The sequence below is a fragment of the Streptomyces sp. So13.3 genome (assembly GCF_005860785.2).
GTDB classification, from domain to species: Bacteria; Actinomycetota; Actinomycetes; order Streptomycetales; family Streptomycetaceae; genus Actinacidiphila; species Actinacidiphila fildesensis.
Map to the genome: position 1 here is coordinate 1827315 of NZ_CP048835.1, position 230686 is coordinate 2058000.

Sequence of the window (230686 nt, forward strand, 5' to 3'; positions counted from 1 at the left end):
GCCGCTGGGCCCGCTGGACAGCGGAGTGGCGCCGCTGCCCGAACTCGGGCCGTGGCCGTAGTCGTAGCCGTGGCCGTAGCCATGCTGGTGTCCGGCCCCGAACAGCCGGCCGCCGGGCCTCGGTGACGAGGCCCGGCGGCCGGTGGGGCGTACGGGACGGACGCCTCAGGTGAGGTCGAACTCGCCGTCACGCGCGCCGAGTACGAAGGCGCGCCATTCGGCGGGCGTGAAGATCAGCGACGGCCCGTCCGGGCTCCGCCCGTCCCGCATCGCGATGTAGCCCTCGATAAAGGCGATCTGGACGTCGCCCGTGCCCTGACTGCTGGACTGCCAGTCCGCGCTCGCAAGATCCAGCTGCGGCTTCTTACCGTTGGTCAACGGCTGTCCGATGGTGCTCTCGGCCACGTCCGCTCTCCTCCCACGTCGTCATCCGCGACCCAGCCTAGCCACCGGGCCCTTTGCCCGACAGGCAATGGGACAAGCTGCCCGGATACACCGCCCGATCAGGTGGTGGGCCGGTCCGCGCCGACGAGCCACATCGAGAAGAACTGCGCGCCGCCGCCGTACGCGTGGCCCAGCGCCCGGCGGGCCCCTTCCACCTGGTGCTCACCGGCCTGGCCGCGTACCTGCAGCGCCGCCTCGGCGAACCGGATCATGCCGGACGCGCCGATCGGGTTGGTGGACAGCACCCCGCCCGACGGGTTGACGGGGAGATCGCCGTCGAGTTCGGTGACGCCCGCCTCGGTGAGCTTCCAGCCCTCCCCCTCGGCGGCGAAGCCGAGGTTCTCCAGCCACATCGGCTCGTACCAGGAGAACGGCACGTACATCTCGACCGCGTCGATCTCCCGGCGCGGATCGGTGATCCCGGCCTGCCGGTACACATCGGCGGCGCAGTCCTTGCCGGCCTGCGGGCTGACGTAGTCCTTGCCCGCGAACATCGTCGGCTCGCTGCGCATGGCCCCGCCGTGCAGCCAGGCGGGCGGGCGCGGCGTCCGGGCCGCGCCCTCGGTGTCGGTGAGCACCATCGCGACCGCGCCGTCGGAGGACGGGCAGGTCTCGGAGTAGCGGATCGGGTCCCACAGCATGGGGGCGGCCCGCACCTTCTCCAGGGTGATGTCCTTCTCGTGCAGGTGGGCGTAGGGGTTCTTCAGGGCGTTGCGGCGGTCCTTGAACGCGACGAGGGAGCCGATGTGGTCGGGCGCCCCGGTGCGGCGCATGTAGGCGCGTACGTGCGGGGCGAAGAAGCCGCCGGCGCCGGCGAGCAGCGGCTGCTGGAACGGGATCGGCAGCGAGAGCCCCCACATGGCGTTGGACTCGGACTGCTTCTCGAACGCGACGGTCAGTACGGTGCGGTGGACGCGGGCCGCGACCAGGTTGGAGGCGACCAGCGCGGTCGAGCCGCCGACCGAGCCCGCGGTGTGCACCCGCAGCATCGGTTTGCCGACCGCTCCGAGGGCGTCCGCCAGATACAGCTCCGGCATCATCACGCCCTCGAAGAAGTCCGGGGCCTTGCCGATGACGACCGCGTCGATGTCGGCGAAGGTGAGTTCGGCGTCGGCGAGCGCCCGCAGGGCCGCCTCGCGCAGCAGCCCCGCGATCGACACGTCGTGCCGGGCCGCGACGTGCTTGGTCTGGCCGATGCCGACGACGGCCACGGGTGCCTTGCTCATTTCACATCCCCTTCCAGGACGGCGACCAGGTTCTGCTGCAGGCAGGGACCGGAGGTCGCGTGGGCCACGGCGCGGTCGGAGTCGCCGCGGTGGATGCGGGCGGCCGCCTCGCCGAGCCGGATCAGGCCGGCGGCCATGATGGGGTTGGCGGCGAGCGGACCGCCGGACGGGTTGACGTCCACCTCGTCGCCCAGCCGCAGCGCCCTGCGCAGCACGACCTCCTGGGAGGTGAACGGCGCGTGCAGTTCCGCGGTGTCGACCGGCGCGTCGAAGAGCCCGGCCCGTTCGGCCGCGAGCCGGGTGGACGGTGAGTCGGTGAGGTCGCGGACGCCGAGGCTGTGCGCCTCGATCCGGTGGTCGAGGCCGCGGATCCACGCGGGCCTGGCGCAGAGCCGGCGGGCGGTGTCCCCGGCGGCCAGCACGATCGCGGCGGCGCCGTCGCCGACCGGCGGGCAGTCCTGGCGGCGCAGCGGCTGGACGACGTACTCCCCGCCGTCGCGGACGGAGGTGAGCTGCGCGTACGGGTTGTCCCGCGCGGAGGCGCGGCTGCGGGCGGCGACCCCGGCGAGTTCGGGTTCGCTGGTGTGCCCCGCGTCGATGAGGGCCCGCGCCTGGAGCGCGGCGAGCGCGACCGGGTCGGGCCACAGCGGCGCGACGTAGTACGGGTCGAGCTGGCGGGTCAGTACCTCGCGGACGTCGCCGGGCGAGGACTTGCCGTAGGAGTACACCAGCGCGGTGTCGGCCTCACCGGTGAGGATCTTCACCCAGGCCTCGTAGAGCGCCCAGGCGCCGTCCATCTCGACATGCGATTCGGAGATCGGCGGCCAGGCGCCGACCCCGTCCAGGGCCATCGTGAAGGAGAAGGCCCGGCCGGCGAGGTAGTCCGACGACCCGGAGCAGGTGAAGCCGATGTCGCTGGCCTTCAGTTCGACCTGGTCGAACGCCTCGTGCAGCACGGGCATGAGCAGTTCGACCTCGGAGACCTCGGCCGTGCTGCGGGCGTGCCGGCTCTGGGCGAACGCCACGATCGCGACGTCCCGCATCTAGACCATCTCCTTGTACGTGTCGTAGCCGGCGTCGGGCTCTCCGGTCGGCCGGTAGTGGTCGGGGAAGCCGCCGTCGTCGCTCCACACGGGTTCGACGCGCATGCCCATCCGCACCTGGTCGTAGGGGAGGCCGCCGATGCGCCCGTGCAGGGCGAGGTCCGCGCCGTCCAGGGCGATGTGCGCGTAGACGTACGGCACTTCGATGTCGAGGCCGCGGGCCTTGATGTTGACGATGCAGAAGGTGGTGATGGTGCCGCCAGGTCCCACTTCCACCTGTTCCTCGGTGGCGACGCCGCAGGTGGGGCAGGCGCCCCGGGGCGGGATGTAGACCTTGCGGCAGGACGGGCAGCGTTCGCCGATCATCTTGCGGTCGGCGAGCGCGGCGAGGTAGCGGGTCTGGGCCCGGCCGGGGCTGTAGACGTAGTCGAGGCGCGCGGGGGCGACGATGCCGGTCACCGGATCGGTGAACTCGCCGTGGTGCGCGGTGGCCGCGCGCTCCGGCGGCCCGGTCCCGTCGTCCGGTTCGAAGCAGGCGATGTCGGTGATCGCGCCGACCCGCTCGTCGGCCCAGCGGATCCGTACCCGCATTCCGGTGCTGACGGCGTCGGGGCCGGCCGCGTCCAGGGCGTGCAGCATCGCGGTGTCGGCGCCGTCGAGGCGGACCAGGACCCAGGCGAAGGGCGTGGAGAGCGGCTGGTTGCGCCCGGGGTCGGGGTTCCAGGCCCAGGTGGTGACGGTGCCGGTGGCGCCGACCTCGACGAGTTCCCGCAGCTCCGCCGAGGTGACGGGGTCGTATTCGACGGGCGGTACGAGCACCCGGTCGTCGCCGGTGCGCACACCGAGCACGGTGCGTTCGCGCAGGCCGGTGAGGAACGCGCTCTGGACGGGGCCGAGCGAGCGGGTGAACGGGAACTCGACGACCAGTGGTGCGCTGAGGACTTCGGTCATGGGGGGCTTCTCTCCTTGGGTCCCTGGGGTCAGGCGCGCTTGAAGACCGCGGGGCGCTTCTCGGCGAAGGCCCGGGGACCTTCCTTCGCGTCGGCGGTGGCGAAGATCGGCCAGCCCCGCTCCAGTTCGTGCTTGAGGCCCTCCGTCTCGGTCATCTCCGCGGTGTCGTACACGGACGCCTTGACCGCCTCGACGGCCAGCGGCCCGTTGGCGTTGATCTGTTCCGCGATCTCCAGGGCTCGCTTCAGCGCCGTGCCGTCGGGCACGACATGGCCGATCAGGCCGATGTCCTTTGCCTCCGCCGCGGAGTAGGGGCGGCCGGTGAGCAGCATCTCCAGGGCGTGGGTGCGGGGGATCTGCCGGGGCAGCCGCACGGTGGAGCCGCCGATCGGGAAGAGCGCGCGCCGGACCTCGAAGAGCCCGAGGGTGGCGCTCTCCCCGGCGACGCGGATGTCGGTGCCCTGCAGGATCTCGGTGCCGCCGGCCACGCAGTACCCCTCGACGGCGGCGATCACCGGTTTGCGCGGCCGGTGGTGCCGGAGCATCGCCTTCCAGTGCAGATCGGGGTCCTCCTTCATCCGGTCGCGGTACTCCTGCCCGGCCATCGCGCCGTCGTCGGAGGCCAGCGCCTTGAGGTCCATGCCGGCGCAGAAGGTGCCGCCGGCCCCGGTGAGGACGATGGAGCGGATCGAGTCGTCGGCGTCGGCCGCCAGCCAGCCGTCGTACAGACCGACCAGCATCGGCAGCGAGAGGGCGTTCTTCGCCTCGGGCCGGTTCAGGGTCAGTACGAGCGTCGCGCCGACGCGCTCCACCGTGAGATGTTCCGTGCCGCCCATGGCCGGCCTCCAAGGTCGCAATCTTCCGTCGCGGACCTAGAACAGGTTGCAGTAGGCGCAGGTCGAGTTCAATAGTTTTCTGACTACCAGTCAGATTTCCCGCCCGGGAACCCTTCCCACCTCGCTCCAGGAGGGTTCTAATGACCGCCGAGACCTTCGCAGCATCAAGGCTGGAGGAGCCGTGGAGTACAACCTTGCCGACCTCTTCGAGTCGGTCGTGGACGTGGTCCCGGACCGGGAGGCGCTCGTCTACATCGACCACCCCGGATCGGGCGCCGAGCGGCGGCTGACGTACGCCCAGCTCGACGCGGCCGCGAACCGGATCGCGCACCACCTGATCGGCAGCGGGATCCTTCCCGGCGACCACGTCGGACTGCATCTCTACAACGGCATCGAGTACCTGCAGACGGCACTGGCCTGCGTCAAGGCCCGTGCCGTGCCGGTGAACGTCAACTACCGGTACGTGGAGGAGGAGCTGGTCTACCTCTACCGGGACGCGGATCTGACGGCACTGGTCTTCGACGCCGAGTTCACCGGCCGGGTGGCCGCCGCACTGCCGCACACCGAGAAGCTGCGGCACCTGGTCAGGGTGGGCGTTCCGGCCGGGGACGAGCGGGAACCGGCCATCGCGCCGGTGGCCTTCACCGACGCCGAGGCGGCCGGATCCCCGGACCGCGGCTTCCCGCCGCGCTCCGCGGACGACCAGTTCATCATCTACACCGGCGGCACCACCGGTATGCCCAAGGGCGTCATGTGGCGCCAGGAGGACCTCTTCTTCTCCGGCATGGGCGGCGGCGCCCCCACCGGCGAGCCGGTCAAGCGGCCCGAGGAGCTGGCGGAGCGGGTCGCCGCGGGCGGCGAGGGGCTGGTCTTCTTCCCGACCCCGCCGCTGATGCACGGCACCTCCACGCTCACCGCGTTCATCGGCTTCAACTTCGGCCAGAAGGTCGTCATCCACCGCAAGTACGTGCCGGACGAGGTGCTGCGCACCATCGAGAAGGAGAAGGTCAGCAGCGTCTCGCTGGTCGGCGACGCCATGCTCCGGCCGCTGGCGGACGCCCTCGCCGGACCGCTGGCCGGCACCGACTGCTCCTCGCTGTTCACCATCTCCAGCTCGGGCGCGATCATGTCCGAGACCGTCCGCGCCCAGTTCCAGGCGCTGGTCCCGACGGTCATGATCCTGAACAACTTCGGCTCCTCGGAGTCCGGCTTCAACGGAACGGCCACCGACGACTCCAGCCCCGCCAACGGCTTCCGGCTGCGGGTCAACTCCCATATCGCGGTGGTCGACCTGGCCACGCTGGAGCCGGTCACGGTCGGCGAACCGGGACGCATCGCCCTGCGCGGACACGTACCGCTCGGCTACTACAACGACCCCGAGAAGACCGCGGAGACGTTCTTCCAGCGGGACGGCGAGCGGTGGGTGCTGCTCGGGGACATGGCGACGGTCGACGAGGACGGCGTCGTCACCGTTCTCGGGCGCGGTTCGCAGTGCATCAACACCGGTGGCGAGAAGGTCTATCCGGAGGAGGTCGAGGAGGCGCTCAAGGCGCACCCCGACGTCTATGACGCACTGGTCGCCGGGGTGCCGGACGAGAAGTGGGGCAATCACGTCGCCGCCGTCGTCCAGCCGCGCGACGGTGCGGACCCACTGACCCTCGACGACATCCAGGCGCACTGCCGCACCCGGCTGGCCGGCTACAAGATCCCGCGCAGCCTCGTCCTCATGGACAGCATCCAGCGCTCCCCCAGCGGCAAGGCCGACTACCGCTGGGCCCGTTCGGTGGCCACCGACGCGGCGGAGGCCGGGCGGTAGTCGGGCGGCCGCCCGAGGGGACGTCCCGGGCCGTTGTCAGTGGCGGCGCTTACGATCAGCGGTCAGGATCCCCCGTCGATCGGAGTGCGCGCGTGTCCGCCGATTCCACCTCGTTCCAACGTCCCGAGCCGCCGTACTACGCCGTCATCATCACGACACTGCCGAGCGGCGAGGACCCGGAGGGGTACGCGGACGCGAACCGCCGCATGGGACCGCTCTCCGCCAAGTGGCCCGGATACCTGGGCCGCGAGTCGGAGAGCGGTCCCGACGGCCGCGATCTGCTGGTGGTCTATTACTCGGACGCGGAGTCCATAGCCTCCTGGAAGGCCGATCCGGAGCACCTGGAGGTGCAACGGCTGGGCCGGGAGCGGTGGTACGCCTCGTACAGCGTCGAAGTGGCCCGCGTGGAGCGTGCCTACGGCTTCCGGCGCGACTAGGGCCTCCGACCGGGTGAGGCGGTGCGGCCGCACGGCACATCGCCTCACCCCGTGGATTCTGTACCTACTAGTATGTACACTCGGATCATGGAGACCTCGGAACGGTTGATCGCGAGCACCCAGGAACTCCTCTGGGAACGCGGCTACACCGGCACCAGCCCCAAGGCGATCCAGCAGCACGCGGGCGCCGGCCAGGGCAGCATGTACCACCACTTCTCCGGCAAGCCCGAGCTCGCGCTGACCGCGATGCGGCGCAGCGCGGAGCAGCTGATGGCCCAGGCCGACGCCCAGATGTCGGGCGGGGGCACCGCACTGGAGCGGGTCTCGGCCTATCTGCTGCGCGAGCGCGACGCGCTGCGCGGCTGCCGGGTCGGCCGGATGGCCATGGATCCGGACGTGATCGACAGCCCGGAGCTGCGCCGCCCGGTCCAGGAGACCTTCGCCTGGCTGCGCGGACGGCTCGCGGAGATCATCGCCGAGGGCCTGGCCGCGGGCGAGTTCAACGCCGCGCTCGATCCGCGGGACACCGCCGCCATGATCACCGCCGTCGTCCAGGGCGGCTATGTGCTCGCCCGCGCCGAGGACTCGCAGGAGCCGTTCCACCAGGCGGTGCGCGGTGCGGTCGCGCTGCTCGCCGCCCGCTCGACCACCGCCGACCGGTGACCACCGCCGAGCCGTAGGGAGTTCAGCCCGATGCACGCCATGCAGTACCGGATCACGCTGCCCGCCGACTACGACATGAAGATCATCCGCCGTCGGGTCGAGTCCCGGGGCCATCTGCTCGACGACTTCCCCGGTCTCGGACTGAAGGCGTACCTCATCCGCGAGCGCGGCACGGGGGGCACCTCCCAGCCGGAGGTCGGGGGCGAGTCGCCCGTCAACCAGTACGCGCCGTTCTATCTGTGGAACACCCCGCAGGGCATGAACAGCTTCCTCTGGGGGCCGGGATTCCAGGGAATCATCGACGACTTCGGCCGCCCCGAGGTCGAGCACTGGACGGGGCTGGCCTTCGAGCACGGGCCCGCGGCGGGCCGGGTTCCCCGGGCGGCCGCCCGCCGCGCCGTGCCGATCCCTCCCGGCGAGGATCCGGCCGCCGTCATCGACCGCGCCGCCGGCACCGTCCGCGAGTACGCCGGCACGCCCGGCGTGCACTCGGCCGCGCTCGCCGTCGATCCCCGGCACTGGGAACTGCTGCACTTCACGCTCTGGGAGCACACCGCTCCCGCCGCGGCCGGGGACCGCTACGAGGTGCTGCACCTGTCGGCGCCGGAACGGAACACCATCGAGACGGGACGACAGTGGTGAAGCAGGCGAGCATCGACCGCGAGGCCGGCTACCGGTTGCTCGGCGAACTGGCGGGCCCGGAGACCATCGAGGCCACTCTCTCCCGCCTCGACGCGGTCGCCCCCGGATTCCCGGACTGGATCGTGACGGCCCTGTTCGGCGGCACCTACCAGCGCGAGGGGCTGGCGCTGCGCGACCGGCAGATCGCCAACCTCGCCGCGCTGGCGGCGCTGGGCGGTGTGGAGCCGCAGCTGGACGACCATGTGCGCAACAGCCTGCGCATCGGGATCGAGCCGCGGGAGATCGTCGAGGTGATGGTCCATCTCGCCCCGTACATCGGTGTGCCGAAGGCGCTGGCGGGACTGCGCGTCGTGACGGCCGCCCTCGGGAAGGACGCCGTCGGGAAGGACACGAGGATCACGCTGGACGGCGGCACCTCCAACTTCCCGCAGAGCAGGTCGAGGACGTCGGGGGCCGCCGCTGCTGCCAATCCGGCGCGGGCGCTGTCAGCCGAGTGGATCGACGGCTAGAACAGGGCCGGTCGCGAGCTCGGCGACGACGGCGGCGTGGTCGGAGGGCCACACCCCGTCGACGGGTGCGTCGGCCGCGCGGCGGGCGCTGCGGATCCAGCCGCGGCCGTCGGGGCCCGGCAGTCCGACGAAGAGGTAGTCGATACGGCTCGGGCGATCCCCGAAGTTGACCGAATCCCGGTGGGCGATGTCCCAGGTGCCGTGCGGCTGCGAGGGGTCGGCGAAGCGCCAGGCGTCCAGCAGCACCAGCCCGGGTTCGGCAGGTGCGGTCTTGTAGCCGCCGATCAGCCGTACCTCGTCGAAGTCGGGCTCCGCGTTGAAGTCGCCGGACACGACGGGTGGGAAGCTCCCGCTCGCCCGCACCGTCCCCCACCCCGTCCGCTCGTTCACGAACGCCGCCAGCTCCCGCACCTGCGCGCAGCGCACGCCGGACTCCGCCGGGCCGGAGTTGAGATGGGTGGTGAAGAACGGCAGCGGGCCGCCGGGGGCGTCGATCAGAGCGTGCAGGACGGTCTTGCCGTCGTCGGGGAAGCCTGCCGCCGGCAGCCGGCGCTCCGCCGTCTCCAGGATCGGGTACCGGCTCAGGACGGCGACACCCACGTCGACCGAGGTGTCACCGCCGTTGCGCCGGTGCCACCGGTCCTGGACCGGTGAGCGGGACCAGACCCATTCCATGCCGAGTTCCTTGGCGAGCCACCCGGCGAAGTTCTCGCTCGCGCTCCCCCACACCTCCTGCAGCCCCAGGACATCGGGCCGTTCCTCCCGCAGCACGTGCGCGATCGCGTCCCTGCGCGCTTCCCAGGGCCCGAACCGCCACCATAGATTCCAGGTCATCAGGCGGATGGTTCCGCCGTCCCGGGCGCTCGCAGTATCCACTGGCCGCTTCCTCTCCCGACGCCTACGGTGGCGGCATGCCCACCCAAGTGATCATTCTCAACGGCGGATCGAGCGCGGGGAAGAGCGGAATCGCCCGCTGTCTGCAAACCGTCCTTCCGGAGCCGTGGCTGAGCTTCGGTGTCGACACCCTCGTCGATGCGCTGCCCGCCGCGATGCGGGCCTCGGACTCCGGTATCTCCTTCGGCCCGGACGGCGACGTGACCACCGGGGCCGCGTTCCGGCTGCTCGACGTGGCCTGGGCCGAGGGCATCGCGGCCATGGCGCGCGCCGGTGCCCGGATCGTCGTCGACGAGGTGTTCCTCGGCGGCGCCGGCTCGCAGGCCAGATGGCGCACGGCACTGACGGGTCTCCACGTGCTGTGGGTCGGGGTGCGGTGCGAGGCCGGGGTCGCCGAGGAGCGGGAGGCCGCCCGCGGTGACCGGGTCGCGGGCATGGCCCGGTCCCAGGCCCTGCTCGTGCACGAAGGGGTGGAGTACGACCTCGAGGTGGACACCACCGCCACGGAGTCCCTCGTGTGCGCCCGCGCCATCGCCGCGCGGACCGGCTGACGACGAGGGACGATCCACCGGCCTCGCTCTTCCGGGCGTCTGACAGGATATTGGACCCACCGCCGTCTCGGGACAAGGCCACTTATGCAGCCGTCGCACGCGTCGTCGCCCCGGTCCGCCGGGCCGGTCACCGGGCCGGGGGCCGGCGCCGTCCTGGAGAGCAACCGGCTGCGGGCGGACCCGGCGCCCTGGTGGATGCCGCCGTCGACAGCGGTGCTCGCGGGTGTGATCGCCTATGTGCTGGCGGACGACCGGCTGCTGCGGCTGGTGGTGCCGTTCGCCCTGGCGGCGCTCGTCTGGGGTGCCGCGGCCGGGTGGCGGCGGCTGCGGCCGCTGACGTTCTGGCGGCTGAGCGCGAGCGGGCTGCAGCAACTGCGGGGCGGCCGGGTGCGGGTGACGCATCCGTTCTCCCGCGAGCAGCCGCTGACGCTCCTGGTGCCGGATCTCGAGGTCCTGGCGCCGGCCGAATACGGGGCGACGAAGGTCGGCAGGCTCTGCTCGATGGGCGTGGAGGACATGGCGCTGGCGATGTTCCCGTTCCATCTGACGGCCCGGCGGCTCGGCGCCCCGGTCCGGATCGTGGACCGGCAGGGCGCCGCCTCAGGCGCGGCGGTGCACTGGGAGACGGTCTTCGCCCGCCGGGAGGCGGCGCTGCTGTCCGCCGCGGCGGAGGGACCGCTGCCGGCGGCCCAGGAGAGCGCGGTCGAGCTGTCGCGGGCCGAACCGGGGCTGCGGGCCCGGCAGTACGGACGCCGGCTGGCGGCGCTGGCCTGCGGTGCGACCGCGCTGCTGGTCGCGGCGGTCGGCGACGGCCCGACGGCGGTCCCCGGACGCGTCGCGCTGATCAACGCCCTCGGGGTCACGGTCGTGGTGCTGGCCGCGGGTTACCTCGTCCGGCTGGCCGGGAACCGGCCCGCGCGCTGGACCGTCACCCCGGAGCGGATCACCGCCTTCGATCCGGTCTTCGGCAGCACCGACCTGGCCGCGGAGCGCATCGCCGGGCTGGTCGCGCAGCCGCTGTCCGCCCCCGGCACGGGAGGCGGCGGGGCCGAGCCGGCGGCGCTGCTGCAGATCTACGGCCATGACCTGGCGCTGCTGGGCACCGCGCACACCGGCCGGATCCCGGCGGAGGAGCTGTTCGCGGTGCTGCGGTCGCGCGGCTACCGGGTGATCGAGGACGGGCCGCGCAGCCGCGCCTACGACCTGCGGCCGGGCTTCCTCCCCCATCAGATCGCCCCGGACGCCGTACTGGCCGTCACCGCGGAGTATCTGCGCTGGGAGGGCGCCGGCGCGGAGATCCGCGTCCAGCGCGCGGACATCGGCGCGATGGAGATCAACACCCGCCACGGTCACCCCTGGCTGCGGCTGCGCGGCAAGGACGGGACCGAGCAGCTGGACGCGCCGCTCAGCGCGCTCCGCATCTCCCGCACCGAACTGCGGGACCGGGCGCGGGCGTTCGGCTATCCGCTCACCGATCCGGAGCACGATGCCTATCAGACGGCGGCCTACGCGAGCCTGGCGGCGGGCGTCGTCCAGGACCGGCCGGCCGTGACCGCCGGAACGACCGCCGAGCCCGTCGTGCTGGACATGCCCTGGACCACCCGCAAGTGGTACTACATCGCGGGCGCCGTGCTCATGGTCGTCGTGGTGGGGGTGGTCGGCTTCAAGATGCGCTATCTCAGCGGTGACATGAGCTGGCTCCTCTGGGGCCTGCCTGCGGCCGCGGCCGCAGGAGCGCTGCTCGGCGGCCTGTACGACCTGCGCCGCCCCGGGCTGGCCCTCGGCCCGGACGGCATCCGCCTCGCCTCGCGCGGCGGCTCGGGCCGTACCCGGTGGGAGTACCCCCGCACCGCGATCGGCGGCATCGGCGTCGACACCCACGAGGAGGGCCAGGAGGCGCTCTTCGTCTGGTCGCCGACCGGCCAGGTCATCCGCAAGGAGAGCTTCGACCTGCCGGACACCGACCAGTTGCGCCAAGCCTGTGAGAGCGCCGGCCTGCCGTTCGGCCGCCCGGACCCGGGCCGCTGGGGCCCGCCGCCGGAGATCTGACGCGGCCCGCCCGCCGGTCAGGACGGGCGGGTGCCGGCCGCCCGGCGGTCGTGGTCACAGCGCGCGGTCGCGGCCCTCCCAGTACGGGTCGCGCAGCCGCCGCTTGTAGAGCTTGCCGTTGGGGTCGCGGGGCATCTCGGTGATGAAGTCGACGGTCCTGGGCCGCTTGTAGCCGGCGAGCCGCTTCTCGCAGTGGGCCAGGATGTGGTCGGCCAGCTCGGGCCCCGCCTTGTGGCCGGCGGCGGGTTCGATGACGGCCTTGACCTCCTCGCCCCAGCTCTCGTGCGGGATCCCGAAGGCCGCGGCGTCGGCGACGGCGGGGTGGGTGAGCAGCGCGGCCTCGATCTCGGCGGGGTAGATGTTGACGCCACCGGAGATGATCATGTCGATCTTGCGGTCGCGCAGATACAGATAGCCGTCCTCGTCGAGATAGCCGAGGTCGCCGACGGTGAAGAAGTCGCCGATGCGGTTCTTCTTCGTCTTGCCCTCGTCCTTGTGGTAACTGAAGCCGCCGGTCTTCATGTTGATGTAGACGGTGCCGACCTCACCCGCCGGCAGCGGGTTGCCGTCGTCGTCATAGATGGCGATCTCGCTGATCGGCCAGGCCTTGCCGACCGTGCCGGGCCGCTTGAGCCAGTCGGCGGCGGGCGCGAAGGTGCCGCCGCCCTCGCTGGCGGCGTAGTACTCCTCGACACAGGGCCCCCACCAGTCGAGCATGGCGCGCTTGACGTGCTCGGGGCAGGGCGCGGCGCCGTGGATGGCGTGCCGCATGGAGGAGACGTCGTAGCGCTCCTTGACCTGCTCCGGGAGGGCCAGCAGGCGGTGGAACTGGGTGGGCACCATATGCGTGTGGGTGCAGCGGTAGCGGTCGATGACGCGGAGCATCTCCTCCGGCGACCACTTGTCCATGAGGACGACGGGGTGCCCGATGTGCAGTGCCGCGCCCGCGAACTGGAGCACCGCGGTGTGGTAGAGCGGCGAGCAGACGAGATGGACGTTGTCGTCGAACGGCTTGATGCCGAAGATGCCGAGGAACCCGCCGAGGTAGGTCTCCTCGGGCAGCTTCCCGGACAGCGGGCGGCGGATGCCGCGGGGGCGCCCGGTGGTGCCCGAGGTGTAGTTCATGACCCAGCCGCTGGTGCGGTCCGCGGGCGCGCCGACCGGCTGTCCGTCGGTCAGTTCGGCGTACGGCCGGAAGCCCGGCACCTCGCCGACCGAGAACCGCCGGTCCACCGGGAACTCCGCCTCGTCGGCGGCGGCCTGCGCGTCGGCCGCGAACCGCTCGTGGGCGATGAGGACCTTGGCGCCGGAGTCGGACAGGATCCAGGCGATCTCGGGTGCCACGAAGTGGTGGTTGACCGGCACCAGGTAGAAGCCGGCCTGGAACGCGGCGAGATAGGCGGTGAAGAACTCGACGCTGTTGGGCAGCACGACCGCGAAGGCGTCACCGGGTTCGAGCCCGGCCTCGCGCAGTCCGTGGACGAGCTGGTTGCAGGCGGCGCTGAGCCGGCCGGCGTTCCATTCGTCGCCGTCCGGGGCGACCAGCACCAGCTGGTCGGGGTCCTGGGCGGCCTGTGCCCAGAAGCCGTTGGGTGCGGTGGACGTCATGGTGCCTCCTCAGGCTCGGCCGGCGATGCGGTTGATACGGTCGACGGCCCGTTCGAAACCGCGGGTGAGATCGTCGAAGACCGCCTGGACGCTGCGTTCGGAGTTCATCTGGCCGACGATCTGGCCCACCGGGGTCCCGAGCAGCGGCTCGGTCTCGTACTTCTGGATCCGGGAGACCGCGTCGGCGACCAGCAGGCCCTGCAGCGGCATCGGCAGGGTGCCGGGACCGGCCGGGTCCTCCCAGGCGTCGGTCCATTCGGTGCGCAGCTGACGGGCCGGCTTGCCGGTGAGGGCCCGGGACCGGACGGTGTCGCCGGAGCCCGCCGCGAGCAGCTTGTCGATGAGCACCTGCGAGGGGAGTTCCGCCTCGGTGGTGGTGAGCCACACCGAGCCGAGCCAGACGCCCTGGGCGCCCAGGGCCAGTCCGGCGGCGACCTGTTCACCGGTGCCGATGCCGCCCGCGGCCAGCACGGGGATGCCCTCGACGGCGCTGACGACCTCGGGGACCAGCACCATGCTGGCGATCTCGCCGGTGTGGCCGCCGGCCTCGTAGCCCTGCGCGACGACGATGTCGATGCCGGCGTCCTTGTGGTGCCCGGCGTGGCGGGCGCTGCCGGCGAGGGCGGCGACGAGGACGTCGTGCTCATGGGCGCGGGCGATGACGTCGGCGGGCGGCGAGCCCAGCGCGTTGGCGAGCAGTTTGATCGGGTAGTCGAAGGCCACGTCGAGCTGGTTGCGGGCGACCTGTTCCATCCAGCCGGTGATCCGCCAGCCCGACACGTCGTCCGGTCCCAGCTCCGGTACGCCGTGCTTGGCGAGCACCTGGCGGACGTACTCGCGGTGCCCTTCGGGGATCATGGCCTCGATGTCGGCCTCGCTGACGCCTTCGACCTTCTTGGCGGGCATCACGACGTCGAGGCCGTAGGGCCGGCCGCCGGTGTTCTCCTCCATCCAGTCCAGGCTGCGGGCGAGTTCGTCCGCGTCCGAATAGCGCACCGCACCGAGCACGCCCATTCCCCCGGCGCGGCTGATGGCCGCGGCCACCGCGGGGAACGGCGTGAAGCCGAAGATGGCGTGCTCGATACCCAGCCGTTTGCTCAGCTCCGTCTCCATGGTGGGCAGGATGCCGCAGCGGGCGCGGAGACGGAAGAGATTATCTGACGCAACGTCAGATATTTGGGAAACTCACAGCCTCTGCGGGCCCCCCTGTTGCGCCGCGACCTTGCGGTAGAGCGCGAGCGCCTCCGCCGAGCGGCCGAGCTGTTCCAGGCAGTGCGCCTCGTCGTTGCGGCTGGTGAGGGTGTCGGGGTGGGCCGGGCCGAGCACCCGGGTCCGGGCGTCGGCGACCTCGCGGTACACGTCCAGCGCGGTCTCCCACCGGCCCAGCCAGCCGAGCCCCACCGCGACCTCGCGCTTGCTGACCAGGGTGTCGGGATGGTCCGCGCCCAGCGCCTGCTCACGGATCTCCGCGACGGTCCCCGCCTCGGCCAGCGCCTGGTCCCAGCGGCCGAGCCGGCCGAGGTTGACGCCCAGGGCGTGCCGGGCGCGCAGCGTCTCGGCGTCGGACGGGCCCGCGGTACGGGTGCGGGCCGCGACCAGGTCGCGGTAGAGCTCCAGCGCCTCGGCGCTGCGCCCCAGCCGGCCCAGGCATATCCCCATCTCGTAGCGGGCGGCCAGGGTGTCCTGATGGCCGGCACCCTGGGTGCGCTCATGGGCGGCGGCCACCTCCCCGTACACCTCCAGCGCCTCGGCCCAGCGGCCGAGCTGGCCCAGCACGTAGCCCACCTCGTAGCGGGTGACCAGCGTCTCGGGGTGGTCGGGGCCCAGCACCCCGGCCCGGACCGCGGCGAGTTCGACGGCCATGGCGTACGCCTCGTCGAGCCGTCCCAGCCGGCCCAGGTTGAAGGCCAGGTTGTGCCGGCAGCGCAGGGTGTCGGGGTGCTCGGCGCCCAGGGTGCGCTCGCGGGCGGCGAGCACCGCGGAGTAGCCCTGGTGGGCCTCCAGGTGCAGACCGAGCCGGCCGAGCGCGTACGCCGCCTCGTGCCGGGCGGCGAGAGTGTCGGGATGGTCGGGGCCGAGGACCCGCTGCCGCACCCCGCCGACGTAGTCGTAGAGCCGCATCGCGTCCTCGGTCCTGCCCAGCCGGGCCAGACAGGACGCCGCCTCGTGGCGGCTGGTCAGGGTGTCCGGGTGCTCGGTGCCCAGCGCCCGGTCGCGTTCCGCGGCGACCGCGGTGTGCAGGTCGTACGCCTCCTGCCAGCGGCCCAGCCGCTCCAGGTCGATTCCTTCGGTGTGCCGGGCGGCCAGCGTCGCGAGCTGCTCCGGCGCGGGCGCGACGGCGCCCGAGGCGGTGCGGGTGGACCAGGCGCCGGTGAGTTCGTGCCGCGGCGGCGCGGCGGCGTGGAACGCCCGGGTGGCGCGGGCGCCGGAGTCCGAGGCCAGGTCGCGCGCCCAGGACGGCAGCGGGGCCGCCGGGACCACCGGGCGCTCCGCCGCGCCGCGCATCGCCTTCAGCCGGCCGCCGACGTCCGCCGCGTTCTGCGGCCGGTCGTCCGGGGCCTTGGCGAGCAGGTCCAGGATGAGCCGCTCCAGCTCCTGCGGCAGGTCGGGCCGGCCGGCGCACAGCGGCTCGGGCACGGCGTCGCGGTGGGCGACCAGCACCGCCCAGGCGTCGTCCATGTCGAACGGCGGCGCCCCGGTGGCGAGCTCGTACAGCACACAGCCGAACGAGTACAGGTCGCTGCGCTGGTCGACCTCGGACGCGCCGATCTGTTCCGGCGACATGTAGTGCGGGGTCCCCATGGCGATGCCGGTGCCGGTGAGGCGGGAGGTGAAGCCGATGTCGTGGCCGAGCCGGGCGATGCCGAAGTCGCAGATCTTCACGGCGCCGTCGCTCAGCCGGATGATGTTGGCCGGTTTCAGATCCCGGTGCACGATGCCCTGCGCGTGGGTGTATGCCAGCGCCGACGCGACCTGTTCCGCGATGTCCATGAGGTCCGGGACCGGCAGCGGCTGGCGCCGGGCGTCGTCCAGCACCTGGAGCAGATTGCGTCCGTCGAGCAGTTCCATCACCAGGAACAGCACGCCGTCGTGCTCGCCGAAGTCGTGCACCACGGTCACGCCGCGGTGCTGCAGCGAGGCCGCCACCCGGGCCTCGCGCCGGAACCGCTCCTGCAGGATCCGGGTGAACCCGGCGTCCGCGGCCGGGCTCAGCGGCTTGAGGCACTTGACCGCGACCCGCCGCCCGAGCGACTCGTCCAGGGCCAGCCAGACCTCGCCCATCCCGCCCCGGCCGATCAGCTCGTTCAGCCGGTACCGGCTCTGAATCAGCGTGCCACTGCCATCGTGTACAGCCGCCATCATCCGCCGCCGCCCCCGTCGTTCCGCGTAACTCCCCCGGCGTCCAGTATGGCCGCAGGCACCGCCGGGAGGCACGTCGCATTACGGCAGGGAACGCGCCCCTTCGCGCAGCTTGTACACGGACGGATGGCTTCCGGGCCCGAGCCGCCCCACCGCCTTGAGGATATGTCCCGGCGGCAGCTGCCAGCGCAGCTGGGCGGGGACGGTGCGCAGCGCCCGGCCGGCCAGCCGCAGCCGCAGCCCGGTGGCGGCGGCGGAGGGCGCCGGGCGGCCGTACAGCTGCTGGGCGAAGGGCGGCAGCGCCGCGTAGGCCAGGTCCGCGACCCGGGCCCACAGCAGGGCCCTGGCCGGCACCAGGGGCCAGGGCACCGGCGGCGCCTGCAGGAACGCGTAGACCGCGTCCGAGTCCTCGGTGGCGGCCAGCTCCGGCCGGACGTTCTCGAAGTAGTCGGCGAGCGCCAGGGTGCTGTCGGGCACCGTGCCGGGGTCCAGGCCGACCAGCCGGGCGGCGGTGCGCTGCTCGTCGACGTAGGCGTCGGCCTGGCCGCCGGTGAGCGGCAGCCCGGACCGGCGGGCGGCCGCCAGATAGGAGTCGATCTCGGCGCAGTGCACCCACAGCAGCAGTTCCGGGTCGTCCACGCCGAACCGCTCACCGGTGCGCGGATCGATCGCGCCGAGCCGGCGGTGTATGCCGCGCACCCTGGCCCCGGCCCGCTCGGCCTGGAGGGAGGTGCCGTAGGTGATCGTGCCGACGAAGTCGGCGGTCCGCAGCAGGCGCCCCCAGGCGTCCTTCCGGAAGTTGGAGTTCTGCATGACGCCCTGCACGGCGCGGGGGTGCAGGGCCTGCAGATACAGGGCGCGCACCCCCGCGACCCACATGATCGGATCGCCGTGCAGCTGCCAGGTGACCGACCGGGGTCCGAAGAGCCCGGGGTCCGCGTCGCGCATCGCCGCCTCCATCGCCGCCCGTGTGCCCCCACCTCCACGCTAACGGCGGACGCGCGGCATACCCAGGCCGATCCACGAGATGATCTCCCGCTGGATCTCGTTGTTGCCGCCGCCGAAGGTGAAGATGACCGCGCTGCGGTAGCCGCGCTCCAGCTCGCCGTGGAGGACGGCGCCCGCGGAGCCCTCCTTCATCGGGCCCGCGGCCGCGGTGATCTCCATCAGCCAGGCGTAGGCGTCCCGGCGGGCCTCGGAACCGTAGACCTTGACCGCGGAGGCGTCCTGCGGGGTGAGCGTTCCCTGCTGGAGGGCGTCCACCATCTGCCAGTTGAGGAGCTTCATCGCGTCGAGCCGGGTGTGCGTCAGCGCGAGCCGGCGCCGCACCCAGCCCAGGTCGATGACCCGGCTGCCGTCGGCGAGCTTGGTGTCGGCGGCCCAGCGCTGCACGTCGTGCAGGGCGCGGATCGCCATGGTGCCGTGGGCGGCGAGGGTGACGCGCTCGTGGTTGAGCTGGTTGGTGATCAGCCGCCAGCCCTTGTTCTCCGCGCCGACCCGGCGGCCGGCCGGGACCCGGATGTTCTCGTAGTAGCTGGCGGTGGTGTCGTGCGAGGCGAGGGTGTTGATGATCGTGCACGAGTAGCCGGGGTCGGAGGTGGGCACCAGCAGCATCGTGATGCCCTTGTGCGGCGGGGCATCCGGGTCGGTGCGCACAGCCAGCCAGACCCAGTCGGCGGTGTCGCCGTTGGTGGTCCAGATCTTCTGGCCGTTGACGGTGTAGGTGCCGGACTCCTCGTCGCCCTCGCGCACCGCGCGGGTCTTGAGCGCGGCGAGGTCGGTGCCCGCGTCCGGCTCGGAGTAGCCGATCGCGAAGTCCAGTTCCCCGGCGAGGATCTTCGGCAGGAAGTACGCCTTCTGCTCCTCGGTGCCGAACTGCATGATCGTCGGACCGACGGTGTTCAGCGCCATCAGCGGCAGCGGCACACCCGCCTGCGCCGCCTCGTCGAAGAAGATGAACTGCTCCATCGGCGACAGCCCCCGGCCGCCGAACTCCGCGGGCCAGCCGATGCCCAGCCAGCCGTCGGCGCCGAGCCGGCGGACGGTGTCCCGGTAGAACTTCTTCTGCGCCGCGGGATCGGCGTAGCGGGCGTAGACGTTGTCCGGCACCAGTCCGGCGAAGTACGAACGCAGCTCCACGCGCAGTTGCTGCTGCTCGGGTGTGTAGTCCAGGTGCACGGCCCCTCCTAAGGTCTCCGGGTCCCCGGTCCCTGCGGCGACGGCGCACAGACTAGAACGCGTTCCAGTAATTCGGAAGGGCTAACACCGGGCGGTGGGTTGCCCCGTCACTCGGCGACCGGCGCGGGGCAGGACGGCTCGAAGTCCTGGATCGCCAGCAGGGTGTCCCGCAGCATGCGCACCAGCAGGGACCGCACCACGTCCCGCTCCAGCCCCTGGTGGCCGAGCCAGTCCAAGGTCACGCCCTCGACGCACGACAGCCATCCGACCAGCGCGGTGCGCGCGACCACCGGGAGCTCCCGGTGCCCGTACGCGCCTTCGGCGATCGCCGCGAGCAGTTCCTCGCGCACCGCGTCGCGGACCGCGTGCACCTCGGCGTCGAAGCCGACACCGCCGCTCACGATCGTGCGGTAGGCGGCCTGGTTGTGCTGGGCGTAGCGGAGATAGCCGTCGACGGTGCGGTGCACGCGTTCGGCGCGCGGTAGGTCGGCGGTGCTGGAGGCACGCACCACGAGCTCCTCGACCGACTCGCGCACGATGGCGAGGTAGTAGCCGCGCTTGTTCTTGAAGTAGTAGTAGATCAGCCCTTTGGCGACGCCCGCGTGCCGGGCGATGTCGTCCATGGACAGGGCGTCGTACGAGGTGTTGGCGAACAACTTCCGTCCGGTGGCTATGAGTTCGGCTCGCCGCGCCAGGGACCGGTCGGTGCCGCGCGGTCCTCGTGGAACGTCCGTTCCACGCTGTTGACTATTATTCAAAATCGGGCCTACTCTCCAACTGCCACAGGATTTCCGCAGTATGCCAGAAGGCCGCCGGGCGTCACCGCCCTCCGCCGGGTCCTGTCGCGGCACGTCCCCGCACGCCTGATCACCCGCACCTCCTGATCACCCGCACCGCCGCACCGGCCGGGCATCCGCCGCCGGTGGGATCCGCTGCACCCGCCAGTACGTCAGCGTCAACGCGCTGATCCTGTCGGTGCTCTCGTTCGCCGCCACGAACCTCGGCGGTTTCCTGGTCGGCATGCTGCTCGGGATCGCCGGGAGCGCGATGGGTTTCGGCTGGACCCTGGACGAGCCCGTGGTGCCCGGCACCGCCGGCGGAGGGCCGGCGGAAGGGGCGGACCCGGACCCCGGATCCGGATCCGTGCCCGGCGCGACAGGCGGTGCTACGGGCAGTACCGGCGGCCGGGCGCTCGCCGTCGCGCTGCCGGCCGTCCTGCTGGTGATCCTCGCCGGCGCCGGCGCCGGCGCCGCACCGGTCCGTGCCGCCGACGGTGACGACGAGCCGCTTCACCCCGAACGGCTTCGTGCTCTCCTCGGTGACCACCGTGCCCACCGCCGGGGGCCCGCTGAAGGTCATGGTCGTCAGCATGGCGTCGGCGTCACTCACCGACTACCGGCTGTCCACCCACGACAGTCCCGGCCGGCTCGCCCTGAGCGCGGACCGGCTCGATCTCGGTGGGAACGTCCTGCTGTACCTCACCCGGCTCAGCGGCTGCGTCGAAGGCGTCTTCTGCGTGACCTTCACCCCCGACAAGCTGCCGATGCCGCCCGTCATCCCGCCCGGTGTCTTCCTCACGCGCGTGGAGGCGGAGCAGGCCCTCGTGACGTCGGACAGCATCGTCGCGCGGTCGCTGCGCCTGCGGGCGGAGCCCTCTCCGCCATAGGTCGTACGGGGCGGGCGCCGCGCCGGGCCCGCCGCCGGGGTGCCTTCGCCAGGCCCGGTACGTAGGCTGCCAGCGTGCACAGTGGACGCAACGACAGCTGTTGAAGCGGAGGGCCGCACCTCATGAAAATGCTCATCAACGTGGCCGAAAGCGTGGTCGCCGACGCCCTGCGCGGCATGGCGGCCGCCCACCCGGAACTGATCGTCGACGTCGAGCACCGGCTGATCGTCCGCCGGAACGCGCCCGTCGCGGGCAAGGTCGGTCTGGTCTCGGGAGGCGGCTCCGGGCACGAACCACTGCACGGCGGGTTCGTCGGACGGGGCATGCTCGACGCCGCCTGCCCCGGCGAGGTGTTCACCTCGCCCGTGCCGGACCAGATGGTCCGCGCTGCGGCCGCCGTGGACAGCGGCGCGGGCGTGCTGTTCATCGTCAAGAACTACACGGGCGACGTGCTGAACTTCGACATGGCGGCCGAGCTCGCCGAGGACGAGGGCGTACAGATCGCCAAGGTCCTGGTCAATGACGATGTCGCCGTCCTCGACAGCCTGTACACGGCCGGCCGGCGCGGTACCGGCGCGACGCTCTTCGTCGAGAAGCTCGCCGGCGCCCTGGCCGAGGAGGGCGCACCGCTGGAGCGGGTCGAGGCGCTCGCCCGGCGGGTCAACGAGTCCTCGCGCAGCTTCGGCGTGGCGCTCAGCGCGTGCACGACCCCCGCCAAGGGCAGCCCCACCTTCGATCTGCCCGCCGGTGAGCTGGAGCTGGGCGTCGGCATCCACGGCGAGCCCGGCCGCGAGCGGCGCGGGATGATGACGTCGGGCGAGATCGCCGATGTCGTCGTCGACGCGGTGGTCGAGGACCTGCGGCCCGACGCGCCGGTGATCGCCCTCGTCAACGGGATGGGCGGCACCCCGCTGCTGGAGCTGTACGGCTTCAACGCGGAGGTGCACCGGGCGCTGGCCGAACGCAAGGTACCGGTCGCCCGCACCCTGGTCGGCAACTACGTGACGTCCCTCGACATGGCCGGCTGCTCGGTGACCCTGTGCCAGGTGGACGAGGAGCTGCTGCGGCTGTGGGACGCCCCGGTCTCGACGCCGGGCCTGCGCTGGGGCTGCTAGGTGTATTGACCCGCGCAAACCACCCTGCGGGTCAATACACCTGGGGCGCGGCCGCGAACCAGCCTTTGTGCTGGTGCTGCTGATCGCGGCCGTGACCCAGGCCCTGCCACCCGCGACTCCATGGACACGCCCCGTAGAGAGGACCGCATGAACGCATCCACGGCTCCCGGCCCGGTGATCGACGCCGACTTCCTGCGCCGCTGGCTGGCGACGGCGGCCGCGGTCGTCGACCGCGAGGCGGACCGGCTGACCGAACTCGACTCCCCCATCGGCGACGCCGACCACGGCAGCAACATGCGGCGCGGTTTCACCGCGGCGCACGCGGCGGTGGAGCTGGAGCCGCCGCAGACCCCGGGCGGGGTGCTCACCCTCGTGGGCTCGCAGCTCATCAGCACCGTGGGCGGGGCTGCGGGCCCGCTGTACGGCACGCTGCTGCGCAGGGCGGGCAAGGCGCTGGGCGACGGCACCCCGGCCACCCCCGAGGAGTTCCGCGACGCCCTGCGCACCGGGGTCGAGGCGGTCGGGAAGCTCGGCGGGGCCGTACCTGGCGACAAGACGATGCTCGACGCGCTCGTCCCGGCGGTCGAGGCGCTGTCCTTCGCGCTCGACGCGGGCGCCGGGCTCGCGGACGGCCTCGCCGCCGCCCGGATCGCCGCGGACGAGGGCGCGGCGGCGACCGTGCCGCTGCAGGCCCGCAAGGGTCGCGCGAGCTATCTCGGCCCGCGCAGCATCGGACACCAGGACCCCGGCGCGACCTCGGCCGCGCTGCTGGTCGCCGCGCTCGCGGACACCGCGGCGGAGGCGGTCGCATGAGCGACGGCCTGGTCGGCATCGTCCTGGTGTCGCACAGCGCGGCGGTCGCCGAAGCGGTCGGCCTGCTCGCGACGGGGCTGGCCGGCGGCGGCGCCGTCGCGCGCGTCGCACCGGCGGGCGGCACTCCCGACGGTGAGCTGGGCACCAGCTCGGACCTGATCGCGGCGGCGGCGCACTCCGTGGACCAGGGCGCCGGGGTGGCGGTCCTGGTCGATCTGGGCAGCGCCGTGCTCACCGTCAAGGCGATGCTGGCCGAGGAGGACGAACTTCCCCCGGACACCCGGCTCGTCGACGCGCCCTTCGTCGAGGGCGCGGTCGCCGCGGTGGTCACCGCGTCCGCCGGGGCGGACCTGGCGGCGGTCGTCGCCGCGGCCGAGGAGGCGTACACGTACCGCAAGGTGTGACCGGCCGCCCGGCGGGCCTCCCGCGCGAGCGGGCGGCCCGCCCCCCGCACCGGTGCGGGGGGTACGGAACCCGCGCGGGGACGCACCGGTTTCGGCCATCACGTCCCACCGGGCCCATGCGGCGCTTAGCCCCCACCAGATCGGGCAGGCATGGTGCGGCCGTGTCAGGTTCCGATCCGGAGGGTCCTCGTATGAAGCGCAAGCAATGGGCTTTGCTCACCGCCGCCGCCGTTCTCCCGCTGAGCCTGACGACGGCCGCGGCCGCCGACGATCCGCCACCGGCGCCCGCCCCCTGCGCGTACACCGCGGCCGTCCCCGCCGACAACTTCAAGGGGATACCGGTCTTCGACGCACGGAAGGCCGCGAGACCGTACAGCGCGACGCTGAAGACCAGTCAGGGCTCCATCACCGTCAAGATGCTGACGGACAAGGCCCCGTGCACCACGTACTCGTTCCGGTTCCTGGCCGAGCGCGACTACTTCAACCGTTCGCACTGTCACCGCCTCACCACCCAGCGGCTGTACGTGCTGCAGTGCGGTGACCCGACGGGCACCGGCAGCGGCGGGCCGGGGTACTCCTTCCCCGACGAGAACCTGACGGGCGCCACCTACCCGGCCGGGACGCTGGCGATGGCCAACGCCGGTCCGAACACCAACGGCAGCCAGTTCTTCTTCGTCTGGAAGGACACCAAGCTCTCCCCCGCCTACACCCCGTTCGGCAAGGTCACCGCGGGGCTCGACGTCCTGCAGAAGATCGCCGCGGCCGGCGAGGACGACCAGAACGGCCCCGGCGACGGCTACCCGGCCCTTCCCGTGGACATCCGGAAGGTGCAGATCAGCACCAGGTGACGGCGGGACCGGCCCCGGCACTCCGGGGCCGGCACCACGCCCGAGCTGTCCGCCACCATCTCCCGCAGCCATCTCCCGCAGTCATGCCCATTGGTGACCAAGTATCACGATCCCACCTGTAGCGTGGTGATCCGGATCTCCGCGGGAGTACGCATGGGTGGACCGGACGAAACGTCGGCGCACGGACCGGCCGGATTCGGGGCGGAGCTGCGCCGGTTGCGGGGTGAGCGCGGGCTGTCGCTGACGGCGCTCGCGCAGCGGATCCACTACAGCAAGGGCTATCTCAGCAAGATCGAGAACGGCGGCAAGCCGCCCACTCCCGATCTGGCCCGCCGGTGCGACGAAGAGCTGCTGGCCGGGGGCGCGCTGGCGCGGCTGGTCCCCGAGGTGCCACCGGCCAGGACACCGGAAGCGGACGACCCGCGGAACGCGGTGTGCCCCTACCCGGGGCTCGCGGCCTTCCGCCCGCAGGACGCGCGGTGGTTCTTCGGCCGGGACCGGGCCACCGCCAGGTTGCTCGAACAGCTCGCCGGCCGGATCGGCGGCGGGCCGCTGGCGGTGATCGCCCCGTCCGGCGCGGGAAAGTCCTCCCTGCTGCGCGCCGGGCTGGTACCCGCGCTGGAGCGCGGTGCACTGCCTGTCGCGGGATCCTGCGGCTGGCCGGTGGTGGTGTGCACGCCCACCCCGAACCCGCTGAAGGAGCTGCTGCGTTGTGTGACCGAGGCCCTGGGGACCGGCCTGAGCGTCACCCCTGAGGAGCTCGAGGAAGGGCCCGGCCGGCTGGCGGAGATCCTGCGCCCGGTCCTCGGCACGGCGCGGCTGGTGCTGCTGGTCGACCAGTTCGAGGAGACGTTCACGCTGTGCGCGGACGAGGCGGAGCGGCACGCCTTCGTCTCCGTGCTCTGCTCCGTCTCCCGCGCCGCGTCCGGCGGCGGGGAGCCGCCCGCCGTGGTGGTGCTGGGGATGCGGGCGGACTTCTGCGGGCGCTGCCTCGAACACGAGGAGCTGGCGGCGGTCCTCACCCACGGCCTGTTCGCGCTGGGCCCGATGACGGCGGCCGAACTGCGGGAGGCCGTCGTCCGCCCCGCCGAACGGGCCGGGCTCGCACTGGAGCCGGGCCTGGTCGAACTGCTGCTGCGGGACCTGGAGGTGCGAGGCGCCTCCCGTGGGACAGCGTCCGGCGCCCTTCCGCTGCTCTCCCACGCGCTGCTCGTCACCTGGCAGCAGCGCAGCGGCCGCACGCTGACCGTGCACGGGTACGAGATGACGGGCGGCATCCACGGCGCGATCGCCCGGTCGGCCGAGGAGGTCTTCGGCCGGCTGCAGCCGGCCGAACAGGACCTCGCCCGGCGCATCCTGGTCCGGCTGGTGCACGTCGGCGACGGCGACGTGGAGTCCCGGCGCCGGGCGGACCGCGATCCGCTGCTGGCGCAGCTGCCCGACCGGCGGGCCGCCGAGGCGACCCTCGACGCCTTCGTCCGGGCCCGGTTGCTGACCGTCGACCGGGACGCCGTGGAGATCACCCATGAGGCGCTGCTGCGCGCCTGGCCCCGGCTGCGCGGCTGGATCGACAACGACCGGGCGGGGCTGCTGACCCATCAGCAGCTCGCCCAGGCCGCGGGTGAGTGGGTGCGGGAGCGGCGCGACCCCGGGCTGCTGCACCGCGGCAACCGGCTGTCCGTCGCGCGGGAATGGGCGGAGCAGACCGACGGCCGCGCGGAACTCGGCCCGCACGAGACGGAGTTCCTGGACGCGAGCCTGGCGGAGGAGCGGCGCCGCCGGACCGCCGCTCGGCGGCAGGCCACGGTCCAGCGGCGGCTGCTGGTCACCCTCGCGGCGCTGCTGGTCGTCGCGGTCCTCGCCGGAAGCCTGGCGTTCCAGCAGCGGTCGCGTGCCGTCGACGAGCGCCGGGTCGCGCAGTCGCAGGAGATGGCGGTGCGGTCCGGCGCGCTGGCGACCGGGCAGCCGGAGGCGTCCATACTGCTGGCCGCGGCCGCGTACCGCACGGCGCCGACCACCGAGGCGCGCGGCGCCCTGCTCAGCACGCAGTCCCAGTACTTCGCCGGCCGGCTCAGGGGCCACACGGGACCGGTCAACGCGGTCGCGTTCAGCCCGGACGGCCGGCTGCTGGCCTCGGCGAGCTCGGACGGCACCGTACGACTGTGGTCCGTCGCGGACCACCGGACGGTGACGGCCCTCACCGGCAACGGCGCTCCGGTGCGTTCCGTCGCGTTCAGCCCGGACGGCCGGCTGCTCGCGTCGGCCGGCTCGGACGGCACCGTACGGCTGTGGGGCGTCGCGGACCACCGGGCGGCCGGGACGCTGACCGGTCACAGCGGCGGCGTCCGGGCGGTCGCCTTCGCGCCGGACGGCGCGACCCTCGCGTCCGGCGGGGCGGACGGCACCGTCCGGCTCTGGGACGTCGCGGGCCGGCGCCTGCTGACGACGCTGACCGGCCACACCGACCAGGTGCTCTCCGTCGCCTTCGCGCCGGACGGGAAAACCCTCGCCTCCAGCAGCGCCGACCGCACCATCCGGATCTGGGACGCCGTGGGCCGGCAACCGCTGACGACCCTCACCGGCCACAACGACGAGGTGCTCTCCGTCGCCTTCGCGCCGGACGGGAGAACCCTCGCCTCCGGCAGCGCCGACCGCACCGTCCGGCTCTGGGACGTCGCGGAGCAGCGGCCGCTCGCCACTCTCACCGGCCACAACGACGACATCAACGCGGTGGCGTTCAGCCGGGAGGGTACCGCTGTCATCAGCACCAGCGGCGACGGCACCGCCAAGCTCTGGGACACGGCGACCCACCGGGTGACCGCCACCCTCGCCGGACACACGGACTACGTGCTGTCCATCGCCGTCGGGCCGGGAAACCTGCTGGCCACGGCGGGGTTCGACCAGTCCGTGGTGCTGTGGGACCTGGGCAGGTCCGCGCTGACCACGCGTCCGTTCGCCGAGCTCTGGCAGTCGGCCTTCTCCCCGGACGGACGGCTGCTGGCCTCCGCAGGGGCGGACCGCACCGTCAAACTCTGGGACGTCACCCACCGCCGGCTGCTCGCCGACCTCACCGGCCACGACGGATCCGTCTTCGCCGTCGCCTTCTCCCCCGACGGACGCCTCCTCGCCTCCGCAGGGGCGGACCGCACCGTCAAACTCTGGGACGTCACCCACCGCCGGCTGCTCGCCGACCTCACCGGCCACGACGGATCCGTCTTCGCCGTCGCCTTCTCCCCCGACGGACGCCTCCTCGCCTCGGCCGGCGCGGACCGCACCGTCAAACTCTGGGACGTGGCGCGGCACCGGCTCGTCACGGACCTCACCGGGCATCAGGACTTCGTGAACACCGTCGCGTTCAGCCCGGACGGGCGGACGCTGGCCAGTGGCAGCGACGATCTGACGGTGCGGCTGTGGGACGTGGCCGGACGCCGGGCCGGCGCCGTGCTCCGGGGGCACAGCGGTTCGGTGCGGGGCGTGTCGTTCAGCCCGGACGGCCGGACCCTGGCCAGTGGAGGCAACGACGGGACCGTACGGCTCTGGGACCCGAGCGGGCCCGGCGCCGACGGCCGCACCGCCGGACTGTCCGGCCACAGCGGCGCGGTGCGCGCGGTGGCCTTCAGCCCGGACGGCCGGACGCTGGCCGGCAGTGGCAGCGACGGCACCGTACGGCTGTGGGACACCGGCGGGTGGCGGCTCACCGCCACCCTCACCGGACACAGCGGCGCGGTCTGGGGGGTCGCCTTCGACCCCCGGCAGCCGATGCTGGCCAGCAGCAGCAACGACGGCACCGTGCGGCTGTGGAACGTCGATGTGCGGCAGCGCGGCGCCGAGATCTGCCGGCTGGCCGGAGGAGCGGGCCGGACGCGCTGGGCCCAGTTGCTCCCCGGCGTGCCGTACCGGCCCGTCTGCCCGTCATGACAGCGCAGGCCAGGGCCGATCAGCGCTGATCAGAGCTGTTTCCCCAGGTGTTTCCCGTTTCCCGTCGGATCGGGCGACGGGCGGGTCCTCGACGCCGACCGGCCCGCCGCACAGGCTCGGAGGGCAGCAACCGAACCGCAGCGACCGGACTTTCGGCGGGACGAACGGGGACCACGAATGCGACACACCCGGCACAGGATCAACAGGATCACCAGGGCGGCCAGCGCCCTCTGCGTACTGGCGCTCAGCGGATGGGCGGCGGGGCCGACCGCGCAAGCGGCCCCGTCGGCCCCGGCGCGGGCCGCGGCGGCGGCCGGCACCTGCGACGTACTCGCGCCGGGCGCCTCGGCGGTGGCGGAGAAGGCGGTACGGGCGGCCTGCGGGCAGATCGGCGTCTGGTACTCGTGGGGCGGTGGCCACGGTGCGCAGCCCGGCGCCACCTACGGGCAGGTGGACCCCAGCGACCCCGCCAGCAACCACGACCCCGAGCGGCGCGGTTTCGACTGCTCGGGGCTGGTGCGGTTCGCCTACGCCCAGGCCACCGGGCAGGACATCCTCAACGGCACCTCCCGGAGCCAGTTCAACACCACACACGCGTCGGCACGCTTCAGCGCCGCCCAGGGCACCGCACCGCTGCGCCCCGGTGACCTGCTCGCCTACGGCAACGGCGGCGCGATCCACCACATCGCGGTCTACCTCGGCGCGGGGAAGATGGTCGAGGCCCGGCAGTCGGGCACGCACGTCATGGTCAGCGACGCCCGGGTGGGCGGCGACTACGCCGGAGCGGTCCGGATCGACGGCACCGCGGCGCCGGGCGGCGGCTTCAGTACCTGGGGCACCGACGTCTGGACGCACGCCGACGCGTCCACCACGAGCGCGCGGGTGTACAAGTTCGCCGGCCCGACCTCGGTGAAGATCAGCTGCCAGAAGCACGCGCAGTCCGTCACCGCCGAGGGCTTCACCAACGACGCCTGGTCCTATCTGCCGGACTACCGCGCGTGGATCACCAACATCTACATCAAGGGTCCCGCCTGGCTCGTCGGCGTACCCACCTGTCCGTGAGGGCGTAGCGCCGCCCCGGACCTCACGTTCCACCTCACCCCACGCACCACCCGCACCCATCATCTGGAGGAGTCATGTCCGCACGCAGCAGGTTCGTCCTCGCGCTGGCCGCCACCGCTCTCACCGCGGGGCTGACGGCCGCCGTCCCCGCCTCGGCCGCGCCCGCGGCACCCGCCCCGCACGCCAGGGCCGCCGCCGACTGCAGCATCTGGGCGGACGGCCGCCTGCACTGCGGGAACGCGGCCGGAGCGAAGGGGTACGCAGACCGTTCGTACAATTCCGCGGTCAGGGGACAGCTGAACTCGACGTTCAGCTGGTTCCAGTGCTGGGGCCACGGCGACCGGCACGGGGGCGGCAACGACATCTGGTACTGGACGCAGCTCGACAACGGCCAGTGGGGCAACGTGCCGGCCGTGAGCGTCAAGACGCCGGTGGACCCCGCACCGGGCCTGCGCGAGTGCTGAGCTGACGACCCGCCGGCCTCCCGTCGGCGGACGGCACGGTGGGCCGCTCCTGATCCGGGGCGGCCCACCGTGCTGTCCGCCGGCAGAGGTCAGGCCACGTCGCCGAGGGCGCGCAGCGCCGTGACGGCGATGCCGTGGTCCTGCTCAGGGGCGCCGCCGCCGAGGCCGATCGCACCGATCAGGCGCCCGCCGCGGTGGACGGGCACGCCGCCCGCGATGAACAGCAGCGGCCGGTCGAGGGCGGTCGGCAGGGTGTGGAACGGGGCGCCGGGCTGGACCGCCTCGACCAGGTCCGCGGTCGGCGCGTTCAACTGCAGGGCGGTGAACGCCTTGCGGGTGCTGGTCTCGCCGGAGATCAGCACCGCGCGGTCGTCGCGCCGGAAGGCCAGCAGGTGCCCGCCGGCGTCGAGGACGCTGACGCTGACCGGTACTCCGGCGGTCTCCGCGGCCGCACGGGCGGCTTCGACGAGGGTCTCGGCGTCCTGGATGGTCAGCGGGAAGACAGCGTTTGGGGGTGGTGGTGCTCATGGGGTGGTTCTCCTCAGTGGGGTGGTGCGATGACGGGGCGGGGCGGGTGGGGTCCCGCGGTGGGAAACGGGATGGTTCAGAGGTGGGCCGGAACGGACACCGGCTCCCGCTCGACGGTCGGCGTGGGCGCGGCGGAGGCGGCGGGCACGCTGTCGGCGGTGAGCCGGCGGTGGGCGGTGGTCCGGCGCTCCAGGGAGCCCGACACGATCGCGAGCACCAGCGCCGCGGCGGCGAGCGCGCCGCCGACCCAGTTGGGCGCGGTGTAGCCGAGGCCCGAGGCGATGACGATGCCGCCGAGCCAGGCCGCGAGGGCGTTGCCGAGGTTGAAGGCGCCGATGTTCACGGCGGAGGCGAGGGTCGGGGCACCGGCCGCCTGGTCCAGGACCCGCTTCTGCAGCGGCGGGACGGTCGCGAAGCCCAGGGCGCCGATCAGCAGGATGGTGACGGCGGCCGCGACCTTGTTGTGGGCGGTGAAGGTGAACAGCGTCAGGACGACCGCGAGGGAGCCCAGCGTCACGTACAGCATGGGCATCAGGCGGCGGTCGGCGTACCGGCCGCCGATCAGGTTGCCGCCGACCATGCCGAGGCCGAACAGGACCAGCAGCCAGGTGACGGAGGTGTCCGCGAAGCCCGCGACGTCGGTCATCATCGGGGTGATGTAGGTGATGGCGGCGAAGACCCCGCCGAAACCGAGGACGGTCATCGCCATCGCGAGCAGCACCTGGACGTTGCGGAAGGCCGCCAGCTCGTGGCGCAGCCGTACGCCTTCGGGCCGGGGCTGTTCCGGCAGCAGCTTGGCGATGCCGAGCAGGCCCAGGACGCCGAGGCCCGCGACGACGAAGAACGTGGTACGCCAGCCGAAGTTCTGGCCCACGAGGGTGCCGAGCGGTACGCCGACCACGTTGGCGACGGTCAGACCGGTGAACATCATCGCGATGGCTCCGGCCTCCTTCGCCGGGGCGACCAGGCCGGCCGCGACCACCGCGCCGATGCCGAAGAACGCGCCGTGCGCGAGGGAGGCGACGATGCGCCCGGCGAGCATCACACCGAAGACCGGGGCGACCGCGGAGATCACGTTGCCCGCGATGAACAGGCCCATCAGCAGCATCAGCATGCGCTTGCGGGAGATCCGGGTGCCGAGGACGGTCATCAGCGGGGCGCCGAGCACCACGCCGAGGGCGTAGCCGGTGACCAGGAATCCGGCGGTCGGGATCGTGACGCCGTAGTCGGCGGCGACCTCGGGCAGGAGCCCCATGATCACGAACTCGGTGGTGCCGATCCCGAAGGCCCCGATAGCGAGGGCCAGGAGTGCGAGAGGCATGGGGTTCACTTCCCAGTAACGTTGCGAGTGCGCCTTACGGGACCTCACAATAATTGCAGACGCGTTTCATTGCAAACGCGGGCTATCGCGGTAGTGCTCTATCCTGTGCTGTATGCGCGCTCACGCCCGCACCTCGCCGCAGAAGGGACCCTCCATGACCGCCACCGACCCCGCACTCACCGGTCTCGCCCAGGGCTGGTGGGCGCTGTCGCTGCTGCACGGCCGGATCGAGGCGCACATCGAGCGGGCGCTGCAGGCGGGGCACGACCTGAGCGTCCGCGAGTACTCACTGCTCGACGTCCTCAGCCGCCAGCACGACGGCGAAGGCGGCCACCTGCGGATGCACCAGGTCGCCGACTCCGTCGTCCTCAGCCAGAGCGCGACCACCCGGCTGGTCTCCCGGCTCGAGGACCGCGGGCTGCTCTCCCGCTATCTGTGCCCGACCGACCGCCGCGGCATCTACACCAACGTCAGCGAGGCCGGTCTGAAACTCCTCGCCGAGGCCCGCCCGACGAACGACGCCGCCCTGCGCGAGGCCCTCGACGAGGCCGCGAAGAACCCCGAGCTGACCCCGCTGGCCAACGCCGTCGAATCACTGGGCGCGCCCGCCTGAACCGCCCGGGAGTGCTCCGGGGCGGGCGGCCCGCCCCGGAGCACTCACCTCACCCCGGTCACTCCAGCGTGAAGTCCTCGAAGTCGAACCCGGGGGCGACGACGCACGTCACGAGAACCGGCTCGTCGCCCGCGGGCTCGGCGGACTGCCAGAACCCGCCGGGCACCAGGAACTGCGGCTGCTCCCCGTTCTCGACCCCGCTCCCGAGCACCGCCTCGACGGCCCCGGCCTCGTCCGGGCGCTCGCCGTCGCCGCCCAGCCGCATCCGCAGCGGGCCTCCGCGGTGCCACAGCCACAGCTCGTCGGAGCGCACCCGGTGCCACTTCGAGACCTCGCCCGGGTGCAGCAGGAAGTAGATGCCGGTCGCGAACGCCCGCGGCCCCGGATACCCGGCGGGGACCGCCTCGCCGGGGGCCTTCCAGGTCTCCCGGTACCACCCGCCCTCGACATGGGGTTCCAGACCGAGCAGCGCGACCAGTTCAGAGATGTCCGTCATGGACCCAGCCTCTCGCACTTGACGCGGCATGGGGCCGGCGCGCACAGGGGGCGGCGGGCCTGTGGTGTCCCACCACATGGGTCAACGGACCAGCTGTTTCTACGGTGTGGCAGCACCCGGATAATCCGTCCCCGCCCGGAAGTGGAAACCATGACTGCCCAGGCCCCCGCGCCACCCACCCCCGGCTCGCTCCGCCGCATCGTCGCCGCGAGCCTGATCGGCACCACCATCGAGTGGTACGACCACTCATTCGAAGAGAGCTAGGACCTGCGGGTTTCCATGATCCGGGCCGTCGCAGTCAGCACGGATCCAGCACAGGGATCTTGGCGTGCTGAGGTTGTGCTGGCTGGGCCGCGCCGCAGCGTTTGCCGCCGAGCCCGGCAGCAGGCGAGGACCGATCACGGAGCGTTCCGAACCACCTTGCTCTTCAGCCTCTCCACCAGCGCGGCCCCTACGCCGCCCAAGGCCGGTTCCTCACCCCATCGAGTGAAACGAACGAACACGCCAGCCCCTCTGTCCCCTCGTGCCCCGACACCCACGCCAGCGGGCGAAGGACCGAGGCGTCCCAGGGTGAGGCTCAGTACTTCACTGCGAACGCGGCCTCATGGACTGCCTCGAACTCGAGCGGAAGGTTCACCTCGGCCTCGAGGGTGAAGATGGAGTCCATGACGGTTCGCAGGCGCTCCGGCGCATCGGGCATGACGTGTGCGTACGTCCGGTGCGTGGTGCGGGAGTCGCGATGGCCGAGCCACTCGGCCATGTCCGTCACCGGAACCCCCTTCGCGAGGCCGGCGGAGGCGAAGAAGTGCCGCAGCCAATGCGGAGTGATCTCCCTCACGATCCCCGCGGCGCACCGGGCGGCGTGCCAGAGCCGGCTGATGAGCGAGTACATGAGAATGTTGGTCCGCCCAAGATTGGCGAACAGGTAGTCCCCCACAAGCCGGTTCGGCCCGTCCTCGACACGGAAGGTCCCATAGCAGCGGACATGCTCGCGGACCTTGGCCGCAATGCTCAAAGGCACCGGCACCAGCCGCCCCTCGTCCTGCTCCCGCCCTTTGAGGTGGCGGATCCGGTGCGCCCTGCCCCGCCGCTTGGGCAGGACCCGTCGCCCACGCACCCCGGGCAGGTGTTGCCCGCCGTCCTGAGTGATCTGACGGTCGACGCGAAGCGTGCCGTCCGCGAAGTCGAACTGCCCCAACGAGACCGCGCTCGCCTCGCCGATCCGCAGCCCGCACCCGGCCATCAACCACACCACCAACCGGTACGGGCCGGGAAGATGTTCCGCGATGGCGGCGATCTCGCTCAGCGACGGCAGCCGGATCACCCTGCGAACTCCGCGCCGGCCGTACCGGCTCCCCCACCGCACCTGCCGGCACGGGTCCTTGGCCAGGTAGTCGTTGGCGACGGCGAACCCGAAGACCCCGCGCAAAATCCCATACCGGCTATAGGCGGTGCTCCGGGCATAGCCCCGCTCCTCCACCATCCACACCAGCCACGCCCGGACGTCCTTGGCCTTGACCGAACCGATGGGCCTGCCGCGGAAATACGGCTCGATATGGCAGCGAAGACTCGCCTCGTACTGGCACCGGGTGGTCCTGGCACGGTCGCCGCAGTCAATGAACTCCCGGTACACCTCGGCCAGCGGCTTCTTCCATCCGGTAACACCGATGTAGATACCGAGAACCTTGTCACTCTCCACCCTGGCCGCGAAACCATCGGCCAGCGCCTTGCGGCGGAACGACACTTCCCGCTGACGCCCACTGCGACCGCCGGGCTCGCGATACCGAACCGTCCAGCTATGCCCGCAACGCGACCGGACACAGGGGTAGCACTTACTCCTCTTATCGACCTTGCACTTCTGAAACACACTGGCCAAACGCCCAGCCCACTCCCATCGGCGCGCATGTCACAGCTCAGCTACCCCGACACCAGCGACAAGAAAGACTCCCGCAGCGCGTTCACCCTCCCGATACCACCCACCGCCGAGACACTACTCTTAACCCAGTTGGTCCCAGTGCTCGTGGCAGTTTCCTCCATGGTGGATGCGCACCAGGTACATGGCGGCAGTTGCCCTTCCCGTCATCCTGGTCACCAGGACGCGCGTCACCGTCTGCCACTCCTTGCGAGGGCCGGCAGCGTTGGACGCACTGCCAGGCCGCTCAGACGGGGGCGTTCTCCACCCAGCGGTCGGGGCCGGGGTCGCCGCCTTCGGCGCGTACCGCCAGCCGCTCGACGTAGTGGGCCCAGCCCTCCTCGTGGGGCGAGCGGGCCTGCGCCGGCAGGTCGTGGTGGACAGGCGCAGCAGGGTTCCCTCGCCGTCCGGCTACAGGGTGATCTCTACGGTCGTGGAGTCCGGCGGGACGGGCATGTCGCCGGTCTCCCAGCCCCAGGTGAAGACCACGCGCTTGGGCGGGTCGAGTTCGAGGAAGCGCCCGGCGGCGCGATTTTCGCCCTTGACGTTGGTCCGGTAGGCGCCGCCGGGTTCGAAGGAGAACTCGCCGTCCTCACCCGGTCGGTCATCGCAACACCGATCTCGCGTCGCGTGCGCCCTGGCCGTCAGCGGCGCGCCACGTAGTAGACGTTGAGGATGTCGCCCTCGACCCGCTGCGTGTCGACCTGGTTGAAACCGGCTTCGGTGAGCATCCGCCGCGCGGTCTCCTCGCCCCACACGGTTCCCAGGCCCTCGCCGCCTTCGCTGAGCGAGACGCTCATGCAGTAGAACGTTGAGAAGGTGTAGAGCGCCGGGCCCAGCGGGTGGTCGGTGTTCTCCTCCAGCCGGCTGGACGCGGCGATGTCGCCCATCAGGAACACCCCGTCGTCGTTCAGTGCGCCGGCGATCGCGGCGAGCGTCTGCGTGGGCCGGGCGAGGTCGTGGATGACGTCGAATGCCGTGATCAGGTCGTAGGAGCCGGTCAGCGCGGCGCAGTCACCGACCTGGAACTCCACGTTGGCAAGTCCCAGCTCGGCGGCTTCGGCGCGCGCCGCCGCGATGCCCCCCTCGGACATGTCCAGCCCATGAAAGCGGCTCGCGGGGAACGCTGCGGCCAGAACGTTGACCGCGTGGCCCTGGCCGCAGCCGATGTCCAGAGCGTCGATGCCGGTGCGCAGCCGCTCGGGCAGGCCCGGCACGAGCGGGACGATCGCGTTCACCAGCGCCAGGTCGTACACCTCCCCGGACTCCTCTGCCTGAAGAGCCTGGAACCGGGGGTAGGCGGAGTACGGAACGCCGCTCCCGGTGCGGAACGCCTCCAGCACCTGCTGCTCGACCTCGCCCATCATGCTGAGATCCTGCGCGATGCGGGCCAGGTTGTCGGGCCCGGCCGCCCGCGTGAGGGAAGCGGCGTGCTCGGGCGGCAGGACGTAGGTGCCGTGCTCCGGCACGTAGTCGACCACCCGGCCGACCACCATCGCGCCGAGCCACTCCCGCACGTAGCGCTCGTTCAGCCCGGCCGCCAGGGCGATCTCCTCACTCCGAGCCGGCGGCATCCCGGCCATCGTGTCGAACAGACCACTCTCGTGCCCCAGACCCGTCATCATCCCCAGGCAGGCGTCATTCACCATCTGGATCATGCGGCCCGCGAACGCCTCCTGCTCAACTGCGTCCAGCTCTGCGACGGACATCACTCCTCCTCGCCATCGGGCCGGAGCGGGAGGCGGGGCGTCGCCGACCGCACTCGCGGCAGGCGGCTCGATGAGATCGCGACGAATCTCTCCTCTTCTCCCAGGCTACGCCGCCTGGACCTCCGAGGCCGGGCAGAGATCTCCGGCGCAGGCCACCCCCCCTCTGTTCGCGCTCGCTGCCGAGATCCACATCCCCTTGTCCGGACGGGCATCGCGGCGAGCGTGTCGGGTCGGACCTTTCGACGAACGCCCCTCTTCGGGACCTTCCGCCCATGGACCAGGATCCATTTTCAGGAGTGTCGCGGCGCAGGGTGCAAACCTCACTTGAAGCCTTGCTCCAGGACTGTGACGAGTCCGGTCTCATAGGCGACAGCGACCGCCTGGGCTCGTGTTCCCACCTCAAGCTTGGTGAGGAGGTGATGGACGTGCGACCTCACCGTGGCCGCGGAAACCGACAGTTTGGCGGCGATATCGGCGTTCGAGCTTCCCCTGGCGACAAGGATCATGACCTCTGCCTCGCGGGGGGTGAGGGTCCCGACCAATCGCAGTGCCAGGTCGGACGTACGCGGAGTGCCGCTCGTGTCGATGCTGCCCTGTGCGGCGACCGGGATCACCAACGTATCCCCCTCGATTACCATGTGCAGCACCTGCAGCAGTTCATCGGAGGAACTTTCTGGCGAGAGAACTGCCCGAACACCCACGCCAATCGCCTCTAACGAGCGGTGGGTATTCTCGGTCTTGGCTATCAGAAGGACCTTCGACAATGTGGCGAGCTTGGAAAGTACGCCCTTGTCATCAATGGTCAACGCCGGAGACACGACGAGGACAATCTGCGGGCTCCACTTTTCCACCGCCGCCAACACCCGGGCCCCGGTGACATCAGCGACCACTTCCATGTCATCGCGCTGGGCGATCAACGCTCGCAACCCTCCGCATATTATTGACTTGTTGCAGCAAATCAATACGCGCGCGATCATGAGCGACCGCCAGGAACCGCGAAGCGGGAGATGGCCCCGACTCGGATCTGCCTCCACGAGCACCCACCGCCGGACCGATCGGCCGACCCGCCCCGGGACCCATCACGAGACCAACCCATGGTGGAATTGGTTGACCATTCGACAAAACATGCGGCGCGGGGGCGCTGGACGAGTGAATCCGCCCAGCACGATCCGTTACCCATTCACACCCCCGTGAATGAACCCGATCATCCGTTTCTTTTGCGCACCTACCGTGCCGACACGCCTACGCCAGTGCAGCTCCCTTGGTACCGGGAATCCCGGCGCCCGTGCCGGGACTTGAGGCTAGCACGAAGGACGAAGGCCCGAGTTGGCCGTAGCACGGACTAAGCGGTCGATTAGCGGCGCCAGGGCGGAGGGTTCAGATCGTTCGGGTCGAAGAATTGAAATGACGCGGAGAGGGCGGAAACTCTACGGTCGGGTAACCAAGCCGGCTCAGGAAGAACACCCGGCCGGTGAGACCGAGACGTCGTTGCAGGCCGAGCCGGACATCCTCGTGCTGCAGGACGACGCTGACAGGGTGCAGTGCCAGTCCGGCGCGTGTGGCTCGCAGCCAGTACTCGGCGAGCATCGCGCCGCCCTGAAGGACGTCGGCCAAGCTCGGCTCGTCATCGCGAAGGCTCATGGCCACCACGACGGAGGTGGGCCGCACCATCGCGGCGAGTTGCCGTGCGAGGAAGTTCTGGTAGCCGACGCGACTCAGCAGGCGCATGGTCGACGGGGCAAGCGCCGTGCGCATGAGCCGGTGACGTGCCCGCGACAGCGGCCCGAAGAGCTGGGCGAGCGTGAACCCGTCCCCGCTGACCCGAGCCTCGATGTGGCTCCAGCGGATGAAGGAGTGCGTCTCGCGCCAGGCCTCTTCATGCGCGAAGTCGCGGCCTCCGTGGCCGGCCACGAAGTCGGCCAGTCTCCCCCGCTCGAATCCGGACCGCAGATGACGGACCGTCACCAATGCGCCGGACGCCGCCGCTCCGCAGGGTGCGGTGAGCCCGCGCAGTACGGCCGGGTCGACGAGGCCTTCATGGTACCGAGCACGGTTGGTCCGCCGCGCCGCAGCGGTGGCGCGCAACCCGGCCAGCTCCGCACCGGTACCTCCGTCCCCCTCGATCCGGCGCAGGCGCGCCACACTCAACAGCGACCACGTCCTGGGGCACCCGTCACCGAACAGCTCCGTGAGGTGTCCCTCGTCGTCGCCGAACCGCAGAGCGTCGAGCACCCACCCCTGCGCGTCCAGCGCGCACAGCAGCAGCTGCCAGTACGCACCGCAGCTCAGTTGCATCTCGACGGCGTGCGCGGGCAGAGCTCCGAGCCGGCGCTCGTGGTCGAGCGCCAGCACCAGATATTCGGCTGTCTCCTCCTCATCGTCGCCCCCGAGCAGACGGGCAGCGGCCGCGCGGGCACCGGAGCTGCTCAGCAGCGCGTGCGCCCACGGCTGGCAGTTGTGCGACGACGGACTGAGCGCCGCGATGGCTGCGGCCTCACGCAACGCCTCCGTGAAGCCGGGCGGGCGCGGTGGGCGGGCGGGCGTCCGCGGTGCCGGGGATTGCTGCATCAGACATCCTCCACTAAGGCTCCTGGCGCCAGACCATGGCCAGGGCGTATCCGTCGATCTCCCGTGCCCAGCTTTCGAAGTGCGGACCCGCCGCATCCGGAATCCGCCGCCGCAGTTCCGGACTGGCCGTCCACGAGAACCGACCGTCGGCCCGCCAACCGGTCAGGACCACCTCACGGCTGTCGACGCGCAACCCGACGCCGAAGTGCTTGAGCACCGCCTCCTTGCAGGCCCAGCGCAGAGGCACCGGCATCCGCTGCAGCCGTCCGCCGCCGTGAGCGCCTCGTGAGTCGGTGTCGAAAGCGAGCAGATCCTCAAGAAGCGGCGACATCGCCCGGCTCCGTTCCAGATCGATGCCGATCTCCCGGGGTCCGCACGCGGCGATGGCGAAGTCGGCGGAGTGCGACAGACCCACTTCGACCGGGACGTTCACCACCGGCTTCCCCGCGCGAACACCGTTCTCGACGGCCCGGACCCGGACGTCGGCCGTTCTCATCGAGAAGCCGGCGCTCCGCTGCCGGTAGGCGCAGACGCCGTGCTTGATCGCGAGTCGGCCGGCGAGCCACTCGATACGCCTCTTGGCGAGCGGCAGCGTCGCCGCGTGGGCGATCTCCTCGGCGCACAGATGACGCTCCGAGAGCGCCGAGTGGGTGTCCTCACCTTGTGAGCGGAGCCACGCGATGGAGACCACCGCGAGGGTGAGGGGGCCCCGTGCGTGCCGCAGCTGCAAGGGACGTGCCGGGTCGAGGGTCACACCCCCGCCGAGCGGCGGTACCGGCTCTGCAGCGCCAGGCACCAGAGCACTCGTCACCGGTTGGCGACCGAAGGCAGAAGGAAGGGATACGGCCGCCGCCGGATCCTGCGGTGCCAGAACCGGTCGGCCTTGCGCAACCGCTGGATCAACTCCCACATGCGGGCGTCACCACCGTAGTAGGCAGCCACCTCCGCCTCGGTGATCGGCTCGGCCAGACGCCTGTTGGCCTGGGCGACGAATGCCGGGATCAGCGCGTCGAGCCGCTCCTTGTGCAGGTTCCCGAGGAAGTCCAGGACGACGCCGCGTGTCCCGTAGAACTTGTCGAAGATCGACCTGGTCATCGACAGCCGCACCACATCACGCAGTATCCAAGGGAGCGAGGTGAAGAACAGCCGGACGTCGAGTCGTTCCCGGCCGCGCGCATCACGCAGCAGCGGAGTGGTGACATCCAGGTAGACCAGATCGCCGTCCACATCCATCCAGTTGCTGGCCTGTCCGTCCAGGCCCGCTTCGGGTCGCACCGCGCGTTCGACACTGTCGAGGAAGCGCTCGAAGAACTCCCGGGCCCACGCTTCGCCCGCACTGTGCATGAGCGCGGAGCACAGACGGTTCGACGGCAGAGCCTCCTGTACGCAGTAAGCCACGACCTCTCCCGACGGCCGCGTCATGTGCCACAACTCGGTGTCGGCGACGCGCACTCCGCCCTCCCGCAGCCGCACGAGGTACTCGTCGAGTGTCCTTCGGTAGCGCTCGAACCGGGCGCGGGAGGGGAAGACGGGCAGCCGTTTGCAGGCGAACGCGCCCCGGGCTGTGCGTAGTCGCAGGACGAGAGTCACCTCGCCGTAACCGAGGACGTCCAGAGCACTGTCATCTCCGGTCAGCAGTGCCGTCCGGACCTGTTCCTCCAGGTCCGCCAGTTGTCTGCCCGGAACGGTGAACGACATGGGAATCCCCTCAGTTCTCGTATCCGCCGGCGCCACTCAGCAGCACATCGGATCCCCGTGAGGCGCGACGGCGGTACAGGGGGTAGACGGCGCAGGCGACGAGCACCGCGCCACCTATGCGCCGGGGAGCGAGCAACCGGGCGACGCCGCCCCGAACGGGTTCTCCGTCGGAGAACGCCAGGTCACCGAGCGGATCGCCGCCACCCCGGGACCGGACCAAGAGGGTACTGATCGCCACCGTCGCACCGAGCGTTCCCGCGAGGCGTCGTGGGGTGAGGATACGTGCTGCCATGAAGGGTCTCCGTTCCTGAGTGACATCGCGCCACCGCTTCCGGGTGCGCCGTCGGTCGTGTCCTGCTGCTGCATCCTCGCGCTCCGGACTGACGGGAAGCTGACCGGACACTGACGTGGTTCGGGCCGGTCACGGCCGGTGGAACTCGTCAGCTTCCGGTCAGCTTCCCGTCAGTCCCCGGGACCAGAGTGGGCGGCACCGAAGCACCACGACCTGGATGCGAGGAGCAGACGACCGTGTTCCCACGCCGCAACAGCCCCGCGCTCCCAGCGGTTCCCACTCACCCCGGTGACAGCCGGTGAGCCGGGCCGCCGTGCTGGCCGGAATCGGCAGCTGCCTGCCGCCCAGGGCGGTCTCCAACGAGGAATTGACAGCCCGGCTGGACACCTCTGATGAGTGGATCCGCACCCGTACGGGGATCGGTCAGCGTTTCTTCGCGGCCGAGGGCACCACCACGTCCGATCTGGCGGCCGGCGCCGGCGCGAGGGCGTTGAAGTCCGCGGGCACTGACCTCGCGGACACGGTGGTGGTCGCCACCACCACGCCGGACCGGCCCTGCCCGGCCACCGCCCCGACGGTCGCCACCAAGCTCGGAATGACCGGAGTCGCCGCGTTCGACGTCTCCGCCGTCTGCACTGGATTCGTCTACGGTCTCGCCACCGCGGTGGGCCTCATCTCCGCCGGAGCGGCGGACCGGGTCCTGGTCATCGGAGCGGAGACGTTCTCCACGATCCTGAATCCGGCCGACCGTTCCACCGGAGTCATCTTCGGGGACGGTGCCGGAGCAATGCTCCTGCGTGCCGGAGAATCCGACGAGCCCGGGGCGTTCGGCCCCTTCGACCTCGGGAGCGACGGAACCGGCGCCGACCTGATCACCGTCCGGGCCGGCGGTTCCCAACAGCGGCTGTCTTCCGTGGCGGTCGCGCCCGACGAGCAGTACTTTTCCATGGCGGGCAAGGAAGTCTTCTGGCGCGCCGTGCAGCGTATGTCGCGATCGGCGAGCGCGGTCCTGGAACGGGCCGGGTGGCGCAGTGCCGACGTCGACTGGCTGGTCGCTCATCAGGCGAACCTGCGGATCCTCAACCGGGTGGCTGACGATCTCGGCTTCGGACCCGAGAAGAGCATCGGCAACATCGGTGAAGTCGGTAACACCGCGGCCGCTTCCATCCCGCTCGCCCTGGACCACGCACATGCCGCCGGCCGGCTGCACGCGGGAGACCGTGTACTGCTCACCGCGTTCGGCGGCGGTCTCACCTGGGGGTCGGCGGTACTTACCTGGCCGGAGCTGGCCACCCTGTGACACCGCATGTCCCCTGCCGCACCACGACGAAAGGAATACACGATGACAGCGATGTACGAACGGCTCGTCGATCTGCTGGTGGACAAGTTCGAAGTGGACCGGACGAACGTCAGGCCGGGTGTCACTTTCGAACAGCTCGAGATGGATTCGCTGTTCCTGGTCGAGCTGCTGCTGGTCGTGCAGTCGGAGGTCGGTGTCGCCATCAGCGAGGACACGGCCTCTCCACGGGACACCCTGGAACGGGCGGCGGAGCTGATCGAGGAGCAGGTAGCCGCAGCGACGACGACGTCATGAGCGCGGTACCGATCGCGGTCACCGGCCTCGGCCTCGTCACCGCGGCCGGTATCGGTGTCGAAGCCAGCTGGCGCGGTGTCTGTTCCGGTGTCTCGGCCGCCAAACGCGACCCGGTACTCGCCGGTCTGGCGGTGGACATCTCCTGTACCGTGCCGGGGTTCAACGCGGCCAAGCACGTCGGACGCCGCAGCAAACTGGTTCACGACCGTTTCGTCCAGCTCAGCATCGTTGCCGCCCGCGAGGCCGTGGCTGATGCCGGGCTCGACCCGCTGACCTGGGACGGTGCGAGAGTCGGGGTCGTCATCGGCTGCGGAGTCGGAGGCTCTGCAACCGGTGAGACGCAGTTGCGTGCCATGCTCGAAAAGGGCCCGGCAGCTGTGTCCGCACTGCTCATCCCCATGCTCGTGCCCAACATGGTCGCCGGACATCTGGCCATGGAGTTCCATGCCACCGGCCCGAATCTGGTCACGTCGACAGCGTGTGCCTCGGGAGCCACCGCGATCGGCACCGCCCTGCAGCTCCTGCGGGACGACAGTTGCGATGTCGTGATCGCCGGCGGCAGCGAGGCGGCGGTGAGCCCGCTCATCGTCACCGGATTCACGCAGATGGGCGCACTGTCCCGGCGTACCGACGACCCCGGCTCCGCGTCCCGTCCATTCGATGCCGACCGGGACGGGTTCGTCACCGGCGAGGGCAGCGGCATGCTGGTGCTGGAACGGGAACGTGACGCGACGGCACGGGGCGCACGGGTGCGCGCCTTGGTGGCGGGATACGGCGCCTCCGCCGACGCGCACCACATGACGGCCCCGGACCCGGAGGGCACCAGCGTGCGACGTGCGTTGAACACCGCACTGTCACGGGCAGGTGTGGCTCCCTACGAGGTCGACCACGTCAATGCCCACGGCACGTCCACTCAGCTCAACGACGCTGCCGAGGCCCGAGTCCTGGAGGCGGTGCTGGGGGCCGGACCGGCGGTCACCTCCACCAAGGGCGTGGTGGGTCACACCCTTGGCGCCGCCGGAGCGATCGAGGCGGTGTTCACCGTGCTCAGCCTGGAGACCGAGACCGTGCCGCCGACGGCGAACCTCGACCACCAGGATCCCGGGATCCAGCTCGACATCGTCGCCGGTGCTCCCCGGCACCGGCGGCTGGACGTGGCTGTCAGCAATTCCTTCGGATTCGGCGGTCAGAACGCGGTGCTGGTGTTCACCTCCGGGTGAGCCCCCTGCACAGCGGTGCCCGACGTACCCATCGCCCATCCCTCCTTGCGGGACATGGATCGAGGACGAACATGACCACTCAGCAGTCGCTCATCACCTACATCGCCGATACCTGGATGGACGGAGACGCGGACGGACTCGACGCGGAGGTCCGGCTCACCGAGATGAACATCATCGACTCGGCCGCGATCTTCGATCTCGTCCACCATCTGCAGAGTGACTTCCACATCACCGTGCCGTTGCAGGAGATCACGCCGCGGAACTTCAGAACAATCAACGACATCGCGGCTCTTGTCGAGCGTCTGCAGACAGAGGGGGCGGCTCGCTGATGACCGACACTCTGGCGGCCGGCCAGGACACCGCGCGTATCCATGAGCAAGTGGTGGACATCGTGGCGTCCCGCACTCTCTACGACCAGTCCTATCTCCTTCCGGAAAGTCATTTCGAGGGTGAACTCGGCATCGACTCGGTCATTCTCGAATCGATCCTGCTGACGGTGAGGGAGCACTTCGGCCTCCCCTCCGCACTCCCGGGGGGAATCTCAACGATCAAGGAGCTCGTCCACGAGGTCGAGCAGTCCCTGACCCCGCGCACGCAGGACCGCCTGAAGGCAGCGCCGCTGCCGCCGCGCCCGGACGGCTCCGTACCGCAGGACCTTCTGAAGACACTGGTCGACGTCACGATGCGGCACACGCACTACCAGCGCAACCAACTCGATCTCGATGCCGACTTCGAGAGTGAACTGGGAATCGACTCCGTGGTCCTGACCTCGATCGTCGCCGAGGTGGCCCAGCTGTGCGGCCTGGCAGGCAGCGCACCGGTCACGGTCACGGCGGCAACCCTTCGCGCACTGGGTGTCGAACTCGCCGGTGGACGGGCGGGATCCGGACCCCCGGCCCCGCTCACTCCCGCCGCCACAGCACCCGCTCCCTCTCCCGCCCTGCCGGCCCCCACGACCACACCGGTCCGGGAGCATGCCCCGCAGACACCCGCGGCGAAGGACGGACCCTGGGACGACCGTTCCATGAAGGATTTCACGGAGCAGCGCGATCCCGATCTCTTCGCCAAGGCGCGCAGCTTCGGCAGTTACTTCCGGAAACGCAACGACGACCAGCTCTATTGGTATGGCATGCCGCTCCAATCCCGCTGCGAGAACCGGGCTGTCATCCGCGATGAAATCACCGGCCGCACCCGCGAGTTCCTCATGTTCGCCTCGAACAACTACCTCGGTCTGGCCAATCACCCCAAGGTCGTCGAGGCGGTCTGCGATGCCACCCGGGTCTATGGGGCGACCAACACCGGCTGCCGCCTCATCGGCGGCACCAATGTGCTGCACAAGGAACTCGAACAACGCCTGGCGGCCTTCAAACAGCGGCCCGCCTGCATTGTCTATCCCGGCGGCTACTCGGCGAACATCGGTGCCATATCGGCACTCGTCAAGAGGGACGACACCGTCATCGTCGACAAGCTGAACCATATGAGCATCGTCGACGGCTGCCGGCTCTCCGGCGGCAACCGCAGAATCTACCGGCACAACGACATGGCGGATCTCGAAAAGGTCCTGCAGCGCAGCGCGGACCAGGCGATGGGCAAGCTCATCGTCACGGATGGTGTCTTCAGCATGCACGGCGACGTCTGTGAGTTGCCGGAGATCGTCCGGCTGGCGCAGCAGTACGGCGCCCGGGTGATGGTCGACGACGCCCACGCGACCGGTGTCCTCGGGATGCGCGGCTCGGGTACCGCCGAACACTTCGGGCTCAAGGGCGAGGTCGACCTGGAGCTCGGCACGATGAGCAAGACCCTCGCGGGAATGGGCGGCTTCGTCGTCGGCGAGGAGGAGGTCATCAACTATCTGCGCTTCTACTCCAACTCCTATGTCTTCGCCGCGACGATTCCCGCCGGCGTCGCGGCCGGACTCATCGCGTCGATCGATGTGATGGAGTCGGAGCCCGAGCGCGTCGCCACCCTCTGGTCCAACATCCGCCTGCTGCGCGGCCGGCTGGCCGATGCCGGATTCGATCTGGAGAACACCCAGAGCGCGATCCTGCCGATCGTCATCGGCGATGAGCGCAGGGCGATGGAAATGGGACGGGCGGTCCGCGCCCGCGGCCTGTTCTGCCAGACGGTGGTCTTCCCCGGGGTCCCGCTCGGCGACGCCCGGCTGCGGATCAGCGTGACGTCCGAGCACACCCGGGAGGACCTGGAGCTCGCGGCAGAGATGTTCACCGAGGCCGGACAGGAGACCGGGGTGCTGTCCCCCGCGACCGCCGACGCCAGGTCCGCCCGCGACCGGAACGTATCGGAGTGACGGCGATGTCAGAAACAGCCCTGCCCGTACCCATACCCGAACATGAACCCGCGCCCGACCTCCGTGTGATCCGGCTGCCCCGTCCGTTCTCCACCGAACAGGCGGCGCGGACCGCCTTCCTGGGCCCGGCACCGCTGACCTACGGCGAACTGGCGGCGCACGTGGACGCCGCCGCCTCTCGATTGGCGGGCCTGGGTGCCACCGCGGGCGACCGGATCGCCATCTGGATGGACAAGACCCCCTGCGGCGCCACGGCGATCCTCGCAGCCCTGCAGGCGCGCTGCGCCTACGTCCCGCTCGACGGCGCGCAGCCGCCGAGCCGCGTCGAGACGATCCTCGCCGACGCCGAACCGATCGCCCTGTTCACCGACGTCCGACACCTCCCGTCGCTGTCCGGCATCACCCTGCCCACCTCCCTGCGGGTGATCGTTGTCAGCGGTGATGTGCCCGCCGCGTACGCCGAGCGCGTGCCGGTCAGAACCTGGGAGTCCTTCTCCGCCGCGTCGGCCACCGTCCGGGCCGCCGGCGGCCCGGAGACCGGTTCCGGCCCGGGACCCGACGACCTGGCCGCCATCCTCTACACCTCGGGTTCGACCGGCGTTCCCAAGGGTGTCCAGATCTCGCACCGCAATCTGGCCTGCTTCATCGGCTGGGCCCGCCAGGAGCTCGACGTCGGCCCCGATGACGTCTTCGCCAACCACGCGTCCTTCAACTTCGATCTGAGCACCTTCGACCTGTTCACCGCCCTGTCGGTGGGCGCCGCGGTGTGGATCGTGGCGGACTCCCAGGCCCGGGACGTGGCCGCGCTGGCCGCCGGCATCCGCGAAAACGGCGTCACCGTCTGGTACTCGGTGCCCTCCATCCTCCATCTCCTGACGGCGTCGGGCGCCCTCACCGACGGGACCGCACGCAGCCTGCGCTACGTACTGTTCGCCGGCGAGGTCTACCCGATGCCGCAACTCCGCGCCCTGCTCGACGTCCTGCCCGAACAGACCGTCCTCTACAATCTCTACGGTCCGACGGAGACGAACGTCTGCACCTACTACCGGCTGCGGGCCGTGGACGCCACGCGTACCGACCCGGTCCCGATCGGCTCCGCGGTCGCCGGAGCGCGGCTGTCCGTCGTCGACCCGGACGGCCTCGCCCTGCACGGTGCGGACGCCTTCGGTGAACTCGTCGTCGAAGGCGACTGCGTCACCGCCGGCTACTGGCGGCGCGAGGAGGAATCCCTCGCGGCCGGCCACCCCAAGGGCAGCCACGCCACCGGCGACCTGGTGAGCTACGAGGACGGCCTGCTGGTCTACCGGGGCCGTAAGGACCGGATGGTCAAGCTCTCCGGCTACCGGGTGGAGCTGGGCGAGATCGAGTCCGCCGTGTTGCGTCACCCGGCGGTGGCCACCGCTGCGATCGTCCTGGACGGCGAGGGCCCCACCGCCCGCGTCGCGCTGTACTACACGCTCCACCCGGGGGCCGAGCGGCCGGGACTCCTGGAGATCAAGCGGCACTGCGCGCAGTACGTACCCGCGTACATGCTGCCCCGGGTCGCGACCTGCCTCGACGAGCTGCCCTACAACGCCAACGGCAAGATCGCCTACCCCCGGCTGGCCGCTGGCGCGGCGCACGCCGACCGGAGGCCCTCATGAGCCCCGAACCGACGTGCACCGACCGGGGAGCGGGGCCCGCATCGGTCACAGCGCTGCTGCGCGACCGTCTGGCGAGCGATCCCGACGGACTCGCCTACCGCTTCATCACGGGCATCGACGGCCGGAGCGAGAGCTGGAGCCATCGCGAGCTCGACCGCAGGGCGCGTGCAGTCGCCGCCCGCCTCCAGGACGCGAAACTGGACGGCCGGCCGGTCCTGCTCCTGCACCCACCGGGGCTCGACTACATCGCGAACTTCCTCGGCTGCCTGTATGCCGGCGCCATCGCCGTCCCCGCTTACCCGCCGGACACGTCACGCTTCGGCCAGACCTTCCCCCGGCTTGCCGCCATCGCCCGTGACGCACGGGCCACCCACGCACTGACGACCGACAGCGTCCGGGACTTCGTCGCGAACCAGGAACGGGAGCTCGAGAACCTCGGGCTGGCGAACCTGACCTGGCTGGGCTCAGGCACCTCCGCCGACCCCACGGGCGACGGATGGCACGATCCCGGCACCACCGGCGGCACCCTCGCCTTTCTGCAGTACACCTCGGGCTCCACCTCGACGCCGAAGGGCGTCATGGTCAGTCACGACAACCTGCTGGCCAATCTGCGCTCGATCCACCAGCGGCTGCGCCACGACCGGGATTCGGCCATGGCGCTGTGGCTGCCGCCGTACCACGACATGGGTCTGATAGGCGGCATCCTGACCGCCCTCTACAGCGGCATCCCGCTGCACTTCATGGCGCCGATGACCTTCGTTCAGCGACCGCTGCTGTGGCTGGAGACCATCTCGCAGACCCGGGCGTCCACGGCCATCGCGCCGAACTTCGGGTTCGAGCACTGCCTGACCAGGGTGTCCCCGGAGGAGCGCGACTCGCTCGATCTGAGCCACTGGCGGCTGGCCCTGAACGGCGCCGAGCCGGTACGCGCCGACACCCTGGACCGCTTCGCGGAGTTCTTCGCCCCGAGCGGCTTCGACCGCCGGGCCTTCATGCCCTGCTACGGCCTGGCCGAGGCGACCCTGCTGGTGTCGGGGACCCGGGCGGACGAACCGCCGGCCGTCGGGTCCTTCGCCACGCAGGCGCTCGAGGCCGGAGCACCGGAGCCCGCCGGGCCGGGAACGGACCGGGTGACCCGGATCGTCGGCTGCGGCCCGGCCGCCGACGGCGTCAGCGTGGAGATCGTCGACCCGGCCGTCCGTCGCCGGGTGCCCGCCGGCCGGACAGGCGAGATCTGGGTCTCCGGACCCGGCGTGGCACGCGGGTACTGGCGCAAGCCCGAGGCGACCCGCGAGACGTTCCACGCGGAGATCGACGGCGAACCCGGCGCCCGGTACCTGCGCACCGGCGATCTCGGATTCCTGCACGCCGGTCAGCTCCACATCGTCGGCCGGACCAAGGACGTCGTGATCGTGCAGGGCCGCAACCACTACCCGCACGACATCGAGCTGACCGTGGAGAAGGCCGATCCGGCGATCCGCGCGAACTGCGGAGCCGTCTTCGGCATCCCGACCGGGAACGGCGAGGCCCTGGTGGTGGCCTACGAGGTCGACGGCCGGAAGCTCGGTGATCCGGCGGCGCTCCTGGCGCGGTTGCGCACCGCCATCGCCCAGGAACACGAGGTGTCGCCGCATGCGGTGGTGCTGCTGAAGAGGTCCACCGTCCACCGCACCACCAGCGGGAAGATCCAGCGTGGCGCGTGCAGGACTGACTTTCTCCGCTTCGGTCTGACCGCCGTGGCTGCCAGCGTCGTCAGCGACTCGGACGGACCGGTCGGGACCGGCGGCCCTTCCGCCGGGCGGGGCCGGGCCACCGTCGCCGAAGCCGTCGACGATGTTCTCACCGGCATCACGGGAGCGACCCGGATCAGCGGGCGCGGCTTCGCCGACATCGGTCTCGACTACCCGCGGCTGACCGAAGCGGTGCGGCTGCTCGGACAGCGGCTCGGGGTCGAGGTCCCGCTCGGGGATCTGCTCGTGTGCCCCGATGTGGACACTCTGACGGCTCTCCTGCTCGGCGACACGCCTGCCGACTCTCCGTCCACCACCACGGAACCGTCCCCGCGTGCGGTGGACGACATCGAGGCCTGGCTGACCGCGAAGATCGCCGGCCGTCTCGGTCTGGCCACCGGCACGATCGACGCCACACGTCCCTTCGCCTCACTCGGGCTCGATTCCCGCCAGGCGGTGGCCATCTGCGACGATCTCGGGACGTGGCTCGGCCGGACCCTGCTCCCCGGAGTGGTCTTCGATCATCCGACCATCAGAGCCGTCGCCACCGCGCTCGGCACGACAACACCGCTCACACCCGGCGACGCACCGGAGGCCGCGACCGCGCGGCCGGCCGGAGGCAACGAGCCCATCGCCATCGTCGGGATCGGCTGCCGGTTCCCCGGCGCGCCCGATGCCGACAGCTACTGGCAGCTCCTGCTGGACGGCCGTGACGCGATCACCGAAGTCCCGGCCGACCGCTGGGACACCACGGTCGTCAAGGCGCCCCGGCTCGGCGGGTTCATCGACCACATAGACGAGTTCGACGCCAGATTCTTCGGGATCTCGGCGCGCGAGGCCGAACGCATGGACCCGCAGCAGCGTCTGCTCCTGGAAACCGCCTGGCACACCATCGAGGACGCGGGCATCGCCCCCAGCGCACTCGCCGGAAGCGACACCGGGGTCTTCGTCGGCATCAGCAGCCACGACTACTCCGGGCTCCAGCTCAGCGACCCATTGACGACGGACATCCACGCCGCGACCGGCAACGCCCACGCCATCGCCGCCAACCGCCTCTCGTACACACTCGATCTGCGCGGCCCCAGCATCGCCCTCGACACCGCCTGCTCGTCCTCACTGGTCGCCGTGCACGCCGCGTGCCAGTCACTGCGCTCCGGAGAGTGCCACATCGCGCTCGCCGGCGGGGTGAACCTGCTGATCACTCCCGCGCTCTCGGTGGCCTTCTCCGAGGGTGGGATGCTCTCCGCCACCGGCCGCTGCCGCACCTTCGACGATGCGGCCGACGGTTACGTCCGCGGCGAGGGCGTCGGCCTGGTCTGCCTCAAGCCCCTGGCGGCCGCCATCGCGGACGGCGACCGGATCCACGCGACCATCACGGGCTCCGGCCTGGGCCATGGGGGCCGCAGCAACGGTCTGACGGCACCGCGGGGGTCCGCGCAGCGCACGGTGATCGAGCGGGCCCTGGGCCAGGCGGGCTCGCACGGCGCCGAGATCGACTATGTCGAGGCTCATGGAACGGGAACCTCGCTCGGCGACCCCGTCGAATGGGAGGCCCTGGTGGCGGCGTACGGCCGGCACCAGGAACACGACCGCCCGTGCCTGGTCGGCTCGGCGAAGAGCAACATCGGCCATCTGGAGGCGGCTGCCGGCATCGCCGGGCTGATCAAGGCCGCTTTCGTCGTGCGGCACCGGGAGGTGCCACCGCAACTGCACTTCACCACCCCGAACCGGCGACTCGCCCGGGAGGGATCCGGACTCGAGGTCCCCACCCGGCGGCGCGCGCTTCCGGCCGGGAGCGTCGCGCGCGCCGCGGTCAGCTCCTTCGGATTCGGCGGGATGAACGCCCATGTCGTCCTCGAAGCGCCGCCGACGCCTGTCGCTCCGGCCGCACCGCCGGAACGGTCCCCACGGACGGCCGACGCACTGTGCCTGTCGGCCCATTCACCCACCGCGCTGGCGGAGCTGGCACGCCGCTACCGCGGACACCTCGTCGCGCACCCGGACGTACCGACCGGCGCCCTGTGCCACGCCGCCAACACCGGTCGATCACACCTCCCGTACCGGGCCGTCGTCAACGGACGGAACTCGGCAGAGCTGGACGAGGGACTGGCCGCGCTCTCCCAGGGCGCAGCGAACACCCAGCTCGTCGTCGGTCACGCCTCCCACGGGCCCGCGCCCAGGACAGCGTTCCTCTTCAGCGGCCAGGGGACGCAGTACGCCGGCATGGGAAAGCAGTTGTACGACTCCCACGAAGGGGTGGCGCGGTCACTGGACCGCAGCGACCGGGTGCTGCGGCCATTGCTCGGCATCCCGCTGACGGAGCTCCTCTTCGAGGAATCCGGCGCCGACCGGCTCCGCAGCACCCGCTACTGCCAGCCGGCTCTGGTGGCACTGGAGATCGCGCTGGCCGAACTGTGGATTTCGGTCGGCGTGCGACCGGCCGCGCTGCTCGGCCACAGCGTCGGCGCGTACAGCGTCGCCTGCGTGGCGGGTGTGCTCTCCCAGGAGGACGCCCTCACCTTGACGGCCACCCGCGCCCGCCACATGGACGAGCAGCCCGGTGACGGATCGATGATCGCCTGTAGCGGTGATCCCGCGACGATCCTCGAACTCGCCGCCGCCCATCCGCCGGTCTCCGTAGCCGCGGTCAACGCCCCCGGCCAGCTGGTCCTTTCGGGGCCTGCCGACCGGATCCATGAGGTGCGCGCCGAGTTGGAGGCCAGGTCGGTCGCTGTCCGGCCGCTGACGGTTTCCCATGCCTTCCACTCACCGATGATGGAGGGCGCCGCCGACCCGCTGCGCGCGGCTGCCCGTGAGCTGGACCCGTCGAAGCCGCGCATCCCGTGGGTATCCGACGTGACCGGTGAACCGGTCGATCACGTCGATGACGACTACTGGGTCGATCATCTGCTGGGCACCGTGCGATTCGCCGACGGAGTGGCGACACTGCGCCGCCTCGGCTGCGACACCTTCGTCGAGATCGGCCCGCATCCCGCTCTCCTCGGCCTGACCCGGGCCGCGGACCCCGGGAACGGCCCGGTGGCCGTGCTCCGGCTGCCGTCCTTGCGCCGTGGCGCGGACGACTGGAAGACGTTCCTGCAGTCCCTGGCCCGCCTGCACTGCGCTGGCGGCGACGTCGACTGGGCCGCGCTGGAGCAGGGGTCTCCCCCGGCACGGGTTTCCGTGCCACGCACCGTTTTCGAGCGGCAGCCCTACTGGTTCACGGCTCCGGAGCCAACCACCCGCGATCTCGGCGTCCCGGCTCAGCAACCGAACGGCTTCGTCCAGGAGCGAAGGGAGCACGACATGAACGGCATGAACGGCATGGACGGATCTGGAACGGACTGGCAGCCGACGTGGAACGGTCACGATGGCCCGCAGCCGGTGGTGCAACGCGATGTGGTCGGCTGGGTCTCCCAGGTCTGCGGATTTCCCACCGATCAGATCCCCGTGCAGGCCCGCCTGGGAATGGATCTCGGCTTCGACTCACTGATGAAGACCGAACTGCAACGGCACATCGCCCAGAAGTACCCACACCGGCTAGGGGACCTGCGGCGGTCCCTGCCCGACGATCCGACCGTGCAGGACCTCGTCGGAGTGCTGGGGGCCGGCCAGGCCGTCCTCGCATCGACACCTCAGTACCTGCCCGCTCCCCAGCAGTACGCGCAGGTCCCGCAGCAGTACACCGCGCCGCCCTCGGCCCCGCCGCAACCGGCACCGACACCGGAGCTCGCCGCGCCGCCCGTCCGGGTGGAGCGCGAGTTCGAGGAGTGGGCCGAGTACGCGGAACTCCAGGGGCGGCTGCGGCAGATCGAGTCCAGCGGCGCGAACGCCTACGGCCGCGTCCACGAGGGCTACAACACCGGCCGGATCTCGATGGACGGCCGCGAGATCGTCAACTTCTCCGCCTTCAACTACCTGGCTCTGTCCAGTCACCCCCGGCTTCGAGCAGCGGCCACCGCGGCGATCGACCACTACGGCACCTCCAGTTCCGCGACCCCGCTGCTGTGCGGGGAGACCCCGCTCCACCACGAGCTGGACGCGGAGATCGCGTCGTTCCTCGGCACCGACGCCGCTATCGTCTTCGCGGGCGGCCACGCGACGAACGTGGCGACCGTGGGCCATCTGTTCGGCCCCGAGGACGTGATCCTGCACGACGAATGGATCCACGACAGCACCGTGCGCGGCTGCATTCTCTCGGGTGCGCGGCGCCGGCCCTTCCCCCACAACGACTGGGAGGCCCTGGACCGGATGCTGGGTGCCCTGCGCCGGCACCACCGCAGGGCCGTCATCGTCATCGAGGGCGCGTACAGCCAAGACGGCGACATCCCCGATCTGCCACGGTTCATCGAGGTCAAGAAGCGCCATGACGCGATGCTCATGATCGACGAGGCGCACTCGATCGGAGTGCTGGGGCGCACCGGCCGCGGTATCGGCGAGCACTTCGATGTCGACCGGCGCGACGTCGACCTCTGGATGGGCACGCTGAGCAAGGCTCTGGGCAGTCTCGGCGGGTACATCGCGGCCCGCTCGCCCATCATCCAGTACCTCAAGTTCACCGCCCCGCTCTATATCTTCAGCACCGGAATCTCCCCCGCGAACGCGGCGGCGGCGCTGGAGGCCTTCCGGGTCATCCGGGACGAGCCGCAGCGGGTGCGCAAAGCACAGGAGCTCGCGGAGTTCTTCCGGGATGCAGCGCGCGCCCGTGGCCTGGACATCGGAGTGTCGCGGGCCTCAGCGGTCGTGCCGATCATTCTGGGCAGCTGGGAACGGTCCATGACGATCTCCAACCGGCTGCTGGCCCAGGGCGTGAACGTGATGCCCATCGGATACCCCGCCGTCGCGCGCGACAAGTGCCGGCTGCGCTTCTTCATCAACGTCGATCACCGCGAGTCCGATCTGGAACACTCCCTCGACCTCTTGAGGCATGCCATGTCATCCGACAGCGAACTGCCACCCCCCGCCCCCCGCACCCGCGCGGAGCCGTCCGCCTCCCCCGCCGCCCGCCGCGACGCCGACATCCTCGTGGCCGGAGCCGGCGGCTTCATCGGCGGCCACCTGACCCGACGGCTCGTGGAGCAGGGCCATCGGGTCCGGGTGTTCGTCCGCGAGAACAGCGACCGTTCGGCCTTCGGCGATCTTCCGGTCGAGGTCGAGGTGGGCTCGCTGGGCAACACCGACAGCCTGCGCCGCGCCACCGACGGGGTGAAGCAGGTCTACAACTGCACCGGGAAGTCCGCGGACTGGGGTCCATGGGAGGAGTTCCGGCACGTCAACATCGAAGGCGGCAGGAACCTCGTCGAAGCCGCGCACCAGGCCGGCACCGTCGAGCGGATCCTGCACGTCAGCACCACCGACGTGTACGGCTACCCGGTGCGGCCCTGCGACGAGAGCGCCACCCCGCGCGACACCGGACTGCCCTACAACCGCAGCAAGCTGCTCGGCGAGACCGTGGTGCGCGAAACCGCGGAGCGGCTCGGCATCCCGCTGACCGTGGTACGTCCGGTCTCGGTCTACGGCCCGCGCAGCAAGGACTTCGTCATCGAACTGGCGAACCTGATCGTGCAGAAGCAGATGGTCTACATCCGCCGCGGCAACGTTCCGGCCGGGCTGCTCTACGTGGGCAACGCGGTCGACGCGATGATCGCGGCCTGCGGCTCCGAGGCCACGATCGGCCGGGCCTACAACCTCCGCGACCCTGACCTGACCACCTGGCGCGAGTACATGGAGGCGCTCGCCGAGGGCCTGGGCGTACGGCCTCCCTCGATGAGTCTGCCGAGCGCGGTCGCCACCGGCGTGGCGACGGTCTCGGAAAAGGTCTACGGCACGCTGCGCATCAAGTCACGGCCGGTCCTCACCCGTCACGCGGTGCACCTCTTCGAGCGGGACCAGTCCTATCCCATCGAGCGTGCCCGCAATGACTTCGGTTTCAAGAGCGAGGTCGGCTTCGAGGAGGCCATGCGCCGCACCATCGACTGGCTGGACTCCGCGGAGGGCCGCCGGCACGTGAGCCGTTGAGCCGTACCACCGCGACGAGGACAGGAGGTCAGGATGCCGCTCCACCATCACCCGCTCACCATCCAGCAGCACCGGGACCCCACCGGAGCCTGGTTCCCCGCCGCCGACACCCACGCCCCGGCGACGCTCCAGCTCATCTGCTTCTCGTACGCCGGCGGCACACCCTCCGTCTTCCGTGACTGGCAGCGGCAACTCGGCGACGGCGTCCAGGTGGTCCCGGTGCTGCTGCCGGGCCGCGGACTGCGACTACGGGAGCCCCCTTACACCGATATGGGCCCGCTCGCCGCCGACGCGGCCACCGCCCTCGTCGAGTTCGGACTCACCCCCGACTTCGCGCTCTTCGGCCACAGCATGGGAGCGCTGCTGGCCTACGAGGTCGCCTGCGAACTGCGGCGGCGCGGTCACCGCGAGCCACGCCATCTGTTCGTGTCGGGCAGCAGGGCGCCGCACCTGTACGGGACGCGGCAGGACCACACGCTGTCCGACGACGATCTGCGCCGCCTGGTCCATGACCTCGGCGGGCTCGGCGACGACCACGTGACGGCTCGTTCCTACCTCGACCGCCGGCTACCGGTGCTCCGCGCGGACCTGCGGGTCTGTGAGACGTACCGCTGGACCCCACGCAGGCCGCTGCGGTGTCCGATGACCGCGTTCTCCGGGACCGACGACCCGATCGCGACCGCCGCCGGGACGGAGGCCTGGCGCGAGTGCACCACCGGCTCGCTGCTGCGACGGCATCTGCCGGGCGACCACTTCTTCCTCACCGGCGCATCGCGGCTCCGCCTGCTGCGGGAGCTGCGCGGCGAACTCGACCGGCTCCGCCCCGACCAGGAGGCGCGAACCCTCACTGCCCGAAGGACCCCGTCATGGACGCACTGACCCTCAGCAAAGTCATCAGGCAGCGACAGATCCCGCTGCTGCTCTCCCTCACGCGCAATCTCGTGACCCCGCTCTACCGGGCGACCTTCCTGGCGTCGGCCGCGAGCCGCGGCGTACTGCGCCGGATGGCCGTGCGCCCCTGCGACCTGGAGACGCTGGCCGAACACCTGGGGATCCACGGCGACGCCGCGCCGCTGCGCGCCTGGCTCGACATCGGCGTCCAGCTCGGCGATCTCTCCTGGTCGGACGATGCCTACCGGCTCAGGAGCCGCACCGCCAAGGCGCTCGCCCGCGCCGGCCAGGACTCGGTGGCCGCCGCCCTGGAGGAGGTGCTGCGCTTCCACGTGCCGGTGCTCCTCGACGCCCCGGACATGCTGCGCGACGGGCGGCGGCTCTCGCTGAGCGACCAGGACGGTGCGGTGATCGCCCGCTCGACCCGTGTGGTCCAGCCCTTCGTCGAAGAGGCCGTCGCGCACACCCTGGACCGTACAACGCCGGTGCGACTGCTGGAGGTCGGCTGTGGCAGCGGCGTCTACGTCCGGCACGCCGCCTCCCTCAACCCGCGGCTGACCGCACTCGCGATCGATCTGCAGGGCGACGTTGCCAAGCAAGCCGCGGAGAACATGACGGAGTGGGGTCTGCAGGACCGGGTGGAGACCCGCCAGGGCGATATCCGCACCCTCGAGCTGGAGCCCCAGTTCGATCTCATCACCCTGCACAACAACATCTACTACTTCCCCCGGGACGAACGGACCGCTGTCCTGGAACGTGCGCGGGCGCTCCTGGCCCCGGGTGGCAAGGTGCTGCTGACGACCTCCTGCCAGGGCGGCAACGTCGGGCTCGAAGTACTCAACCTCTGGTTCACCTACGCCGACTTCGGCGGCCCACTGCCCCGCGAGGACGAACTCACCGGGCAGCTGGAACGTGCGGGATACACCGACGTCACCGCCCGCCGGATCATCCCGGGCGAACAGTTCCGTGCCTTCGTCGGGACCAACGCACGTGCCGCGCAGATCTGAACCCCGAGGAGAGCACACCATGAAAACCCCCACCGTGAACCAAACGGCCGAGGACCCCCGAATCACCGACATCGTCGTCCTCGGCAGCCAGGACAAGGCGGACGACGGTCTCCTGGGCGGAAAGGCCGCCCGGCTCGACGAGATGATCCGGGCCGGGCTCCCCGTGCCGGCCGCGTTCTGCATCACCACCGACCTGTTCGGCGACTTCCTGCGCGAAAGCGGACTCGACACCCTCGCCGCGACCTCGGGAAGTACCGAGATCCGTGACCGGATACTCGCCGGCCCGGTACCCGAAGCGATCGCCCGCCCCATCCTCGACGCCTACGAGCACCTCGGCCGCCCCCGTGTCGCGGTGCGGTCCTCGGCGGTCAAGGAGGACTCCGCGTCCCAGTCGTTCGCCGGGCAGCACGACACGATTCTGGACATCGCCGGGGACGAGGCACTGCTGGATGCGGTGAAGGTCTGCTGGGCATCCCTGTGGTCGGAGCGCGCCACGGCCTACCGGACGGATCCCGCGGAGGTCGGCGCGATCGCCGTCGTCGTGCAGCGGATGATCCACGCCGATGGGGGCGGGGTCCTGTTCACGACCGATCCCACCTCGGACGCCCCGCACCGCATGGTCGTCGAGGCGTGCTGGGGACTGGGCGAGGGCCTGGTGGCGGGCCGGGTCACCTCCGACTTCTTCGTGGTGGACGACCGCAGTCTGGAGGTCATCGAGGAACGCGTCCGATACAAGGTCACCAAATGTGCCGCGGTGGAGCCGGGCAAGGTCGGCATCACCAAGGTGGACGCGGCCGCCCGCAACGCGCCGTGTCTGACCCGTGAGCAGCTCGCGGACCTGGCCGGGCTGGCTGTGCAGGTCCGCGAACACTACGGTGCCGAGCAGGACATCGAATGGGCTCTGCACGACGGGCAGCTCCACCTCCTGCAGACCAGGCCGATCACCACCACGCCGGTCGCCGCACCGCGCACCAGCCCCTACCTCACACCGCAGAGCGACGCGGTCACCCAGGGCACCCTCTGGTCGCGGATGGACATCGGAGAGATCTTCAACGGTGTCATGTCCCCGCTGGGGCAGACCTTCGCGCAGTACTACCAGCGGACGGTGCACGGTGACTGCGCGGCGGCCGTGGGTGTCCGCGACACCGGTGACGTCGGACTGCAGATGGGCTATCTGCAGGGACACATCTATCTCAACATCTCCTACACCTCGTACATGCTCGGCCAGTGTCTGCCCACCCGCGACCAGCGCCACTTCACGAGCCGCTTCGTCAGTGAGGAGGTATCGCTCGACGGGTACGAGAATCCGTTCGGCCGGTTCCCGGGCGGTATGGAGGACCTGCGGTCCCTCGCGTACTGGGTCAAGCACACCGGCGCCGAAATGGCGCGGATGAAGAAGCGGTCGAAACAGATGGTGGCGTCCCGGCTCTACGAGTTCGACCGGGCGCGGGGGATCAGTCTGGAACGGCTGAGCCGCCGCGAACTGAACGCCGAACTCTCCCGCTACCTGGGCTACTTCCACGACATGCACGTCGGTTACATGCCCTACTACATCAACGCGTTCGGGTTCTACGGCATCCTCACGGAGTTGTGCGCCAAGTGGCTCGGCGACGAGGGCGCCAATCTGCAAAACCGCGTGAAGACCGACATGTCGAGCCTGCGGACCGTCGAATCCGCGCGGGAGATATGGGCGGTGGCTCAGGCTGCCAAGGAGCGTCCCGGCGTCCTGCGGATCATCCGCGACAGCGATCTGGGGGACATCCGCGAGAACCTCCTCGCGGACGAGAACGGCCGCTCCTTCTGGAACACCTACATGGAGGCGTTCCTGCGCAACAACGGAACCCGCGGGCGGCAGGAGATGGAGCTCACACATCCCCGGTGGATCGATGATCCGTCCTATGTGTTCCAGATGATCCGGCGGTACGCGGACGACGGGCTGTCCGTCGACGAGATCCTCGAACGCAGTCGCGGTTACACCGAAGGCGATTCGACGACGGTGCTCAGGCGGCTGCCGACCGCCAAGCGCAAGGTGATCGAGAAGGTGATCTCCCTCTTCGTCATGTGCAGCGAGCTGCGCGAGATCACCCGCATGTCGATGGTCACCTCGATCTGGCTGGTACGGAACGTGGTCTACGAGGTCGGCCGCCGGCTCGTCGCGGAGGGTGTGCTGCGCACCCTGGACGAGGTCGCCTACCTCGACTTCGACGACATCCTGCGCTATCTGGGCGGCGACGAAGACGCCCGGTCGGTGTTCTCCCGTACCGCGCTCGACGAGGCCCGACGGGTCTTCCAGAACTACAACCGGCTGCCGGAGCCGCCGCTCACTGTGATCGGCGAGTACGACGTCACCCAGGCGATCGCGCCGGCGGCCGACGGCGCGCGTCTGGAAGGGCTGGGGGCGAGCCCCGGGCGGGTGATCGGGCGCGCCCGCATCATCGAGGACCTCGTCTGGCAGGCGGACGAGTTCCAGGTCGGCGAGATCCTCGTGACGCGCTTCACCGATGCGTCATGGACCCCGCTGTTCGCCATCGCCGGGGGTGTCGTGACGGACATCGGTTCCATGCTCTCGCACAGTTCCATCGTCTCGCGCGAGTTCAACGTGCCGTCGGTCGTCAACACCAAGCACGCGACCCGGCGCATCGCCACCGGCGACATGGTCATGGTCGACGGCAGCACCGGTGTCGTCGAGGTCGTCGAAGGCTGAGGACATAACAGGAACGCGGGACGCCCGTGTCCCTCGCCCCACCACCCATTCCGTGCCCCGCCAGGGGCGGGACCAGACAGGAGCCAGAAAGTGATCCCCAATCAGTGGTACGCGATCCTGCGGTCAGAGGACGTCAGGAAGGACCGGCCGACCGGCGCCCGCCGGCTTGGGCAGGAGCTCGTCATCTGGCGGGACACCAGCGGGCAGCTCGTCTGCCAGTCGGCCCGCTGCCCGCACAAGGGGGCCAACCTCGCGGACGGCCGGCTGCGCGGCGACACGATCGGCTGCCCCTATCACGACTTCCGGTTCGGCACCGACGGCGAGTGCAAGCTGGCGCCGTGCCTCGGCCCGCAGGCACGCATCCCCAAGTCGATGCGTATCGACACCTATCCGGTACGCGAGCAGAACGGGCTGGTCTGGATGTGGTGGGGCCGCCACATGGAGGTCCTGCCCGAGATCCAGGTGCCGCCCGAGGTCGCCGACAAGCCCGCGCTGTACGCGACGGCGACCTGGAGCCAGCCGGTCCACTACACCCGGTACATCGAGAGCCTCCTGGACTTCTACCACGTGCCGATCGTGCACCGGGACCACTGGTTCAACTACGCCGACTACATGGGCTGGGGAGGCACGTTCAAGAAACTGGGGCTCGACGGACGCAGGCGCTACATCGCCATGACCAAGGTCGAGAACAGCGTTCTGGAGACGGACGGGACCACCATCCGGCACGCCTTCGACCTGTGCGAGGAGGGTGATCCCACCAACCGCAACTTCCTGAACGTGACGTTCACCTTCCCCGGCATGGTGCACATCCACACCGCGCCGTTCGACGTCACGATCTGGATGACGCCCATCGACGACGAGCACACCCAGGTGATGTTCCGCTGGTACGAGGATCCGCACCTGCAGAAGGTCCTGCGCTTCAAGAGCCTCCGGCTGCTGATCCCGCGCTTCGCGCTCTTCGCGCAGAAGCGCGTCCAGGAGGTCCAGGACATGCGCGTGGTCACCCGCGTGGAGCCGAAGATCAGCGGACGCGGCGTCAACAAGCTCGTCGCCGTGGACGAGCTGAACGCCAAGTATCTGGTACTGCGGGACAAGCTCAAGAAGGACGCCGAGGCCGAGGCGGAAGTCGGCGCCGCGGCCGATCCGGCCGCCGGCCGCACCCCGGCGGCGAACAGCTCTCCGGAAAACGGATCTGGCCATTCCAAGGGCTCCGCTCCGGCGAAACTCCAGGTCACCACGCCGGAGTGACCGAATGTCAGCCATCGTTCCGGAACGGTGGTGACGCGCGCCCCCGTCGGGTCTATGCTCAGTCCCAGACGCCTTGGTCAATCGCCCAGGGCGAACGTCCAAACAGGTGTGCGCGATCACCGCGTTCCGCGCGGAGGTGCCACATGGCAGATGTGGAGCGATCAGTGACTCCGACCTCGGTGGAGCAGGGCCAGGAAACCCGGGCCCGGCTGCTCGCCGCCGCAGCGCGGCTCATCGTGGAGGAGGGCTGGGGCGCGGTGACCACGCGGAAAGTGGCCGCCGCCGCCGGGCTGCGCCCCGGGCTGGTCCACTACCACTTCGAGACCGTCACGGTGCTCCTGGTCGAAGCCGCGCTGGACACGGCACGACGCGAGGTCCGCGGACTGATGGCGATGCTGTCGCAGTCCGCGGAGGGCCCGGCCGGAGTGGAACAGGCACTGGCGGGAATGGCCCAGTACTCCGCCGACGACTCCGCGACGATCCTGTTCACCGAGATGCTGCTGGCCGCCACCCGCAACGAGCGGCTGCGTGAGCAGCTCTGTGCCCTGCTGCGCGAGTGGCGGAGCGGCGTCGCGCAGTGGCTGCGAGACCACGGAGCCACTGACGCGGAAGCCACCGCCGTCGTTCTGGGAGCCGTAATCGACGGCCTGGTGCTGAACCGCCTCATCGATCCGGGCCTGGCTTCCGTACGGGTCGACGGCCCCCTGGGACGCCTGGTCGGCTTCCGCGACGGAACGGAGGCATCTGGTCCGTCCTGAAGCCCACCCCCGGCCAGGCCGGGCGCCGGACCGCGAAGCCGCCGCCAACCCCGTTACGGCGCGCCGGCTTCGCGTTCCGGCCGCTCCATCCAGCGGGCTCGCGCTCCAACTGCCGGCCACCACCGCCATCGACCAGACCGAGACACAGGAGTCGCCGCATCATGACCTCCGAGTCGGAAGCCCATCGCAGCCAGGCGACAGACGCGCGCGAGCCCATCGCCATTGTGGGCATCGCGGCGCTGTATCCGCAGGCCCGCGGCACCGACGCCTACTGGGACCTGATGAAGGCCACGTCTCTGCACTGCGGCTGCGCGATCCCGGCCCCCGGTGGAGCGGCGGGCTCCGGTCCGCAGCACGGCGCCCGGTGGAACCACTGCGGGCAGACGCAACCGTTCGACCCGGCCGATCCCGCCCCTGTGCTCGACAGCACGGCCATCGACGTCGCCCGCTTCGGGATCCCGCCCGCACAGTCGAAGTCGATGACGCGGCTGCAAACACTGATGCTCGAAACAGCCCGCATGTGCCTCACCGACGCGGGCTACGCGGAACGGCCCCTGCAGACCGACCGGACGGACGTGATCGCGGGAACGTGCTTCGGCCTCGACCGGCAGTACGCCAACGCCTTGCGCATCGAGTCCGGCCGGTACGTCCGGGAGCTGGAGAACGCCACCGCCGCCGCTCCGCGCGGCGCCACCCGCCGCAACTCCGCCGAGACCGGCAGGGAATTGCGGTCGGTCCTGGCCCGGCGCATGGGCGGATCGCCGCACGACCGAGTCGGGGAGATGGCCAGCACCATTCCGGCCCGGATCGCCACCGTCTTCAAACTCCGCGGCCGCACCCTGGCTTTGGAATCCGCCGACGTCACGTCATTCATCGGTATTTGGCACGCCCTCAACAGCCTGCGAGGCGGAGTATCGGACGCCGTACTCGTCCTCGCCGGCCAGTTACAGGAGAGTGGCCTGCTCACTGACGCGTTGGCGGCGAAGGGCCTGCTGGCACCCGGCACTCATCCTTTCGCGGCCGACGGCCGCGGCTTCGCGCTCGGCGAGGGAGTCGGCGCCCTGCTGCTCAAACGCCGTTCGTCGGCGGTCCAGGACGGGGACCGCATCTACGCGTCGATCCTCGACTGCTCCCAACGGTACGACTCCCGCCCCGGGACCTTCCGCTACTCCACCTCCGTCGGCAACCGCCACGAAGCCGTCTCGGCGGCCTACCGGGCCGCTGGGGTGCCGGTGGAATCGATTCAGTACGTGGAGTGCGCCGGCTCCGGCATCAGCCGCGAGACCGAGAGTGAAATAGCGTCCCTCAACCGGCAGTTCAACGGTATGCCGGCGGGTTCGGTGGCGCTGGGCAGTGTCCGGGACCGGCTGGGCCACACCTTCGCCAACGCCGGACTGGCCAGCCTCACCAAAGTCGCCCTGGCCCTCTACCACCGCAGAATCCCCCCGCACTGGGCGCCCGACCCGACTCCGCAACTGGATCTCACCGGCACCCCGTTCCACCTCTCCCCCACCCTCCGGAACTGGCCTCCCGGCGTATCGGGTGGCCCTCGCCGCGCCGCCGTCGGTGGAGCGTCACTGACCGGTGCACTCGTCCACCTGGTCCTGGAGGAACACGACGCACGCCGACCGGCCCGTACCGCACCACCGCCTCCGCCGCGCGCCCGGACGCGGGATGCCGAACCGATCGCCGTGATCGGCGCCGGCGCATACTTCGCCGGCTCGCCGGACGCGGAGAGTTTCTGGCGCACCACCCTGTCCGGCAGGGACCGGATCGGCCCGGTACCGGAGTCCCGGTTCGACAGGGAGCTGCACTTCGCCGAGGGCGCCCTCAGCCTCACCCACAGCTACACCGATCAGGGCGGCCACGTCCCGCTGCCCGAGGCGCCGCCTCCGCAACTCCGCATCACTCCGCTGCGCTACGCGGCCATGGACGCCGCTCAGCGCGTCGCCCTGACCGTCGCCAGCGAACTGTTCCCACAACGCAGTCGCTCTGCGGGCCCGCTCACCGGCCCTGGTCTGATCGTGGTCGGCAGCAACCTGGGCCTGACCAGGGAGCGCCGGCTGAACGCCGAACGCGCGCTGGGCACGTTGGCGGCCGAGGTCCGTGACCTCAGCACACTCGCCCACCTGTCCGCAGCGGAGAAGGCGGCACTGACCGAAGAGGTTCGCGAGCGGTACGGCCCCACGGACCAGCCCCTCTCCCCCGCCGACCTCGACGGCTACCTCGCGAGCGGCGTGGCGGCACTGATCGCCAACGAGTTCCACCTGGACGCCCTGCCCATCGCGGTGGAAGCGGCGTGCGCGTCCTCGCTGGCCGCGCTCGATGTCGCTGTCAGCGCGCTGCGCTCCGGCGCGGTCGAGTATGCCGTCACCGGAGGAGTCGAACTGGCCTGCAACGCCCGGGACATGGTGCTCTGCTCCTCCCTGGGGCTCCTGTCTCACAACAGGATCACCCCGTTCGACGCCGGCGCCGACGGGTTCACACCGGGCGACGGCTGCGCGCTGTTCCTCCTCAAACGGCATACGGACGCAGTGCGCGACGGCGATGTCATCCTCGGTCTACTGCGAGGAGTCGGCGCCTCCAACGACGCCAAGTCCCTGATCGCGCCCGACACCGCGGGCCAGGCCGCCGCGATGCGGCAGGCGTTCAGCCAAGTGGACTTCGATTCGGCCGCGGTCGACTACCTCGAGGCGCACGGAACCGGAACCCAGGTCGGGGACCGCGTCGAGATCGCCGCTGCCGCCCAGGTGTACGGCGGCCAGGAGCGGACCCGCCCGTTGCGGATCGGCTCCGCGAAGTCCTTCTTCGGCCACACCTTCGCCGCCGCCGGCGCCGCAGGGCTGCTGCGCGCGCTGCTGGCCATCCGGGAGAAGACCCTGCCGCCGAACGTCAACCTCCGGACCGTCAACCCGGCACTGGATCTCGCGGCGATCCCTGCCGTGATCGCCACCGAACCATCACCCTGGCCCGCTCCGCCCGGCCGGCCCCGCCGCGCGGGCGTGAGCTCGTTCGGCACCGGCGGAATCAACTATCACCTGCTCGTAGAGGAACACCTGGACGGATCACGATGAACTTCGACTTCGACCCCGCCACCCAAGAGATGTACGACGCAGTGGCACTGTTCTCACGGAAGAAGCTCTGCGCCACCACCACCGGCTTCGACTCCGACGAGTTCCGCTCCCGTTGGCAACTGGCCGGGCACCAAGGCCTCGTGGGCAGTACGGTCCCGACCGAGTACGGCGGTGGCGGACTGGACGCGGTAACTGCCGCCGCTCTCATGGAGGCGCTCGGCGAGGGCTGCACCGATACCGGCTTCGCATTCTCCGTCGCCGCCCACCTCTTCGCCTGCCTCATGCCGATATCCGCCTTCGGGACGGAGGACCAGAAGAAACGCTGGCTGCCGGGCCTGAGCTCCGGAGAACACATAGCGGCACACGGGATCACCGAACCGGACGCCGGATCCGACGCGTTGAATCTGCGCACCCGAGCCCGACGCGTCGGTGACCACTACGTGCTCAACGGTGACAAGTGCTTCATCACGAACTCCCCCGTAGCCGATGTGTTCGTCGTCCAGGCCGTCACCGAGCCCGGCGCCGGCTTCTTCGGCCTGACCTCGTTCATCGTCGAAGCGGGAACTCCCGGACTGACCGTCGGCCGGCCCTACGACAAGGTCGGCCTGCGCGGTTCCCCCACGGCGGACGTGCACCTCGAGGACTGCGCCGTCCCCGCCGACCAGGTACTGGGAGCCGAGGGAACGGGGGCCGGCGTGTTCTCGTCCTCGATGAACTGGGAACGCACCTGCCTGTTCGCCGCGTACCTCGGCGCGATGCGCCGCGTGCTGGACTCCACCATTCGCTACGTCAGGGAACGCGAGCAGTTCACCGTTCCGATCGGCTCCTTCCAGGCGGTCAGCCACCGCATCGTGGACATGACCCTGCGGTTGGAGTCAGCGCGGCTGCTGCTCTACAAGGCGGCCTCCGGGCTGGCCCGCGGCAGTGAGGACGAGACGCCTCCGGCATTGGCGAAGCTCGCCGTGAGCGAGGCGGCGGTGCAACTCGGGCTGGACGCCGTCCAGTTGCGCGGAGCAGTCGGGGTCCTCGACGGCGAGGCCGAGACGTTCCTGCGGGACGCGCTGCCGTCGCGCATCTTCTCGGGCAGCAACGAGATCCAGAAGAACAACATCGCCCGCGCCATGGGCCTAAGCCGCCCGATCCGGCGGCACTGATTCGGTACGGAGGACACCAATGGAAGTAATCTTTCACCCCATTCGTCTGCACCCGGGTGCCAGTCCGGAGCACTTCGAGGCCTGGGTACGGGAAACCGACTACACCGCCTGCGCCGAACTGCCCAGTGTGAACGCCTTCACCGTGCACAACGTCTCCCGATCTCCCACCGCTCAGGTCCACTTCTTCGAGATCATCTGGGTGAGCAGCCGCGAAGCCTTCGAGCGGGACACGCAGACCAGCGTATTCCGCCGGCTCGCCCTCGGATTCTCCGAAATGGCCTCGGTAGTCGACGAATTCGTGGGACAGCCCATCGAACCCGGCTATCTCGCCGCGTAGGCCACCCCCCAAGCCCACCGGCACCGGAAGCGTCGAAGTATGACGACGATCAGGAAAGGCTTCAGCCATGCCAGGAAATTCCCCCCAGAATTCGAAAGCGCTCGTCGGTGTCCGATCCGCTCGGAAGAGGTCGCTCTCCGCATGGATCACCGGACGCCGCACGAAGTACATCGTGATCGCCTTCTGGCTGGTCCTGGTCGCCGTGACCGCGGCGTACGCGGGCAAGCTCTCCGGGGTCGAGAAGAACGACGTCGAGTCCTCACTGCCCAAGAGCGCGGAATCGACGCAGGTGTTCAACGCCCAAGCGGCGTTCGGCTCGCCGTACACGGCCCCTGCGGTCATCGTGTACCAACGCGCCTCGGGTCTGACGAACGCCGACCGGACGAAGATGGCGGCTGACGCCAAGGTGTTCGGTCAGCGCACGGACCTGGACGGTCCCGTCATCGGCCCCATCGCGGCCAAGGACGGCACCGCCGCACAGGTCACCGTCCCGCTGAACCTCGGCCCCGACACCTTCAGCAAAGCCGGTGACGTCGTCGCAGCGCTCCGGAAGACAGCCCAGCACGACGCGGCCGGCCTGGAGACGCACATCGCCGGGCCGGCAGGGGACGAGGCCGACCTCAGCAAGGCCGTGGGCGGCATCGATACGACGCTGCTCTTCTCCACCCTTGCCGTCGTCATCGTGATCCTGCTGGTGACGTACCGAAGCCCCTTGCTGTGGCTGCTGCCGATCGTCTCCGCGGGAGTGTCCCTGTCGGGAGCCCAGGCCGCCATCTACGTCCTCGCCAAACACGCGGGACTGACCGTCAGCGCGGACGGCGCCGGGATTCTGACCATCCTCGTCTTCGGCGCCACCACGGACTACTCGCTCCTGCTCATCGCGCGCTACCGAGAGGAACTCGGCCGCCACAGCGACCGCCACGAGGCCATGGCCGTGGCCCTGCGCAGGTCGGGTCCCGCCATCATCGCCAGCGCCTCGACCGTCGCGGTCGGCATGATCTGCCTGATGCTCGCCGACATGAACTCCACCAAGGGCCTGGGCCCGGTCTTCGCCGTGGGCATCGTGGTGGGCGCCGTCGTCATGCTGACCCTCTTCCCCGCGCTGATGGTCACCGTCGGACGGTGGATCTTCTGGCCCGCCAAACCGCAGTACGGCACGACGGAGCCTGCCACGACGGGCCGCTGGGCCGCCATCGGCAACCGGATCGCGCGCCGGCCGCGGCTCACCTGGGTCGTGACCGCACTGGTCCTTGCCGCGACGGCGGTGGGAATCGTCCAACTGAACTCCAGCGGCCTGTCCAACAAGGAGGCGTTCACCACCCACCAGGACTCGGTGGCCGGGGAGACCGCCCTCGCGCAGCACTTCGAAGCCGGGCTGGGCAGTCCCCTCGTCGTCACCAGCACCGCGCAAGGCGCGGGCGAGGTACGCAGGACGCTGCTCACCGTCAACGGCATCGAACCGGCCAGTGTGACGCAGCCGCTGGTCAAGGGCGATCTCGCCTATGTGCAGGCGACGCTCACCGACCCGCCCGACAGCGGCGCGGCCTACCGGACCGTGGACCGTGTTCGTACCGCAGTGCATTCCGTACCGGGATCGCATGCCCAGGTCGGCGGCGACACCGCACTCAAGCTCGACGTCGAACGGGCGACCAGGCAGGACCGCAACCTCATCGCCCCCATCGTGCTGGCGGTGGTTCTCCTGATCCTGGTGCTGCTCCTACGGGCCGTCGTCGCCCCGCTGCTCCTGATCGCCACCGTGGTCCTGTCCTGTGCGGCGACCTTGGGTGTCAGTGCCCTCGTCTTCCGGCACATCTTCGACTTCGGCGCCGAGGACAACTCCTATCCGCTCTACGTGTTCGTCTTCCTGATCGCCCTCGGCATCGACTACAACATCTTCCTGATGACGCGGATCCGGGAGGAGACGGCCAAGCACGGCACCCGTCCCGCGACCCTGATCGGACTCGCCGCGACCGGCGGGGTCATCACGTCGGCGGGGGTGGTTCTCGCGGGTACCTTCGCGGTGCTGGCCACGCTTCCTCTGACGCAGTTCGCCGAACTCGGCTTCTCCGTGGCGTTCGGCATCCTTCTGGACACCTTCATCGTCCGGTCGGTGATGGTCACCGCCCTCAACCTGGACATCGGACGGCACATCTGGTGGCCGCACCCGCTGCGCCACAAGCGCGACGAACCGGTCACCTGACCCATAGCCCGGGGACCTGCCTACGGATGGCGGCTCTGCCGCCATCCGTAGTCGCGCCCATGGCTTGTGGAACCCGAGGTCAGGGGGCCCTCAGCAGGTCGAGTCCGCGGGCGCCCGGTGCCCGGTGCCCGGACCACACGGCTGACGGGTCGGTGAGCGCCGGGTCCTGGGCCAGAATCTCGGCGTGCCGACGCTGCAGCGGGATTCCCGGCTGTACCGCCAGCTCCTCGTCCAGCCGGCGCCATGTCGTCTGGAACACGTCCAGCGCCTCACCCTGTCGGCCGGTCCGGTACAACGCGAGCATCAGCAGTTCACAGAACCGCTCGCGCAACGGGTATTGCGCAGTGAGTTGTTGGAGCTCCGAAATCGCCTGGCGCTCGTCACCGACGGCGAGCCGAGCGCTGATCAGGTCTTCCCACACGGTCATCCGACGCTCGTCGTAGAGAGCGGCGGCTCCACGGCACCGCAGACCGTCGCCCGCGTCCAGCAGCGCCGGGCCGCGCCACAACTCAAGACTGGACTGCAGCAGTTCCAAGGCCTGTTCCGGCTGGTTGTGCAACATCGCGGATCCCTGGGCCGCGAGGTCCAGGAACCTGTTGCCGTCGACACACGCGGGCGGAACATCGAGCAGGTACCCGTTACGGACGGCACGCAGCACCGTCGGGCTCTTCGGACTGCTGCCCGAATCATCGAGCACCTTGCGTATGCGGGTGGCCGTCGCCTGCAGAGCGTTGAGCGTATTGCCCACGGGCTGACCCGACCACAGCTCATCAGCCAGTTCTACATGCGCAATCGCCTTTCCCGCGTCCAGCGCAAGAGTCGCGAGCATGGCGCGCACCTTGTTCGCCCGTATCTCAGTCCGTCCGCCATGCGCAGAAACGGACACCAGGCCCAGTATGTAGATCTCCATAAAACCCCCGTCTTCAATTGCCATGCATCACATGCAGCGGAAGCTCGGTGTATTTTGCCAGGAGGCCCCATCAGAATGCCCAGGGTCGCTTTCAGGTCACTGACACACAACTATCTACCGCTTCTCCCATAGCAATTGAGTCTCGCAGACCACGTCGTTGACTGTCATCCAACCACCGTGCTGTTTCCGCACTGCACGTCCGGACGAGACCGGCCGCGAGGACTCAACCGTTCATTGAGGCCGCCAAGGCCTGCCTCCGCGGATCGTTGCTCCGGACCGCCGCAAACCGGTGTCCCTGGCTGCTGCACGACCGTGTCCGGACTCCGTTGCGCCCCGTTGAAGACCCGAGCTGCGCCGACAGTTCCTGGCGGCGCTCGACACCTGCGGGACGGCACCCTGACCGGACGGTCATCCGCCGGGCGATCGCACGGGTTCGGTCGCGCTCCGTTCGACCGGGGCTTCGACATCCTCAACTCCGGTGGGTGCCCGGCGCGGACCCAGCGACGGCGGGCGGCGTTCAGAGCCGCCAGGGCACGCCGGTGCTCCGTGCGGGCGAAGCGGGTCATGGCCGGTGGACCGACGACGAAGCTGACGCATACCGCGGCGGCGTAGTGGCCGAAGGAAGCGGGATCCTATCCGATGAATGCCACATGCTCCCTGCTTTTGAGCATCGTCGCTGAATCCATTTGTTTGCTCAGTGCAAAGGTTAGCGTGGCCTGTGCCCCAGCGGTCTCAGGCACCACAGCACCCGTGACCCGTCGCGCACTCCAGGAGGCATGATGAAGTCTCACTCACGAAATTCCCGGCCTTCGTCCCGTAGTGGCCGTGGCCGCCTGATAGCCACCGCGGTCGCTCTCCTGGCAGTCATCGCCATCGTGACCGTGTGGCTCGCGCAGAAGAACAGCGCGGCCGACGAGTCCGGTTCGGCCAACCTCCCGGCAGCGGGGACGGGACCGGCAGCACTTCAGGCGGCGAACACCGGCGCAGTCACCGCGTTGGACAAGACCTTCCTCACCAAGGTCCGGCAGGCAGGACTGTGGGAGATGCCGGCAGGCCGACTGGCCCAGACACACGCGTCGAGCGAAGCGATCAAACGGGCCGGCATGCATGTGCTCGACGGTCACAGCAAACTCGACCAACTGGTCCGCGAGGACTCCGAGGCACTGAACGTGCCGATCCCCAACCAGGCGACAGCCGAACAGCAAGGCTGGGTGAACCAGTTGGAGAAGGTCAACGGCCCCGCTTTCGACCAGCTCTTCGTGGACCTGCTCCGGGCGTCCCACGGCAAGGTGTTCATCACCATTGGCGAGGTCCGGGCATCCACCAAGAACTCCTTGGTGAGGCGACTGGCAACCGAGACCAACAACACCGTCCAGGACCACATGGAAGTCCTGGAGGACACCGGCCTGGTCACGGACGCCACCCTCGACGACGTCGCCTCCACCATTCCCAAATGAGATGACCCCCGGAGTGTGGACGCTCGATTGCGCAGGCGAGGTGGAGCCCGGTAGCTGCGACCTGCACAGGGGCGATATCGCCGCACCAATTCCATCCGGAGCGTCGGCGCTGAACTTATGCTGGGCCGGATCCGGCGCCGGCAGCGCGAGCCGGTCCGGGATCATGACGCGTTTCCTCCTAGGCGGGTGACGGCTGACGATGCCGTTCTCGCGCATCAGCCTCGCGGCCCGTTTGCGGTGTGACCGTGTGGCCGAAGCTGCGCAGTTCGTCGATGGACGCAACGCGTACCGTAGTTCCTGCGATGTTCGGCGTGGGTTTCACGAACCTCGGCGACCATGTCGGACGACCGAGCATCCGCTCCCGAACACGGTCGGCGGTGCGGCGGAACCGGCTGTTCCTGCAGTTCCAGACGGGGGGAACACTCCGCACCGCCGCCCTGGCCCCGAACGTCGACTGAACCGCCGAGGGGCGCCGCCGACGCGGCAACGCCCCTCACTCGGCCACCCGTACGACGCCCTCTCGGATGCGCCGTGTCGGTGGCCCCGTTGTTGTGCCTCTGTCGGAAGGCTTCAGAGATGATCCCTGCCGTAGTGCACGCCCTGTCGATCACCGGTTCCATGACCTGGGAGATCACCTGGGCCCTGATTCTGGGCTTCGCCCTGTCCGCCGTGGTCCAGGCGGTCATCCGCAAGTCCACCGTCGTCTCCCTGCTGGGTGACGACCGCCCCCGAACCCTGGCCATCGCCGCGGGCCTAGGCGCCGCCTCGTCCTCGTGCTCCTACGCCGCTGTCGCCCTGGCTCGCTCCTTGATCCGCAAGGGCGCGAACTTCACCGCCGCGATGGCCTTCGAGATCGCCTCCACCAACCTCGTCGTCGAACTCGGCGTGATCCTGGCACTGTTGATGGGCTGGCAGTTCACCGCGGCCGAATTCGTCGGCGGCCCCATCATGATCGTCGCACTGGCGGTCCTGTTCCGCCTGTTCCTGCGCGACGAACTCCTGCACCGGGCACGCGAGCAAGCCGACCGCGGGCTGGCCGGCTCCATGGAGGGTCATGCCGCGATGGACATGTCCGTACAGCGAGAAGGCTCCTTCGCCCGCCGCTTGTTCTCCCGTGAAGGGTTCACCTCAACAAGCCACGTCTTCGTCATGGAGTGGGCCTCGATTCTGCGCGATCTCGTGATCGGCCTGCTGATCGCCGGGGCCGTCGCCGCCTGGGTGCCCGACGCGTTCTGGCGCACGTTCTTCTTCGACGGCCATCCGCTGGCATCCAAACTCTGGGGGCCAGTCATCGGCCCGCTGGTCGCCATCGCCTCGTTCGTCTGCTCGATCGGCAACGTGCCCCTCGCGGTCGTGCTCTGGAAGGGCGGCATCAGCTTCGGCGGCGTCGTCGCGTTCATCTTCGCCGACCTTTTGATTCTGCCGATCCTCAACATCTACCGGAAGTACTACGGCGCCCGCATGGCGCTGTTCCTGCTCGGCACCTTCTACCTCGCGACCGTCATCGCTGGATACATCGTGGAATTCGCCTTCGGCGGCCTCGGCCTCATCCCCGACCAGGCCGACGCGAAGCTCCCTATGGAAGGCGTCACCTGGAACTACACCACCTACCTCAACATCGCCTTCCTCCTCCTGGCCGCCACCCTCCTCATCCGATTCCTCCGCACCGGCGGACGCGGCATGCTCCGCATGATGGGCGGCCCACCCGGCACCGACCACCACGGACACCCTGGCACCCTCGCCCACAACCAAAGACCGAACAGCGGGAACCACCAGGGACACCCCGGTCAGAGCTAACCCTCGGTGAAGCCCCCACCTGAGGGCGGGGCCCAACATCCCCCCAGGCCCCTCCCCGCACGGTCTCGCCATGCGCTCCGGTAGGGGTCCCGGGTCAGGGTTTTCCCCGGAGTCCGAACTCGGCCATGCGGCCGGGAACAGGCGCATATACCGAACCCGCTCTGACCGACGACGCGTCGGCTGACGTTCCAGCTGTCGCTTGCCCAACTGGATATCACCGTGGGCTCACTGGTCATCGACCCGCTCTCCGACGCGGCCCCGGCCTGCTTACTGCACGGTCCGCCGGCTGCCCTCGGTCACCCCGCCAGTGCTGTGGCCGGAGACGACCACCGGGGTGGGCAGTCAGCGGAGCAGGGGTGAGGATGTGGGGATGACCGCCATTTCACGAGCCCATTCCTTCAACGCGGCCGCTGACCAGTACGCGGCCAGCCGCCCTTCGTACCCACCCGCGCTCTTCGACTTCATCGAGCAGTTCATGACCCGCCCCCTGGCGGGAGCTCGCGTCGCTGATGTCGGCGCGGGCACCGGAATCGCCACCGCTCTACTGCGTGAGCGCGGGGCTCACGTGGTCGGCGTTGAGCCAGGCGACGCCATGGCCGCGCAGTTCCACACCATGCTCCCGGATGTGCCGATCGTCAGAGGTGACGGCAACGCTCTCCCTTTCGCGGACGCCTCCCACGACCTCATCGCCTACGGGCAATCCTGGCAGTGGACCGACACTGCCCGCTCGGTCCCGGAGGCGCTGCGGGTCCTTCTTCCGGGCGGTGCGCTCGCGATCTGGTGGAACACCACCGCCTTCGATGTGCCCTGGATCCGTGGGCAGCGCCGGCGGATCGCGCACCACTGCGGACTGAAGCCCACTTCTCAGGCACGTCCCGACGACAGTGAAGCTGTCCGGCTCGCGGGCCTGACGGGGCTCCAGGTCGCCCGCCGCCAGGTGCGATGGAGCCGTATGGTCTCTCTCGACCTACACCTTGCCAACATCAGCAGCCGCTCGGCGTTCCTTGTCCTTGCCGAGGATGACAGGCGTGCCTTTCTCCACGCGGAGCGCAGACGACTGAGCGAAATGTTCCCCGACGAGGCGGTGGAAGAGACCTACGTGGTTGATCTGCTGGTGGCCACTGGTCCGTGACCTGTCCAGGGTCCTGGGATCAGTTTCGCCCACGCGGCGTAGGCCGGCGGGATGCACAGCTCGATCCTGTTCTTCGCCGCCCAACGGCGGATGCGCCAATTGGTTGTGGGCGGCGAGGTTGTCCAGGATCACGCGGATCGGGGCGCCGTCCGGGCGGTCCCCCGACAATCGAGTGGATTGCGGCCCAGGCCGGGTCGATTCCTTTGCGGCGCCAAGCCGAGCAGCGCATGGATTGCCCGATGCCCAAACTGCGTGCCCGCGGTGGTGGCGGGCAGACGTGGCCACAGGAGCTTCGTCAAGGAGAGGACGTCATGGAGATCTCAGGCATCATCAGCGCCATCGTCATCGGCCTCATCATCGGCATCATCGGCCGGCTCGTCGTGCCCGGCCGGCAGCACGTCGGGGTCGTCTGGACGATTCTGGTCGGCATCGTGGCGGCGTTCATCGGTGCCGCCATCGCTCATGCGCTGAAGGTGGACGACACCAAGGGCGTCGACTGGATCGAATGGATCATCCAGATCGCCCTGGCCGCTGTTGGCATCGCCGCCCTGGACCGGGCCAAGGCACGCCGCTGAGTCCTTCGGGAGTGACCTACAGATGCATGACACGGCGGGGCTGTGCAACCAACTGCTGCACGACACCAGCCGCTTCACGCTGGACAAGGCCCGACGTGCCGGGCCTGTTGGTGGCTAAAGGTCGAATTCCGCGGGCGGCAGGCCCAGGGCGTAGCAGGCTTCGCGGACGACGCCCTGCTCGCTCTTGTCGAAGTCGCCGTCGGCGCCACCGATGACGATGCCGATCTGGATCACGGCACGGGCCTCGGCGGGCTTCTTCTTCGCTTTGGCGATCTCCTGGAGGATGCTGACCTTCCCGAAGTCGAAATCGGCGGTCAGCTTGGCCAGGTAGTCGTTGAAGCGGCGCTGGAGGTCGTCGGCGGGGAAGTTCCGCAGCACCTCGTTGCTCGCGATGAGCGAGGCGACACGCTGGCGCTCCGAGGGGTCGATGGAACCGTCCGCAGCAGCCACCAGCGCGCACATGGCCATGCTCGCGTCGCGGAAGGACCCGCTCTTGAGGTCGTTCTTCTTCGCTTCGAGCTGGCCCTGCATCGTGGATGCGGATTCCTTGAGCTTGTCCCACAGCGCCATCTGGCGTCTCCTCAGGTGCAAAAAGTTGTTGAAACGGCCGAACGGGGCCCGCGTGGTTCGCGGGCCCCGACACAGTGTGGCTTGAGGTCAGATGTTGACGCCGAAGTCCTGCGCGATGCCGCGCAGTCCGGAGGCGTAGCCCTGGCCGATGGCGCGGAACTTCCACTCCGCGCCGTTGCGGTACAGCTCGCCGAAGACCATCGCGGTCTCGGTGGAGGCGTCCTCGGTGAGGTCGTAACGCGCCAGTTCGTTGTTGTCCGCCTGGTTCACCACCCGGATGAACGCGTTGCGGACCTGGCCGAAGCTCTGCTGACGGCTCTCGCCCTCGTGGATCGAGACCGGAAACACGATCTTGTCGACGTCGGCGGGGACGGCGGCGAGGTTGACCTTGACGGCCTCGTCGTCGCCCTCGCCCTCACCCGTGAGGTTGTCGCCAGTGTGCTCGACAGAACCATCCGGGCTCTTGAGGTTGTTGTAGAAGACGAAATGCTGATCCGAGGCGACCTTGCCGCTCGTGTTGACCAGCAGCGCGCTGGCGTCGAGGTCGAAATCGGCGCCGGTGGTGCTGCGTGCGTCCCAGCCCAGTCCCACGATGACCGCCGTCAGCCCCGGGGCTTCCTTGGTCAGCGAGACATTGCCGCCCTTAGCAAGGCTGACACCCATACAAACCCCTACTCAATCCAGCGCGGGAACCGCGCCTGTCGTCGAAAACGCCTACCTGACCAAACAACGCTGGTGAGACGGCCGAGGTTCCCACCAGCAAGGCTCCGGCGGGTGCGCGAGATCGCGCCTCCCACCTAAACGCCGCCCATGCCAGGGGCCGCGCACCGCACTGCCACCGCACTCAGCCCACGACACACTCGGCGCCCTGCCGGCGCAGGCCCTCAGTGGCTGGTGAGTTCACCGCTCAGGGTTTCGTGGATCTTGGCACTGGGCTGGTTGAGACCGATGATCTCCACTGTCTTGCCGCGCTTCTGGTATTTCGTCTCGATGGCGTCGAGGGCTGCGACGGAGGAGGCGTCCCAGATGTGCGCGGCAGTGAGGTCGATGATGACCCTGTCCGGGTCTCCGCTGTAGTCGAAGCGGCCGACGAGGTCGTTACTGGAAGCGAAGAACAGGGCTCCAGTGACCGAGTAGACGACGCTGGTGCCATCTGGGTCGGCAGCCGCGGAGACGTTGACAAGGTGGGCGACGCGCTTGGCGAAGATGACCATAGCGGTGACGGAACCGACGACGACGCCGATGGCGAGGTTGCTGGTCGCGACGACCACGCCCACGGTGATCACCATGACGGTGATCTCGCCGGCGGGCATCCGCTGCAGCGTCCGGGGAGCGATGGAGTGCCAGTCGAAGGTGCCGAAGGAGACAAGGACCATCACGGCGACCAACGCGGCCATGGGGATGTCCGAGACGACAGGGCCGAAGCCGATGCACAGCACCATCAGAAAGGCGCCCGCAAGAAAGGTGGACAGTCGGGTGCGGGCCCCGGACGTCTTCACATTGATCATGGTCTGGCCGATCATGGCGCAACCGCCCATACCGCCGAAGAAGCCGGTGACGATGTTGGCGATGCCCTGGCCGATCGATTCGCGGGTCTTGTTCGAGCGGGTCTCGGTGATGTCGTCGACGAGTTTGGCGGTCATCAGCGACTCCATTAGGCCCACCAGCGCCATGGCGAGCGCGTAAGGCGCGATGATCGTCAAAGTATGGGCGGTGAACGGCACGTCCGGCAGGCCCGGCACCGGCAGGGACGAGGGCAGCTTGCCCTTGTCACCCACGCTCGGCACGGCGATGCCGGCGCCCACCGTCATGGCGGTCAGGATCACGATCGACACCAGCGGCGCCGGGATCACCTTGGTGATCCGCGGGGACAGCACCATGAGGGCCAAGCCACCCGCAACGAGCGGGTAGACCACCCATGGCACGTCCACCATGTTGGGAATCTGCGCCGTGAAGATAAGGATGGCCAGGGCATTGACGAAGCCGACCATCACCGAGCGCGGCACGAACCGCATGAGCTTGGCGACGCCCAACGCGCCCAGGACGAGCTGGAAGACGCCCGCAAGGATGACGCAGGCAACGAGGTATCCCAGGCCGTGCTGGCGGTTCAGAGGAGCGATGACCAGGGCGACGGCCCCGGTGGCGGCGGAGATCATCGCGGGGCGCCCGCCGACGATCGCGATGGTCACGGCCATCGTGAAGGACGCGAACAGACCGATCTTCGGGTCGACACCGGCGATGATCGAGAACGAGATCGCCTCGGGGATCAGCGCGAGCGCGACAACGAGGCCGGCGATCGCCTCGGTGCGGGCGACCTTCGGCGACAGCCAGGCAGGGCGGGAGACGCGCAGGCGCGCGGCAGCGGTGATCAGGGACGTCTGCAAGTCGGTAGGCACCTGTCGTGCTCGGGCGCGACCGGCCGGGCGCGCGAGAATGTGAACGCGTACTCAAAGACGGCCCTCCGCGGATCGCCTGGAGGCGGTGAGCGAAGGCGGACGGGCCGGATTGGGGCCGGCTTCAAGGCCCCGGTCATCTCGGTGAGCACGGAGGGGGTGGCACGAAAGGCGGAAGACAACGCGGGCACCTGCGGCTGTCGCGCGCTGCATCTCCTGCTCAGCGGGCTTCGCGGGGACGCCATTGGCCCCGACGGGCGGGCAGCCCGCCCGTAGACTCGAAGGCCGCAGGTCGGCGGGGGCACGCATGTCGCCTCCGCACTCCTTAACTCTACCCTAACGTTAGAGTAGGGATTGCCGGGACGCCGACTTCGAAGTGAATCTGTGGACGCGAAAGGCCAGGGATGACGGGCGTGGAATCCGAACACATGCAGATCGGCGAGGTAGCGACCCGAACCGAACTGTCCCTGCGGACCATCCGCCACTACGAGGAAGCCGGCCTCGTCGCCCCCTCCGCTCGCTCCCAGGGCGGCTTCCGGCTCTACACCGAAACCGACGTTGCCCGCCTGATGGTGATCCGCCGGATGAAGCCGCTGGGCTTCGCCCTCGACCAGATGCGCGACTTGTTGGAAGCCACCGACCGCCTCGACACCGACACGCCCGTTGGGCCCGGGGAACGGGAGAGACTGCTGGAACAGGTGCGCGGCTACGAGCAGGCCGCCCAAGACCGCATCGCCGACCTACGGGTCCAGCTCTCGCGCGCCGAGGACTTCGCCGCCACCCTGCGACGCCGGCTCCAGGCCGCCGGGCGCCCTCCGGCCGCCCCGTGAGTCGATCAACCCCGCCCGCGGCGGCGCCCGAGCGGCCATCTCAGTGGCGAACTCCAGGCACATCGCGATGACGCAGCAGCAGCATCGCGGCGTCGTCACGCAAGGGCCCATGCGCGTAGGCGACCAGATCGAGCCGAAGGGCCTCGACCGCGGTCTCGGGGTCGAGCTCATCCAGCAGATGGGCCCGTTCGGCCAAGGGGTAGAACTCTCCGCGCTCATCGCGGGTTTCGCTGACTCCATCGGTATAGAGGAGCATCTGGTCCCCCTGGGCCAATTCGATCTTGTACGGCGTAGGACTCGGAGGCCCCAGGGAGGCGAGCCCCAGGGGCGCGGCGTAGCTGTCGGGTTCGGCGAACTGAACCGTGCCATTTGCTCGCAGCAGCAGCGGCGCCGGGTGGCCGTAGTTGAGCATGAGCACACTGTGGTCCTCGCCGATCTCAGCGAGTACCGCAGTCACGAACTCCTCTCCCTCCAAGCGCCGGTTCAAGGAGCGCTCCAGCCGGTCACCGACCACGGCGAGTGACATGCTTTCGGGCGCTGCCTCACGGAACGCGCCGAGGACCACAGCTGCGGTCTCCACGGCCTCCAGCCCCTTGCCCTGCACGTCACCGACGATGACCCGAGCGCCCGCACCCAGGGGCACGACTTCGTAGAGGTCTCCGCCGATTCGGGCCTCGGCGGCAGCCGAGGTGTACGACACCGCGATACGCATGTGCCCCGCATATCGTGGCACCGGGCGCAGCAGGACGCGCTGGGCGACTTCGGCGACCGAACGCACATCCGCCAACTCATGTTCGTGACGACGTCGGATGGAGGCAGCCAGAGCAGCTGCCGCAGTGACGCCCAGAGTCGAGGCCAGCGCAACCGTCACCCGATGCGACAGCAGCAGGCCGTCATAGGAAGCCACGCTCAGACACAGTACCCAGGCCAGGCCACCCACCAGCAAGGCTCTGCGCACCGTTCCCGCTGCGCACGCGAAGGCCGGCCCCAGGGAGAACAAGGGCAGAAATCCCACGTCCGGACCTGCCAGCAGATCGACGCCCGCGACGATGGCCATCGCGGCGAACGGTATGGCCACAAGTAGGAATTGGCGTTGGGGCGGCGCCGTCCGATCCAAGGTCTTCCTCCTGGCCCGCGTCGTCACCGACGCGTCCGATCATGCGGACCGCAGCTGTTGGGAACAGGGCCGCAAACGGGGCGTACGGCCGTAGGTGCCTGTTCTCCTTGCGTCCGGTCTCACCGCGGTCACCATATTTGCACAGTGCAAAGTAGCCTGGGGGCCGACTACCCGGATTCGGGTGGTTCAGGCCCTTCGCTACCGATAGGGCCAAGCGCGTTAGCGTGGGGGTCAGCGTCACAACAGGACGGACCGGGCCCGCGCCTTCCAGCGACCGGACGTCACAGAGTTGGAGGTGGCGGGTATCGATCAGTGGAGCTGGGTGAGCAGGGGGAACACCATGCGGCTCTGGCGCCGGCGGGCCACGGCCGCGATGGGGTACGCAGGAGCATTCGCCTGCATCGCCGCCCTGTCTATCTGGCTCTCAGTGCGAGTGACGCCGCTCCAGTCGGTTTCCGGAGTGGGACAGAGAGTGCAGGTAGGCGCGGCAGCACCGGATCTGCACTGGTCAGGGCCGGGCGAGCTTGATCTCTTTGGTGAAGTGATCGCGACCAAGCCGCAGTTCGACGGACCCATCCGGCCGCGTCTCAAGCTCGCGCAGATCACGTTGAACGCCCAGACCAACGCCGTCACCCAGCCGGGCGGCCAACAGAATGTCGAGACAGACCTCAGCCGAGCCCTGACCTCGGGCTGGGCACGCTACCTCCTGTGGCAGACGCTGATCGCGGCCGGTTTCGCGGCGCTCATGGCCGTGGCAGTTGCAGGGCTTCGGCGCTCCTCGCGAGCGTGGATGATCAAGATACTGGCCGGCACCGTAGTGGGGGTATGCGCACTGAACGCAGCGGGCGTCTACCTCCTGGCGGCGTCCACACCGCGGGCGCTGCGGCAGGTGCGATCGATTGAGGACCTGGTCGGCAAGAGTCCCCCGGCAACAGCAGCAACGGGCGGCCCCACTATGCCGGGGATCGAGGCCGTCATCATTGGGGATTCGACCGCAGCGGGAGACGGCAATCCCCTGGTCGACCATCCCAGCACGCTGGACCGGGCATGCCGGCGCAGCAAGGACGCCTACGCCGTGCGCCTGGGTGAGGTCAACGGCTGGAACACCTTGAACGCGGCCTGCAGCAGCGCCACCATCAGGGAGGGCCTGCTCGGCACACAGAAAGCCGGGGCCAGCGAAGCTCCGCCCCAACTGTCCGCGGTCGTACGGTCCCCGAAAGCATCGGTCGTCATCGTGAGCGTCGGGGCCAACGATGTGCACTGGTCGGCCCTGGCAGCCGTGTGCGCAGCGGCAGATGCCTGCGGCGACCGTGCGTCAACCGCCTACTTCCATCAGCAGATCGCGTCATTCGCCTACGACTACTACACGCTGCTCGGGAACTTGGCGGCCTTGCCTCAGCATCCCACGGTCCTCATCAACGAGTACTACAACCCCTTCGGAGACGACGTGGGCTGCCTGGCCGACCAAGGCATCACCGCCGACAAGGCGAAGGTTCTGGAGTCCCGGCTGTCGGACCTCAACGCCGTCCTCCGCGAGGGAGCGCAGACCTTCGGATTCATCGACGTCCAGCAGCACTTCGACGGGCACCGGCTCTGCAGCGACCAGTCCTTCGTTCAAGGACCAGACGCGGACGCCCCACTGCACCCCACTGCGGCCGGAGAACTGGCGATCGCCCTCGCGGACCAACAGGCTCTGGCCCAAGCAGCGCGATCAACCAACACTCCGTCAACTCCGTTCCCCTAGCGACATTGCGACAACGAGCGTCGAACATCGACGCCGGGCTCTCACCTCCGGGCTGTGGGTTCCGGGGTACTGGTGGCAGGGACATCACCGACCACCGGAGCAGCAGTGCGACGTGCCGCTACGGCATTTCTGGACCGCTGCCTCTCGCCATACGCCCGCAGCGCTGCGCTCGCCAGGACGGTCACCGCGGCGGTCCCGTAGGACCAGGACTGCAGCCAACTGCCGTGCGCGCCCATGGCGTTGCCGATGTAGAGCACGGTGCCCGCGAGGGGGACGGCGAGCCATTCCCAGCGGCCGTCGAGCGCGACCAGCGCGATCACCAGCAGGGCGTACCAGTAGTAGGAGGGCGATGTCAGGAGCAGCGCGGTGCCGGTGACGAGCAGCGCGCCGCTCCACGGCCGTTCCGGGTCGCCGCGGCGCATGACGTAGAGGGCGGTCAGCGCGATCAGGACCACCGCGAGCGGGGCGGCGACGCCGTCCGGCAGGAACAGCCGCAGCAGCGCGAACCGCCGGACGCTGCCTGATTCGTACCCCTCCTCCTGCAGATAGCCGGGCAGATAGCCGAGGACGCCGAAGCCGGAGGTCAAGATGTACGGCAGATAGGCGAGCGCGATCACCAGCACGGCGGGCACCAGGACGCGCGCGGCGTCGCGGGGGCCCTTGCGGGCGAGGGCGCCCGGCAGCACGACCGCGGGCAGCAGCTTGACGGCGATGGCCGCACCGAGCAGCGCGCCGCGGCGCGGCAGGACGGACGTGCCGAGCGCGAGCACGGTCAGCAGCACGCCGAGCGTGTCGACATGCGCGTCGTTGACGGCCGCGAAGGACACCGCCGGACACCAGGCCCACAGCGCCGCGCGCCGTGGATCGCCGCGCCGCCGCAGGACGAGGAGCAGGGCGGCGCTGGTCCCGACGGCCAGCAGCGCGCCCGAGATCTGGGTCGGCTTGTGGCGGGCGCCGTCGGGCGACAGCGCGTGAACGGCGAGGAACCACCCCTCCGCCACCGGCGGGTAGATGGTGTTCACACCAGGCCGGTTCATCAGCGTGCAGAAGCCGCCGCCGAGCGGGTGGAGATCCGGGGGAATGCACACTTGGCCGGGCGGGAAGAGCCAGCGGTCGCGCAGCCCGGCCAGCTCCGGCGCGGCGGGCGGATAGGCGTACGGGGAGATGCCCGCGGCCTGCACCCGGCCGTCCCAGGCGTACCGGTACATGTCGCTGCTGGTGCGCGGCGGCCCGCTCAGCGCCGCCAGCGACAGCGCGGCGCTGCCGGCGAGCACCAGGACCACGGCGGCGCGCACGGGCACCTTGCGTACCGCCCATACGGCTCCGGCGAACAGCACCCAGGCCGCCGCGTACCAGTACAGCAGGCGTCGCGGGTCCGCCTCGGAACCTCCTGAGCGAATGGTGACGGCGACGACGGCGGTCAGCACGGCGACGAGGACTGAGGTGCATACAGTGCGGACTCCCACACCGCCCACCGTGGCAGGCGGAAGCACCCGGCGGGCTCCCGCCGGGCCCCGCGTCCGCGATCCGTAAGGAGTGCCCAGTTTCATCGGTTTTGTCCGGTGTTCTTGTGTGCGGGATGCGGAACGTCAGCCCGCCACAGCTCCACGAAGTGGCGGCCGTCCACGGACCACTCCTCGACCGGCGTCCAGCCGGTGCTGTCGGCGGCCGACCGCAGGGCGGCCGCACCCAGCCGGGCCCACGGGAAGTCCCGGCCGTGCCGGCCCCGGCCGTCCTGCACCCGTACGGTGAAGCGCTCGTCGACGTCGTAGGCCGCCGCCTCGACGAGCAACCGGCCACCGGGGGCGACCAGTTCGCCGACCCGGGCCAGCAGGGCGCGGGGGTCGCCGCCGATGCCGACATTGCCGTCGATCAGCAGCGCCGTGCCCCAGCGGCCTTCCGCGGGCAGCCGGTCGAAGACCGAACGGCACAGCACCGCCCCGCCGCTGTCCCGGGTGCGGGCCACGGCCGCCGGGCTGACATCGACCCCGAGGGCCGGCACCCCGGTGGCCGCGATCGCCGCCACCAGACGGCCGGGACCACAGCCGATGTCGAGCACCGGGCCGCGCCGGCACCGGTACAGCAGCGCGATGTCGGCGGCGTCCGGCGCCGCGCACCAGCGCTCCACGTCCAGCGGCAGCAGCCAGCCGTCGGCCCTGCGCAGGAACAGCGGCCCCCGCCCGGAGCGGATCGCGTGCGCGTACGGATCGTCGATCCAGGGAGCGGGGGCGGGCACTTCGGGCCGCTGCGCGATCGTCGCGGTCGCTCCGTCCACCGCCGTCATCGGGCCTCCGTCCGGCCGGCGACGGCGAGGCCCGGGGCCGTCAGCGCGCCTTCCGGGCTGAGCTCGGCTGCCCGCAGTGCGGCGGCGAAGCGCGAGCCGGGTGCGGCGGCGTCGGACGCGGTGTCCACATCGCGCAGTACTGGCAGGTCACGGACCCGCAGCCCGGCGTCGGTGAGACGGCGGCGCTGGATCTCGCCCGTGCGGTCCGTCGACATCGGCACTCCGGGGAACAACAGGGGATCCGGCTCGGCGAGGCCGAGCGCCCAGAAGCCGCCGTCCGCCGCGGGACCGAACCACGCGTCGCAGCCGAGCCAGCCGTCCGGCCGCAGCGCCGGCTCCAGCACGGCCGGGGTGAGCTGCGGGGTGTCCATGCCGACCAGCAGGGTCGGCCCCGTACAGCCGGCGAACGCCGCCGCGAGCCGTTCGGCCAGGCCACCGGCCCCCTGCGGAACGACGTCGAAGCCCGGCGGCAGCCACGGGCCGGGCGCGCCGTCCAGCACCAGCACCCGCCGCCGGGCCGGGGCGCGCAGCACCGCGTCCAGGGTGTCGGCGAGCGCCGCCTCGGCCAGTGCCGCGGCCTGCCGCGGCGAGTACGGCGGCGTGAGGCGGGTCTTGACCCGCCCCGGCACCGGCTCCTTCGCGATCACCAGCAGCGTCGTCACGCCGGGAGCGCCCGTCATCGTGCGGCCTGAGCGACCGCGGCGGTCCGCTCGTCCCTGGGCGCGCCGATCGGGGGCTGCCGCAGCACGGCGCTCATGTCGCGGACCGCGTGCCAGGTCCCGCGCCAGGTGCCGGTCACCTTGGAGCGGCCGGTCCTGGGCGCGTACGGGACGTCGGTCTCGGCGATCCGCCAGCCGGCGTCGGCGGCGCGGACCAGCATTTCGAGCGGGTAGCCGGACCGGCGGTCGGCCAGCTCCAGGCCCAGCAGCGCGGTCCGCCGGGCGGCCCGCATCGGGCCGAGGTCGTGCAGCCGCAGGCCCGTGCGGCGGCGGATCAGCCGGGCCAGTTCGAGGTTGGCGAGCCGGGCGTGCGGCGGCCAGGCGCCACGGGCGGTCGGCCTGCGGCGGCCGAGCACCAGGTCGAGATCACCCCGCAGCACCGGGTCCGCGACGGACGGCAGCAGGGCGGGGTCGAGCGAGGCGTCGCAGTCGCAGAAGCAGACGATGTCGGCGGTCGCGGCGAGCAGTCCGGCGTGGCAGGCGGCGCCGAAGCCCCGGACCGGCTCGCGGACCACCGTCGCGCCGAGGGAGGCGGCCAGGTCGGCGGAGCCGTCGGTCGAGCCGTTGTCGACGACGATCGCCCGCCAGCCGGACGGAATGCGCTCCAGCACCCAGGGCAGGGCACCGGCCTCGTCCAGGCACGGCAGTACGACGTCGACAGGCGGTGTCGGTGGGTTGGTCACGCTCCTCACCCTACGAATCCGAGGCCGACATTCCGGCCATTCGATCCTTACGAAACACGGACGTCAACTGTCACATCCGGTGTGGTCAACTGAACCACCAGAGTCCCGGAACCCGGCCGTCACCACGCTCCCTCTCATACCTACCGGAGTTGCCTCGTGCCCAGTGCAGCTGGAGCCGGACAAATGTCTCAGGTGTCGCTCTCAGGCTCCTTCTGTTCTGGTGAGGCCTTGTGGCCAGGTTTCGCGGATGGAGAGGAATCTGACGATTCACCTGCTCCCTTGGTCTGCGTACGTGGCTCGGTACGCGGGGTGCGGTGGCGCCGCATCGAGGTGATCAGGCAGAGGGCCGAGGCGGCGAAGAGGGCGGCGGTGATGAGCAGCCAGCGGCCGAGGAACACGTCGGCGGGGAGGCCCGTGGCCAGCTGGTAACCGGGGACCTTGCTGAGGATCAAGGGGTACCAGGTGATCAGCAGGAGCAGAGCGACGAAGGTCGGCACGCGAAGGTAATTGATCCACGTCGTCCGGGGCCGGTCGTGTCTCCCGGCACCGCCGCGGGAGCCGACGAGGGCTTGGGTTGCGCGGTCGGTGAGGGTGTAGAGCGGGAGCAGCACCAGGTCGTGGATGAGGGCCGCGCCCACGAACCAGATCGCGATGCGGAGCGTGTCGCCTTTGAGGAGCCGGGTCCCGGCGTACGCGGTAAGGGCGAAGGAGCACAGGACGAGCAGCAGGTGCAGGGGGGAAGCGCCGTACCGGGCGCGGAGGCTTTTCACAGGGTGCCTCCGAAGGTGAGGCGGGTGACCCATTTGGTGTTGTGCACGCCGGGGTTGGCGGGGACGATGATCCGGGCGGGGTAGCCGTGGTCCGGGGTGAGGTCTGCTCCGTTGACCCGCAGTGCCAGCAGCGAGCGGGAGTCGCGGACCTGGTTGTCTCGCAGCACCGTTGACCGGAAGGCGCCGCCGCGCTGTACGGATTCCACCGCGACGTCCGGCGGGCTGGTGTGCAGGCCGACGAGGGCTGCCAGGTCGGCAAGCCGCACGCCGGACCAGTCCTGGTTGTCGGTGGACCACCCCTCCACGCATGCGATCGGCAGCGAGGCTCCGTGCTGCGGCAACGCCAGGACCTGGGCCCGGGTGAGGACGATCTGACGGGTGCCGGCGCGCACGGTCAGTCGCCACTCCGGCCCGATGTCACGGGCCCGGATGCCGACATCGGCCGCCGTCTTGTTGATCTGGAACCCTCCAGGGCCCGAGCCGGGGTTGGGGCCGCCGTGTGGGGCGAGCAGTGCGGTGCGGCGCCAGGGTCCGCCGATGCTCTGCCCGGCCGTGACGACGAGCAGGGTCGCGGATCCCAGGCCCACCATGCCCAGCGCGCCGCGTCGCGACATCGTCGGCGGGGCCGGCCGCGGTGAGACCAGACCTGTCTCGTCCGCGGGTTCGGACTCGGTCCGCTCCAGCGGGGTGCGCAACTCGGTGCGCATCCGGCGGCTGCGCAGGGCGCGGACCATGGTCGGAATGCGGAAGGCGAGGTGGACGACGAACGCGCCGATGAACACCCACGCCCCGTAGAAGTGCAGGGTGTAGAAGGAGCCGGGGAAGATGTAGTGCAGCTGGATGTTGAGAATGCCCGTGATGAACTCGAACAGCGCGCCGCCCACCAGGAGCAGCAGCGACAATCGCTCCAGCGCATGACTGACCGAGCGCACCGGCGGCCAGGAGAACAGCTTCGGGATCACCGACCACAGCTTGGCCAGCAGGATCGGGATCAGCACCACCCCCAGCGTGACGTGCACACCTTGCAGGAGGCGGTAGAGCCAGTACGGGTGCGTCGGCCAGGAGAACAGGTAGAACCCCAGAATGCCCTTGTCCGGGGTCTGGTCATTGACCGGAGACAGGTCCGGGTTGTACGCGGCGTAGGACAGCAGCCCGGTCACGAAGAGCACCGAGATACCCACGAGCAGGATCAGCCCGAACACCGACGTCAGCCACGGACCGCGCAACGGGCTGCGCCAGAACCCCGGCCGGGCAGGACCCGGCGGCGGGCCGGCCGCAAGCAGCGCCCGCAAACGGCCAGGCTGCTCGGGCGTCGGCTCCGGGGCGTCGGCGGGAGTAGGGGCGGAGGCTTCGCCATCGTACCGACTCACAGGCTCGGATGAGGTCGGTTCAGCAGCCGACTGCTCAGCAGCACCATCTCCAGAACTGCTGGGGCCGCCCCCCGAAGGCCGCGGAAGGGGAGGAAGGTTCGCATCCTGCTCATCGTCCATCTCTGCCCCTTCTCGGTCACTCAAAGTATCCAGATGACCGTATGCCGTAGCGGCCGTCCGCGAGCGTCAGCGACTCCTTGCGACATTCCGACATCACCCTGACGACCCGCCACGCGCGTGCAAGGCCACGTGATGGCGTCGATCGCCTTGTCCGCGGCGACTGGCTCTATCGACCGGCCATGGAGAGTCCGGGGTGAGTCGCGGTGCGGGGCTTCAGCTTGTGCTGTGTGCGCTCTGGCCGGCGTGGCGCAAAAGGCGGGCGAGGCCGTGGCGGGTGGCTGCAAGGACGACACGGTCCTCGGGGCGCAGAACGTAGCCCGAGGGAACTTCCCAGGCGAGTTCCGGCTCTCGCGCTGCGGGTCCGTTCTCCGGTGTGGCGGACAGGTCGGGGCGGCGTTCCGCCGGCTCGGCCAGGTCAAGCGCCAGGACGCGCCAGGCGCCGGGCTGGAAGGCTTCGGCGATGGTACGGCCCTCCAGTTCGAGCAGTCCCCGCACGTCGACAGCGGCGAAGAGCAGGACGTGCCGCTCGATCGGGATGGCGCCCAGAATCTGGCGGCCCATCATCGCTCCGGCGAAGGCCGGGGCGGCCAGGGTGGAGACGCTGCGGCTGCGGGTGGTGGCCTGGGGGTAGGACGCCCGCAAAGTCCGGGAGACGACGGTGGCGAACTCGTCATCGAACAGTCGCATCACCACCCGCAGTTCGGCCTTGCTCTCGCGCGCGTAGAGGGCCGCCTCCAGGTTGGTGCTGTCGCTGCTGGTCAAGGCCAGCAGGGCACGGCTGCGACCGATCTTCGCCGCCTCCAGTACACCTTCCTGCGTCGCGTCTCCGATGATCACCGGCACCCGAAGAGAGCGAGCGAGCACGACACCGCGGGCCTGCGGGTCCTGCTCGACGCACACCACATCGATGTCCAGGGCGTGCAGCCGGTCCAGCACCCGGCTGCCGACCTTGCCGAGACCCAGCAGCACGATGTGCCCTGACAGTCCGCGCGGCGGCAGCCGCAGCGCGGTCGCGTTACGGAACGCGCCCAACGCCTCGACGACGATCGCGAAGAGCACCGGCAGCAGTGCCATCCCTGACAAGCCGGACAGCAACTGCAGCACCTGCCGCCCGGTCGGCTCACCGAGCGCCGGATCGCCCAGACTCAGCAGGTCGAGCATCGACAAGTACGCTGCCCGCAAAGGCGCCCCACCGCTCACCTGCCACGTCAGGACAGCGAAAAGCCCCTGCAAAATGGCCAGCCCAGCGACGGTCCAACGCAGCCGCCTCGAGAACAGCTCCCGCATCGGCAGCCCGCGCGGCAGCCGCCTGCGGGGCACCGCGGGCCCGGGCCGTCGCGTGATCGCCTCCAGTACCACCCGGCTGCGACCGCCGTCCGCGGCATTCACCGCCGCGTCGTCAGGCAACAGTTGCGGATCAGAGCCGGGGTCGTCACGGCTGAGGTCGGTGACCGGGTCCGGCAGCAGGGCCAGGGTGCACAAGTGCGGGCGACTTCCCTCGCTGCCCACCGGGCGCTCGGCGGCGCGCAACAGCAGGCCATCAGCCTGGACGACCTTACTGCTGCCGACGACCGCCGCGGCGACCAGGGCCGGTGCGGCGGTGTCGGCATCGGACAGCACCGTGATGGACGCGTCAATGTCGGACCGCCTCGGCTGAGGGGACCGGGCCGCGGAAGCCCGCTCCAACATCTCGCCGAGATGCCGGCCGAGCTTGCGGTTGAACATGCGGATCACCAGGCGCACGTCCGGGTTGAGGCGCCGGGCCCGCAAAGCGGCGTGAATATTGGTCTGGTCGTCCCCGTACGTCAGCGCCACTGCCACCGCCCGATCCACACCTGCCGCGCGCAGCGTGGCCTCGTCCGGGTCGAGTGCCTCCAGGACGGTCACCGACACACCGGGAAGCAGGCCGAGTTCGGCGATCCGCGGAGCATGGTTGCGCTCCAGGGATGACACGAGGGCGGTGACGTGCGTTCCGTAAACGCCGCTGAGCTCGTGAACGAGCCGGTACGCGAGCGCGTCGTCGCCGCACACCACCATGTGGCCGACGTGATTTGCGGGAGGGAGCTGGTTCGGGAGGTTCAGCACCTCCGTACAGTGCCGCAAGGCGGTGTCCTGCGGCCACCCCGTCCGGGTACGGATCATGCGCTGGGGTCCGACTGGATCTCCTCAATCGACCAGTCCAGCAACCGGGCCCGATCACGGCGGCCTGCAGGGTGTAGCGATGCATCGGCTCGGCGGGGTCGGAGCCGGTGAGTTGGCGGATGCGGTCAAGTCGGTAAGTCAGGGCACGAACGCTCAAGCCGAGGTGCCGCGCGGCCTCGGCCGAGACACAGCCCGCTTCGAAGTACACGGTCAGTGTCTCCAGGAATGGCCGGCTCCGCCACGTGGTTGCAGGAACGGCCCCAGGGTGCTCTGCACGAGATCTGCCATTGCCTGCCGGTCACCGGTCAGAACCGGGAAGCAGCAGGTCCGCCGGGCGAAGCCGCCTACGGCTGCTGATCGAAATGGGCCAGGACATCCGCCTGATCGCCCGGGGCGATGCAGACCGGCCGGCCCTCCTTCGTGGTGAGTAGAACCCCGCTATCGCCGAACCGGCTGATCAGCGCGCCCGCCACCCGACGGGTGATGGGGTCCGTGTCGTCGTTCACGGCGGGACCCTCGGCGACCGGACGGCATGTGCCGATTCGAGCTCGTCACGGGCCAGCCGACGGCCCGTCAGGCACACCTCGGCCAAGATACTGGCCTACCCCTCGAGACAATGCTCCGATATCTCCCACTGCGCCACACGCTCTCCTGGATCTCGACGGGCTGGTGCGGACGTTGGACGTGAGAAGGCATCGGGTGTCCAAAAGGCCGCTGTAGAGACGCCGACATCAGATGCCTGTCAGCCGCAGCAGAGAACGGATGGGGAGTTCGAACCGCAGTCGGGTGGGGATCGCCCGCCCGAAGAGGTCGAACTCGCCCGGCCCGGACAGGCTCAGGTCAGGTGAGGCCGCGCCCACCTGCACGGTCTCGCCGACCGGGAAGACGGTCCACAGGGGTGTGACGCGCACTGACAACCAAACGGACAGGCCAGGGACCCCGAGCCCGCCGCAATCGGCCGGATCCTGGACGAGCGACGGAATGATGACCAGGGCCGATGCTTGGGCAGCCCTGGCACAGAAGCGTTAACGAAGTATCAAGTGGCTCGTCACGAACCATAATTGAAGGGTGGGGCCAGGTGGGTCCCGCAGGGGTCGGGAGCGGGGAGGCAGCGTCCGGTGAGCAGCGTGAACAAGGGGCTCCGAAAGATCGATGTGAGACTCAAGTGGGACCCCAGCCCCTTCGGGGAACCGCCCCGGCATCTCGACATCATCGCTGCGACCTACTCCCTGGACGACCTTCACGGGCGGCCGGTATATGTCGTTCACTACGACAGCAGATCACCGGACGGCACCATCAACATGACCCGGCACAGCCAGACCGGACAGGGTTTCGGCTTCGTCGAGGTCATGGTGCTGGAACTCGACCGGCTGTCATCCTCCTACGGGCGTGTCGTGGTGGGGGTGGTCATCCATCAGGACGGCGGGCGTCGCACCTTCAGTGCCATCGAGAACGCCGCCGTAGTGGTCGTTGAGGGATACACCGAACTGCTGGCGACCGACTTCACGCTGGTTGCGAGCTCCACCGCCACCACGGTCGCGGAGTTCAGCAGGTTGAGTTCCGGCGAGTGGGAGTTCCACGAGATGACCCGCGGATTCGACAGCGACCCGTTGGCCTTCACTCAGGAGATGGGCGGTGCCGAACAGTCCGGGCCGGATGGCGCTCCGGGGACGAGTTCGGCGGGGGCTGCCTGACCGTGCGCGTGAACCCTGAGCGCCCACATCGCCCAGCTGACCCGGCTCGGCAGTAGCAGCACCGGGATCCCGCCGAGTTACCAAGCGGCCCTCACCCTGCTTCTCTCATCGGGCCGGGCGATGACCGGATGCCGGGCTGCCACCAGGCTGCATCGGTGCTGCGCCCGGTCTTCAGGGACATCAGCCGTTTCGGATGCCTCGACACGGCGAGAGGGGCTTCATCGCCTATGACTTGGCTGCGGATCGGCATCACCGTGTTCTCGTGCATCCTGTTCCTGGCCGCACCGGCTGTGCCCGGAGGCCGGACACTGTCCTGCCTACGAGGCCGGTGCACACCACCTACCCGCACGACGGGAGTTCCATCTGCTCCATACTGTCTGCTCAGCGCGATCGCGCGTGGTCTGCCACAGCACTCTCCTACCGCGTGCTGTTGCCTTTGCGTCTACTACTCGTGAGCTGGCCCATCAACGCGACGATAAATCCGGCAACAAGCATCACCGCGCCGGTCAGGGTTCCCCACGCCCGGGTTTCGGGATCGCGGCTCGGCATGCCGAAGACAAGCTGCCAGCACAGAGCGAAGGCCACTATGAGCTGGCCCCAGCCGTAGAGACGAGGGTTGCGGATGTGGCGCCGATTCCTGGGCAGCACCCAGCCACGGGTGACCGCCGCGAAGCCCGCGGCGGCGATGAGCGACGCTATGAGGAGAAGGGGCAGAGCAAGGTAGGGGTTCATGATCTCTCTCCCGCGCGCCGGACCCACGCCGGACGCCAGCGAGATCATGACACGGCTGTGACGCGCCTCCAGACGCTGCCCCCGCGCCGATCGGCGAACGGCGTCAGATGGGATCGCCGCTGTAGGACAGTCCCGTTCGGTCGAGGCCGAGTTCGTGGAGCGCGGCGCGCAACGATGGGTCGGCGCGGTGGACGATGAGGGTAGTGCGGTGGGAGCGGGCGGCGGCCATCAGGGGGAAGAACAGCGAGGCTGCTGCCGTGCCCAGGCGGGGGACCTGCACGAAGTCGAGGTGTGCCTCGGTGGGTGAAGCCTGCAGGAGCGCCGCCAGCAGTTGTCCGATCGGTGCGGCGTTGGCGTGGTTGATCTCTCCGTGCAGGCTCACGACGAGGCGTTCGCGGTCATTGCGGTGGACATGGACGATACGGCGCAGGGCGCGGGCTGCGCGCCACGCTTTCCATCCTCGTTCCGGCATGGTGATCTCCTTGTGGCTGCGCCGGTCCGGATGGCTCTGTCGGGTCACGGCAGGGCGCGAGCGGACCGGGGTCCTACGGTGGAGGCGATGGTGGTGAGGGTCAGTGCCGCGTGCGTCATGGCTATGCCGATGCCGGTGCAGAGCAGGAGGGTGTCCGTGTGGGCGTGAACGAGGCGCGCCACGGTGGTGACCGCCGCGGCCCCGTAATACCGCAGCGCGCACACGCCGAGCATCCGGCGCCGAGTGCAGAACGGTGCCAGCCGGGGCAGCGGGGTGCCGGTGGTCAGCAGGACGCCGACCGGCAGCAGAACGGCGCTGCAGATCGCCAGGATCGTCCAGAGGAGAGTGGCGTTCAATGGGGCCTGCCTGGGGTGGATGGTGCGGAGGGGCTGCGGGCTGGGTACCTCGGTTGCCGTCGCTTGGCTGATCTTTCAGGCGAGGGCGAAGTAGCGGAGCCATATGTAGAGGCCGGAGACGGCGATGGTGACGGCCGCGACGGGGGCGCCGTAGCGGGTGAAGGTCCAGAAGCTGATCGGGGTGCGGTTGCGTTCCGCGATGCCCAGGACCACGACGTTGGCGGAGGCGCCGATCGCGGTGGCGTTACCGCCCAGGTCGGCGCCTACGGCCAGGGCCCACCACAGGACGTGCCCGTGGGTGTCGCCCACGGTGTGGACCAGGTCGGCGGTGATGGGGGCCATCGTCGCGACGTACGGGATGTTGTCCACGATGCCCGACAGCACGGCGGAGGCGCCGAGCAGCAGCATGGTGGCGCCCAGGGCGTTGCCGCCGGTGGCGTCGGCCAGGGCGGACGAGACTTCCTTGATGACGCCCGTCTCGATCAGGGCGCCGACCATGATGAACAGGCCGGCGAAGAACGCCAGGGTGGGCCACTCCACATCGGCCAGCACGTCGTTGGTCTTGACGGGGCTGATGGCGACCAGCAGGCCGGCGCCGAGCAGTGCCACGACGCTCGGCTCGTAGTGCAGGACCGGGTGCAGCACGAACGCGGCCACCACCAGGCCGAGCACCGCCAGCCCCTGAACGAGGAGCCTGCGGTCGCGAATCGCCTCGCGTTCGCTCAACGCCATCACCTCGGCCGCGAGCTTCTCGTCGTAGACGAACGCCCGGCGGAACATGAACCGGCACATGACCACCAGAACAGCGGTCAGGATCACGGCCAGCGGGGCGAGATGGACGAGGAAGTCGTTGAAGTTCAGGCCGGCGCGGCTGGCGATGATGATGTTCGGCGGGTCGCCGACCAGGGTGGCGATGCCGCCGATGTTGGAGGCCAGTACCTCGGCGATCAGGAACGGGGCGACGGGCAGATTGAGTCGCTCGCACACCAGCAACGTGACGGGGGCGACCAGCAGCACGGTGGTGACGTTGTCCAGCAGCGCGGACGCCACCGCCGTGATCACCACCAGCATGACCATGACGCGGAACGGCTTGGCGCGGGCGCGCTTGACCGCCCAGATCGCCAGGAACTCGAACAGTCCCGTGCGGCGCAGCACGCCCACGATCATCATCATGCCCAGCAGCAGGAAGATGACGTTCCAGTCGATACCGGAACTGGTCGAGAAGAAGGCGGCATCCGCGTCGGTGGCGCGCAGCGCGAGCATGAGGGCCGCGCCGCCCAGGGCGGCGGCCACCCGGTGGACCCATTCGGTGATGATCAGGACGTAGGCGCCGGCGAATACCGCCAGAGCCGCCCAGGCGTGCCAGTTGCTCATGCGGTGTCCAGCAGTCGTTCCAGGAGCCGGGAGGCGGTGATGACGCCCAGTAGATGGTCCGTGCCGTGTCGGCGGTCGGTGGAGTGTTCGACCACGGCGATCAGGGGGCTGCGGGACGTCGCCATCAGCGCCGCGACCTCCACCGCCGTGTCATCGGCGTCAGCGACAGGAGGTGCTCCGGCGTCTTTCGGCAGCACCTCCCCCACCGTGCGGCCGGTCAGTGCCTGGCACAGCCGGTCGGCGTGGGCCTCGTCGATCACCGCGGCCAGCGCCGGGTCCTCCAATACATAGTTCGGCACCAGCAGGCGTACCAGTTGGGAGGCGGGCAGGATCGCGCCGGGCATCCCGTGCGCGTCCAGCACCAGGACGGCCGGCAGGCGTTCCTCGGCCAACAGCCGGGCGGCGGTCAGGGCGTCGTCGCCGACTCCGATGCTCGGGTACGGTTCGGCCAGATCACGTGCGCGCACGTCGGGGCTCCTTGCTGTGGGGGTCGGCGTCGTTCTTCGGGGCGGTTTCCGGGTCCGCGGCCGGTGCGGGGACCGGTGGTTGCGGATCGCGGCCTTCCACAACGCCGGCGGTGTCGTCGTCCTCGTCGTCGGGGATACCGAGCAGGTCGTCGACGTGGAAGAGGCGGGCGATGGGGACGTCGCTGCTGGAGTGCACGGCGATGGAGACCGCGATGCACACCGCGATCAGCGTGTACGCCTGTTCGCCCTGTGGGATGCCCGCCTGCAGCACCAGCAGCCCGTAGACCACCGAGGCGAAGCCCTTGGGTCCGAACCAGGCCGCCACCCACCTCTCCCGGCTGTCGATCCGTGTGCCGAGCAGGGAGATCAGCAAGGATGCCGGGCGGATGAGCGCGATCGCCAGCACCACCACCACGTATCCACCGACCGACAGGCTCCCGAACAGGGCGGGGGTCAGTAGCGCGCCGAAGACCAGCAGGGCGGCGAACTTGCTCAGTTCCGCCAGTGCTTCGCCCAACGGCTCGAAGGCGTGGGCGGTCTGCGGGGCGGAGGAGGCCAGCACCGCACCGGCGGCGAAGGCCGCCAGGTAGGGGTTGGCGCCCGTCAGGTGGCAGGTCGCGTACAGGACGATGCCGACCGCGAGCGGCCCCAACGGCTGCAGGCGCGGTTCCGCGCCCAGTCCCGGCAGCCGCACCACGGCGGTCATCAGCAGCGGCACCACCACGCCCAGCGCAAGACCGCCGGCCAGCTCCAGGCCCACGACCCCCAGCGAGCCGTTCCCCTCGGCGTGCAGCGGGCCGGCGGCGGTGATCAGGACCAGTACCACTGGCAGCGCCAGACCGTCGTTGAGTCCCGACTCGACGTTCAACAACTGCCGTAGCCGGGCCGGTACCTCCTTGCGGCCCACGATCGCCGAGGCGAACACCGGATCCGTCGGGGACAGCACCGCACCCACCAGCAACGACGTGGTCCAGTCCAGTCCCACCAGATAGTGCGTCAGCACCGCCACACCCGCGAACGCCAACGGCATCCCGATGCCCAGTGCGCGGGCGGGGTTGCGCCACGCGGCGCGCAGGCTGGGGAAGGAGACGTGCATGCCGTCGGTGAACAACACCGTGAACAGCGCCAGGTCCGCGGTCGCGGTCACCAGGGGGCTGTCCGGGGCGATGTGCACCAGGCCCAGAGCGCCGTCACCCACAGCGGCACCGGCGAGCAGGAACAGCAGGGATGTGGAGAGGACGGAGCGGGCGGCGAGACCGGACACCAACACCGCTATGAGCAGGGCGACACCGAACACCGCGACGAGTACCACAAGAAGCTCCCTGGATCGGCAGAAGGATCGCCAAAGCGATCGCCGACCAGACTTCCCGGCACACCGTCACCGAACTTACACGACCCTTACGGTCTCTTGGCGCATTCCTGACGGTGTTCCCACGCGACCGCGCCCAAGGAGCCGCCGGATACCAAGTCCTGCGGGCCCGGGAAACGGCCGGGCCCGCGGCGCGGTCACGCCGGGGAGGGCGGACCCAGGGCGCGCAGGGCGCTCTGGTGGGTGAGCCATCCCACCAGCTGGGTGTGGTCCTGGTCCAGGACCGGCAGGCCGGTGCCCGGGGCGGCCACCAGCACGTGCAGGGCGGTGGCCAGGGACATGTCGACCGTGACGGGGCCGGGGAACTCGGCCAGTTCGCCCGCTGTGGACGGGACACCGGGTTCACCGCCCGTTCCTTCGGCCAGGGCTTCGGCGACGGTGCGAGCGGTGAGCGTGCCCAGGTACCGGCCGTCACTGTCCATGACGGGCAGTACACCGTGGTCCGACATGCTCAGCCGGTATGCGGCCTCGGTGAGTCCGGTGGCCGCGGGCATTGGATCCGGCAGGTCCTCCAGGACCGTGGCGACCGTCTGACTGCCCAGGCGCGCACCCGCGGCGGGCGCGTGCAGATCGATGCCCCGGCGCCGCAGTTTGAGGGTGTAGACGGTGTCGCGGGACAACAGACGGCTGACGAGCGTGGCGGCGACGATGGCCAGCATCAGCGGCAGGATGATCGTGTACTGGCCGGTCAGCTCGAAGAGGATGACCACGGCGGTGATCGGTGCCCGGGAGGCGCCGGCGAAGACCGCACCCATGCCGACCAACGCGTACGCGCCGACCGCGCCGGCCGTGCCCGGTACCAGGCCGTGGACGGCTGTGCCGTAGGCCGCGCCGAGCATCGCGCCGATGAACAGGCTCGGGGCGAACACGCCGCCGGAACCGCCGATGCCGATCGTCAGACTGGTCGCCAGGATCTTGCCCGCGAGCAGGAGCAGCAGGAACCCGGCGACGTACTGCCCCTGGGCCGCGTTCTGCAGAACGGGGTAACCGACTCCGTACATCTCGGGCAGTACCAGCAGCAGAACGCCCAGCAGGATGCCGCCGGCGGCGGGGCGCAGCCACTCGGGGCCGCGCCAGGCCCAGTCGCAAGCGTCCTCGATGAGGTAGAGGATGCGGGTGAAGCCGACGCCGACCGCGCCGGCAGTGATGCCGAGCAGCGCGAACAGCGGGTATTGGGCGACGTGGTCGATGTGGAAGGCGGGCAGCGTCAGGAACGCGGTGTCGCCGAACGCGGCACGCCCGATGACGCTGGCGGCGACACTGGCGATGACGACGGCGCCGAACGATTCGACGGCGAAGTCGCCCAGGATCAGTTCCATGGCGAAGAACACCCCGGCCAGTGGGGCGTTGAAGGTGGCGGCGATGCCGCCGGCGGCGCCGCACGCCACCAGCAGGCGCATGCGCCCCTCGCCGACCTTGACGAAGCGTCCCAGAGTGGAGCCGAGCGCGGAGCCGATCTGCACGATCGGGCCCTCACGGCCCACCGAGCCGCCGGAGCCGATGCACAGCGCCGAGGCCAGCGCCTTGACCACGGAGACGTTGGGGTTGATGCGGCCGCCGCGCTGCGCGACGGCCAGCATCACCTCGGGCACCCCATGGCCGCGCGCCTCCTTCGCGAAGCGGTCGACCAGCGGCCCGTAGAGCAGGCCGCCGATCACCGGAGTCAGCAGGACGAAGTACACGCCCAGCCACGGGACGTGTGGGTTGGCGGCATGGCCGGCGCCCGCGTAGTCGGCGTGTCCGGAGAACAGCCGGGTGAAGGTCTGGATCAGCCAGCGGAAGGCGATCGAGCCGAGCCCGGCTCCGGTGCCGATCAGCAGGGCCAGGACCGTCAGGCCCCAGGGAGCTTCACGCATCCCGGTCACGACCGCGGGCGGCCGCGACCGCAGTGGCACCGCGCTGACGGCCGTGGGGGCTGGGTCCCGAATGCGGGAACTGCTCATGGTCTGTCTCCTCGAAAAGCTACCTTTGCATTATGCAAAGATAGTCAAGAGGATGGCTCCCTGTCACACGCGGGGTAGAAAGGGGGCATGAACCAGAGCGCGCAGCCCCTGCCGGGCACGGATGACGTCGATGCGGTGACCCGTGCGGTACTGACCGCCTCACGCGTGCTGGTCGCCGTCTCCGCGCGCTCGCTGGCCGCCATGGAGGACGCGGTCACCTTGCCGCAGTTCAGGCTCCTGGTGGTGCTGTCCACGCAGGGCGCCACCAAACTCGTGGTCCTTGCCGAGCAGTTGGGCGTCAACCCCTCGACCGCGATGCGCATGATCGACCGCCTGATCGCCGCAGGGCTCGCCTCCCGTCAGGTCAATCCCGGAAACCGGCGGGAGAACCTCCTGGAGCTCACCGCGGCCGGTCGCCGCATCGTCGACGAGGCCACCGCCCGCCGCCGCGACGAGATCGCCGCGATCGTCGCCCGCGTCACCCCCGACCAGCGACAGGCTCTCGTCGACGCCCTGACCGCCTTCGCCGAGGCGGGAGGCGAGCCTGCCGCCCCCACGGGAGCCGACCTGTACCCGCTGGGCTGGCCAGAACCCGCCACCTCCTGATTCGCGTGGGACCCGCGGAACCTTTCCCGCAATTGTTTGCATTGTGCAAAGATGGGGTTTCGTCAGCGCTCACCTCAGCGAAGGAACGGTCGCATGCGGCAGATTCCCGCTGCCTGGTTCGTCCTGCACCTGATGTGTGCTCTGTGCGGAGCGCAGGCTGCCCAACGTGAACTCGCTCCGCCCCGCCAGTCCCCCGTGCGCTGGTTGCGCTGGAACCGCGCATCCCAGGACCTCTACGCCGCGGGCCGCGACCCGTCCATGTGGTGGCTGATCGTCGCAAGCGAACGCTACGACAACGGTCCGGGCGAGAACGTCACCGCCGAGCGTGCCAAACAGTTCAGCGATGCCTTCCACCATCCCCGCACCTACCAACGCGTGCACCGAGCGGACCTCTACAGCGACGCCGGATTCTGTGCCGGCTGCGACGCACCGTACTGCGAGCACCACTGGACCCGCGCACCCGGCGAAAGAGCCAGTTGCCCGCACGGCCACCAGCGGTGAACCCACGCGCCACCAGAAGAGGAGCCCGCCCGTGATCCGGAACATCACAGCCGTCCCGCCGCCCACCGGCTGGCGCCGCCGGCTCGCACGCGCCCCGATCCACCTCTACCGCTGGCACCTGGGACGTTTGATGGGCCACCGCGTCCTCCTGCTCACCCACACCGGTCGCACCAGCGGCCAGCCCCGCCTGGTCGTCCTTGAGGTCACCGGTCGCAATGCGACCACCGGCGCCTACCATCTCGCCTCCGGCTTCGGCCCCACATCACAGTGGTACCAAAACGTTCTGCACTCCCCCCACGTCACCATCCAGGTCGGTGGAACGCGCATGCCCGCCATCGCCCGCCCCATGACCCCGGAGGAATCCGGGCACACTATGGCTGCCTACGCCCCGCTGCACCCACGCACCGCTCGCCGCCTGATGGGCTGGTGCGGCATCGATACTGACGGCACCGCCGACGACTACTACCAGATCGGCCACGATCACATCCCCTTCGTCGAAATCACGCCAACCCCGGGAGCGCCTGGAGACGACCCGCAGAGAGCATGAATCCGGGGCCGGACGGGGACCGGGCATCATGGCTCCGCCTCGAAAACGAGCCTGAGGGCAGGGCCACGGAGCACCGCGTGTACGGGAAACGCCGACCTGACATCCCGCTTCGGTCAGCGGTGTTCGGGGTTCTCGAAGTCGAAGCGGCAGCCCGCGTCCCACTCGGAGCGCTGGTTTCCGTGTGCGGGGATGCCGCCCGCGTCCTTGAGCATCCGCGCCAGGTGCAGGAGGTTCCACGTCATGAACGTGGTGTTGCGGTTGGTGAACTCGTTGTCCGGGCCGCCCGAGCCCTCGTCCAGGTAGGACGGGCCGGGCCCGGCCTCGCCGATCCACCCGGCGTCGGCCTGCGGCGGGATGGTGTAACCCAGGTGCTGCAGGCTGTAGAGCACGTTCATCGCACAGTGCTTGACGCCGTCCTCGTTGCCGGTGATCAGACAGCCGCCCACCCGGCCGTAGTACGCGTACTGTCCCGCCTCGTTCAGCAGCGACGAGCAGGCGTACAGCCGCTCAATGACCTGCTTCATCACCGAGGAGTTGTCCCCCAGCCAGATCGGCCCGGCCAGCACGAGGATGTCCGCGGCCATCACCTGGCTGTACAGGACCGGCCAGTCGTCGCTCTCCCAGCCGTGTTCGGTCATGTCGGGCCAGACACCGGTGGCGATGTCGTGGTCGACAGCGCGGACGACGTCGACCGCGACACCCTGCCGCTCCAAGATGCCGCGGCTGACGTCGATCAGACCCTCGGTGTTGCTGCGCTCGGGAGAACGCTTGAGCGTGCAGTTGATGACCAGGGCGCGCAGATCGGAGTAGGACGGCGCAGTGTCCGGCATGCGGGTGCCTTCCGCTCTCGGATGGGCAGAGTTCTGAACCACTCCACCAGGCAAAGCCCTCTGACGCCAGGCGCGGATAGGCCGGACGCGTGAGAGAACCCGTATCCGAGGGCGCACCACCTGCGGCTTATCGGGCCGCCTTCGTCCGCTCGTAGTGGCGGGCCGCGCGGGCCCTGGTCCCGCATCCGGCTGAACACCACTCGCGACGGGGGTGGTCCTTGACGAAATACAGGACACACCCGGGCGCCTGGCACGCCCGCAGGTCGCCGATCCGGTCACCGCCGAAGAAGTCCACTGCTCGCTGAGCGATCTCAGCCAGCGCGGCCACGACGGACGTCGTCGCGCTGCGGGCACGAACGGACGGGCCATCGGCCCACGAGAGTTCCCGCCATCGAGCAGCCGCACGGACCTGCCCGTTGATCACCTCCACGGCTTGGCGCGGGGGTGTCCCGCCACGGACCGCCGCCTCCGCGAGAACACGGATCGCGTCGCGCAGGGCCCGCGTGGCGCGCAGCTCTTCGGAGCCGGTGGCCAGCAGGTCCGCGTCCGCGCACTGCTCCGCGAACCGTGCCCGGTTGTCACGGAACCACGCCGCGACGTGCTCGACGGTCTGCAGCCCGTCGACCAGGCGTCCCCTGACCGCATAGGTGGCATTGGCCAGCTCAATGGGGAGCGGCTCCCCCAGCGCGGGCGCACCGCCTCCCTCCAAGTCCTCAACCTTCATAACCTCACGGTAACACTGGCTTGCATCCGTGAGAAATGTATGACTACTGTTCTCACGGTTGATCGAACTATCAACCGTGAGAATTAGTGTCGTTCCACTGGAGGAAACCATGTCCCGACTCCCGATCATCGAGCCCGCCCACGCCCAGGGCGCAGCCGCCGACCTGCTGGCCACAGTCCAGAAGACGCTCGGCGTCACGCCGAACATGACCAAGGCCATGGCCAACAGCCCCGCCGTCCTCAAGGGCTACCTGGAGTTCTCGGGCGCCCTCGCCACCGGCGAACTCCCCGCAACGGTCCGCGAGAGCATCGCGCTGGCCGTGGCGCAGGAGAACACCTGCGACTACTGCCTCTCCGCGCACACCTACATCGCCACCAACCTCGCGGGGCTCACCACGGAGCAGGCGGAATCAGCACGCAGGGCACAGTCCGCCGACCTCACGTGCGACGCCGCCCTCAAGCTCGCCACCTCCCTCGTGCGAACCCGCGGGGACGTGACCGACACCGACCTCAAGACCGCCCGCGAAGCCGGTCTCAATGACGCCGAGATCGCCGAGGTCGTCGCGCACGTGGCCCTCAACATCCTCACCAACTACTTCAACAAGGCAGCCGCTGTCGACATCGACTGGCCGCAGGTCAGCCACCTCTCCTGACCTACGTCGCCTCTCGCGGATGCGAGAAGAGCAGCAAGGGCGGGAGCCCCACCCTTGCTTCGCCCCCATCGCACGGATCATCGGACGGCCCATCGAAGCGGTGGGCATGACCGGTTCGCGGACCCCGGCGGTCCGGAAGGGTCCGAGATCGGCTACGTGGCCGGCTCCGGACCGGACGCCGAGGCGGGGCGGGCGGTGGCGTGATCACCGGCAGGTGATCGACGCCATCGCGTGGAAGTTCCAGACCGGGTCGCAGTGGGTGCACCTGCCCGCCGAGTACGGGTCGTGGAAGGACGTCTACACCCGGCTGCGAAAGTGGGCGATCAACGGTAACTGGGAGCGGGTGTTCACTGCCCTGCTCACCCAGGCCGATGCCGAGGGCGAGTTGGATTGGGCTGTCGCAGTGGACTCCACGATCGTGCGTGCCCACCAGCATGCGGCCGGGGCCCGTAAAAAGGGTCACCGGCCGACGAGCCCGCCGACCATGCCATCGGGCGCTCCCGCGGTGGGCTGACCACCAAGGTTCACTTGTCGGCGGATGGGCGTTGTCGGCCCCTGTGCTTCGTCCTCACGCTGGCCAGGCCGGGTGGCGCGCCCGCATTCGAGCACGTCCCGTTAGCGAGCACCACCTCGGGGCGGTTCTTGACGCCGGCCGCGTCGAGCTCCCGCTCCCCTGCGGTGACCATCGGGTCCTGGGCGAAGTCGAGGCCGCCGGAGGCGATCTCGGCGGCGACGATGATCCAGCCCTCGGTGGTCACCGTCCGGTCGGTATCAGGTCGGACAACGAGCCTGATCGAGATCCACTGGAATAGAGAAGAGGGCTCTCGACCTCTTGGAGGCCCCAACCTTACCAACGCCGGCAATGGGCGCGGCGCGGGAGTGTCGGCCTGCCGCCCGCAGCCCGTGCAAATCAGCACGGTACGGGTTACCGGGGATGACGACAGTTGCTGCCAGGTGCCTCGCACTGGGCAAGCTCCACGGCTCCCACCACCACGAGACGACGTTGAATTATGGACTACCACCACATGGGGCAACGCCCGGGCCATTCCTACCGTGAGCAACACCAAAGTCACCCTCATCCCCGCCCGGAAGAGACCGATATGACCGCACCCACAGCCCCACCGCCAACTCTCCGCAACATGGCGAAAGTTGTAGCCGCGAGCCTCATAGGAACCACAATCGACTGGTACGACCACTCATCCGAAGAGAGCTAGGACCTGCGGGTTTCCATGATCCGGGCCGTCGCAGTCAGCACGGAACCAGCACCGGGATCTTGGCGGCCGAGGCGGTGCTGGCTGGACCGCACCGCGGCGTTTGCCGCCGAGTCCGATAGCAGGCGAGGAACGATCACGGAGCGTTCCGAACCGCCCCATCTTCAGCCTCTCCAACAGCGCGGACCCTGCGCCACCCGACGCCAGCGGGCGAAGGACCGAGGCGTCCCAGGATGAGCCTCGGTACCTCACTGCGAACGCTGCCTCATGGACTGCCTCGAACTCGAGCGGAAGGATCACCTCGGCCTCGAGGTTGAAGGTGGAGTCCATGACGGTTCGCAGGCGCTCCGGCGCATCGGGCATGACGTGTGCGTACGTCCGGTGCGTGGTGCGGGGGTCGCGATGGCCGAGCCACTCGGCCATGTCCGTCACCGAAACCCCCTTCGCGAGGCCGGCGGAGGCGAAGAAGTGCCGCAGCCAATGCGGAGTGATCTCCCGCACGATCCCCGCGGCGCGCCTGGCGGCGTGCCAGAGCCGACTGATGAGCGAGTACATCAAGATGTTGGTCCGCCCTCAGACTGGCGAACAGATAGTCCCCCACAAGCCGGTTCGGCCCGTCCTCGACACGGAACGTCCCATAGCAGCGGACATGCTCGCGGACCTTAGCCGCAATGCTCACCGGCACCGACACCAGTCGCCCCTCATCACGCTCCCGCCATTGGAGGTGGCGGATCCGGTGCGCCCTTCCCCGCCCCTTGGGCAGGACCCGTCGCCCACGCACCCCCGGCATGTGTTCCTCACCGTCCTGAATAATCTGGCGGTCGACGCACAGCGTGCCAGCCGCGAAGTCGAACTGCCCCAACGAGACCGCCCTCGCCTCACCGATCCGCAGCCCGCACCCGGCCATCAACCACACCAACAACCGGTACGGGCCGGGAAGATGTTCCGAGATGGCGACGATCTCACTCAGCGACGGCAGCCGGATCACCCTGCGACTCCGCGTCGGCCGTACCGCTTCCCCCACCGCACCTGCCGGCACGGGTCCTTGGCCAGGTAGTCGTTGGCGACGGCAAACCCGAAGACCCCGCACAGAATCCCATACGGGCTATAGGAGGTGCTCAAGGCATAGCCCCGCTCCTCCACCATCCACACCAGCCACGCCCGGACCTCCTTGGCCTTTGACCTGGCCCTGGCCCTGGCCGGGGGACGCTCGCGTGCATCCGCCGGACCGGGGGACGTGCGTGTGAGCCTTTTCCGCGCGCCCAGCATGCAGGACGGAAAAGTCGGACTACTGGCGTGAAGATGCTTGGCTCCGGTTACGTCGCGGGCGGCGAGTGAACAGCCAGTGCAGGAGCACCAGCACCACGACGAACCACGCCCCGGCGGAACTACGCTCCGACGATCGTTGCCCAACCTCCTCATTCTGCACCCCCGGGCGTGACAACCGGCCGGTACGCGTGGCTGCAATCTCGAACGGCAAAGCTGCCAGCAGGGAGCAGCCAATCCCGAGCCCGATTCCTGCCGTTGTCAACCGACTCTGCCAGAGAGCCTGCTCATCGACGTCGATCAAGCGGGCAGATGGCGCGATCGGGGTAGATGTTGACCACGACAGTGTTTCGGTACTTTCAAGTGCGGGTTGGCTCGACTCAACCTGGACGTTGTGCCCTAGATTGCCGACCGAAACCTGTGACGTGAACTGCACCGGCCGACTCCAGGAGCCAGGTATTCCGGTGATTCTGAATTCCCCCAGGTCATTACTGGACACCCCGGGTGGGCGGCCGATCAGCGGCCAACTCTGAGACTCACGTGGAGTTGCCCAAATCACTCTTGGGTGATGTCGGACCGGTGCGCGAAGATTGCCGGTCACTTCAACGGGTGTGCCTAGTGTCGCAAAGCCAGCGGTTCCCGATGGTGCACACGCTACGACCGAGGGGATGTCGATTGGAACCCATGCGGTATCACTTAATACGAGGCTATCTCCGGTCGCTGGGACGTCCAAGGTTCCTTTCAAGGACGTCGGCATGATGGGTTTTGTGGTCAGGTCGGAAGCCGCGAAAGTCGCGTTGGTGAGTCGCGCCGCACCACCCATGAGCAGAACCGCATGGAAAGGTGATGTCCCGCAGACGCTCACCAGATAGGTGACTGTTGGATGAGCACCTGGCGCGCCCGGCACCAGCGGGGTTGCCACGAAACGGACCTGATGTGTCTCAGACGTGGTCGGGACGAGCACCGTCACCCATCCGGGGAATGCTGGGGTCGATGGCAGTGCACCAGCCACGCTCGCCACGATGAAGTACCAGACGATGGCCGTAAGACCGACGCAGCCGACAAGGACCCGCGTAGTTGCGCGTATGGCCGTCGCCCCCTCTATGTCCCCGCTGGACTCCAAAGCTAGCGCGTGTGATGGAGTCACGCCGCCAGATCCCGCGTGCATGTTGCGGACCAGAGCGGAGGGTTCGCTGCGTGTAGTCCCACAAGGGTCGACGAAAGGGCTTCACCGAGACCGACTACGCTGGCCTGCTCGACGCCGCACACCAGCAGCTCGGCGACCCGATAGTCCTGGTCTGGGACAATCTGAACACGCACGTCAGCCGCGCCATGGGGCAGCTGGTCGACGCCCGATTATGGCTGACCGTCTACCGGTTGCCGCCGTACGCTCCCGAGTTCAACCCGGTCGAGGGTGTGTGGTCGCACCCGAAACGGTCGCTTGCCAACCTGACCAAACACAGCCTCGACCAGCTCACGGCGCTGGTGAAGACCCGACTCAAACGGATGCAGTACCGACCTGGCCTCATCGACGGCCTCATCGCCAAGACCGGCCTCGACTTCCAACCGCCGTAACCTCAGCCATAGAAGATCTCTAGCGCTGTTCTAGCCGATCTACGATCCGTTCCCAGAGGGCGTTGAAGAGTTCCTCTTTGGTGAATTCACGCTCACTTCCACCGAAGCTGCCCAGTACCGAGAGGTCCATCATCTTAAGCTTGGGAATTTCAGCCTCAACGTCGAAATAGGGCCCAGCCCACCCGTTGATTCCAGTAGCGAAGCTGCGGTGGTGATCAAGCCCAAATGTGAGCTTATCGTCACCCATACTGCCGCCCTTGTAGATGTCCAGCGAGTAGACAATCTCGCCGCGTTTCTCAATGCGAATCGAAATTCGCTCCTGAGTACGATTCACGGTACAGATGAAGCCCCGTGGGCGAAGCAGTGGTGCCGCAGTCTGAAACTGGCTACCGAAATAGTCGAAGACCACCTGAAGCTCTTCGTACTTGCTGAAGTCTCCGGGAACCACCTTCGGCAAACGCAGATTAAGGGCTTCCTGTACGACCTCACCGACTTCGCGCGCTTGCTGGCCGATATTCTCGGCTTGCCTCACCCGAGCGTGCAGTTGTTCTGCCAACAGCTCCGGCGAGTAGTCCTTCGCTCGTAGGTAATGAATGTGGGGATGGAGCAAGTCGGGTGGCACTTGCACGTCATCCATTAGAACGGGAAGGACATAGCCATCGCCTTGTTTAACGGCCGTCATCATAGCCGCAGAAAACTCATCCATCGGGATCGGCTTGGCGAGATACTCTGTCGAAATAAAGGGCACGAAATAGCGAGTCCGGGACGAGTAAACTTCGCGCTGCTCTCGGATGAAGCTCTTGCCCCACCACTCGTTGTTCATATCCCGGTCGTAGAACACGCGCAGGCCAAGCCGTTCACAACTGCGCACCGTTCGCTCAACATACTCGCGGTGCTCTCCGGCAAAGGAGACTGCCAAGTCATAAATCTCTTCACGGTTGGAAGTCATCTTGGTATTCTAGCCCCTATCTGCCGGGTCAGCGAATATGTGCTCGGGCGCGTACTTGACAGGAAACTCCAGAAATGTTCTTCCTGCTCTTCCTTTCCATGAAGGCTCATGCCATCGGGTGTACTCCATGCTTCCTGAGCAGGCGCTCTCTTGAAAATCCTCCTTCGGTGTGGTGATCGGTGTGTCAGGTGGTCGCAGGGTTGCTGTCGAGGGATACCTGGACGCCGAGGGCTGCGAGTTGGGCGAGGAGCCTTCGGGTCTGACGTTCTTTGCCGAGACGGTTGGTGAAGTAGTCGGCGCCGAGGTCCTGGTAGGGGACGAGGTCGTGGAGCATGTGCCAGGCGGCCTTCAGGATGGAGTGGCCGACGGCGACGGTGGCGCGCTTGCCGCCGCGGTGTGGGACCAGGCGTCGGTACTGGGCGCCGAGGTAGGTGCCCTTGGTGCGGGCCGCGGCGATGCCCGCCAGGAACAACGCTGTCTTGAGCCAGGTGTCGCCGTGACGCGTACGGCTGTGAAGGCGTTTGCCCGCCGACTCGTTGTTGCCCGGACACATGCCGGCCCAGGAGGCCAGGTGGCCGGCCGTGGCGAAACGGCTCATGTCCACGGCGTGTCCAGCAGATGAGGCTGCAGGCCAACGAGATGAAGGCATCGTGAAGTTCGAGTCGACATTCCCAGCGGACGGCGAGGCGTTTGAACTGGTGGCGCAGGGCGAAGTTTCTGCTCGACGACGTAGGGACTTTGCCCAGGCGCTTGATGTTCGGTACGCCCTTGCCGGAGATCGAGCGGGACTCCCCCGCGCCCCAGCTTGCCTGCCATGAGGTAGTCACCGTTTTCTGTAGGCGCGGAGCAGCGCACTATAGTCCGGCTCGTCGCCGTCCGCTTCGTCGTCGCCGTCGGGCTCGTAATCCTCGTCTGGTTCGAACTCGTTGTAGTAGTCCTCGGGCGAAATGTCCACGTCGACGTCGCCTCCAAGGGGTACGACCAGCAGGTCAAGCTCCCCCATCTCAAGGCGAAGGTCGCAGACAAAGCACCGAAAGATGCGGGGTGTCAGCACGACAGTCCACCTCTCTTCATCCACGGAGTTGTGACCCATCAACGAGCCCCGTGACGAGCACGCAGGACAGGCCGCTGACGCGGAGTGCTCGCCGATGAACCCCGGAGTGATCACACGAGCAACGGTGGTCAGCACGAGCTCCCGATCCCTCTCGTTGATGTGCCCATACCGCTCCGCGAAGACGCGCCGCGCTCTGGCAAGCTTGCCCTCCAGCCGAACACGAGCAGCTTCCACTCCCTCGCCGAGCAGCTTGTCGTGCAGCGCCTTGTAGTCACCCCAGTAGTCGGGCTCAATCGCAAGCTCAACAAGCAGCTGATCGATCACCGCAATGCAGTTGGTGAAGACCACGTTCACCTCTGCACGATCGTGGTACCCGCAGTGGGCAACGCCATTGCGTGCGTCAGCAAGCGGCCAGACCTGGGGCCTCGGGGGGATCTTGCCTTTCAAGATCTTCTGCACTCGGTCATACGCCTCACCGAGTTGGATCGTCTTGACCTGTGACCCCCGAACCTGCCGGAGTGCGCCATGCCCCGTGGCGTAGAGCATCGAATTGAAGTCCTTGCCGTCGACTATCAGCGTCGGGTGCAGCCTGACGAGGAACGCCTTGAGTAGATGCTCGGTGGCCACACCTGCAGGGCCTCGGCGTGAAGTCGACTTGAGCGGGTTCGCCCCAACTGGCCTTGCTGGTGGGGTAGGTGGCAACATGCGGCAGGCGCGGTTGCCAGCGATCATGTGAGTGTCTACGTCCCATGATCCTTGCTGGAAGACCGTGCCTGCTCTCGCTGAATCATCTCCCATGCCCGCCGGGCTTGACCAGCTCACCGCCTCGCCGTCTCTGGCGGCTCAGGAGTGTCCCGGCCTGCTGGTCTGTCTCGCGAGGGTGACTGATCCCCGTGATCCACGGGGCCGGTTGCATCCTCTGGTCGGCGTGCTCGCCATCTGTGCGGCCGCGGTGCTCACTGGTGCGACCTCTCTGCTGGCGATCAGCGAGTGGGCGGCCGACGCACCGCAACTGGTCCTGGCTCGGCTCGGTGCCCGTCGCGACCCTTTCACCGGCCGTCACCAGGCCCCGTGCGAGACCACGATCCGCCGGGTCCTGACCCAGGTCGACGGCGATGTGCTGGATCGGGCCGTCGGCGGTTGGCTGTCTTCCCGGCTCCCGCAGAGCGCCGGGAAGTTGCTGCGGGCGATCGCGGTGGACGGCAAGTCCCTGCGCGGAGCCGCCCGCGCGCACGGCCGGAAGATCCACCTCCTGTCCGCCGTCGACCACGCAACCTCCGTCGTCCTGGGGCAGGTTGATGTCGAGAACAAGACAAATGAGATCACATGCTTCCAGCCCCTGCTGGACGACATCGATCTGCGCGGGGCGGTCGTGACCAGCGATGCGATGCACACCCAGCGCGAGCACGCCGAGTACCTGACCGGCCGGGGAGCCCACTACATCGTGATCGTCAAGGGCAACCAGAAGAAGCTCCGCAAGCAGATGAAGTCCCTCCCCTGGAAGCAGATCCCGCTACAGAACCGCACTACCGAGAAGGGACACGGCCGAGGCGAGATCCGCCGCATCAAGGTCTGCACCGTCGCCGGCCTGCTCTTTCCCGGAGCAGCCCAGGCCATCGAGCTCAAACGTCGGCGGGTGAACCGCAAGACCGGGAAGATCAGCATCAAGACGGTGTACGCGGTTACCAGCCTGAACGCCGGACAGGCCAACCCGACCGAGCTCGCGGCCCTGATCCGCGGGCACTGGTCGGTGGAAGCTCTGCATCACGTGCGAGACACCACCTTCGCCGAGGACGCATCGCAACTACGGTCGGGCAACGCGCCCCGCGCCATGGCCACCTGGCGCAACCTCGCCATCGGAGCACTCCGCCTCATCGGCCGACAATGCATCGCCGCCGCCCTCCGGAGAAACGCCCGCGACGCCACCCGACCGCTGAACATTCTGGACATTCCATGATCGCGAACCGGTCATACCGACTTCACGCCGAAGCCCTGGCCACACCTGCGTGATGGACCGCCATGTCTTCCGAGGGCGGTCCATCAGAGAAGGCCTCGAATGCGGCGGTCATCCACTTGCGCGAGGAACGCGCGAGCCGTTCTGCGTCCATATGCATGAGTTGGACAGTAGAGGTCGACGCCCGGCGCAGGGCAGCGATTATGGAACCTAAGTGGGCGTTAAGTCCGTTCTTTCGTAGTTCAGGGTCGCTCGATCGGAGGACGGATCGTGGTGCGGGCCCGACACTCGGCATGGACATGCTGGGATGCCGGGCATGGGCAGAGAGGCGTATCTGAGTGACTTGTCGGACGAGCAGTGGTCGTTGATCGAGCCGATGATCACGGGCTGGAAGCAGGACCGGGTGGCGCGGTCGGCGACCGGGGACCCGGGGTCCTGTGATCTCCGGGAGGTCGTGAACGCGATCTTCTACCAGAACCGGACGGGCTGTCAGTGGCGTTATCTGCCGCATGACCTGCCGTCCTGGTCAGCGGTGTTCTACTACTTCACGCTGTGGCGCGAGGACGGCCTGGACCAGCGGATCCAGGAGCTCCTGCGCTGCCAGGTGCGGGAGAAGGCCCGCCGATTAGAGGACCCGTCCCTCGTGATCATCGACACCCAGTCCGTTCGTGCGGCAGCCGGTGTCCCGACGACCACGACGGGACTCGACGTCAACAAGAAGGTGTCCGGGCGCAAGCGCGGACTGGCCGTCGACGTTCTGGGCCTGGTCATCGGCGTCGTCGTCCTGCCGGCCTCCGCCCACGACAACGCCGCCGGCACCGCCCTGCTCGACCAGGCCGCCGAACGCTGCGGGAACCGTCTGGAGAAGGCCCTGGTGGACCAGGGTTTCAAGGACGAGGTGGTGATCCACGGCGTGCTGCAGGACATCGACGTCGAGATCGTCCGCCGGAACCCGGACGACAAGGGCAAGGGCTTCGTCCCGCAGCCCAAGCGGTGGATCGTGGAGCAGGTCAACGGGACCCTGTTGCTGCACCGGCGCCTGGCCCGCGAGTACGACCACCGGCCCGACACCTCCGCCTCACGCGTCTACTGGGCCTCCACCTCGAACATGACCCGCCGCCTGACCACACCGAGCCCCGCCTGGCGCGACGACCTCGGGCTGGCAGCGTGAACGTCACCGAACTCCTCGCCGCACTCCAAACCCAGCACGAGGCGGCCACCGCACGCGCCGGTGAACTCCGCGAGCAGATCGAACACCTCACCGCAGGGCTGGCCGAGACCGAGGCCCGGCTCGCGGAGCTGGACATCACCCGGAAGGTCATCGAGCAGGCCGCTCCGGCAGCAGCCGAACCCGAACCACCCCAGACGGAGATGAGCACCGCCTACCAGGCCATCGTGAACACCTTCAACCAGCACCCCGACCAGGCATTCCGGGCCCGTGAACTGCACGAACACCTCGACATGCCCATCGACGAGGCATCCGTCAACATCACCCGAAGCCGCCTCGCCCGCCTCCTCCGCCAAGGCTTCCTCACCCAACCCGGACGAGGCCGCTACCAGAAACGGACTTAACGCCCACTAAGAACTCGCAAAAGGATCACGGGTGGGTCCTTTTGAGGCGTCTCCAGCAGTGGTCGGGGAGATGGCCACGATCGATGACATGCCCAGGTGGGCCCCGGTGACGGCGTGCGACGACATTGACGCACACGTCGTCCAAAGCCGAGCGATGCGGAGCTTCCTCGACAAGTGCCCTGAGGTCGCCACCTCTCGTGCCGTACCCGGCGCCGCCGGATCCGTCGTAGCCGGCCGCCGCGCCTGCGGGGCCGCCGACTGGGGCCGGGAAGGAGCCGTTGCCGCCCGCGCCGCCCGCGGTGCCGTGCGTCGCGCCGGTGCCGCATGCGGTCGCGGTGCCTGCGGTGCGGCCTGCTCCGCCGGCGGCAAGTCCGGCCGCCGACCACGGCTCCCGCACGCCGACCTGGAGTAGGAGTGACCCAAGCATGGGTGGGTTCCACGTGCCGGAAGGGTTCGGCCCAGGCTCCGATCGGAATCGTGCCCGGCCTCCTGTGCCACGGGATACACCAGCGTTGCAAATGGCGCAAATAAGATGAATCTAAGCCAGCTCCTCCGCTAGCGTGTGCGGCTGTGGCCCCAGCGGGAGCCACATCAACACGCGAGCCCCCGGGGGCATTTGTGGCTTTCGACTTCTCCGCCTTCGATTCCGGGCCGGCCCCGACACCGACCAATCCCCGTGAGCTGTTCGACGCGCTTCCGCAGCGCGCCGAACGCTACGAGTTTCTTCGCGACCCGCAAGGACAGGTCCTGCAGGCGTGGTACAAGCGCAGGACCGCGAAGGACCTAGTCATCAAGCTCAACACCGGCGGCGGGAAGACCGTGGTTGGCCTGCTCATCTGCCAGTCGAGCCAGAACGAAGGCGTCGGCCCCGTGCTCTATCTAGCGCCGGACCCCTACCTGGCCCGGCAGGCCATGGAGCAGGCCCAGGGCCTGGGCCTGGAGGTCACAAATGACCCGAAATCCGCCCGCTTCGCCAGCGGTGAGGCGATCTGTGTGCTTAGCCTGCACCGGTTCGTCAACGGCAAGAGCATTTTCGGGCTCCAGGGCGATGGGCGACCGGTGACCGAGGTCGGCACGATCGTGGTCGACGACGCCCACGCGGCGCTCGCCACCGTGCGCGAGAAGTTCACCCTGACGCTCTCGCGAACCAAGTATTCCGAGCCGTTCGCCGCGCTGCTGGAGCTCTTCGCGGACGACCTGCGCCAGCAGTCCGCCAGCCAGTACCTGGACTTGACCACCCAGGACTCTTCGGCAGTGGCGCAGGTGCCCTTCTGGGCCTGGACGCGCCACATCGATACGGTCACCGAGACGCTTCATGCGCTGCGCTACGAAGATGATCTGGAGTGGTCCTGGCCGCTGATCAAGGAAGTGCTGCCGGTATGCCGTGCGGTCTTCACCGCCGACCGGCTGGAGATTCAGCCGCCGTACCCGCCGATCGGTAAGATCGCCAGCTTCTCGCGGGCGCGCCGCCGGGTGCACCTGACCGCCACCCTTGCCGACGACAGTGTTCTGGTGACCGACTTCGCCGCCGACCCCACCACCGTAGGAACTGCGATCACGCCGGCGAACGCTGGCTACCTCGGTGATCGGCTCATCCTGGCTCCCCAGGAGATCAGCCCTGCCATTCGGGAGAGCGAGGTGCGCGAAATGGCTGCGGACCTCGCCCAGCGGGTCAACGTAGTGGTTATCGTCCCGTCCTACCGCAGAGCTGCCGCATGGGCTGACTATGCGGAGATTACCGCCGCGGAGTCCGAAGGTATTGGTGACGCAGTCGCTCGTCTGCGAGCCGGTCACGTGGGCCTGGTCGTACTGGTCAACCAGTACGACGGGATCGACCTGCCGCGAACCGCGTGCGAGGTGCTTGTCCTGGACGGCCTTCCGCAGGCCTACGGCGGTTTGACGCGCCGTGAGGCGATCGTACTGGGTGACTCCGACGAGATGATCAACCGGCAGCTGCAGCGCATCGAGCAGGGCATGGGCCGCGGCGTACGGTCGGCCAACGACCACTGTGTAGTCCTGCTGCTGAGTCCCCATCTGTCGCAACTGATCGCCACGCCACGGTACCGCGCCAGGTTCGGACCCGCCACCCTCGCGCAGATCGACCTCTCCCGTAAGGTAGCTGCCACCCTGGTGGGCCAGCCGCTGGAGAAGATCGAGGGCGTGATCCGGCAAGTCCTGGACCGTGATCCAGCGTGGATCACCGCGTCCCGTGGCGCACTGGCCCCAGTCACCTACCCGGTCAGCACGATCTCGCCGGTCGCCGCACCCGCCCGCCTTGCTTTCGACCAGGCCGCACTGGGCCAGTACGCAGCGGCGGTGGGGCACATGAGCAAAGCTGTCGCCGCTGCTGCTGATCTCGCTGAACGCGGTTTCCTCCAGGAGCAGCTGGCTGCCTATCAACACTTCATCGACGAACCCAAGGCCCAGCAGACCCTCGTCAAGGCCTTGGAGTACAACCCTGCACTGCTGCGGCCCATCGCGGGCGTGAAGGCCACCCGTATCAAGGTGACCGACCCCCAGGCGGTGATGGCAGCCGCGTACCTGGCGCGCACCTACGCCAACCGCAACGACCTGTTGGTCGGCATCGACGTCCTGGTGGACGAACTCATCTACCACCCGAAGCGTGTACCCGCTTTCGAGCGAGCACTGGAGCGACTGGGGCGACTTCTCGGCTTCGAGGCTCAGCGTCCGGAACGTGCTACCGGCAACGGACCCGACGTCCTATGGGCTGTCGGAGATCTGAAGTACCTGGTGCTTGAGGCGAAGTCGGGCGCGACGGTCGACAAGATCTGGCGCTCCGACGTCGCGCAGCTGGCCCACTCTATGAACTGGTTTCAGCAGACGTACGACCAGAGCTGCAGCGCCACCCCTGTGATTCTGCACAGGGTCAACCTCCTGGAGCACAACGCGGTCGCTCCGCCGGGGACTCGGGTTGTCACCACTGCGACCATGGCGCAGCTGAGCGAGGCGGTGCGAAAGGCGACACTTGCGCTTGCCGACGCAGATAGTTGGGGCGATGCGACGGCGGTAGCCGAGCAGTACGAGGCTCATCGTCTCCTGGCCCAAGGGCTGACTGAGCGCTTCAGCGTCAAGCCGCGTGCCTCCTGACACCGCCTTGCCCTCGGACCGACTCACGGCCCTGGCCTGAGACGCCCGACCGCCGGTCGGGGAGCAGCTGCGCGCCGCCATCGCCGATCGAGAAGCCGCGGCTGAGCTAGCAGCAGGGGAAATGCCCCTCCCCGCTGCTGTGGCTTCGCTAGCTTGAGCTGGGTGAAACTGACCAAGCACGCTGCCGCTACGATCCGGTGGCCCGAATGACGTCTACGACTTCCCTATTCGCGTGCCGCCCAGACGACGTGACGCTGGAGCGCGTGCGCGAACTCGTGGCTATCGGGCAGCCTGAGAGCTTGACCTTGGAGTACAAGGAGAGCTTCGCTGCGAAGATCCCCGACTCGGTCGCGGCGATGGCCAACAGCTACGGCGGCCTGATCCTGGTCGGCGTGACCGAGCGCAACCTGGACGACCGGATCACCGGCGTTCCGGAGTCGACGATCGTTCAGATCGTCAGCGCCTGCCACCAGAAGCTGGAACCCCCGTGGGAGCCCGAGATCATCCCGGTGCCCCTGCCTGACAGCGGCGGCCTGATGGTGCTCGTGGTCCGCGTCGACCCCGCGCAGGCCCCCAGACCCCTACTGATTCAGGGGGCCGCTCCGATCCGGCTGCACGGCCGCAACGCTGTCGCCAGCCTGCCGCGCCTCATCCAGCTGATCACCGAGGCTCCACCTAAACTAAGGACGATCGGGCTGCGCTTGCCGCCCGCTGAACTCCCCCGAGACACTAACGGCCAGAACACGGCCGACTTTCTGGTCCGCACCGGCATGTTCGTCCCAGTCGACGCCTCGGCCACCTGGCGCCCGCTCTCCGAGAACGCGGTGGAGGCCTTCGCCAATGCCATGAACAGCTCCCCACTGCATCAGGCACTCTTCCGCTGGTGCGCCTCGCTCGGGGATGGCGGGATGAATCCCTTCCACCGATCCGGCTTCAACCGGGCCCGCACGGTTCGTCTGCTGTGGCAGGGCGGCCCTAACGGGGCGGAGCCCTTCCCGCTGGAAGCCATCGCGAAGCTCGACCTGCCGTCGTCCTACGGAGCCCCTGTCTCCCACCTCCAAGTCAGCCTGGAAGTCGTCGTACGCATCGGGTACGCCCTGAAGCTGCCCGGCAGCCCCCCGCTCGCAGTCGGCGCCCTTCGCGACCTCGTGGACTCCCTGGTGACCACGCTGGTCGGCGACCCCGTGATCACTGCCCTCGCCGCTCTGGCGGGAGTCGATCCGCTGGTCGTTCCCCAGCCCCTCGGGCTGGACTTCATCAGCGGCCCGGACGTGCCGGATCTGCTCGCCGGGAACGGACTGACCCCCATTCCCGACGCTGGCACCTCCCACGGAGCCAACCTCCTGGCCGACCCGGGCGTAGACCAGCGCGACCCCGGCGAGCGTCGCACCCTTGTCGACAACTGGCTCCAGCAGATCAGCCTGGATGCCGGCCTGCGCGGCATGGAGCAGGCGCTGGTCCGAGTCCACGCCGCCAAGGACAGTAACGCGTAGTTACAGCGACTGAAAGGCCGCTGCGCTGTGGCCCACGCGCGAGGCGCTGCGCCGGGATGCTCCTACGGAGCGCCTCGCGCGTTCAGCGGGCAGGAGGCCTCGCAGGATTCGCGAAGGCACGCACGAGGCGGGAGCCTCCTCCGGCCACCGACTCAAGTGAGTCTGTGATCCGATCCGGAAGAGGCAACTGAGATCAAAACTGAGACCAGAAACGCATAGCGTCCGGGGTTGCCCCCAACACGCCTTCCAACTGTTCGTCCGGGTGTCCGGACGGGTTCATCAGTGTCCTGAACTGGATCCATGTGGTCTGGTTGCAGGCGCTCGCACCGTGCTGAACGGGGGTGACTGCAACCCTCGGCACCCCCAGACCAGCTGACCACGAAGGCATGCGGCACCGGGACTCCTACAGGCGCAGCGCTCCGCACGGGGCGCCGAGGCGGCGGCCGTATTCGGTGAGGGCCAGCAGGCCGACTCCCCGGGCCGGAGTGTCGGCGTCGATCGACAGGGGGTCAATACTCAGCTCCCCTGCCAGCTTGGTGGCCATTTCGAGCAGTTCCCACATCCATTCATCGTCGTCCTCGTCAACTTCCAGGTGCTCCGCTGTCAACGCGGGCAGCCCGAGAGCCGTACGGCAATCTTGCTCGTACGCGAGTGGGGCCCCGAGTTCCAGGTGCTGTGTGTCGTCGCCCGGGATGTAGGCGAGGCGGCGTACGGTCTCGCCGCGCTCGGCGACCAGGACGGCCGAGCCGTCGCTCTGGGCTCCGTACCAGTACGCCTGGGCACGCCCGTACCGGGCGCTGAGGTGTTCGCACGCCTTCAGCACTGCGGCCTCGCGCTCAGCTGCACTGGGGTCGCACCAGGAGCCGACCACCAGGGTCCAGCCCGCGAGTTCAGGCGTGACGAAAACCCTTCGGTACTGGTGGTGCGGGTCGTCGTCGAGTCCGCCGTGGCTGTCGCAGTCCGCAGCGTCGACCCCGGCGGAGAACGGCACCGGATACGCAGCGGGCAGGCCCAGCATCTCCATGACGCCGGCCTGGTCGCCGGTACTCACCGCGATCCAGGAGAGAAAGCAGCACGAGATGGGGACCGGTATGTCGTCCATCAGCTTGATCTGGACAAGGCGCTCCAGCGCTGCTCGGTCACGCGCACTGACCGCCGCCTCGCCGCCGATCTCCGCCAAACACTCCAGTGCACCCCCGCGCGCCGTACCAGGCCCGTCACGGCGCACCATCTGCAGCAGCGGCACTACAACTGCTCCCCACGAGCAGAAGGCCCGGACTGCGGCCCGGCGTACCTCCTCGTCGCCGTCACCCAGCAGCGGCACCAGCAGATTTGCTACGGGCAGCGCGTCCTCGCCGCAGTCGTTGATGCCCATGACCGCTGCCCGGCGTACGAAAGGATCGTCGTGGGCCAGCGCCCGCAGGTATCCCTCCAGTGCGGGGGTTCCCAACCGGGTGAACACCCGAAGTGCCCGCCAATGCGATCCCGGCACCGCGTCTTGCAGGACATCGAGCACCGGATCGAAGGCCGAGGCGCCGATGCTGCACAGCACCGAAAGCAGCGCGGTCTCGGTCACCGGGGAAGTGTCGTCGCGCAGTTCGCCCATGAGGGCGGGCAGTGCCGCAGGACCGAGTGCGACCAAGCTGGCGACAGCGGCGTGCCGCTCGGCCTCCTCGCCGGCTGACAGGGCCAGAACCCACTGCCTCCCGGTCATGCCAGGTCCTTGAAGAGCGCGTCGTACGGTTCGCTCTCCGGCGTGAAGACCAGAAGGAAATCCCTGCCCGTCACAGTGACGGCCTCACGCAGCCGGGCCAACGCAGCGGCCTCCGTCGGAAGGGAGAGACCGAGGGCGGCTGCCGCCCGGTCTCGTCGAGCCCAGAGATCGGGCATGTCCTCCAGATACTCGGCAGCCAGCTCGCGGCTCTCCTCCGCAGTGAACGTCTGGCAGTCCTGCCACCACGGCACCACCAACAGCAGCCGCAGGAGCTCGGGCAGCCCGACGGCCACCAGAGCCGCATGGCCTTCGGAGTCCGCGAACAGAATCGGCCGCTCCTCGCCGCCTTCACCGCAGAAGAAGTACGTGCCCCCGGCCCCGTGACCGGCAAGGCCCTCCAGCGCCGCACCTGAGGCAAGGTGGACATCCTCGCCGTGGTCACCCTGGTCCAGGTCGAAGTCACCTGGCCAGGCCAGAAAAGCGGCGGCATCGTCGTGCGTGCGAATGACGGTGATCAGCGATTGCATGTACCGCAACCTAGTGAGGGGGACTGACAGCCCGCTGCGGGTAGCTGCAAGCCTCGCCAGTTCTGGAGCCAGGCACCTCTGCCCGACACGGCATGGGTAAAAGCCAGGACAACGACGGGTGAGCGACAACGATGAAGGGCCAGACGCAATGCGTCTGGCCCTTCATCTGCCCAGCTGGGCGGGTGCGGAGGATACGAGATTCGAACTCGTAAGGGGTTGCCATCAACACGCTTTCCAAATGTTCGCTTGGGGTCCGGACAAGATCACGAGCGTTCTGACCTGCGGTCAAATGGCTCGGCCACCTTCGCTCGGACGGTTCCGAACGGCGGTGAACGCAACCACAACTGAAACCATGGAGCAGCCTCGTCCCCGGCCGGTCGACTTACCCGCTTCGGCTCACTCCTCGAGCAGGTCAGGCCGCCACGCCTGTATGTCCCCATCAAAGTCGCCGTTGCGCACATCGCGCAGGGCCGTCGCGTATCCAACCTCGATGGCCTCGGTGATCAACTGTTGCAGCCTGGTCGGAGCGTACAAGAGGTCAGCGCCGGCGCCTGAGCATAGGTTGGCCGCAGCATGGCTGGCCGCGCGAGCATGCTCGCCAGGGACCGTCGCGATGTGGAGGTCTGTGATGACCTGTGCCACGTTCTCTATCTCTTCCTGCGAAGTCGAGGTCATGGCGGCGAGTATCCGCATATTGGCGATGGCAGGGAATGCCGCCTCCAGAGACAAGCAAGCAGACCCGCGATCCAGATCCTGCTGAACGGTGGTGAATGAGACCACCTCGGTCAATCGCCGGAGCGTCCGCCAGTACCTGAGAGTTCCTTGGTGATCTCGGCAATCCGCTGCTCCGTCTTAGCTGCGGCCTTGCGCTGCCGCTCCCCCTTCGCCTCGGCTGCCCGAAGCTCCGCAGCCAAGCGCTCTCGCTGCACCTCGCCTAGGAGATCTTCCGTGGGGCCGATGTGCACAGCCTCGACCACGCCTCGCCGCGTCTGACAGGTCGGGCAGTTCACGACGGCTGTCGAGTAGCGCTGATGGTCGCGGTGTTGGGTGTGGCAGACGGTGTGGTCGCAAGTGAGCGTGAGGTCCCAGTCGTCCAAGTCTCGTCTGTCGGTCTTGTGGGAGAACAGGATCTCAGCGATCGCCTTCGCCTGCTCCTCGCCCAGGGGAGGCGGCGGGCAGCAGTAACCGCAGTGCTGCGTGCGGGATCCGCTCATCGTCCAGCGCATAGCTCGGCAATCGCCGTGGCGCTCCTTGTAACGGGCCTCTGCCGCATCGTGCTCGGCCCGTTCCTCTGGCGTCAACCGCAGCAGCGGCGGCCGCTCACCAAGGCCGTCGAGAATCGGTTCACCACAACCGCGGCAGGGCTGGCCCGCCTTGAGTTCCTGCCGGCTTAGGTACATACCTTCCCGCACCCACTGCGCGCGCTTTTCCTCCCGGCGTCGGTCGTCCTCCTCCGCCTGCAGTGCTTCGCTACGGGCCCTCGCACGGGCTCGCGGTTGCCGCTGTTCTTCCGTCAGCTTGCCCACGGTGACCTCCGCTCCATTGCTCGCGAGCCCAGTGTGCGGGAGACGGTGCTCAGGCCCCTCGCTTTGACCGTCCTCGGCTTCCGTGTGATCAGAGGCGACCGATCTGGAGTAGCAACCGACCGCATTCGCAGAAGTCGTGGCGCGCGGCGGCTGATCGCAAGCCGAAAGGACCGCTTCGCCCCGCGCCGTACCGCCTACTAACCGGCCGACCATGGTTCGTGCGGTGGTGTTCAACGTGGGTGAGCGTTTGGTTGACGAAGCTCGGGATTATGAGACTTGGGTGGACCGGCTGGTGTGCCATGGCACACCTTCACGGCCATGTTCGGGGCGGTCATCGCTCAAGGCCGTGACTATCGCGAGACGTTCCAGGGTCCCGTCTGACCATGGAACGGGCGAAGTGCGCGGCCGCCGGATAGCCGGAGTGGTTCGGCGAGGGCGACCCTTACCCGACGTCCGGCTCACGCTGGCTGCTCTGTGCGAAGCGGTGCTGTGGGTAGGTATCGCCGGGAACCAGACCGTGCGGGCCGGCGGACTGCGTGGGGGTTGGACAAGGACCGTCAGCGCGTCAGGGCGCGAGGGGAGATTTCTGCACTGTCCCATCGAACCGGCCGATTTTGGCACAATGGCCCTTGACGTTGGGCGTTATTCGAAGATCAGCATCGTCTATGAATGAGCCCAAAACTGGTACCTGCAGGCCGGGTAACTGGAGTCGATCTGCTCGCAACATGGAAGACCGCGCGGCTTTGGAGACCACGGAACGGGGCATAGCTAGGGCTTATTATCGTTGTCAGTTTGGAGAGCGTGCTCCGTGATGACCGCGATGCGATGGAGGTCCTCGCGCAGCCGGTTGAATTCGACGGCCTGCTGTTGGTTCTTCAGTACGCTGGAAAGGGCAGCGGCAACCGTCTCCTGGTCGCTGTCGGTGCCGAGGATGCGGGCCGCGCGGGCCATCAGTTCGGTGTCGACGCCGACCAGTGGCGTCGTCGACGGAACAGATGGGGAGGGATGCGCAATGTTCCTGTCACCATTGGAGCGGTTCCTATGCGCGGCTGGCCCGGTGGAGGGAACGACGACGGGGACCGGGGCGGATGGGGCAATCCGAGGGGGCTCGGGGGCAACGGTGTCTGGACTGCCAAGCACGGTGACGACGGGCTTGTGATAGCTGACAAGCATGCCCTTGCGCGTCGTAAGAAGCACCATTTCGAGCGTGAGGTCACAGACCGCCTGGCCTTCGACTCGGCTCAGGTCGGCCTGCAGCTCGGCGCTCTGCTCGGCCATCTGCCAGGAGCTCGTCGGGAGGTGGAACTCTCCGAGAGCGGGGTCGGCAGCAAGCCTGAACACGAGGTCGGTGGAGGGCATAGGCCCCGTACCCGATCTCGCTGCTGCTCTGCGTTCCGCGAATAGCGAGGGACAGCCGCAGGGTTGGCCTTCTTTATCCTCCGGTGTCAGGAACTCGATACCGTCGCAATGGTGGACCCGCTTGTTCTGTCGCCAGAGGACCATGTGGGCCTGTACCGCGCCGGGCTGATCCATGATGATCCGTACACTCTCGTGTTCCGTCAGTACTTCCAGCGAGTGGTCACCACTCGCGCATGCAGTGGGCTGGCCACCCATCAGGCTGGCCACACCGGTTGCTACCCGCTCGATATCCGTGGTGACACGCCACGCATCCAGCGCTTGGGGCCGTCCATCATGGATTCGTCCGGTATGGAAACGCCCGACGCGGACGGCGTCGCTGGTTGTCATGCGGAGCCCTTCAGTTGGCCATCGAGCAGGCGATGATGGACGGTCGGTCCGGCCTTCTGTCCAAACAAGGTAAGAGCTCGAACTTGACTGACGAACCTCTTTCCGTGGGTTGAAGTAGCCCTACGTGCTTCTGATGGGTACAACCCCCTGGCCCTTGCGCAAGTTGGCCAGCACTTCGAAAGCACACGTCTTCTGGCCCGGTTCCTCGTCTTTAGGAGTGCTGTCTGCGGAGTCGGCCGCTTCCCGTGGCCGCCATCACGGCGGCCAGCTCGTGCCGGCGCGTGACCCAGTCGGTGGTGCCGTTCGCGATGGCTCGCCACACAGCCTCGATCGCGCCAGCAGGGCGCTCCCACGCGACGCCAGTTGTGGGTCAGCCCGCGCCGCTAGCGATCTGCCCATCGGCTTCCAAACCATACTTGTGCAAGCGATCGCCTTCGTCGCGCCGCCCTAGTTCCTTCAATAGATCCGCCATCTCGGCGATAGCAAATGGTTCTCCCGCCAGGATTGCCTTCCTGTACCAGGAGAGTGCTTCCTCTCCTGGGGACTGTCGCGCGGTGAGGAACGCCGTGAGATGGAGCGCCGATGTGTGGCCCTGTTCGGCGAGTTGCTTCGCGCGCGACACTGCCTACCGCCCGAGGTGTCAGGGCTGGTCGTCGCCTCCCGTCTGGCGGATGCGCGCTCGACCCTTTCCCTTCGCGCGCTGGTCCACTTCGTCCAGGGGGGCTGCGGCCCCCGGGACCGCGGCTGGCGGAACCCGGTGTCCGGCGGCCTGCTCGATGACGGCGTCGTCCCGCCCGTCCGCGGCCTGGGACACCCGGCGGCCGCCGGGTGCGGGGGCCGGAACCGCCGGCGCGGAAGCCCAGGCCGCCAGGGTGAACAGCACCGCCGCGGCCACGACGGCTCCGACCGCGGTGCCGACCGTCCAGCGGGCTCCGTCGTCATCGGGCAGCCATCCCCACGAGGCGGTGCCCACCACCCAGAGCACCACGACGGCCGCCGCCACGGACGACACAGCCGCCACCGTCTTGCGTACGGGGCCCGACATCGCGCACCACCCTTCCTCACGGCCCGCCACAGGGCCGGCCGATGACAGCAAGGCGACCAACATGGCACAGCCGCCGTCCACTTGTGTCGATTCGACTGCACTCGATCATGCTTCTCCGTCAAGCTGTGCCGCATGACGGCACGTGCCCCCGGTGATGGACCCGATCCGGCGGAGCAGGTCCACCAGCAGGCACGCGCGAAGGGCCACGCGCAGATCCATCAGGTCCACGGCGGGACCCAAAACGTCGTCCATCACCACCACTACCCTGGTGACAGCGCCCCGGCACCGCTGGCCCTGCCCGATCTGCGGGTGTGGATCGAGCGGCTCGCCTCGGACTACCGGGCTCTCATCTCCGCGGGAGACCTGCCGCCACAACGACGCCGGCGTACGGACGGACTCGTCCAACTCGACGCCCTCCGGCACGAGTTGGACGGCGCGACCGGACCTCGGCACGGCAAGAACCAGATGCGCAGGCTGCTCGCCGCCGGCGCCGCGCAGTACCTCCACCAGGCCGCGCGGCCTCCGACCGACCCGCTCCCCGAGTCGGTGATGGTCGACCTCGCGGTGTTCGCCCTATGGCCCGTGGTCCAGACGCCGCAGCTGCCAGATGGGTGGCAGGACCACCTCGCCGAACTCACCGCGCCCCGCCTGGCCATGCTGGTGACCCAGGCGCGCGAGGCCGGCCGGCGCGGACACCCGGTCCCCGCTGACGTGTTCAGCCGGGCCCTGGCCGACAGGCCCTTCGCCCACGGCATCCTGGCGCTGCTGGAGGACCTCGGTGATCCCCGGGGCGGCGGGGCCTGCCTGACCCCGATCGCCCTGGCCGGAGGTTTCCCGCCGCCGCCCAGGAAAGCCGGTGCGAAGGCCGTGCTGGTCTGGCTTCTCGGCGTCGGCGCGGGCGCGGGAGGCGGTGTGGGCGGGGTCGAGGCCCCGGAGGCTGCGGAACGGGCCTGGCGCTGGCTCCAGGACAGTGTCCGCGGATCCGGGACGACCCCCGCGTCGGGAAGCGGCGACTTCAATGACCAGGACGTGGACCAGCACCGCGGTGGCGGTGGCCGGGCCTCCCACCCAGGTGGTCACGGCGCCGGCCCGGTGGCCGGGAACGGGTCCGGCCACGGGTTCGGCGGTTTCATCGATGACCTCTTCCACTAAGACCGGGTGAACTCATGGGCGTGATGGACCTCCTCAAGCAGTTCCTCGTCTCGACCTTGATCGCCGGTACCCTCTGGGCCGCCGTGACCGCGCTGCTGCACCTCATGAGCTGGGGCTCCGTGAGGGTGATCCGCCTGGTCCACCGAATGCGCCATGAAATCGGCAGGATGCCCCAGGGAAGTGTGTTCCACTGCCGGGACGGCCGGGTGCACGTGACCGTGTACAACGCGGCGACGGACCAAGAGGTGAGCCTCCCCATCGCCCGCTTCGGCCGACCCTCGCTGCTCGTCTGGCAGCGAGGGTCCGGCATATCGAGAGCCGCCTTCCGCCGCCGGACGACCGCGGAGCTCTCCTTGCGCTCGGCGGTGCTGCTGCTGGTATCCGTGCCGGTGGTCGCGGTCTGCGCGTGGCTCGCCCTGACCGAGAGCTGGCTGTGGGTCTACGTCCTGCTCTCCCTGGTGGCCCACCAGATCGCAGTGGCCAGGACGGGGCAGGTGATCTACCTCAAGTACTTCGCCCTGAGCGCGGTGACGGGATACCTCTTCCTGCACCGCGCGCGCTTGTGGCATCCGTCCCCGACGGCCGCCGCGTCGATGCTCTTCGCCTACGTCATCCTGTCGTTCGGCTTCTTGGCGGTCTTCGTCGATGACGAGCGGGCGGGCGTGTAGGGGCCGCAGCCGCTCCTCTGTCGACGGCCCGCTGGACCTCGCAGCCCCGGCAGACGCCGGACGGACCGGGCTCACTGCCGCGATCGGGACACAGCCCCCGCTCGGCGCTCTGGGCACGCCGACGAGCCGCCGCCGGCCGCACCTCACGGAACGGTATGGGTGCTTACCGGTAGCAGGCCCGGCAGGTGAACGACCAAGAGGCGCAGGACTTCGGGATATCCACCGATCACGAAGTCGTTCTCGGCGCCGGGGCCTTGGGCGACGGGGTGGTCCACCTACGACGGCGCCCAGCGCCTGAGGCGGACGCGGAGCCGGTGGACTACGCCTCCAAGTAGGCGATCATCCTGCGGAGCGTTTCCACATTGTCCATGACCTTGCCCAGCGCGATGTTGCAGCTCATGCAGAGCAGACCCCGGTGGTGCCCGCGGGCATGGCAGTGATCGACATTGGCATCCCCCATCCGGAAGTCAGCGGTATCGACCGTGGTGAAGGGTCGCCGGCACGTGGCGCACGCGTGGTCCTGCTCTGCCAGCATGCGCGCGATGTCGTCGAATGTGAGGCCGTAGCCAGCCCTCAGGTTGCTCTTCGCGTTCGTGATCCGGGTGCACTCATTGCAGATGCGGCCCTCGCCGTACTGCTTGAAACCAACCTCGTAACGGCCCCCACGCCACAGACGACCCTGCAGTCCGCACACCGCGGGCTACGCCTTGGGCTGCAGGTATCGGTCCCAGATCTGGGCCTTGCGGTAGGGGCCGTTCCCGGCGGCGTCGTAGTGCGGTTCATCGAAGCTGACCCAATACACCAATTCCCCACTTCGTGCGTGGGGATGCCGGACCGGCTCGGGGGCGCCGAGTGCATCGATCGCGCCAAGGAACTCGCACTGCCACGGCCCGTCCCACTCTGCATCGCGCAACACGCTGACCCGACTGCCCGGAGTCAACGCAGCGGCCGGCCAATGCTGGTCGAGAGGGCGACCAAGAACGTGCTCGACGGCTTCACGGTCTCGTACGCTCGTCGGATCAGGAACGGAATTGGAGCTCATGCGCTCATCTTCCCGTTCAACCTCGCAGAGCCCCACAGGTTAAACGGCAAGCGTACGTCCAGCAGTCCGGGCGTCATCGCAGCTCAGAAGGGATGAGGGTGATGTAACCGGACGTCAAGCTCAGGATAGCCAGCCGGTGAAAGTCCGGTCCGGGGAGACGCCAGGGTCCCCGGTAGCTGACTCCCGGCGTCACCCGAAATGGTGGCGTCGAAGTGGAGTGACAAGCGCCCTCCGGGGGCGTGCAACCGACCAGTCCGCAACATGAAGTGAAGCCTGCAGCGTCGTCATTTAACCCCCGCCCATGGGCGGGCCAAGGAGGAGCCGAGCCTGTGCTTGTTTGGCGAAGGCCACGGAAGGCGATCTCGGACCTGGAGCGGTCGCCGAAGAACCTCCCGGCGTAAGGGGCGTGGAATGGTCGGAAGGTTGTCCTGGGAACTGGAGAGAGCCTCCTCGGCCCCGGGTTTGCGGCCCGGGAAGCGTGACCTTCCTATAACCGGCAGAACCGGGAAATGGAGGGTTGCCGAGAGGCAGTCGGAGGGGGTCGTAGTAGTGATGATCGGCGGGACAACACAACCCGCTGGGAGCGAAGGGCCCCTGCTTCATCGATGCGATTCGCGAACATGGAGGGACTCGGATGAGTGCCGTTTCGGCTAGTTCCATCCGCCGGGAGGAAGGCGCCGCAGGACCGGGCCGTCGTTCTCTGGACAAGGTCCGAACCCTGCAGCGGACGCTTTACCGCTGTGCCAAGCAAGAACCCGAACGCCGGTTTCATACCCTGTATGGCCATGTCCACCGCATGGACGTTCTCAGGCGGGCATGGGCCGGTGTGTGCGCAAACCGAGGAGCCCCCGGTGTGGACGGCATGACCGTCGAGGCGGTGGAAGCCTCGGGGGTGGATGCATTCCTCCAGGACCTTTCGCAGAGACTACGGACGCATACGTATCGTCCGTCGGTGCTGCGACGGGTCCAGATTCCCAAACCGGGGCGGCCGGGCGAGCTCCGGCCGCTTTCGATCCCCACCGTGGCGGACCGGGTGGTGATGACGGCCGCGAAACTGGTCCTGGAACCAGTATTCGAAGCCCAGTTCACCGAGGCGAGCTACGGATTTCGGCCGAAACGGTCCGCGATCGACGCGTGCGAAGCCGTGCGCGTCGCGGCGAACCAGCGGCGGGAGTGGGTGTTCGAGGCCGACATCCGGGACTGCTTCGGCACGATCGACCATGAGGCGCTGATGGCCCAGGTGGCACGGCGTGTGGTGGACCGGTCGATGCTGAAGCTGATCCGGGCCTGGCTGTGGATGGGAGTTCTGGAGGGCGGGGTGACATCCCCGACCGGGGCAGGAACCCCACAGGGCTCACCGATTTCCCCGTTGCTGGCGAATATCGCGCTGCACGTTCTCGATGAGGCGTGGCAGAGCGAAGGCCGCCGGCTGGGGACACTGGTGAGGTACTGCGATGATTTCGTGGTCCTGTCGCCGACCGCACAACGGGCTGAACAGGCCCGTGAATTGGCGGCGCGAGTGCTGGAACAGCTCGGGATGCGCTTGCACCCGGAGAAGACCGGCATCATCTGCCTCACCGGAGGCGGACAGGGCTTCGATTTCCTTGGCTTCCACCACCGGAAGATGGAGTCGTGGAAATGGCGGGGCAAGTACTACTTGCAACGCTGGCCTTCGGCCAGAGCGATGCGGGTGCTGCGGGACAAAGTCCGCGCGGCGACCGCTCGTTCGAAGACTGAACGGCCAGTATCCGCTGTGGTAGCCGATCTCAACCCCGTGCTGCGGGGCTGGGCTGCGTACTTCCGCAACGGGAACTCCGGGCGGAAGTTCAACGTAGTTGATGGCTACGTCCACGAGCGGCTGGCGATTTTCGCCAGCGCGAAACACAGACTCGCGGGCAGGAACTGGGCCACCCGATTTACGTACGGGTGGATCACTCGGCTCGGTGTCTACCGTCTTACCGGAAATGTGCGCAGGGCGACGGCGCATGCCAGCCGGTGAACGATGTCGGAAAGCCGTGTGCGGGAGAACTGCATGCACGGTTTGAAGCGGCGGGGACTGGAAACGGAGCGTCAGCCACCGCGCCAGTCCCCGACCCTACTAAGCTTGGCGTTTGACCCCGATAAGATCATTTCTCGTCGGGGTTTGTCGTTTGGCTGACAACGGGAACGGCCGCCCGCGATTCTTCGGAGTGTCGAGCTTCGAAGTGCCACTGACCGGCCGTTGTGATGAGTGTGCTGGATGGGGTCGGCTACGTCGACCAGTTGAGCGTGTTGTCCGGGTTTCGGCGGGACCTCTACGGCTGCCTGGACGTGCGTGGTGACGCATTGTTCGAGCTGGTCGACGCCCTGCTGTGCACGGAGGGGCCAGTCAAGACACTGGTCGCGCGAAGGGCATGTCCTCCGGCATGGCATCCAGATCAGCAGGAGAACGCTACGAGCCGGTGCGGTCATCCCGTGGACGCGGTCTTGAGGCTCTCCACGATCTGGGACGGAAGGATTGCCCGTACCGGGGCGCTGTCGGCAGAGGCGAGGTAGGCGAGGAGCCTTGTCGGCTGCTCCGGCCGGCCGAGAGGGACCGGTTCGATGCGGCGCCACCCCCGCGCGGACGCCGCCTTGATAGCGGTCAGGTAGGTGTTCTCGCTCATGCGCCCCAGGGTCCGGGCGCGCATGAGCAGAGCGGCGAGGGACACCTGCCATTGCCGCTTGAGCGCGAACAGGGCCGGCCAGTCGACCGTGGTCGGCAACTGGTCGTGGATGTCCTCGGCGGGCATAAGGAAGGCCGCCGCGAACTGGTGAGCCTGGGTCTCGACCTCTTTGACACCCCAGATCTGCTCGCCGTGCAGCACGAGGTGGGCGAGTTCGTGCGCGCTGTCGAAGCGGGATCGGGCCCGGTCGTTCTTGTCGGTGCCCAGCACGATGACCGGATGGTCGGAGAAGGGCAGGGAGAAGGCGTCAACGTCCGTGTTGTCGAGGGGGAGGCGGGTCACCGCGATCCCGTGCATCTCGAGAAGTTCCACGACGTTGGGGACCGGTCCTGAGGGTAGTCCCCACATCGCCCGTACCCGGGCTGCGGTCTCCTCAATCTCGGCCCGCTCGGCCTGCAATCCGCTCACAGGGAGCATCGGCACGTCGCCAGAGCAGAACCGTTGCGCGGACGAGGCATGGACGGCCAGATCGTGGGCGACGTGCGCGATGGCTCGCGCGCGGCGGCGGTCAGACACCGAGGTCCGGCGCAGCGACCGGAAGAAGCCCTCATGACTTTCGACCATCGCTTCATGGAAGAACCCCGGGGGTACCGCAAGAACCCCGGCCAGGACACCGGTCGTGTCCGGGCTGGGCCGTGCCGCGCCGCTCTCGAACTGGCTGATCGCGGCAGGAGTGAGCCCGCTCTCGCGGGCGAGCTGCGTCTGGCTCAGCCCGGCCAGTTCGCGGGCGGTCCGCAGCCGAGTGCGCTCGAACGCCTGCGTGCTCATCTTTCCCCTTGCTCGACCTGTCTGATCTTGGTCTCCACATCTTGGCGGAACACGGATCCCGCACACGCTCCAGGGTGCGTGGCCGACACAGACCTTACGACGCGCGCGTAGAAACGCGCACGGAAATGCGTGTCGTGATATTAAGTACTCTCAACGGCGAAGATCCGGCCCCGGTGGGCGGAGCCTTCGAAAGACGCATGGTTCGGGGGCGGTTGAACTGATGGAGCGCTTCCAGATACTGGCCCTCGACGGTGGCGGCTTTCGCGGCATGTTCTCTGCCGCGGTCCTGGCCCGCCTCGAAGAGGATCTCGGTGTCCGCATCGCGGACCACTTCGACCTGATCGCGGGCACCTCGACAGGCGGAATCATCGCGCTGGGCCTCGGACTCGGGCTGTCCCCGCAGCAGATCCTCGAGTTCTACACCGAGCACGGGCCCCGCATCTTCCGGGACCGCAGCCGCATGCGGGGCCTGAGGCACCTGGTGCGCGCGAAGTACGGCACGGAGCCGCTGCGCGCGGCCCTCACCGAAGTCTTCGGCGACCGGACCTTCGGCGAGAGCACCAAACGCCTGGTGATCACCTCTTACAACATCGCCGCGGACGACGTATACCTCTTCCGGACCCCGCATCTGCCCGGTCTCAAGCGCGACTGGCGCGAGAAAGCCGTCAACGTCGCGCTGGCCACCTCCGCCGCACCGACCTACCTGCCCGGGATGCCTCTGGACGGAGCACGGCTCGTCGACGGCGGTGTCTGGGCGAACAACCCGGCCATGGTCGCGCTGACCGAGGCGGTGGGCCCGCTGGCCGTGCCCCTCGACGCGATCCGGGTGTTCAGTCTCGGAACCACCACGGACGTCCGCCGCCGCCACCACCGTCTCGACCGCGGCGGTCTGCTGCCCTGGGCCGGCGACGCTGTCGAGGTGCTCATGCGCGCACAGAGCGAGAGCGCGGCGAAACAGGTACGCCATTTCGTCGGCAAGGACAACGTGCTCCGCCTCAACCCGACGGTCCCCACCGGCGCTGTCGCCCTGGACGACGTCGACATCAAAACCCTGTCGGGATTGGCCGGGCACGTCAGCCGCGACGCCTCCCCGGCCATCCACCGCACCTTCTGCGATCACCACGCAGCGGCATTCGTCCCCCTCTACCCCGCTCGTAAGGAAATATCGTGAACGCGTTCCATCAGACGCGGGACAACACCGACTCGCTCGAACAGATGCTGTCCATGCTGCTCGACGGCGCCGTGGAAGTCCTCGACATCTCCCCGGATCTCCACGACACCGCGGTCCGGCGCTACAAGGAGGTCGGGGCCTGGCTCGCGGAGAACGGCAGCCCCGGATGGGAGATCCACTCCCAGGGCTCCTTCCTCCTCGGTACCGTGGTCCGCCCCGGCACGGAGAGCGGCGAGTACGACATCGACCTTGTCTGCCGACTCCCGCTGAAGCAGGAAAGCACGTCGAAAGAAGGACTCAAGCAGCGCGTAGGCGACCAGCTCGTCGCCTACCGGGGATGGAAGCAGCGCCAGGGCCACACCGACGGGCCGGACAGCCTCGAGGCCCGTCGCCGCTGCTGGACCCTCGGATACCCGGGCTTCCACCTCGACGTCCTGCCCGCCATCCCCGACGAGGACCACCCGCCCACCGGCATCCTCCTGACGGACAAGAACCTCCACAAGTGGCAGCACAGCAACCCCCTGGGCTACGCGGACTGGTTCCGCAAACGCTCGGAACAGTCCCGCGCCCTTCTCGAAAAGCTGCACGCCAACGTCGCGGAGGTCCCCGAACATCACATCCGCAGCACCCTGCAGCGCCTCGTGCAGATCCTCAAGTGGCACTGCATGCTCTTCTTCGCCGAGGACACCGACAACCGGCCGCCGTCCATTCTCCTGACCACACTCGCCGGCCGCGCCTACCGCGGTGAAGACGACCTGTTCACCGCTGTCCGCAACGTGCTCGCCGCCATGGCGCGCTTGATCGAAAATCGCGAAGGCCAGTGGTGGGTTCCCAACCCCGCCCACGAAGAGGAGAACTTTACCGACAAATGGAACGAATATCCTGAGCGGCGCCGGAAGTTCCTTTCCTGGTTCGACGAGATCAGCACGACCATGGACGGCCTGTCCCTCATGGAGTCCAAGGGCCTGGACGTGGTGTACTCCCGTCTCGTCAAATCCTTCGAGGCCGGCCCCATGATGCGCTCCTACGAGCGCTACGCGGCCCGTGAGAAAGCCTCCACCGTCCAGCGGATGAGCCCCACCGGACTGCTCTCCGCGACGGCCGTCGGTCCCCGCAGGAAGCCGAACACCTTCTATGGCCAGCATCCCGGCCCGCGCGGTTAACCTCGGCCGCCAGATGGCCGCGATCAAAGCGGTCATCCCCGGCGTCCAGGCTGCCGTACGAGGTGGTGAACTCGTCTGCACGTTCACCCTGCAGCCCACTACTGCGAGCAGGAACTACACGGTACGGATCGTCTACCGCCACCGGCGCAGACCACGCGTGACCATCACTGATCCGCCGCTGGCGCTGCATCCCAACGCCACGGCTCTCCCGCACGTCTACCCCGACGGCGACCTGTGCCTGTATCTGCCCGGAGAGTGGAACGAGCACATGTTCCTCTCGAACACGATCCTGCCGTGGACCTCAGCATGGCTCCTGCACTACGAACTCTGGCTGGTCCTTGGACGCTGGACCGGAAGCGGCGACGACCACGTAGTGCCGCCACCCGCGAGCCGGATCCGATAAGTGATCGACGGCCGCGTTCTCCTCCTCTGGCCAGGTGGGGATCTACCCCACCCTCAGCCGCACCCCAACTGCAACGGCGAGGCTTGACAAAGGAACGCATGATGCCGCCGCATGGAAGCTCCAGCCGGCGGCATCGGGAACGACGAGCTGGCATTACCCAGCCTCGACCAACGCCTCGAACTCCAGCGGTAGAGCGAGCTCCGTCTCCAGGTTGAACACGGAATCCATCACGGTCCGCAAACGATCTGGCGCGTCCGGCATCACGTGGGCGTAGGTTTGGTGAGTGATCTTCGGATCCCGGTGTCCGAGCCACTCGGCCATATCCGTCACCGGCACGCCCTTAGACAGGCCAGCAGACGCGAAGAAGTGGCGTAGCCAGTGGGGGGTGATGCTCCTCGTGGTGATCCCCGCAGCCGTCCGGGCCTTGCGCCAGAGCCGGTCCACGAGGGAGTACATCAGGATGTTGGTGCGCCCCACATTGGCGAAAAGGTAGTCACCCGCCATGCGATTGAGTCCCTTCTCGATGCGGAGGGTGCCGTATCGTTTGATGTGCTCCTTGACCTTCGTTGCGATGGTGCGCGGCAGCGGGACCGCCCGGCCTTCGTCTCGATCTCGCCACTTGAGATGGCGGATGGTGTGGGCACGACCGCGGCCCTTCGTAATGGCCTTCTGCACCTTGGTCTGCGCTTCTGCGTTCTCGCCGTCCTGCGTGATCTGGCGATCCACGTAGAGCGTTCCGGCTTCGAAGTCGAACTGCTGGAGGCTAACGGCACTTGCCTCACCGATTCGCAGACCGCACCCAGCCATCAGCCAGACCAGCAGCCGGTACGGCCCTGGGAGGTTTTGCGCTATCGCCTGCACCTCGACCAGCGTCGGCAGGCGGATGGTCTTCTTCGCCCTGCGCTTGGCGCGCCTGCGAGCCGTACGAACGTGATGGCACGGATTCTTCATGATGTAATCGTTGGCGACGGCGAAACTGAAGACCCCGCTGAGCGTCTCGTACCGATTGATAGCGGTGCTCTCTTCATAGCCGCGCTCGTCGACCATCCACGTGAGCCAAGCCTGCAAATCTTTTGCCTTCACAGCCCCGATTGGTTGGGACTTGAAGTACGGCTCCACGTGGAGCCGCAGGCTTGTCTCATATTGATATCGCGTACCACTGACCCGGTCGCCAGATTTGATAAATTCCCGGTACACCGCGACCAGCGGCGTCAGGAGTCCAGTCGGACCTATGTAGGTGCCGAGGTCCTTTTCCCGTTCGACCTTGGCGGAAAATGTATCCGCCGGCCCTTTCTTGTCAAAGGACTGCTCGCGCTGACGTCCAGTGCGGCCTCCCGGTTCCCGGTACCGAACCGTCCACGGATGCCCGCATCGAGTCACGACACACGGGTAGAACTTACTCTTCTCATCTTCCTTGCACTTCTGGAACACCCGCGCCAATTTAACCCCCTCGCCGAACCATTCATACGTGAATTCGCTGCCGCTTATCCGTACTTTGATTCCAGGTAGGCAATTACATCGCGCTCCCGGAATCGCAAAAGACGTCCGACTTTCTGGGGCCGGAGCCCCCAGGACCGATACTTGTTCTTGATTGTCGTCTCGCTCACCTTGAGCCAATCAGCCACTTCTGCGGGCGTCAGAATTCTGTAACTACCCCCTTGGGTCAATTCAGTTTCCCTTCAGCGGTGCAGCCTCATCCGCTGATGCGCCTACGCCTAGCCACCACGAAACAGGCACAGGGGAAATCGGGATTCTTCGATGGGCCATCTACACACCTGTCCAGTTCTGCCGCTGCTCGCCTAGCGAGGAGCGGGTGTGGGCCTTGGAAGCGTCCGCACTCGTTCCACCGCCAAGCAGCCGGTGCGGGCGACAACAACTGTCCGCAGAAACCCCGGTTTCGCTAACCGGGGATCGTCGGCTATAAAGCGCTCAGCGCAGCGACTCCCCTGCCACGTTGGCCGCCGTTGAGCCCATCAGGGCGCCAGCCGGTACGACCGAGTTGCGGGGTGCGCGCCGTCAGTGACGAGCGCCAGCCAGCAGCCCCTCGTCGGTGAGTAGATGGAGGTTGCGCGCTCGGAAGCACCGACGCCTTGGGCAAAATGCTGGGTCGCCGCTCCGGGGTGGACCGCGATGTGCGCGAGGACCCGCTCTATCCCGGCAGTAGCCACGTTGCACGAGGTCCTCGCCGAACAACCCAACCGCGCAGACGCAGAAGCAGAGCTCCGTAGGCACAGCCCGTAATCGTCACGCTCCTGGGCGGTCCACGCATTCAGGGCGCCGAGCGCCAAGAGGATTTGGGCAGTGAAACGGGCAGATCGGCGAGCAGAGTTCGATAGGTGAGCCTCCTTGCAACGGGCCTCTGGGAGCAGCGAGACCGAGTAGGACGAGGTGTGGGGCTGCCGTGGTGGCCGGCTTGTCTGCCGGTCGATTCCAAAGCCCGCATCTCCTCGCTGACCTGGTGTTTTCCGGGGAGGTTGTAGGTTGACATGGTCCCGGAGGAGGTTCCAGTCCCTTGGGGCTCTTTCTCGTCTGCTGTGGGCGAATGCCGTGCAGACACCCAGCGCGAGACGGCCCTCTACGGGCGGGAGAAGAGCGCCAGCACCCCGACGCAGCCTCCGCGGCACCTCCGTGGACAGAACACCTAGCCGTCTCCGGCTGGCTGGGCAACATTGACGTTCACCGCCGTGCCAGCCTCCGAGGCGAACACGGAGGCGATGGCCTGGCTTGGCACCCGTGTCGTCGTACCTGGAGTGCCCGGAACAGGCGGTGTGGCAGTCCCAGAACGGAACGCGCACAGACGTCGCCTGCCGACAGCACTTCAAAAGAGAGGGGCTGGAAGCAGCCTTCTTTCCCGACCGTGGATCGACTGTCAGTGCCGTCTGTCAGGGTATGCGTATTGCGAGGCGAGATGAGGGGCGGCATTGGTGTTCCAGCGTGATGACTCGGGAGTCTCCGAGTCATTCGATCTTGATTCATTGACGGTGGGCGACCGCCTGCGACTGTTCAACTTCACCCAGCGTGATGATCACGTGGCGTATCTGTGGGTGCTGCGGGCGATGAACGTACTGCGGGCCGTACACCAACTGCAGGTCCACCCCGACGATGTGGCGAGCGCGCTTAACGAGCTCGCGATAGCACATGATGAGGTGCCGTCCGCTGGAGACTTGAACCTGCGGGCGATGCTCGACAACCTCTCCGCGGACAATGAACAGGTCCTCTACCGCGTGGAGGACGCGGCTCGGTGCGGCAATTTGTCCGCATACCGAAACCGGCAGTCGGTCTACCAGTTCACAGAGATCGGTTACCGCGTCTACTCCGCCGTGGAGGAGGTCATCGGCTCCCGCGTGCAGGACGCGAACCTGTCACGGCTGGTCTTCGCCGACATCCTGGCGGACTTCCGGGCGCTGGCGGCCGCGAACCGGGAGGGCGACCGGGACGAGGTGTACCGCAAGCTCGCCCGCCTCGACAGCGTGTTGGAAGACATGACGCAGCGGGCGGCGCGTTTTTATCTGACCCTCAACGACGTATCGCGTACGACGGACGTCTCCCCGGAGACGTTCCTGCGCTACAAGCACGCGTTGCTGGCGCACATGAGTGAGTTCACGGCAGAGCTGGAGCGCTACGCGCCCCGGCTGGCCGAGGCTGTGTACGAGGTGGAAGACAGCGGGGTAGAGACTCTGCTGGAGCGGGCCGCCGCAGTAGATGAGCGGCCTATGATGCGTCCGGCCGCGCGGCTTGAGGACTGGCGGCGGCGCTGGATGGGACTGCGCCAGTGGTTCTTGGCGGAAGGCCCTGGGGAGACCAAGGCCGCCCAGTTGCAAGGCGCTACCCGCACCGCCATCTCCGGAGTCATCGCCCTGCTGCGCCAGGTGACGGAATCGCGTCGCGGCGGGGTGAGCCGAACCACCCAGTTGCGGCATCTCGCCGCCTGGGCGGCCGGGGCGCCGGATGAACAGGCGGCTAACGCCTTGGTGTCCGCCGCCTTCGACCTGCGCTCCGTGCGGCATCTGTCGGGTGCTCACGACGATGACGACCAGATCTCGCCACGAACGACGTGGTGGGATGCGCCCGGGGTTGAGGTCAGCATCAGCCTGTTCAGGCATGGCAAGCGGCCGGCACCGGGTGGCCCACAGCCGGTCCGTACGAGCCGTGGTGCCCATGCCCGGCTGCGGGAGCAGCAGTTGGTGGATCGGGCCGCGGACCGGGAAGCCGCCACCGATCTTCTGGACCATGGGCCCCACGACCGGGTGCTGAACCCGGCGGAGACCCGCGCCGTGCTGAAACTGCTGACCCGTGCCCTGCAGGCCCGGACGGTCGTCGCGGGCCGACTGCGATCGGGCACCGGCAGCAGCGACGTCCTGACACTGCGCCTGGTCCCGAGCGAGCGGGGCAGCCAGCTGCGGACCGAAACCGGCACGCTGCACCTACCTGGCTTCACCCTGGAGATCAAACCCCACGGTGGGATGCGCCGACGCCGAGCGGAGACGTTCTGATGCCCGTCCATCGCGTAGCCGCCTCCGTGGAGCCCGTGGACCTCGGCTCGTACCAGCAAGCGGCCCGGCTCATGCTGCTGCACGGCGTCATAACCGAAAGCTACCCGCGGGCCAAGGCCCTTTCACTGGTACTGCAATGGGCCGACGAACTGGCCAAGGATTTCCGCGACCTGTTCGGCTACTCCTTGCAGACCAGCGCCCGTCACGCACGGCTGCTGCGGCGGCTGGACACCTTCGACGCCAGCCAGGCGTTCCTCACGGTGAAGAGCAAGAAGGCGTTCGGCCGGCGCCGGCTGGCCTACCTTTGCCTGATCCTGGCGTGCCTTCACCGGTCACGGATCGAGATCAACCTCGCTGATCTCGTCAAACTTCTCGCGCCCTCCGCCAATGCGATCGAGCACCTTGGCTTTGATGCGACCGCACCGGGTCACAAGGATGCGCTCGTTGACGTGATGGACTGGCTGGTGGACCGCGGTGCGCTGCGGATCTCTGACGGGTCCATGGAGGAATGGGCCCGTGACCACGACCGTGGTGACGCGCTGTTCGACATCGACCACGACACCTGCGCGGCGCTCTTCCGGCCGAACAAGCCCCTGCAGCATCTGGCCAGCGCTGCTGGCCTGCTGGACACGCCGACCGCCGGCACCGGCCGGGACCCCCGTCGGCGGCTCGCTGCCCAGCGAGCCCGGCGGCTGCTGATCGAGTACCCGGTGGTCTACTTCGGCGATACCGACGCGGAGACGGCGATAGCGCTGCGCCAGCCGACCCTGGCTGAGGACATCGCACGGCTGACCGGGTTGCCTGTCGAGCGCCGGGCCGAGGGGATCATGCTCGTCGACACCACCGGGCACTTCACCGACAAGCGGTTCCCCGGCCGCGGCGGAGCCGTCAACCGCACCGCCGGGCTGATGCTCGCGAAGATCGCGGACCTGCGAGAGGACCCGGATCGAGCCGGCAGTCTCCAGTACCTGCTGCCCGCCGACCCGATGGAGGAACACGCGAACCTGCTGAGCCGCATCGATATGGCCCTGCCCCAGGCCGGCACGCTCGACGCCCTGGCTCACGACCCCCACGCGGACACCAGCCAGCACGCGAACGACGCCGATCCGGACGCCCCAGAGCAGGAGGGGCAGACGGGCTTGCCTCTCGTGGAACACGGCAGCCTGGACCAGATGATCACCGAACTCTATGGAGAATTCGGCCCCTCCTCCTTCACCAACAAGTGGCAGGCCGATCCCGGCGGGCTGCTGGCAGAGGCCATCACGCTCCTGGCAGAGCTGCGCCTTGTCCACATCGTTCCCGGCGGAATCCTGGTGCGCCCCGCGGCCGGCCGCTACCGCAACATCACCGCCGTGCTGCCACGTCCCGCGCTCGACGGCCAGTTCGCTCTCGACTTCCCCGCTGAGGAAACCTCTCGATGACGCTCATCCCTCATTCCCGCACCCCTGACCAGCCGGAGGTTCGATTCAAGCCCACGCGCGCCGGCGTGATCGGCCTCTGGGACTACACCGATGAGGAGTTCGTCTTCGCCGACGGCCGCCTGGTCCTGCGCGGGCACAACGGTTCCGGCAAGACCAAGGCCCTCGAAGTGCTGTTCCCCCTTGTGCTGGACGGTGTCCTTGACGCGCGGCGTCTTGATCCGTTCAGCGGCGAGGAGCGGACGATGAAGTCGAATCTGCTCTACAAGGGGCAGGAGTCCGCTTACGGCTATGTATGGATGGAGTTCGCCCGCACCGGACACGATGATGAGGTCTTCGAAGCCGTCACTGTGGGCATCGGTATGCGGGTAACCAAGCCCATGTCCACGCCGGCCCGCTTCTTCTTCGTCACCGAGGGCAGGGTCGGCATCGACTTCGGCCTGCTGGACGCCGCCTCGCGCCCGCTGCGGGAGAACGCCCTGAAGAAGCTGCTGGGCGAGGGGGCCACCTACGCAACGGCGGAGGCATACCGTGAGGCGATCGATGACCGGCTGTTCGGGCTGGGCCGCGAGCGCTACAACCAACTGGTCAATCTTCTGCTCCAGCTGCGGCGCCCTCTGCTGGCCAAGGACCTCGACCCGGTCAAGGTGTCCGACACCCTCACCGCCGGGCTTCGCCCCGTCGATGACGCCCTCGTCCTCCAAGCTGCCCGCGACTTCGAGAACCTCGCCGAGATCCAGGCGCTTCTCAACGCTCTCATGGGGGCAGATACCGCGGTCCGCAACTTCCTGCGTGAATACACCAGTTACCTGCGCGTCCATGCCCGTGACCGCGTCGACCATATCTTCGGGCGCATCCAGGACACGGCCACCCAGTGCGAGACGATCATGGGAGCAGCGGGCGACCGCCGCACCGCTGGGCAGCAGCTGACCGCGGCACAGCAGGAGCGGGATAGCAGCGAACGCCGGTGCAATGAGATCGACGCCCGCCTGACCGAGTACAAGAACCATGACGCCATCAAGAAGCAGGACGGACTCAAGGAGCTGCGCGAGCGCGTACGCGCCGAGCGCCTGGGTATCGACGATGGCGAACGCCACCTCAACCGGGCTCAGGAGAGTTTGGCCACTCTCAAGCGAGAGGCTGACCGCGCCCTCCAACGGCATGATGAACTGCGCAAGACTGCCTCCCGGCACACCCACGACCTCCTGGACGCGGCGCGGCGTTGCGGCATCGTTTACGACGACGACACGCTGGATTTCGGTGCTGAGCTGGACACGCATATCTCGGGTCGGGTTGCCGCGCGCCGCAGCGAACTGCAGGACGTACAAGATCTTCTCGACGCCTTCGAGGACGCCGCGAAGGACCAGGAACGCGAGCAAAAGCACTGTGACGCGGCAAACGGTGAGCTGACGGAGGCCGAGCGGCAGTCCGCCGCAGCGGACGAGAAGCTCACCATCGGTCGCGTCGAGGCCGGCCGCGAGCTGGACGACTTCATCGGCCGCTGGACCGGCAGCGACGACACCGCCGTCCTGGTCGCCGCCGACGGTAACGAGCTGCACGCAGCCATCAGCGCCGTAGGGGAACCCGAAGCGGCCCCGCTACCGGAGACCTTCCACACCCTCGCCGACCGGCGCCGCACCAGCGCACTGACCCGCGTCGAGACGTTGAAGCGGCAGCACCAGGAAATTGCGGACGCTCTGCGAACCAAGCAGGCCGAGCGCGACACCGTGGCAGCCGAGGGCGACGATGCACCCCCGTCCAGCGACCTGCGTCCTGCCAGCCGCGATGAGCGGCCGGGCGCTCCGCTGTGGCAGCTCGTGCGGTTCGCCGATCACATCTCCGACGGCCACGCGGCTGCGGTGGAAGGCGCCCTGTACGCAGCTGGCCTGCTCACCGCCTGGCTTCACCCCGACGTTGAGCTGACCGACCAGGCACTGCACGACAAGGTCGCCGATGCCTATCTGCGCCCGCTGGTTTCTGCTCGGCGGCCCACCGGACGCACCTTGGCCGATGTCCTGGTCGTCGAAGATCAGCCGCACGTCAGCTCTGCTGCCGTCCAGGCCGTCCTGGCCTCCATTGCCGTAATGGACGACGCCCCGGCAGCGGCCGATGCGCTGTCTGCTCCCTCCGTGACCACGGGGTCGCACTTCTGCCTCGGCGTCCAGGTCGGTGCGCATCCCAAGGCTCAGCCGGAGTACATCGGGGCCACCGCGCGGGCTGCCCGCCGACGCGAACGGCTGGACAGACTCGATGAATCCATCGCCGCCATGGAAGTTGAGCTCGCCGGCATCGAGGAACAGCAGCGGTACGCGAACGAAGCATTCGACGACTTCGACCGCGCCAGGCGTGAGCTTCCCCGCACCCAGGCAATCATCGAAGCGGTACGCGAGGTGGCGGTAATGGCGGAGAAGGTCTCCGGAGCCCGCCGCCGCCTCACCGAAGCGCGCAAGCGACTCGACGGGGCGATCGCCCGGGCCCACGAGAAGAACCGCCAGCTTCGGCATGCCGCCACGGCCGCGCAGCTGCCCACGCATCGGGAGGAGCTGGACAACGTCGCCCAGGCCATCGATGACTTCGCCGACGCCGGCAAAGGACTCTCCACCTGCCGGGAGCAAGCCGGTGCCGCCGAGCGCGACATCGCCGGCCGCAAGGAGATCATCGACGAGCAGACCGAGTCCTGCACAGAGCAAGGCGAGACACTGCAGGCGCGCAAGGACGAGTTCGCCGTTCAGGAGGAGCGTCTGCGGACCCAGGAGGCAACGCTCGAAGCCCCTCTGCAAGAGATCCTCCAGCAGATCGCGGAATCCGAGAAACAGCTCGCGGAGGCACAGACGACCTACGGCCGTGCGAAGAAGGACGCGCAAGAGCAGCGAGACCGGCTTCTGAAGGCCGACCATGCCCTGGAGTTCGGCCGTGCAGCGCTGGCCACGGCCGTAGCCGAGCAGGTGCGCACCACACTCACGCTGGAACCGTACGCCCGGCCCGACCTTCTCGGCCTGCTCGAAACAACCACCGACACCGTCTGGCTACCGCACGACATGTGGCCGAGTCCCGAGCAGGCAGTCCAAGCCCTCATGAACAGCCTCACCTCACCCGATACCTCTCTCACGGCCACAGAGGCCGCCCGGAGCGTCGTCCCCGAATCCGTCGTCTCAACGATCACCGCGCTCGACGAGGCGACCCGTGGTCGCCCGATCACCGCGAGCCTCCTGAAGACCGTCACGACAAAGATCTCCACCGCCATCACCACGCTGGAGTCAGCCCTGCTGGAATCCGACCAGGGCTACCTCTTCGAGTGGGAGCCAGCCGGCGACATCATCCTGGCCAGGGTCACCGACAGCGAAGGACCCGCCCCCGTAGCGGACTTCGGACGCCGTCTGGCCGAACAGCTTGCCGACCAGAGTGTGCTGCTGGAAGACAAGGAACGCACCGTCCTGGAGGACGGGCTCCTGACCGGACTGGCCCAGCAGATCCACGACCGCACCATCGCCGCACGCGACCTGGTCAAGAGCATGGACGCCGATACCCGAGCCAAGCCGATGTCCTCCGGCGCGACGGTTGGCATCAACTGGGTCGTCTCCGACGCCCTAACCGACTCCCAGCAGGCCGTCAACAGGCTGCTCGACAAGGACGCCTCCGGCCTCGGCCCCGCTGGACTGGCCGAACTCCGCTCCCACCTGCGCAGCCAGATCCGCGCCAAGGCCGCTGCCGACAAGAAGCGCAGCTACCAACAGGTGATCGCCGAAGTCCTGGACTACCGCGCCTGGCGCAGGTTCGAACTCCGCCTGTTCCGGCAGGGCATGAGCCCGGAGGAGAAGAAAAAGGGGGAGGTTCTCACCAAGGCCAAGCACAGCGTGATGTCCGGCGGTGAGAAGTCCGCCTCGATCCACCTGCCGCTCTTCGCCGCCGCCCACGCCCAGTACAGCTCCGCATACCCCACCTGCCCGCGCCTGATCGCGCTGGACGAGGCATTCGCCGGCATCGACGAGAAGTACCGCCCCGACCTTCTCGCCCTCACCGCCAAGTTCGACCTCGACCTCTTCATGACCGGCTATGACCTGTGGATCACCTACCCCGAGGTGCCACAGATCTCGCACTACGACATGAAGCACGACGAGGCATCCCACACCGTCTCCGCCATGCTGCTTGTCTGGGACGGCGAACAGATCCTCGATGACCTCGAATATCCCGGATCCGATGACCTGGCCGCAGAACTCCTAGGCTTCGCACCCCGCCGCCACGTCCCCGAGCAGGTAGGACTGCTCGGTGACATCCCCGACGACGAGCCGACGAGCGACGACGTCGAGGAATCAGAATGACCAAGGCCGCAGAGGCATACGAGCGCTACCAGGGCCCCGAGTTCCGCCGCCTCATGACCGCTGCCCGGCGCTCGCTCGAGCGCAACGGCGGCGAGATCAAGGGCTCCATCGGCCTCACCACCCCGACCCCTGCCGAACGCAACGCAGTCATCGGCATCACCGGCACCTACCGCTCGGCCGACGTCCGCCGCATCACCATCCCTCTCACGACACTGGAGGAGAGCGTCCGCAATGTCGCGGGCCTGTCACTCCGCGATGTCCTGGAACGGATCGGCCCGGAGCTGCGCTTCCGCGCCGATGAGCGGACCACCCTCGAACAAGCGCGGCAGAGCGTCCTGGCCGTGGGCGAGACCAGCCCGCTGCACACCGAGCACCCCTGGTACCGGCAGTGGCTGGCTGGCCTCGCATCCGACGGCACGATCACCGGGCTGATCAACAAGGAGGACACTCGCCTCCTCAGCCAGGCTGTCCGCGTCCTAGAGTTCCTCTACAACCGCCCCAGCGGATCACCCCCGGTAATGCTGCCGTCACTGGCCGACACCATCACGGGAGACACCAAAGCTCTCAACCCCGGCCACGGCTCTCTGTCGAACCTGGTCCTGCGAGCCCTGGCCATGGCACGCGGAATCCCGCTCGGATCAGGAGCCGAGTCCCGACGCGAGTTGTGGGACGCGTTCGACGTCATCGTCGACGACCTCGCCAGCCGCGTACTCGTCCTCAACCTCCCCGCGACCGGGCAGGGGCTGGGCCAGTGGCTCACCGATGCCGCCCGCTACGGCACCCCTTTCCACATCACCCTCCACCAGCTCGTCACCCTCCCGATAGCTGTGAACCTGCCAACGGTGTACGTCTGCGAGAACCCCGCCGTCCTCCGCCGGGCAGCCGGAGAGCTCGGCACAAACAGCCCGCCGCTGATCTGCGCCGAGGGACGTCCTTCCACCGCCTTCCACCGCCTGGCCCGCGCAATCGTCAGCAACGGCGGCGTCCTGCGCTACCACGGAGACTTCGACTGGCCGGGCATCGACATGACCAACCAACTCTGCACCCGCTACGGGGCACGCCCCTGGCGCATGACGGCAGCGGACTACCTCCTCGGTGTCCGCACCGACGTCGACCACGTCCCACTCAAGGGCCAGCCACAGGAGACGCCCTGGGACCCCACGCTCGCCCAGACCATGGGGACGGAGAACCGCGCCGTCTACGAAGAGGCCGTCGCCGACCTCCTCCTGTCCGACTGGAGATCCGCAACCGAAAGGGAAGACGGAAGTCCATAGGCCATAGGCCCACGGAAGAGTCCTCTCCTGCCTGAGGAACAAGCGCGTACTTAGCGACCACGGATCACTCAAACACCGCTTTCAAGCCAATGTCGGCACCTCCGCCTCACTGGGCACTGCAAACGACAGATCATGGTCAGGCACCTCCGCAGCCCCCGGAGCAGGGCCGGTTACCAAGAGTGTTCAAATACCAGGCAAACTGATGCCAGATGCGGACCAAGGCATATGTACGGGAAGGCGTGGACGCGCTCATGACGGGGAGCCCCACTCGGATCGGCCGGTACACGGTGGCATGGGAACTCGGCTCAGGGGGCATGGGCGAGGTCTACCTCGCGTATTCGCCAGGTGGAGATCCGGTCGCGGTGAAGGTGATTCGCAGCGACAAGCTGGACCCGGTGACGCGGGCACGCTTCGAGAAGGAAGCGCTGATCGCTCGCACAGTGATCGGCACCAATCGGGTGGCGCGGTTCCTCGATGCCGACCCTTTCGCGGATCGTCCCTGGCTGGCGATGGAGTACGTGGCCGGCCGGACCCTTCTGGCGTGCGTGGACAGCGACGGCGAGCTGCCCCTGCTGATGGTGGCCAGCCTCGGAGCGCTCCTGGCCGAAGGACTGAGCGCCGTACACGCCGCGGGGCTGGTGCACCGTGATCTGAAGCCGCAGAACATCATCATGGGAACCGAGGGTCCCATGATCATCGACTTCGGGCTTGGGGCGTTCATGGACGCTGCCAAGGAAACGCTGTCGCATAGCGGGATGATCATCGGGACGGTGCGCTGTATGCCGCCGGAACAGGCGAGCGGGCATCCCAAGGTGACACCGGCGGCGGATGTGTACGCGCTGGGCACGGTCCTGCTGTACGCGGCGACCCGGCACTATCCGTACGACGGGCACCAGTGGGAAGCCGTCGCCATGCAGATTGCGAACCCGGAGATCGGCCCGGACCTCAGCGGCGTACCGGAGGGGCTCAAGGCGCTCCTCGCGGCGATGCTCGCTCACACGCCGGAAGGCCGGCCCTCGCTGGCCGCGGTGGCGGATGTCTGCGCGGATCTCATCAGAGTTGCGGGTAAAACGCCGGCCGCTGCACGGCTCGCGCTCATAGACCGTACAACAGCAGCAGGCGGGGAGGTTCCGACAAACGAACCCCTGTCTGCGTCGTTCGAGAAGCTGATCGATGAACAGGCCGCGCTCACGGTGGTCAGCCCGCTCGACGCCCCGACTGTGGCGGAGCCAGAAGTCGACGAGGAACCGGTTCCGGAGCTGCCTACCGCGCCCGTCAGGCCAAAAGATCGCACTTCGCGCGGGCGGCCTGCGGCGTCGCAACGGGTGGCGGGCGAACTGCGAGAGCAGTACGCAGTGGATCCCGCCCTCTGACGACCCAGGGTCGTTAGTGCCGGGTGGGAAACTTGCTGGAACGGGTACGTTCGGTCGGCTGGTCAGCCGTCCGCAGGCCCGGTAGACGTTGAGCGGCCTGCGTGCCGCTGGTAAAGGATCGGAGCGGACGTTGAGCGTCGAGGCGGGAGCCGTGGGCGGCCAGAGCGATGCGGTATGGGATGCCTGGGAGCCCGACGAGCCGTCGCCCGAAGAGCAGGCGCCCGCCACGTCCGGGTACGCGCCCGGGGCACAGGTGGAGATCCGCGACGAACTGTGGCTGGTCCGCAAGTGCACACCCACGCGGAGCGACGGATGGATGGTCGACGTCAGCGGCATCTCCTCGTTCGTCCGTGGGGTCGAGGCCGTCTTCTACGACAAGCTCGATCTCGTAAGCGTGCTCGACCCACGCGAGACCCGACTGGTCGCGGACGACTCCGCGAACCATCGCAGGGCTCGGCTGTTCCTTGAGGCGATCATGAGGAAGACGTTCCTGCCGCAGACCGAGCACGGGCTGGCACTGGCGGACAACTTCCTCATGGACCAGCAGATCCACCAGCTGCGGCCTGCCGAGCTCGCGCTGTCGATGAAGAACCCTCGGCCGCGGATCCTCATCGCGGACGTGGTGGGTCTGGGCAAGACCCTGGAGATCGGGGTACTCCTAGCTGAGCTCATCCGGCGCGGCCGCGGCGAGAAGATCTTGGTGGTAACGCCGCAACATGTGCTGGAGCAGTTCCAGCGGGAGCTGTGGACCCGGTTCGCGATCCCGCTGGTGCGGTTGGACTCGACTGGGATCCAGCGGGTGCAGCAGGACATCCCCGCAGGCCGGAACCCCTTCGCCTATTTCAAGCGGGCCATCATCTCCGTGGACACGCTGAAGAGCGACGTCTACGCCCACCACCTGGAGCACACCGAGTGGGACGCCGTCGTCATCGACGAATCTCACAACCTCGTCAACCAGGGGACAAAGAACAACGCGCTCGCCCGACTGCTGGCGAGGAAGACCGACGCGCTGGTGCTGGCCTCGGCCACGCCACACAACGGCGATGCCTCTTCATTCGCCGAGCTGGTCAAGATGCTGGACGAGGCGGCGATCGCCAACCCGAACCGGTATGAGGTCAAGGACCTAGACCACCTCTACATCCGGCGTACGAAGACCACGGCGGAGGTACGCGAGTCCCTCAAGGGTGCCTGGGCGGACCGGGGGCCGTCCCAGCCGCTGCGAGCGCCGGCCGGTGAGAAGGAGCTCGCCGTCTTCCGCGAGCTGGCTACGCGCTGGATTCCCGGTGACCCCGACCAGCCTTCGGTCAGCCGGCACCAGCTCGTGCCGTACCAGCTGCTGAAGTCGTTTCTGTCCTCGCACCGGGCCCTACGAGAGTCGATCAAGACGCGGATCGCGACGCTGGACAAGCCACCCGTCGAAAAGTCGGCCGACAAAAAGAAGCAGACCCGGCCGGTTGATCCGAAGGTCCGAGAGGCGGAGGTCAAGCGGGAGCGTGCGGCTCTGGTGGAGTTGCAACAGCTGAACGAGCAGATCCAGGATTCCGACTCGGCGAAACTCACCGCGCTCCTGGCTGAGCTGCGCAAGATGGGTGTCGGTCCGGGCTCGGATACCCGCGTTGTGGTGTTCTCCGAGCGCATCCCCACCCTGAAGTGGCTGGCCGAGACCGTACCGGCCGCGCTCGGCTTTGCGAGCGGCACCAGCCCGGATGAGAGCAAGCCGTGGCTGGGCTTCGGCGGCGCAGTTCAGGTCATGCACGGCGAGGCCAGCAGCGACGAGGAGCAGCGGGACATCGTTGAGAAGTTCGGGCTGCGCGACGATCCGGTGCGCGTCCTGTTCACCGGCGACGTTGCCTCCGAGGGCGTCAACCTGCACCAGCAGTGCCACCTGCTCGTGCACTACGACCTGCCGTGGTCCCTGATCCGTATCGAGCAGCGCAATGGCCGTATCGACCGTTACGGCCAGGCGTACCCGCCGCAGTTTCGGGCACTGGTCCTGACCAGCGACATCCCGTGGCGCACGGATGCGGTCAGCGGGCAGGCGCGAACCCTTGACGACCGGCTGGTGGGCGAGAAGCTCCTGGGGCGTGAGGAGGAGGCTCACAAGATCGAGGGCTCGGCCGAGGCCGTCACCGGCCTGTATCGGGCCAAGGAGGAGGAGAACCGCCTCACACAGGACCTGATCGCCGGCCGTACCGTCGAGGAGTCGATCAAACAGTCCCAGCAGGGCGGTGCCGCCTTCCTGGCCGGGTTGCTCGGTCAGGTCGGTGCGGTCCCCGAACACCCCGAAGTGCAGCGTGCGGTGGTACCGACGCTCTTCCGGTCCACCGCCGACTACTTTGACGAGGCGTTGCGGCAGGTCTGTCACCCCAACCCCGAGGACCAGTTGTCCCTGCGGCGCGATGATGACGGCACCATCGCCTTCGAGCCGCCGCGCGACCTGCTCTACCGGCTCAAGGCGCTGCCCAAGTCGTACCTGGACGAGCAGCGGATCATGCCACGTAAGACCGAGCCGGGTCGGCTGCGCATCACGTTCTCCAAGGACCTCGCCGATGCGCGTCTGAAGGCGGCCCGGGAGACCTCCAAGTCACAGTGGCCCAACGTCTCTTACGTCACGGACGTCCACCCGGTGCTGGACTGGCTCACCGACAAGGTTCTCGTCGAGATCGGCCGCCACCAGGCCCCGGTACTCGCCGCCGCCGTGGACAGTCCCACCTTCCTGGTGCAGGGCATCTATTCCAATGGTCAGGGTCGGCCCACCATTGTCGAGTGGATGGCCGTCTCTGGCCTGCCCGGGGAGCCGAACACGGTGGAACTGACCGAAGAGGCGCTGGAGCGCTACGGAGTCGGCCCGAGCATGCCCGGCCGCGCCACTCCCCGCGATCTTCCCGGCCTCACCGCTCTGGTCCCCGACGCGATCGATGAGGCTAAGAGACACCTCGGCACGCTTGAGGAGCACTACCGCCAGCGCATCGAGAAGACCCTTGCCCCCTACCGCAAGCGCGTCACCCACTGGAAACAGGACGCGCTCTCCTTCGGTCCGCGCCCGGACAAGCAGGGGGTCGGCCGAGCCGCGAGTGATCGGATGCGCCTGGTCAAGTCCCTAGAAACGAAGGGCGAGCCGATGCTGCGGCTGCTGGCTGTCCTGGAACCGCACGCCGCCGAAGGGGGCACTGCACGATGAGCACCGACTCCGACTCCTTCGTCAACCGCGGCGAGTACCTGTCCGCGTATTACTTCGCCGAACAACTCAGCGCCGACCTTAAGAAGGGGCTGTTCGCCACCTGGACGCTTCGTGAGGGCGACGAGAATGACGCGCGTAAGACCCCTCGCGAGCAGGTCCGCGCTCTGCGCTCCGCCTACCTTGCTGAAGACATGCGCGCCTACTTCGCCGACGCCGCCCAACGCGATGCCGGTGACGAGGCAGGGCTCCACACGCACAACAACCCTGAGTGGGCCAAGCGACTCGCCGAGTGGCACCAGACCGTCCTGCGCGCCCTCGGATACGACGTCGCCCCCAGCGAGCTCACCGTGCACCGCGCCGGAAGCGAGCACACCATGTCCGTCGCCTACCACGGCCACGGCATCATCGCTCTCGACTGCGGCTGGGCCGCCGACAACGACACCGCTCTGGGTGCCGACGGCTCCGGACGCCTCCTGGCACCGCTACGTGTCAGCGCAAGCGAGAGTTACAAGACCGGCGAGGATCTGGCCTCCTGGCTCTTCGAGAGCGAGCTGGGCGAACCCGGCGGCGCTCATCCCCGCTTCGTGCTGCTCCTCATCGGCGGCGTGATCCTGCTTGCTGACCGTCAGTCTTGGCGCGAGGGCCGCTACCTCGCGGTGAGCCTCGACGCGGCCCTGGAACGCAACGACCGTAGCCAGCAGGGTGAACTCTCCACCATTGCTGCACTGTTCAGCTTGGACATGCTCCGCCCCGGCGACAACGACCAGAACCGGGCGATCGACGGCCTGCTCAAGTCGTCGAGTACCAACGCGGTCGGCGTTTCCAACGAACTGCGCTATGGACTCCAGCGCTCGGTCGAGGTCATCGCCAACGAAGTTCTCAGCCGGATGACCGAGCCGAAGAACCAGGTCACCCCGGCCGACATCGAAAACCCGAAAATCCGCTTCGCCCGGGAACTCACCCGCGAATCCCTGCGCTACCTCTACCGAATCCTCTTCCTGCTGTACGCCGAGGCCCGCCCCGAACTTGGCATCCTCCCTTCCGACGATGGCAGCTACGAGGCCGGCTACTCCATGGCCCGCCTGCGCGAACTCGTCGAGCGCGACGAGGAGCTCGTCGACGAGGAGGCCAAGAACGGCTTCCACCTCTTCCAGTCCCTTGATGTTCTGTTCAACAAGGTCAACTTCGGCCACCGTGCCTACGGCACCGAGCCCTACGACGACCAGCCCGGCGACGACGAAGAAGCCCGCGAGGCTAAGGCCGCCCGCCGCAGCGAAGACCGCGGGCTGCGCTTCGAACCCCTGCGCAGCGAGCTCTTCGAACCCACCGCTATCCGCCTCATTGGCACCCGCGTCCTGGACCCAACCAGCGACGAGGACACCGACCCGCGCTGGCTCGACCTGCGCCTGCGCAACTCCACCCTCCACGAAGTGCTGCGTCTACTGACCATGAAGAAGGGCAAGCGCGGCGAACGCGGCGGCTTCATCTCCTATCGCAACCTCGGCATCAATCAACTCGGCGCCGTCTACGAGGGGTTGATGTCCTACACCGGCATCATCGCCGAGGAAGAGCTGTGCGAGGTCGCCAAGGGCGGTGACCCGGAGAAGGGCTCCTGGCTCATCCCCTCTCACAAGCAGGACCAGTACCCCGACACAACCCTCATCCATTACAGCGAGGACGATGCCCGAAAGGGGCTGCGCGGGGTCAAGAAGTACGAGAAGGGCTCCTTCGTCTACCGGCTCGCCGGCCGTGACCGTGAAACCTCCGCCTCTTACTACACCCCCGAGTCGCTCACGCAGGTCACCGTCGAACTCGCCCTGAAGAACCGCCTTGACCAGGAACGTGACTCCAACGGCAACGTCATCAAAACCCGCGCCTCTGCACTCCTCAAGTACAAGATCTGCGAGCCGGCCCTCGGCTCCGGCGCCTTCCTCAACGAGGCCATCAACCAGGTCGCCAACGAATATCTGCGCCGGCGCCAGGACGAACTCGGCACCACAATCCCCACCGCCGACGCACTCATTGAGAAGCAGAGGGCCAAGGCATACATCGCCCTACACAACGCCTACGGAGTCGACCTCAACTCCACCGGAGTCGAACTCGCTGAAGTGTCGCTGTGGTTGAACACCATGCACCCAGGCATGCGGGCCCCCTGGTTCGGCCTCCACCTGCGCCGCGGCAACTCCCTTATCGGCGCACGCCGCGCGGTCTACTCGGGCGAGGACATCACCTCACCAGCCAAAACATGGCTGAAGAACAAGGGTGCCCTGGCCCCGACCCCACTGCCCTTCCTCAAAGGCGGCCAGACCCAACCACTGCCTCAGGATGCGGTACACCAGTTCCTGCTGCCGAGCCCGGGATGGGCCGCGATCGCGGGATCGAAGGAGGCCAAGGAACTGGCCGAAGATCAGGCCAAGCAGTTGGTCGAGTGGAAGAAGGGCATCCTCCAACGCCCCAGGCGCAGCACTGCTCACCTCAACAAGGACGGCAGCCCCAAACTCCACCCCAAGTCCAAGCAACCGAGGGCCGAACCCCCGTCACAGTTCACACGACTGCGGGACGCAACTCGACGGACCGAGTTCCTGTGGTCCGTCGTCATCAAGCGCATGGAACTTTCCGAGCAGGAGATCGCCCGCCGGATCAATGTCTGGCAGGCTGACCCGACGGATCCCGAGTACGCCTTCCTCCAACACCCCGACCAAGCCGTGTCCAAAGAGAAGGTCCTGCAAGACCTCTTTAGTGCCGCCGACACCCCTTACTGGCGGCTAAAGAAGGTCATGGACGCTTGGTGCGCCCTGTGGTTCTGGCCCCCTGACAAAGCAGGGCTGCTGGACGGCTCCGACGGTGACTACGAGGCAAGGATGGTAGTCAGCGGAGCGGACAGCCTCAGCAAACTGCTCAGCGGTGTGCCAATGGCCGGAGAACGGCCTCAAGTTCAGGTTGCCCCCAAGCCGTCGGCGACTCCGACGCCCAAGGCAGAGCCGCGCTTTGTCGAAGCAACTGCCCTTTTCCCTCTAAGGTCCGAGCAGACCTCTTTCGAGGACCTAGAACTGACCGTTGACGATGAAGTGGTCGTCGAGACAAAGAGGGTCGGTGTGGCGCCGGGTAAGAATTCGGCGCCGAGGCCGAAGACGGCTTCACGCCGCCCAATCATTCCTCTCAAGGAACTGGACGATTGGCTGGACTTCCTGGAAGCCATGCTCGGAACGGCCGACGTTCCCGAAGGCACCCTAATCGACAGCTTCAAGAGTCTGGACGCTCTCAAGGACTTCGAAGAGACACTCCCTGGCTTCATGGGCATGGACACCAGTAACCCGGAGGATCGATTCCCATGGGTGCGCGCAGTACGAGATATCGCGGAGGAACAGGGCTTCCTGCACTGGGAGTTGGAGTTCGCTCTCGTCTTCGCGAGAGATGGCGGATTTGACCTTCAGGTGGGTAATCCGCCGTGGGTTCGCCCAGTATGGAAGGAGAACTCGGTTCTTGCGGAGCACGAACCCTGGTTCATGCTGGCGGAGAAGCCGCCAACTACCGAGAGAGATACTCGTCGGGCCTTCGAATATACCAAAGAGGAAGTACGAGATTATATTCTCGGCGAGCTGACGAAAACCGTCACTACGGCCGACTATTTGACCGCCCCGCAGGTCTACCCGCTGCTGGCCGGCACTCAAGCCAATCTATACCGAGCCTTCATGTGCCGAGTGTGGCAACACCTGGGCAGTAACGGAGTGGCCGGACTGCTCCATCCGGACACGCACCTGGAGGGGGTAAAAGAAGGCAAGCTGCGTGCCACCTCCTATCGCCACCTGCGATTGCATGCCAGCTTTGTAAACTCGGCGAACTGGGCCTTTGATGATGTCGATCGGACTGTCTCCTTCGGAATGCACATCTACGGAAAGGAGCGGAAACGCGTCGATTTTCTCAATCTAAGCCAGCTGCGGGCTGCTCGCGTGCTCCCTGATTCCCTCGCCCACGACGGAGAGGGAGACGTCCCGGTTCAAAAATATGCTGGCGCATGGGACGTGCGACCCCACCGCGCACGCATCATTCACGTCACGGATGAACTCCTCTCCGAATGGCGCAAGCTGGGCGGAGACACGGATAGCGCGACGGACGAGACGCAACTGCTTTATCCTGTCACTACAATCGAGCAGGAGGCAATCTCAACTCTGGGCAACCTCAAGCGACGAATCGGGCATCACAATCCACTAATCAGCTCCGGTTATCACGAGGCGACCGGAAAGACCGACGGAACCATCCGCTACGAAGTACATGCCCCCGACAGTTGGGGCGAGGTAGTCATCCAGGGGCCACATCTCGGCGTTGGTTCACTCTTCGGAAAGCAACCAAACCTTCCCATGCGAAATGTTAAGGATTGGTCTCCGTGGGACATCCCTTCTCTGCCCGATGATTCCATCCCGCGCACCACCTACGCGCGGGCCTGCAGTAAGCAGCAGTACTTGGAACGCCAGGACCAGTGGCTGGGGAGGCCATACTCTGCCTATTTCCGTCTGGCGTGGCGAGCTATGATCGATTCCAAGAATACCGAGCGCAGTCTGTTCTCTGCCATCATCCCACCAGGCCCAACTCACGTTCACGCCGTGCACTCACTCGCCCTGGAAGATAACCTCACAACGACACTGAACGCGGGATTCTGGTCGTCGCTGCCCCTAGATTACTTTCTCCGCATCACGGGCCGGTCCCATCTACAGTTTGCCGAGGTGCAGAAGATGCCTGCGGCATTCGCTTCACACCCTCTGGCCGAGCCCCTGCTGCTCCGAACTCTCCGCCTAGCTTGCATCACGGGCGAATTTGCTCCTCTATGGAGCGAACTATTCCGGAGGGAATGGGCTGACCGGGAGAAGTGGGCTGCCATTTGGCCATTGCTCGAAGGGACACTGAGTGCCGGAATCTCTGGAGAGTGGACGCAGCGGACACCTTTGCGTACCGAATATGAGCGACGAGCCGCCCTCGTTGAGTTGGATGCACTCGTCGCCGCTTGGCTAGGGATCACCGCGGACCAGCTAACGGCTATCTACCGATCCCGCTACTCAATTCTTGCCGACCGAGAGGCGGAAATGTGGTTCGACGCAAAAGGTCGGCGCCTTGCACAGGATCCGTATGCATTCGGATATGGTCAGGCGAAGGAGGATTACGCCCATATCCAGTCACATCTCGCCAATCCACACAGGGCGCCAATTCCCGAGGGATACACAGCGCCCTTCTACAAGGCGGATCGTGAGAAAGAGATGCGGGCCGCGCACGCCGTCTTCGTGAAGCAACTCAACGACGCGGTCGCGCGTGGCGAATGGGACCCGGTCAAGCAGGAGGTGCCGAAGCCGTGAGGCCGACGCTGGAGGCGCGGGGGCTCAAGGAGAGCCTGCTGCAGTATCTGTCGACTACGTACGCGCTCACGGATGAGGGTGCTCGTGAGGCGCTGCACCGGTTCCTGGGTGATGAGACGTCGGGGATGTTCCGGGGACCGTACTTGCGGATCCGGACGCCGTTTACGGTGGCCGGCGAGGAGTGGCGGCAGCATTTGGATTGGGAGCGCGAGGGGTTCACCCCATACGCGCACCAGGCCGTGGCCTTCGGGCGGCTGACGTCGGCGAACGGGCATGTGCCGCAGCCGACGCTGGTAACGACGGGGACGGGCTCGGGTAAGACGGAGGCGTTCCTGTATCCGGTGCTGGATCACTGTCTCCGCGAGCGGGAGGCGGGAAAGACCGGTATCAAGGCGGTGCTCCTGTACCCGATGAACGCCCTCGCTACCGACCAAGCGCAGCGCATCAACGAGCTGATCACGGAGAACGATGCGCTGAACAAGCTTTCCGCCGGGCTGTACATCGGTGACAAGGCGGCCATGAAGTACGACAACGTTCGTACGCGCCGCTCAGACATGCAGCTCTCGCCGCCGGACATCTTGATCACAAACTACAAAATGATGGATCTGTTGCTGCAGCGTGCGGATGATGCTCCGCTGTGGCGTGGGTCGGACATCCGGTATGTGGTGGTGGATGAGTTCCACACCTATGACGGTGCACAGGGCACGGACGTGGCGATGCTGCTGCGGCGGCTCGCGGCCGCGGTGGGTGCGTCCGAGGAGGGGCGTCCGCTGGGTTCGATCTGTCCAGTGGCGACATCGGCGACGCTCGCGTCTGGGACTGATGCCGACGGAGTGGCCCAGCTGCTCGAGGTTGCGACGCAGGTCTTCGGTACGGAATTCACGGCGGAGTCTATCGTCGGGGAGAACCGGCTGTCGGTGGAGGAGTTCATCCCGCTGGCGGACGTGCGGATGCAGGGGCTGCCGACGCCGGACGAGCTGCTAGCGCTGCCCGATCCCGCGACGAGCGATGAGGCGATGCTGGACCTCATCGAGTCGGTTACCGGGGTCCGCAACGACGACCCCCTCGTATTGGGCGAGAACCTGAAGCGGCACCTGTTCACCCGTGCGGTGATGCAGGCACTGGACGGTGAGGTGAAGACCGGCGCCGAGGTGCTGGACGTCATGTGGCGTGCAGGTGCGGCCGGTTGGGCGGAGGCGGTGGCCCGGCAGCCAGAGAAGGCCGCTGAGGCGCTCGCCCGGTTCGTGGCGCTGTTGTCGTACGCGCGTGACCCGAAGTCGCCGGTGGGAGAGCCGCCGCGGCCGTTCGTGCATGTCGAGGTGCACCAGTGGGCCCGGTCGGTCTCGCGGCTGCTGCGCGGCGTACTGCCGTGGCCCAAGGCGGAGTTCCGCTGGGATGTGGCCGGTGCGGCCGATGCCAGTGCGGGAAGTGGGAACCGTTCGGCGCCGGTGACGACAGCCACGTCGGGGCAGAGCGCGAATCTGTTTCTGCCGGCGGTCTACTGCCGGGATTGCGGGCGGTCGGGCTGGGCGGTGTTCTCGCCGGAGAGCGACGACCACGAGGTCCAATTCGACACATACAAGATCCGTCGTGCCTCGTTGGGTCAGGACAAGGCCCGGGTGCGGAACCTGGTCTCGGCGACCGAGCGGGAGGCGCGCGAGGGTTCCGGGGCCGCGGTACTGCCGGCCAGCGGCCGGGGCGGTAAGGGGGCCGCAGCAGCGCTGCAGAGTGCGGGCGGTCTGCTGATGGTGCTGGACGGTGCCCGCAAGCGGTTGCGGCTGCCCGATCCGCTCAACGACTACGACAAGGAGTCCAAGGAGCCCCGGCTGACGGCCCGCGATTCGGCGTTCGTCCTGGTCAATTTCGGGGATACGGCGAATACGGCGGCGAAAGAGGACTGGTGCCCGGCGTGCGGGGAGCGCAACGCGGTCCGCTATCTGGGCACTGGAGCCGCTGCGATGACGGCGGCATCGATCACCCAGTTGTTCACGGGCGGGGAGCTCGACAAAGAGCGGCACGAAGACAAGACGCTGATGTTCAACGACTCGGTGCAGGATGCCGCGCACCGGGCCGGGTTCGTCGCGAACCGTTCGTACACTTTCTCGTTGCGCGCCCTGCTGGCGAAGCACCTGCGCAGCGACGTGCCCACAGCTCTGAACGACTTGATCGCCAACGTGGTCGAAGCCACGACCGACAAGGACACACTGGCCGCGGTGGTGCCGCCGGATCTGCACGGCTTCAAGGGCGTGGACCGGCTGCTGTCCGGGCAGGGGCGCGGCGGGGATCTGCCGACATGGCGACTGATCGGTCAGCGCCTGGCGTTCGAAGCGCTGATGGAGTTCGGGTTCCGCTCCCGCAACGGGCGCACCCTGGAACTGACCCGGACCGCAGCCGCGCAGGTACGCATCGCGGATCCGGAGGCCGTGGTGGCTCTGGTCAAGTGGATTCACGAGGAGTTCGAGCGCGCTGATCTGCCCCTTCAGCCGCAGGACGACGCACGTTATCTGGCGTTCTTGCGGGTGTTCTTGGAGCGCCTGCGTACACGGGGCGCGATCGCACACCAGTGGTTGGACAAGTACGTCGATGAGGCGGGCACCAGCCGGTACTTCATCTGGGGCAAGCGCGCGCCCGGCATGCGTGCATTCCCCAAGCGGGTCGCGGCGCCGGTGTTCCTGCTCAGCTCGCCCAAGAACGGCAGCGAGTTCGACTTCGCGACGGGCCGGCTATCCTGGTATGAGCGGTGGGCCGGGCGCTGCCTGGGGCTGTCGCGCGAGGTGTCACCGGAGTTCTGGAGCCGCCTCCTGCCGGAACTGGCCGCCATCGGGCTGCTGTCGTCTCGAACGCCGAACGACACCTCAGTACGGGTCTACGGGCTCAAGCCGGGCAACATCGAAGCGCTGCTCCTGGACGACGAACAGGTCCGGCACGCGTATGTGCGCTGCCCGGTGTGCTTCTGGGAACAGACGGTCCACCCCTCCCTTCTCGATCAGTGGCACGATCAGCCCTGCCCCTCATACCGCTGCCGCAGAGGCCGTCTGGTGGCCGGGGACCGGCCCGAGCGGCTGGGAGTGCACCACCGCGACCGTGACTACACCCTCGACTACTACCGACACCTGTACCGGAAGGCCGGGACGTACCAGGTGGTGACCGCCGAGCACACCGGCATGCTCACGCGCGCGCAGCGCGAGAAGGTGGAGGAGGCGTTCAAGCGGCGTACGGGCTTCAAGGACCCCAATGTCCTCTCCTGCACGCCGACGCTGGAGATGGGCATCGACATCGGTGACCTGTCCGCGGTGGTGCTGGCCGCGCTGCCGCGCCGGCCGGCCAGTTACGCCCAGCAGGTCGGGCGGGCCGGACGCCGGACCGGCAATGCGTTCTTGCTGACGATTCCCGATCGTCGACGGCGTGACCTGTATTTCCTGGAGCGCCCCAAGGATCTGATCGCTGGCACGATCGTGCCCCCGGGATGCCATCTTTCAGCGGTGGAGATCCTGCGCCGCCAGTACCTGGCGCACCTGCTGGACCTCGCAGCTGCCAGCCGGCTGATCCGCGGTGACGGCATCGTGCTGCGCGCCCTGCCGACCAAGGCACCCGCTCTGTTCGGTCCGTCCGGCTACCTGATCGATTTGGTGGAAGTAGCCATCGCCCACGGGGAAGAGCTCGCCAAGGGCTTCCTGGAGATGTTCCCCACCGGCGTCAACGACCGGGCCAAGGAAGACCTGCGCAAGTACGCGATGCACGAGCTGCGCGGCACGGTGGAAGAGGCCGAGCGGGAGTGGCGCCGCCGAGACCAGGCGCTGCGCGCCCGGCTGGCTCAGATCGACGAGGCCCACGACGAGCTGCACGATTCCGACCCCGACCAGGCGCGGCAGAAGGACGAACTGGATGCCGAGCGGCGTGGCGTAGGCCGGCGCCTGCTCAATCTGGGTGATACGGCCGCCCAGAGCGCTCTGTGTGACTTGGGGCTGCTACCGAACTACGCGCTGATCGACTCGGTCACCACGCTGTCGGCGACGCTGTACGGCGAGGATGGGATCGACGCGAAGACGGGGAGGGCGAAGTTCACCTCCACCACCGACTCCTACGACCGCCCGCGCCGTTACGCACTTTCGGAGCTGGCCCCGGGCAACTCCTTCTATGTCAACGGCTACCGGCACGAGATCACCGGCCTAGAGATCGCCACCGGCGGCCGGCAGGAATGGCGCACCTGGCGTGTGTGCCCGGGCTGTGGTTTTGTGCGGACCGAGAACGCGGCGGAGGACCGGTCGTCGTGCCCGCGCTGCAAGAGCGCCCACATCGCCGACGACGGTTCCTGCCTGTTCCAGATCGTGGAGCCAGCCACCGTGACCTCACGTGACAAGCGCGAGGACGCCCGGATCCGCGACGACAAGGACGACCGCGATCGCCGCCACTACACCGTCGTGGACGCGGTCGACATCCCTGTGGGCGAGATCGAGCCCGGCTCGTGGCGGCACACGAAGCAGACATTCGGCGTCGACTACTGCCGCAGCGCCATGATCCGCCGAATCAATGTGGGGCCGGTCCGCTACGACGCCCCGGCACGCGACGACTTCGCCGGACACCTGGTGCGGCTCAACCCGTTCCATGTGTGCACCGCCTGCGGAGCAGCCAGCGCGGACGGCAAACCGGTCTTCGACCACGACACCGACGCGCTCGACTCCGCAGCCGCCCGCAGCCCACAGCTCAAACACCACCGCCCCTGGTGCCCGCTACGACGCGGCAAGCGGGAGGACGCCACCCAGGAGCCCGTGCTGCTGGCCCACACGTTGAAGACCGAGGCTCTGCGAGTGCTGATCCCGGCCGCCACCGCGGACGTGGACGCCAAGGTGCACTCCTTCCGTGCCGCACTTCGGCTCGGTGTGGACCTGCACTTCGGCGGCGACCCGCAGCACCTGGACACCACTGTGGCCTCCATGCCGGATGCCGAGAGCGGAGAGCGCCGCTGGTTCCTGGTGCTCTTCGACTCCCTGCCCGGCGGCACCGGCTATCTGGACCGGCTGACCGATCCCATCGCCTTCCGCGACACCCTCGCAGCCGCGTACGAGATGCTCAAACAGTGCCCATGCGCCGAGGAACAACGCCGGGCCTGCCACCGGTGTCTGCACCGCTACACCCCCGAGCGCTTCCAGGACATCGTCTCGCGCCAGTCAGCCCTGACCATGCTGGAGTCCCTGCTGTTCACGGCAGACGGTGCGGATGGCTGGGATACCGATGAGGTCGAGCACACCGGGCTGGTCGGTCTGGATGCCCAGGTCGAATCCGACCTGGAGGCACGCTTCCTGGCTGCCCTGCGCGACTGGGTGAAGGTCACCGACGACGCCGCCCTGGACGAGGACGGCCACGCCAGCGGACATCTTCGCTTCACCGCCGGTTCCGACGTCACGCACTGGAGGCTCACAGCCCAGCAGCAACTCCAGGGCACCCGGACAGACTTCACCTTCACCCGGGTCGACGGCCCGGCCCAGAGCGTCAAGGTCTACCTCGAAGGATTCCGCTTCCACGCCAGCCGCGAACACAACCGCATCGCCGACGACGCGGCTCAGCGCACCAAGCTGCGGGCCGAAGGGGAGATCGTCTTCCAGGTCACCTGGGCGGACATCGACCTGTTCGAGAAGCGCCCCACCCGGACCAAGCCCGTCTGGCCGCCCTACCGCGGGACGGCACAAGAACAGGCCAAGGCCGCCTACGAGCAATACGGCGGGCAGCGCGCCCACTTCGCGAACGCGGTCTTCGCCAACCCCATCGACACGCTCATCGCCTACCTACGCGATCCCGATGCCGACCGCTGGGCCCGCCGCTCCCGCGCCCTGGTCACCGGCCTGCTCAGCACCGCCGGGACCACGCCCCTCGCCGCTACCGGGCGCCGCAGCGAACTGGTCGCGGCGCTCCGCAGCCAGCTAGCCACCTTCAACAGCAATACACGTCAGGATAAGCCGGTCGTACCCGATGCCACCGGCATCGGGCCCGTCCACGTCTTCCGGGCCCAGGACGAGAACGGACTGCCGATCCTCGTCACCCTGGATGCCGCCGACCCCGAAAACCCGCGGTGGAGCGCACTCACCGTCCTCGACGACAGCGATGCCGTCCTGGAGAGCGACGAGCACAAGCTGCGCTGGCGGTCCTGGCTGTACTGGAGCAACCTCACCCAGTTCCTGTCCCTGGCCGGCGGCGACGGCGTCCAGCTCGCCGCCAGCCGCGCCGCCGACTTCGAAGTCGAAGTCCTCGCCGTTTGCGGCGGCCTCGGCGAACTCGACTCCCTAATCGGTGCCCCCGTACCGGTGACCGACGTAGCCGAGTCCGCCGCGCCTGCAGGAGCGATCCATCCGGTCGACCCGAATCCGGACCATGACTCGACCGCCGAGGCCGCCGTCATCCAAATGCTCCGAGACGCCGCCTGGGACGAGGACATCCTGGAAATACTGCGAGAGGAGCCCGACGAGGCCCCAGACCTCCTGCGCCTCGCCGAAAACCTCGCCGACCGAGGCAAGCAGGCACCGGTCTTCGGATTCGAACTCGGCACAAGCCGCTGGCAGGCCGAATTCGCCTGGCAATCCCCCGGACTCAAGATCGCTGTCGTGACCGCCCACCAGGACCAGGACGACCCCGAGGCTCAGCGACGCGACACCGCCTACGCCGACGACGGCTGGCAGGTCCGCACAGCCGGCGAATGGCTCACTCGCCTCGACGAACTGCTTGATCAGCTCCCCGACACGGAAGGCACCCCCCGATGACCGCCCGGCTCAGCCTGTACCGCAAGGCCGAACAGGAGCTGTACAAGCTCGACCGCTCGGTCAAAGCCCAGTTCTACGACTTCTGCCACATCTTCCGGACCAACCCCGACCAGCCGGGCCTGAAGAAGCGGAAACTCAAGGGCGACTCCCGTATCTGGTCCGCCCGGGTCAACCAGTCGTACCGTGCCCTGCTCACCCCTACTGGGGTCGACGCGGACGGCACGGAGAACTGGCTGGTCATCGCCGTCCGCCACCGTCGCGATGTCTACGAAGAGCTCCAGGTCGCCGTCAACCGTGTCACCGGCGAGATCGAGTTCGTCGACCTCGCCGTTGTCGGCGACAGTGCCCTGCGCCGTGCCGGCATCACCCTCACCCCTGCAGAACCCGAAGAGACCGCGCCGGCTGCCGTACCCGAGCCTGCCCCGGTCCAGTACGAAGCCGAACCCAAGGCGGCACCCGCCCTGCTCGCCGCCTACGATGCGGGTCAGCTGCGCGACCTCGGTGTCGCCGACCAACTCGTCGACCTCGCTCTCACCGTCACCGAGAGCTCTGAACTCGACCAGCTCCTCGAGGGCGCCCCTCTGCTGTCCAAGGACGTCCTGTACGGCCTCGCCGCCGGCATGGACATCGATGAGGTCCGCCAGGAGATCACCAAGCCGGTCGAACTCGGGCAGCAGCCCGACCTCGACGACTTCGCCGCCGCCGCGACCCGCACCAAGGTCACCGCGGTTGACGACGACGTCCAGGCGGCGATCGACGAAGGCGACTTCCGCGCTTGGAAGGTCTTCCTGCATCGCACCCAGGAACGCATCGTGCAGCGCCACTACAACGGTCCCGCCCGCGTCTCCGGCGGCCCCGGCACTGGCAAGACCATCGTCGCTCTCCACCGGGTCAAGCACCTCGCCCAGCAGCTGCCCCCTGGGCACAACAAGCCAATTCTGCTGACGACCTTCACCAAGAACCTCACCACCGACCTCCGCCTGCGCCTGGCCTCGCTCATCGAGCCCGAACTCCTCGCTCGGGTCGAAATCGCCCACATCGACCAGCTCGCCGCCCGCGTCCTGGGCGAGAACACCGCCCCCGGACGCGGCAAGCAACGCGTCTACGATCATGTGGCCGTGAACGAGATGCGACAGCTCCTGGCCGAACTCGACGACCGCCGCTGGGAGCCGGAGTTCCTCATCGAGGAATGGGAACAGGTCGTCCTCGGCCAGTCCGTCCCCACCCGCTCCGCCTACTTCCAAGCCCGCCGTGCCGGCCGGGGACGGGCACTGACCCGCCCCGAGCGCAACCACATCTGGAAACTCCTCGAGCAGTTCACCGCCCGTCTCGACAAGCTTGGCGTCGAAACCTGGGGCCAAGCCTCCGAGCGCGCCGCCCGCTTCGAGATCGAACGCGCCGCGAAGATCAAGGCCCGCCGGGAGTACAAGGCCGAGATCGGCGGCAAGGACCTGATCCATCGCGATAACAGCTCCGGTATGCGCTACCTGGGCTACCGGTACCAGCACATCGTGGTCGACGAGGGCCAGGATCTCCGTCCCGCCCACTGGAAGATGCTGCGTGCCATGGCCGACCCCGACCTCGCCAACGACATGTTCATCGCAGGCGACACCCATCAGCGCATCTACGACCACCAGGTCAGCCTCGGCGCCCTCGGCATCAACATCCGCGGCCGCTCCTCCCGCCTGACCTTGAGCTACCGCACAACCAAGGAAATCCTCGTCCAAGCAATGCGCGTCGTCGACGATAGGAAGGCCACCTACGACGACCTCGACGACGGTACCGACAATCTCGCCGGCTACCGCTCCGTCCTCCATGGCCCCGATCCCACCTTCGTCCCGTACCGCACCTGGGACGACGAACTCGCTGGCCTCGCTGCCACCCTGGCCATCTGGCGCGACGACTTGTCCACGAACGAGAACGGTGCTCCCAGCGACCCCGGCGGCCGCATCGCCGTCTGTGTCGCCGACCGCGACATGGTCAGTCAGGCCATGTACTACCTGGTCACCAAGGCCGGCATCACCTGCGCCGAGCTCACCAAGGACGGCCCCAAAGGTGACGGCGAAGTCCACGTCGGGACCATGCACCGCTTCAAGGGACTCGAGTACCAGCGCCTCGCCATCGTCGGTGCCAGCGACGGCATCATCCCGCAGACAAGCCGAATCGAGCGCTACCGCACCGACGACCCGCCACGCTATGAGCGCGAGCAGCGCAAGGCCCGGTCCCTGCTGTTCGTCGCCACGACCCGAGCCCGCGACGCCCTGAACATCAGCTGGCACGACAAGCCCAGCCCGTACCTGCCGATCTGATGCCGCTACCGGCCCCGCTGCCGTACCCGGGCCAGTCTCGCTCTGACAAGAGACTGCCCGGATTCACGAGCGGGGCCGCCGCGCATGCCGATCAACCGTGCGACAAGGAACTCGCTTCGTACCTCAGCTGGTAGGCCCGGACCCAGGGCTTCGGCGTGAAGTCGGTATGACCGGTTCGCGATCATGGAATGTCCAGAATGTGCAGCGGTCGGGTGGCGTCGCGGGCGTTTCTCCGGAGGGCGGCGGCGATGCATTGTCGGCCGATGAGGCGGAGTGCTCCGATGGCGAGGTTGCGCCAGGTGGCCATGGCGCGGGGCGCGTTGCCCGACCGTAGTTGCGATGCGTCCTCGGCGAAGGTGGTGTCTCGCACGTGATGCAGAGCTTCCACCGACCAGTGCCCGCGGATCAGGGCCGCGAGCTCGGTCGGGTTGGCCTGTCCGGCGTTCAGGCTGGTAACCGCGTACACCGTCTTGATGCTGATCTTCCCGGTCTTGCGGTTCACCCGCCGACGTTTGAGCTCGATGGCCTGGGCTGCTCCGGGAAAGAGCAGGCCGGCGACGGTGCAGACCTTGATGCGGCGGATCTCGCCTCGGCCGTGTCCCTTCTCGGTAGTGCGGTTCTGTAGCGGGATCTGCTTCCAGGGGAGGGACTTCATCTGCTTGCGGAGCTTCTTCTGGTTGCCCTTGACGATCACGATGTAGTGGGCTCCCCGGCCGGTCAGGTACTCGGCGTGCTCGCGCTGGGTGTGCATCGCATCGCTGGTCACGACCGCCCCGCGCAGATCGATGTCGTCCAGCAGGGGCTGGAAGCATGTGATCTCATTTGTCTTGTTCTCGACATCAACCTGCCCCAGGACGACGGAGGTTGCGTGGTCGACGGCGGACAGGAGGTGGATCTTCCGGCCGTGCGCGCGGGCGGCTCCGCGCAGGGACTTGCCGTCCACCGCGATCGCCCGCAGCAACTTCCCGGCGCTCTGCGGGAGCCGGGAAGACAGCCAACCGCCGACGGCCCGATCCAGCACATCGCCGTCGACCTGGGTCAGGACCCGGCGGATCGTGGTCTCGCACGGGGCCTGGTGACGGCCGGTGAAAGGGTCGCGACGGGCACCGAGCCGAGCCAGGACCAGTTGCGGTGCGTCGGCCGCCCACTCGCTGATCGCCAGCAGAGAGGTCGCACCAGTGAGCACCGCGGCCGCACAGATGGCGAGCACGCCGACCAGAGGATGCAACCGGCCCCGTGGATCACGGGGATCAGTCACCCTCGCGAGACAGACCAGCAGGCCGGGACACTCCTGAGCCGCCAGAGACGGCGAGGCGGTGAGCTGGTCAAGCCCGGCGGGCATGGGAGATGATTCAGCGAGAGCAGGCACGGTCTTCCAGCAAGGATCATGGGACGTAGACACTCACATGATCGCTGGCAACCGCGCCTGCCGCATGTTGCCACCTACCCCACCAGCAAGGCCAGTTGGGGCGAACCCGCTCAAGTCGACTTCACGCCGAGGCCCTGGGCCCGGACCCCGCTGCCGTTCATCCGGTAGATCGTGATCGCCGACAAGAATTGCTCCTTGACCTCCAAAGTGCGTCGGCGCTCTTTGTCAGCGATCCCGCTGATCCACCTCTCGATGTGCTCCGGCAACTTGAATGCCAGCTCATATGCTCCCTCGTCGCCCACGGGTGAAACTGTCCATTCCGCCGCGCCGCCGTGACCACGTCGCCGGATGCGCACCGTATGGGCCGGCTGTGCCTCCGCATACGCCAAGAACTGCTTGTGATCGTTCGCGGCAAGCGGAAGGATGAAGGGCGCCGCTGGGAAGCCGAGCAGGAGTTCCGTATCACTGTGCTGGCGCAGCACATCAATGAACGGTGCGATCGCCGCATCAGCAGCCTGCTTGAACTTCCCCTCACGGACCGCCGTCGAAGGCAGCAGGTTCACCGGCGACGTGCCCAGCGCGTCGCGAAGTTCCTTGCGCAGCCACGACATCGGGAAGGGCTCGGAGTCCGGCAGGTACTTCTGCGCCTCGAACAAGGACCACGCCGTACTCCCGATAGCGCCAAGCAGCCACGAGAAAGAGGCCCCGGACAGGTCAACCAGGGAAATCTGGTGAGCGAGCGCGTACTTCTGCGCCTCCGAAGTGAAGCCGTTCGCAGAGAACAAGGCGTAGGAATACTGGTAGCGCTGCCGGGGCCGGGTACCGGGGTGGGTCATGAAGTTTTCGTTCACATCATGCAGCACCCCATGTCCGTTGCGGACGACTTCAATTCCGCATGGCTTCTGATAGAACTTGGCTTCCAGGAACAGCCGGACCGGCATCGAGAACGCTGGGGTGAAGGCGAACTCCCCCAGCACATCCACCTGGTGGAGAGCCCCTCGTCCGCGGACCCGCAGCGTGTCGCCGTGGGACACCAGTTCCTCCGGGTCCTGGTCCTCGTGAACCAAAAGGCGGTACCCGCTGAAACGCAACAACCAAGCCAACGACTCCTCGAGCAAATAGCCCCTCAACGCTGAATCCTTGGCCTTGGCCACTCCCTGCCCCTCCCAGTGAAGCTACTGTGACGCGCTAAGTCACGATCATCTCACCACGGCGCGACAGTCTGTCTGCGCTGTCAGAGGTGCTCGCCAAGGATCAAAGGCCACCCCCCTGCGGCCCGCTCAGGCATGGCGTGATCTTCCCAATCGCCAGAGGGGCCGAACGTAGGTCCAGTCGTGCACCTTGTGGGATGCGGGACACGCCCAACCAGTAACCAGGCTTGATCCGCTTTGACCGACATTCGAGGTCAGAGATTCGGCCCTGGGAGGATGTCCATCCTAGAGAGCATGAGGAAGAAGCCTCGTCCTCGCCGGCCGATCCGCCACGGAGTTTCGTGAGGGGGCGGTACGCATCGTGACGGTGCTCTAGTCCGCGCTGCGGATTCGGTAGGCTTACCGTATGTCTGCTGCCCCGGTTCGTGTTCGTTTCGCCCCGTCTCCGACTGGCATGTTCCATGTCGGCGGGGCGCGGTCCGCTCTCTACAACTGGGCGGTGGCGCGACAGACCGGCGGCACGTTCGTACTGCGGATCGAGGACACTGACGCGGCGCGGAACAAGCCAGAGTGGATCGAGGGCATCCTCAGCGCCCTCTCCGCGATCGGCATCAATGACTCCGATGCCACGTTCGAAGGTCCGTACTTCCAGTCCCAGAACGCCGACCGTCACCGCGACGCCGGTCTTCAGCTGTTCACGTCCGGGCGCGCGTACTACTGCGACTGCACCCGCGAGCAGGTCACGGAGCGGACGGGCTCGCAGCAGCTCGGGTACGACGGGTTCTGCCGGGACCGGGGTCTGGCGTACGAGGCGGGCCGGGCGATGCGGTTCCGGACTCCGGACGAGGGCGAGACCGTGGTCGTCGACCTGATCCGCGGGGAGCCAGCGTTCCCGAACAGTGCGATCGAGGACTTCGTGATCGCCCGCGGGGACGGCTCTCCGGTCTTCCTGATCGCGAACGTCGTCGATGACCTGGACGAGGGAATCACCCAGGTCATCCGGGGTGAGGAGCACCTGTCGAACACACCGAAGCAGCAGCTGCTGTGGGAGGCGCTGGGTGCGAAGCCTCCAGTGTGGGCGCATCTGCCGGTGATCGTGAACGAGAAGCGGCAGAAGCTCTCCAAGCGCCGGGACAAGGTGGCGCTGGAGGACTACCTCGCCGAGGGCTACCTGTCGGAGGCGATGGTCAACTACCTGATGCTTCTCGGTTGGGGTCCTGGCGGCGATCAGGAGATCCTGCCGTACGAGGAGCTGGAGCGGCTGTTCCGCGTTGAGGATGTGAACGGGTCCTCTGCGTTCTTCGATGTGAAGAAGCTGGCGGCGTTCAACGGCGAGTACATCCGGGCGCTGGACCCGGAGGCGTTCGCGGCGGCGTGTGCGCCGTGGCTGGTGGCTCCGTACGCGCCGTGGAAGCCCGAGGCGTTCGATCAGGCCGTCTTCGAGACGGTGGCGCCGCTGGCGCAGACGCGGGTGGCAGTTCTGTCCGAGATCACGCCGAACGTGGACTTCCTGTTCCTGGACGAGCCGGTCTTCGACGAGACGTCGTGGGCCAAGGCCATGAAGGGGGACGCCGCCGAGGTATTGCGCGACGCCCGTACCGATCTGGCCGCCGCTCCGTGGAACGCGGGCGACCTCAAGGCTGTACTGGAGGCCGTGGGCGCCAAGCACGGGCTGAAGCTCGGCAAGGCCCAGGCTCCGATCCGGGTTGCGGTTACCGGCCGCACCATCGGCCTGCCGCTTTTCGAGTCCATGGAGCTGCTCGGCCGTGACCGCGTGCTGGCTCGGCTGGATGCTGCTACTGAGCGGCTAGCCGCTCAGTAGCAGCCGGTCTCAGGCGATCTTGGACAGCAGGCTGCCCCAGGCATCTGCGAAGTAGCCGGGGTCGAACTTGGCGAGGGCTTCGTACGCCTCCTTCATCTCCGTCCGCGGTACGGCGGCCCGCTCGTATATCTGCTCACGAAGGCGAGCGAGATCGGGGGCGGGCTGTCCGGTGAGGGTGGCGAGGTCGCCGAGGCCGGCGATGGGGCGGATCAGGCAAGGCAGGCCGGCCAGGAGGGCCTCAGCCGCGCAGCGGCTCCAGCCTTCCTGCATCTGCGGGGCGAACACTCCGACGTCGCAGGCTCTCAGCAGCCGGAGGTAGGGCTCGCGCGGGAGGTCGTAGTGGGTTCCGGTGAAGCCGATGGTGTTGTGGCCTGTGGCGATCACCCGCAGGTCTGGATCCCCGGCCAGAGCGGCAGCGATGGCCTCGGTGCCCTTCCAGTGGACAGCCTTGCCGGTGTAGACGGCGATGGTGTCCGGGGCCAGGTCGAACTCTGCCCGGCACTCGTCGCGGTTGAGGGTGCGGGCCCGGTCCATCTCGGTGAGGTCGAAGGCGTTGTAGATGACCTCAGTGGCGTGGACCCCGTAGGTGCGAAGGAAATCGGCCCAGTACGGGGCGACGCACACCACTGCGGCGCATTGCGGCAGGACGGCGAACAACCGTTGCCAGAGCATCGCCTCGATGGGAGCGGAGTCGTGCTGGAGCGGCTCGTAATGGTGCAGAACGAAGATCGTGCGGGCTCGCATGGCCGGGGAGAACAGCAGCAGGCTGAGGTCGTCCCAGACAAAGGTGCCGCCGGTGTGTTCCAGGGCGCGAATGCTGGGAGCAAGGCGGGCGAGGTGGCGTACCTTGCGCCAGCGACGTGTGCGGTAGGTGCGCTTGTAGTCGGGGATGGTGCGCCATTCGACCTGTTCGGCAGTGGTCTCATGGAGCATCCGCAGGTAGGCCCGGCCTCCGGTGCGACCTATCGGCTCCATGGAGTGCACCACCGGCTTCATATTCGTGCCTCCTGGCCGCCGCGCTGGAGTCGTTCGTATTCGGTGTGGAGCAGGGTGTACGCCAATTCCAGATGCGTGTTGAAGGGGCTGGCAGCCTTGGCGAGAGGGAGATAGAAGTCGGCCAGGGTGGAGACGAACTTCTGGCGACGACCGGGATCAGGGGACTGCTGCAGGTCACGCAGGTTGTGGATGCGGTCGGCGAAGCGCACCAGCAGCCCGGCGGGCTCAAGACCTGCGGTCTTGGATCGCCAGGCTCCCTCGTCTCCGGGCTGTTTGCTCCGCATCTCCAGGCGGTGTGCAGGGGTCATCGCGCGTAGCCGTTCGGTGAAGTCCTCGCCCATCTGTGCGGCCAAGAGGGGGCCCGCGTCGGGCGAGACTTCCAGGGCATCGTGTAGCAGGCCGAGTATGAGCGTGTCGGGATCGGTGACGGCGAGCTCGTCTCGCAGGACGGTGACGACGGCAAGGGGATGCTCCAGGTAAGGGGTTCCCTGGTCGCGGGTGTGACCGGCATAGATAGTCAAGGCGAGGGCCGAAGCTTCGCGACCGCGGGACCTATATGGCTCATCCCATGTGGCGGCGTTCAGGGTGCCCACGATGGTGCTGAGGCTGTGCGTGGTCATGAGGCTGGCCTCTCACCCGCGCTGTTCAGCGGGCCATTGGGGGTGTTGGCGATGTGGTCGGCGAGGAGGAGGGTGTCGTCGACAGCGAGAGCGTCGAGCCGAAGTTCAGCCGCCGCGTGCACGGCCTGCTCAGCAGTCCGCAGGATCGGTGTGCCCTTGAGGTTGAACGAGGTGTTGAGGAGCAAAGGCAGGTTGGTGCGGCGGTGGAAGTCCTCCAGCAAGGAGCGCATGCCCTGGTGGTGGGCCTCGACGACTTGCAGACGGGCGGTCCCGTCGTGGTGGACTACCGCGCGCACCTGTTCGGCTCGGTCGGGCCGGACTTTGACGACGCGGTTCATGAATGGGTCGCCGTCTCCGTCGAACCAGTCGGCGGCGTGTTCGGCGAGTACGGCCGGGGCGAAGGGTCGGTAGGCTGCTCGCTGCTTGAGGGCGTTGAGCCGTTCGCGGGTGCTGGTGTCGCCAGGGTGCGCCAGGATCGAGCGATGGCCCAGGGCGCGCGGTCCGAACTCCATTGGCCCTTGGACCCATCCGACGATGTGGCGGTCAGCGAGCAGAGCAGCCACGGTTGGTTCGAGGCGTTCACCCAGGTGTGAGATGGCCTGGTACCCGGCGGGCAGGCCGGTGGTAGGAAATCGCCCGGGTTCCGGGCCCCAGCCGGCGTCGATGGGGACCGCCAGTCGGGGTTGGCCGAGCTGGTAGTTCCAGGCGTACAGGGCGGCTCCGAGCGCGGTGCCGGCGTCGTGTGGGGCGGGGGCGACGAACAGCGTCTCGAATCCGGCGTCGGCGGCCAGGTGTCCGTTCAGGTGGGAGTTCAAGGCGCATCCGCCGGAGAAGACCAAGGTGCTCGCGCCGGTGAGCCGTTGCAGATGGCGGGCGACGTGGGTGACGGCGTCTGCGAAGACCTCTTGGACGGCGGCGGCCAAGTCAGCTCGTTCGGTCAGTGTGGCATCGGCGGCGCTGTCGGCGGTCCAGGCGCGGTCGCCGATGACGAGCGGGGTAGTGGTGTCCGCCGAGCCCAGTGGGTGCGGGATCCGGACCTCACCGTCAGCGTCCATGCGAACGAGGGAGCGGACGTCTTCGCGATGGCGGCCGGGGTCACCGAACGCGGCCAACGCCATCATGCTGCCTTCGGGCTCATCGCCCGGCGGGATGATTCTCATAGCGAGGTTGCGGTAGAAGTGGCCGAGCGAGGGGTGCACGCGGCGCGGACCGGTGGTGTCCGGGGCAACGGTCGGCATGGCCTGGTGGATTCGGTCGACGCGGTCGGGGCGAAGGTCGTAGCCGGTAATGCGTTCCCGGCTTGGGCCGAAGTCGGCGCCGAGGGAGGATCCGCCCGCGTCGATGACCAGTCCGGCCGCGTGGTCATGCCCCGAGAGCAGGTACCCGGCCATGATGTGCGCGGTGTGGTGGGAGATCAGCCGTAGACGGTCGCCGAGCGGCGCAGGGAGTAGTGCGGCGAGTTCTTCGCGCTCTTCGCCTAGCCACCTTCCGGCGGCCGGGGCGGGGCGCATGGATGCGGCCCAGACGGCGTCGATGTCGGCTGGGGTGATGCCGGCGGCATCCAGGCACCAGGCGAGGGAGTGGGTGGGGTTGGTGAGGACCCCTTTGTGGGTGTGCCGATGGTGCTTGATGCCGCTCCATCGTTCCTCTTCGGCTGCGTAGAGGCGACCGTCGACGATTAGTGCGGCGGATGTGTCGTGGTGGAAGTTCAGGCCGAGGACTGCGGGCACGAGCAAGCACCTCCGAGCGGGGAATCGTGGGTCAGGCAGCGGTGGCAGACTCCGGGACACGCAGCGGGATCACGGGTGAGCCGGAGTCGGTATATTCGTGGCACTTGCCGCAGAAGCGGTAGTGCGCGCAGCGCGGTGCGAAGACCTTGGCTGCGAAGTCGGAGTCGTAGATGTTGAACTCGCTGTCGTCCTTGGCCATCGCGTTGAAGCAGCGGTAGCAGGAGCCGTCGAGTTCGACCATGAGGTGCTGGTCGAGGTAGCGGGCGCACAGACCGCCCAGGTCGTTCGGGGGCTGGCCGACGTCGATGTGGTGAACGTGGTTGGTGACATGGATGGCCCCGTAGGCAGCGCAGAGGTCCGCGAGCTGGGAGAGCCGGTGGTCGCTGATCCCTTCCAGAACGCTGTTGACCACGACGGTTTTGCCCGCGGCGCGCAGGATCGGGACGGTGGCATGGACCTGCTCGTAGTTGCCGTGTTCGTCGTCGCAGCCGATGAGGACCTGGTCGTAGCACTCCAGCGTGGTGTCCATCAGGCGGTGGTTGCGGGCGAGGGTGATGGCGTTGGTGCCCAGCACCATGACCTTGTCGGGGAGCCGGGTGCGGGCCAGGCGGCTGAGTTCGGGAAAGGCGCGGTGGACGGTGGGTTCGCCGCCGTTGATGTGCAGTTGCTGGAACGGGATCGTGTCCAGACGGTCCAGAACCGTGGAGAACATCTCCTGAGGCATGTTCTCGCCCTGGGCGCCGTCGGCGAAGATGCAGAAGTCGCAGGAACGGTTGCACTTCGTCGTGATCTTGATCTTGGCGGTCTTCAGGATCCGGGATCGGGCGGCTCCGGTGGGCATGGTCGTACTCCTTGGGTCACGAGAGGTGGTGCGTCATGCGGCGTGTGCGCTGAGGAAGTCCTCCACCAGCGCGTGATGGCGCGCCCACTGGGTGAGGGCGTCGCGTAGGACGGCGGCAGTAGTGGGGCCGGCGGGCAAGATGTCGGCCATGCGGGCAGCGAGACTCTGCTCGGGAGTGCTCCCGTCGGAGGCCAGGGAGCGCAGGACCTCGGTGGCGGCACGTAGTTCCTTGGCCTCGCGGGTGATGAGGTATCCGGTGATGGCGCCGCGTGGCGGGTCGAGGTAGTACAACCAGCGGGCGACGCGGACGCGGAGCATCCCGGCGGTCATCGTCCAGGCCATGGCGCGTGAGCCCTCGGCCTCTTCGAATTCGGCACCGTCGGCCGGGGCGGGGACCTGGTGCATAGCCGCGTCCAGAGCGATGTGCGCGGCGCGTAGAAGATCCCGTATCGCAGGGGTGCGGCCTGTCTCGTACGGCGGGCCGCTGCCTGCGTGGCGGAGGAACATCTCGGCGTGCCGCTCCAGTCCGGCGGGGTGCCACTGGGTGAGGGCGGCGGACTTTCCCGGGCAGCGGGTGCGAGTCGCCAGCGATGCAGCAGCGAACCAGCAGGGGGCGAGGTAGTGCCAGGCCACGCAGTGCCGGCGGTATCCGGGCAGGTCTTCGCTGACGTTGTCGACGCTGTCAGCGGCCAATTGATACCGGCCATTGAGGCGGGAGTCGAGGATGCCCCGGTAGAAGCGTTCGTCCTGGCGAGTCCACGGGACCATCTGGGCGTGGGACTTCCACCGTTGGAGTGTGGGTTCGTGGCCGTGGATCAGGCTCCAGGTAGCCAACTCAGGTGGTGAGATGCGGCGCTGATGAACCTCCGCCAGGGTGAAGGCGAAGCCAGGCGGGTGCTCCAGCAGCCGCCGGTTGCGGGGCTCGCGGATGACGGCGTCGGCGTGGGCGGCCGCCAGGTGATGGTTCCACTCCCGCCAGTCCGCGGGGGCTGACTCCAGGAGGACGCGGACATCCAGGTCGGAGTGCGGGGCGCGCAAATCAGCGCGCTGCCACTTGTGTGTGAGCATCGCCGCGTTAATGCCGTGGCGGGCGAGCGCCCGCTCGTACTGTGCGCCCAGCACCTCGTACAACGGCAGCGTCGTGGTCGGAGCGGGGGTCACTGCTCTTCTCCGTCCGATGGGCGCCGGGCGCATGACGGGGAGCCGGTTCCGGTGGTGACCATGGGCAGCAGGGGGAGGACGGGGGCGCCTTCGGGTCGTTCCATCCGGTCCCAGCGCAGGTCGTAGTCGACGTAGTGAAAGCCCTGCCATGCCTCGTTGCCGTTGCGCTCCAGCATGGCGCGGAACAGGTGCTCGAAGGCGTCAGAGAGCGTGCCGTCGGCCAGGTGCGTCTTGAGGGGGATGTCGCGGTTGTGGAGGATGCATGGCCGGGCGATCCCGCTAGGGGTGATCTTGATGCGGTTGGCGTCCGAGCAGGTCGCGCAGCTGGAGTTGGAAATGAACCCGATCGATCCGGCCCAGCCGGTCGGCTGGAGATAGCGGCCGGGGCTGCGGACACCGAGTTCCTCACGGGTGACTTCTCCCGCGTCAGCGAACCAGTCGTCCAGCCGTGTACGGACTTCTGCCTCGGGGATGAACTCCGTGTCGAACATGGCCTGGGCCGGGCCGATGTTCTGCAGCTCGATGAGGCGGACTGCGACGGGCAGGTGCCTGGCGAGCTCTGCGACGCCCAGGGCGTCTTCCAGGTAAGTGCGCTGGAGGACGCAGTTGATCTTTACTTTCAGCCCTCGGGCGAGGGCCTCGTCGATCGTGGCGCGGGTCTTGCGGGGATCGCCGCCGCCCATGATGACCGCTGATCGAGTCGGTTCGAGGCTGTGCAGGCTGACGTTCAGGTAGGTGAGTCCGGCCTGGTGGAATTGTTCGACGCTCAGTCCGCGGCGGAGATTGCCGTGGCTGGTCATGCCAATCGAGGCGCCGGTACCGAGGCCGTCCGCGAGGGCGGTGATGACATCGAGGATGTCGGCGCGCAGGGTGGGCTCGCCGCCGGAGCAGTGGGCCTTCTTCACATTCCAGGCACCTGCCTCGGCGGCGATGGCCGCGTAGTTGGCGGCGGTCAGGGGCCGTTCCTTGTGGCCGTAGTCGGGCATGCAGCTGGGCTTGCAGAAGACGCAGTCCAGGTTGCAGAGCGAATTGAGGGTGAGGGCGAGATAGGGGTGGTTGCGGCCGGTGGCGGTGAAGGCCGCGATCAGGTCCTGATGGCCGGTGGCGAGCATCGGTCAACCTCCTTCGGTCAGCATGCGGCGGGCCGGCTGGTGGCCAGACCGTTGAGCGGTGAGCTGGTCAGATGGCGCTGAAGGTTGTCGCTGAAGAACGCCACAGCGTCGTTCATGTAGGTGCGCGACAAGGTGGCGGTCTTGGGCGTGAGGACGACGTGTTGGTGTCGGCGCAGGCGGTCGTCCAGCGGCAGGGGTCTCGGCTGGGTGACGTCCAGACCCGCACCGCGTAGGGCGCCGCTGTCCAGCGCATCGAGCAGCGCGGCGTGGTCGACGGTGGAGGCCCGGCCGAGATTGAGGAACAGCGCGCCTGGCCGGAAGGCAGCAAATGTCGCGCGGTCGAAGAATCCGGCCGTATCAGCGGTCGCCGGTAGGAGATCAACAACGACCTGAGCAGCGCCGACCGCCTGGTAGATCTGATCGGGCGGCATCCAGGTGATGCCAGACGCACGGCGCGACGGCAGATTGCGGCGGATGCCAATGACATGCATGCCGAAGGCGCTGGCAGCGCGAGCAAGATGGGAGCCGATGCTGCCGCAACCGACGATGGTCATGGTGGCTCCCGCCAGGTCGAAGAAGTCGTCGACGAGGTCGTCCTTCCACCAGGGCTCTGTCTGTTGCAGGCGGGCGCTGGTGAATAGGCCACGGGAGAAGCCGAGGATGAGGCCCATGGCGTGCTCGGTCATCGGGCGGCCGTGGAACCCGTAGGAGCGGGTGACAGCGATACCCGCGGCCTCTGCCTCAACGATCGGTAGGTGATCTGTTCCGGCAGCGGGCGAGGCGATCCACCTAAGGTCCGGAGCGGCGGCGAACCAACTGGGGTCGAATCGCCAGCCGAAATACACGTGGGCGCCAGGCAGCTGGTCGGGGACGGTCTCGATGGTGGCGACGCGAAAGTCCACACCGGGAAACGCAGCGCGTAGTGCGTCAGTCTGGATCGCGGACAGGCGCCAGAAGAAATGCGGGGACTCCAGACAGGCCAGAACCACGGTGCGGCTCATCGTGGGCCGCCGATCGTCGCTGGAGCCGGGACAAGAGCCCAGGGCGCCTGTTCGGCGAGCAACGAGCCGATGGTGGCCAGGTAGTCGTGCCGCTGGGTGAGCAGCGCGGTCCCGGCTCGTACCAGGCGTATGCGGTCACGCGGCATGACCGTCAGGGCCCGCTGGATCGCGGCAGCCAAGGAGGTTGGGTCGCCCGGAGCAGCTGAGAATCCGGTCTGGCCCTCCAGGACGGTTTGGAGGAGGCCGCCCGTACGTGTCGCTACCACCGGCCCGGCCTGGGCCGCGAAGGCTTCCAACGGAATCCGGCCGAACGGTTCTTTGCGGGACGGCACCACCACGGCCCGCAGCGCGGGGCTGTGCAACCAGCTACGGATGGCGGGGCTGAAGTGCGTGAGCAGGGTCGCGTCCAGCCCGAGTTCGCCTATCGTGCTGGCTAAGTGGGCTTGGTCCCGGTTTTCGCGCTGTCCTGGTGTTGTCGCCGCCAGCACCAGGTGGGGAACTCGGACGTGCTGGTCCCGCAGAATTTGCAGGGCATACAGCAGGTCCTGGAATCCCTTCTCCGGCACGGGACGCCCAAGGGCAAACAGGAAGCCACCCCGAGCACGGAGGGGAAGCGGCAGGATCGCCGCCGGATGATGGGGCTCCTCCTGCAGCAGCAACCCATTCGGCAAATCCACGATGGCTGTGGCGGGGACCTTGTAGGTGAGCTTCAGGTGCTCGTTCATGTGCCGGGAGATCGCCCCGATCCGGCTACCGCGATTGGCAGCCGATGCAAGACCGGCCCGTTCCCAGCGGATGCGCTCCTTGTCCTCGGGGTGGGCCAGAGCGGCTGTGGAGCGCGGGACCAGCAGCAGGTCCACGCCCTTGGGTGTGTACGGGGCGAGGCCAAGGAATGGTACGTCCAGGCCGATCAGGAGGCAGCGGTCCGACCGGGCGGCGATGGGGTCGCTCTCCTCCCCGACCAGTCCGCACAGGTTCTCACTGCCGCGTACCGAATCGGTCAGCGCATGCCCATTCGGGATCGGGAGGATCTCGGCGCCCGCAGCGTCCAACATCCGGTGGACTTGGGCGGCCCACTGTCGGTCGTGGCCGGGATGTCCAGCCGGGATGTGCGCGGGCACCACGGTGAGGCGGCCAGGCGGTAGCAGCCGGGTGAGTGCCGTGAGGAAGGCGCGGTTACTGAATCCACTGCCCGAACTGGCCCCGTAGAAGCCCTCGTGCAGGGCGACAATCACGCGGGGCTGCCGGTCGGATCCGGGTACGACCAGTGGGCCGACGCGGGGCCGGCCGATCAGCGGTGCCCCGATCGTCTGGGGCAGATGGATTTCTGGCAAGGTGTCTCGCCTCCTTCGGGGACGGAAGTGCGGGCGGGCGCAGGTGTGATCAGTGGCTGCGATGGCCGAGGGGGTCTTCAGGAAGAATGGCGAGCTGGCACCAAGCGCGGGTCGCATGCATTCCGATGTCCAGGGACCAAGCCGACGCCATGGCTTGGACGATGCCCAGGCCCCTACCGGATTCCGCCCCGTCCGCTGGCCAGCCAGTGTCTGGTGCGTCGTTCCTGCTGTCGCAGCCGCCGTCGGTGACCGTGATCTCGAAATCCAGGATGTGGCTGTGCTCGGCGGTCCAGTCCAGGCAGAGCACGAGCGGCGGGCTGCCGGACATGAACGCGTTGGTGGCCATCTCGGAGACAGCCAGTCGGGCGTCGTCCCCCGGCTTGTCTGGGCCTGCGCTGAGCAAGTCGACCGTCACAGCACTACGGGCAACGTCTGCCACCAGCGGAGTGAACGGCAAATCCATCCGCAGGTGTCCCGACGTAAGGGCTGCAGGGTGCGGTTGCTCAGGTTTGGGCTCGGGGGCACTGCACGGCCGACTGCGGGAGATGTTCGCGTGGCGCTTCAAGACCATGGTCCCCTCTCCATCAGCGGCGAAGGTGACGCCCTTCTGCCCTTGACTCCAGAACACCGGATAGGGGCCTGCTGGCATCAGCCGATCAATCGGTCAACTCGGTCAACTTCCGTCAAGGGGTGGGCAAGCGGCGGTCGGTGGGCATGACGATGGACAGGTTCCGGATTCGGATCCTCTGGAAGACGTGGGGTGGTCGGCGGTGGGTGCGCGGTCCGTACAGCCGAACGCGGTCTTGGTCGCGTGTCTGGAGGAGCTGGGCTGGAGCCCGAAGGTCCTGGCCCGCAAGCTCAACCGGGTATTCGGGACGGGAACGGTGGCCGAGTCTGCGCCGTATCACTGGCGTGATACCTCAGCCCTGCCTCGCTCTCCGCTGCCGGCTATGACCGCGTACGTGTTATCCCAGGACTTGGGCAGAGTCATATCGGTGGCCGAACTGTGGCAGGGGCGTGCGGGAGACTCTCCGATGCTCGTCCCCGCCGATACCGATCTCGCGCGCCCTTGGACGGTTCAGGGCCTGGGAAGCATCGTGGAGGACTGGGTGCTCGGAGGACTCGTCGACCGACGCCGCTTCCTGGCGATCTCCGGCTCCGGCTTGATCGCCGTGGTGGCTCAATACCTGGACGGCACCGCCGGGCGCGGCATCTATACGCGCCGCATGGCAAGCGCCTCGGGTGCCGACCCGTTGATCGATCAGGTCGAACACCACCTGCCGCTCTTGCAGATGCTGGACGACGAGCACGGAGGGGCCCGGCACCTTCCCTACGTCGGCGCTCAATTCCGGGCCGTGGGTCTGCTCGTCCACGACGGAGGACACTCCGAGACGGTACTGACCCGACTAGTGCGGGCTTTGGCTGAAATCGGCCAACTCGCAGGGTGGATGGCCTTCGACGCTGCCGACCACGGTCTGGCTCAGCGGTATTTCGTCACGGCACTGCGCGCTGCTCACCAAGTCAACGACCTGCCGCTGTGCGCGCACATCCTCGCCGACCTAGCCTTCCAGGCCGCCAGCAGAGGCCACCCCGCCGACGCCATCGCCCTCGGCGAAGCCGCCCGCCGGGCCAGCGACGCGGCCCCGCTCGCTGTCCGAGCCTCGGTCCTGTCACGGCTCGCATACGCCTACGCCGCTGCCGGCCGCGCCGCCGACTTTGCACGCACCCGCTCCACCGCCCGCGAACTCATCGAACGGCGCGGTGGAGGCGAGGACGAACCACGCTGGATGTACTTCCTCACCGACAACCACCTGGACTGCCAGGCGGGATACTCGCTGATCCAAATGGGACGCACCCAACAACGCGACGGCTCCAACGCATCCGCAAAATCAGTCCTCACGCAGGGCTCCGACATACTGGAAACCGGCGCCCACAAGGTCGTCCGGGGTGACCCCAGCCAGCGACGGGGCCTATTCGAGGGAGCCTGGCTGGCGCTCGGCCACAGCGCACGGGGTGACCTGGAGCTTGCATGCCAGGTAGGCCAAACTGCAGCCGACCGCCTCGACGTAGTCCGCTCCCCGCGTAGCACCGCCCTGCTCCAACAACTGGCCGCTGACCTACGCCGACGCCAGCGCAATCCCTACGTCAGCAGCTTCCTGCCCGTGCTAGAACAAGCCCTTGCCCAGAATGCGCCAGCCCCTGGGCCATCCCGCTAGAGTCCGGTTCCATGACCCGAAACGAGCGCGTTGTTGTGGTCGGGGCCGGTGTCTCCGGACTGACGACCGCCGTCCTGTTGGCCGAAGCCGGGGCGGCAGTGGAGGTGATCGCAGATCGGCTGCCTGGACCAACTTCGCTGGCAGCGGGCGCCATGTGGGGGCCGTACCTGGTCGAGCCCAAGGACAAGGTCGACCAGTGGAGTCGCGACTCCTTGGCCGAATTCGAAACACTGGCATCGGACCCGGCCACCGGTGTCCGGATGACCAGCGGCATCGAAGCCTCCCGTCATGCCGAGGCCGCGCCCGACTGGGCCACTGCCCTGCCTGGCTTCCACCCGTGCGATGCCGCCGAACTGCCCGAGGGTTTCGCTTCCGGCTATCGATTCACCGTGCCGTTGATCGACATGCCGGTCTACCTGGACTATCTCCAGCGCCGGCTGCAGGCAGCCGGGGGCGGCGTCGAGCAGCGCACCTTGCGCTCGCTCTCGGAGCCCGGCCCCGCTTCGGCGATCATCAACTGCGCCGGCTTGGGCTCCCGGGCGCTGGTTCCTGATCCCAACGTCAGGCCGATCCGCGGCCAGCACGTCGTTGTCACCAACCCAGGACTGACCGAGTTCTTCTCCGAGGACACCGGAGCCTCGCCTGACCTGCTCTGCATCTACCCGCACGGTGACACCGTGATTCTCGGCGGTACCGCCCTCGACGGAGACACGAGCCTCGATGGAGATACCGAAGCTGCAGCGGGCATCTTGACCCGCTGCATCGCGGTAGAGCCCAGGCTCGCGAACTCGCGCGTCCTCGAACACCGGATCGGCGCCCGCCCTACCCGCGATCGCGTCCGCGTCGAAGCCGCGCCTCTCCCAGACGGCACGCTCTTGATCCACAACTACGGTCACGGCGGCGCTGGGGTCACCCTGTCCTGGGGCTGCGCCCGCGACGTCCGCAGGCTGTGGACGAGGAAGTGATCTTCAACTGAGAGGTCGCGGACGGGCAAAGACGGCTGGGGTGCAACGGTCAGCGCGCTGCAGCGTTGAATTTAGCTATCTTCTTCGGCAGTTCGGCGAGCGAGTCAATGCGCATCGTGGTGATCCTTTCGGCATCGGGATCACGTTGCTGGATGGTGCCCCACGGGCCGCGCCGGATCAAAGCGGTGAGGAGACCGGCCTTGACGGCCGGGCGAATGTCGTTGTCGAGCCGGTCTCCCACGTACAGGATCTCGCCCGCTTCGGCCGGGGTCGCGTCGATGACGCGCTCGAAGAACTTCACATCCGGCTTGGACGCGCCCCAGTCATCGCTGGTGGCGATCATGTCGGCAGGCAGGTCCAGGCCGCGCAGAAGGCCGCCGGCGCGGACAGTCTGATTCCCCGCGATCCCGACCCACAGCCCGACCTCGCGCAGCGCGGCGAGCGCAGGCCGCACGTCGGCGTACAGGTCGTCTTCGCCGAACCACTCCGGCTTTCCCGCCGCAGCACGCTTTTCTCGCTCCTCGGTCAGGGCGAAGCCTGGCCGGAACTCCTGGAACGTCTCTCGATAGTCCCGGCCCTGCGCGATGACAGCTCCGAACATCGCGGCGAAGGTATGCCGGGGAACTTCCAACCAGTCCGCCCACGTGCCGTACTCGCGGGTCTCGTTAACCAGGCACTCACCAACGTCGAACACGACAGCACGAATCATGAACGGCAGCGTATGGCTTTTCGGCAACTCCGCAACGCGCTCCCGATGGCACCGAGCGGATGGCTCCCCGTCCCAGCGATGTCGTCCGCATCAGGTCGGCGGCCCGAGGTGGGCCGTCGCAGAGAGCAAGGGGATGGAGTGCTTCACGTCCCAACGGTAGACCCGACTCTCGCGGCGTAGTTCAACCAGTTGGACTTCACGAACGGTGAACTGCTGTGACTCTACGTTCCGTAATTCTTGGATCTTCTTGCGGACGCGTGAGGCTTTCGTCTCTTGATTGCAGTAGGCGACACCTAGATGCGGGCGGAAGTCGTGCGTCGGTTGGTGCCCTTTGAGACCCGCGACCACGCAGGCGGTGGCCACAGCCAGGTGGAGCGCGAGCAGCGGTGCCCACGGGGCGAGGCTCAGCCGCACGGCTCCGCGGGAGCCGGCCACCGGGACTGCCTGGAGATCGAACGCAGCGAGCGAGCGGCACCCGGACTGGGCGGCTGCCACGAGATTCTTCAGGGTCTGCTCGGTGACGTCGTGCTTGTCACCGATGTGGCAGATGGTGATGTGCAGGCCCTCAGCCGGGACGATGTCGAAGCCACCGCCCTCCAGCGGCTCCTGACAGCGCCGGGCCAGATCCGCGATCTTCGGTGCGTGGTCAACAGTGAGGAACCAGTAATAGCGCCGGGTGTCCGGCCCCCAACCTGGCCGCTGCCAATGGTTGCCCATTTCGGACAAGCTGGAGAAGGCGGCCCATTCATGCTCTGCGATCAAGTGTGGATCCGTCAGTGACGGAGGGCCCTCGGTGGGAAAACTTGCAGATTGGGCCGAAGGCCGGACTGAATGCACCGAACTCCTCCGTAAAGTTCAATTGACGGGGGAAGGGCTGGGTCGCAAATGACATACGAGGCTGGCCGGGACCGCCATGTACGCAGCGCCTCTGCGGACTCCAGCACCTCCGGCGGACGCGGTTGCTAGCGCAGCTGCGTCTCCTTCCCCAGGGCGCCTCACCCGGTCAGCTCGGCGATGGCTGCCAGCAAATCGTCCAGGTTGCGTAGATCGGGAAGGACGATGTCTGCCCCGGCCGCCGAGAGCTCCTCGCTCGTCGTCTTGCCGGATGCCACGCCGATGACGGGTGCGCCGCCGAGCAAGCCGGTTCGTACGTCTTCGAGCGAGTCACCGATGATGACGGTATTTGCCCGGGTGAACTCCACAGCGTGCTCGGTCTGGGCCCGGCTCTGGGCGATGCGGACGAGTGCGGGACGGTTGTGATCATCGGAGGCGAAGCCGCCGATGTCCGTGTCGACGTAGGCGTCCAGTTCGAATGCGCGCAGCTTGATCATCGCGTTCGGCTTGAGGTTGCCGGTGACCACCGTGGGGATCAGTCCAGGGGCCGTTTGGACGGCACGCAGAGCGTCTTCCGCTCCTGGCATGAGCGTGCCCGTCCGCTTCATCTCGGCTGCATAGGCCGAGAGGTACTTCGGCAGTAGTTCCACCATGGAGGGGAGGAGGTCGGGGACCGCTTCCGCAGGCACGCCGTTGGTCAGTAGCAGCTCGCGGATGGCAAGGGGCATGGTGACGCCGGTGCCCCGAGCGGGCAGCTGCTCGGCCGGGCGGCCGACGACCTCGGCGAACGCCTCGCGGTAGACCTGGCGGTCGAAGTCTCCGACATAGAGCAAGGTTCGGTCGATGTCCCACAGAATCAGCGAAAGGTTGGCCACAGTGTCAGGTCTCCGTCCGCGAGACGGTGGCAGCGCGTTCGATCACGTCGTGAGCGTACGCGTTGGGACCGGCGGTCCTGAGTTCGGTGGTCAAGGAGGTGAGGTGGTCCTTCAACCGAGCGGATTGCAGGTGTTCGGCATGTGAGATGGCTTCGTGGGCGGTGGCGCACGCCGCTTCGATATCGCCGATGCGTACCTGTGCCGTGGCAGCTCGGGTGAGAAACAGAGCACGGGTACGCCGATCGGCCGGGTTCAGAGCAGCTTGTGCCGCTCCGAGGCTCTCCATGGCCTTGATCGGATTGTCGAGGTCGAGGTGGCAGCTGCCGGCCTGACCGTGGATCTCGCCTTCGTTGATCCAGTACAACCAGTGTGGATCTTGCTCGGAGCGGCCCTTGGCGCACAACTCCGCTGCCTGCTCGAGAGCCCGCCATGCTGCCTGCTCTTCACCGAGCTTGGCGTGCCCCCGGGCTTGGCGCGTCAGCAGCATTGCGTGGAGCGCCGTGGTCCCCAACGACTTGGTCTTCTCCCGCGCGGCCTGCGCGGCCGAGACCGCGTCCCGCGGGTGACCGGTGGAGTAGCTGTGAATGGCGAGGTAGGACAGAGCCGCCGCTCCGAGCCTGGGGTCACCGGAAGCGTGAGCTGCGCGCAAGGAGGCCAGGAGGTACTGCTGCGCGAGATCGTGCTGCCCGGAGTCGAAATAGAACCAGCCAGTCTGTGCCGCAGTATCGGCCGCGATACCCGCGAGTTGGCGACCGATGGCCTCCCCGTAGGTTCCATGCTTCAAGGTCGTCGAAAGAAGTGCCAGGTGTGCGCTGCCGAGCTGCGCGAGACTGCCGCTGCCGGCACTCGCGTCCATCGTCCGCAGATGATCAATCGTGCCCTGAAGATGCAGCACAAGTGCGGCAGAAACGCTGCTGCCATCCACTGCGCGCTCCAGGGGCTCCGCATCGGCGGTACTCCAGTGATGGACATAGGCGGTTAACGCCATACCGCTCACCGCGAGGAAACTGCGACGTTCCACGGACCGGCCTCCAACCGCGTCGTTCAACGTGGCAACCATACGGCCGGCCGTCCACGACAGCGCCGGATCCTGGTCCTCGCTCTGGGGTCGCGGTGGCAAAGGCACTGCGCGGGATGGACGTCCGGGGATCGGCACCTGGACGAGATGGCTGGGCACCTCGAGTCCACCCAGGAAGGCAGTGATCTTGTCGATGTTGGTGAGCCGGCGCGAGCCGGATTCCAGCATGGAGAGGAATGCTTGACTCAGGCCCGTGAGTCCTGCGAGGTCTTCCTGCCGGAGTGATGAACGCTGGCGAATCAGGCGACTGGCCAGGCCGAAGTCCCAGTCTGCAAGGGCACCCTGGACTGCCGGATCGCGCCAGACCCTGGACGGAACGCGCGGCAATTCCGGCACGAGAGCGGCCTCAAGCCGTGTGCAGGCCGCACACCGGTCGGCGTCGTTGTACCGGCTCAGCAGACCATCACACTGCACGCACCGGCGTCCGACCTCGGCGGCCATTCCAACCTCCTGCCGGCGGACACGCGGATGAGCGGTGCAGCCTTGAACGAATGGATATCACTCCCGCGATATCACCCAGCGAATGTGCAGAAACCCCGATCCTCACACATGGTTGATGGGCCGTCACTAGTGCCTCAGCCCGTGAGCCGACAACCTCACGACCTCTGGGGCTCGCGATCAACCTCAGGGGGTCTGATGCTCACCACCGGACAGTCGGCCCAGCGACTGTCGATGTCGATGTCGCCGGAACCACGATCCGTGGCCTCGGTACGGCGGCAGTTGGCTGACGATCTCCATTTGTGGGATGCCGACGAGCTCGTTGATGACGCCCAGTTGCTGGTGAGTGAGGCCGTTACCAATGCGATCTGCCATGCCGAGGGAGTGGTGGACGTGGGCGTCGTGGCCGTCTGGGAGCCCCCCATCCTGCGGATTGAGGTACACGATGCGGACCCAACACCGCTGCCTGCACTGATAAGACCGGACTCGACGGTGAGCAGTGGGGGCCGTGGCCTGTCCTTGATCGATGCACTGGCATCGACCTGGGGATGTTCGTTTCCTTCAACGGGCGGCAAGTACGTCTGGTTCGAACTTCACAGCCCGTAGTCCAGGGCGCAAAGCCTCCCTGCCGCGGACGCTCCACGGGCGATTTTCTCCCGCCCGACGGCCCGCAGTGAGGGAACGACCGCCTCCTCGTTCCAGCGAGCGAGGCGGGGGACGTAGGTCTTGGGCATCGATCAGTGCGCCCACCCCTGTAGGGCCTGCGTCCTTCCGGCCGTCCCGCACTCTCCAAGATCGCGCGAGTGCGGGACGGCCCCCATGGCCCTTGTCGGTGGCCAGGGCAAGTCCCCAGACAGTGCGTCCCAAACGACTCGTCCCGAGGTCCGCTAATCGCATACCCGGAAGGAGGCGCTCTCGTGGCGCTGAGCGTCTCGCTGGTCATTCTGCTGCTGATCGTTGTCGTCCTGCTGATCCGGCAGAAGGCCGTTAAGCCGGTTCCCGCGCTGGTGTGCGCGCTGCTCGGCTTCGAATTGGCCAGTTCCAGGGCTGCACCGGCGATCACGAAGGGCGTCGCGAACCTCGCCAGCGTGATCGCCGGCCTGCACTTCTAGACCGGCCGCCCCCGGTGGGCCGGGCGCTCAGCTGCTGGTGCACCCCCACGGCAGTAGCTGAGCGTTCGCCCCCGGGGACGGCCCCCTTTCTCCCCAACACCGTCGATCCGAGGACCACCTGATGATGCAGATTCCGCAGCTTCTGGCTGCGTGCCAGAGCAGCAGCTCGGCGGCGGGCGTGGCTGCCGCCTGTCTCCTGGACGGCGCTCGCGGTCGGGGAACAGCACCCAGGACCTCGTGCTCCTCGTCCCGCTCGTTACGGCGAGTCCTGACTGGCTGGGTGGGCTGATGCGGGGCGGAGGTGCGTCATCCGGCCGGGGTGAGTTCCGGCCCGTCTATCACCCCGCGGGCCATGATGCCGAGCTGCGGGTGGCGCTAGAGGAGGTGGGGACGGGCCGGTGGATGGCGATACGGGATCTGCTGGCGCGGACCGGGACCCAATGGGACCTGCGAACGTCTCGTTCCCAGGTGCTGGCGGCAGCAGCAGCGCGGTCGGGTGTGGTGCAGGCGTGGCTGGTCGAGGAGCCGGGGAGCGTGGACGCGCAGGTGATGCGGGCCCGGGTCGCGGTGGAGCGGGCCCTGCACGCGGGCCGGGCCGGGCATGGCAGTACCGAGGTGTTGGCGTGGGAGGCGCGGGAGGCGTCGTTGATCGCTGCCGATCTGGCGCGGGCTGATCCGGTGCCGTGGGTATGTCTGCTGGCGTTGGCGCAGTTGGATCGGGGGCTGCGGCGGGTGGAGCACCGGGTGCGGCCCACGGAGCCCATGCTGCCGCTGGGGCCGTGGCGTTTGCTCGATCAGGTCAATGCCCGTGACCCGTGCAGTCGTGAGGCGTACCACCGGGTGCTGCAGTTCCTGCACGCGCAGGCGGTGGGCTCGCAGGCCGTGGCGCTGGATTTCGCACGCTGGGTGGGTTCATGGGCTCCGTCGGGGACGGCGCTGTCGGTTCTGCCGCTGTATGCCTATGCCGAGAACTGCCGCAGCCAGCGGGCGCGCGGCGCGGAGGACCGGCTGATGCGCCGGCAGTGGGCCCAGGAGCCCATCGTCCTCGACGTGCAGCGAGCCCTGACGGGCTGGTTCCACCATCCGGTACCCGCTGCCCGGTCGGTGCTGGATCTCAACTACCTCGCCCATGCCCTGTGGGCGGCACACCAATTCACCGACGCCGCACAGGTGTTCACCGCGCTGGGACCGTACGCCGCCCGGCTCCCGTGGGCATACGTCACAGACGACCCGGGCCGCCCGGATCTGGCAGAGGCGGAATTCGTACGAGCCCGCGGCCAGGCGCTGGCCGCCACCGAAGTCGCGGCTCGCGCCGGTCCGCACCGCTGACCCGCCGCCCGCCGTCGGCACTACCGCAACTCGACCGCCCCAGCTCAGCGCCTCTTCTATCCCTTTTCTCCTCTCCACTCTTGTTCCGGAGGTCCTTCCATGTCCCCCATGCCACGATCCGGCCCTACCCGGTTGTCGGATGATGATGCCCTGTTGCGCGATCTCGGCTACGAGCCGGTCCTGACCCGGCGGATGGGGGCGTTCGGCAATTTCGCCATCTCCTTCTCCGTCATATCGGTGCTGTCCGGGTGCATGACCCTGTACGGGTTCGGGATGGGCGCGGGCGGCCCGGCGGTGATGCTGTGGGGCTGGATCGCGGTCGGCGCGATGGTGATGTTCGTCGGCGCCGCGCTGGCCGAGGTCACCTCCGCCTACCCGACCTCCGGCGCCCTGTACTACATGGCCGACCAGCTCGGCGGCCGCCGCTGGGGCTGGTACACCGGCTGGCTCAATCTCCTCGGGCTGCTCGGGGCGATCGCCGGAATCGACTACGGGTGCGCGTTGTTCACGGGGGCGTTCGCGAACCTGCAGTGGGGGTTCGAGCCCACCCCGCAGTCGATCATGGTGATCTACCTGGTGATTCTGGCCCTGCACGCGACGTTGAACCTGTTCGGTGTCCGGCTGGTCAGCGTCCTGAACTCCATCAGCGTGTGGTGGCACCTGGCCGGCGTCGGGGTGATCGTCACCGCGTTGACGTTGGTGCCCGCCCACCATCAGTCGGCGCATTTCGTGTTCACGACGTTCGTCAACGGCACCGGCTGGCACTCCAGCCTGTACGTGGTGATGATCGGGCTGCTGCTGGCGCAGTACACGTTCTGTGGCTACGACGCGTCCGCGCACCTGTCGGAGGAGACGACCGATGCCCAGACCAGCGCCCCGCGTGGCATCGTCCGCTCGATCGCCTGGTCGTGGCTGGCGGGGTTCGTGCTGCTGGCCGGTCTGACGTTCGCCATCCAGGACTACGCCGGCACCCAAGGCTCCGCGACCGGGGTGCCGCCCGCGCAGATCTTCCTCGACGCCCTGGGCATCTCCGGCGCCAAGGGCCTGCTCCTGATCGTCATCGTGGCCCAGCTGTTCTGCGGAAACGCCGAGGTGGCCGCGTGCTCCCGGATGGTCTTTGCGTTCTCCCGCGACGGCGCCCTGCCCGGCTCCCGGCACTGGCGGCGGGTGAGCTCCCGTACCGGCACCCCGACCCGGGCGGTGCTGCTGTCGGTGACGGTCGCTGCGCTGCTCGCGCTGCCGGCCCTGTACAGCACGGTCGCGTACGGGGCCGTGACGGCGATCAATGTCATCGGGATCACCCCCGCCTATGCCATCCCCATCTACCTGCGGCTGCGCGCCGGTCGCCGCTTCGCGCCCGGCCCGTGGAACCTGGGCCGCTGGGGGGTGTTGGTCGGCTGGGTCGCCGTGGCCTGGGTGGTCTTCGTGACGGTGCTGTTCTGCCTGCCGCAGACCCGCCCCGAGCACGGCCTGGTCTCGGTGACCTCCTTCAACTACGCGCCCATTGCGCTGGTGGTCGTGCTGGCGCTGGCCGCGATCTGGTGGCGCATTGCCAGGCGCGGCTACGAGGTTCCTACCGTGGCTGCTGACCGGGAGATGGCGAAGCTGGAAGCGGAGATCGTCTGATGGCCAGCACCACCGCGCGCAGCGGCCCCGCCTCCCGCCCGGACCTTCTGCCCCAGGTGGCGGGCGGGCGCCGCCCGACCGGCCAGCTCACCCTGCCCCAACTGCGCGACCACGTGGCTTCCGGCCGGATCGACACCGTACTGCTCGCCCTACCCGACCTGCAGGGCCGACTGAAGGGCAAGCGGTACCACGCGCGGCACTTCGTCGACCGCGTTGCCGAGGGCGGTGCGGAGGTCTGCGCCTACGTGCTGGCGACCGACATCAACATGACCCCGGTCGACGGGTTCGCCCTGGCCTCCTGGCAGACCGGCTACCAGGACCTGCGAGTCAGCCCCGACCTGTCCACCGTGCGGGTCCTGCCCTGGATGCCGGGCACCGCGCTGGTCCTCGCCGACGCCGTCGACCCCGACGCGCAGCTGCTCGAGGTGTCCCCGCGCCGGATGCTGCGCCGCCAGCTGGCTCGGTTCGCCGACCATGGCTTGCACGTCAAGACCGGCCTGGAGAGCGAGTTCGTCCTCTACCAGGGCACCTACGCGCAGGCAGCCGCGTCCGGGCACCACGGTCTCCAACCGATCACGCCGGAGAATCTGGACTACGCCCTGGACCATGACCCGGGCATCGACCGGTTCTTCCGACGACTCCAGGCGGCCCTGTCCGGTGCGGGTCTGCCGGTCGAGGCGATCAAGACTGAGGGCGCTCTGGGGCAGGTCGAGGTCACCTTCCCCTACGGCGACGCGCTGACGGCGTGCGACGGGCACCTGGTGTTCAAGCACGCCGTGCGTCTGATGAGCCAGCGCGCCGGCATGGCACCGACCTTCATGGCCGCCCCCGCCACTGGCACCGGCAGCGGCCTGCACCTGCACGTGTCCCTGTGGAGGGAAGCTCATCCGATCCTGGTGGATCCCGATGGCACCCTGTCGCAGGTGGCGCAGCAGGCCATCGCGGGGCTACTCGACGCGCTGGCCGCGCTCGCGCCGCTGTACGCACCGAACGCCAACTCCTACAAGAGGTTCGCACCCAACTCCTTCGCCCCGACCCACTTCACCTGGGGCATCGACAACCGCACCTGCGCTGTGCGCGTCGTCGGCCACGGCGACGGCCTGCACCTGGAGATCCGCCTGCCCGGCGCGGACGCCAACCCCTACCTCGCCCTCGCCGCCGTCCTGGCCGGCATCACCCACGGGCTCGACAACGAGCTGAAGCCCCCGCCGCCATGCACTGGCAACGCCTACGACACCACCGATGCGCCACCAGTCCCTACCACCCTCGATCACGCGGTGACCGCCTTTCGCCACAGCCCGGTCGCCCAGCAGGCTTTCGGCCCCGAGGTGGTCGCGCACTATGCCCGTCTCGGGCAGATCGAAGTCGAAGCCCACCGCTTCGCCGTCACCGACACCGACCGGCACCGCTGGTTCACCCGCGCCTGAGCGGGCGCGCCGCGGTGACACCACCGGCCCACCGTCGTTGCCACGACCTGCGTTCCCCATGCCTGGATCTCCGAGCACCACATCGCACGAAGGGGGTTGTTGAGTGAGCAGTTCCGAGGTCACTGCGGTGGTTTCCAGCGTCGCCTTCGCCGCTCTCGCGCTGTTCGCCACCGTCAGCTACTTCGCCCAGGACCTCTGCCCGCCCCACCGCCCGCCGAGGACCCCGGCGGCGAGCCGGCACACCCGCCGGACGGCGGCCCACCCCGGTGAGCACCGCCCGGGCCCTCCACCTCTCATCGACCAAGGACCCTTGTGACCGACATGCCAGATCCGGTGCGACGCTTCGTCGACTCCGCCATCGGACCGTTCACGATCACTGCCGTGCATTCCTGGGCCGGACCGGGTCGGCCTGCGGTGTGGGAAGTCGAAGCCGTCGACGGCCGCCGCCTGTTCGTGAAACACCATGCCAGCCCGAAGGGCTACAGTCGGGAAACCTTCGCTTACCGGTACTGGACGTCAGCCCTCGGCGAGAGCCGGGCCCCGACCCAGTTGGCCGCAGACCCCGCTACCCGGGCCATCGTCCTCACCTCCGTCCCTGGTCGCAGCCTCCACGACCAGCCGCTGGGACTGGACAGTGAGTGGGTGGCTTACCGGCAAGCCGGAGAACTCCTCGCCCGGCTCCACAACATCGCCCTGCCCGCTCCGGCCGACCGCGCAACCGCGGCCGGTTGGGAGGCGGAGGTGGCCAGGATGCTCCGCAACGCGGCGCCGATCCTGCCCCCGCACGACGTTGCCCTGCTGCGCGCCCTCACCCTGCAGCCACCGCCGGCGCTGCCCGAGGTCGTGGCCCACGCGGACTACATGCCCCGCAACTGGCTCTGGGACCCGCACACCGAGCGCCTGCACATCATCGACTTCGAGCGGACCGGCATCGAGTGCGCCGCCCGCCGGGATCTGTCGCGGCTGGAGTACCGGCTCTTCGCCCAACGGCCGGATCTGCGTTTCGCGTTCTACCAGGGCTACGGGCGGGCACTGACCGACGGTGAGCGCCGGGCGTGCTCCGCGTACGCCGCCCTGGACGCCGTGAGCGCCCTGCGCTGGGGACAAGAACACCACGATGATGAAGCCGTCCAGCAGGCCCGGACCATGCTCGACGCCCTGCGCGCCGAACCCACCGTCGCAGGCAGCAGCAGCGCCGGCGAGGGGGAGGTGAGCGGCGCGTGAGTGTCTTCGAGGGCACCGCTGGGTACTACGGCCGCTACCGGCCGGGCCTGCCACCAGAGGTCATCGCCCTGCTGGCGGACGCTGGCTCCGCCTCCCGCCCGAGACGGCTCCTGGACATCGGTACAGGCACAGGGCTGGTGGTGAAGGCACTGCTCGACCAGTTCGACGACATCATTGCCCTCGACACCGACGCTGACATGCTGGTGGTCGCCGAGACGGATCTGCGGCCACGCCTTCCGCACGGCGCCCGTCTGTCGCTGTGCCGCGGTGCTGCCGAGGAGTTCATGCCGCCGCAGGGTTGGCGGGCGGATCTGGTGACGTTCTGCCGGGTCTTCCACTGGCTCGACCGGGCTGCCGTCCTGGCCCGCCTCAACCAGCATGTGGCGCCGCACGGGGCGGTGGCTGTGCTGGCCGACCGCAGCCTGTGGACGGCCACCAATCCCTGGCAACAGGCGGTCCGCAGTGTGGTGCAGGACTTCCTGGGCACACAGCGGCGCGCCGGCAGCGGCGCGTTCCCCGCTTCCCCGGAGCCGTTCGGGCAGACGCTGCGATCCTCGGCGTTCAGCAATGTCAGCGAGACCTACGTGCCGGTGCGCCGCACCTGGTCCACCGACGGCGTCCTGGGCTATCTGTACTCCACCTCGTTTGCCGCGCCGCACTTGTTCGGTGACCGGCGCGACCGATTCGAGACTGCGGTGAAGCGGATTCTGGCCCTGTTCAGTGACAACGACACCTTCATCGAGGACAACACCTTCGTCATCCATCTCGGCCGCCGACCAGCCTGAGCGGCCCGCGTACGACAGCAACGACACACCGTAGGGAGTAGGGGAAACGATGGTTCATCGCACGAAGACCGGCGTCCACCTGGCGATGGTCCAGGACGGCCGGGTGCGGCCCGCCGTCGGAGGAGAGGTGATCAATGCCGAGCAACATCAGTGCGCCACATTGACATTCTGGCCCCTGGACGCGATGCCCGTGGTCGGGTGGCACGCATGACCTTCAACGCCGACGACCAGCAGCAGGTGGTGGAGATGCTGGCCGCCCGGTACGGGGTGCGGGCCGAGGCCGTGGAGCCGGAGGCGGCGGGAACGGAAACCCGTAACACTCGCGTGCGGTTGGCGGGCGGCGCCCGAGTCTTCGTCAAACGCTACTCCGCTGGCACCGATACCACCGCCGTACGGTCTGCTCTGGCCCTCGCCGCGTACTGCCAGGAAGCAGCGGTGCCGACGCCGGGTATCTGGCGCGATCGCGATGGCGAGCCGGTGACCTGGCACGCCGAGACAGCCTGGTGCGTCATGGACGAGGTTGCCGGGCACCCCGGCGCCACCCTGACCGTGGCACGCGCGGAAAGCATCGGCGCAACCCTCGGACGACTGCACCGCGTCGCCGCCGACTACCACGGCCCCCTGCGGCGCCGCTCCACGCCGTGGCGCCACGACGCCCCGGAACCCGTAGCGAATAAATGCGAACGCCTCCTCGAATACCTGCGAGGACGACCGGGCCCGCAGGGCGACCTGCGACACGACCAGCTGGCTCAGCGGCGCCGGGACCTCATCACACACAGCCGCCTGCTGCAAAAGGGTCTGCCCAATGTTCTGGCCGATCAGGCGCTGCACGGTGACTTCACCCGCCCCAACGTCCTCGTCTCGGGCGATCAGGTCACGGCCGTCATCGACTTCCAGGCACTGACCGGACCGGTCGCCTGGGAGTTGGGCCGGATCGCCTTCGACCCGCTGACTGTCGCCCACTCCGCGACCTGGCAAGACACCGCCCTGGTCGTGATCGGCGCCTACCGGGACGAGAACCCCCACATCCCGGGCGCCGACCTGATCGCCACGGCGCGGATCGCCCTGCTGTACTTCCTGTTCAGCACCTTCGGCGCCGTCACCGACGACCTCGACGTGCCGGCACACGTTCACGTCGGACTGCTGGAGTACTGGAACGACAAGAACGCCACCGTCAACCGGCTACTCGCAGGGCTCGACGACATGGAATACGCGCTGGCCTTCCTCGTCGAGTCGAAAGCAGGCCCCCGGTAATGACGGAGTGCGGAGCTGCTACCTGTCGGGGCGTTCTCGGACACACCCCTGGCCGGGTGGCCGGTACCAATTTCGGGGCGGTGAAACCTCTCTCGGGAGTGGTTGGCGCCGCTGGGGTGAAATCGCACACCGCTCGCTCGGGTCTCGCCCGCCCTGTCTGGGATCCATGCCGTTGCCCGAACATCAGATCGGCAAATGACCCTTTGGGGGGCGTAACGGGCCGTCGAGAGGCTCGTTTTCCGAGCACCTGTCCGAACTTCAGGAGGCGTCGTGCATCCCCATCAGAACATCGTCGGTGTCCATTTGCTGTTCGAAAATGACGGCCAGGTGCTGCTCGGGAAGCGCCTGAATACCTCGTACGCGCAAGGCGTCTACCACGTTCCTGCAGGGCACCTGGAGCCTGGCGAACCGGTGACGGCCGGCGCGGCCCGCGAGGCATACGAGGAACTCGGGGTGGTCATTGACGACGAGTTCGACCTGGAGCTGGTGCACGTCGTCCATCAGCACGACGGGGACGACGGCCGCGATCGGCTCCAGTTGTTCTTCCGCGTGCTGGCCCACAGCGGGGTGATCACGACCCAGGAACCGGACCGGTGCGCGGGATGGGAGTGGCACTCGCTGCACGCACTGCCAGAGCCGCTGGTCGGCTACACCCGCACCGCGCTCGACGCCATCCGCGTCGGCCGGCCGTTCACCGCCATGGGCTGGGACACCACCCTGACGGCATCAAAACCAAGCGGCGGGCGCCCGTGAAGATCCGCAATCAGGATAGTGCCCCGGGCGATGTACCGCTGTCCGCGGCCGAGCAGCTGCTGTTCGGCGGCAGGCTCAAGGGCGACTGGGGCTGGACCACCCACGAGGGCGCCCGCCTGAACCTCACGTTCCTATCCGTCCTGCGGCAGCTTCCCCGCATGATCGGCCAGACCGCCGCCATGGGCTGGGCGGTGGACCGCGTCGCCCTGATCGCCGTTGTCTTCGCCCAGCTCGGCCAGGGAGCCGCCATGGCGTTCGGGCTGCTGGCCACCAACCGCGTCCTGCTGGGCCTGTTCGCCGGCGGACCGACCGGCGACAAGGTCAAAGCCGCAGTCCCGGCACTGGCTTTGATGGCGTCCGCCAGCGCGCTGGCCGCGGTGCTGCGCGCGGTCTCCCAGGCCGCGGGCGGGCGGCTGGGGCCTAAGGTCGAGCGGCTGGCGGCGGTGAGCATGCTCGCGCGGATCATCCGCGTGGAGATGGAGACCATCGAGGACCCCGAGTTCCATGCCCTCGTCGACTCCGGGCAGCACGGCACGATGGCTGCCCGCAACCTCATCCTCCACACCCTGGGGATCATCGAAGGCGTCATGGCGCTGGTAGCGACCGGGGGCGTCCTGCTGATCTTGCACCCGATCCTGCTGCCCTTGCTTCTGGCGGTCGTCGTCCCCAAAGGCTGGGGCACCATCCGCGCCGCCCGCCGCACCTACGCCTCGCTCCAGCTGTGGATCGAGCACATCCGCCAACAATCAACGCTGCGCCGTTTGTTGATCTCCCAGACCGCCTCGCCGGAACTGCGCGTGCACGCGGCCGGGCCGTTTCTACTCGACCAGTTCGAAACGATGACGAAGGAGGGCGAAGCCGAGCAGACCCGGCTCGCCCGCGCAGAGGCCGGCACCGAACTGGCCACTTCCGCGATCTCCGGTGTCACCTCCGCCACGACCTATGTGGTCCTGGCGTGGCTGCTGACCAGCGGGCACATGCCGCTCGCGGCGGCAGCCACCGCCGTCCTGGCCATCAGTACCGGCACCACTGGACTGCGCGGCCTGGTGGGCAACGTGCACCATCTCTACGAACAAGGTCTGTTCTTCAACGACCTCATCCGCGCCCGCGATGAGGCCGAGCAGCGCGCCATCCCCACCGGGGGCCTGCCCGTGCCCGCCAGCCCAGCCACCATCAAATTCGAGAAAGTCTCCTTCACCTACCCCGGCCGCGACACCTCCGCCCTGGACGACATCTCCCTGACCATCCGCCGGGGCCAGGTCATCGCACTCGTGGGAGAAAACGGCTCGGGCAAGACCACACTGGCCAAGGCCCTCGTCGGTCTCTACCAGCCAACCGCCGGCCGCATCCTGTGGGACGGCATCGACATCCGCGACCTCGACCGCGACCAACTCTTCGACCGATGCGCACTGGTCCTGCAGAACTTCATGCGCTGGCCGTTCACCCTGGCAGCCAATGTCATCATCGGCCGCCCCGCCGCCCGGGAGGACACCGCCCGGCGCGCAGCCGCCGCCGACTACGCCGACTTGGGCATCGTCGTCGATGACCTGCCACGCGGCTGGGACACCCTGATCGAGCGCGGCTACCACGGCGGCGTGGAAGTCTCCGGTGGCCAGTGGCAGCGCATTGCCCTTGCACGCGCGTACTTCAGGGATGCACAACTGTTGGTCTGCGATGAGCCGACCAGCGCCCTGGATCCGGCGGCTGAAGTGGCCGCATTCGAGCAGATCCGCAACCTCGCTGCCGACGGCCAGACGATCATCCTCATCACCCACCGGCTCAGCTCCGTCACTACCGCCGACCGCATCTATGTCCTGCACCACGGACGACTCGCCGAGGCCGGAACCTTCGCGACGCTCATGGACGACAACGCGGACGGCCCGGGGATCTTCCGGCGCATGTTCCTTCTGCAATCGCGCCAATACCAAAGCGAAGCCAGCGACACCGAAGCCGTCATTCCCCGGCAGGCACCGTGACCCAGCCCCAGGCGCCGTTGAGCAGCAGCGTCGTGTTGATATCCGACCGGAGGGTGGCCGCGATCCCCTTCCAGGAATGCGAGCCGACCGCCCACTGCGGCCCCTCGAACTGCCGTAACGGCCCCACCACCATTCCGCCTTTCACGAACGAGGAGCAATCTGTGGGATACACCCGGGCCGACTGGACCGAGCACTACAACGACGGGCGAGGCTTCCGGCAACTGGGAGACGAGGAGAAGGGCCTGCTCCTCGAACACGCACCGGCGCCCGAGAGCGGCAGCCGCGCACTCGATGCATGCTGCGGCACCGGCGAGATGGCGGCCTACCTCGCTTCGCTCGGGTACATGGTCGACGCTGCCGACTTCGCCGAAGGCGCCCTCGACCGTGCCCGCGCCGAGCATCCCGGAGTGGAGGGGCTGCGCTGGCTGCGCCTGGACATCGAGCACGACGACCTTGCTGATCTCCACGACGGCTACGCGCTGATCGTCATCCGACTGTCCATCGCCTTCCTCCGCTCTCGCACCTATATCCTGCGCCGCCTGGCCGCGCGGCTGGGCAAGCACGGGAAACTCATCGTCATCACGCCGCTCGCGGAACACACTCCCGAGAAGAGGCGCCACATCGCGCTCGACGAGGATGAACTCGCCGCGCTTACCGACGGGTTCAACGAGACCGAGCGCTTTGACGCGGAGGGCCTGGCGGTCCTGGTTCTGCGCGGCCGCGGCGGGTCGTTCAGCGCGGAGGAGAAGTCACGGCCCGATCCGCAGGCCGTATTCGGCGCCGCAATGGTCGTCACCGATGCGTTCGGACGGGTCCTACTGGGCCGCTCGACTCGGGGGATGTGGGAGCTGCCGGGCGGCCGGATCGAGGCAGGCGAAGCCGCCGAAGCCGCTGCCGTGCGGGAGCTGTCGGAAGAGAGCGGGCTGACGGCGCGCACGGAGGACGCGCATGTCGTCACAGTGCTCCACGACGACTGGCTGGATGTGCGCCGCATCACCGCGGTGGTCCGCATCACCGGTTGGGAGGGCGAACTTGGCCTGCCGGAACCGCACCGCTTCGTGCGATGGGAGTGGCACGACCTGAACACCCTGCACACCCTCGGGAAGATCTTCGCGCCCAGCGCCCAGGCGCTCACCGCGGTGTGGCCCGGGGTGCTGCCGGGGCTGCCGTCTGTCCACTCCTACCCGTGCGCCACCGTGGTCCCGCCGGTGCCCGGTGAGCCGGCCGAAGCCGTCCGGTATCGCCAGCAGATGACGGAGACGGTCGTCTCTGGCGGCTGGGCCCCCTCCCAGCCGGTCCGGGATGCGCTGCAGACCGTGCCCCGCCACCGGTTCGTCCCGGAGGTTAACCTCGCGACCGCGTACGACGGCGGCGACCGTGCTGTCATCACCCGGCGCGACGAGGCCGGAACCGCGATCAGTTCGGTGTCCGCGGCCTGGCTGCAGGCCGACATGATCGAGCAACTCCGGCTGGAGCCGGGGATGACTGTGCTGGAAGTCGGATCGGGCGGCTACAACGGCGAGCTCCTGGCGCATGTCCTGGGACCGCTTGGGCGCGTGGTGACCGTGGACGTCGACCCGTACGTCGTGCGCCGCACCCAGCGCCTGTGCGCGGAAGCCGGCAGCGGCCGAGTCACCGCCGTCCTCGGCGACGGCGGACTTGGGGCACCCGCACATGTCCCTGCTGGCGGGTTCGACGGTGTGATGATCACCCACAACGCGGCTGACATCGCGCCGGCCTGGCGGGATCAACTCTCCGAGGGGGCACGGCTGGTCGTGCCGCTGGAGATGGGCGGCTACACCCGCTCTCTCACCCTGGTGCGGCGTGGCGACGTGCTGCACTGCGAGCACTGGACGTACTGCGGTTTCGTGCGGGATCGCGGCGCCGCCGCCCGCACCGCTCCTGCCGTCCGTCTGGCCGACGGCGAGGTCACAGTGAGGTGGGAAGACGGTGAGCCCGGTGACACCACCGGGCTTGAGGAGGCTCTGCGCGGGGCGCGGTACGAGCTCACCACCGGCCTCGTGGTCTCGGGTACCTTCAATTTCGAGACCTTGCAGGTCTACGCCGCGACCACACTGCCGGGGTTCTGCCGGCTGGCCGCCCGGGAAGGGTCCACGCTGGTGGCGCAACAAGATGCGACCGCGATGCTGTCGGACGGCTCCCTCGCCTACCTGACCTACCGCAAGGTCAAGGACGCCCCGGATCCGGCCGACCGTCTCACCGAGTTCTTCATCCACGCCTACGGCCCAGCCGCCGACGAGCTGGCGGAGCGCTTCGCCGACTGCGTGCGCACCTGGGACCACAAGGTGCGCGAGCGCGGCTACCCGCCGATGACCGTCCACCCAGCCGGCACCCCTGACGAGCAGCTGCCGGCCGGCGACGTGCTCGACAAGCCCTCCGCGAGGCTCGTCTTCCAGTGGCCCGGCCGCGTTCCCGACGGCACGCAGGACCTGCTCGCGGTGGGCGGCCGGCGTACCTGACTCCGCCGAGTCGATCCCTGCGGAATCCGAGCCCCCAGAGGCTGGCGGGCTGCCGACCTCGTTCTCACTGTGCGTCCACCCTTCGTTCACCGCGTACCTGACCGGGGAGGCGGCGAGTCTCCGGGGCCCGGCCGTCGCCTCGGCCGGCGCCGCAGTTCTGGCCGGCGCCTGCTCGGTGCCCACAGCGATGTGGATCGGCACCGCCATCCTGTGCCTGCCGCCCCGCCTGCTGTTGGTGACCCAGGTCGGCCGTCTGACGGCCATGCCCCTGGCTGCCGTCTCCCTCGTCCAAGAGGCAGCGTGACACCGCGCGTGGACGCAGTACCCGACGTCCTGGCCCCCGTGGCCCGGCTCACCGGAGTCGGCCGTCCCCCTGCCATCTGAACCGTCCCAGCCCCCTGCGAGAAGGAATCCCGCCCGTGACGTCCCCCGCAACACCCTCCCTGCTCGGTGTGTTCGCCCATCCCGACGACGAAAGCCTCCTCGCCGGCGGGGTCCTCGCCCAGCACGCCGCCGTGCAAGCGCGCACCGCTGTCGTCACCATGACGTGGGCGACCGACAGCCCGCGAGCCGCCGAACTCTCCCACGCGTTGCGCGCACTCGGCGCGGGCGCGCCTCGCATGCTCGGATACCAAGACGCCCGCAACCCACAGTCGGCCCCAGGCCGCCCGCGGCTCGTCGACGCACCGCTGGACGAAGTGATCGCCGCTCTGGTCCACCAGATCCGTTCGTTCCGCCCCGACATCGTGGTGACGCACGACGCGCTGGGCCAGCTCACCGGTCACCCCGACCACCGCCGCACCCACCAGGCCGCTGTCCTGGCCGTTCAGGACGCGGGGCTCGCGTACCTGCACCCTGAAGCCGGTGAGCCCTGGCAACCGCGCGCCGTGTACTGCGCCACGCATCCCGAGTCCGGCGTCGGCGATCTCGGGCCGCTGCTGGAGGCCGTCGGCAAACGCGTGCTCGCGACCCCGGACGCGTACGCCACCACGGCCGTCGACGTCACCCCCTGGCTGGAACAGAAGTGGTCGGCAATCCTCGCGCACCGCGGGGAGGTCGCCCGTGAACGCGCGTTGCCCGGGATCCTCGCCCGCCTACCTGCGCAGACCCGGCGAAAGATCATCGCAACCGAGTACTTCTCCCGGCTCGCGACCGGGCCCGTCCCGGACGCACCTCACCGGCTCACCGCCTGACGGGAGCCCCCGCCTCAGTCCACCCCCCGGCCCCACCGGCCCCTTCCGACTCGGAGAGCCATGACGACCACATCCGTTCCCGGCGAACTGCCCAGCAGCGCAATGACCGACGAGGCGTACGGCGCCCTGCGTGCCTCGGCCGCCCTGTGGGTCGGGACGTCCGTGCTGATCACCAACCAGCTCGGGCAGGTCCTCGTCCAACACGTCGACTATCGCGACACGTGTCTTCTGCCGGGCGGCGCCGTCGACAAGGGCGAGTCCCCCGCTCACGCCGCCGCCCGTGAACTGGTGGAGGAGCTCGCCATCACCGCTGTCACCGACCGGGGCCTGGCCGTCGACTGGGTCTCCGCCAACAGCACCGGCACGGCGGCGGCCATGCGGTTTCCCGGCGAGATTCTGCACGTTTTCGACGGCGGCACATGGGACGACGACCGGATCGGCGAAATCCGTCTGCCGCCAAGCGAGATCACCGCGATCGAGTTCGTCGAGCCCGCACGGCTGCCCGACTTGCTCTCCCCGCCCGATGCCCGACGCGCCATGTCTGCGCTGCGGGCCCGGATCAACGCGGCCGGCACGGTACTTCTGGAAAACGGCCTCCCGATCGCCCCCACCGTCCTCGACCGGCTTGGCGTCCTGCAGACCGCCCGCCCCACCTACCGCTACCCCTGGCATCAGGGCCCAGCCCCGCACGACCTCACCGTCACCCAGGTATGGGCGTGGCTGTTCGCGCCGGACGGGCGCGTCCTCGTCCTCCTCGACCCCCACACAGGAGTCGCCATCCTGCCCGGCGGCACGCCCGAGGAACAGGACCAGGACGACCCCGTATCCACCCTGCGCCGCGAAGCCGAAGAGGAGGCGTCAGCCCGGTTCGGGAGCCCGCTGCTCCTAGGACACGTCACCGACCCCGCCGCGCGGCGCGGATACCTGCGCTACGCCGCGGCACTCATCGGCGTCGACCCCGCCCGGCCCGATCCGGCCACCGGCCACACCTACACCCGCATCCTGGCTACCCCCGAACAGACCACGGACCTCTTCGACTGGGGACCTGCGGCCGCCGACCAACTCGCCGCCGTCCACCAGGCTCGCCGGCAGCTCGGCCTCCCCCGGGCCGCCCGCCAACCCGTCACCCAACTCACCGGCCCCACTGCCTGGTAGCCGTCTGCTCCCCATCTACCACCCTCCCGAGGAACCTTCCATGAACCCCTTGCCTCGCACACCGTCCACGCCCGACGCCCCAGCTCCGCCCCCCGCGGCTGTTCCTAGCAGGTCCGTGCTCCCCCTGGGCACTGCTGCCACGGGCATGGAATCGGAGCGCCGCACGGGGCACTGCCAGTGCGGTCACATCGCCTACGAGGTCCTCGGCACACCGGACGACCCTCACCTGTGTTCCTGTGAACACGAAACGCGCATCTCCGGCGGCCCCGCTGTGCTCTGGGTCGGCTTCCGCAAGGACGGACTGACCTGGACCGGCCCCGGCCACGAACCCACCTGGTTCGCGACCTACACCACCCTCAAGCGGGGCTTTTGCCCTCGTTGCGGAACCCATGTCATCTCCATTGCCGCCGGCTCGGACATGATCATGGTGACCGGGTTCAGCCTCACCGACCAGACAGGCATCGAACCCGTCGGACACAGTTTCCGCGAGACGGCAGCACCGTGGATGACTGTCACCCTCGCTCCCGACCCACGCGCCCCACGGCCCGCTGCATCGTGACTCACTCCCGGCCAACCGGCCCCACGCGCCATTGGTCACCGACCCGCTCTGCCGTGTCCTGCGCGAATCCACGCCGCATTGCGGCCCGGCGGGCGACTGGTCTTCTCCGTCGGACGGGTCCGCGCCGGCAAGTTGCAAGGTACGTGGGTCGACAACCTCACCCTGGCCGACTGCGCCCGACTGCCCGTCGTCCACTACAGCCGCGACGGCACCGCCTGGACGAACCTGCTGATCCGGCACGGCTTCACCGGCGTTGGCTGCGTCGAGGTTCCGGCCCGGCGGGCGGAGGCCAACCTCACGCTGGTCCTGACGGCCACACGGCCCCGCGGGTGAACACGGCGGTTGCCCTCACGTCCGGACGAGCACCCGCTCCTCGTCCGGCTCAGCCATCGACAGCCGTCGCCCGGTGACCGTGATCGCGCCCCAGGCCAGCGAGACGATTCGAACACGCGTACGATGGGCGTATGGCCCCTCCGCTCCGCTCTTTTCCCCAGGATCTGGCCGCAGCGCAGCTCGCCCTGCACCTCACCTGCCGCGAGCTCGCCGCTCTGTATGGCCGACTCCCCCGCTACGCCGTGTCGGCCGCGGCATGGATCGGCCCCCGACGGCACCGCACACCCGGCGGCAGCTGGCTGGAGCGAGACGGACCACGCGGCGGTGGAGGAACTACTGGACCGCGAGCGCGAACTACGCGCCGCCATCGCTGGGGATCCGTTCTGGACGACCGCTGCCCATGGAGAAACGTCGTCACCCCGAGCGCTGCCGGCGCTGCGCATGGGGGCGCTGGAGCAGGCGGCGTAGCCATGCGCGAGCGCCAGGAGCATGAGCAGGTCGACCGACATGATGGGGCGGAGCCGCCCGCGTCCGCACCGATACCGCCGGCATGGGTGATGCTGCCGGACCGGCAGGAAATTACCGCCCTGCTGCACGGCTGGATCCAGACCCGCCATGGTGCATGGTTCTGCGACGTGGAAATCACCGCTTGGACCCTGACCCGGCTGCCGGACCGGGAGATCGCCGAGCCTGCGCCCATCCGCTTCGCCGTTCCCGCCCACCGCGTCACCCCGGTCCCCGACACCTCCTACGAGGGTGTGCCGCTGCGTCGGCATCCCGACGCGGTGCGTCGTCTGCGCTCCTCCCGCCGCGCACCCGGGCCGCCGACGGCGCCGTCGGAGCCTGACCCGCCTCCGGAGGCCGAGTGGCAGTTGCACACGCTGGGCGGGGACCCTCCACGGCGCAGCCTGCACCATGGCGACTGCTGGATACCGAAAAGTGGGACGCCGCTCACCGCCGCACAGGCCCGCGCAGCAGCCGCCCAGAAGGACATCGCGGCGGACTGCACGATCTGTCACGTTGCTCAGCGCCTGCCAGCCATCGGCCGGTGAGTACCGTCCTGCCCGCCGTGCGGCCTGCACGGACTTCGCGCCGGTCCGCCGTGTCGCCCAGCGGCTGCCTGCCATCCGGGTGTAGCCGCCACCGGCTGCCGTGCGGTGGACGCTGATCTCGATAGCCTGCGCGGTCGAACCGAGGTCGCGGCTCGTGATCTTGGTGTAAGGGCGGCCGTGTTCGTACTCTGGTTCGTGCTTCGGGCTCATGCTGACCATGACGAGCTGGGCCGACCATGAGCAGATCGAAGGAACGACGAACATGAAGCATGGGAATTGACGTGGTGGACAGTGTGGAGCGGGTGACGGTTACCACGAGCCGGGACAGGTCGGTCGATGTGTACAAGCCCGTACGCGTCGGTGCAGCAGCTCGGCCCGCCGTTCTGCTGTGGCACGGGCTCGGGCCGAACGAGCGAGACGTCATGGGCGCGGTCGCAGAGCAACTTGCTGGCCTGGGCATTCCGGCGTTCGCGGCGGACTGGCAGTCGGACGCGAAGGACGGCGGGCAAGCGGACCTGCTCGGCTCACTGGAATTCGTACGGAAGAACGCCGCCGAGTATGGGGGCGATGGGCGGCTGGTGACGGCCGGTTGGTCGGCGGGGGCGGGGCCGGCGGTTTCGATGGCGTTCCGTCCGGACCTGGTGGACGGGTGGCGCCCGCTGGCGGTGGTCGGTCTGGCCGGGCGCTACGACCTGGTGGCGCGTTCTTCAGGGACCCCACCGGTCGAGGAACTGGCTGTGACAACCGCGTCGCCGGTACCTGTGTGGTTGTCGCATGGGACGGCGGACGACGTTCTGGACTGGCGGGAGTCGCAGAGATTTGCGGGGGCGGTGCTCGACCGGGGATGGCCGGTGCACTGGGAGCCGGTGGACACCGATCACGCGGGGATTTTGGGGATGGAGTACGACGTGGCGGCGCAACGGTGCGTGCCGTCGTGGTCGGAGGGTGCCCAGCGGGGTCTTCGGGCCGCGGTGCGGCTGGTCGAATCGGCGGTGCGCGGCGGCGAAGCCCTGTAGATCCACGTGCCCCCCCGATCCACGGGTTTCCGGGTCGGGGGGCAGCTGACCTGGATTGACGTGCTCAGGTGCGATCCAATGCGGGTCAGCCGACTGCGGGCGCCAACGAAGAGCCAGGTGCTGCGGCAGCAGTCGCGGCCTGGCTCTTGAAGTGGGCGGCAATGCGCAGAAGGAGCCGCATCTCCTGTGCCGCGGTGTCGGCCGGCACTCGGGCGTCGGCGTACTCGACCGGGGTCGTGGCCGGGCGCCCTTCCTGGTGGGCGCGTAGCGCATGGTGGATCTGCTCGGCGGTCACCGCGGCGGCGCATTCAGCGGCGGTGAGTTGCGCGTGGCGGGTTTCGGCGGAACCGCGGGCGCTGGCGCCCAGGTATGGCCGGAGTTCGATCATGCCGTCGCGGATCTCGGTGCTGCGCCGGTAGAGGGCGAAGTTGATCGATCGCAGTCGCAGGAAGGTGCTGCGCTGGGGCGGGGCTTCGACGGCGGTGATCTCCGGGGAAGCGGCGCGGAGGGCTTCCCACAGGGGACCGAGTCGCTGGTAGGTGTAGTGCTCGTTGGCCCATGTGTAGGTTTCACGGGCGCGGTCGACGAGGGTGGGCAGGAGATAGCCGACGCTGGTCAGGAGCGCGCCGAGGTCGCCGCACAGCCAAGCAAGATCGAGCCACTTCACGTCGGCCATGCCGAGGAGGTTCGCAGAGCGGATGATGCTCTGGCCGATGGTGATGAGGGCGCCCACGGAGATGATGCGCAGGCTCCAGGCGACCCAGGAGACGCCCACGCGGCGCGCGAGCTTCCAGCACTGGATCGTGAGGTACGCCTGGGCGGCGGTGTAGGCGGTGATGTAGATGCTCAGGTACGAGGCGTAGGACCACTCACGAACCTGATAGGTGGAGAAGTCGTCGATGGGGATCTGGAAGAACGTCACCATCAGGCCGGCGATGACGACGGCGCCGGCTGCGAAGAACCACTTCGCCGCGCGGCGGGCTTGGCCGGGGGCGTAGGCCCAGTAGGCGATGACGCTGGTCTGGCACGTGCACACCAGCATGACCCAGCTCATAGAGAGCGGGACGGCAATGTTGGTGACGCCGAAGGTGCTGTCGATGCGGGACCAGATCGGCGGCTTCTCGATGATGAAGCTGACGGCCGAAGCCAGATAGGTCAGCGCCAGCAGCAGGAGCGCCGGATTCGTCTTCGTCTTGTTGCTTTTCAGACCCCAGAGCAACAGGACGAATCCCAGGCTGGATATGGCCAGGCAGTAGGGGTGCAGCGCGCTCACTGTGCGTTGTTCTTTCTTCGTATGAGGGTTCGCATGACCCGGTCCGCGTCCGCCCCCTGCGTGGCAGGAGTGCTGCTCCTGTGGCGGACGTACGTTTGCAAGTAGGTGCCGATGATCTCGGCTTCCAACTCTTGCTCGTCGTCGTACCGGGCCCGGCAGAGAACCATCTGGATCAGTTCGGGGTCGAGGTCTCCCAGGATGATCCCGGCCGCGGAGGCCGGAGCCACCTGATTGCCCCGATGTCCCTTGAGAAGGTGACCGAACTCATGGGCAATGATGTGATCTTGGTGAGACGGGCTAGTGCCCGGGTCGTAGCCGATGTAGTTCACACCGGCGATCTTGACCACCAGGCCGCAGGGGGTGCCCCCATCGGCGGGCATGGTCGGCGAGATGATGACAGGCTCGCCGATCAGCTTCTCGACGTAGTCGTGCAGCTCGCGAACGCTTTCGACGCGAGGAAGATCCAGAGACCGGACGAAGCTACGGCACTTGTCGAGGACTGGCTGCGCCAGTGTCGATTCCTCGTCTCGGCCGGTGCGGCGTGAGCGGCGCCTCATGGATCGCTCCTCGTGCTGATTGTCAGATGGTCCCCTGATCGCCTTCGGTCGGGGTGTGCGGTTCGGCCGGCAACCCTTCGGCTAGGCGGAAGTTTTCGATGAAGGACTTGACGGTGGATAGGCCCGCGTCACTGAGACCGACCGCCCGCATGGCGATGCTGGTCACGCGCGCGTCCTGGAGGCTTTTGAGCATATCCGCGCTCACCCCATGCTGATTCAGCCGGGCCAGCTCGTCCAACTGCGCCATCAGGGCCTCGGGGGCATCGCCTTCGCTCATCCGCCGGGTAAATCCGGCGAGCTGCTTGTGCAGGGCCTCGGGGGTCGCCCCGCCGGCTTTGAACCCATTGAGTTGGGCGATCAACGTGTCCACGACCTTGGCCGTGGCGGCGTTGGACCAGTAGTCCCGCGGCACCCCGAAGAAGTCCGCGAGCGAGTCCATATGCTTCTTCGTCGGGTTGTCGGCCCGACCCGTACGCAGCTGCCACATGTAGGTGTTGGAGAAGCTGGGAAGGCCCTGTTCCTCCAGCATCTGCACAACCTGCGGGTTACTGAGCGGCCCCCGCGGGTCGTGAGTGCACAAGAAGTCCAGGCGCTCGGCGAAGGTGCTCCTGGCAGGCAGCTCGTGCGCCTCGTCCGGAGTCTGCGTTCCGTGGGTATGGGTCACGGTAGCTCCTCCCCTTCGATATTCATCACGGTTGATACTCGTAGACAATCTGTTCGACCTTCTGTCTAGGATAGCAACTGAACTTGTGGCTCCGCTTCGCATCGGAGCTGCTCGCGCGACGCATGGGGGAGCGCTCTGTCCCGTGGCGGCAACGTTATCGAACTAGTATTCGGAACTCGTTCCAAGGATGGGATGGACTCGTGAGGCATGGCCCGGCCCATCAACGCCGGCAAGCACTGACGGCGGCCCCGCAGCGGGCCACCCGCCACGAACAGCAAGATCGCGGTTGCGGCCAGCCCGCGCGTTGGCGCGGCCGACACCACGGCGCGAGCTGCCCATTTTCCGACCCTGCGGGATCACCGTTACCCCCGGACAGGCGAGCGACATAGGGGACGCTAAGCCCAAAAAGTGGCACGTACGACTTTGGCGATCTTTGTCCCTGGAGCGAACGAGAACTCACCCTTGACGGCTCCGGTGGAGCCTGGGTTAGATCGCCCCGGTCAGCGAGTTCAACAATTCGTTGAGACATAGGTCACGTGGGGGGCGCAGTGAGATCAACTCCGCCTTTCGGAGCGAGCAGCCTGTAGCCCAGCTTTGCCGACCGCCTCCAGGCGTGGCCCTTGCCAAGCGCTTCGGGCCATCGCGGCAACGCTCCCCGGCGTACTACGTGAGCACTACCCGGGGGCGTTTCGACGCCTCGCCCCCATCACTCTCTGCAACTAGTACAGAGTTTTAGAACCAACTCTGGATCTTGATGCGGGTCTCTGCGTATGTTCGTCGTCACCCCAGGCAACCCTGCCCGGCGCTACGACTGCGAGGAGCGAGCGCCCCGGATCGAACCACGCAGGTCCGAAAACAGCGGCGGCGTCCGAGAGCTATGAACTCCCGGACGCCGAACGCCAATCGGCATAACCCGCCCCGGCAAGGGCGGAGAGTGCCCACCATCACCACGCTGATCCCTTCCGCGGGACGTCTCAGCGTGGCAACACTGCAAAGGGGATTCTTGCATGCCTCCTGCCCTGCGCAAAAGGCCCATCTCTCCGGCCTGCGCGGCAGCCGCTTCCGTCGCACCGAGTCATCAGCTCCGCCCCGTGAGTGGGAGTGGCCGATGAGCGTCGATTCCCGCGAGTGGGTGTGGGAGCACAGTGCCAGCCGGGGAACCGCTCGCTTGGTCCTGCTGTCGATTGCCGACCGGGTGCCTGACAAGCAGTGCGTGGCCTGGGCTTCGCTGACGAGCCTGATCGAGCGGACGAACGGGTCGCGGAGCGCAGTGCGCGCGGCTCTGCTGGCTCTCGCCGACAGCGGCGAGCTGGAGCTGCTCGACGACTACCAAGGCCCGCAGCGGGTCACGGTCTACCGCCTGCCCCGCGCCGCCGCCTTCCAGGCCAAGGTCGACGCGGCCAGGCAGGAGGACCCGGACGCGCACGTGGAGCCGTCCGACGCGGACCCGGTGCCGAAGCTGGTGCCGGAGAAGCTCCAGCGGTATGGGATCTGGCCCAAGAAGGGTACGGATTCGGCACCCTCGAGTCGGAATCCGACCGGTGCGGAATCCGACCCCGCGCGACGGAATCCGACCCCTCGACGGTACGGAAACAACACCCTCGAAGGTGCGGAATCCGACCCCCAGAACCGTAGTGAACCGAAGGTGAACCGTAGGTACAGCAGTAGTGCTGGGGCCGGCGTCATCCCAGCCGCCGAGTGGCAGGTCGACCCAGCCACCCACGCCTGGGCCCGCCAGCAGGGGCACCTCGACCGCCTCGGCGAACAGGGCCTGCAGGCCGCCGACGAGAAGTGGCGGTTGCACCGCGCCAACTTCAAGCCGAGGGGGGCAGGAGCGTGGGCTGCCGACTGGCGCTCCTGGATCGCCCGAGAGCATCCACCGGGCCGTCCGAACCTCTACGCCGTGTCCGGCAAGAGCGCCGCTGCGCCGGGTGGCATGACCCGGGCCGAGGCCCACACCGCAGCGCTCCTGGCCGCTCTCGACGAGCCGACCGGTACGGAGGGCTGACCGTGGATCGCCGCGAAATCGCCGCCCTGCTGGCCTACATCGGCCGACTCGACCCCCGCACCATCCGCACCGACCAGGGCGAGGCCCGCGACCAGCTCGCCCAGTGGCACGAGCTGCTCGGCGACGTGCCGATGGCCACCCCGCACGGCTGGGACGCCCGCGTCGTCGCCCGCCAGCACATCCGCATCTCGCCCTACCCGATCCTGCCCGCCGATGTCGCCCGCCCGTGGGAGGGCTACCGGCGCGACCGACTGGGCCGGCACACCGACCCCACCCCGGCCGTCGACCCGGACGACCAGGCCGCCTGGACCGCCGCACTGGTCAGCACCCGGCGCGCGGTGGCCACCGGCAGCGCCCAGCCCGCGCAGTACCGCGCGATCACCAGCGGCCAACTCGATCCGGACCTGGCGAGGCTGCGGGAGGTCGGCTCCTGCATACCGCCCGCAGCGCGCGCCGCCCTCGCCTGCTACCGGCCGGCCCGCGCGACGCGCGAGGCAGCCCTCGCTCAGGGTCAGCCCGATGCCCTCGCGGTGCGGTGCGACTGGTGCCTGGCCCCGGCCGGCGAACCGTGTCGGCGCCGGCGGGTCGGCCTCGACGGCGGAGCACGCGGCACCGCCCCGCGCGCCACCCCGCACCCCAGCCGCGCCGACCTCGCCGCCGCCCAGCAGGCCCAGCAGCCCGCCCTGGCCTGACCGGCGCACACCGCCGGTGCATCCCACCCGGCGCACCGCCATCCCACCATCGTCCCGTCCTGGCTGCGGCACACGCCTTGCGCCGCAGCCGGCACCCGACGCCGCGTCCACTCAGCGCCCGGCCCCCGGCCGACCGACGCGGCAGCACATCGGAGACCACCATGCGCCACATCACCACTCACCACGCCCCGGCTACCGGCCTGCGCGGCATCGGCGACACCAGCTGGCACGCCCGCGGTACGTGCTACGGAATGGACCCCGAGGACGCCGACGCCGTCTTCTTCCCCGGCCCTCGCGACCACGCGGACATCGCTGAGGCGAAGGAGCTGTGCGGCTGGTGCCCCGTCCGCCGCGACTGCCTCAACTTCGCCCTGGAGAACGTCCTCAAGGAGGGCATCTGGGGCGGGCTCACCGAAGCCGAACGGCGCCCCTGGCACAGCGGGCTGCACAAACGCACCGACTACGCCCGCGTGCTCGCGGTGTTCAACGGACGCGACGTGCACCTGACCGCCGCCGAACGCCAAATCGTCATCGACCACGCCTACGTTCGCGGCTGGCGACCCGACCGGCTGGCTGCCGCCCTACAGATCAGCTATACGCACGCCCGCGACCTGCTCCGACAGTCCGCCAACAAGGTCTTCGACCGCGACCGAACCTACGGCGTCCCAGGGCCCAAGAAGAAGCGAGCAAAGAGCGCCCCGACCAACGGCACCCCCGCCCCCTCCAAGCTCGGACCAAGCCGGCCGGTGTCCCGTCCGGCGACGTCGTCTTCGGCGCGCACCCCTCTTGGAAAGGCCGCATGACCCACCTCGCCCTGCCCCTCGGTGCCGCACCGGACCTACCTCTCCTTCTGACGATCGGCGGGTCCATTGCCGCCCTCGCCCTGGTACTGGCCGGCTGGGCGGTCCGGCGCCGAGGCGCGCCACCGCGGCAGCGCCGCAGCAGCCCGGCGGTCAAGGTTGCCGCGCTCGCCGCGTTGGCCTGCACCGCCTACAGCGCGGATACGAGCTGGCGCTTCGCCGCCGACTACCTCAACATTGCCGGCACCGCCGAACGCGCCGGCATGTTCGCAGCGGCCGAACTCGCGCTCTTTGCGACCGCCTTGATGGCCCGGCAGAACCTGGCAACCCAGGGGGCGCCGGGCCTGCCGGGCACGCTGGTCTGGGTGATCACCACGGTGCAGGTGATCCCGGCCTTCGCCGAAAGCGGCCCCATCGGCGGCACGGTCCGCGCCTTCGTCGGGCCCATCATGGCGGCGATGCTGTGGCACCTGGCCATGGGCATCGAACTGCGGCTGCACACCCCGAACGCCGCCTCCCACGGCTTGGTCGCCACACTGGGCCGGGAGGCGCGCGAGCGGCTGCTGTCCCGCCTGGGCATCGCCGCCCGGGACCGCGACGCCGCGCAGATCACCCGCGACCGGGCCACCGCCAGCGCCGTCGCCCTCGCCGCCCGCCTCGCGGAGCGCACGCCTGCCCAACGGCAAGGCTGGCGCGGCCGTCGGCTCACCCGGCGGCTGTCGAAGGCGGTCGGCCGGGCCTCGGTCGGCACCGACCCACTGCAGCGCGGGCAACTGCTCGACCAGCTCGCCGCCCGCCGGCACGCACTCGCGCTCGCCACGGTTTCGCTGCCCTCTCCCTGGTCCCCGCACCACTGCAGCATGACGACCTCCACGGTCCCCTCGCTGAAGGCCCAGAATGCGTCGGTCCCCAAGGACGGTCCCCAGCTGGTTACCGAACTGAGCGGGGACCGGGGACCGTGCAAGGAGAGGGGACCGGTCCCCGGAATCTGGGACCACGAGGCGGGGACCGAGAACCGTGATTCGGGGACCGAAACGGGGACCGAGCCCGTCAGGCAAGAGCCCAACCAGGGGCACGAAGGTAGCGCGGGGACCGGCCGCCTTTCGGTCGAAGTGCCTGCTCAGGCCCAGGGACCGCAACGGGGACCGACGGGCGCCGGATCGGGGACCGGGCCCACCGGGGACCGGGGACCGACCAGCACCGGACCGGGGACCGGGCCCACCGGGGACCGGGGACCGACCAGCACCGGACCGGGGACCGGGCCCACCGGGGACCGGGGACACAAGGTCCCCCTCCCGCGGAAGCCGACCGCGAAAGCCAGGGGCAAGCGCAACGGTCGGTCTCGCAGCTCGCAGCCGCAACGCCCGCCGCGCGAGCTGGAGCAGTCCGTAGACCAACTCACCCAGCAGATCCGCCCCCACGTCCCCGCCCTGCTCGCACGCGACGGCAACGAAGCGGTCACCCGGGTCCAGCTGCGGGAGATTCTCCGGCGCGAGGGCCTGACGGGCGGCCGGAACGACCGACTGAGCCTCGTCCTCCAGCACCTGCGGAACGACGACGCCACGAAAACGAGGAGCACCGCCCGATGAAGATATGCCGCCGGTTCAAGACCGTCCGTGCAGAGTACGAGCGGGAGATCGGGTTCATGCTCGGTCACGCCGAACGGCACGCGGGCAAGCCATCGGGCAAGTCCAGCGCGAAACAAGCCATATCGACGAAGGCACGGATGGCCCGTGCACTCAACAGTCACGTCGGACGCTGCCCTGAGTGCGGATGAACCGGCAACGCAGCAGCTCAATGCCCCTGTCCACCCGGCTGGTCCGGCCTTGTGCCGGGCCAGCGCCCCGTTCCGGAGGCGCGTCGTGATCCCGGGTCCTGTGCGCTCATCCGCACCCACGTCCGCCGAGGCCGGCGCCGGGGCGGACGTCCTGGTCCGCCGACGGCTCCTGCACACAGCCGTTCTCGCCCCGACCGGCCAATGGCTCGTCCAACACCGCCCCGACGGACCCGTTCGCGTCCTCCCGGGACCGGCGGCCGTCATCGATCTGGTCGCGACCATCCAGCACCGCATCCACTCCACGAGGCCCGTATCTCGATGACGAACCCGCCCCAGAACGACTCCACCCCCGAACCTACACAGGACCTCAACTCGGTCCCAGAGCGAGCAAGATGGAGGTTCGGACACTCCCCCGAGGGGGGAGCGTCCGAACCTGTCCCCGCCCCTGGGGTGGCGGGGCCCGACCGGCACCAGGGGGCGCCGGTCGGGAAGGCTGCGACCGAGGGCGGATCGCAGCCAGGAACCGCCCCCAAGGGGCGGCGCCAGGGAAGAGCCCGCCCGCGCGACAAGAAGCAGCGCCGCGCGCACAGCGTCCGCCTCAACCCATCTGAGCACGCCCTCATCCAGGCCGGAGCAGACACCGTCGGCATGAGTGTGGCCGGTTTCCTCGCCTACTGCGGGCTGGCCATGGCCCGTGACCAGTCCCGTACTGCCGTCGCCATCGCCACCGAGCGCGAGGTACTGACCGAACTGTTCGCGATGCGGCGGCAGCTCGGCTGGGCCGGCAGCAACCTCAACCAGGCCGCCAAGGTCCTCAATTCCGGCAGCGACGTACCCCATCTGACGCAAGTGATCGCCGATATCCACCGGGCGGCCGACGCGGTGCGGACCGCCGCCAACAGGGTGGCCAACCGGCAGACGGGGGAGGCGCCTTGATTCCACAGATTCACCCACAGGGGGCCAACACCCTGGGGCTGCTGCACTACCTCTATGGCAAGGGCACCCACGAGGAACACATCGACCCGCACCTCGTCGCCTCCTTCGACGGCATGTCCCCCGACCCCGGTCGGGATGCGACAGTGACGAAGAAGGACCTTCAGGAACTACTCGATCAGCCCCTGCAACTCCTGCCCGCGGACCAGCGCCCCGACAAGCATGTGTGGCACTGCTCGGTGCGCGCCGCACCCGACGACCCGACCCTGACCGACGAGCAATGGGCGGACATCGCCCGTCGAATCGTTGCCGCCACAGGGATCGACCCCCGCGACGGCGCGGGCTGCCGCTGGGCTGCTGTACGTCACGCTGACGACCACATCCACATCGTCGCCACCCTCGTACGCGAAGACGGCCGCCGGCCCGACCACCACCGCTCCGGCCAACGGGCCCAAGCCGAAGCCCGCCTCATCGAAAAGGAACTCGGCCTCCACCTCGTCGCGCCCGGCGACGGCACCGCCGCGAAGCGCCCCACCAGTGCCGAACGCCACAAGGCCAAGCGTCAGGGCCGCGAGCGCACCGCGCGAGAAGAACTGCGCGAGACGGTACGGCGCGCCGTGGCGGGCGCGACCGGCGAGAGCGAGTTCTTCGACCGGCTCGCCGCCGCCGGCCTCCTGATCCGCAAGCGCATAGCCCCCTCCGGCGACCTCCTCGGCTACAAGGTGGCCCTGCCCGACGACCGCAACAAGGACGACGAGCCCGTGTTCTATCCCGGTGCGCGCCTCGCCCCGGACCTGTCCCTACCCCGCATTCGGGAGCGTTGGTCCGCCCACTATCCCGACCAGGCACCATCAGATAATCCCGGCCGCCCGGCACCGGGCAGTCCGGCTGGCGCGCGTCGGCGGACCGCTTCGGCCGCCTGGACCGCAGTGCTGATCGTCGAGCGCGGCGATGACGCGGTCGCCGCCGCGTACATCGCGGCGGCCGGTGAGGTCCTGGACGCGCTCGCGACGACCTCCGCCGCCCACACCCGCCGTGACCTGCGCGACGCCGCCTCCGCATTTGAACGCGCCTCGCGCTCCCATGTCCGGGCCGAGCGTGGCCACGACCAGGCCCTGCGGCAGGCTGCCCGGGACCTCGTGCACGGCGGACCAGCCCTGGGCCGGGGCGAAGACGGCGCGACGACCGCCATGGCTATCGACATGCTGTTCTTCCTCATCACCGCCACCGTGCACTGGCACGCCAAGAAGGGGCACGCGCAGCAGGCCGCCGCTGCCCACCAGGCCGCCGAGCACCTGCGCTGCGCCTACCGAACGGCTGCGGCCCAACCCCTCGGAGCCCTGTATCAGCGCGGCCGAACCTTGAACCGTCCCCTGCTCCAGCGGCAGGCAGTGATGCTGCGCGAGGCGCTTCCGGAGTTGGCCGAGCAGGTCCTCGCCGAGCACGGCTGGCCCGCCCTCGCCGCCACCCTCACCGACGCCAAAGCCGCTGGCCACGGCCCGGCCGCCCTCCTCGCCGACGCCGCGCAGCGGCGGGAGCTTGGCACGGCGGAGTCCGTCAGCGAAGTCTTGGTGTGGCGGTTGCGCCGGACCGCAGGTCTACCCGCCGACACCAGCGACCAGGTCAACCAGCGCCCGGGAACGGGCCACGCGCCGCAGCCGGCGCGACACGGCACGGCGGATCGGCCCGGGCCTTCGCGCCCGCGACTGTGACTGTGACTGTGACTGTGACTGTGACTGTGGAGTTTGTGAGTTGAAGCTGTCCGGGACCTCGGGCACGATCATGACGGGTGCAGGACGAGATGAGGGAGGACCTCAGGTGTTTGACCGGATACGACGCCGGGCCGCGGAGCCCAGCGAAATGCAGCGCCAGTTCTTCGCGCAGGTGGCGCGGCTGCCGGCGCAGATACCGACGGAGGTCGAGCGGATACGGGCCGAGCCGACGGCTACCGATCCGGCCGCCGTGGTGGACGACTTCCTTCCGCCGGAGCTGCGCGTGCCGACCCACGACCAGCTCGGTGGCCGGATGACGTCCTGGCAGCAGCCGCTCGTCTTCGACAGCGAGCTGGTGGCCTGTGCCGAGTGCGGCGTGTACCGGGGCTGGGTCATCCTCTCGACCCGCGACCAGATCTGGCTGCGCTGCCCGGCGGGCCATCAGCAGCGTGAGACGCGTCTCGACACCGCCTGGTACAACCGGCACACCGGCCCCGCGGACAGCACGCATGCCACGTTCGAGGACTGCCTGCGCCACCTCGGCCACTGACCCCCTCCCCTACAACCCGCCGGGCCCAAGGGCCCGCACTGACCACCCATCGCCTAGTACTGCAACCGCATGTGGGGGTGGTGGCCTCGGCGTTGGTAGTGGCATCTGCGGGCGCGGGCTTGGCTGCGGCGTCGGAAGCGTGACCAGTGCAGATGATGGTCGTTGTCCAGGTGTCGGGGCGTGAAGACGAGGTGCCCGATCATCCGGCGGATCTCGGGGACGCTGAGAGGTATGAGGTCGTGCTCGTCGCCGGCGCTGCCCCTTTTGTGGTTTCTGTGGCGCGGATGGCGGTCAGGTAGGCGAGCGCGGCCATCGCCAGGGTGATGTGCCGGTACCAGGCCCGGAACAGCCGTACCTGGTAGTGGTCCAGGCCGCATTCGCCCTTCGCGATCTGGAAGCATTCCTCCACCTGCCAGCGCGCGCCGGCCGTGATGACCAGGTCCTTCAACCGGGTCGCGGCGGGCCCGTAACAGATGTAGTAGGCGATCTTGGTCGGATCGGTCGGACTGCGGCGGGCCAGCACCCAGTGTCCGAACCCATCAGCCCAGTCGGGCCGGATCGCGATGCGGGCCCAGTGGTAGATCCTCTGGCCGTGGGCGTGGCCCCGGAGATCCGCTTCCCCTGCGCGGGCAGCGCGGCCACCAGATCATCGACCCGCACTTGCCAGCCGTCGGTCGTGGTCACGGTGTCGTTGAGCTTGGTGGCCAGCACATGCGCCACCTTGCGTTCCTCCAGCCACATCCTGAAGTCCTTGACCTGCCCGTATGCCTCGTCCGCGGTGACCCAGGCGAAGGGCACCGCCGCATCGATGGCACGTTGGAGCATCCGCTTGGGTGCTCGGTCTTCGTGGCGAACGGCACCTCGTCGCCGATCCCGGCCGCCCGGCACCGTGCCCGGTCGCCCGTCCAGGACTGCGGAACATAAAGCTCCCGGTCGATCAACGCCCGCCCCCTGGCTGAGGCGTAGGCCAAAAACGTCCCGATCTGGCAATTTTCGGTGCGGCCCGCGGTGCCGGAGTATTGCCGCTGCACGCCCGCTGACCTGGTGCCTTTCTTCAGGAAGCCGGTGTCGTCACCGATCAGCACCCGTCCGGGGACCCGATGCTCTCCACGACGAAGTCCCGCACGTCATCACGGACCGCGTCCTGGTCCCACTCGGGTGATTCAACAGACGCTGCACACCGTCGGGGCGCAGCTGGGCCGACCTGCTCGGCCAGCGTCCACCATTCTTCTTCTCCAACGGAGCCAGCAAGCCCATCAGATAGTCCAAAGCCCGCTCACGCGGCTCCGACCTGCCAAAACGCCCTGCGAACCGGGCATGCAACTCTTCTACGCCCTCGGACCACGACTCGACCTGCTCCACCGTCAACGATTCGTCACACAGTCGGACCAACGAGCCACACCGCCAACAGTCACACCACATGCGGTTGCAGTACTAGTGCTGAATTCCTCAAAGGCAGTAGACGTAGCGTCGGCGTAGGTGTCGGGTGGGTGGGGCGGGTCTGCCCCAGATCCAGGGTTTGGCGCGGGCGTTGAGTTGAGTTGTCGCGAGTTCGGTGGCGTGGGTGATTTCGTCGGGTCCGGCGAAGCTGTGGCCGGCGAGTGCGACTTTGCGGAAGATGCGCCACCAGCCTTCTTGGAGGTTGAGCCAGCAAGCGCTGACGGGTATGAAGACGTGGTGAATGCGGGGGGGTGGTCCTCGAGCCAGGTTCGGGTCGAGAGGCTGTTGTGCGAGGACGGGTTGTCGGTCACCACATAGATGTCGCCTGCAGGGGTTGGCTTCCTCGATGCGTTGGAGGAACTGCTGGTAGAAGGCACTATTGCGAGACGGAGCGGTCATGGTGACCTGCTGTCCGTCGCGGATGCGGAGGCCGCCGTAGACCCAGGTTTTCTCCGGGCCGCGGCCGTAGTCGAGTTCTGCTTTGATGCGATGTCCATCCGGCGACCAGCCCGGCGTAAGCGGGGAAGGTGCGCGGGATTACCGGTCCGAGCTCGTCGACGCAGATGACCGTCGCGTCTTCGGGCGGGCAGGTGTAGAGGCCGACGACCCGCGTCCTTTTCCTCGAAATCCCGGTCCTTTGAGCGGATCCAGGAACGGGTGCGGCGCCATCGGACGCCTTCGGCCACCAGGATTCTGCGGACTTGGGACCGGCCCACTTCGATGCCGCCGCGGCGGGCAGCCTCAGCCAGGGCGTCGAGTGTCCACTGCGGTGCCCCTGACTCGTCCTGCGCCGCCAGTTCGCCGTCCTCGTGCCTGGTCAGACGTCCCGGTGGCTCCTGTCTGACCAGCGCGATGATCCGGGACCTCTCGGCCTCGGTGATCCGGCGCGGCCGGCCCGCGACCGGCCGGTCCTCCAGCCCTTCCACCCCCAGCTCATTGAAACGGTGCAGCCACCACCGCACCGTCTTCGCATGACACCCCAGCTCCACGGCGATCGCTGCCACCCGCAGACCGTCCCAGCTCAGAACAATGATCTGTGCTCTGAGCACCAGGTCAGCCGGTGCCTTCCGAGCCCTCGTCAGCCGGTCGATCATCAACGCCTCATCCGGACCCGAAGCAGGCCGAGCCCGCAGCAATGTCGGCACCATCCACCCCCAGCGCACTCCTCAACACACCGTGTATACCCATAAGTTGAGGAATTCAGCACTAGCACCAAGGGGTCAGTCCACCATGCGCGTTCGCGTCGCCACCGCCCTCTGCCTCACCGCCGTCACCATCCTCGCCCTGCCCGCCTGCTCCGCCGGAGCCACCAAGGCCGAGGCCAGCCCCGCCGCCTCGTCTCATGCCGGCAAGTCGACCAGCGCCGACCAGAACGCGGCTCCGCTGTCGTCGGCCGCGCTGGACAAGCGCCTGCTGGACGAGAGTGACCTGGGCAGCGGCTACCTGCGCAAGCCGGAGTCCCCCTCTCAGCACGACGACGTCACCATCGTCGGCTGCCCCGCTCTGAACGAGCTGGGCGGCGACGCGGCAACCGGCGGCTCGCTCGACTTCCCCCGTCAGGCGAAGGCCACCTTCACCTATACCGGCGGCGTCTCCTCGGAGATTTCCGAGGAGCTCTACAGCAACACCGCCGCAGACCTGTCCGGCGGCTTCCGTCAGATCTTCAACGCCATGACCGGATGCTCCACCTATCAGGTCATCGCCGGCAGCACGAAGATCGACATAGCCTCTCAGAAGATGACCGCACCTCAGCTCGGCGACGAGCAGTGGAGCCAGCTCCTGACGTTCTCTGTCGGTGGGCGGGACACGGTGACGAAGCAGACCGCGATCCGTTACGGCAATGTGCTGCTGGTCTTCTCCGGCTCGCCGGCCCTCGTTGACCGTCACCTCGACAGGGCCCTCGCCAAGGCGGCAGCAACCCGCTGAACCCCACACAGCGCTGCCCGCCGATCGCGACGGTCGGGGGGCAGCAGCGCTTGATCCCGCGAACGGGTAGGGCAGAGAAGCAAGAAGCCCGGCCTTCCCATTCGGGAAGGCCGGGCTGTGTGTCGGATCGAAGGGCCGCTGACCGCTAGTTGGCCGGCGCCCGCAGGAGTCGCTCCCTGGTGCTCTCTGGCAGCACCCGCCGCAGGACCGGGGCGGTCGAGCTGAGGGAGGAGGCGAAGGCGCTGACAAGGTCGTGGGGTGCGCTGGCGCTGAAGGATGCCGCCCACAGGCACGGTGCGCCGAGCGTGGGCTCGGCCCACGCCTGCCATCCGGGCCGGCCCACCTCGTCGACTGCGACTGTCAGGGCGCGCGGGTCGGCGTCCTGGATGAGGGGCGGCACTTCGCCGAGGCTGACGTGCGAGCTGAACGTGGAATCCGTCGCTCCCGGGTGGGGCTGGTCGATGTCCCGGAGCCACCCATGCGCAGTGACGGCGTCCAGGACCAACTCAGGTTCGCCGAAGGGGACGGCGGGCTGGTCGCGGGCATCGAGCGCGACGAGGAAGTCGGCCAGGGTCTCCCCGGGGACGTCGGGGGTGAAGTAGGCCGACCACTGCGCGAGGGGGGTGCTGGCGTCCGGGCGAGCGGAGACCTGCCAGGCGATCGGCAGATCCCCCAGATAGAACGGCTCATCCGCCAGAACCCATTGGGCCCAGCGCAGAGTGTCGGGGCTGATGAACAGGACGGTGCTGCGCAGGACCTGCCGGTCCTCTGGCGCCTCGTCCAGCTCACGCCGTCCGCGCACGATCGTCAGGCTGGTCCAGCCGAGGTCGGTGAGCGTGTCGGCGACCGCGTCGTAAAGACGTCCGTCGTCGCCGGCCAGGTGCCGGGGTCCCACCCAGTACGCAGGCTGGGTACCGGACGGGCTGGGCGGGTCAAGCGGATACTCCGGGTACAGGAGCGCCTCCAAGGCTAGGTGCGGTTCTACTTGCCGCCGCCGGCGGAGCGGCGGGGGCGGCGCGGGGGTGCCTGGACTGGTCCCTGCCAGGTCAGGGCGACGGCGACCTCGGGCGGCAGATGACCGAGCTGGGTGTCGGCGTCGCGCCCTTCCGCGAGGTAGACGACGGGCCGACCGGTCTCGTCCACGGACGCCGCGACCTGCGTGAGGCGGTGCGCCATCGGGAAGAACGGGTTCATCGCCATCCGAACCGGAATGTCCCGGTCGCAGGCGGACAAAAGACCGATGAGATCGCCGACGGTCATCTCCGCGTGTGTCACGGACAGCCTCCTTGTGTGGGGAAACTTGCGTGGGGAAATCGATGCATGGCGGGCTGGCACGCCTGTGGCAGTCGAAGAGCTGCCCTCAGCGGAAACACTGCCTTGAGCCTCCGGCGTGACACACGCCGAGAGGTCTCCAACACGCACGTCGCAGCGGCTGCGACAACATCAGCTGGTCTGTGTCGAAGGACAAGTGACACCCGGACACCTTGACCGGGCCGGTGACACCGGCTTTTCATCCCTCGCCGTTGGTTCAAGGGCGGCCGAGCAGACCAGCCGAGGTAGAAACGGCCATCTCGGCTACTGATGTGCACGTCCGCCCGGTCGTCCACGATCAGGCGGAAGTCCCCGGCGGAGAATTGATCCAGGACGAGCCTGGGCTGACCCGGACCAAGCTGCCACTCACGCAGCCGATGGGCGTCGATGGTCGTGGAGAATCCGGAGCCAATGGGAGCTATGGCCACGGACGAATACCTCGCTGACCTGGGGCTTCTTGCACCAGTCGTCTACGTTGACATGCGCCCGCCCGCGTTGGCCAGTCCTTGGGGGATCTTTCCTGTCTGCCTCCGGCGAACTGCCCTTCGCCAGTGAAACCAGTCGACTCGTCATTGAACCCAGTCGATTGATGGTTCATGTCGTGAACTGCAGGACGGAGACCGTTACCTGGGTAGAGCTTGAGGACGACAGGCCCGGCGGGATCAGGCCATTGCGCGGTCGGTGGCGGGTGGCCTAGCGCCGCGGGACCTGTTACCAGAACGGCGCGCAGTCGGGCGGCCTTGGGGCGGAGGCTGTTCTGATCCGTGCTTCACCTCGACCACGAGGAGCACCAACGCGAGAAGGTGTGCCGTACTGAGCGAGCTGATCGGATCGCTCGGGGAGCGCAGAAACCCCCACCATGCGCAGGAAGCCGCGCAGAGCTTTCCCCCTTCTCCTACGCGTCGTTCTCTTCGCTGGGGCTGTAGTGGTTGATGTTCACGGTCTGCGCGGTTCCGACAGAGGCGGATCGGTGGTTCGCGGTCTGGTGGATGGCTACGGCATCCCGCTCATCGTCCACGCGGCGCAGTATCACCCTAGTTGGGGTTCCACCAGGGTGTTTGTAGAGTAGGGATCCGTCGGTGAATTCGACGAGAGTGGGCAAGGCTTCGGGGTAAGCGACTACGTACAGGGCAAGCCGATATGCCCAAGCGCCGGCTATGGAGTTCTCGCTGTTCTCCAGCTCGGTCTGGGTCACACGAGCGATGTACGCGGCTTCACCTTCGGTGCTGGCCTGGAATGGTCCTGCTGCTTCGCGGGCCAGATCACGCAGGATCCGCGCGTCTTCGAACACCGTGGCGAGACTTGCGCGGATCAGTTCCCGGGGGCCGTGTTTGTAGAGATGAGCGACCTCGGCGCGCAGCGCTGCTGGAGTGGCATCAATCATGCGTGCGGTGAGGGTACCTGCCGCACTTGTAGCGATTGCGGTGATTTCAGAGGTAATGTCTTCCCTGTGCTGCTCGATTTCTCCGAAATCCGGCGGTTTGCGGAAATTTCTCGCTAGTTCCTGCAGTTCAGCCAGGGCTTCGAGCAGTTTGGCCGCTTCGCGGATTGCCACCGCCGTGTCGCAATACTGATGCCTTGCTCCGTCGCGGTCGTCCCCTGTGATCCTGATCGCACCTTCTTGTTCGTCTGTATAGAGCGCGTACTCAAGAGTTCCGGCGAGGTTCGGGCTGTGCTCCGCGATGACGTCGAGGCGACCACGGATGTAAGGCCACCGGATTATCTCTACATCAGTGCCAGATACGGGCTCATTGACCACTTCTCCCGCGGCTCCTATCCCTGGTTGATGGTGAGGCCGCCGTCTACCTTGCCGATGACTGTTGCCCGGTCGAATCCGGTCTGCGTGATCGACGCGGCTTCAGTTGAGGAGGTGGCAAGACCCTGGATGTCCGGTCGGGCTTGCGGGTAGCGTTCGGCATAGCTGGTGAGAATCAGCCTCAGCAGGTTGGTCAGTTCGGCTTCGGCAAGAGGGATATCTTGCTCCCCGGTCATGCGTGAAACCAGCTGAGCCGTTGCGGTGTCATAGGTACTCAGCGCGGCGGCCTGGTCCTCGTTGGTGGCACGGCTAAGGGCGCTACGAAGACGTCCGCGCGCACTCTGTATGCCGTCGCTAATGCGAGAAACACCGTAGCCGATGCCGGTGGCGGCAAGGTTGGCAGCCGCTCCACTCACGATTGCGGCAGTTGTGGGGTCCAGCACGAGTGTGCCCCTTCTCTGAGTTGCATGTCCGGCGACTTCGTGTGGCGCTTGACCAAAGAGCCTAGCTGGCGTCAAGGCCGCTGAGGGCCCCTTCACACCGGAGGCTCTACTGACAAGACATGCCCCGTGTCCTCGCCCTATGAGGTAGTCGACGGCGATCCGCTGGCCAGGGCAGACTAGGCCGCAATTCCGCAACTGCGCGTCGGCTGCCCCTGTTCCGCCTCACGTACCGCTGGCGGACTCTCCGGCCACCGCTGCTTCCTGGCCGATCTTGCTGAGGACCAGATCACGAATGGGCGGCGGCAGCACGCCTGGCATCTGAAGGACGTGCCATTGGCAGCCGGGCACCAGACCGTCGAGCATCACGAACATCTGGCACTGGAAGAGCAGCATCAGCGCCGAGAACGCACCCTTCGATGGCGACCAGCGGCGATCCCGGAGGGTCTCGACGACGGAGAGCCCGGACAGCAGCTGCCTGCCATGCAGCCACTCCGTAACGGCCTCCCCGAGCTGCCCGCTATCCAGCTCGCGCTCGACCCGTCGGCACAAGTCCAGGGCCCACTCACGCACCTGAGTTGCAGTCCGCCAGCCTGCGGCGAGATCCTCCAGCGGCGCCGTGTCGGCTAGTACCCGGAGCAGACCACGGAAGTCACCATTAGGGATGAAGGACAGAGAGCCGTCGTCCGAGAGGACCAAGTCCGCAACCTCTGGGGCGTCCTCCTGGGTGGTCTCGATGAGCGAGGCGAACGGATGGGCGGGCATACCCGGGCTCATGGCGCGCAGCAGGCCACCGATGTCCTGTATCGGGATGGAGCCACCGAGGGCCGCGGTCACGGCGGTCAGTGTGGCGTCCTGCGGAGTGAGCCGCGACGGTTCGTCGTTCCGGTCCATTTCGACAATCTCGGCGGGAAGTTCGCCGAGCGAGCGGGCAATGCGCTCGTCGATGCGTCGTACCCGAGCCGGGACGAGAGTGATCGTCTGGCCGCTGTCGAGGAGCCCGTTGGAGAGCCGATTCAATCGCTCGTCAAGATCGACGCTGTCGTGCGGGGCGTCGTCCTCGCCGGGGAGAGCACCGGTGTCAACGGCGGCACGGAACGCGGAACGGATCGCTGGCTCCGGTACCGGGACGCCCTCGGCGAACAGCAGCAGCGCCAGATCCGCCGGCCGCTTGCCGCGCCCCGCGAGGCGGCCGAGAGCAACGACCAGCTCAAAGCTCTGAGGCGGCGGCGTGGACGTGCTGCCCCGGCCCCGGCCGAGGCCGCCACCGGGGGTGTTCCCCAGCAGGAGTCCGGTCCGCCGCCAGCCGGCGAGCTGCTTGACGGTGACGGTGGCATCGTGGCGCAGCGCATGCTCGACGAGCTGCTGGTCGGCGGTGCTGGGCGGCTTGCGAGAGGCCATGGCACGACGCTACCGGAGCGCACCGAGTGCGGATGGCGGTTTAGAGACCCCCCACCTTTGGCCGGTCGATTTGGCGCCCGTCGTGTGAACTGACAGAGGAATGGCGTCCTTTGGACGCGGTAGTGCCGCTGCGCAGCAGCCACCGTGAATGCCATCCGCCAACTGCATGGTGCGGCGCTGGCCGCAGATGCCCGATGCGAAAAGGAAGTCATTGTTCATGATCACGGACACGGACGCGCCCCGTTTGCAGGACAGCGGCCAGCGTGAGCTACGCCTGGTGGTGATTCTCCTCGCCCTGACGGTGGGGCTCCTGATCACTGGTGCTGCCATCTATCTCGCCCGCGAGCACCCAACTCTCGCGCAGCCTCTTGGCGTCGGTGCCGCCGTCATGAGCGCACTTACCGCGCTTGCTGGCTTCGTGGCTCGGGCCATTCGGCGATGAGGGAACCGTGGTGCCCCGCGGGGCGTCACCTCGGCGAGACCGAGTGCTGAGGGCCGACCTTTGAAAAGACGGGCGAGGGCGCCGTTGAGGCCGAGATCGCGGTACGGCGGTCAGCGCTTGTAAGCAGCCGATACGGGGATGCACGGCAGGCCCCCAAGAAGATTTCTCGGGGGCCTGCTGGTCTAGGGAGTGTCGAGGGTTAACTGATCTCGCCGTCGTTGTCCTGCTCGGTTTCGGCCGTCCTGCGGCGGCGGGCGGCGATGAGGGCACCACTGCCTGTGGCGACGAGGAGTCCGCCACTGCCGAGGATCCACGGGGTGGCGTCGGTTCCGGTGTGGGCGAGAGAGCCAGCCAGGTCCTTCGGAGTCGCCTTCTCGGTCGCGGCTGCCGCCGGGACGGGTGAGAAGTCGGTACTCGGCGTGGCGGAGTTGGCCGGGGCGGGCTGCGCCACGCCAGAGGGGCTGGCGGTCGGCTTGTCCGACGGCTTCTCGGATGGGTCGGGCTTCGGGGTGGTCGCGGTCTTGGCGTTGGTGACGGTCACGGTGACCAGGGCGCCGGGACCGGCGGTGGCCGTCTTCGCGGGCTTGTAGAGGTCGTAGCCGACGGGGGCCTTGATCTGCTTGACCCAGAAGTCGGCCTTACGGCTCGTCACGGGCAGTTCCCCGCTGGCCGTACCCGTTGGCCCTGTAGTGAGGACGAGCAGGGTTTTGTCACCGCTGCCAATGTTCACGGTGGAGCCGGGCAGTAGCTTGCCGGTCTTGTCGTCCTTGGCCTGGAACAGGATCTTGGCGGCCTTGAACGGATTGCTGATGGTCAGCCGCGTGGCCTCCCCTGGTGTGACGATGACGTCCTGGTTGGCGGCGACCTCGTGGAGCGCGCTGCCGGAGGCTGTCTCCTTCAACCGGTACACGCCCGGAGTGAGATCCGGGAAGGTCAAATTGCCCTGCGCGTCGGTCTGTCCTCGTCCGGCCTCCTGGCCGGTGGAGTCGAGCAGCACGAAGGTGGCGCCGGGAAGGACGTCCCCGGCAGCGTCCTTGTTGGTGATCGCGATGCTGCCCGCGTTCGGGGTCGGTGTCTGGGCGGGAGCACTGGAGGCCGAGGGCGTCGGCTCGGATGGCTGGGCGGTCGCGGCCGGCGCCCAGGCGAGGGCGCTGGTCACTGCGGCGGCGACGACAGCGGATCGCACGGCACCACGGATGAAACGAACATGCACGAGAGGGGGTCTCCTTGATCAGGTGGTCGGGAGGTCATCGGGTCCGGCCAGCGCTGTGGGTGGCCGGTGGGGCGGGCGACATGTGCGCGTGATGGCCGGCTGCTCGGCTCGGTGCGGACGAAGCCCAGGCACCGGGGAACCAGACGGCGGCGTATTGCTCGATGGCATCGCGCAGCCCTGTGGTGACGGCGCCCTCCCACGGCGGCCGGCCGGCGCGGTGGTACGTGTCGAAGGTGCCGTACTGCTTGCTGTTCGGGGAGGTGTTGCGGGCTTCGTCCCGGCGGTGGAAGGTGCCGTGATCCACAAAGGTGAGGGCTACCGCGTCGATCTCGCCCCGATCTGGGTGGATGACCGCTAGGCGCAGGCCGCCGTAGGTGTCCGCGTGGATGGTTCCGGTGAAGCCGATGCGCAGCGTCAGCGGTGCGCCGGGGACGGGTGTGGCGTAGTAGGTGTTGCCGACGACGGTGCTGTTGTGGAAGGGGAGGCACAGGTCGGCGTAGAACTCAGGTGCTTGCAGGGACAAGAAGCGTTCCCGTCGCGGTCGGTCGGGAGCTATCGGCGGGGGCCGGGCAGGGCCGGGCGGCTGGTGGTGGTGGTGGTGCTCCAACGCGGGACGCTGGTAGCGGGGAGCGTGGCCGGGCGGCGTGATGCGGCGGCCCGCTGAACGTCGAGCGGGGTGGGCGCCGGCGGTTGCGGCAGGAGGACGGGGGTGAGCTGGGCCATGCCCTTGATGTAGCTGAAGGTTTCCTCGCGCCAACGCGGCAGCGGGGCCGGGTCGGCGACACACTGGGTGACGGCAGTGAGCAAGGCGACAGGGGTGTCGGTGCTGGCTGTCGCGTACCAGGCGGGGCGGTCGATGGATTTGCCGGCCCACAGCTGCCAGCGGGCGTCGCGCGTGGTCAGCTCGGCTTCCGGATCGAGGCTGCCGAGAGTGAACTCCATACCGGCGAGCCGGTCCGGTGCGTGGACCGCGAGGACTTCCCCGCGGGGGCGGTCAATCCCCCATCCCTGCTGGAAGAGGGGGGCGATGGCCAGATAAGGGTCGTGCTCAGCGACGCCGGAGACCGGCCGGGCGAGGTAGGCATCAGGTCCCTGCTCGTACGCCGAGGCGAGAGCGGTGGTGAAGGCTCGGACGAACTCGGTGGGCGTGCGGTCGTTGAAGCAGACGCCCCAGCTCGGTGGCCCGAAGGGGTCCTTGTAGGCGTTGATGCGCCATAGGCCGTCGTCCTCGCCTTCGGGGAGGTAGCCCAGGCGCACCCGCCGGTCGGGGGCGGTCACATAGGCGTTGCCGAGGTCGTCGTGCCGCATATCCCAGCTGAGTGCGAGGAGCGGGGCGAGGGCTGGGTCGCCGATTCCGGTGGTGGAGGCTAGGTAGCGCGGGGAGACGTAGACATCTCCGTCGATGTCGGTGTCGAGGCGCGGGTTGGGCTCGAGGCTCATCGGTCGGCCTGCGTGGTGACGGCGATCTCGCCTGCGGCCGTGTCGAGGCGCTGGTTGACCTCGATGGTGTCGTAGCCGGTGACGATGTAGAACCCGGCCCGGGCGGTGAACAGGTCACCCTCGGGCGGCAGCAGGAGCAGCTCGCCGACCTGGCACTGCCACTGCACCTGTCGCAGCCAGGGCGTGTGGGCGGCGAACGGCTGGTTGATCCGCCGTTCCGTGAGGGTGCCGGAGGCGGCCGGGTAGAGCATGCGGATCCCCGCAGCCCCAGAGTGGGTCGGTGTGAGGTCCGGGGCCCGATCACAGGCGACGTCGGCGGCGGCCCTCGGCAGGTCGATGCCGGTCGCGAGGTGGACGAGATGGCCGATCAGGTCGCCGCCGATGCGTGCGTTGACCTCGATCAGTCGGGGGCGACCGTCGACCAGTCGCATCTCGACGTGCTGCACGCCAGCGGTGATCCCCAGTGCCTTGACGGCGGCGGCAGCAACCAGGGCGACCTGCGCGAGGAGCGGGTCTGCGGCATCGACGGTGTGTCCGGTCTCGTCGAAATACGGGGCAGGGCCCAGGCTCTTGCGGGTCACCGCGACGGCGGTGGTCACGCCCTCATAGGTGACGCACTCGACGGAGACTTCCGGTCCGTCGAGGTACTCCTCGACCAGGACGGCGGTGTCTTCGTGGCTCTGGCTCGCGCCGGCCGAGGCGAACTCGAAGGCAGCAGGCAACTCCTCGGGCCGGTCGACGCGGATCACGCCGATGCTGCCGGCGAACGCCGTGGGCTTGAAGACTGCGGGAAAACCCACCGTCATCGTGGCGAGCCCTGCCTCCAGCAGGGTCCGGGCCGTCATCGAGGCTGCCGACGGCACCCCGTGGCGGGCGAACAGCGTTCGGGCAGTGGCCTTGTTGCGGCAGCCCCGCATCACCTCCACGGAGTTCGCGGGCAGACCGAGCGCGCGCGCCAGGCGGGCGGTGGCGACCAGGTGCCACTCGTCCCAGGTCAGAAAGCCGGCGAATTCGTGGCGGGCTGCCAGGGCGCGGCCGGCGGCCAGGACAGCGGTGTCGTCGTAGAGATCGACGACCGTGTGGTCGACGATGTACGGCTTCTCCCACGACGGCTCGACGTCGGTGAGCAGGACCACGTCGTAAACAGCGGCCACCTGCTCAAGACAATAGGAACGATATTCCTCATCGCAGGGCGAAACTATGAGAATGAGAGGGCGAGCGGACAAAAAGGACTCTCCGAATCGGGTGGGCAGCAGGACGAAGGGACCCTGTCAGGCAGCACGACGGCAGCGCAGCTCGAACGCGCTGGCCCACTGGGGGTGCGCTTCGATCAGCTGACGGGCGTAGAGGGCGGTGAAGTTGTTGTTCAGTCCGCTCACGCCGTGCGGGAGTTGTCGGCGCAGGCCCTCGAAGAGGTTCTTCAGGCCGACACGCGTGGCGCCAGAGGCCAGTTGGCAGGCTGCCATGCGCTCCAGCGCGCGGTAGATGTGAGGGTGCTGGGCGTGGAAGGCGTGGAACTGCTCGGTGATACTGCGACCGCGGACACGGTAGGCAGCGGGACCGACAGGGGGCATGGGGAAGTTCTCCACAGGCTGGGGGCGAGCATCTGCTCAGGGGCGCAGGGCGGGATCGGTGCGCAGGCGGGCGAAAGCGAGGAACAGGCCCAGGGCCTGCAGGACCGCGCAGGCGGTGATGACATGGCCCAGCGCGTCGGGCGGGGTGAGGGCGGTGAGGACGCCTGCGAGGGGGAAGGGCAGAAGGAGGATGAGGATGGTCGCCGACAGGGTGCTGCCGAACCGGTCCGGGGGGATCAGGCGAGAGCGCAGGGTGCGCAGGACCACTGCCAGGCCGCCCTCCGCGGCAAGAAGGATCGCGACCAGTACCAGGTAAGAGAGGTAGTCGGGGGCCTGGGCTGCGGCGAGGCAGGCGAGCGAGGCGATGGCGGCGCAGGCGGCGCCGACCGGCCACAGGCCGAGGCGGTCGATCGCGAACCGGCAGAGTGTGACGCTCAGCAGCGTGGTCGCGGCAGCTGCGGACCACACCAGTCCGACGGCGGTGGTGGACTGCCCGTAGTGGTTGACGACGATGACGGGGCCGGCGGCCTGGAGGAAGCCGGTGGCCAGGTTGGACAGGGTCAGGCCGGTGACGAGCCAGCCAAGCGCCGGCAGGGAGCGGATGGTGCGCCAGCCGGTCCGCAGCCCCGCGCTGGCCCCTCCGCTCGTGGTGGTCTTCGGGGCGCGGGCCGGGGCGACCGGCGAGGGCGGGGTGCGCAGCGCGAGGAGTGCGGCGATCAGTGAGAGCCCCGTGATCACGGCGAGCATGTGCGGAGGGCCGGCGAGCAGGAGTACTGCTGCCAGGGCTGGGCCGGCGAGGTTGGCGATCTGGTCGACGCCCAGCAGGACGGCCTGGACGCGGTGGGCCCGCGCTCCCGCTCGGCGGCCGGCGGCAGCGCCGGCGGTCTCAGCCGCGATGTAGCTGAACTCGGTGAGCGCGCCGGTGCTGGCCGCGAGCACCATCACCGTCACGTTCGCCACCGTGCCGGCCGGATACAGGAAGAGAAGGACCCCACCGACCGCGACCAGCAGAGCACGGCTGAGGGAGGCGAGGAAGAAGACGACCGATGCCCCGCGCCGGTCGACGATCGCCCCCGCCCACCCGAACGCCGCCAACCGGGGAACCCATTCCAGGGCGAACGCCGCTCCCGTCAGGGCTGCGGAGCGCGTGGTGGCCAGGACCAGGAGCGGGACGCCGTAGGTGCTCATGGCGGACGCGAGCGCTTCCACCGAGCGCGGCAGGTAGATGCTGCGCAGCACCCCCGCGGTATGGCGGGCATGCCGTGGGGTGGTGCCACCGCTCACGCGACAGACCCCAGCTCGCAGCGCAGGGCAACCCCGGGGTTGGTGGTCAGCCACTGCACCAGCGCAGCGCGCAGGAGGGCCAGCTCCACGATGGCGTCACCGTGCGGCAGGCCCTCGACCGCAAGCAGGGGCGTCAGAAGAGCAAGGGTGTGCTGGAGGCGGCTGGTGAAGTCGCAGACCGGGGTCGGGTAGGAGTGGCGGCGAGCCCATCGGGCGGCTGTGTCGTAGACGTCGGCCAGCGCCGAGCCGGACGTCGTGAGGTCCATGCCGAGGCCGGGCAGGACCTGGACGAGGCCGTGGGCGCGTGCCGTCTCCGTGGCCTGGCGCAGCTGGTGCGGGGAGAGGTCGGGAAGTGTGCCCGTCAGCCTGCGCGGCGGGATCGGCCCGTTGTCGTCGATCTCGGTGATCAGACGGATCACCGCTGACGAGGACAACACGTCGAGGACCTTGCGGAGTTCGGGAGGCGTGAAGGTGGCAGTCATCGGCGTGGGCCTCCCGCCGGGAGCGCCGCCGTCGGGCGGGCCGCTATGGGGTGCGAGAACAAGTCCGGGCCCTGCCACACCGGACGGGAGGTCTGTGCCGCCCTGACCGGGGGCGGTGATGAGGCAGGGGCTGATAGCCGCGACGGGTTGCTGACCCACGTGGTCGGGGTGGGTGCAGCCGGCGGGTCTCCCCAGACCGGGTGCTGGGCGGCCGGCGCCATGGAGCGCCCGGCGGACCACGCGGACAGGGCACCGAAGACCGGCGCCAGGCCGTGGCCCGCGACCGACAGGCGGTAGGGCTGCCCGATGCCGTCTGTGTCTACGAGGCCGTCCGCCACCAACTGCCGAAGCGGCGGGTAGATGTTGGACCAGTCGCTGCTGGGCATGACGATCCTGGCCAGGGCACGGCCGCTGACCTCCTCACGGGACTTCAGCACCCACAAGATGGCGGCGGCGTGGCGCCGGGTGAGCAGGGTGAGGCTGTCCTCGATCTGCTCGATCGCGGGCAGCGGGCGATCTGCCGTCTCCAGATGATTCTCTGCCCAAGCGACGATCATCGGCAGGACAGACAGAAGAGCTGTGCCGCGGGCGGTGTGCCCATAGGTGACGTGCCGCGACGTGTGTTCGGTGCGCTGGACGAGGCCGGCGTCGCACAGGGTTCGCAGCTTGGGGTGGAGCTGGCTGTCCTGCAACCAGGAGATCTTGCCCGCGATCTCGCTGTACCGCTGCGGCGGGCCGGACAGGGCCAGCAGGATCCGCGCGTTCCAGCGCGGAGTGATCATGGCGAGGGCCTCGGTGACCCGGGCGATGTCGGCGTCGGTTTCAGGGGTCAGACCGGAGAGGGCCAAGGGAGGAACTCCTGGAGGTATGAGGAGGGATTGCCCGCCGAGATCAGCGGCTGGGTGCAGCGCTCACGGCCGGGCCGGGTGGAGCGGGCACGGCCGGAACGGAGACTGGGGGCGTCGCCGGCGTCGTGACGCGAGCAAGGCTCTGCAGGACGGCGGACAGGGACGTGGCCTGGACGTCGCGAATGGCGACCGCTTCGGCGAGCCGGCGGGCACCGTCGAGGAGATGGGAGACCTCGTGCGGGCCGATCTGCCGCTCGGGGTGCACCACGCGGGCCAGGTGGTCGCGGTGAAAGTCGATGCTGCGCTCGGCGAGGGTCAGGCTGTTGTGCATGCCGAGCAGGGCGGAGAGCATGCCGGGTGGTTGGTCTTGGACGTGGGCTGCGAGGTCGGCGAGTGGTGCGCCGTACAGGTCCTCGATCCGTCCGGCGATCTCCGGGGAGATCAGGTGGGGCAAGTGGTGGCCTTCACGGTCGGCGGTGTCGGCCCGCCCCGGCACGCTGTGGTGCCGGGGCGGCGACGCGCGAGGGCAGGTGGGCGGTGACCGCCGGCGGTGTCCGGCGGGCGGAGGCGGACGCCACAGGCCGTTGGTCGGGCGCTGGCATGGTGTGCAGCAGCTCGTCGAGCGCGGCGCGGTAGCCGTCGCGGGCATCAAGTGCCGCCTCCAGCCAGCGGGCTTCAAGACGCAGGTCATCGGCGGACAGTTCAGCCAAGTCGCGGCCGGGTGCCATCGCGGCGTGAACGCGGTCCCGGACGCAGGCGACCTGCTCCTCGGCAATGACCAGGAAGGAGCGCAGCTCCAGCGCGCGGGTCACCGCCGGGAGCGCGTCAGGGCCGGTTGCGGTGGCGTACAGCACGGTGACGGGGGCGCCGAAAGCGGCGGTGAGGCGCTCGTCGGCGCTGCTGGACTTGAGTTCGACGTTCATCGCTGCGCTGTCCGTCCCGGTCGTACCCCCGCTGCCGGTGCGGTCGCGGGGATGTGCGGAGCGCGGGTCCCTACGGCCGGCCCGTTACCGGAGGCGTGGTTGGGACGGGCGAACCGTTGGGCTGCGCGGTCCTTCTTCCCGGGTGCGGGCGGGTCGAGGAGCCAGCGCACGACCAGGGCGCGCCCATCGCGTGCGGTGACGGCTGCGTTGACGCGATGGGCGAGGTGCAGCGTGGGGTCGTCGACCTCGCTGGGCTGCGTGTCCAGCGCGGCGAGGAGGTCGTCCTGCGTGCGGTCGAGCGCCGTCTGGGCGCCGATGAGAAGGCCGTGCCACTTGACGACCTCCGTGGCCTCGGGGTTGGCCGTCGGTGCGAGGGCGACTGCGGCCTTCAACCGCTCGATGTCCATGCCGAAGTGGGCTGCGATCTGTTCGGTAAGCACGCCCACGACATCCTCAGGGCCGTCGGAAATGTCATCGGACAAGGGGAACTCCTTTCCAACAGGCGAAAGCGCCCGCGTTTGAGGGTTGGGGAAATGAGGAGAGAAGGCGCAACCTGGCGCCTTCGTACGTTGACTGGCCCCCGACGCCTGCAAGTCACGGCGCCTGTGGTTGTCGGCTCAGTACGTGCCCTAAACGGCGCGACGGCATAAGGGATGCGAGCGCATGCGGAACCAACCTCCGTGCAGGCATAGGGATTACGAGGAAAGGCACCGCCTTGTTGTCCGGCGGCTGTATAAGAGTCCGGAGAATTCCCGGTTTGGCTAACCGGCGATCGTCGGCTATGTTCCGGCCCGCCGGACCGCAGCATGGCTCAGCGCGATCGGCCGGCCGGGGGAGGAGCGGGAGCCTTCGGCAGGGCCGGCGACGGGCTGATTGCAATTGCCGGACGGACGGGCGGAAGCGGGCCGGCCGTGCCGCTGATCCGCTCGTCGCACCATTCGAGGGCCTCATCGACGGTGGCGAAACCGCCCTCGCGCAGGGTGCGGGTCCATGCCTTGGTGTCGACTTCCTCGACCACGACACGGAACGGGGAAGGGGCTCGCTCATCCATGGCGCGCAGGGCCACCACGGTGACCGTGTCGTCCGGGTCGTCGCGGGTGTAGGAGTATCCGTACGCGTAGTGGTCTCCGTCGCCCATGAGCCGTCGCTCCAGTGCCCGTGTGGCTTCGTCGGCCGGCGGGGGACCCAGGTCAGGGTTGAGGGGGATGGCATTGGCAGGGCAGCCGCGGCGGATGAGCCAGGACTGCGCCATCGACGGCAACGGCAGCTCAGCGTGTTCGAAGTGGAACGTCTGGTCCGTCAGGTCACGTTGCAGGTGGAGAGCAACGATCTGCGGCACCCCGGGGATCCCCCAGGTGGCCGAGCCGTCGTGCAGAACGTAGAAGCTGCCCGCCCCGGACGGGCTGTGGTACTCGGCCAGCGGGACGAGCATGTCCTGGTTGAGTTCGATCGCGTGCAGGAATGCTTCCTCGATCTGCGGGTCTTCTGCCTCGAAGTTATCAAGGCGAAGGTCGAGTTCTGGTGTGGGCATAGGTCTCCTCGTGGGCGCCCGGGTTCAGCGCCGGGAGCGAGTGGGGGCAGCGGGCCAGGTGCCGGACCGTGGCGGCGCCAGTGCCGAAGCCGGTCGGTGGCTGCGGCTGCCGGCCAGAGCGGTGCGGCCGGCGTCGGTCAAGGTCACTGGCTGCCCGACCTGCACCGAGTGGTCGGTGTCACGGCAAACCAGGCCGACGGCTTCGAGCCGCTGCAGGTGGGCGTACGCGACCCTGGTGCCAGAGGCGGTAGGTACGGACATCCGCCCGGTCAGTAGGTGCGCGTGCACTTTGGCGCCGCCCGCGATGGACAGCAGCGCCGCCTGGTCAGCGGCCGAAAGCTGCCCGTGCTTGTCCGACGGGTCCTGCAGAGCCGTGGCCTCGATCGGTTCCAAGGCCGCCAGCACCAGGCGGGCCGCGACGTCCCGCTCCGTGGCGGCCTCCTCCAACTGGTCCACGGTGCGGTCGATGCGCTCCAGCAGGGCGCCGTCGACGGGAAATCGCCGCTG

General features: G+C 68.5%; 196 protein-coding genes and 8 pseudogenes (1 of these 204 running past the window's edge). 101 read left to right on the plus strand and 103 right to left on the minus strand.

The genetic code is table 11. The features are described from left to right. On the plus strand, positions 1-61 hold the 3' end of the coding sequence (locus tag C8250_RS08380; protein WP_244809025.1) for a maleylpyruvate isomerase family mycothiol-dependent enzyme. It extends 638 nt beyond the left edge of the window; 61 of the gene's 699 nt are visible here — the last part of the coding sequence; the start codon falls outside the window, past its left edge; it ends in the stop codon at positions 59-61. Between the two features lie 104 nt (positions 62-165). Here C8250_RS08380 and C8250_RS08385 read toward each other — a convergent pair whose 3' ends face one another. From C8250_RS08385 to C8250_RS08405, 5 genes are all read right to left on the minus strand, one after another. Then, positions 166-405 (minus strand): DUF397 domain-containing protein, encoded by a 240-nt coding sequence (locus C8250_RS08385; protein ID WP_138353944.1) that lies wholly within the window; start codon positions 403-405, stop codon positions 166-168. Between the two features lie 98 nt (positions 406-503). After that, on the minus strand, positions 504-1670 hold the full coding sequence (locus tag C8250_RS08390; RefSeq protein ID WP_138353945.1) for a thiolase domain-containing protein: 1167 nt from the start codon (positions 1668-1670) through the stop codon (positions 504-506). Next, on the minus strand, positions 1667-2713 hold the full coding sequence (locus C8250_RS08395) for a thiolase domain-containing protein (protein WP_138353946.1): 1047 nt from the start codon (positions 2711-2713) through the stop codon (positions 1667-1669). The genes C8250_RS08390 and C8250_RS08395 overlap by 4 nt, the downstream gene beginning before the upstream one ends. Further along, positions 2714-3664 (minus strand): OB-fold nucleic acid binding domain-containing protein, encoded by a 951-nt coding sequence (locus tag C8250_RS08400; RefSeq protein WP_138353947.1) that lies wholly within the window; start codon positions 3662-3664, stop codon positions 2714-2716. A gap of 29 nt (positions 3665-3693) precedes the next feature. Then, positions 3694-4500: a crotonase/enoyl-CoA hydratase family protein gene (locus C8250_RS08405; RefSeq protein ID WP_138353948.1), complete on the minus strand. Its 807-nt coding sequence runs from the start codon at positions 4498-4500 to the stop codon at positions 3694-3696. A 181-nt stretch (positions 4501-4681) separates the two neighbouring features. Between C8250_RS08405 and C8250_RS08410 the strand changes: the two genes are divergently transcribed. The 5 genes from C8250_RS08410 (at position 4682) to C8250_RS08430 (ending at position 8567) form a co-directional block, all read left to right on the plus strand. After that, entirely contained in the window at positions 4682-6316 is a 1635-nt protein-coding gene (locus C8250_RS08410) for an acyl-CoA synthetase (RefSeq protein WP_138353949.1), read from the plus strand. Between the two features lie 92 nt (positions 6317-6408). Next, positions 6409-6753, plus strand: a complete 345-nt coding sequence (locus tag C8250_RS08415; protein WP_138353950.1) for an antibiotic biosynthesis monooxygenase — start codon at positions 6409-6411, stop codon at positions 6751-6753. Between the two features lie 87 nt (positions 6754-6840). Further along, the gene (locus C8250_RS08420) at positions 6841-7416 is read left to right on the plus strand and encodes a TetR/AcrR family transcriptional regulator (RefSeq protein WP_138353951.1); all 576 of its coding nucleotides are present in this window, start codon (positions 6841-6843) and stop codon (positions 7414-7416) included. A gap of 30 nt (positions 7417-7446) precedes the next feature. After that, positions 7447-8058, plus strand: a complete 612-nt coding sequence (locus C8250_RS08425) for a DUF4865 family protein (protein ID WP_138353952.1) — start codon at positions 7447-7449, stop codon at positions 8056-8058. Next, complete coding sequence (locus C8250_RS08430) at positions 8055-8567, plus strand: carboxymuconolactone decarboxylase family protein (RefSeq protein WP_244809026.1); 513 nt, start codon at positions 8055-8057, stop codon at positions 8565-8567. The genes C8250_RS08425 and C8250_RS08430 overlap by 4 nt, the downstream gene beginning before the upstream one ends. Here the strand turns inward: C8250_RS08430 and C8250_RS08435 are convergent. Next, positions 8544-9401: an endonuclease/exonuclease/phosphatase family protein gene (locus C8250_RS08435; protein WP_138353953.1), complete on the minus strand. Its 858-nt coding sequence runs from the start codon at positions 9399-9401 to the stop codon at positions 8544-8546. The genes C8250_RS08430 and C8250_RS08435 overlap by 24 nt on opposite strands. A gap of 77 nt (positions 9402-9478) precedes the next feature. On the opposite strand from C8250_RS08435, the gene cpt reads away from it, so the two are divergent. Next, a complete protein-coding gene (gene cpt, locus C8250_RS08440) occupies positions 9479-10012 on the plus strand; it encodes a chloramphenicol phosphotransferase CPT (RefSeq protein ID WP_187144785.1) in 534 nt (177 codons plus the stop codon). Positions 10013-10096: 84 nt separating this feature from the next. Further along, a complete protein-coding gene (locus C8250_RS08445) occupies positions 10097-12061 on the plus strand; it encodes a hypothetical protein (protein WP_138353954.1) in 1965 nt (654 codons plus the stop codon). A gap of 54 nt (positions 12062-12115) precedes the next feature. Here the strand turns inward: C8250_RS08445 and C8250_RS08450 are convergent, their stop codons facing one another. From C8250_RS08450 to C8250_RS08475, 6 genes are all read right to left on the minus strand, one after another. After that, the gene (locus tag C8250_RS08450) at positions 12116-13669 is read right to left on the minus strand and encodes an acyl-CoA synthetase (protein WP_138353955.1); all 1554 of its coding nucleotides are present in this window, start codon (positions 13667-13669) and stop codon (positions 12116-12118) included. A 9-nt stretch (positions 13670-13678) separates the two neighbouring features. Then, positions 13679-14782, minus strand: coding sequence for a nitronate monooxygenase family protein (locus C8250_RS08455; RefSeq protein ID WP_138353956.1), 1104 nt, complete (start codon positions 14780-14782; stop codon positions 13679-13681). Positions 14783-14854: 72 nt separating this feature from the next. Continuing rightward, on the minus strand, positions 14855-17032 hold the full coding sequence (locus C8250_RS08460) for a serine/threonine-protein kinase (RefSeq protein ID WP_244809027.1): 2178 nt from the start codon (positions 17030-17032) through the stop codon (positions 14855-14857). Positions 17033-17110: 78 nt separating this feature from the next. After that, a complete protein-coding gene (locus C8250_RS08465) occupies positions 17111-17977 on the minus strand; it encodes an oxygenase MpaB family protein (RefSeq protein ID WP_138353957.1) in 867 nt (288 codons plus the stop codon). Positions 17978-18016: 39 nt separating this feature from the next. Beyond that, on the minus strand, positions 18017-19207 hold the full coding sequence (locus tag C8250_RS08470) for an acyl-CoA dehydrogenase family protein (protein WP_138353958.1): 1191 nt from the start codon (positions 19205-19207) through the stop codon (positions 18017-18019). 107 nt (positions 19208-19314) lie between these two features. Then, a complete protein-coding gene (locus tag C8250_RS08475) occupies positions 19315-19965 on the minus strand; it encodes a TetR/AcrR family transcriptional regulator (RefSeq protein WP_138353959.1) in 651 nt (216 codons plus the stop codon). Positions 19966-20480: 515 nt separating this feature from the next. On the opposite strand from C8250_RS08475, the gene C8250_RS08480 reads away from it, so the two are divergent. From C8250_RS08480 to C8250_RS08515, 8 genes are all read left to right on the plus strand, one after another. Further along, a complete protein-coding gene (locus C8250_RS08480) occupies positions 20481-20873 on the plus strand; it encodes a hypothetical protein (protein ID WP_138353960.1) in 393 nt (130 codons plus the stop codon). Between the two features lie 122 nt (positions 20874-20995). Continuing rightward, entirely contained in the window at positions 20996-21988 is a 993-nt protein-coding gene (dhaK, locus tag C8250_RS08485) for a dihydroxyacetone kinase subunit DhaK (RefSeq protein ID WP_138353961.1), read from the plus strand. A 174-nt stretch (positions 21989-22162) separates the two neighbouring features. Beyond that, positions 22163-22801, plus strand: coding sequence for a dihydroxyacetone kinase subunit DhaL (gene dhaL / locus C8250_RS08490; protein WP_187145262.1), 639 nt, complete (start codon positions 22163-22165; stop codon positions 22799-22801). Further along, the gene (locus tag C8250_RS08495) at positions 22798-23205 is read left to right on the plus strand and encodes a PTS fructose transporter subunit IIA (protein WP_138353963.1); all 408 of its coding nucleotides are present in this window, start codon (positions 22798-22800) and stop codon (positions 23203-23205) included. The genes dhaL and C8250_RS08495 overlap by 4 nt, the downstream gene beginning before the upstream one ends. Positions 23206-23396: 191 nt before the next feature. Further along, complete coding sequence (locus C8250_RS08500) at positions 23397-24053, plus strand: peptidylprolyl isomerase (RefSeq protein WP_138353964.1); 657 nt, start codon at positions 23397-23399, stop codon at positions 24051-24053. Positions 24054-24206: 153 nt separating this feature from the next. Further along, the gene (locus tag C8250_RS08505; RefSeq protein WP_187144786.1) at positions 24207-27971 is read left to right on the plus strand and encodes a helix-turn-helix domain-containing protein; all 3765 of its coding nucleotides are present in this window, start codon (positions 24207-24209) and stop codon (positions 27969-27971) included. Positions 27972-28148: 177 nt separating this feature from the next. Continuing rightward, positions 28149-29033, plus strand: coding sequence for an NlpC/P60 family protein (locus C8250_RS08510; RefSeq protein ID WP_138353970.1), 885 nt, complete (start codon positions 28149-28151; stop codon positions 29031-29033). 74 nt (positions 29034-29107) lie between these two features. Then, a complete protein-coding gene (locus tag C8250_RS08515) occupies positions 29108-29497 on the plus strand; it encodes a hypothetical protein (RefSeq protein WP_138353971.1) in 390 nt (129 codons plus the stop codon). An 89-nt stretch (positions 29498-29586) separates the two neighbouring features. Here the strand turns inward: C8250_RS08515 and C8250_RS08520 are convergent, their stop codons facing one another. After that, entirely contained in the window at positions 29587-29991 is a 405-nt protein-coding gene (locus C8250_RS08520) for a heme-binding protein (protein ID WP_138353972.1), read from the minus strand. Between the two features lie 110 nt (positions 29992-30101). Then, entirely contained in the window at positions 30102-31346 is a 1245-nt protein-coding gene (locus C8250_RS08525) for an MFS transporter (RefSeq protein WP_138353973.1), read from the minus strand. 154 nt (positions 31347-31500) lie between these two features. Here C8250_RS08525 and C8250_RS08530 point away from each other — a divergent pair, with 154 nt between their 5' ends. Next, positions 31501-31959 (plus strand): MarR family transcriptional regulator, encoded by a 459-nt coding sequence (locus C8250_RS08530; protein ID WP_138354026.1) that lies wholly within the window; start codon positions 31501-31503, stop codon positions 31957-31959. Between the two features lie 58 nt (positions 31960-32017). Here the strand turns inward: C8250_RS08530 and C8250_RS08535 are convergent, their stop codons facing one another. The 9 genes from C8250_RS08535 to C8250_RS08575 all read right to left on the minus strand — a co-directional run bounded on the left by C8250_RS08535 (position 32018) and on the right by C8250_RS08575 (position 40634). After that, positions 32018-32455, minus strand: a complete 438-nt coding sequence (locus tag C8250_RS08535) for a cupin domain-containing protein (protein WP_138353974.1) — start codon at positions 32453-32455, stop codon at positions 32018-32020. A 577-nt stretch (positions 32456-33032) separates the two neighbouring features. After that, positions 33033-34322: a tyrosine-type recombinase/integrase gene (locus C8250_RS08540; protein WP_244809791.1), complete on the minus strand. Its 1290-nt coding sequence runs from the start codon at positions 34320-34322 to the stop codon at positions 33033-33035. A gap of 456 nt (positions 34323-34778) precedes the next feature. Then, a complete protein-coding gene (locus tag C8250_RS43420) occupies positions 34779-35123 on the minus strand; it encodes an SRPBCC domain-containing protein (protein ID WP_244809028.1) in 345 nt (114 codons plus the stop codon). Continuing rightward, complete coding sequence (locus C8250_RS08550; RefSeq protein WP_138353976.1) at positions 35012-36076, minus strand: methyltransferase domain-containing protein; 1065 nt, start codon at positions 36074-36076, stop codon at positions 35012-35014. The genes C8250_RS43420 and C8250_RS08550 overlap by 112 nt, the downstream gene beginning before the upstream one ends. Before the next feature lie 320 nt (positions 36077-36396). Next, positions 36397-36993: a response regulator transcription factor gene (locus C8250_RS08555; RefSeq protein ID WP_239070176.1), complete on the minus strand. Its 597-nt coding sequence runs from the start codon at positions 36991-36993 to the stop codon at positions 36397-36399. 460 nt (positions 36994-37453) lie between these two features. Then, on the minus strand, positions 37454-38644 hold the full coding sequence (locus C8250_RS08560) for a RedV protein (RefSeq protein ID WP_138353978.1): 1191 nt from the start codon (positions 38642-38644) through the stop codon (positions 37454-37456). 13 nt (positions 38645-38657) lie between these two features. Further along, positions 38658-39440 carry a hypothetical protein gene (locus tag C8250_RS08565; RefSeq protein WP_244809029.1) on the minus strand — a complete coding sequence of 261 codons (783 nt, stop codon included), beginning with the start codon at positions 39438-39440 and terminating at the stop codon, positions 38658-38660. A gap of 11 nt (positions 39441-39451) precedes the next feature. Continuing rightward, on the minus strand, positions 39452-40342 hold the full coding sequence (locus C8250_RS08570) for a DUF6206 family protein (protein WP_138353979.1): 891 nt from the start codon (positions 40340-40342) through the stop codon (positions 39452-39454). A 10-nt stretch (positions 40343-40352) separates the two neighbouring features. Further along, on the minus strand, positions 40353-40634 hold the full coding sequence (locus C8250_RS08575) for a hypothetical protein (protein ID WP_138353980.1): 282 nt from the start codon (positions 40632-40634) through the stop codon (positions 40353-40355). 298 nt (positions 40635-40932) lie between these two features. Here C8250_RS08575 and C8250_RS08580 point away from each other — a divergent pair, with 298 nt between their 5' ends. The 16 genes from C8250_RS08580 to C8250_RS08655 all read left to right on the plus strand — a co-directional run bounded on the left by C8250_RS08580 (position 40933) and on the right by C8250_RS08655 (position 68520). Beyond that, positions 40933-41934, plus strand: a complete 1002-nt coding sequence (locus C8250_RS08580) for a beta-ketoacyl-ACP synthase III (protein WP_138353981.1) — start codon at positions 40933-40935, stop codon at positions 41932-41934. Positions 41935-41976: 42 nt separating this feature from the next. After that, on the plus strand, positions 41977-42228 hold the full coding sequence (locus C8250_RS08585) for a phosphopantetheine-binding protein (RefSeq protein ID WP_138353982.1): 252 nt from the start codon (positions 41977-41979) through the stop codon (positions 42226-42228). Next, the gene (locus C8250_RS08590; RefSeq protein WP_138353983.1) at positions 42225-43448 is read left to right on the plus strand and encodes a beta-ketoacyl-[acyl-carrier-protein] synthase family protein; all 1224 of its coding nucleotides are present in this window, start codon (positions 42225-42227) and stop codon (positions 43446-43448) included. Before C8250_RS08585 ends, C8250_RS08590 begins: the two co-directional genes overlap by 4 nt. A gap of 71 nt (positions 43449-43519) precedes the next feature. Further along, entirely contained in the window at positions 43520-43777 is a 258-nt protein-coding gene (locus tag C8250_RS08595; RefSeq protein WP_138353984.1) for a phosphopantetheine-binding protein, read from the plus strand. Further along, on the plus strand, positions 43777-45756 hold the full coding sequence (locus C8250_RS08600; protein ID WP_138353985.1) for an aminotransferase class I/II-fold pyridoxal phosphate-dependent enzyme: 1980 nt from the start codon (positions 43777-43779) through the stop codon (positions 45754-45756). The genes C8250_RS08595 and C8250_RS08600 overlap by 1 nt, the downstream gene beginning before the upstream one ends. A gap of 5 nt (positions 45757-45761) precedes the next feature. Next, positions 45762-47399 (plus strand): amino acid adenylation domain-containing protein, encoded by a 1638-nt coding sequence (locus C8250_RS08605; RefSeq protein WP_138353986.1) that lies wholly within the window; start codon positions 45762-45764, stop codon positions 47397-47399. Then, positions 47396-55147 carry a type I polyketide synthase gene (locus tag C8250_RS08610; RefSeq protein ID WP_138353987.1) on the plus strand — a complete coding sequence of 2584 codons (7752 nt, stop codon included), beginning with the start codon at positions 47396-47398 and terminating at the stop codon, positions 55145-55147. Before C8250_RS08605 ends, C8250_RS08610 begins: the two co-directional genes overlap by 4 nt. 33 nt (positions 55148-55180) lie before the next feature. Further along, positions 55181-56026: an alpha/beta fold hydrolase gene (locus C8250_RS08615; protein ID WP_138353988.1), complete on the plus strand. Its 846-nt coding sequence runs from the start codon at positions 55181-55183 to the stop codon at positions 56024-56026. Further along, positions 56014-57045 (plus strand): class I SAM-dependent methyltransferase, encoded by a 1032-nt coding sequence (locus C8250_RS08620; RefSeq protein WP_138353989.1) that lies wholly within the window; start codon positions 56014-56016, stop codon positions 57043-57045. The genes C8250_RS08615 and C8250_RS08620 overlap by 13 nt, the downstream gene beginning before the upstream one ends. A 19-nt stretch (positions 57046-57064) precedes the next feature. Beyond that, the gene (locus C8250_RS08625; RefSeq protein WP_164607708.1) at positions 57065-59749 is read left to right on the plus strand and encodes a PEP/pyruvate-binding domain-containing protein; all 2685 of its coding nucleotides are present in this window, start codon (positions 57065-57067) and stop codon (positions 59747-59749) included. Positions 59750-59839: 90 nt separating this feature from the next. Beyond that, on the plus strand, positions 59840-60997 hold the full coding sequence (locus tag C8250_RS08630; RefSeq protein WP_138353990.1) for an aromatic ring-hydroxylating dioxygenase subunit alpha: 1158 nt from the start codon (positions 59840-59842) through the stop codon (positions 60995-60997). Between the two features lie 164 nt (positions 60998-61161). Next, positions 61162-61755 (plus strand): TetR/AcrR family transcriptional regulator, encoded by a 594-nt coding sequence (locus tag C8250_RS08635; protein WP_138353991.1) that lies wholly within the window; start codon positions 61162-61164, stop codon positions 61753-61755. A gap of 161 nt (positions 61756-61916) precedes the next feature. Then, on the plus strand, positions 61917-64829 hold the full coding sequence (locus C8250_RS08640; RefSeq protein ID WP_138353992.1) for a polyketide synthase: 2913 nt from the start codon (positions 61917-61919) through the stop codon (positions 64827-64829). Then, complete coding sequence (gene redW / locus C8250_RS08645; protein ID WP_138353993.1) at positions 64826-65983, plus strand: L-prolyl-[peptidyl-carrier protein] dehydrogenase; 1158 nt, start codon at positions 64826-64828, stop codon at positions 65981-65983. Before C8250_RS08640 ends, redW begins: the two co-directional genes overlap by 4 nt. A 19-nt stretch (positions 65984-66002) precedes the next feature. Then, entirely contained in the window at positions 66003-66320 is a 318-nt protein-coding gene (locus C8250_RS08650; protein ID WP_138353994.1) for a RedY protein, read from the plus strand. Between the two features lie 172 nt (positions 66321-66492). After that, positions 66493-68520 carry an MMPL family transporter gene (locus C8250_RS08655; protein ID WP_244809030.1) on the plus strand — a complete coding sequence of 676 codons (2028 nt, stop codon included), beginning with the start codon at positions 66493-66495 and terminating at the stop codon, positions 68518-68520. Between the two features lie 79 nt (positions 68521-68599). Here C8250_RS08655 and C8250_RS08660 read toward each other — a convergent pair whose 3' ends face one another. After that, the gene (locus C8250_RS08660; RefSeq protein ID WP_244809031.1) at positions 68600-69454 is read right to left on the minus strand and encodes an AfsR/SARP family transcriptional regulator; all 855 of its coding nucleotides are present in this window, start codon (positions 69452-69454) and stop codon (positions 68600-68602) included. 851 nt (positions 69455-70305) lie between these two features. Between C8250_RS08660 and C8250_RS08665 the strand changes: the two genes are divergently transcribed. The 3 genes from C8250_RS08665 (at position 70306) to C8250_RS08675 (ending at position 73816) form a co-directional block, all read left to right on the plus strand. After that, entirely contained in the window at positions 70306-70887 is a 582-nt protein-coding gene (locus tag C8250_RS08665; protein WP_244809032.1) for a DUF4142 domain-containing protein, read from the plus strand. 579 nt (positions 70888-71466) lie between these two features. Further along, a complete protein-coding gene (locus C8250_RS08670; protein WP_138354030.1) occupies positions 71467-72684 on the plus strand; it encodes a permease in 1218 nt (405 codons plus the stop codon). Positions 72685-73054: 370 nt separating this feature from the next. Further along, positions 73055-73816, plus strand: coding sequence for a class I SAM-dependent methyltransferase (locus C8250_RS08675; protein WP_138354031.1), 762 nt, complete (start codon positions 73055-73057; stop codon positions 73814-73816). Between the two features lie 26 nt (positions 73817-73842). Here C8250_RS08675 and C8250_RS44800 read toward each other — a convergent pair. Further along, positions 73843-74027 (minus strand): annotated as a pseudogene (locus tag C8250_RS44800) (IS630 family transposase); the annotation flags it as partial. A gap of 100 nt (positions 74028-74127) precedes the next feature. Between C8250_RS44800 and C8250_RS08680 the strand changes: the two are divergent. Continuing rightward, a complete protein-coding gene (locus C8250_RS08680) occupies positions 74128-74391 on the plus strand; it encodes a GlsB/YeaQ/YmgE family stress response membrane protein (RefSeq protein ID WP_138353997.1) in 264 nt (87 codons plus the stop codon). Positions 74392-74505: 114 nt separating this feature from the next. Here the strand turns inward: C8250_RS08680 and C8250_RS08685 are convergent, their stop codons facing one another. The 3 genes from C8250_RS08685 to C8250_RS08695 all read right to left on the minus strand — a co-directional run bounded on the left by C8250_RS08685 (position 74506) and on the right by C8250_RS08695 (position 77345). Continuing rightward, positions 74506-74961: a TerB family tellurite resistance protein gene (locus C8250_RS08685; RefSeq protein ID WP_138353998.1), complete on the minus strand. Its 456-nt coding sequence runs from the start codon at positions 74959-74961 to the stop codon at positions 74506-74508. Between the two features lie 87 nt (positions 74962-75048). After that, complete coding sequence (locus tag C8250_RS08690) at positions 75049-75624, minus strand: TerD family protein (protein WP_138353999.1); 576 nt, start codon at positions 75622-75624, stop codon at positions 75049-75051. Between the two features lie 221 nt (positions 75625-75845). Continuing rightward, positions 75846-77345: a SulP family inorganic anion transporter gene (locus tag C8250_RS08695; protein WP_138354000.1), complete on the minus strand. Its 1500-nt coding sequence runs from the start codon at positions 77343-77345 to the stop codon at positions 75846-75848. A gap of 422 nt (positions 77346-77767) precedes the next feature. On the opposite strand from C8250_RS08695, the gene C8250_RS08700 reads away from it, so the two are divergent. Continuing rightward, on the plus strand, positions 77768-78184 hold the full coding sequence (locus C8250_RS08700; RefSeq protein ID WP_187144787.1) for a MerR family transcriptional regulator: 417 nt from the start codon (positions 77768-77770) through the stop codon (positions 78182-78184). Positions 78185-78224: 40 nt separating this feature from the next. On the opposite strand, the gene C8250_RS08705 is transcribed toward C8250_RS08700, so the two are convergent. After that, positions 78225-79241, minus strand: a complete 1017-nt coding sequence (locus tag C8250_RS08705) for a PP2C family protein-serine/threonine phosphatase (RefSeq protein ID WP_138354002.1) — start codon at positions 79239-79241, stop codon at positions 78225-78227. 532 nt (positions 79242-79773) lie between these two features. On the opposite strand from C8250_RS08705, the gene C8250_RS08710 reads away from it, so the two are divergent. Then, positions 79774-81045 carry a GDSL-type esterase/lipase family protein gene (locus C8250_RS08710; protein WP_244809033.1) on the plus strand — a complete coding sequence of 424 codons (1272 nt, stop codon included), beginning with the start codon at positions 79774-79776 and terminating at the stop codon, positions 81043-81045. Positions 81046-81086: 41 nt separating this feature from the next. Here the strand turns inward: C8250_RS08710 and C8250_RS08715 are convergent, their stop codons facing one another. The 9 genes and pseudogenes from C8250_RS08715 to C8250_RS08755 all read right to left on the minus strand — a co-directional run bounded on the left by C8250_RS08715 (position 81087) and on the right by C8250_RS08755 (position 90044). Further along, positions 81087-82511, minus strand: coding sequence for a glycosyltransferase family 87 protein (locus tag C8250_RS08715; protein WP_244809034.1), 1425 nt, complete (start codon positions 82509-82511; stop codon positions 81087-81089). Positions 82512-82591: 80 nt separating this feature from the next. Continuing rightward, the gene (locus C8250_RS08720) at positions 82592-83329 is read right to left on the minus strand and encodes a methyltransferase domain-containing protein (protein WP_138354004.1); all 738 of its coding nucleotides are present in this window, start codon (positions 83327-83329) and stop codon (positions 82592-82594) included. Beyond that, entirely contained in the window at positions 83326-84009 is a 684-nt protein-coding gene (locus C8250_RS08725) for a DUF2064 domain-containing protein (RefSeq protein WP_138354005.1), read from the minus strand. Before C8250_RS08725 ends, C8250_RS08720 begins: the two co-directional genes overlap by 4 nt. Then, entirely contained in the window at positions 84006-84740 is a 735-nt protein-coding gene (locus tag C8250_RS08730) for a glycosyltransferase family 2 protein (protein WP_138354006.1), read from the minus strand. Before C8250_RS08730 ends, C8250_RS08725 begins: the two co-directional genes overlap by 4 nt. Positions 84741-84919: 179 nt before the next feature. After that, positions 84920-85501, minus strand: coding sequence for a hypothetical protein (locus C8250_RS08735; RefSeq protein ID WP_346268726.1), 582 nt, complete (start codon positions 85499-85501; stop codon positions 84920-84922). After that, positions 85498-86793 carry a molybdopterin-dependent oxidoreductase gene (locus C8250_RS08740; RefSeq protein WP_164299131.1) on the minus strand — a complete coding sequence of 432 codons (1296 nt, stop codon included), beginning with the start codon at positions 86791-86793 and terminating at the stop codon, positions 85498-85500. The genes C8250_RS08735 and C8250_RS08740 overlap by 4 nt, the downstream gene beginning before the upstream one ends. Positions 86794-87204: 411 nt before the next feature. After that, the gene (locus C8250_RS08745) at positions 87205-89028 is read right to left on the minus strand and encodes an NAD-binding protein (RefSeq protein ID WP_138354033.1); all 1824 of its coding nucleotides are present in this window, start codon (positions 89026-89028) and stop codon (positions 87205-87207) included. 101 nt (positions 89029-89129) lie between these two features. Continuing rightward, positions 89130-89671 (minus strand): annotated as a pseudogene (locus C8250_RS08750) (helix-turn-helix domain-containing protein); the annotation flags it as partial. Between the two features lie 193 nt (positions 89672-89864). After that, positions 89865-90044 carry a hypothetical protein gene (locus C8250_RS08755; RefSeq protein WP_138354008.1) on the minus strand — a complete coding sequence of 60 codons (180 nt, stop codon included), beginning with the start codon at positions 90042-90044 and terminating at the stop codon, positions 89865-89867. A gap of 207 nt (positions 90045-90251) precedes the next feature. Here C8250_RS08755 and C8250_RS08760 point away from each other — a divergent pair, with 207 nt between their 5' ends. Continuing rightward, positions 90252-90827 (plus strand): TerD family protein, encoded by a 576-nt coding sequence (locus C8250_RS08760; RefSeq protein WP_138354009.1) that lies wholly within the window; start codon positions 90252-90254, stop codon positions 90825-90827. 417 nt (positions 90828-91244) lie between these two features. On the opposite strand, the gene C8250_RS08765 is transcribed toward C8250_RS08760, so the two are convergent. From C8250_RS08765 to C8250_RS08795, 7 genes are all read right to left on the minus strand, one after another. After that, a complete protein-coding gene (locus C8250_RS08765; protein ID WP_239070170.1) occupies positions 91245-91607 on the minus strand; it encodes a hypothetical protein in 363 nt (120 codons plus the stop codon). 55 nt (positions 91608-91662) lie between these two features. Then, complete coding sequence (locus tag C8250_RS08770) at positions 91663-92031, minus strand: STAS domain-containing protein (protein ID WP_164299127.1); 369 nt, start codon at positions 92029-92031, stop codon at positions 91663-91665. A 44-nt stretch (positions 92032-92075) separates the two neighbouring features. Further along, positions 92076-92387: a hypothetical protein gene (locus tag C8250_RS08775; protein WP_164299125.1), complete on the minus strand. Its 312-nt coding sequence runs from the start codon at positions 92385-92387 to the stop codon at positions 92076-92078. 75 nt (positions 92388-92462) lie between these two features. Continuing rightward, positions 92463-93761 (minus strand): ArsB/NhaD family transporter, encoded by a 1299-nt coding sequence (locus tag C8250_RS08780; RefSeq protein ID WP_138354011.1) that lies wholly within the window; start codon positions 93759-93761, stop codon positions 92463-92465. Continuing rightward, on the minus strand, positions 93758-94228 hold the full coding sequence (locus C8250_RS08785; protein ID WP_138354012.1) for a CBS domain-containing protein: 471 nt from the start codon (positions 94226-94228) through the stop codon (positions 93758-93760). The genes C8250_RS08780 and C8250_RS08785 overlap by 4 nt, the downstream gene beginning before the upstream one ends. Beyond that, entirely contained in the window at positions 94215-95540 is a 1326-nt protein-coding gene (locus tag C8250_RS08790) for a cation:proton antiporter (protein WP_138354013.1), read from the minus strand. The genes C8250_RS08785 and C8250_RS08790 overlap by 14 nt, the downstream gene beginning before the upstream one ends. 194 nt (positions 95541-95734) lie before the next feature. After that, positions 95735-97453 (minus strand): chloride channel protein, encoded by a 1719-nt coding sequence (locus C8250_RS08795; protein ID WP_138354035.1) that lies wholly within the window; start codon positions 97451-97453, stop codon positions 95735-95737. Between the two features lie 174 nt (positions 97454-97627). On the opposite strand from C8250_RS08795, the gene C8250_RS08800 reads away from it, so the two are divergent. The 3 genes from C8250_RS08800 (at position 97628) to C8250_RS08810 (ending at position 99194) form a co-directional block, all read left to right on the plus strand. Then, entirely contained in the window at positions 97628-98146 is a 519-nt protein-coding gene (locus tag C8250_RS08800; protein WP_138354014.1) for a MarR family transcriptional regulator, read from the plus strand. Between the two features lie 93 nt (positions 98147-98239). Beyond that, entirely contained in the window at positions 98240-98647 is a 408-nt protein-coding gene (locus tag C8250_RS08805; RefSeq protein ID WP_138354015.1) for a hypothetical protein, read from the plus strand. A 31-nt stretch (positions 98648-98678) separates the two neighbouring features. Further along, a complete protein-coding gene (locus tag C8250_RS08810; protein WP_244809038.1) occupies positions 98679-99194 on the plus strand; it encodes a nitroreductase family deazaflavin-dependent oxidoreductase in 516 nt (171 codons plus the stop codon). Between the two features lie 113 nt (positions 99195-99307). Here the strand turns inward: C8250_RS08810 and C8250_RS08815 are convergent, their stop codons facing one another. Further along, entirely contained in the window at positions 99308-100024 is a 717-nt protein-coding gene (locus tag C8250_RS08815; protein ID WP_138354016.1) for a flavodoxin family protein, read from the minus strand. A gap of 127 nt (positions 100025-100151) precedes the next feature. Continuing rightward, positions 100152-100748 carry an ABATE domain-containing protein gene (locus tag C8250_RS08820; RefSeq protein ID WP_138354017.1) on the minus strand — a complete coding sequence of 199 codons (597 nt, stop codon included), beginning with the start codon at positions 100746-100748 and terminating at the stop codon, positions 100152-100154. 109 nt (positions 100749-100857) lie between these two features. On the opposite strand from C8250_RS08820, the gene C8250_RS08825 reads away from it, so the two are divergent. Further along, positions 100858-101400, plus strand: a complete 543-nt coding sequence (locus C8250_RS08825; RefSeq protein ID WP_138354018.1) for a carboxymuconolactone decarboxylase family protein — start codon at positions 100858-100860, stop codon at positions 101398-101400. Positions 101401-101578: 178 nt separating this feature from the next. Next, a pseudogene (locus C8250_RS08830) lies at positions 101579-102006 on the plus strand (IS5 family transposase); the annotation flags it as partial. Here C8250_RS08830 and C8250_RS08835 read toward each other — a convergent pair. After that, positions 101925-102158 (minus strand): hypothetical protein, encoded by a 234-nt coding sequence (locus tag C8250_RS08835; RefSeq protein WP_138354020.1) that lies wholly within the window; start codon positions 102156-102158, stop codon positions 101925-101927. The pseudogene C8250_RS08830 and the gene C8250_RS08835 sit on opposite strands and share 82 nt — an antisense overlap. Before the next feature lie 438 nt (positions 102159-102596). Further along, on the minus strand, positions 102597-103166 hold the full coding sequence (locus C8250_RS08840; protein ID WP_138354021.1) for a tyrosine-type recombinase/integrase: 570 nt from the start codon (positions 103164-103166) through the stop codon (positions 102597-102599). 1848 nt (positions 103167-105014) lie between these two features. Here C8250_RS08840 and C8250_RS08845 point away from each other — a divergent pair. Then, positions 105015-105452, plus strand: a pseudogene (locus C8250_RS08845) (transposase). A gap of 19 nt (positions 105453-105471) precedes the next feature. On the opposite strand, the gene C8250_RS08850 reads toward C8250_RS08845, so the two are convergent. The 3 genes from C8250_RS08850 to C8250_RS08860 form a co-directional block, all read right to left on the minus strand. Further along, on the minus strand, positions 105472-106401 hold the full coding sequence (locus tag C8250_RS08850) for a toll/interleukin-1 receptor domain-containing protein (RefSeq protein WP_138354024.1): 930 nt from the start codon (positions 106399-106401) through the stop codon (positions 105472-105474). A gap of 184 nt (positions 106402-106585) precedes the next feature. Next, a complete protein-coding gene (locus tag C8250_RS08855) occupies positions 106586-106999 on the minus strand; it encodes a transposase (RefSeq protein ID WP_244809040.1) in 414 nt (137 codons plus the stop codon). A gap of 225 nt (positions 107000-107224) precedes the next feature. Beyond that, a complete protein-coding gene (locus tag C8250_RS08860) occupies positions 107225-108082 on the minus strand; it encodes a hypothetical protein (protein ID WP_138354025.1) in 858 nt (285 codons plus the stop codon). 169 nt (positions 108083-108251) lie between these two features. Between C8250_RS08860 and C8250_RS08865 the strand changes: the two genes are divergently transcribed. From C8250_RS08865 to C8250_RS08890, 6 genes are all read left to right on the plus strand, one after another. Continuing rightward, positions 108252-109412 (plus strand): ISAs1 family transposase, encoded by a 1161-nt coding sequence (locus tag C8250_RS08865; protein ID WP_274599395.1) that lies wholly within the window; start codon positions 108252-108254, stop codon positions 109410-109412. A 313-nt stretch (positions 109413-109725) separates the two neighbouring features. Next, positions 109726-110580 carry an IS5 family transposase gene (locus C8250_RS08870; RefSeq protein ID WP_138359010.1) on the plus strand — a complete coding sequence of 285 codons (855 nt, stop codon included), beginning with the start codon at positions 109726-109728 and terminating at the stop codon, positions 110578-110580. Then, on the plus strand, positions 110577-110981 hold the full coding sequence (locus tag C8250_RS08875; protein ID WP_187144790.1) for a hypothetical protein: 405 nt from the start codon (positions 110577-110579) through the stop codon (positions 110979-110981). The genes C8250_RS08870 and C8250_RS08875 overlap by 4 nt, the downstream gene beginning before the upstream one ends. Before the next feature lie 88 nt (positions 110982-111069). After that, positions 111070-111393: a hypothetical protein gene (locus C8250_RS08880; protein ID WP_187144791.1), complete on the plus strand. Its 324-nt coding sequence runs from the start codon at positions 111070-111072 to the stop codon at positions 111391-111393. Between the two features lie 206 nt (positions 111394-111599). Then, positions 111600-114089 (plus strand): DEAD/DEAH box helicase, encoded by a 2490-nt coding sequence (locus C8250_RS08885; protein ID WP_138359014.1) that lies wholly within the window; start codon positions 111600-111602, stop codon positions 114087-114089. A 263-nt stretch (positions 114090-114352) separates the two neighbouring features. Then, on the plus strand, positions 114353-115582 hold the full coding sequence (locus tag C8250_RS08890; RefSeq protein WP_187144792.1) for an ATP-binding protein: 1230 nt from the start codon (positions 114353-114355) through the stop codon (positions 115580-115582). Between the two features lie 403 nt (positions 115583-115985). On the opposite strand, the gene C8250_RS08895 is transcribed toward C8250_RS08890, so the two are convergent. The 4 genes from C8250_RS08895 to C8250_RS08910 all read right to left on the minus strand — a co-directional run bounded on the left by C8250_RS08895 (position 115986) and on the right by C8250_RS08910 (position 119349). After that, the gene (locus C8250_RS08895) at positions 115986-117296 is read right to left on the minus strand and encodes a HEAT repeat domain-containing protein (RefSeq protein WP_138359018.1); all 1311 of its coding nucleotides are present in this window, start codon (positions 117294-117296) and stop codon (positions 115986-115988) included. Further along, the gene (locus C8250_RS08900; protein WP_138359020.1) at positions 117293-117823 is read right to left on the minus strand and encodes a hypothetical protein; all 531 of its coding nucleotides are present in this window, start codon (positions 117821-117823) and stop codon (positions 117293-117295) included. The genes C8250_RS08895 and C8250_RS08900 overlap by 4 nt, the downstream gene beginning before the upstream one ends. A 396-nt stretch (positions 117824-118219) precedes the next feature. Further along, the gene (locus tag C8250_RS08905) at positions 118220-118612 is read right to left on the minus strand and encodes a hypothetical protein (RefSeq protein ID WP_138359022.1); all 393 of its coding nucleotides are present in this window, start codon (positions 118610-118612) and stop codon (positions 118220-118222) included. Beyond that, a complete protein-coding gene (locus C8250_RS08910; RefSeq protein ID WP_138359024.1) occupies positions 118609-119349 on the minus strand; it encodes a hypothetical protein in 741 nt (246 codons plus the stop codon). Before C8250_RS08910 ends, C8250_RS08905 begins: the two co-directional genes overlap by 4 nt. 211 nt (positions 119350-119560) lie before the next feature. On the opposite strand from C8250_RS08910, the pseudogene C8250_RS43425 reads away from it, so the two are divergent. Beyond that, positions 119561-119881, plus strand: a pseudogene (locus C8250_RS43425) (haloacid dehalogenase); the annotation flags it as partial. Positions 119882-120117: 236 nt separating this feature from the next. Here the strand turns inward: C8250_RS43425 and C8250_RS08915 are convergent. The 3 genes from C8250_RS08915 to C8250_RS08925 all read right to left on the minus strand — a co-directional run bounded on the left by C8250_RS08915 (position 120118) and on the right by C8250_RS08925 (position 122140). Continuing rightward, on the minus strand, positions 120118-121095 hold the full coding sequence (locus tag C8250_RS08915) for a hypothetical protein (protein ID WP_138359026.1): 978 nt from the start codon (positions 121093-121095) through the stop codon (positions 120118-120120). Between the two features lie 370 nt (positions 121096-121465). Further along, positions 121466-121717 carry a hypothetical protein gene (locus C8250_RS08920; RefSeq protein ID WP_138359028.1) on the minus strand — a complete coding sequence of 84 codons (252 nt, stop codon included), beginning with the start codon at positions 121715-121717 and terminating at the stop codon, positions 121466-121468. A gap of 18 nt (positions 121718-121735) precedes the next feature. Next, complete coding sequence (locus C8250_RS08925; RefSeq protein ID WP_138359030.1) at positions 121736-122140, minus strand: hypothetical protein; 405 nt, start codon at positions 122138-122140, stop codon at positions 121736-121738. Between the two features lie 132 nt (positions 122141-122272). Here C8250_RS08925 and C8250_RS08930 point away from each other — a divergent pair, with 132 nt between their 5' ends. Both C8250_RS08930 and C8250_RS08935 read left to right on the plus strand, forming a co-directional pair. After that, positions 122273-123292 (plus strand): hypothetical protein, encoded by a 1020-nt coding sequence (locus C8250_RS08930; protein WP_138359032.1) that lies wholly within the window; start codon positions 122273-122275, stop codon positions 123290-123292. A 14-nt stretch (positions 123293-123306) separates the two neighbouring features. After that, on the plus strand, positions 123307-123960 hold the full coding sequence (locus C8250_RS08935; RefSeq protein ID WP_138359033.1) for a hypothetical protein: 654 nt from the start codon (positions 123307-123309) through the stop codon (positions 123958-123960). A gap of 319 nt (positions 123961-124279) precedes the next feature. Here the strand turns inward: C8250_RS08935 and C8250_RS08940 are convergent, their stop codons facing one another. Both C8250_RS08940 and C8250_RS08945 read right to left on the minus strand, forming a co-directional pair. After that, a complete protein-coding gene (locus C8250_RS08940) occupies positions 124280-124654 on the minus strand; it encodes an endonuclease VII domain-containing protein (RefSeq protein WP_138359035.1) in 375 nt (124 codons plus the stop codon). Positions 124655-124660: 6 nt separating this feature from the next. Then, positions 124661-125002, minus strand: a complete 342-nt coding sequence (locus C8250_RS08945; protein WP_138359037.1) for a ferrous iron transport protein A — start codon at positions 125000-125002, stop codon at positions 124661-124663. Positions 125003-125798: 796 nt separating this feature from the next. On the opposite strand from C8250_RS08945, the gene ltrA reads away from it, so the two are divergent. Together ltrA and C8250_RS44805 are read left to right on the plus strand one after the other, a co-directional pair. Further along, positions 125799-127001, plus strand: a complete 1203-nt coding sequence (gene ltrA, locus C8250_RS08950; RefSeq protein ID WP_274599420.1) for a group II intron reverse transcriptase/maturase — start codon at positions 125799-125801, stop codon at positions 126999-127001. 227 nt (positions 127002-127228) lie between these two features. Further along, positions 127229-127384 (plus strand): annotated as a pseudogene (locus C8250_RS44805) (transposase); the annotation flags it as partial. A 65-nt stretch (positions 127385-127449) separates the two neighbouring features. On the opposite strand, the gene C8250_RS08955 reads toward C8250_RS44805, so the two are convergent. Then, complete coding sequence (locus C8250_RS08955; RefSeq protein WP_138357976.1) at positions 127450-128475, minus strand: XRE family transcriptional regulator; 1026 nt, start codon at positions 128473-128475, stop codon at positions 127450-127452. A 220-nt stretch (positions 128476-128695) separates the two neighbouring features. On the opposite strand from C8250_RS08955, the gene C8250_RS08960 reads away from it, so the two are divergent. The 3 genes from C8250_RS08960 to C8250_RS08970 are packed head-to-tail and all read left to right on the plus strand — an operon-like array spanning position 128696 to position 131212. Beyond that, on the plus strand, positions 128696-129646 hold the full coding sequence (locus tag C8250_RS08960; RefSeq protein ID WP_138357974.1) for a CBASS cGAMP-activated phospholipase: 951 nt from the start codon (positions 128696-128698) through the stop codon (positions 129644-129646). Continuing rightward, positions 129643-130809, plus strand: a complete 1167-nt coding sequence (locus C8250_RS08965; RefSeq protein WP_244809044.1) for a nucleotidyltransferase — start codon at positions 129643-129645, stop codon at positions 130807-130809. The genes C8250_RS08960 and C8250_RS08965 overlap by 4 nt, the downstream gene beginning before the upstream one ends. Beyond that, a complete protein-coding gene (locus C8250_RS08970) occupies positions 130781-131212 on the plus strand; it encodes a hypothetical protein (RefSeq protein WP_138357972.1) in 432 nt (143 codons plus the stop codon). The genes C8250_RS08965 and C8250_RS08970 overlap by 29 nt, the downstream gene beginning before the upstream one ends. A gap of 153 nt (positions 131213-131365) precedes the next feature. Here C8250_RS08970 and C8250_RS08975 read toward each other — a convergent pair whose 3' ends face one another. Further along, positions 131366-132643, minus strand: coding sequence for a site-specific integrase (locus C8250_RS08975; protein WP_138357970.1), 1278 nt, complete (start codon positions 132641-132643; stop codon positions 131366-131368). A gap of 53 nt (positions 132644-132696) precedes the next feature. Continuing rightward, complete coding sequence (locus C8250_RS08980) at positions 132697-132879, minus strand: helix-turn-helix domain-containing protein (RefSeq protein ID WP_138357968.1); 183 nt, start codon at positions 132877-132879, stop codon at positions 132697-132699. A 1257-nt stretch (positions 132880-134136) separates the two neighbouring features. Between C8250_RS08980 and C8250_RS08985 the strand changes: the two genes are divergently transcribed. From C8250_RS08985 to C8250_RS09025, 9 genes are all read left to right on the plus strand, one after another. Beyond that, positions 134137-135705 (plus strand): TIGR02677 family protein, encoded by a 1569-nt coding sequence (locus C8250_RS08985; protein WP_138357966.1) that lies wholly within the window; start codon positions 134137-134139, stop codon positions 135703-135705. Beyond that, positions 135705-137126, plus strand: coding sequence for a DUF2398 family protein (locus C8250_RS08990; RefSeq protein WP_138357964.1), 1422 nt, complete (start codon positions 135705-135707; stop codon positions 137124-137126). The genes C8250_RS08985 and C8250_RS08990 overlap by 1 nt, the downstream gene beginning before the upstream one ends. Beyond that, positions 137123-141442: a TIGR02680 family protein gene (locus C8250_RS08995; protein WP_138357962.1), complete on the plus strand. Its 4320-nt coding sequence runs from the start codon at positions 137123-137125 to the stop codon at positions 141440-141442. The genes C8250_RS08990 and C8250_RS08995 overlap by 4 nt, the downstream gene beginning before the upstream one ends. Beyond that, a complete protein-coding gene (locus tag C8250_RS09000; protein WP_138357960.1) occupies positions 141439-142716 on the plus strand; it encodes a TIGR02679 family protein in 1278 nt (425 codons plus the stop codon). Before C8250_RS08995 ends, C8250_RS09000 begins: the two co-directional genes overlap by 4 nt. Before the next feature lie 251 nt (positions 142717-142967). Next, the gene (locus C8250_RS09005) at positions 142968-144089 is read left to right on the plus strand and encodes a serine/threonine-protein kinase (RefSeq protein ID WP_138357980.1); all 1122 of its coding nucleotides are present in this window, start codon (positions 142968-142970) and stop codon (positions 144087-144089) included. Positions 144090-144219: 130 nt separating this feature from the next. Further along, positions 144220-147270, plus strand: a complete 3051-nt coding sequence (locus tag C8250_RS09010; protein WP_244809048.1) for a DEAD/DEAH box helicase — start codon at positions 144220-144222, stop codon at positions 147268-147270. Further along, positions 147267-152615: a hypothetical protein gene (locus C8250_RS09015; protein WP_138357959.1), complete on the plus strand. Its 5349-nt coding sequence runs from the start codon at positions 147267-147269 to the stop codon at positions 152613-152615. The genes C8250_RS09010 and C8250_RS09015 overlap by 4 nt, the downstream gene beginning before the upstream one ends. Next, the gene (locus tag C8250_RS09020; RefSeq protein WP_138357957.1) at positions 152612-159367 is read left to right on the plus strand and encodes a DEAD/DEAH box helicase; all 6756 of its coding nucleotides are present in this window, start codon (positions 152612-152614) and stop codon (positions 159365-159367) included. Before C8250_RS09015 ends, C8250_RS09020 begins: the two co-directional genes overlap by 4 nt. Next, positions 159364-161676: a UvrD-helicase domain-containing protein gene (locus C8250_RS09025; protein ID WP_138357956.1), complete on the plus strand. Its 2313-nt coding sequence runs from the start codon at positions 159364-159366 to the stop codon at positions 161674-161676. Before C8250_RS09020 ends, C8250_RS09025 begins: the two co-directional genes overlap by 4 nt. A gap of 181 nt (positions 161677-161857) precedes the next feature. Here C8250_RS09025 and C8250_RS09030 read toward each other — a convergent pair whose 3' ends face one another. Next, a complete protein-coding gene (locus tag C8250_RS09030) occupies positions 161858-163018 on the minus strand; it encodes an ISAs1 family transposase (protein ID WP_203673445.1) in 1161 nt (386 codons plus the stop codon). 137 nt (positions 163019-163155) lie between these two features. Continuing rightward, positions 163156-164199: a restriction endonuclease gene (locus tag C8250_RS09035; protein WP_138357282.1), complete on the minus strand. Its 1044-nt coding sequence runs from the start codon at positions 164197-164199 to the stop codon at positions 163156-163158. Between the two features lie 403 nt (positions 164200-164602). Between C8250_RS09035 and gltX the strand changes: the two genes are divergently transcribed. Then, a complete protein-coding gene (gene gltX, locus C8250_RS09040; RefSeq protein WP_138357281.1) occupies positions 164603-166018 on the plus strand; it encodes a glutamate--tRNA ligase in 1416 nt (471 codons plus the stop codon). A gap of 9 nt (positions 166019-166027) precedes the next feature. On the opposite strand, the gene C8250_RS09045 is transcribed toward gltX, so the two are convergent. The 9 genes from C8250_RS09045 to C8250_RS09085 form a co-directional block, all read right to left on the minus strand. Further along, positions 166028-167014 carry a glycosyltransferase gene (locus C8250_RS09045; protein ID WP_138357280.1) on the minus strand — a complete coding sequence of 329 codons (987 nt, stop codon included), beginning with the start codon at positions 167012-167014 and terminating at the stop codon, positions 166028-166030. Beyond that, complete coding sequence (locus tag C8250_RS09050) at positions 167011-167634, minus strand: HD domain-containing protein (RefSeq protein ID WP_138357279.1); 624 nt, start codon at positions 167632-167634, stop codon at positions 167011-167013. Before C8250_RS09050 ends, C8250_RS09045 begins: the two co-directional genes overlap by 4 nt. Beyond that, positions 167631-169364 carry a carbamoyltransferase C-terminal domain-containing protein gene (locus C8250_RS09055; RefSeq protein ID WP_138357278.1) on the minus strand — a complete coding sequence of 578 codons (1734 nt, stop codon included), beginning with the start codon at positions 169362-169364 and terminating at the stop codon, positions 167631-167633. Before C8250_RS09055 ends, C8250_RS09050 begins: the two co-directional genes overlap by 4 nt. A 31-nt stretch (positions 169365-169395) precedes the next feature. Further along, complete coding sequence (locus C8250_RS09060; RefSeq protein WP_138357277.1) at positions 169396-170205, minus strand: radical SAM protein; 810 nt, start codon at positions 170203-170205, stop codon at positions 169396-169398. A gap of 33 nt (positions 170206-170238) precedes the next feature. Continuing rightward, a complete protein-coding gene (locus C8250_RS09065) occupies positions 170239-171366 on the minus strand; it encodes a hypothetical protein (RefSeq protein WP_244809053.1) in 1128 nt (375 codons plus the stop codon). Further along, positions 171363-172478, minus strand: a complete 1116-nt coding sequence (locus tag C8250_RS09070; protein ID WP_138357275.1) for a radical SAM protein — start codon at positions 172476-172478, stop codon at positions 171363-171365. Before C8250_RS09070 ends, C8250_RS09065 begins: the two co-directional genes overlap by 4 nt. A gap of 17 nt (positions 172479-172495) precedes the next feature. Next, positions 172496-173479 (minus strand): D-2-hydroxyacid dehydrogenase, encoded by a 984-nt coding sequence (locus tag C8250_RS09075; RefSeq protein WP_138357274.1) that lies wholly within the window; start codon positions 173477-173479, stop codon positions 172496-172498. Then, complete coding sequence (locus C8250_RS09080; RefSeq protein WP_346268727.1) at positions 173476-174714, minus strand: glycosyltransferase family 4 protein; 1239 nt, start codon at positions 174712-174714, stop codon at positions 173476-173478. The genes C8250_RS09075 and C8250_RS09080 overlap by 4 nt, the downstream gene beginning before the upstream one ends. A 148-nt stretch (positions 174715-174862) precedes the next feature. Beyond that, the gene (locus C8250_RS09085; RefSeq protein ID WP_244809055.1) at positions 174863-175276 is read right to left on the minus strand and encodes an ATP-binding protein; all 414 of its coding nucleotides are present in this window, start codon (positions 175274-175276) and stop codon (positions 174863-174865) included. A gap of 307 nt (positions 175277-175583) precedes the next feature. On the opposite strand from C8250_RS09085, the gene C8250_RS09090 reads away from it, so the two are divergent. Together C8250_RS09090 and C8250_RS09095 are read left to right on the plus strand one after the other, a co-directional pair. Continuing rightward, a complete protein-coding gene (locus C8250_RS09090) occupies positions 175584-177029 on the plus strand; it encodes a transcriptional regulator (RefSeq protein WP_138357272.1) in 1446 nt (481 codons plus the stop codon). Between the two features lie 11 nt (positions 177030-177040). After that, positions 177041-177994: an FAD-dependent oxidoreductase gene (locus C8250_RS09095; protein ID WP_138357271.1), complete on the plus strand. Its 954-nt coding sequence runs from the start codon at positions 177041-177043 to the stop codon at positions 177992-177994. A 49-nt stretch (positions 177995-178043) separates the two neighbouring features. On the opposite strand, the gene C8250_RS09100 is transcribed toward C8250_RS09095, so the two are convergent. From C8250_RS09100 to C8250_RS09115, 4 genes are all read right to left on the minus strand, one after another. Continuing rightward, positions 178044-178703, minus strand: coding sequence for an HAD family hydrolase (locus tag C8250_RS09100; protein WP_138357270.1), 660 nt, complete (start codon positions 178701-178703; stop codon positions 178044-178046). Between the two features lie 90 nt (positions 178704-178793). Then, positions 178794-179465: a 2'-5' RNA ligase family protein gene (locus C8250_RS09105; RefSeq protein WP_138357269.1), complete on the minus strand. Its 672-nt coding sequence runs from the start codon at positions 179463-179465 to the stop codon at positions 178794-178796. 233 nt (positions 179466-179698) lie between these two features. Continuing rightward, the gene (locus tag C8250_RS09110; RefSeq protein WP_138357268.1) at positions 179699-180412 is read right to left on the minus strand and encodes a haloacid dehalogenase-like hydrolase; all 714 of its coding nucleotides are present in this window, start codon (positions 180410-180412) and stop codon (positions 179699-179701) included. Positions 180413-180416: 4 nt separating this feature from the next. Then, positions 180417-181931, minus strand: coding sequence for a helix-turn-helix transcriptional regulator (locus tag C8250_RS09115; RefSeq protein WP_138357267.1), 1515 nt, complete (start codon positions 181929-181931; stop codon positions 180417-180419). A 195-nt stretch (positions 181932-182126) separates the two neighbouring features. Between C8250_RS09115 and C8250_RS09120 the strand changes: the two genes are divergently transcribed. The 19 genes from C8250_RS09120 (at position 182127) to C8250_RS09205 (ending at position 201202) form a co-directional block, all read left to right on the plus strand. After that, positions 182127-182534 (plus strand): ATP-binding protein, encoded by a 408-nt coding sequence (locus C8250_RS09120; protein WP_187144793.1) that lies wholly within the window; start codon positions 182127-182129, stop codon positions 182532-182534. Between the two features lie 311 nt (positions 182535-182845). Continuing rightward, complete coding sequence (locus C8250_RS09125; protein WP_138357265.1) at positions 182846-183040, plus strand: DUF2304 domain-containing protein; 195 nt, start codon at positions 182846-182848, stop codon at positions 183038-183040. A 402-nt stretch (positions 183041-183442) separates the two neighbouring features. Continuing rightward, positions 183443-184369: a hypothetical protein gene (locus C8250_RS09130; RefSeq protein WP_346268728.1), complete on the plus strand. Its 927-nt coding sequence runs from the start codon at positions 183443-183445 to the stop codon at positions 184367-184369. 108 nt (positions 184370-184477) lie between these two features. Continuing rightward, complete coding sequence (locus tag C8250_RS09135; protein ID WP_138357263.1) at positions 184478-185995, plus strand: amino acid permease; 1518 nt, start codon at positions 184478-184480, stop codon at positions 185993-185995. After that, on the plus strand, positions 185995-187422 hold the full coding sequence (locus C8250_RS09140; RefSeq protein WP_138357262.1) for a glutamine synthetase family protein: 1428 nt from the start codon (positions 185995-185997) through the stop codon (positions 187420-187422). The genes C8250_RS09135 and C8250_RS09140 overlap by 1 nt, the downstream gene beginning before the upstream one ends. A 103-nt stretch (positions 187423-187525) precedes the next feature. After that, positions 187526-187738 (plus strand): hypothetical protein, encoded by a 213-nt coding sequence (locus C8250_RS09145; RefSeq protein ID WP_138357261.1) that lies wholly within the window; start codon positions 187526-187528, stop codon positions 187736-187738. 5 nt (positions 187739-187743) lie between these two features. Then, positions 187744-188646 carry a phosphotransferase gene (locus tag C8250_RS09150; protein ID WP_244809796.1) on the plus strand — a complete coding sequence of 301 codons (903 nt, stop codon included), beginning with the start codon at positions 187744-187746 and terminating at the stop codon, positions 188644-188646. Then, positions 188643-189431, plus strand: a complete 789-nt coding sequence (locus C8250_RS09155; protein ID WP_138357259.1) for a class I SAM-dependent methyltransferase — start codon at positions 188643-188645, stop codon at positions 189429-189431. The genes C8250_RS09150 and C8250_RS09155 overlap by 4 nt, the downstream gene beginning before the upstream one ends. A gap of 207 nt (positions 189432-189638) precedes the next feature. Continuing rightward, entirely contained in the window at positions 189639-190685 is a 1047-nt protein-coding gene (locus C8250_RS09160; RefSeq protein WP_138357258.1) for a phosphotransferase, read from the plus strand. A gap of 270 nt (positions 190686-190955) precedes the next feature. After that, the gene (locus C8250_RS43430; RefSeq protein WP_138357257.1) at positions 190956-191438 is read left to right on the plus strand and encodes an NUDIX domain-containing protein; all 483 of its coding nucleotides are present in this window, start codon (positions 190956-190958) and stop codon (positions 191436-191438) included. A 158-nt stretch (positions 191439-191596) separates the two neighbouring features. Continuing rightward, positions 191597-193414: an ATP-binding cassette domain-containing protein gene (locus tag C8250_RS09165; protein WP_244809057.1), complete on the plus strand. Its 1818-nt coding sequence runs from the start codon at positions 191597-191599 to the stop codon at positions 193412-193414. Between the two features lie 161 nt (positions 193415-193575). Continuing rightward, complete coding sequence (gene fxlM / locus C8250_RS09170; protein ID WP_138357255.1) at positions 193576-195894, plus strand: methyltransferase, FxLD system; 2319 nt, start codon at positions 193576-193578, stop codon at positions 195892-195894. Between the two features lie 419 nt (positions 195895-196313). Beyond that, positions 196314-197087 carry a PIG-L deacetylase family protein gene (locus C8250_RS09175; protein WP_187144794.1) on the plus strand — a complete coding sequence of 258 codons (774 nt, stop codon included), beginning with the start codon at positions 196314-196316 and terminating at the stop codon, positions 197085-197087. A gap of 60 nt (positions 197088-197147) precedes the next feature. Continuing rightward, on the plus strand, positions 197148-198242 hold the full coding sequence (locus C8250_RS09180) for an NUDIX hydrolase (RefSeq protein ID WP_138357254.1): 1095 nt from the start codon (positions 197148-197150) through the stop codon (positions 198240-198242). 145 nt (positions 198243-198387) lie between these two features. Next, positions 198388-198801, plus strand: coding sequence for a GFA family protein (locus C8250_RS09185; protein ID WP_138357253.1), 414 nt, complete (start codon positions 198388-198390; stop codon positions 198799-198801). A 78-nt stretch (positions 198802-198879) separates the two neighbouring features. Continuing rightward, entirely contained in the window at positions 198880-199134 is a 255-nt protein-coding gene (locus C8250_RS09190) for a hypothetical protein (RefSeq protein ID WP_138357252.1), read from the plus strand. A 324-nt stretch (positions 199135-199458) separates the two neighbouring features. Further along, positions 199459-199602: a hypothetical protein gene (locus tag C8250_RS09195; RefSeq protein ID WP_187144795.1), complete on the plus strand. Its 144-nt coding sequence runs from the start codon at positions 199459-199461 to the stop codon at positions 199600-199602. A 2-nt stretch (positions 199603-199604) separates the two neighbouring features. Further along, on the plus strand, positions 199605-200186 hold the full coding sequence (locus C8250_RS09200) for a DUF6233 domain-containing protein (RefSeq protein ID WP_138357251.1): 582 nt from the start codon (positions 199605-199607) through the stop codon (positions 200184-200186). A 284-nt stretch (positions 200187-200470) separates the two neighbouring features. Beyond that, a complete protein-coding gene (locus tag C8250_RS09205) occupies positions 200471-201202 on the plus strand; it encodes an alpha/beta hydrolase (protein WP_244809058.1) in 732 nt (243 codons plus the stop codon). A gap of 85 nt (positions 201203-201287) precedes the next feature. Here C8250_RS09205 and C8250_RS09210 read toward each other — a convergent pair whose 3' ends face one another. Genes C8250_RS09210 through C8250_RS09220 form a run of 3 tightly spaced genes read right to left on the minus strand, consistent with a single transcriptional unit; the run spans position 201288 to position 203696 of the window. Further along, positions 201288-202475: an MAB_1171c family putative transporter gene (locus tag C8250_RS09210; RefSeq protein ID WP_138357249.1), complete on the minus strand. Its 1188-nt coding sequence runs from the start codon at positions 202473-202475 to the stop codon at positions 201288-201290. Continuing rightward, positions 202472-203032 carry a hypothetical protein gene (locus C8250_RS09215; RefSeq protein ID WP_138357248.1) on the minus strand — a complete coding sequence of 187 codons (561 nt, stop codon included), beginning with the start codon at positions 203030-203032 and terminating at the stop codon, positions 202472-202474. Before C8250_RS09215 ends, C8250_RS09210 begins: the two co-directional genes overlap by 4 nt. A 22-nt stretch (positions 203033-203054) precedes the next feature. After that, positions 203055-203696, minus strand: coding sequence for a hypothetical protein (locus tag C8250_RS09220; RefSeq protein WP_187144796.1), 642 nt, complete (start codon positions 203694-203696; stop codon positions 203055-203057). A 1108-nt stretch (positions 203697-204804) separates the two neighbouring features. On the opposite strand from C8250_RS09220, the gene C8250_RS09225 reads away from it, so the two are divergent. The 8 genes from C8250_RS09225 to C8250_RS09255 all read left to right on the plus strand — a co-directional run bounded on the left by C8250_RS09225 (position 204805) and on the right by C8250_RS09255 (position 212168). Beyond that, the gene (locus C8250_RS09225) at positions 204805-205704 is read left to right on the plus strand and encodes a helix-turn-helix domain-containing protein (protein WP_138357247.1); all 900 of its coding nucleotides are present in this window, start codon (positions 204805-204807) and stop codon (positions 205702-205704) included. A gap of 2 nt (positions 205705-205706) precedes the next feature. Further along, complete coding sequence (locus C8250_RS09230) at positions 205707-206396, plus strand: hypothetical protein (protein ID WP_138357246.1); 690 nt, start codon at positions 205707-205709, stop codon at positions 206394-206396. A 161-nt stretch (positions 206397-206557) separates the two neighbouring features. Next, complete coding sequence (locus tag C8250_RS09235) at positions 206558-207199, plus strand: WhiB family transcriptional regulator (RefSeq protein WP_138357245.1); 642 nt, start codon at positions 206558-206560, stop codon at positions 207197-207199. After that, positions 207196-208785, plus strand: a complete 1590-nt coding sequence (locus C8250_RS09240; protein ID WP_138357244.1) for a hypothetical protein — start codon at positions 207196-207198, stop codon at positions 208783-208785. The genes C8250_RS09235 and C8250_RS09240 overlap by 4 nt, the downstream gene beginning before the upstream one ends. Next, entirely contained in the window at positions 208782-208973 is a 192-nt protein-coding gene (locus C8250_RS43435) for a hypothetical protein (RefSeq protein ID WP_138357243.1), read from the plus strand. The genes C8250_RS09240 and C8250_RS43435 overlap by 4 nt, the downstream gene beginning before the upstream one ends. Before the next feature lie 648 nt (positions 208974-209621). Next, positions 209622-209909, plus strand: coding sequence for a plasmid mobilization relaxosome protein MobC (locus C8250_RS43445; protein ID WP_138357241.1), 288 nt, complete (start codon positions 209622-209624; stop codon positions 209907-209909). Next, positions 209906-211618 (plus strand): relaxase/mobilization nuclease domain-containing protein, encoded by a 1713-nt coding sequence (locus C8250_RS09250; RefSeq protein ID WP_138357240.1) that lies wholly within the window; start codon positions 209906-209908, stop codon positions 211616-211618. The genes C8250_RS43445 and C8250_RS09250 overlap by 4 nt, the downstream gene beginning before the upstream one ends. Positions 211619-211766: 148 nt before the next feature. Next, on the plus strand, positions 211767-212168 hold the full coding sequence (locus tag C8250_RS09255) for a hypothetical protein (RefSeq protein ID WP_244809059.1): 402 nt from the start codon (positions 211767-211769) through the stop codon (positions 212166-212168). Positions 212169-212367: 199 nt separating this feature from the next. Here C8250_RS09255 and C8250_RS09260 read toward each other — a convergent pair. Then, positions 212368-213530 (minus strand): annotated as a pseudogene (locus tag C8250_RS09260) (IS701 family transposase). Between the two features lie 473 nt (positions 213531-214003). Continuing rightward, entirely contained in the window at positions 214004-214702 is a 699-nt protein-coding gene (locus tag C8250_RS42950) for a helix-turn-helix domain-containing protein (RefSeq protein ID WP_244809060.1), read from the minus strand. A 136-nt stretch (positions 214703-214838) separates the two neighbouring features. Between C8250_RS42950 and C8250_RS09270 the strand changes: the two genes are divergently transcribed. After that, positions 214839-215534 (plus strand): hypothetical protein, encoded by a 696-nt coding sequence (locus C8250_RS09270; RefSeq protein WP_138356070.1) that lies wholly within the window; start codon positions 214839-214841, stop codon positions 215532-215534. 145 nt (positions 215535-215679) lie between these two features. On the opposite strand, the gene C8250_RS09275 is transcribed toward C8250_RS09270, so the two are convergent. The 6 genes and pseudogenes from C8250_RS09275 to C8250_RS09295 form a co-directional block, all read right to left on the minus strand. Beyond that, positions 215680-216501 carry a DUF317 domain-containing protein gene (locus tag C8250_RS09275; RefSeq protein WP_138356069.1) on the minus strand — a complete coding sequence of 274 codons (822 nt, stop codon included), beginning with the start codon at positions 216499-216501 and terminating at the stop codon, positions 215680-215682. A 14-nt stretch (positions 216502-216515) separates the two neighbouring features. Beyond that, a complete protein-coding gene (locus tag C8250_RS09280) occupies positions 216516-216809 on the minus strand; it encodes a hypothetical protein (RefSeq protein ID WP_138356068.1) in 294 nt (97 codons plus the stop codon). Positions 216810-216928: 119 nt separating this feature from the next. Next, positions 216929-217273 (minus strand): annotated as a pseudogene (locus C8250_RS43450) (hypothetical protein); the annotation flags it as partial. Between the two features lie 467 nt (positions 217274-217740). Continuing rightward, positions 217741-218604, minus strand: a complete 864-nt coding sequence (locus tag C8250_RS09285) for a hypothetical protein (RefSeq protein ID WP_138356067.1) — start codon at positions 218602-218604, stop codon at positions 217741-217743. Positions 218605-218618: 14 nt separating this feature from the next. Beyond that, positions 218619-219044: a hypothetical protein gene (locus C8250_RS09290; protein ID WP_138356066.1), complete on the minus strand. Its 426-nt coding sequence runs from the start codon at positions 219042-219044 to the stop codon at positions 218619-218621. A 222-nt stretch (positions 219045-219266) separates the two neighbouring features. After that, entirely contained in the window at positions 219267-220442 is a 1176-nt protein-coding gene (locus tag C8250_RS09295) for a hypothetical protein (RefSeq protein ID WP_138356065.1), read from the minus strand. Positions 220443-220590: 148 nt separating this feature from the next. Here C8250_RS09295 and C8250_RS09300 point away from each other — a divergent pair, with 148 nt between their 5' ends. After that, entirely contained in the window at positions 220591-220884 is a 294-nt protein-coding gene (locus C8250_RS09300) for a hypothetical protein (protein WP_244809061.1), read from the plus strand. 199 nt (positions 220885-221083) lie between these two features. Here C8250_RS09300 and C8250_RS09305 read toward each other — a convergent pair whose 3' ends face one another. The 13 genes from C8250_RS09305 to C8250_RS44810 all read right to left on the minus strand — a co-directional run bounded on the left by C8250_RS09305 (position 221084) and on the right by C8250_RS44810 (position 230635). Beyond that, positions 221084-222097 (minus strand): SpaA isopeptide-forming pilin-related protein, encoded by a 1014-nt coding sequence (locus tag C8250_RS09305; RefSeq protein ID WP_138356064.1) that lies wholly within the window; start codon positions 222095-222097, stop codon positions 221084-221086. 34 nt (positions 222098-222131) lie between these two features. Next, positions 222132-222620, minus strand: coding sequence for a hypothetical protein (locus tag C8250_RS09310; protein WP_138356063.1), 489 nt, complete (start codon positions 222618-222620; stop codon positions 222132-222134). 29 nt (positions 222621-222649) lie between these two features. Beyond that, positions 222650-223537, minus strand: coding sequence for a DUF317 domain-containing protein (locus C8250_RS09315; protein WP_138356062.1), 888 nt, complete (start codon positions 223535-223537; stop codon positions 222650-222652). Next, on the minus strand, positions 223534-224745 hold the full coding sequence (locus C8250_RS09320) for an ATP-grasp domain-containing protein (protein WP_244809798.1): 1212 nt from the start codon (positions 224743-224745) through the stop codon (positions 223534-223536). The genes C8250_RS09315 and C8250_RS09320 overlap by 4 nt, the downstream gene beginning before the upstream one ends. Before the next feature lie 63 nt (positions 224746-224808). Then, a complete protein-coding gene (locus C8250_RS09325) occupies positions 224809-225111 on the minus strand; it encodes a hypothetical protein (RefSeq protein ID WP_138356060.1) in 303 nt (100 codons plus the stop codon). 36 nt (positions 225112-225147) lie between these two features. Further along, entirely contained in the window at positions 225148-226395 is a 1248-nt protein-coding gene (locus C8250_RS09330; protein ID WP_138356059.1) for an MFS transporter, read from the minus strand. Beyond that, the gene (locus C8250_RS09335) at positions 226392-226877 is read right to left on the minus strand and encodes a regulator (RefSeq protein ID WP_138356058.1); all 486 of its coding nucleotides are present in this window, start codon (positions 226875-226877) and stop codon (positions 226392-226394) included. The genes C8250_RS09330 and C8250_RS09335 overlap by 4 nt, the downstream gene beginning before the upstream one ends. Then, a complete protein-coding gene (locus tag C8250_RS09340; protein WP_138356057.1) occupies positions 226874-227725 on the minus strand; it encodes a winged helix-turn-helix transcriptional regulator in 852 nt (283 codons plus the stop codon). Before C8250_RS09340 ends, C8250_RS09335 begins: the two co-directional genes overlap by 4 nt. Before the next feature lie 43 nt (positions 227726-227768). Continuing rightward, positions 227769-228179 carry a hypothetical protein gene (locus C8250_RS09345; RefSeq protein ID WP_138356056.1) on the minus strand — a complete coding sequence of 137 codons (411 nt, stop codon included), beginning with the start codon at positions 228177-228179 and terminating at the stop codon, positions 227769-227771. 10 nt (positions 228180-228189) lie between these two features. Then, positions 228190-228648: a hypothetical protein gene (locus C8250_RS09350; protein ID WP_138356055.1), complete on the minus strand. Its 459-nt coding sequence runs from the start codon at positions 228646-228648 to the stop codon at positions 228190-228192. Then, positions 228645-229130, minus strand: coding sequence for a hypothetical protein (locus tag C8250_RS09355; RefSeq protein WP_138356054.1), 486 nt, complete (start codon positions 229128-229130; stop codon positions 228645-228647). Before C8250_RS09355 ends, C8250_RS09350 begins: the two co-directional genes overlap by 4 nt. A gap of 329 nt (positions 229131-229459) precedes the next feature. Next, positions 229460-230179, minus strand: a complete 720-nt coding sequence (locus C8250_RS09360; protein ID WP_138356053.1) for a hypothetical protein — start codon at positions 230177-230179, stop codon at positions 229460-229462. A gap of 24 nt (positions 230180-230203) precedes the next feature. Then, positions 230204-230635 carry a hypothetical protein gene (locus tag C8250_RS44810; RefSeq protein ID WP_346268729.1) on the minus strand — a complete coding sequence of 144 codons (432 nt, stop codon included), beginning with the start codon at positions 230633-230635 and terminating at the stop codon, positions 230204-230206. Positions 230636-230686: the final 51 nt, after the last annotated feature.

Excerpts from the sequence above, each read along its gene's own strand:
- C8250_RS08390 (WP_138353945.1), bottom strand. The coding sequence starts at position 1,670 with ATGAGCAAGGCACCCGTGGCCGTCGTCGGCATCGGCCAGACCAAGCAC.
- C8250_RS08395 (WP_138353946.1), bottom strand. The coding sequence starts at position 2,713 with ATGCGGGACGTCGCGATCGTGGCGTTCGCCCAGAGCCGGCACGCCCGC.
- C8250_RS08400 (WP_138353947.1), bottom strand. The coding sequence starts at position 3,664 with ATGACCGAAGTCCTCAGCGCACCACTGGTCGTCGAGTTCCCGTTCACC.
- C8250_RS08405 (WP_138353948.1), bottom strand. The coding sequence starts at position 4,500 with ATGGGCGGCACGGAACATCTCACGGTGGAGCGCGTCGGCGCGACGCTC.
- C8250_RS08420 (WP_138353951.1), top strand. The coding sequence starts at position 6,841 with ATGGAGACCTCGGAACGGTTGATCGCGAGCACCCAGGAACTCCTCTGG.
- C8250_RS08425 (WP_138353952.1), top strand. The coding sequence starts at position 7,447 with ATGCACGCCATGCAGTACCGGATCACGCTGCCCGCCGACTACGACATG.
- C8250_RS08435 (WP_138353953.1), bottom strand. The coding sequence starts at position 9,401 with ATGACCTGGAATCTATGGTGGCGGTTCGGGCCCTGGGAAGCGCGCAGG.
- cpt (WP_187144785.1), top strand. The coding sequence starts at position 9,479 with ATGCCCACCCAAGTGATCATTCTCAACGGCGGATCGAGCGCGGGGAAG.
- C8250_RS08445 (WP_138353954.1), top strand. The coding sequence starts at position 10,097 with ATGCAGCCGTCGCACGCGTCGTCGCCCCGGTCCGCCGGGCCGGTCACC.
- C8250_RS08450 (WP_138353955.1), bottom strand. The coding sequence starts at position 13,669 with ATGACGTCCACCGCACCCAACGGCTTCTGGGCACAGGCCGCCCAGGAC.
- C8250_RS08455 (WP_138353956.1), bottom strand. The coding sequence starts at position 14,782 with ATGGAGACGGAGCTGAGCAAACGGCTGGGTATCGAGCACGCCATCTTC.
- C8250_RS08460 (WP_244809027.1), bottom strand. The coding sequence starts at position 17,032 with ATGATGGCGGCTGTACACGATGGCAGTGGCACGCTGATTCAGAGCCGG.
- C8250_RS08465 (WP_138353957.1), bottom strand. The coding sequence starts at position 17,977 with ATGCGCGACGCGGACCCCGGGCTCTTCGGACCCCGGTCGGTCACCTGG.
- dhaK (WP_138353961.1), top strand. The coding sequence starts at position 20,996 with ATGAAAATGCTCATCAACGTGGCCGAAAGCGTGGTCGCCGACGCCCTG.
- C8250_RS08495 (WP_138353963.1), top strand. The coding sequence starts at position 22,798 with ATGAGCGACGGCCTGGTCGGCATCGTCCTGGTGTCGCACAGCGCGGCG.
- C8250_RS08500 (WP_138353964.1), top strand. The coding sequence starts at position 23,397 with ATGAAGCGCAAGCAATGGGCTTTGCTCACCGCCGCCGCCGTTCTCCCG.
- C8250_RS08505 (WP_187144786.1), top strand. The coding sequence starts at position 24,207 with ATGGGTGGACCGGACGAAACGTCGGCGCACGGACCGGCCGGATTCGGG.
- C8250_RS08510 (WP_138353970.1), top strand. The coding sequence starts at position 28,149 with ATGCGACACACCCGGCACAGGATCAACAGGATCACCAGGGCGGCCAGC.
- C8250_RS08515 (WP_138353971.1), top strand. The coding sequence starts at position 29,108 with ATGTCCGCACGCAGCAGGTTCGTCCTCGCGCTGGCCGCCACCGCTCTC.
- C8250_RS08525 (WP_138353973.1), bottom strand. The coding sequence starts at position 31,346 with ATGCCTCTCGCACTCCTGGCCCTCGCTATCGGGGCCTTCGGGATCGGC.
- C8250_RS08530 (WP_138354026.1), top strand. The coding sequence starts at position 31,501 with ATGACCGCCACCGACCCCGCACTCACCGGTCTCGCCCAGGGCTGGTGG.
- C8250_RS08535 (WP_138353974.1), bottom strand. The coding sequence starts at position 32,455 with ATGACGGACATCTCTGAACTGGTCGCGCTGCTCGGTCTGGAACCCCAT.
- C8250_RS08550 (WP_138353976.1), bottom strand. The coding sequence starts at position 36,076 with ATGTCCGTCGCAGAGCTGGACGCAGTTGAGCAGGAGGCGTTCGCGGGC.
- C8250_RS08560 (WP_138353978.1), bottom strand. The coding sequence starts at position 38,644 with ATGCAGCAATCCCCGGCACCGCGGACGCCCGCCCGCCCACCGCGCCCG.
- C8250_RS08570 (WP_138353979.1), bottom strand. The coding sequence starts at position 40,342 with ATGTCGTTCACCGTTCCGGGCAGACAACTGGCGGACCTGGAGGAACAG.
- C8250_RS08575 (WP_138353980.1), bottom strand. The coding sequence starts at position 40,634 with ATGGCAGCACGTATCCTCACCCCACGACGCCTCGCGGGAACGCTCGGT.
- C8250_RS08585 (WP_138353982.1), top strand. The coding sequence starts at position 41,977 with ATGACAGCGATGTACGAACGGCTCGTCGATCTGCTGGTGGACAAGTTC.
- C8250_RS08590 (WP_138353983.1), top strand. The coding sequence starts at position 42,225 with ATGAGCGCGGTACCGATCGCGGTCACCGGCCTCGGCCTCGTCACCGCG.
- C8250_RS08595 (WP_138353984.1), top strand. The coding sequence starts at position 43,520 with ATGACCACTCAGCAGTCGCTCATCACCTACATCGCCGATACCTGGATG.
- C8250_RS08600 (WP_138353985.1), top strand. The coding sequence starts at position 43,777 with ATGACCGACACTCTGGCGGCCGGCCAGGACACCGCGCGTATCCATGAG.
- C8250_RS08605 (WP_138353986.1), top strand. The coding sequence starts at position 45,762 with ATGTCAGAAACAGCCCTGCCCGTACCCATACCCGAACATGAACCCGCG.
- C8250_RS08610 (WP_138353987.1), top strand. The coding sequence starts at position 47,396 with ATGAGCCCCGAACCGACGTGCACCGACCGGGGAGCGGGGCCCGCATCG.
- C8250_RS08615 (WP_138353988.1), top strand. The coding sequence starts at position 55,181 with ATGCCGCTCCACCATCACCCGCTCACCATCCAGCAGCACCGGGACCCC.
- C8250_RS08620 (WP_138353989.1), top strand. The coding sequence starts at position 56,014 with ATGGACGCACTGACCCTCAGCAAAGTCATCAGGCAGCGACAGATCCCG.
- C8250_RS08625 (WP_164607708.1), top strand. The coding sequence starts at position 57,065 with ATGAAAACCCCCACCGTGAACCAAACGGCCGAGGACCCCCGAATCACC.
- C8250_RS08640 (WP_138353992.1), top strand. The coding sequence starts at position 61,917 with ATGACCTCCGAGTCGGAAGCCCATCGCAGCCAGGCGACAGACGCGCGC.
- redW (WP_138353993.1), top strand. The coding sequence starts at position 64,826 with ATGAACTTCGACTTCGACCCCGCCACCCAAGAGATGTACGACGCAGTG.
- C8250_RS08650 (WP_138353994.1), top strand. The coding sequence starts at position 66,003 with ATGGAAGTAATCTTTCACCCCATTCGTCTGCACCCGGGTGCCAGTCCG.
- C8250_RS08660 (WP_244809031.1), bottom strand. The coding sequence starts at position 69,454 with ATGGCAATTGAAGACGGGGGTTTTATGGAGATCTACATACTGGGCCTG.
- C8250_RS08675 (WP_138354031.1), top strand. The coding sequence starts at position 73,055 with ATGACCGCCATTTCACGAGCCCATTCCTTCAACGCGGCCGCTGACCAG.
- C8250_RS08680 (WP_138353997.1), top strand. The coding sequence starts at position 74,128 with ATGGAGATCTCAGGCATCATCAGCGCCATCGTCATCGGCCTCATCATC.
- C8250_RS08685 (WP_138353998.1), bottom strand. The coding sequence starts at position 74,961 with ATGGCGCTGTGGGACAAGCTCAAGGAATCCGCATCCACGATGCAGGGC.
- C8250_RS08690 (WP_138353999.1), bottom strand. The coding sequence starts at position 75,624 with ATGGGTGTCAGCCTTGCTAAGGGCGGCAATGTCTCGCTGACCAAGGAA.
- C8250_RS08705 (WP_138354002.1), bottom strand. The coding sequence starts at position 79,241 with ATGGCCATCGTCGCGGGCGTCGATCTGCTGGCAGGTCCGGACGTGGGA.
- C8250_RS08720 (WP_138354004.1), bottom strand. The coding sequence starts at position 83,329 with ATGACGGCGGTGGACGGAGCGACCGCGACGATCGCGCAGCGGCCCGAA.
- C8250_RS08725 (WP_138354005.1), bottom strand. The coding sequence starts at position 84,009 with ATGACGGGCGCTCCCGGCGTGACGACGCTGCTGGTGATCGCGAAGGAG.
- C8250_RS08745 (WP_138354033.1), bottom strand. The coding sequence starts at position 89,028 with ATGGTGGTGTGCGGCGACGACGCGCTCGCGTACCGGCTCGTTCACGAG.
- C8250_RS08765 (WP_239070170.1), bottom strand. The coding sequence starts at position 91,607 with ATGATCTCGCTGGCGTCCGGCGTGGGTCCGGCGCGCGGGAGAGAGATC.
- C8250_RS08770 (WP_164299127.1), bottom strand. The coding sequence starts at position 92,031 with ATGCCGGAACGAGGATGGAAAGCGTGGCGCGCAGCCCGCGCCCTGCGC.
- C8250_RS08780 (WP_138354011.1), bottom strand. The coding sequence starts at position 93,761 with ATGAGCAACTGGCACGCCTGGGCGGCTCTGGCGGTATTCGCCGGCGCC.
- C8250_RS08795 (WP_138354035.1), bottom strand. The coding sequence starts at position 97,453 with ATGCGTGAAGCTCCCTGGGGCCTGACGGTCCTGGCCCTGCTGATCGGC.
- C8250_RS08800 (WP_138354014.1), top strand. The coding sequence starts at position 97,628 with ATGAACCAGAGCGCGCAGCCCCTGCCGGGCACGGATGACGTCGATGCG.
- C8250_RS08805 (WP_138354015.1), top strand. The coding sequence starts at position 98,240 with ATGCGGCAGATTCCCGCTGCCTGGTTCGTCCTGCACCTGATGTGTGCT.
- C8250_RS08815 (WP_138354016.1), bottom strand. The coding sequence starts at position 100,024 with ATGCCGGACACTGCGCCGTCCTACTCCGATCTGCGCGCCCTGGTCATC.
- C8250_RS08820 (WP_138354017.1), bottom strand. The coding sequence starts at position 100,748 with ATGAAGGTTGAGGACTTGGAGGGAGGCGGTGCGCCCGCGCTGGGGGAG.
- C8250_RS08825 (WP_138354018.1), top strand. The coding sequence starts at position 100,858 with ATGTCCCGACTCCCGATCATCGAGCCCGCCCACGCCCAGGGCGCAGCC.
- C8250_RS08840 (WP_138354021.1), bottom strand. The coding sequence starts at position 103,166 with ATGTACTCGCTCATCAGTCGGCTCTGGCACGCCGCCAGGCGCGCCGCG.
- C8250_RS08850 (WP_138354024.1), bottom strand. The coding sequence starts at position 106,401 with ATGACTTCCAACCGTGAAGAGATTTATGACTTGGCAGTCTCCTTTGCC.
- C8250_RS08855 (WP_244809040.1), bottom strand. The coding sequence starts at position 106,999 with ATGAGCCGTTTCGCCACGGCCGGCCACCTGGCCTCCTGGGCCGGCATG.
- C8250_RS08865 (WP_274599395.1), top strand. The coding sequence starts at position 108,252 with ATGCCCGCCGGGCTTGACCAGCTCACCGCCTCGCCGTCTCTGGCGGCT.
- C8250_RS08870 (WP_138359010.1), top strand. The coding sequence starts at position 109,726 with ATGGGCAGAGAGGCGTATCTGAGTGACTTGTCGGACGAGCAGTGGTCG.
- C8250_RS08880 (WP_187144791.1), top strand. The coding sequence starts at position 111,070 with ATGCCCAGGTGGGCCCCGGTGACGGCGTGCGACGACATTGACGCACAC.
- C8250_RS08895 (WP_138359018.1), bottom strand. The coding sequence starts at position 117,296 with ATGACCGGGAGGCAGTGGGTTCTGGCCCTGTCAGCCGGCGAGGAGGCC.
- C8250_RS08900 (WP_138359020.1), bottom strand. The coding sequence starts at position 117,823 with ATGCAATCGCTGATCACCGTCATTCGCACGCACGACGATGCCGCCGCT.
- C8250_RS08915 (WP_138359026.1), bottom strand. The coding sequence starts at position 121,095 with ATGACAACCAGCGACGCCGTCCGCGTCGGGCGTTTCCATACCGGACGA.
- C8250_RS08925 (WP_138359030.1), bottom strand. The coding sequence starts at position 122,140 with ATGTCGGGCCCCGTACGCAAGACGGTGGCGGCTGTGTCGTCCGTGGCG.
- C8250_RS08930 (WP_138359032.1), top strand. The coding sequence starts at position 122,273 with ATGACGGCACGTGCCCCCGGTGATGGACCCGATCCGGCGGAGCAGGTC.
- C8250_RS08935 (WP_138359033.1), top strand. The coding sequence starts at position 123,307 with ATGGGCGTGATGGACCTCCTCAAGCAGTTCCTCGTCTCGACCTTGATC.
- C8250_RS08945 (WP_138359037.1), bottom strand. The coding sequence starts at position 125,002 with ATGAGCTCCAATTCCGTTCCTGATCCGACGAGCGTACGAGACCGTGAA.
- ltrA (WP_274599420.1), top strand. The coding sequence starts at position 125,799 with ATGGACGTTCTCAGGCGGGCATGGGCCGGTGTGTGCGCAAACCGAGGA.
- C8250_RS08955 (WP_138357976.1), bottom strand. The coding sequence starts at position 128,475 with ATGAGCACGCAGGCGTTCGAGCGCACTCGGCTGCGGACCGCCCGCGAA.
- C8250_RS08960 (WP_138357974.1), top strand. The coding sequence starts at position 128,696 with ATGGAGCGCTTCCAGATACTGGCCCTCGACGGTGGCGGCTTTCGCGGC.
- C8250_RS08970 (WP_138357972.1), top strand. The coding sequence starts at position 130,781 with ATGGCCAGCATCCCGGCCCGCGCGGTTAACCTCGGCCGCCAGATGGCC.
- C8250_RS08990 (WP_138357964.1), top strand. The coding sequence starts at position 135,705 with ATGCCCGTCCATCGCGTAGCCGCCTCCGTGGAGCCCGTGGACCTCGGC.
- C8250_RS08995 (WP_138357962.1), top strand. The coding sequence starts at position 137,123 with ATGACGCTCATCCCTCATTCCCGCACCCCTGACCAGCCGGAGGTTCGA.
- C8250_RS09000 (WP_138357960.1), top strand. The coding sequence starts at position 141,439 with ATGACCAAGGCCGCAGAGGCATACGAGCGCTACCAGGGCCCCGAGTTC.
- C8250_RS09005 (WP_138357980.1), top strand. The coding sequence starts at position 142,968 with ATGACGGGGAGCCCCACTCGGATCGGCCGGTACACGGTGGCATGGGAA.
- C8250_RS09015 (WP_138357959.1), top strand. The coding sequence starts at position 147,267 with ATGAGCACCGACTCCGACTCCTTCGTCAACCGCGGCGAGTACCTGTCC.
- C8250_RS09025 (WP_138357956.1), top strand. The coding sequence starts at position 159,364 with ATGACCGCCCGGCTCAGCCTGTACCGCAAGGCCGAACAGGAGCTGTAC.
- C8250_RS09030 (WP_203673445.1), bottom strand. The coding sequence starts at position 163,018 with ATGCCCGCCGGGCTTGACCAGCTCACCGCCTCGCCGTCTCTGGCGGCT.
- gltX (WP_138357281.1), top strand. The coding sequence starts at position 164,603 with ATGTCTGCTGCCCCGGTTCGTGTTCGTTTCGCCCCGTCTCCGACTGGC.
- C8250_RS09045 (WP_138357280.1), bottom strand. The coding sequence starts at position 167,014 with ATGAAGCCGGTGGTGCACTCCATGGAGCCGATAGGTCGCACCGGAGGC.
- C8250_RS09050 (WP_138357279.1), bottom strand. The coding sequence starts at position 167,634 with ATGACCACGCACAGCCTCAGCACCATCGTGGGCACCCTGAACGCCGCC.
- C8250_RS09060 (WP_138357277.1), bottom strand. The coding sequence starts at position 170,205 with ATGCCCACCGGAGCCGCCCGATCCCGGATCCTGAAGACCGCCAAGATC.
- C8250_RS09070 (WP_138357275.1), bottom strand. The coding sequence starts at position 172,478 with ATGCTCGCCACCGGCCATCAGGACCTGATCGCGGCCTTCACCGCCACC.
- C8250_RS09075 (WP_138357274.1), bottom strand. The coding sequence starts at position 173,479 with ATGAGCCGCACCGTGGTTCTGGCCTGTCTGGAGTCCCCGCATTTCTTC.
- C8250_RS09085 (WP_244809055.1), bottom strand. The coding sequence starts at position 175,276 with ATGGATTTGCCGTTCACTCCGCTGGTGGCAGACGTTGCCCGTAGTGCT.
- C8250_RS09095 (WP_138357271.1), top strand. The coding sequence starts at position 177,041 with ATGACCCGAAACGAGCGCGTTGTTGTGGTCGGGGCCGGTGTCTCCGGA.
- C8250_RS09100 (WP_138357270.1), bottom strand. The coding sequence starts at position 178,703 with ATGATTCGTGCTGTCGTGTTCGACGTTGGTGAGTGCCTGGTTAACGAG.
- C8250_RS09115 (WP_138357267.1), bottom strand. The coding sequence starts at position 181,931 with ATGGCCGCCGAGGTCGGACGCCGGTGCGTGCAGTGTGATGGTCTGCTG.
- C8250_RS09120 (WP_187144793.1), top strand. The coding sequence starts at position 182,127 with ATGCTCACCACCGGACAGTCGGCCCAGCGACTGTCGATGTCGATGTCG.
- C8250_RS09130 (WP_346268728.1), top strand. The coding sequence starts at position 183,443 with ATGGCGATACGGGATCTGCTGGCGCGGACCGGGACCCAATGGGACCTG.
- C8250_RS09135 (WP_138357263.1), top strand. The coding sequence starts at position 184,478 with ATGCCACGATCCGGCCCTACCCGGTTGTCGGATGATGATGCCCTGTTG.
- C8250_RS09140 (WP_138357262.1), top strand. The coding sequence starts at position 185,995 with ATGGCCAGCACCACCGCGCGCAGCGGCCCCGCCTCCCGCCCGGACCTT.
- C8250_RS09150 (WP_244809796.1), top strand. The coding sequence starts at position 187,744 with ATGCCAGATCCGGTGCGACGCTTCGTCGACTCCGCCATCGGACCGTTC.
- C8250_RS09160 (WP_138357258.1), top strand. The coding sequence starts at position 189,639 with ATGACCTTCAACGCCGACGACCAGCAGCAGGTGGTGGAGATGCTGGCC.
- C8250_RS09165 (WP_244809057.1), top strand. The coding sequence starts at position 191,597 with ATGATCGGCCAGACCGCCGCCATGGGCTGGGCGGTGGACCGCGTCGCC.
- C8250_RS09180 (WP_138357254.1), top strand. The coding sequence starts at position 197,148 with ATGACGACCACATCCGTTCCCGGCGAACTGCCCAGCAGCGCAATGACC.
- C8250_RS09185 (WP_138357253.1), top strand. The coding sequence starts at position 198,388 with ATGGAATCGGAGCGCCGCACGGGGCACTGCCAGTGCGGTCACATCGCC.
- C8250_RS09200 (WP_138357251.1), top strand. The coding sequence starts at position 199,605 with ATGCGCGAGCGCCAGGAGCATGAGCAGGTCGACCGACATGATGGGGCG.
- C8250_RS09215 (WP_138357248.1), bottom strand. The coding sequence starts at position 203,032 with ATGAGGCGCCGCTCACGCCGCACCGGCCGAGACGAGGAATCGACACTG.
- C8250_RS09225 (WP_138357247.1), top strand. The coding sequence starts at position 204,805 with ATGAGCGTCGATTCCCGCGAGTGGGTGTGGGAGCACAGTGCCAGCCGG.
- C8250_RS09235 (WP_138357245.1), top strand. The coding sequence starts at position 206,558 with ATGCGCCACATCACCACTCACCACGCCCCGGCTACCGGCCTGCGCGGC.
- C8250_RS09240 (WP_138357244.1), top strand. The coding sequence starts at position 207,196 with ATGACCCACCTCGCCCTGCCCCTCGGTGCCGCACCGGACCTACCTCTC.
- C8250_RS43435 (WP_138357243.1), top strand. The coding sequence starts at position 208,782 with ATGAAGATATGCCGCCGGTTCAAGACCGTCCGTGCAGAGTACGAGCGG.
- C8250_RS43445 (WP_138357241.1), top strand. The coding sequence starts at position 209,622 with ATGAGTGTGGCCGGTTTCCTCGCCTACTGCGGGCTGGCCATGGCCCGT.
- C8250_RS09255 (WP_244809059.1), top strand. The coding sequence starts at position 211,767 with ATGCAGCGCCAGTTCTTCGCGCAGGTGGCGCGGCTGCCGGCGCAGATA.
- C8250_RS42950 (WP_244809060.1), bottom strand. The coding sequence starts at position 214,702 with ATGATCGACCGGCTGACGAGGGCTCGGAAGGCACCGGCTGACCTGGTG.
- C8250_RS09270 (WP_138356070.1), top strand. The coding sequence starts at position 214,839 with ATGCGCGTTCGCGTCGCCACCGCCCTCTGCCTCACCGCCGTCACCATC.
- C8250_RS09295 (WP_138356065.1), bottom strand. The coding sequence starts at position 220,442 with ATGGCCTCTCGCAAGCCGCCCAGCACCGCCGACCAGCAGCTCGTCGAG.
- C8250_RS09300 (WP_244809061.1), top strand. The coding sequence starts at position 220,591 with ATGCCATCCGCCAACTGCATGGTGCGGCGCTGGCCGCAGATGCCCGAT.
- C8250_RS09315 (WP_138356062.1), bottom strand. The coding sequence starts at position 223,537 with ATGAGCCTCGAGCCCAACCCGCGCCTCGACACCGACATCGACGGAGAT.
- C8250_RS09325 (WP_138356060.1), bottom strand. The coding sequence starts at position 225,111 with ATGCCCCCTGTCGGTCCCGCTGCCTACCGTGTCCGCGGTCGCAGTATC.
- C8250_RS09335 (WP_138356058.1), bottom strand. The coding sequence starts at position 226,877 with ATGACTGCCACCTTCACGCCTCCCGAACTCCGCAAGGTCCTCGACGTG.
- C8250_RS09350 (WP_138356055.1), bottom strand. The coding sequence starts at position 228,648 with ATGAACGTCGAACTCAAGTCCAGCAGCGCCGACGAGCGCCTCACCGCC.
- C8250_RS09360 (WP_138356053.1), bottom strand. The coding sequence starts at position 230,179 with ATGCCCACACCAGAACTCGACCTTCGCCTTGATAACTTCGAGGCAGAA.